210 protein-coding genes, 1 tRNA gene, 6 pseudogenes and 1 riboswitch (1 of these 218 running past the window's edge) are annotated in these 226,056 nt (G+C 62.8%); of the genes and pseudogenes, 114 read left to right on the forward strand and 103 right to left on the reverse strand.

Features of this window, described 5'->3' with window-relative positions; genetic code table 11:
* The first annotated feature begins 144 nt into the window (after positions 1–144).
* Both AC3ANQ_RS03455 and AC3ANQ_RS03460 read left to right on the forward strand, forming a co-directional pair.
* A complete protein-coding gene (locus AC3ANQ_RS03455) occupies positions 145–1,743 on the forward strand; it encodes an amino acid permease (RefSeq protein WP_488303824.1) in 1,599 nt (532 codons plus the stop codon).
* A 14-nt stretch (positions 1,744–1,757) separates the two neighbouring features.
* On the forward strand, positions 1,758–4,535 hold the full coding sequence (locus tag AC3ANQ_RS03460) for an aminotransferase class I/II-fold pyridoxal phosphate-dependent enzyme (protein ID WP_488303825.1): 2,778 nt from the start codon (positions 1,758–1,760) through the stop codon (positions 4,533–4,535).
* Here the strand turns inward: AC3ANQ_RS03460 and AC3ANQ_RS03465 are convergent.
* Positions 4,525–4,662: a hypothetical protein gene (locus tag AC3ANQ_RS03465; protein WP_488303826.1), complete on the reverse strand. Its 138-nt coding sequence runs from the start codon at positions 4,660–4,662 to the stop codon at positions 4,525–4,527. The two genes, AC3ANQ_RS03460 and AC3ANQ_RS03465, sit on opposite strands and share 11 nt — an antisense overlap.
* A gap of 118 nt (positions 4,663–4,780) precedes the next feature.
* Between AC3ANQ_RS03465 and AC3ANQ_RS03470 the strand changes: the two genes are divergently transcribed.
* On the forward strand, positions 4,781–6,271 hold the full coding sequence (locus AC3ANQ_RS03470; RefSeq protein WP_488303827.1) for a cation:dicarboxylate symporter family transporter: 1,491 nt from the start codon (positions 4,781–4,783) through the stop codon (positions 6,269–6,271).
* Between the two features lie 73 nt (positions 6,272–6,344).
* Here AC3ANQ_RS03470 and AC3ANQ_RS03475 read toward each other — a convergent pair whose 3' ends face one another.
* From AC3ANQ_RS03475 to AC3ANQ_RS03500, 6 genes and pseudogenes are all read right to left on the reverse strand, one after another.
* Positions 6,345–6,998, reverse strand: a complete 654-nt coding sequence (locus AC3ANQ_RS03475; protein WP_488303828.1) for a DUF1254 domain-containing protein — start codon at positions 6,996–6,998, stop codon at positions 6,345–6,347.
* Between the two features lies 1 nt (position 6,999).
* Positions 7,000–7,602, reverse strand: coding sequence for a DUF1214 domain-containing protein (locus AC3ANQ_RS03480; RefSeq protein WP_488303829.1), 603 nt, complete (start codon positions 7,600–7,602; stop codon positions 7,000–7,002).
* Between the two features lie 64 nt (positions 7,603–7,666).
* Complete coding sequence (locus AC3ANQ_RS03485) at positions 7,667–8,053, reverse strand: sterol carrier family protein (RefSeq protein WP_488303830.1); 387 nt, start codon at positions 8,051–8,053, stop codon at positions 7,667–7,669.
* Between the two features lie 15 nt (positions 8,054–8,068).
* Positions 8,069–9,085, reverse strand: a complete 1,017-nt coding sequence (locus AC3ANQ_RS03490; protein ID WP_488303831.1) for an asparaginase — start codon at positions 9,083–9,085, stop codon at positions 8,069–8,071.
* A 36-nt stretch (positions 9,086–9,121) separates the two neighbouring features.
* Positions 9,122–9,382, reverse strand: a pseudogene (locus AC3ANQ_RS03495) (molybdopterin-dependent oxidoreductase); the annotation flags it as partial.
* Positions 9,345–9,494 carry a hypothetical protein gene (locus tag AC3ANQ_RS03500; RefSeq protein ID WP_488303832.1) on the reverse strand — a complete coding sequence of 50 codons (150 nt, stop codon included), beginning with the start codon at positions 9,492–9,494 and terminating at the stop codon, positions 9,345–9,347. The gene AC3ANQ_RS03500 and the pseudogene AC3ANQ_RS03495, both read right to left, overlap by 38 nt.
* Positions 9,495–9,830: 336 nt before the next feature.
* Here AC3ANQ_RS03500 and purD point away from each other — a divergent pair, with 336 nt between their 5' ends.
* On the forward strand, positions 9,831–11,141 hold the full coding sequence (purD, locus tag AC3ANQ_RS03505) for a phosphoribosylamine--glycine ligase (protein ID WP_488305250.1): 1,311 nt from the start codon (positions 9,831–9,833) through the stop codon (positions 11,139–11,141).
* Between the two features lie 3 nt (positions 11,142–11,144).
* Positions 11,145–12,080: a phosphoribosylaminoimidazolesuccinocarboxamide synthase gene (locus AC3ANQ_RS03510; RefSeq protein WP_488303833.1), complete on the forward strand. Its 936-nt coding sequence runs from the start codon at positions 11,145–11,147 to the stop codon at positions 12,078–12,080.
* Positions 12,081–12,182: 102 nt separating this feature from the next.
* Here the strand turns inward: AC3ANQ_RS03510 and AC3ANQ_RS03515 are convergent, their stop codons facing one another.
* Complete coding sequence (locus AC3ANQ_RS03515) at positions 12,183–13,469, reverse strand: helix-turn-helix domain-containing protein (protein WP_488303834.1); 1,287 nt, start codon at positions 13,467–13,469, stop codon at positions 12,183–12,185.
* A 138-nt stretch (positions 13,470–13,607) separates the two neighbouring features.
* Between AC3ANQ_RS03515 and AC3ANQ_RS03520 the strand changes: the two genes are divergently transcribed.
* Positions 13,608–13,868, forward strand: coding sequence for a hypothetical protein (locus tag AC3ANQ_RS03520; protein WP_488303835.1), 261 nt, complete (start codon positions 13,608–13,610; stop codon positions 13,866–13,868).
* 292 nt (positions 13,869–14,160) lie between these two features.
* Here the strand turns inward: AC3ANQ_RS03520 and AC3ANQ_RS03525 are convergent.
* From AC3ANQ_RS03525 to AC3ANQ_RS03545, 5 genes are all read right to left on the reverse strand, one after another.
* A tRNA-Pro gene (locus AC3ANQ_RS03525) sits at positions 14,161–14,237 on the reverse strand.
* 73 nt (positions 14,238–14,310) lie between these two features.
* Positions 14,311–16,128, reverse strand: coding sequence for an ABC transporter ATP-binding protein (locus AC3ANQ_RS03530; protein WP_488303836.1), 1,818 nt, complete (start codon positions 16,126–16,128; stop codon positions 14,311–14,313).
* Positions 16,125–17,954 carry an ABC transporter ATP-binding protein gene (locus AC3ANQ_RS03535; RefSeq protein ID WP_488303837.1) on the reverse strand — a complete coding sequence of 610 codons (1,830 nt, stop codon included), beginning with the start codon at positions 17,952–17,954 and terminating at the stop codon, positions 16,125–16,127. The genes AC3ANQ_RS03530 and AC3ANQ_RS03535 overlap by 4 nt, the downstream gene beginning before the upstream one ends.
* 355 nt (positions 17,955–18,309) lie before the next feature.
* Positions 18,310–19,272: a metallophosphoesterase gene (locus AC3ANQ_RS03540; protein ID WP_488303838.1), complete on the reverse strand. Its 963-nt coding sequence runs from the start codon at positions 19,270–19,272 to the stop codon at positions 18,310–18,312.
* On the reverse strand, positions 19,265–21,538 hold the full coding sequence (locus AC3ANQ_RS03545) for a transglycosylase domain-containing protein (RefSeq protein ID WP_488303839.1): 2,274 nt from the start codon (positions 21,536–21,538) through the stop codon (positions 19,265–19,267). Before AC3ANQ_RS03545 ends, AC3ANQ_RS03540 begins: the two co-directional genes overlap by 8 nt.
* Before the next feature lie 37 nt (positions 21,539–21,575).
* Between AC3ANQ_RS03545 and sp36 the strand changes: the two genes are divergently transcribed.
* The 3 genes from sp36 to AC3ANQ_RS03560 are packed head-to-tail and all read left to right on the forward strand — an operon-like array spanning position 21,576 to position 23,199.
* Positions 21,576–21,731 carry a Sp36 family protein gene (gene sp36 / locus AC3ANQ_RS03550; RefSeq protein WP_009359196.1) on the forward strand — a complete coding sequence of 52 codons (156 nt, stop codon included), beginning with the start codon at positions 21,576–21,578 and terminating at the stop codon, positions 21,729–21,731.
* Between the two features lie 2 nt (positions 21,732–21,733).
* The gene (locus AC3ANQ_RS03555) at positions 21,734–22,270 is read left to right on the forward strand and encodes a RidA family protein (protein ID WP_059389482.1); all 537 of its coding nucleotides are present in this window, start codon (positions 21,734–21,736) and stop codon (positions 22,268–22,270) included.
* Positions 22,271–22,287: 17 nt separating this feature from the next.
* Positions 22,288–23,199: an NUDIX hydrolase gene (locus AC3ANQ_RS03560; RefSeq protein WP_488303840.1), complete on the forward strand. Its 912-nt coding sequence runs from the start codon at positions 22,288–22,290 to the stop codon at positions 23,197–23,199.
* A gap of 86 nt (positions 23,200–23,285) precedes the next feature.
* On the opposite strand, the gene AC3ANQ_RS03565 is transcribed toward AC3ANQ_RS03560, so the two are convergent.
* A complete protein-coding gene (locus tag AC3ANQ_RS03565; RefSeq protein ID WP_395249243.1) occupies positions 23,286–23,963 on the reverse strand; it encodes a Crp/Fnr family transcriptional regulator in 678 nt (225 codons plus the stop codon).
* Between the two features lie 247 nt (positions 23,964–24,210).
* Here AC3ANQ_RS03565 and AC3ANQ_RS03570 point away from each other — a divergent pair, with 247 nt between their 5' ends.
* Positions 24,211–25,395 carry a MarP family serine protease gene (locus AC3ANQ_RS03570; protein WP_488303841.1) on the forward strand — a complete coding sequence of 395 codons (1,185 nt, stop codon included), beginning with the start codon at positions 24,211–24,213 and terminating at the stop codon, positions 25,393–25,395.
* 213 nt (positions 25,396–25,608) lie between these two features.
* Here the strand turns inward: AC3ANQ_RS03570 and AC3ANQ_RS03575 are convergent, their stop codons facing one another.
* The 6 genes from AC3ANQ_RS03575 to AC3ANQ_RS03600 all read right to left on the reverse strand — a co-directional run bounded on the left by AC3ANQ_RS03575 (position 25,609) and on the right by AC3ANQ_RS03600 (position 32,827).
* On the reverse strand, positions 25,609–26,679 hold the full coding sequence (locus tag AC3ANQ_RS03575) for a DUF2332 domain-containing protein (protein WP_488303842.1): 1,071 nt from the start codon (positions 26,677–26,679) through the stop codon (positions 25,609–25,611).
* On the reverse strand, positions 26,636–27,100 hold the full coding sequence (gene aroQ / locus AC3ANQ_RS03580; RefSeq protein WP_488303843.1) for a type II 3-dehydroquinate dehydratase: 465 nt from the start codon (positions 27,098–27,100) through the stop codon (positions 26,636–26,638). The genes AC3ANQ_RS03575 and aroQ overlap by 44 nt, the downstream gene beginning before the upstream one ends.
* 92 nt (positions 27,101–27,192) lie before the next feature.
* A complete protein-coding gene (locus AC3ANQ_RS03585; protein WP_488303844.1) occupies positions 27,193–29,382 on the reverse strand; it encodes an alpha-galactosidase in 2,190 nt (729 codons plus the stop codon).
* A gap of 121 nt (positions 29,383–29,503) precedes the next feature.
* Positions 29,504–30,859, reverse strand: coding sequence for an ABC transporter substrate-binding protein (locus AC3ANQ_RS03590; protein ID WP_488303845.1), 1,356 nt, complete (start codon positions 30,857–30,859; stop codon positions 29,504–29,506).
* 54 nt (positions 30,860–30,913) lie between these two features.
* On the reverse strand, positions 30,914–31,873 hold the full coding sequence (locus tag AC3ANQ_RS03595; protein ID WP_488303846.1) for a carbohydrate ABC transporter permease: 960 nt from the start codon (positions 31,871–31,873) through the stop codon (positions 30,914–30,916).
* A gap of 12 nt (positions 31,874–31,885) precedes the next feature.
* The gene (locus tag AC3ANQ_RS03600) at positions 31,886–32,827 is read right to left on the reverse strand and encodes a carbohydrate ABC transporter permease (protein WP_488303847.1); all 942 of its coding nucleotides are present in this window, start codon (positions 32,825–32,827) and stop codon (positions 31,886–31,888) included.
* A 228-nt stretch (positions 32,828–33,055) separates the two neighbouring features.
* Between AC3ANQ_RS03600 and AC3ANQ_RS03605 the strand changes: the two genes are divergently transcribed.
* Both AC3ANQ_RS03605 and AC3ANQ_RS03610 read left to right on the forward strand, forming a co-directional pair.
* A complete protein-coding gene (locus AC3ANQ_RS03605; protein ID WP_488303848.1) occupies positions 33,056–34,258 on the forward strand; it encodes a Gfo/Idh/MocA family protein in 1,203 nt (400 codons plus the stop codon).
* A gap of 14 nt (positions 34,259–34,272) precedes the next feature.
* Positions 34,273–35,292: a LacI family DNA-binding transcriptional regulator gene (locus AC3ANQ_RS03610; protein ID WP_488303849.1), complete on the forward strand. Its 1,020-nt coding sequence runs from the start codon at positions 34,273–34,275 to the stop codon at positions 35,290–35,292.
* Between the two features lie 89 nt (positions 35,293–35,381).
* Here AC3ANQ_RS03610 and AC3ANQ_RS03615 read toward each other — a convergent pair whose 3' ends face one another.
* From AC3ANQ_RS03615 to acs, 6 genes are all read right to left on the reverse strand, one after another.
* On the reverse strand, positions 35,382–36,161 hold the full coding sequence (locus AC3ANQ_RS03615; protein WP_488303850.1) for a DeoR/GlpR family DNA-binding transcription regulator: 780 nt from the start codon (positions 36,159–36,161) through the stop codon (positions 35,382–35,384).
* A gap of 30 nt (positions 36,162–36,191) precedes the next feature.
* Positions 36,192–38,267 (reverse strand): beta-galactosidase, encoded by a 2,076-nt coding sequence (locus tag AC3ANQ_RS03620; RefSeq protein WP_488303851.1) that lies wholly within the window; start codon positions 38,265–38,267, stop codon positions 36,192–36,194.
* Positions 38,268–38,273: 6 nt separating this feature from the next.
* Positions 38,274–39,185 carry a carbohydrate ABC transporter permease gene (locus AC3ANQ_RS03625; RefSeq protein WP_488303852.1) on the reverse strand — a complete coding sequence of 304 codons (912 nt, stop codon included), beginning with the start codon at positions 39,183–39,185 and terminating at the stop codon, positions 38,274–38,276.
* A complete protein-coding gene (locus AC3ANQ_RS03630) occupies positions 39,182–40,186 on the reverse strand; it encodes a carbohydrate ABC transporter permease (RefSeq protein WP_488303853.1) in 1,005 nt (334 codons plus the stop codon). The genes AC3ANQ_RS03625 and AC3ANQ_RS03630 overlap by 4 nt, the downstream gene beginning before the upstream one ends.
* 75 nt (positions 40,187–40,261) lie before the next feature.
* On the reverse strand, positions 40,262–41,578 hold the full coding sequence (locus AC3ANQ_RS03635) for an ABC transporter substrate-binding protein (RefSeq protein WP_488303854.1): 1,317 nt from the start codon (positions 41,576–41,578) through the stop codon (positions 40,262–40,264).
* A 198-nt stretch (positions 41,579–41,776) separates the two neighbouring features.
* Entirely contained in the window at positions 41,777–43,813 is a 2,037-nt protein-coding gene (gene acs / locus AC3ANQ_RS03640; RefSeq protein ID WP_488303855.1) for an acetate--CoA ligase, read from the reverse strand.
* A gap of 423 nt (positions 43,814–44,236) precedes the next feature.
* Here acs and AC3ANQ_RS03645 point away from each other — a divergent pair, with 423 nt between their 5' ends.
* The 3 genes from AC3ANQ_RS03645 to AC3ANQ_RS03655 are packed head-to-tail and all read left to right on the forward strand — an operon-like array spanning position 44,237 to position 46,925.
* Positions 44,237–45,445 (forward strand): hypothetical protein, encoded by a 1,209-nt coding sequence (locus tag AC3ANQ_RS03645; RefSeq protein ID WP_488303856.1) that lies wholly within the window; start codon positions 44,237–44,239, stop codon positions 45,443–45,445.
* A gap of 2 nt (positions 45,446–45,447) precedes the next feature.
* Positions 45,448–46,248, forward strand: coding sequence for an endonuclease III (gene nth / locus AC3ANQ_RS03650; RefSeq protein ID WP_488303857.1), 801 nt, complete (start codon positions 45,448–45,450; stop codon positions 46,246–46,248).
* Positions 46,245–46,925: an NUDIX hydrolase gene (locus AC3ANQ_RS03655; RefSeq protein WP_488303858.1), complete on the forward strand. Its 681-nt coding sequence runs from the start codon at positions 46,245–46,247 to the stop codon at positions 46,923–46,925. Before nth ends, AC3ANQ_RS03655 begins: the two co-directional genes overlap by 4 nt.
* A 58-nt stretch (positions 46,926–46,983) precedes the next feature.
* Here AC3ANQ_RS03655 and AC3ANQ_RS03660 read toward each other — a convergent pair whose 3' ends face one another.
* Together AC3ANQ_RS03660 and AC3ANQ_RS03665 are read right to left on the reverse strand one after the other, a co-directional pair.
* Entirely contained in the window at positions 46,984–47,184 is a 201-nt protein-coding gene (locus AC3ANQ_RS03660) for a YegP family protein (protein ID WP_268020455.1), read from the reverse strand.
* Positions 47,185–47,450: 266 nt separating this feature from the next.
* Positions 47,451–49,145 carry a bifunctional 3'-5' exonuclease/DNA polymerase gene (locus AC3ANQ_RS03665; RefSeq protein ID WP_488303859.1) on the reverse strand — a complete coding sequence of 565 codons (1,695 nt, stop codon included), beginning with the start codon at positions 49,143–49,145 and terminating at the stop codon, positions 47,451–47,453.
* Between the two features lie 229 nt (positions 49,146–49,374).
* On the opposite strand from AC3ANQ_RS03665, the gene ssd reads away from it, so the two are divergent.
* From ssd to AC3ANQ_RS03700, 7 genes are all read left to right on the forward strand, one after another.
* Positions 49,375–50,589, forward strand: a complete 1,215-nt coding sequence (ssd, locus tag AC3ANQ_RS03670; RefSeq protein WP_488303860.1) for a septum site-determining protein Ssd — start codon at positions 49,375–49,377, stop codon at positions 50,587–50,589.
* Positions 50,586–51,887, forward strand: coding sequence for a TadA family conjugal transfer-associated ATPase (locus AC3ANQ_RS03675; protein ID WP_488303861.1), 1,302 nt, complete (start codon positions 50,586–50,588; stop codon positions 51,885–51,887). Before ssd ends, AC3ANQ_RS03675 begins: the two co-directional genes overlap by 4 nt.
* Complete coding sequence (locus AC3ANQ_RS03680; protein WP_488303862.1) at positions 51,884–52,675, forward strand: type II secretion system F family protein; 792 nt, start codon at positions 51,884–51,886, stop codon at positions 52,673–52,675. The genes AC3ANQ_RS03675 and AC3ANQ_RS03680 overlap by 4 nt, the downstream gene beginning before the upstream one ends.
* Before the next feature lie 230 nt (positions 52,676–52,905).
* Positions 52,906–53,322, forward strand: coding sequence for a type II secretion system F family protein (locus tag AC3ANQ_RS03685; RefSeq protein WP_488303863.1), 417 nt, complete (start codon positions 52,906–52,908; stop codon positions 53,320–53,322).
* A gap of 194 nt (positions 53,323–53,516) precedes the next feature.
* Entirely contained in the window at positions 53,517–53,861 is a 345-nt protein-coding gene (locus AC3ANQ_RS03690; RefSeq protein WP_488303864.1) for a DUF4244 domain-containing protein, read from the forward strand.
* A gap of 5 nt (positions 53,862–53,866) precedes the next feature.
* Positions 53,867–54,502 carry a TadE family type IV pilus minor pilin gene (locus AC3ANQ_RS03695; protein ID WP_488305251.1) on the forward strand — a complete coding sequence of 212 codons (636 nt, stop codon included), beginning with the start codon at positions 53,867–53,869 and terminating at the stop codon, positions 54,500–54,502.
* The gene (locus AC3ANQ_RS03700; protein ID WP_488303865.1) at positions 54,499–54,984 is read left to right on the forward strand and encodes an Rv3654c family TadE-like protein; all 486 of its coding nucleotides are present in this window, start codon (positions 54,499–54,501) and stop codon (positions 54,982–54,984) included. The genes AC3ANQ_RS03695 and AC3ANQ_RS03700 overlap by 4 nt, the downstream gene beginning before the upstream one ends.
* A gap of 116 nt (positions 54,985–55,100) precedes the next feature.
* Here the strand turns inward: AC3ANQ_RS03700 and AC3ANQ_RS03705 are convergent, their stop codons facing one another.
* Together AC3ANQ_RS03705 and AC3ANQ_RS03710 are read right to left on the reverse strand one after the other, a co-directional pair.
* Positions 55,101–57,425 carry a DEAD/DEAH box helicase gene (locus AC3ANQ_RS03705; protein WP_488305252.1) on the reverse strand — a complete coding sequence of 775 codons (2,325 nt, stop codon included), beginning with the start codon at positions 57,423–57,425 and terminating at the stop codon, positions 55,101–55,103.
* 95 nt (positions 57,426–57,520) lie between these two features.
* Positions 57,521–58,216 carry a GNAT family N-acetyltransferase gene (locus AC3ANQ_RS03710; RefSeq protein ID WP_488303866.1) on the reverse strand — a complete coding sequence of 232 codons (696 nt, stop codon included), beginning with the start codon at positions 58,214–58,216 and terminating at the stop codon, positions 57,521–57,523.
* A gap of 125 nt (positions 58,217–58,341) precedes the next feature.
* On the opposite strand from AC3ANQ_RS03710, the gene trhO reads away from it, so the two are divergent.
* Complete coding sequence (gene trhO / locus AC3ANQ_RS03715) at positions 58,342–59,235, forward strand: oxygen-dependent tRNA uridine(34) hydroxylase TrhO (RefSeq protein ID WP_488303867.1); 894 nt, start codon at positions 58,342–58,344, stop codon at positions 59,233–59,235.
* Between the two features lie 21 nt (positions 59,236–59,256).
* Here the strand turns inward: trhO and AC3ANQ_RS03720 are convergent, their stop codons facing one another.
* Both AC3ANQ_RS03720 and AC3ANQ_RS03725 read right to left on the reverse strand, forming a co-directional pair.
* Positions 59,257–59,793: a DUF6023 family protein gene (locus AC3ANQ_RS03720; RefSeq protein WP_488303868.1), complete on the reverse strand. Its 537-nt coding sequence runs from the start codon at positions 59,791–59,793 to the stop codon at positions 59,257–59,259.
* A gap of 44 nt (positions 59,794–59,837) precedes the next feature.
* Positions 59,838–60,215, reverse strand: a complete 378-nt coding sequence (locus tag AC3ANQ_RS03725) for a DUF6023 family protein (RefSeq protein WP_488303869.1) — start codon at positions 60,213–60,215, stop codon at positions 59,838–59,840.
* 155 nt (positions 60,216–60,370) lie between these two features.
* On the opposite strand from AC3ANQ_RS03725, the gene AC3ANQ_RS03730 reads away from it, so the two are divergent.
* The 7 genes from AC3ANQ_RS03730 (at position 60,371) to proC (ending at position 69,562) form a co-directional block, all read left to right on the forward strand.
* Positions 60,371–62,068, forward strand: coding sequence for a DUF7059 domain-containing protein (locus tag AC3ANQ_RS03730; protein ID WP_488303870.1), 1,698 nt, complete (start codon positions 60,371–60,373; stop codon positions 62,066–62,068).
* Positions 62,069–62,077: 9 nt separating this feature from the next.
* Complete coding sequence (locus AC3ANQ_RS03735; protein ID WP_488303871.1) at positions 62,078–62,719, forward strand: ArsR/SmtB family transcription factor; 642 nt, start codon at positions 62,078–62,080, stop codon at positions 62,717–62,719.
* A 288-nt stretch (positions 62,720–63,007) separates the two neighbouring features.
* Complete coding sequence (gene topA, locus AC3ANQ_RS03740; protein WP_488303872.1) at positions 63,008–65,731, forward strand: type I DNA topoisomerase; 2,724 nt, start codon at positions 63,008–63,010, stop codon at positions 65,729–65,731.
* Positions 65,732–65,907: 176 nt separating this feature from the next.
* A complete protein-coding gene (locus AC3ANQ_RS03745) occupies positions 65,908–66,405 on the forward strand; it encodes an SseB family protein (RefSeq protein WP_488303873.1) in 498 nt (165 codons plus the stop codon).
* A 71-nt stretch (positions 66,406–66,476) separates the two neighbouring features.
* The gene (locus AC3ANQ_RS03750) at positions 66,477–67,541 is read left to right on the forward strand and encodes a Ppx/GppA phosphatase family protein (RefSeq protein WP_488303874.1); all 1,065 of its coding nucleotides are present in this window, start codon (positions 66,477–66,479) and stop codon (positions 67,539–67,541) included.
* Between the two features lies 1 nt (position 67,542).
* Entirely contained in the window at positions 67,543–68,379 is an 837-nt protein-coding gene (locus AC3ANQ_RS03755; protein ID WP_488303875.1) for a sugar phosphate isomerase/epimerase family protein, read from the forward strand.
* Between the two features lie 352 nt (positions 68,380–68,731).
* Positions 68,732–69,562 carry a pyrroline-5-carboxylate reductase gene (gene proC, locus AC3ANQ_RS03760; protein WP_488303876.1) on the forward strand — a complete coding sequence of 277 codons (831 nt, stop codon included), beginning with the start codon at positions 68,732–68,734 and terminating at the stop codon, positions 69,560–69,562.
* A gap of 44 nt (positions 69,563–69,606) precedes the next feature.
* Here proC and AC3ANQ_RS03765 read toward each other — a convergent pair whose 3' ends face one another.
* The 3 genes from AC3ANQ_RS03765 to AC3ANQ_RS03775 are packed head-to-tail and all read right to left on the reverse strand — an operon-like array spanning position 69,607 to position 72,736.
* A complete protein-coding gene (locus AC3ANQ_RS03765; RefSeq protein WP_488303877.1) occupies positions 69,607–70,578 on the reverse strand; it encodes a magnesium transporter CorA family protein in 972 nt (323 codons plus the stop codon).
* 45 nt (positions 70,579–70,623) lie between these two features.
* Positions 70,624–71,262 (reverse strand): potassium channel family protein, encoded by a 639-nt coding sequence (locus tag AC3ANQ_RS03770; protein WP_488305253.1) that lies wholly within the window; start codon positions 71,260–71,262, stop codon positions 70,624–70,626.
* Between the two features lie 40 nt (positions 71,263–71,302).
* On the reverse strand, positions 71,303–72,736 hold the full coding sequence (locus AC3ANQ_RS03775; protein WP_488303878.1) for a TrkH family potassium uptake protein: 1,434 nt from the start codon (positions 72,734–72,736) through the stop codon (positions 71,303–71,305).
* A 112-nt stretch (positions 72,737–72,848) separates the two neighbouring features.
* Between AC3ANQ_RS03775 and AC3ANQ_RS03780 the strand changes: the two genes are divergently transcribed.
* Entirely contained in the window at positions 72,849–74,060 is a 1,212-nt protein-coding gene (locus AC3ANQ_RS03780) for an acetoin utilization protein AcuC (protein WP_488303879.1), read from the forward strand.
* 95 nt (positions 74,061–74,155) lie between these two features.
* The gene (locus tag AC3ANQ_RS03785; RefSeq protein WP_488303880.1) at positions 74,156–74,710 is read left to right on the forward strand and encodes an ArsR/SmtB family transcription factor; all 555 of its coding nucleotides are present in this window, start codon (positions 74,156–74,158) and stop codon (positions 74,708–74,710) included.
* Between the two features lie 75 nt (positions 74,711–74,785).
* On the opposite strand, the gene AC3ANQ_RS03790 is transcribed toward AC3ANQ_RS03785, so the two are convergent.
* On the reverse strand, positions 74,786–76,090 hold the full coding sequence (locus AC3ANQ_RS03790; protein ID WP_488303881.1) for an alpha-hydroxy acid oxidase: 1,305 nt from the start codon (positions 76,088–76,090) through the stop codon (positions 74,786–74,788).
* Positions 76,091–76,169: 79 nt separating this feature from the next.
* On the opposite strand from AC3ANQ_RS03790, the gene AC3ANQ_RS03795 reads away from it, so the two are divergent.
* A complete protein-coding gene (locus AC3ANQ_RS03795) occupies positions 76,170–76,874 on the forward strand; it encodes a FadR/GntR family transcriptional regulator (RefSeq protein ID WP_488303882.1) in 705 nt (234 codons plus the stop codon).
* Here the strand turns inward: AC3ANQ_RS03795 and AC3ANQ_RS03800 are convergent.
* A complete protein-coding gene (locus AC3ANQ_RS03800) occupies positions 76,864–77,877 on the reverse strand; it encodes a LacI family DNA-binding transcriptional regulator (protein ID WP_488303883.1) in 1,014 nt (337 codons plus the stop codon). The genes AC3ANQ_RS03795 and AC3ANQ_RS03800 overlap by 11 nt on opposite strands.
* 315 nt (positions 77,878–78,192) lie before the next feature.
* On the opposite strand from AC3ANQ_RS03800, the gene AC3ANQ_RS03805 reads away from it, so the two are divergent.
* The 3 genes from AC3ANQ_RS03805 (at position 78,193) to AC3ANQ_RS03815 (ending at position 79,978) form a co-directional block, all read left to right on the forward strand.
* On the forward strand, positions 78,193–79,335 hold the full coding sequence (locus tag AC3ANQ_RS03805; RefSeq protein WP_488303884.1) for a 3-deoxy-7-phosphoheptulonate synthase: 1,143 nt from the start codon (positions 78,193–78,195) through the stop codon (positions 79,333–79,335).
* Between the two features lie 158 nt (positions 79,336–79,493).
* Positions 79,494–79,706, forward strand: coding sequence for a helix-turn-helix domain-containing protein (locus AC3ANQ_RS03810; RefSeq protein ID WP_265977972.1), 213 nt, complete (start codon positions 79,494–79,496; stop codon positions 79,704–79,706).
* Positions 79,707–79,879: 173 nt separating this feature from the next.
* Positions 79,880–79,978 (forward strand): 30S ribosomal protein bS22, encoded by a 99-nt coding sequence (locus AC3ANQ_RS03815; RefSeq protein WP_003792170.1) that lies wholly within the window; start codon positions 79,880–79,882, stop codon positions 79,976–79,978.
* Positions 79,979–80,267: 289 nt separating this feature from the next.
* Here AC3ANQ_RS03815 and AC3ANQ_RS03820 read toward each other — a convergent pair whose 3' ends face one another.
* Positions 80,268–81,086, reverse strand: a complete 819-nt coding sequence (locus AC3ANQ_RS03820) for an HAD family hydrolase (protein ID WP_488303885.1) — start codon at positions 81,084–81,086, stop codon at positions 80,268–80,270.
* Positions 81,087–81,229: 143 nt separating this feature from the next.
* Between AC3ANQ_RS03820 and AC3ANQ_RS03825 the strand changes: the two genes are divergently transcribed.
* Positions 81,230–81,484 carry a glutaredoxin family protein gene (locus AC3ANQ_RS03825; protein WP_488303886.1) on the forward strand — a complete coding sequence of 85 codons (255 nt, stop codon included), beginning with the start codon at positions 81,230–81,232 and terminating at the stop codon, positions 81,482–81,484.
* Positions 81,485–81,535: 51 nt separating this feature from the next.
* A complete protein-coding gene (locus AC3ANQ_RS03830) occupies positions 81,536–82,258 on the forward strand; it encodes a redox-sensing transcriptional repressor Rex (RefSeq protein ID WP_488303887.1) in 723 nt (240 codons plus the stop codon).
* A gap of 61 nt (positions 82,259–82,319) precedes the next feature.
* Here the strand turns inward: AC3ANQ_RS03830 and AC3ANQ_RS03835 are convergent, their stop codons facing one another.
* The 3 genes from AC3ANQ_RS03835 to AC3ANQ_RS03845 all read right to left on the reverse strand — a co-directional run bounded on the left by AC3ANQ_RS03835 (position 82,320) and on the right by AC3ANQ_RS03845 (position 84,829).
* Positions 82,320–83,132, reverse strand: coding sequence for a hypothetical protein (locus AC3ANQ_RS03835; RefSeq protein WP_488303888.1), 813 nt, complete (start codon positions 83,130–83,132; stop codon positions 82,320–82,322).
* A gap of 247 nt (positions 83,133–83,379) precedes the next feature.
* Complete coding sequence (locus AC3ANQ_RS03840) at positions 83,380–84,096, reverse strand: hypothetical protein (protein WP_488303889.1); 717 nt, start codon at positions 84,094–84,096, stop codon at positions 83,380–83,382.
* A gap of 184 nt (positions 84,097–84,280) precedes the next feature.
* Entirely contained in the window at positions 84,281–84,829 is a 549-nt protein-coding gene (locus tag AC3ANQ_RS03845; RefSeq protein WP_488303890.1) for a YceI family protein, read from the reverse strand.
* A 203-nt stretch (positions 84,830–85,032) separates the two neighbouring features.
* Here AC3ANQ_RS03845 and AC3ANQ_RS03850 point away from each other — a divergent pair, with 203 nt between their 5' ends.
* From AC3ANQ_RS03850 to ccsB, 5 genes are read left to right on the forward strand one after another with little or no spacing between them, the layout of a single operon-like run.
* Positions 85,033–85,698: a histidine phosphatase family protein gene (locus AC3ANQ_RS03850; RefSeq protein ID WP_488303891.1), complete on the forward strand. Its 666-nt coding sequence runs from the start codon at positions 85,033–85,035 to the stop codon at positions 85,696–85,698.
* Positions 85,695–86,339, forward strand: a complete 645-nt coding sequence (locus AC3ANQ_RS03855; protein ID WP_488303892.1) for a TlpA family protein disulfide reductase — start codon at positions 85,695–85,697, stop codon at positions 86,337–86,339. Before AC3ANQ_RS03850 ends, AC3ANQ_RS03855 begins: the two co-directional genes overlap by 4 nt.
* 14 nt (positions 86,340–86,353) lie before the next feature.
* Complete coding sequence (locus tag AC3ANQ_RS03860; RefSeq protein ID WP_488303893.1) at positions 86,354–87,109, forward strand: cytochrome c biogenesis CcdA family protein; 756 nt, start codon at positions 86,354–86,356, stop codon at positions 87,107–87,109.
* Positions 87,109–88,821, forward strand: coding sequence for a cytochrome c biogenesis protein ResB (resB, locus tag AC3ANQ_RS03865; RefSeq protein ID WP_488303894.1), 1,713 nt, complete (start codon positions 87,109–87,111; stop codon positions 88,819–88,821). The genes AC3ANQ_RS03860 and resB overlap by 1 nt, the downstream gene beginning before the upstream one ends.
* Positions 88,821–89,885 (forward strand): c-type cytochrome biogenesis protein CcsB, encoded by a 1,065-nt coding sequence (gene ccsB / locus AC3ANQ_RS03870; protein ID WP_265977827.1) that lies wholly within the window; start codon positions 88,821–88,823, stop codon positions 89,883–89,885. Before resB ends, ccsB begins: the two co-directional genes overlap by 1 nt.
* A gap of 124 nt (positions 89,886–90,009) precedes the next feature.
* Here ccsB and AC3ANQ_RS03875 read toward each other — a convergent pair whose 3' ends face one another.
* On the reverse strand, positions 90,010–90,387 hold the full coding sequence (locus AC3ANQ_RS03875; RefSeq protein WP_488303895.1) for a PLD nuclease N-terminal domain-containing protein: 378 nt from the start codon (positions 90,385–90,387) through the stop codon (positions 90,010–90,012).
* Positions 90,388–90,468: 81 nt separating this feature from the next.
* Between AC3ANQ_RS03875 and AC3ANQ_RS03880 the strand changes: the two genes are divergently transcribed.
* Entirely contained in the window at positions 90,469–90,777 is a 309-nt protein-coding gene (locus tag AC3ANQ_RS03880) for a DUF4229 domain-containing protein (RefSeq protein ID WP_488303896.1), read from the forward strand.
* Positions 90,778–90,901: 124 nt separating this feature from the next.
* Here AC3ANQ_RS03880 and AC3ANQ_RS03885 read toward each other — a convergent pair whose 3' ends face one another.
* The 5 genes from AC3ANQ_RS03885 to AC3ANQ_RS03905 all read right to left on the reverse strand — a co-directional run bounded on the left by AC3ANQ_RS03885 (position 90,902) and on the right by AC3ANQ_RS03905 (position 95,264).
* Positions 90,902–91,783: a 1,4-dihydroxy-2-naphthoate polyprenyltransferase gene (locus AC3ANQ_RS03885; protein ID WP_488303897.1), complete on the reverse strand. Its 882-nt coding sequence runs from the start codon at positions 91,781–91,783 to the stop codon at positions 90,902–90,904.
* A 60-nt stretch (positions 91,784–91,843) separates the two neighbouring features.
* Positions 91,844–92,977, reverse strand: coding sequence for an AMP-binding protein (locus AC3ANQ_RS03890; RefSeq protein WP_488303898.1), 1,134 nt, complete (start codon positions 92,975–92,977; stop codon positions 91,844–91,846).
* Between the two features lie 9 nt (positions 92,978–92,986).
* Positions 92,987–93,940: a 1,4-dihydroxy-2-naphthoyl-CoA synthase gene (locus AC3ANQ_RS03895; protein WP_488303899.1), complete on the reverse strand. Its 954-nt coding sequence runs from the start codon at positions 93,938–93,940 to the stop codon at positions 92,987–92,989.
* A 21-nt stretch (positions 93,941–93,961) separates the two neighbouring features.
* Complete coding sequence (locus AC3ANQ_RS03900) at positions 93,962–94,399, reverse strand: VOC family protein (RefSeq protein ID WP_488303900.1); 438 nt, start codon at positions 94,397–94,399, stop codon at positions 93,962–93,964.
* Between the two features lie 136 nt (positions 94,400–94,535).
* Positions 94,536–95,264, reverse strand: coding sequence for a CPBP family intramembrane glutamic endopeptidase (locus tag AC3ANQ_RS03905; protein ID WP_488303901.1), 729 nt, complete (start codon positions 95,262–95,264; stop codon positions 94,536–94,538).
* Between the two features lie 202 nt (positions 95,265–95,466).
* Between AC3ANQ_RS03905 and AC3ANQ_RS03910 the strand changes: the two genes are divergently transcribed.
* Entirely contained in the window at positions 95,467–96,942 is a 1,476-nt protein-coding gene (locus AC3ANQ_RS03910; protein ID WP_488303902.1) for an amino acid permease, read from the forward strand.
* Between the two features lie 150 nt (positions 96,943–97,092).
* Here AC3ANQ_RS03910 and AC3ANQ_RS03915 read toward each other — a convergent pair whose 3' ends face one another.
* Positions 97,093–97,818, reverse strand: a complete 726-nt coding sequence (locus tag AC3ANQ_RS03915) for a dienelactone hydrolase family protein (RefSeq protein ID WP_488303903.1) — start codon at positions 97,816–97,818, stop codon at positions 97,093–97,095.
* A 72-nt stretch (positions 97,819–97,890) separates the two neighbouring features.
* On the opposite strand from AC3ANQ_RS03915, the gene AC3ANQ_RS03920 reads away from it, so the two are divergent.
* The 6 genes from AC3ANQ_RS03920 to AC3ANQ_RS03945 all read left to right on the forward strand — a co-directional run bounded on the left by AC3ANQ_RS03920 (position 97,891) and on the right by AC3ANQ_RS03945 (position 103,170).
* Entirely contained in the window at positions 97,891–98,349 is a 459-nt protein-coding gene (locus AC3ANQ_RS03920) for an SRPBCC family protein (protein ID WP_488303904.1), read from the forward strand.
* Positions 98,349–99,008: a pentapeptide repeat-containing protein gene (locus AC3ANQ_RS03925; RefSeq protein WP_488303905.1), complete on the forward strand. Its 660-nt coding sequence runs from the start codon at positions 98,349–98,351 to the stop codon at positions 99,006–99,008. Before AC3ANQ_RS03920 ends, AC3ANQ_RS03925 begins: the two co-directional genes overlap by 1 nt.
* Positions 99,009–99,159: 151 nt before the next feature.
* A complete protein-coding gene (locus AC3ANQ_RS03930; RefSeq protein WP_488303906.1) occupies positions 99,160–100,383 on the forward strand; it encodes a thiolase family protein in 1,224 nt (407 codons plus the stop codon).
* Positions 100,383–101,177, forward strand: a complete 795-nt coding sequence (locus AC3ANQ_RS03935) for an enoyl-CoA hydratase/isomerase family protein (RefSeq protein WP_488303907.1) — start codon at positions 100,383–100,385, stop codon at positions 101,175–101,177. Before AC3ANQ_RS03930 ends, AC3ANQ_RS03935 begins: the two co-directional genes overlap by 1 nt.
* The gene (locus AC3ANQ_RS03940; protein WP_488303908.1) at positions 101,174–102,037 is read left to right on the forward strand and encodes a 3-hydroxyacyl-CoA dehydrogenase family protein; all 864 of its coding nucleotides are present in this window, start codon (positions 101,174–101,176) and stop codon (positions 102,035–102,037) included. Before AC3ANQ_RS03935 ends, AC3ANQ_RS03940 begins: the two co-directional genes overlap by 4 nt.
* A 539-nt stretch (positions 102,038–102,576) precedes the next feature.
* Positions 102,577–103,170, forward strand: coding sequence for a GNAT family N-acetyltransferase (locus AC3ANQ_RS03945; protein ID WP_488303909.1), 594 nt, complete (start codon positions 102,577–102,579; stop codon positions 103,168–103,170).
* A gap of 52 nt (positions 103,171–103,222) precedes the next feature.
* On the opposite strand, the gene AC3ANQ_RS03950 is transcribed toward AC3ANQ_RS03945, so the two are convergent.
* The 7 genes from AC3ANQ_RS03950 to AC3ANQ_RS03980 form a co-directional block, all read right to left on the reverse strand.
* On the reverse strand, positions 103,223–104,077 hold the full coding sequence (locus tag AC3ANQ_RS03950; protein WP_488303910.1) for an SGNH/GDSL hydrolase family protein: 855 nt from the start codon (positions 104,075–104,077) through the stop codon (positions 103,223–103,225).
* A gap of 105 nt (positions 104,078–104,182) precedes the next feature.
* Complete coding sequence (locus tag AC3ANQ_RS03955) at positions 104,183–105,337, reverse strand: Gfo/Idh/MocA family protein (RefSeq protein WP_488303911.1); 1,155 nt, start codon at positions 105,335–105,337, stop codon at positions 104,183–104,185.
* Entirely contained in the window at positions 105,334–106,101 is a 768-nt protein-coding gene (locus AC3ANQ_RS03960; RefSeq protein WP_488303912.1) for a ThuA domain-containing protein, read from the reverse strand. The genes AC3ANQ_RS03955 and AC3ANQ_RS03960 overlap by 4 nt, the downstream gene beginning before the upstream one ends.
* Before the next feature lie 120 nt (positions 106,102–106,221).
* The gene (locus AC3ANQ_RS03965; RefSeq protein ID WP_488305254.1) at positions 106,222–106,974 is read right to left on the reverse strand and encodes a carbohydrate ABC transporter permease; all 753 of its coding nucleotides are present in this window, start codon (positions 106,972–106,974) and stop codon (positions 106,222–106,224) included.
* Between the two features lie 139 nt (positions 106,975–107,113).
* Positions 107,114–108,124, reverse strand: a complete 1,011-nt coding sequence (locus AC3ANQ_RS03970) for a carbohydrate ABC transporter permease (protein WP_488303913.1) — start codon at positions 108,122–108,124, stop codon at positions 107,114–107,116.
* Between the two features lie 10 nt (positions 108,125–108,134).
* Positions 108,135–109,370 carry a sugar ABC transporter substrate-binding protein gene (locus tag AC3ANQ_RS03975; RefSeq protein WP_488303914.1) on the reverse strand — a complete coding sequence of 412 codons (1,236 nt, stop codon included), beginning with the start codon at positions 109,368–109,370 and terminating at the stop codon, positions 108,135–108,137.
* 160 nt (positions 109,371–109,530) lie between these two features.
* Entirely contained in the window at positions 109,531–110,553 is a 1,023-nt protein-coding gene (locus AC3ANQ_RS03980; protein ID WP_488303915.1) for a LacI family DNA-binding transcriptional regulator, read from the reverse strand.
* Positions 110,554–110,892: 339 nt separating this feature from the next.
* On the opposite strand from AC3ANQ_RS03980, the gene AC3ANQ_RS03985 reads away from it, so the two are divergent.
* The 3 genes from AC3ANQ_RS03985 to AC3ANQ_RS03995 all read left to right on the forward strand — a co-directional run bounded on the left by AC3ANQ_RS03985 (position 110,893) and on the right by AC3ANQ_RS03995 (position 114,551).
* Entirely contained in the window at positions 110,893–111,654 is a 762-nt protein-coding gene (locus tag AC3ANQ_RS03985) for a tyrosine-protein phosphatase (protein WP_488303916.1), read from the forward strand.
* Between the two features lie 206 nt (positions 111,655–111,860).
* Positions 111,861–113,963 carry a phenylacetic acid degradation bifunctional protein PaaZ gene (paaZ, locus tag AC3ANQ_RS03990; RefSeq protein ID WP_488303917.1) on the forward strand — a complete coding sequence of 701 codons (2,103 nt, stop codon included), beginning with the start codon at positions 111,861–111,863 and terminating at the stop codon, positions 113,961–113,963.
* A gap of 180 nt (positions 113,964–114,143) precedes the next feature.
* A complete protein-coding gene (locus tag AC3ANQ_RS03995; protein WP_488303918.1) occupies positions 114,144–114,551 on the forward strand; it encodes a VOC family protein in 408 nt (135 codons plus the stop codon).
* A 198-nt stretch (positions 114,552–114,749) separates the two neighbouring features.
* On the opposite strand, the gene AC3ANQ_RS04000 is transcribed toward AC3ANQ_RS03995, so the two are convergent.
* Genes AC3ANQ_RS04000 through AC3ANQ_RS04010 form a run of 3 tightly spaced genes read right to left on the reverse strand, consistent with a single transcriptional unit; the run spans position 114,750 to position 117,266 of the window.
* Complete coding sequence (locus AC3ANQ_RS04000) at positions 114,750–115,352, reverse strand: TetR/AcrR family transcriptional regulator (RefSeq protein ID WP_488303919.1); 603 nt, start codon at positions 115,350–115,352, stop codon at positions 114,750–114,752.
* Positions 115,353–115,405: 53 nt separating this feature from the next.
* The gene (gene paaK, locus AC3ANQ_RS04005) at positions 115,406–116,746 is read right to left on the reverse strand and encodes a phenylacetate--CoA ligase PaaK (protein WP_488303920.1); all 1,341 of its coding nucleotides are present in this window, start codon (positions 116,744–116,746) and stop codon (positions 115,406–115,408) included.
* Between the two features lie 7 nt (positions 116,747–116,753).
* Positions 116,754–117,266, reverse strand: coding sequence for a hotdog fold thioesterase (locus AC3ANQ_RS04010; protein ID WP_488303921.1), 513 nt, complete (start codon positions 117,264–117,266; stop codon positions 116,754–116,756).
* 175 nt (positions 117,267–117,441) lie between these two features.
* On the opposite strand from AC3ANQ_RS04010, the gene AC3ANQ_RS04015 reads away from it, so the two are divergent.
* The 3 genes from AC3ANQ_RS04015 (at position 117,442) to AC3ANQ_RS04025 (ending at position 119,219) form a co-directional block, all read left to right on the forward strand.
* Entirely contained in the window at positions 117,442–117,996 is a 555-nt protein-coding gene (locus AC3ANQ_RS04015) for a GNAT family N-acetyltransferase (RefSeq protein ID WP_488303922.1), read from the forward strand.
* 66 nt (positions 117,997–118,062) lie between these two features.
* The gene (locus tag AC3ANQ_RS04020; protein ID WP_488303923.1) at positions 118,063–118,959 is read left to right on the forward strand and encodes a response regulator transcription factor; all 897 of its coding nucleotides are present in this window, start codon (positions 118,063–118,065) and stop codon (positions 118,957–118,959) included.
* A gap of 83 nt (positions 118,960–119,042) precedes the next feature.
* Entirely contained in the window at positions 119,043–119,219 is a 177-nt protein-coding gene (locus AC3ANQ_RS04025) for a hypothetical protein (RefSeq protein ID WP_488303924.1), read from the forward strand.
* 69 nt (positions 119,220–119,288) lie between these two features.
* On the opposite strand, the gene AC3ANQ_RS04030 is transcribed toward AC3ANQ_RS04025, so the two are convergent.
* The 6 genes from AC3ANQ_RS04030 to AC3ANQ_RS04055 all read right to left on the reverse strand — a co-directional run bounded on the left by AC3ANQ_RS04030 (position 119,289) and on the right by AC3ANQ_RS04055 (position 126,769).
* Entirely contained in the window at positions 119,289–120,947 is a 1,659-nt protein-coding gene (locus AC3ANQ_RS04030) for an ATP-binding protein (protein ID WP_488303925.1), read from the reverse strand.
* A gap of 58 nt (positions 120,948–121,005) precedes the next feature.
* A complete protein-coding gene (locus AC3ANQ_RS04035) occupies positions 121,006–123,201 on the reverse strand; it encodes a S9 family peptidase (protein ID WP_488303926.1) in 2,196 nt (731 codons plus the stop codon).
* Positions 123,202–123,264: 63 nt separating this feature from the next.
* Positions 123,265–123,402 carry a hypothetical protein gene (locus tag AC3ANQ_RS04040; RefSeq protein ID WP_488303927.1) on the reverse strand — a complete coding sequence of 46 codons (138 nt, stop codon included), beginning with the start codon at positions 123,400–123,402 and terminating at the stop codon, positions 123,265–123,267.
* A gap of 394 nt (positions 123,403–123,796) precedes the next feature.
* Positions 123,797–124,789: a signal peptidase I gene (locus tag AC3ANQ_RS04045; RefSeq protein WP_488303928.1), complete on the reverse strand. Its 993-nt coding sequence runs from the start codon at positions 124,787–124,789 to the stop codon at positions 123,797–123,799.
* 83 nt (positions 124,790–124,872) lie between these two features.
* The gene (locus AC3ANQ_RS04050) at positions 124,873–125,511 is read right to left on the reverse strand and encodes a TasA family protein (protein ID WP_488303929.1); all 639 of its coding nucleotides are present in this window, start codon (positions 125,509–125,511) and stop codon (positions 124,873–124,875) included.
* Positions 125,512–125,713: 202 nt separating this feature from the next.
* Positions 125,714–126,769 (reverse strand): LCP family protein, encoded by a 1,056-nt coding sequence (locus AC3ANQ_RS04055; RefSeq protein WP_488303930.1) that lies wholly within the window; start codon positions 126,767–126,769, stop codon positions 125,714–125,716.
* Between the two features lie 417 nt (positions 126,770–127,186).
* On the opposite strand from AC3ANQ_RS04055, the gene AC3ANQ_RS04060 reads away from it, so the two are divergent.
* From AC3ANQ_RS04060 to AC3ANQ_RS04110, 11 genes are all read left to right on the forward strand, one after another.
* On the forward strand, positions 127,187–128,149 hold the full coding sequence (locus tag AC3ANQ_RS04060) for a plastocyanin/azurin family copper-binding protein (protein ID WP_488303931.1): 963 nt from the start codon (positions 127,187–127,189) through the stop codon (positions 128,147–128,149).
* 506 nt (positions 128,150–128,655) lie between these two features.
* Positions 128,656–128,880, forward strand: coding sequence for a Flp family type IVb pilin (locus AC3ANQ_RS04065; protein ID WP_488303932.1), 225 nt, complete (start codon positions 128,656–128,658; stop codon positions 128,878–128,880).
* 79 nt (positions 128,881–128,959) lie between these two features.
* A complete protein-coding gene (locus tag AC3ANQ_RS04070) occupies positions 128,960–129,184 on the forward strand; it encodes a Flp family type IVb pilin (protein WP_488303933.1) in 225 nt (74 codons plus the stop codon).
* A 126-nt stretch (positions 129,185–129,310) separates the two neighbouring features.
* Positions 129,311–129,685 (forward strand): TadE/TadG family type IV pilus assembly protein, encoded by a 375-nt coding sequence (locus AC3ANQ_RS04075; protein WP_488303934.1) that lies wholly within the window; start codon positions 129,311–129,313, stop codon positions 129,683–129,685.
* On the forward strand, positions 129,673–130,710 hold the full coding sequence (locus tag AC3ANQ_RS04080; RefSeq protein WP_488303935.1) for a Tad domain-containing protein: 1,038 nt from the start codon (positions 129,673–129,675) through the stop codon (positions 130,708–130,710). Before AC3ANQ_RS04075 ends, AC3ANQ_RS04080 begins: the two co-directional genes overlap by 13 nt.
* Before the next feature lie 34 nt (positions 130,711–130,744).
* Positions 130,745–131,515, forward strand: a complete 771-nt coding sequence (gene cpaB, locus AC3ANQ_RS04085; RefSeq protein WP_488303936.1) for a Flp pilus assembly protein CpaB — start codon at positions 130,745–130,747, stop codon at positions 131,513–131,515.
* Positions 131,512–132,705 carry a CpaE/TadZ family protein gene (locus AC3ANQ_RS04090; protein WP_488303937.1) on the forward strand — a complete coding sequence of 398 codons (1,194 nt, stop codon included), beginning with the start codon at positions 131,512–131,514 and terminating at the stop codon, positions 132,703–132,705. Before cpaB ends, AC3ANQ_RS04090 begins: the two co-directional genes overlap by 4 nt.
* Positions 132,706–134,226, forward strand: coding sequence for a TadA family conjugal transfer-associated ATPase (locus tag AC3ANQ_RS04095; protein ID WP_488303938.1), 1,521 nt, complete (start codon positions 132,706–132,708; stop codon positions 134,224–134,226).
* Positions 134,227–134,233: 7 nt separating this feature from the next.
* Entirely contained in the window at positions 134,234–135,166 is a 933-nt protein-coding gene (locus AC3ANQ_RS04100; RefSeq protein ID WP_488303939.1) for a type II secretion system F family protein, read from the forward strand.
* A gap of 8 nt (positions 135,167–135,174) precedes the next feature.
* The gene (locus AC3ANQ_RS04105; RefSeq protein WP_488303940.1) at positions 135,175–136,059 is read left to right on the forward strand and encodes a type II secretion system F family protein; all 885 of its coding nucleotides are present in this window, start codon (positions 135,175–135,177) and stop codon (positions 136,057–136,059) included.
* Positions 136,060–136,184: 125 nt separating this feature from the next.
* Positions 136,185–136,640, forward strand: coding sequence for an Hpt domain-containing protein (locus AC3ANQ_RS04110; protein WP_488303941.1), 456 nt, complete (start codon positions 136,185–136,187; stop codon positions 136,638–136,640).
* Positions 136,641–136,652: 12 nt separating this feature from the next.
* Here AC3ANQ_RS04110 and AC3ANQ_RS04115 read toward each other — a convergent pair whose 3' ends face one another.
* Positions 136,653–137,426, reverse strand: coding sequence for a response regulator transcription factor (locus tag AC3ANQ_RS04115; protein ID WP_488303942.1), 774 nt, complete (start codon positions 137,424–137,426; stop codon positions 136,653–136,655).
* Between the two features lie 409 nt (positions 137,427–137,835).
* Between AC3ANQ_RS04115 and AC3ANQ_RS04120 the strand changes: the two genes are divergently transcribed.
* The 9 genes from AC3ANQ_RS04120 to AC3ANQ_RS04160 all read left to right on the forward strand — a co-directional run bounded on the left by AC3ANQ_RS04120 (position 137,836) and on the right by AC3ANQ_RS04160 (position 145,989).
* The gene (locus tag AC3ANQ_RS04120; protein ID WP_488303943.1) at positions 137,836–139,380 is read left to right on the forward strand and encodes a sensor histidine kinase; all 1,545 of its coding nucleotides are present in this window, start codon (positions 137,836–137,838) and stop codon (positions 139,378–139,380) included.
* 226 nt (positions 139,381–139,606) lie between these two features.
* A complete protein-coding gene (locus AC3ANQ_RS04125; protein WP_488303944.1) occupies positions 139,607–139,993 on the forward strand; it encodes a hypothetical protein in 387 nt (128 codons plus the stop codon).
* A 488-nt stretch (positions 139,994–140,481) separates the two neighbouring features.
* Positions 140,482–141,477: a 1,2-phenylacetyl-CoA epoxidase subunit PaaA gene (gene paaA / locus AC3ANQ_RS04130; protein ID WP_488303945.1), complete on the forward strand. Its 996-nt coding sequence runs from the start codon at positions 140,482–140,484 to the stop codon at positions 141,475–141,477.
* Positions 141,474–141,797, forward strand: a complete 324-nt coding sequence (gene paaB / locus AC3ANQ_RS04135; protein ID WP_268020556.1) for a 1,2-phenylacetyl-CoA epoxidase subunit PaaB — start codon at positions 141,474–141,476, stop codon at positions 141,795–141,797. The genes paaA and paaB overlap by 4 nt, the downstream gene beginning before the upstream one ends.
* Positions 141,794–142,732: a 1,2-phenylacetyl-CoA epoxidase subunit PaaC gene (gene paaC, locus AC3ANQ_RS04140; RefSeq protein ID WP_488303946.1), complete on the forward strand. Its 939-nt coding sequence runs from the start codon at positions 141,794–141,796 to the stop codon at positions 142,730–142,732. Before paaB ends, paaC begins: the two co-directional genes overlap by 4 nt.
* Positions 142,733–142,743: 11 nt before the next feature.
* A complete protein-coding gene (gene paaD, locus AC3ANQ_RS04145) occupies positions 142,744–143,283 on the forward strand; it encodes a 1,2-phenylacetyl-CoA epoxidase subunit PaaD (protein WP_488305255.1) in 540 nt (179 codons plus the stop codon).
* Positions 143,284–143,293: 10 nt separating this feature from the next.
* On the forward strand, positions 143,294–144,529 hold the full coding sequence (gene paaE / locus AC3ANQ_RS04150) for a 1,2-phenylacetyl-CoA epoxidase subunit PaaE (protein ID WP_488303947.1): 1,236 nt from the start codon (positions 143,294–143,296) through the stop codon (positions 144,527–144,529).
* An 11-nt stretch (positions 144,530–144,540) separates the two neighbouring features.
* Positions 144,541–145,320, forward strand: a complete 780-nt coding sequence (locus AC3ANQ_RS04155) for an enoyl-CoA hydratase/isomerase family protein (RefSeq protein ID WP_488303948.1) — start codon at positions 144,541–144,543, stop codon at positions 145,318–145,320.
* Between the two features lie 27 nt (positions 145,321–145,347).
* Positions 145,348–145,989 (forward strand): cation diffusion facilitator family transporter, encoded by a 642-nt coding sequence (locus AC3ANQ_RS04160; RefSeq protein ID WP_488303949.1) that lies wholly within the window; start codon positions 145,348–145,350, stop codon positions 145,987–145,989.
* A gap of 37 nt (positions 145,990–146,026) precedes the next feature.
* Here the strand turns inward: AC3ANQ_RS04160 and AC3ANQ_RS04165 are convergent, their stop codons facing one another.
* The 5 genes from AC3ANQ_RS04165 to AC3ANQ_RS04185 all read right to left on the reverse strand — a co-directional run bounded on the left by AC3ANQ_RS04165 (position 146,027) and on the right by AC3ANQ_RS04185 (position 151,526).
* The gene (locus AC3ANQ_RS04165) at positions 146,027–146,287 is read right to left on the reverse strand and encodes a hypothetical protein (protein WP_488303950.1); all 261 of its coding nucleotides are present in this window, start codon (positions 146,285–146,287) and stop codon (positions 146,027–146,029) included.
* Between the two features lie 27 nt (positions 146,288–146,314).
* Positions 146,315–147,373, reverse strand: coding sequence for an LCP family protein (locus AC3ANQ_RS04170; protein WP_488303951.1), 1,059 nt, complete (start codon positions 147,371–147,373; stop codon positions 146,315–146,317).
* A gap of 92 nt (positions 147,374–147,465) precedes the next feature.
* Complete coding sequence (locus AC3ANQ_RS04175) at positions 147,466–148,767, reverse strand: magnesium transporter MgtE N-terminal domain-containing protein (protein ID WP_488303952.1); 1,302 nt, start codon at positions 148,765–148,767, stop codon at positions 147,466–147,468.
* Positions 148,768–148,831: 64 nt separating this feature from the next.
* The gene (locus AC3ANQ_RS04180; protein WP_488303953.1) at positions 148,832–150,493 is read right to left on the reverse strand and encodes an Nramp family divalent metal transporter; all 1,662 of its coding nucleotides are present in this window, start codon (positions 150,491–150,493) and stop codon (positions 148,832–148,834) included.
* Positions 150,494–150,741: 248 nt separating this feature from the next.
* Positions 150,742–150,912: riboswitch (M-box (ykoK) riboswitch) on the reverse strand.
* A 98-nt stretch (positions 150,913–151,010) separates the two neighbouring features.
* Entirely contained in the window at positions 151,011–151,526 is a 516-nt protein-coding gene (locus tag AC3ANQ_RS04185) for a DUF2127 domain-containing protein (protein ID WP_488303954.1), read from the reverse strand.
* 122 nt (positions 151,527–151,648) lie between these two features.
* On the opposite strand from AC3ANQ_RS04185, the gene AC3ANQ_RS04190 reads away from it, so the two are divergent.
* From AC3ANQ_RS04190 to galU, 5 genes are all read left to right on the forward strand, one after another.
* On the forward strand, positions 151,649–152,578 hold the full coding sequence (locus AC3ANQ_RS04190; RefSeq protein ID WP_488303955.1) for an ABC transporter ATP-binding protein: 930 nt from the start codon (positions 151,649–151,651) through the stop codon (positions 152,576–152,578).
* Entirely contained in the window at positions 152,575–153,384 is an 810-nt protein-coding gene (locus AC3ANQ_RS04195) for an ABC transporter permease (RefSeq protein WP_488303956.1), read from the forward strand. The genes AC3ANQ_RS04190 and AC3ANQ_RS04195 overlap by 4 nt, the downstream gene beginning before the upstream one ends.
* Positions 153,381–154,082 carry a hypothetical protein gene (locus tag AC3ANQ_RS04200; protein WP_488303957.1) on the forward strand — a complete coding sequence of 234 codons (702 nt, stop codon included), beginning with the start codon at positions 153,381–153,383 and terminating at the stop codon, positions 154,080–154,082. Before AC3ANQ_RS04195 ends, AC3ANQ_RS04200 begins: the two co-directional genes overlap by 4 nt.
* A 412-nt stretch (positions 154,083–154,494) precedes the next feature.
* A complete protein-coding gene (locus tag AC3ANQ_RS04205) occupies positions 154,495–154,971 on the forward strand; it encodes a carboxymuconolactone decarboxylase family protein (protein WP_488303958.1) in 477 nt (158 codons plus the stop codon).
* A 75-nt stretch (positions 154,972–155,046) separates the two neighbouring features.
* The gene (gene galU / locus AC3ANQ_RS04210) at positions 155,047–155,937 is read left to right on the forward strand and encodes a UTP--glucose-1-phosphate uridylyltransferase GalU (RefSeq protein WP_488303959.1); all 891 of its coding nucleotides are present in this window, start codon (positions 155,047–155,049) and stop codon (positions 155,935–155,937) included.
* Here the strand turns inward: galU and AC3ANQ_RS04215 are convergent.
* From AC3ANQ_RS04215 to AC3ANQ_RS04270, 12 genes and pseudogenes are all read right to left on the reverse strand, one after another.
* A complete protein-coding gene (locus AC3ANQ_RS04215) occupies positions 155,934–156,536 on the reverse strand; it encodes an arsenate reductase/protein-tyrosine-phosphatase family protein (protein ID WP_488303960.1) in 603 nt (200 codons plus the stop codon). The two genes, galU and AC3ANQ_RS04215, sit on opposite strands and share 4 nt — an antisense overlap.
* A 306-nt stretch (positions 156,537–156,842) precedes the next feature.
* Positions 156,843–157,427 (reverse strand): LPXTG cell wall anchor domain-containing protein, encoded by a 585-nt coding sequence (locus AC3ANQ_RS04220; RefSeq protein ID WP_488303961.1) that lies wholly within the window; start codon positions 157,425–157,427, stop codon positions 156,843–156,845.
* Positions 157,428–157,610: 183 nt separating this feature from the next.
* The gene (locus AC3ANQ_RS04225) at positions 157,611–159,449 is read right to left on the reverse strand and encodes a DUF4012 domain-containing protein (RefSeq protein WP_488303962.1); all 1,839 of its coding nucleotides are present in this window, start codon (positions 159,447–159,449) and stop codon (positions 157,611–157,613) included.
* A 40-nt stretch (positions 159,450–159,489) separates the two neighbouring features.
* Positions 159,490–160,875, reverse strand: coding sequence for a sugar transferase (locus AC3ANQ_RS04230; RefSeq protein ID WP_488303963.1), 1,386 nt, complete (start codon positions 160,873–160,875; stop codon positions 159,490–159,492).
* 367 nt (positions 160,876–161,242) lie between these two features.
* Positions 161,243–161,777: pseudogene (locus tag AC3ANQ_RS04235) on the reverse strand (transposase family protein); the annotation flags it as partial.
* Between the two features lie 194 nt (positions 161,778–161,971).
* Complete coding sequence (locus AC3ANQ_RS04240; protein WP_488303964.1) at positions 161,972–162,100, reverse strand: hypothetical protein; 129 nt, start codon at positions 162,098–162,100, stop codon at positions 161,972–161,974.
* 277 nt (positions 162,101–162,377) lie between these two features.
* Positions 162,378–162,824: a transposase gene (locus AC3ANQ_RS04245; RefSeq protein ID WP_488305256.1), complete on the reverse strand. Its 447-nt coding sequence runs from the start codon at positions 162,822–162,824 to the stop codon at positions 162,378–162,380.
* Positions 162,825–163,019: 195 nt separating this feature from the next.
* Positions 163,020–163,193 (reverse strand): annotated as a pseudogene (locus AC3ANQ_RS04250) (IS110 family transposase); the annotation flags it as partial.
* Between the two features lie 73 nt (positions 163,194–163,266).
* Positions 163,267–163,806 (reverse strand): hypothetical protein, encoded by a 540-nt coding sequence (locus AC3ANQ_RS04255; RefSeq protein ID WP_488303965.1) that lies wholly within the window; start codon positions 163,804–163,806, stop codon positions 163,267–163,269.
* Complete coding sequence (locus tag AC3ANQ_RS04260) at positions 163,719–165,785, reverse strand: hypothetical protein (RefSeq protein ID WP_488303966.1); 2,067 nt, start codon at positions 165,783–165,785, stop codon at positions 163,719–163,721. Before AC3ANQ_RS04260 ends, AC3ANQ_RS04255 begins: the two co-directional genes overlap by 88 nt.
* The gene (locus tag AC3ANQ_RS04265; RefSeq protein WP_488303967.1) at positions 165,782–167,044 is read right to left on the reverse strand and encodes a tyrosine-type recombinase/integrase; all 1,263 of its coding nucleotides are present in this window, start codon (positions 167,042–167,044) and stop codon (positions 165,782–165,784) included. Before AC3ANQ_RS04265 ends, AC3ANQ_RS04260 begins: the two co-directional genes overlap by 4 nt.
* A gap of 42 nt (positions 167,045–167,086) precedes the next feature.
* Complete coding sequence (locus tag AC3ANQ_RS04270; protein WP_488303968.1) at positions 167,087–167,401, reverse strand: hypothetical protein; 315 nt, start codon at positions 167,399–167,401, stop codon at positions 167,087–167,089.
* Between the two features lie 769 nt (positions 167,402–168,170).
* On the opposite strand from AC3ANQ_RS04270, the gene AC3ANQ_RS04275 reads away from it, so the two are divergent.
* Positions 168,171–168,491, forward strand: coding sequence for an IS110 family transposase (locus tag AC3ANQ_RS04275; RefSeq protein WP_488303969.1), 321 nt, complete (start codon positions 168,171–168,173; stop codon positions 168,489–168,491).
* 1,048 nt (positions 168,492–169,539) lie between these two features.
* Here the strand turns inward: AC3ANQ_RS04275 and AC3ANQ_RS04280 are convergent.
* Complete coding sequence (locus AC3ANQ_RS04280; RefSeq protein WP_488303970.1) at positions 169,540–171,024, reverse strand: tyrosine-protein kinase domain-containing protein; 1,485 nt, start codon at positions 171,022–171,024, stop codon at positions 169,540–169,542.
* A gap of 554 nt (positions 171,025–171,578) precedes the next feature.
* Positions 171,579–171,752: a hypothetical protein gene (locus AC3ANQ_RS04285; protein ID WP_488303971.1), complete on the reverse strand. Its 174-nt coding sequence runs from the start codon at positions 171,750–171,752 to the stop codon at positions 171,579–171,581.
* Between the two features lie 274 nt (positions 171,753–172,026).
* On the opposite strand from AC3ANQ_RS04285, the pseudogene AC3ANQ_RS04290 reads away from it, so the two are divergent.
* The 5 genes and pseudogenes from AC3ANQ_RS04290 to AC3ANQ_RS04310 all read left to right on the forward strand — a co-directional run.
* Positions 172,027–172,475, forward strand: a pseudogene (locus tag AC3ANQ_RS04290) (IS1634 family transposase); the annotation flags it as partial.
* 933 nt (positions 172,476–173,408) lie between these two features.
* Positions 173,409–174,395 carry a GDP-mannose 4,6-dehydratase gene (locus AC3ANQ_RS04295; RefSeq protein ID WP_488303972.1) on the forward strand — a complete coding sequence of 329 codons (987 nt, stop codon included), beginning with the start codon at positions 173,409–173,411 and terminating at the stop codon, positions 174,393–174,395.
* A 4-nt stretch (positions 174,396–174,399) separates the two neighbouring features.
* Positions 174,400–175,389 (forward strand): GDP-mannose 4,6-dehydratase, encoded by a 990-nt coding sequence (locus AC3ANQ_RS04300; RefSeq protein WP_488303973.1) that lies wholly within the window; start codon positions 174,400–174,402, stop codon positions 175,387–175,389.
* A 523-nt stretch (positions 175,390–175,912) separates the two neighbouring features.
* Positions 175,913–176,578 carry a glycosyltransferase gene (locus AC3ANQ_RS04305; protein WP_488305257.1) on the forward strand — a complete coding sequence of 222 codons (666 nt, stop codon included), beginning with the start codon at positions 175,913–175,915 and terminating at the stop codon, positions 176,576–176,578.
* 163 nt (positions 176,579–176,741) lie between these two features.
* A complete protein-coding gene (locus AC3ANQ_RS04310; RefSeq protein ID WP_488303974.1) occupies positions 176,742–177,989 on the forward strand; it encodes an oligosaccharide flippase family protein in 1,248 nt (415 codons plus the stop codon).
* A gap of 26 nt (positions 177,990–178,015) precedes the next feature.
* Here AC3ANQ_RS04310 and AC3ANQ_RS04315 read toward each other — a convergent pair whose 3' ends face one another.
* From AC3ANQ_RS04315 to AC3ANQ_RS04330, 4 genes are all read right to left on the reverse strand, one after another.
* Entirely contained in the window at positions 178,016–178,246 is a 231-nt protein-coding gene (locus AC3ANQ_RS04315; protein WP_488303975.1) for a hypothetical protein, read from the reverse strand.
* 37 nt (positions 178,247–178,283) lie between these two features.
* Positions 178,284–179,594: an ISL3 family transposase gene (locus tag AC3ANQ_RS04320; RefSeq protein ID WP_488303976.1), complete on the reverse strand. Its 1,311-nt coding sequence runs from the start codon at positions 179,592–179,594 to the stop codon at positions 178,284–178,286.
* Between the two features lie 129 nt (positions 179,595–179,723).
* Positions 179,724–180,698: a CgeB family protein gene (locus AC3ANQ_RS04325; RefSeq protein WP_488303977.1), complete on the reverse strand. Its 975-nt coding sequence runs from the start codon at positions 180,696–180,698 to the stop codon at positions 179,724–179,726.
* A complete protein-coding gene (locus AC3ANQ_RS04330; protein ID WP_488303978.1) occupies positions 180,695–181,792 on the reverse strand; it encodes a DUF1972 domain-containing protein in 1,098 nt (365 codons plus the stop codon). Before AC3ANQ_RS04330 ends, AC3ANQ_RS04325 begins: the two co-directional genes overlap by 4 nt.
* Positions 181,793–182,472: 680 nt before the next feature.
* Between AC3ANQ_RS04330 and AC3ANQ_RS04335 the strand changes: the two genes are divergently transcribed.
* Together AC3ANQ_RS04335 and AC3ANQ_RS04340 are read left to right on the forward strand one after the other, a co-directional pair.
* Positions 182,473–182,613, forward strand: coding sequence for a hypothetical protein (locus AC3ANQ_RS04335; RefSeq protein ID WP_488303979.1), 141 nt, complete (start codon positions 182,473–182,475; stop codon positions 182,611–182,613).
* A 332-nt stretch (positions 182,614–182,945) separates the two neighbouring features.
* Positions 182,946–184,316 (forward strand): hypothetical protein, encoded by a 1,371-nt coding sequence (locus tag AC3ANQ_RS04340; RefSeq protein ID WP_488303980.1) that lies wholly within the window; start codon positions 182,946–182,948, stop codon positions 184,314–184,316.
* Between the two features lie 487 nt (positions 184,317–184,803).
* Here the strand turns inward: AC3ANQ_RS04340 and AC3ANQ_RS04345 are convergent, their stop codons facing one another.
* Complete coding sequence (locus tag AC3ANQ_RS04345) at positions 184,804–185,268, reverse strand: Lrp/AsnC family transcriptional regulator (RefSeq protein ID WP_234748882.1); 465 nt, start codon at positions 185,266–185,268, stop codon at positions 184,804–184,806.
* 171 nt (positions 185,269–185,439) lie between these two features.
* Between AC3ANQ_RS04345 and AC3ANQ_RS04350 the strand changes: the two genes are divergently transcribed.
* The 3 genes from AC3ANQ_RS04350 to AC3ANQ_RS04360 are packed head-to-tail and all read left to right on the forward strand — an operon-like array spanning position 185,440 to position 189,280.
* Positions 185,440–186,672 carry a thiamine pyrophosphate-dependent enzyme gene (locus tag AC3ANQ_RS04350; protein WP_488303981.1) on the forward strand — a complete coding sequence of 411 codons (1,233 nt, stop codon included), beginning with the start codon at positions 185,440–185,442 and terminating at the stop codon, positions 186,670–186,672.
* Complete coding sequence (locus AC3ANQ_RS04355) at positions 186,669–187,796, forward strand: alpha-ketoacid dehydrogenase subunit beta (protein WP_488303982.1); 1,128 nt, start codon at positions 186,669–186,671, stop codon at positions 187,794–187,796. The genes AC3ANQ_RS04350 and AC3ANQ_RS04355 overlap by 4 nt, the downstream gene beginning before the upstream one ends.
* A 2-nt stretch (positions 187,797–187,798) precedes the next feature.
* The gene (locus tag AC3ANQ_RS04360; RefSeq protein WP_488303983.1) at positions 187,799–189,280 is read left to right on the forward strand and encodes a dihydrolipoamide acetyltransferase family protein; all 1,482 of its coding nucleotides are present in this window, start codon (positions 187,799–187,801) and stop codon (positions 189,278–189,280) included.
* 20 nt (positions 189,281–189,300) lie between these two features.
* Here the strand turns inward: AC3ANQ_RS04360 and AC3ANQ_RS04365 are convergent, their stop codons facing one another.
* Both AC3ANQ_RS04365 and AC3ANQ_RS04370 read right to left on the reverse strand, forming a co-directional pair.
* Entirely contained in the window at positions 189,301–189,906 is a 606-nt protein-coding gene (locus tag AC3ANQ_RS04365; RefSeq protein WP_488303984.1) for a YdcF family protein, read from the reverse strand.
* 418 nt (positions 189,907–190,324) lie between these two features.
* Positions 190,325–191,845, reverse strand: a complete 1,521-nt coding sequence (locus AC3ANQ_RS04370) for an FAD-dependent oxidoreductase (protein WP_488303985.1) — start codon at positions 191,843–191,845, stop codon at positions 190,325–190,327.
* Between the two features lie 213 nt (positions 191,846–192,058).
* Between AC3ANQ_RS04370 and AC3ANQ_RS04375 the strand changes: the two genes are divergently transcribed.
* Complete coding sequence (locus AC3ANQ_RS04375; RefSeq protein WP_488303986.1) at positions 192,059–192,697, forward strand: TetR/AcrR family transcriptional regulator; 639 nt, start codon at positions 192,059–192,061, stop codon at positions 192,695–192,697.
* Positions 192,698–192,726: 29 nt separating this feature from the next.
* On the opposite strand, the gene AC3ANQ_RS04380 is transcribed toward AC3ANQ_RS04375, so the two are convergent.
* Positions 192,727–193,821: an EAL domain-containing protein gene (locus AC3ANQ_RS04380; protein ID WP_488303987.1), complete on the reverse strand. Its 1,095-nt coding sequence runs from the start codon at positions 193,819–193,821 to the stop codon at positions 192,727–192,729.
* A gap of 219 nt (positions 193,822–194,040) precedes the next feature.
* On the opposite strand from AC3ANQ_RS04380, the gene AC3ANQ_RS04385 reads away from it, so the two are divergent.
* Positions 194,041–194,856 carry an MBL fold metallo-hydrolase gene (locus tag AC3ANQ_RS04385; RefSeq protein ID WP_488303988.1) on the forward strand — a complete coding sequence of 272 codons (816 nt, stop codon included), beginning with the start codon at positions 194,041–194,043 and terminating at the stop codon, positions 194,854–194,856.
* On the opposite strand, the gene AC3ANQ_RS04390 is transcribed toward AC3ANQ_RS04385, so the two are convergent.
* The gene (locus tag AC3ANQ_RS04390) at positions 194,853–195,470 is read right to left on the reverse strand and encodes a cation efflux transmembrane domain-containing protein (protein ID WP_488303989.1); all 618 of its coding nucleotides are present in this window, start codon (positions 195,468–195,470) and stop codon (positions 194,853–194,855) included. The genes AC3ANQ_RS04385 and AC3ANQ_RS04390 overlap by 4 nt on opposite strands.
* Positions 195,471–195,497: 27 nt before the next feature.
* Positions 195,498–196,310 (reverse strand): DeoR/GlpR family DNA-binding transcription regulator, encoded by an 813-nt coding sequence (locus AC3ANQ_RS04395; protein ID WP_488303990.1) that lies wholly within the window; start codon positions 196,308–196,310, stop codon positions 195,498–195,500.
* Between the two features lie 141 nt (positions 196,311–196,451).
* On the opposite strand from AC3ANQ_RS04395, the gene AC3ANQ_RS04400 reads away from it, so the two are divergent.
* The 8 genes from AC3ANQ_RS04400 to AC3ANQ_RS04435 all read left to right on the forward strand — a co-directional run bounded on the left by AC3ANQ_RS04400 (position 196,452) and on the right by AC3ANQ_RS04435 (position 201,599).
* Positions 196,452–196,802: an ArsR/SmtB family transcription factor gene (locus tag AC3ANQ_RS04400; protein WP_488305258.1), complete on the forward strand. Its 351-nt coding sequence runs from the start codon at positions 196,452–196,454 to the stop codon at positions 196,800–196,802.
* Positions 196,799–197,509, forward strand: coding sequence for an aquaporin (locus AC3ANQ_RS04405; protein WP_488303991.1), 711 nt, complete (start codon positions 196,799–196,801; stop codon positions 197,507–197,509). Before AC3ANQ_RS04400 ends, AC3ANQ_RS04405 begins: the two co-directional genes overlap by 4 nt.
* Complete coding sequence (locus AC3ANQ_RS04410; RefSeq protein WP_488303992.1) at positions 197,506–197,928, forward strand: arsenate reductase ArsC; 423 nt, start codon at positions 197,506–197,508, stop codon at positions 197,926–197,928. Before AC3ANQ_RS04405 ends, AC3ANQ_RS04410 begins: the two co-directional genes overlap by 4 nt.
* A 71-nt stretch (positions 197,929–197,999) precedes the next feature.
* Complete coding sequence (locus tag AC3ANQ_RS04415) at positions 198,000–198,191, forward strand: hypothetical protein (protein ID WP_488303993.1); 192 nt, start codon at positions 198,000–198,002, stop codon at positions 198,189–198,191.
* Positions 198,192–198,235: 44 nt separating this feature from the next.
* Positions 198,236–198,769, forward strand: a complete 534-nt coding sequence (locus AC3ANQ_RS04420) for a DinB family protein (RefSeq protein WP_488303994.1) — start codon at positions 198,236–198,238, stop codon at positions 198,767–198,769.
* 54 nt (positions 198,770–198,823) lie between these two features.
* The gene (locus tag AC3ANQ_RS04425; protein WP_488303995.1) at positions 198,824–199,471 is read left to right on the forward strand and encodes a bifunctional 4-hydroxy-2-oxoglutarate aldolase/2-dehydro-3-deoxy-phosphogluconate aldolase; all 648 of its coding nucleotides are present in this window, start codon (positions 198,824–198,826) and stop codon (positions 199,469–199,471) included.
* A 128-nt stretch (positions 199,472–199,599) separates the two neighbouring features.
* On the forward strand, positions 199,600–200,895 hold the full coding sequence (locus tag AC3ANQ_RS04430; RefSeq protein WP_488303996.1) for an MFS transporter: 1,296 nt from the start codon (positions 199,600–199,602) through the stop codon (positions 200,893–200,895).
* Between the two features lie 104 nt (positions 200,896–200,999).
* A complete protein-coding gene (locus tag AC3ANQ_RS04435; RefSeq protein ID WP_488303997.1) occupies positions 201,000–201,599 on the forward strand; it encodes a P-loop nucleotide/nucleoside kinase family protein in 600 nt (199 codons plus the stop codon).
* Between the two features lie 142 nt (positions 201,600–201,741).
* Here AC3ANQ_RS04435 and AC3ANQ_RS04440 read toward each other — a convergent pair whose 3' ends face one another.
* From AC3ANQ_RS04440 to AC3ANQ_RS04460, 5 genes are all read right to left on the reverse strand, one after another.
* Positions 201,742–201,930, reverse strand: a complete 189-nt coding sequence (locus tag AC3ANQ_RS04440) for a hypothetical protein (protein ID WP_488303998.1) — start codon at positions 201,928–201,930, stop codon at positions 201,742–201,744.
* On the reverse strand, positions 201,924–202,946 hold the full coding sequence (locus AC3ANQ_RS04445) for a hypothetical protein (RefSeq protein ID WP_488303999.1): 1,023 nt from the start codon (positions 202,944–202,946) through the stop codon (positions 201,924–201,926). The genes AC3ANQ_RS04440 and AC3ANQ_RS04445 overlap by 7 nt, the downstream gene beginning before the upstream one ends.
* Positions 202,947–203,091: 145 nt before the next feature.
* Complete coding sequence (locus AC3ANQ_RS04450) at positions 203,092–204,681, reverse strand: polysaccharide deacetylase family protein (protein ID WP_488304000.1); 1,590 nt, start codon at positions 204,679–204,681, stop codon at positions 203,092–203,094.
* Entirely contained in the window at positions 204,674–205,993 is a 1,320-nt protein-coding gene (locus tag AC3ANQ_RS04455) for a glycosyltransferase family 2 protein (RefSeq protein WP_488304001.1), read from the reverse strand. The genes AC3ANQ_RS04450 and AC3ANQ_RS04455 overlap by 8 nt, the downstream gene beginning before the upstream one ends.
* Entirely contained in the window at positions 205,983–206,132 is a 150-nt protein-coding gene (locus tag AC3ANQ_RS04460) for a hypothetical protein (protein WP_488304002.1), read from the reverse strand. The genes AC3ANQ_RS04455 and AC3ANQ_RS04460 overlap by 11 nt, the downstream gene beginning before the upstream one ends.
* A gap of 829 nt (positions 206,133–206,961) precedes the next feature.
* Between AC3ANQ_RS04460 and AC3ANQ_RS04465 the strand changes: the two genes are divergently transcribed.
* The 7 genes and pseudogenes from AC3ANQ_RS04465 to AC3ANQ_RS04495 all read left to right on the forward strand — a co-directional run bounded on the left by AC3ANQ_RS04465 (position 206,962) and on the right by AC3ANQ_RS04495 (position 216,599).
* On the forward strand, positions 206,962–209,796 hold the full coding sequence (locus AC3ANQ_RS04465) for a fibronectin type III domain-containing protein (protein WP_488304003.1): 2,835 nt from the start codon (positions 206,962–206,964) through the stop codon (positions 209,794–209,796).
* 141 nt (positions 209,797–209,937) lie between these two features.
* Positions 209,938–210,321, forward strand: a pseudogene (locus AC3ANQ_RS04470) (transposase); the annotation flags it as partial.
* A 338-nt stretch (positions 210,322–210,659) separates the two neighbouring features.
* Positions 210,660–211,829, forward strand: a complete 1,170-nt coding sequence (locus AC3ANQ_RS04475; protein ID WP_488304004.1) for a MinD/ParA family ATP-binding protein — start codon at positions 210,660–210,662, stop codon at positions 211,827–211,829.
* Positions 211,830–212,187: 358 nt separating this feature from the next.
* Positions 212,188–213,075, forward strand: coding sequence for a glycoside hydrolase family 25 domain-containing protein (locus AC3ANQ_RS04480; RefSeq protein ID WP_488304005.1), 888 nt, complete (start codon positions 212,188–212,190; stop codon positions 213,073–213,075).
* A gap of 116 nt (positions 213,076–213,191) precedes the next feature.
* Positions 213,192–213,863: a hypothetical protein gene (locus tag AC3ANQ_RS04485; RefSeq protein WP_488304006.1), complete on the forward strand. Its 672-nt coding sequence runs from the start codon at positions 213,192–213,194 to the stop codon at positions 213,861–213,863.
* Between the two features lie 106 nt (positions 213,864–213,969).
* Positions 213,970–215,190: an MFS transporter gene (locus tag AC3ANQ_RS04490; protein WP_488304007.1), complete on the forward strand. Its 1,221-nt coding sequence runs from the start codon at positions 213,970–213,972 to the stop codon at positions 215,188–215,190.
* A 155-nt stretch (positions 215,191–215,345) separates the two neighbouring features.
* A complete protein-coding gene (locus AC3ANQ_RS04495; RefSeq protein ID WP_488304008.1) occupies positions 215,346–216,599 on the forward strand; it encodes an acyltransferase family protein in 1,254 nt (417 codons plus the stop codon).
* A 3-nt stretch (positions 216,600–216,602) separates the two neighbouring features.
* Here the strand turns inward: AC3ANQ_RS04495 and AC3ANQ_RS04500 are convergent, their stop codons facing one another.
* A complete protein-coding gene (locus AC3ANQ_RS04500) occupies positions 216,603–217,397 on the reverse strand; it encodes an alpha/beta fold hydrolase (protein ID WP_488304009.1) in 795 nt (264 codons plus the stop codon).
* Positions 217,398–217,631: 234 nt separating this feature from the next.
* Here AC3ANQ_RS04500 and AC3ANQ_RS04505 point away from each other — a divergent pair, with 234 nt between their 5' ends.
* The 3 genes from AC3ANQ_RS04505 to AC3ANQ_RS04515 are packed head-to-tail and all read left to right on the forward strand — an operon-like array spanning position 217,632 to position 220,672.
* Positions 217,632–218,681, forward strand: a complete 1,050-nt coding sequence (locus tag AC3ANQ_RS04505) for a permease (protein WP_488305259.1) — start codon at positions 217,632–217,634, stop codon at positions 218,679–218,681.
* On the forward strand, positions 218,671–219,426 hold the full coding sequence (locus tag AC3ANQ_RS04510) for a TIGR03943 family putative permease subunit (RefSeq protein WP_488304010.1): 756 nt from the start codon (positions 218,671–218,673) through the stop codon (positions 219,424–219,426). Before AC3ANQ_RS04505 ends, AC3ANQ_RS04510 begins: the two co-directional genes overlap by 11 nt.
* The gene (locus AC3ANQ_RS04515) at positions 219,416–220,672 is read left to right on the forward strand and encodes a hypothetical protein (RefSeq protein ID WP_488304011.1); all 1,257 of its coding nucleotides are present in this window, start codon (positions 219,416–219,418) and stop codon (positions 220,670–220,672) included. The genes AC3ANQ_RS04510 and AC3ANQ_RS04515 overlap by 11 nt, the downstream gene beginning before the upstream one ends.
* A 144-nt stretch (positions 220,673–220,816) precedes the next feature.
* Here the strand turns inward: AC3ANQ_RS04515 and AC3ANQ_RS04520 are convergent, their stop codons facing one another.
* Genes AC3ANQ_RS04520 through AC3ANQ_RS04530 form a run of 3 tightly spaced genes read right to left on the reverse strand, consistent with a single transcriptional unit; the run spans position 220,817 to position 224,964 of the window.
* Complete coding sequence (locus AC3ANQ_RS04520; protein ID WP_488304012.1) at positions 220,817–221,737, reverse strand: phosphatase PAP2 family protein; 921 nt, start codon at positions 221,735–221,737, stop codon at positions 220,817–220,819.
* A 32-nt stretch (positions 221,738–221,769) separates the two neighbouring features.
* Entirely contained in the window at positions 221,770–222,792 is a 1,023-nt protein-coding gene (locus AC3ANQ_RS04525) for a glycosyltransferase (RefSeq protein WP_488304013.1), read from the reverse strand.
* Positions 222,793–224,964: an amylo-alpha-1,6-glucosidase gene (locus tag AC3ANQ_RS04530; protein ID WP_488304014.1), complete on the reverse strand. Its 2,172-nt coding sequence runs from the start codon at positions 224,962–224,964 to the stop codon at positions 222,793–222,795.
* A gap of 512 nt (positions 224,965–225,476) precedes the next feature.
* On the opposite strand from AC3ANQ_RS04530, the pseudogene AC3ANQ_RS04535 reads away from it, so the two are divergent.
* A pseudogene (locus tag AC3ANQ_RS04535) lies at positions 225,477–226,056 on the forward strand (carbohydrate ABC transporter permease); it runs 238 nt beyond the window's last position.

Here is a 226,056-nt window from a genome sequence, read left to right on the forward strand (position 1 = left end):
TCCCTTCCGCCGGAACCTAGAGTTGTTTCCGTCCCCTCCTCTGACGATCCAGCAGTGTAGCTGTGATTCCACGCGTCAGCAGGGGGACAAGTTCTGGAGCATGCAACCGCACCCGCGGAACCGGAGTCAAAGGAGACCCCTGGAATGAAACGCACACTGAACCCGCCTGCGCCGAGCCCGATCGCCGGGGCTCAGATTGCCGGGCTTGATCTCGCTGATTCGCTGGAAAACAACCGGGAGCTTCTTGGCGACCGTTCAACCGCTGCCCAGGATTTTTCAAGCGAGGACGCTGGTTACCACAAGACCCTCAAACCCCGGCAGATCCAAATGATAGCGATCGGGGGCGCGATCGGAACGGGCCTCTTCATGGGGGCGGGTGGCCGATTGAATGGTTCCGGTCCGGCCTTGATCTTCGTCTACGCCCTTTGCGGGTTCTTTGCGTTCCTGATTCTGCGCGCCCTTGGCGAACTGGTTCTCCACAGGCCATCCTCGGGTTCGTTCGTGTCCTACGCCAGGGAGTTCTATGGCGAGAAGCTGGCCTACGCGGCAGGCTGGTTGTACTTTCTGAACTGGGCTATGACCTCGATTGTCGATGTCACGGCCGTGGCGCTTTACGTCAAATTCTGGGGGCAATTCTGGGTGCCGCTGCAAACAATCCCGCAATGGCTGATCGCACTCTGCGCCCTCGTCATTGTCCTGGCCCTCAACCTCGTCTCCGTGAAGATCTTCGGCGAGATGGAATTCTGGTTCGCCATGATCAAGGTGACTGCACTGGTAGCCTTCCTCGTCGTCGGGGTCTGCTTCATCGTCTTTGGCGGGAAGACCGACATCGGCGTTCCCGGGCTGGGCGTGATCCTGGACCACGGCGGAGCCTTCCCGACGGGAGCCGTGGCGCCCCTGCTCGCGATCAGCGGCGTCGTATTCGCGTATGCCGCGATTGAACTTGTTGGTACGGCTGCAGGCGAAACTGCCAACCCGGAAAAGGTGATGCCCAAGGCCGTCAACACGGTGGTCTTCCGGATCGCACTCTTCTATGTCGGTTCCGTGGTGCTCCTCTCGTTGCTCATGCCCTTCACCGCGTACAAATCCGGCGAATCGCCCTTCGTCACCTTCTTTTCCCATCTCGGAGATCCCCATGCCGCGGCTGTTTCGGCATCCGTGATGAACTTCGTTGTCCTGACAGCGGCTTTGTCGAGTCTCAACGCCGGCCTCTATTCCACGGGCCGGATCTTGAGGTCCATGGCGGTCAATGGCTCCGCGCCACAGTTCACCGCCAGGATGAGCAAATCGGGGGTGCCGTATGGCGGCATCCTGCTGACAGCGGTGATCACTCTTCTTGGCGTCGGCCTGAATGCCCTGGTGCCGTCCCAAGTGTTTGAGATCGTTCTCGAGGTGTCTGCGATCGGGATTATCGGCGGCTGGGCAACCATCATCCTGTGCCACATCAAGCTTCAGACCTGGGTCAGGCTCGGCAAGGCCGTTCGTCCGTCATTCCGGCTCTTCGGAGCCCCCTTCACCTCATACCTCACGCTCGCCTTCCTTGCCTTCGTTCTCGTCACGATGGGCTTCTCGGAGACCGGGCGCTGGGTGCTCGCTTCCCTGCTGCTCCTGATACCCCTGCTCATTGCCGGCTGGTTCGCTTGCCGCGAACGGATCCTGGAGGCAGCCGAGGCCCGACGCAGCCACACTGGCGACCTGCCCGTCGTCGTCGGCTCCTTCTCCCAGGGCGGCCAACGCTCCTGATGCACAACGAATTGATGGAAAGCGGAACCACCTTGCCCGGCATCACGCCCCGAAACAACAGCGCCACCCTGACCAAGCGAAGCCAGCGGGACATCGGCACGCCCAGCAGCGCGTGGCGTTCGCGCGCCGACGCGTGGGAGTTTCTCGGGTACGCGTTCAAGCAGCTGGCAAAGGGCGGCACGGGAACGCCGCCGCGCTCCGGACTGCAGGACCAAGCCGTTCAGGCGCTGCGCCTTCTTCAGGCGATGGAACTGTATTGGGCAGCGCCGGGGCTCGCCGCGTTGGCGCCGTTACTCGACTGCGTGGAATCCGGTGATTACGACGCCGGGCTGGAGATGATCCGCGGAATGTCCCACCTGATGCCTACCGTCAGTCCGGGACCAGCCATTCCGGGCCGAATCGGCCCGGAATCAGGGCAGCCCGGGGCCGGGCGCTCCATCCCGGGTGTTCAGGACGAAGGCTCCCGGGAGCAACGGCCGGCGAGCGAGCGGCCCCGGTTCGAGGTCCTGTTTGTCGACGACATCACCGAACAAGAAGCCGAAGCGCTGAGAGCGGAAATGCTGGCCCAGCGGAGGCCGTCCGATGCCTTCACCTATGAACTCATCGTGGTTCCCAGCTACGTGGATGCGCTGGTTGCCTTGATCCTGAACCCTGCCATCCAGGCGTGCATTCTCCGCCCCGGATTCACCATCGGCAGCAGCCAGCCGCTTGGCCGCGACCTGAGGAAATACCTTGCCGGCCTCGTGAGCCCTGAACTTGCCGGGACGCCACCGCTAGGCAGGTTCCTCAGCCTGGCCGAACAGATCTCCGAGTTACGCCCCGAACTGGATGTGTACCTGGTGGCCGGTGTCGCCATGGAGAGCCTCGCGGGTTCACTGACGAAGCGGTTCCGCAGGATTTTCCGCAGGCAAGACAATCTCGACCTGCACCTATCGCTGTTGTCGGGTGTCGCCGAGCGGTACAGGACCCCGTTTTTCACCGCGCTACAGGAATACAGCCGGCGGCCGGCCAGCGTCTTCCACGCCTTGCCGATCTCTCGCGGCGGCTCGGTGGGTAATTCGCCCTGGATCCGCGACATGGCCGATTTCTACGGGATGAACCTTCTCTTGGCCGAGACGTCCGCAACGTCGGGAGGCCTCGATTCGCTGTTGGACCCGCACGGATCGATCAAGGAGGCCCAGGACTTGGCGGCGCGTGCTTTCGGTTCCCAGAAGACCTTCTTCGTCACCAATGGAACGTCCACTGCCAACAAGATCGTCCATCAGTCCATCCTTGCTCCAGGGAATGTGGTCCTCGTCGACCGCAACTGCCACAAATCCCACCACTACGCTTTCGTCCTCGCCGGAGCCCAGGTTTCCTACTTGGACGCCTACCCGCTGGACAAGTTCGCGTTCTACGGTGCCGTACCCTTGGCCACCATCAAGGCCCGATTGCTGGCCTACCGATGTGCCGGGCGCCTGGACGAAGTCAAGATGATCACGCTGACCAACTGCACCTTCGACGGCATCGTCTATGACGTAGAACGTGTCATGGAAGAATGCCTGGCCATCAAGCCGGACCTCGTCTTCCTTTGGGACGAAGCCTGGTTCGCCTTCGCCCGGTCCCACCCCGTCTTCCGGCGCAGGACGGCCATGGCCGCGGCGAGGAAGCTCGAGGCCTCATTCAGTGATCCCGGCTATGTCGCCAGGCACGCCGAACAGGCGGCATCGCTCCACGACGCGGTGACGGGCGCGCCCGCCGATGATGAACTCTGGCTGAAGACCCGGCTGATCCCGGATCCAGCGAAAGCGCGGCTGCGCGTCTACGCCACGCAGTCCACCCACAAGACCCTCACCTCGCTACGTCAGGGATCCATGATCCATGTCTTCGACCAAGACTTCAGTGAGAATAACCAAGAGTCGTTTCGCGAAGCATATATGACCCATACCTCCACATCGCCCAATTACCAGATCCTTGCTTCGCTCGACATCGGCCGCCGCCAGGTGGAGCTTGAGGGTTTCGGACTGGTCCAGAAACAGGCGGATCTGGCAACCATCGTTGCCCAGGCAGTGGCCCGCCACCCCCTGCTGAAGAAATACTTCCGGGTCCTCACGTCGAGGGACCTCATTGCGGCGCCCTATCGGGAAACCGGCAGTGCCATGCCGCTCCGGGATGGGCTGGCAGCACTGGCGGACGCCTGGCTGCACGACGAGTTCGTCGTCGACCCAAGCCGCCTCACGCTGGACATCAGCCGGACAGGGGTCGACGGCGACACTTTCCGGCACCGGTATCTCGCCGACAAGCACGGGATCCAAGTCAACAAGACCTCCCGTAACACCGTGCTCTTCATGACCAACATCGGCACGTCCCGCAGCGCCGTCGCCTACCTGATCGAAGTCCTGGTCAAGCTCGCCGAGTCTTTCGAGGAGGAATGGCCGGCGCCGAAAACGGCAGACGCCGGCCCCGCCGAGGGCCTCACGGGAGCCACTCCGCCGTTGCCCGATTTCAGCAGGTTCGCGAGGCGCTTTCGGCGGGATCCGCTCAGTCCCGATGGGGACATCCGTGCCGCCTATTTCGAGAGCTACAAAGACGGATCAACCACCTACCTGTCGGCCGACGACCTCAAGGCCAGGATCGCGGAAGGCGAGGAAGTTGTTTCGGCCGGATTCGTCACCCCCTACCCTCCGGGCTTCCCCATCCTTGTTCCGGGCCAGGTCATCACCAGCCAGACGCTGGAGTTCATGGCTGCCTTGGACACCCGTGAAATCCATGGCTTCGACTCAGAGCGCGGCTACAGGGTGTTCACTCGGTGACAGTGTCGGCAGCCAGTTCCGCTTGGTGCAGCGCGGACTTCACCCAGTCCAGGAAGTCGTCGCGGTCGGTCATGCCCTCAGTATGCTCTTGGCTCGGGGCTTGCACAGGCACAAAGAATCCATTCATGATGGCATCTTTTCCACAATATGAAAATTAGATTCCCTCTTGTGGAATCGTGTGAGCGGGATTACATTGATTTCATCCCCGAAATCGGGGGCTGTTCCCAAATGATTGGTTCAGATCAATGAAGTTCCCAGACTCTGCGGCGCTGAAGGCGAGTTCGGCCCCGCGGAAGAAGAAGCCACTGTACAAGTCGCTCTTCTTCCAAATTCTGATCGCCGTCGTCGCAGGTGTACTCATCGGCCATTTTTGGCCGAACATCGGGTCCACCCTCCGGCCACTGGGCGATGGTTTCATTCAACTCATCAAGATGATCATCGCTCCGCTGATCTTCCTCGTGATCGTCACGGGAATCTCGGCAGTGGGCGACGTCAAGGCGGTCGGAAGGGTCGGGGTCAAGGCCCTCTTGTACTTCACCGGCGCCACGCTTTTCGCACTGGTCTTCGGCCTGATTGTCGGAAACCTTGTCCAGCCGGGTGCTGGACTGCACATCGATCCCAGCACTCTCTCCCAGGATGCGCTGAACGCAAAGACCGGGACTGCCCCGCCCAAGGACGCGGCTTCCTTCCTCCTGGACATCATTCCCACGTCTGTGATCGGCGCTTTCGCAAGCAACAGCCTGCTGCAGGTCCTCTTCTTCTCGGTCTTCTTTGGCGCGGCAATCGTCGTCATCGGGCGTGAGCGCTGCCTCCCGGTCATCAGCCTCATGGAAACCGTCCTGGAACTGATCTTCAAGATCATGTCCTGGATCATGAAAGTCGCGCCCATTGGTGCCTTTGGTGCCATGGCTTTCATCATCGGCCAGTACGGACTGGACACCCTGGGGACGTATGCGCTCCTGATCGCCTCCTGTTACGGGGCAGCCATCGTCTTCATCGGCCTGCTGTTCCTCGTGGCCTGGAGCTTCGCCCGGGTGCCCCTGTGGCAGTTCCTGAAGTACACCCGTGAGGAATTCCTCCTCGCACTTGGCACGGCATCCACCGAAGCCGTCATGCCGCGCATCATGACCAAGCTGACCAATGCCGGCTGCTCCCGTGCCACCACAGGCCTGGTTGTCCCCACGGGCTACTCATTCAACCTCGACGGCGCCGCGATCTACCTTTCGATCTCGTTGCTGTTCCTGGCCCAGGCCTTCGGTCATCACCTCGACCTCGGGCAACAGTTGGCAGCCCTGGGCGTCCTGCTCCTGACGTCCAAGGGCATGGCCGGCGTACCGGGCTCGTCGTTCCTGGCACTGTCCGCTACGGCGGCCGCGCTCGGCATCTTCCCGGTTGCAGGCGTCGCCCTGCTCCTCGGCGCCGACCGCCTCATGGACTCGATGCGCGTCGTCGTCAACCTTCTAGGCAACTGCGTAGCCACGTTCGTCGTCGCGAAATGGGAGGGCCAGTTCGACCGTTCCGTTATGCTCCGTGCCTTCCGCGGTGAAATCACCAACGAGGATTCCGCGATCATGCTCGGAGCCGAGGACGTCTTTGAGGAACAAGAAATCGAACGCATCAGCGAAGGGCGGGAGCCCTCTCCGAAGTTCCGCGGCGGGCCGAGCGCGGATGAGATCCCACAGTTCGAGATGATCAAGCCGGGCCAACACCGGAGCCCCTCGGTCAGTCCCGACTAGAGGCACCACGCTCCATTCCAGTTGAGCGCCCCACGACACTGTCGTGGGGCGCTCAACTGCGCACAGGGGATTGCTACTGTTTCAGCGGCGCGAGCTGTATTTGCTTCGCAAGCGCGTAAGCGATCGGCAGATCGCTGTCGCTCTCGACGAAGACACGGCCAATGACGAGCGCGGAATCGGTTGGGGAAGAAATCTGCGTCATGCCGTTTGGTACGGTTCCCTTCCAGCCGGGCCTGCTGAGAACATAGTCGCCGGCCTTGGTTCCTGTCGTGCGTTTGCCGACGTAGGCAAAAGTGGTGCTCGTCGACGGGTGGGTGAACTGCACGCTGAAGTAGCGGCCGGCCATGTCCGGAACGTGCAGGACTTGCGGCCCTTTGCTCAAATCGAGCCAGCCGCCAACGTAGAGCAGATCGTCGGCTCCGGTTGCCATAAGGCTCCCGCGGGACGCCGACGGGGAAGAGGTGCCTGGCACGGCATACAGCGTGTTGACGGGGATCGGGCCGTCACCGAACCCATGCTTGACGATCGCCCTCTTGTATCCGTTGACCGTGAGACGCGGCCAGAGGTAGATGAAGGCCGGCGCGCCGATCACCCATACGATGACTGCCGCTATGGCCAGTGGAGTGATCCCGTCCCCGCTGGCGATCCGCCGGTAGATGACCCAAGCGAAGACCGCCAGAATGACGACTGTGAGGGGACGTCCATACTTCAAGATGAGGCGGTTCATATCACTGCGCCTTTACAATGGGCGGCAACTGGTACGTGCCGTCGAGAATTGCCGCACCAGGCAGATACACGCGGAACATCACCTTGAACTTCCCGGGAGGAGTTGGCAGCCAGTTCTGCTGGTGCCTACCCGGAGCCTGATGCTGGAGATAGATATCGACTGAACCGTCGGCGTTCTGCTCGAGCGGTGACCGGTCACCAACGCTATAGCGATTGGTCGGATTGGTCACCATATATCCGACGATATCGGTGGGAGTGAGCGACCAGAAGGCGTCATTCGGCGGGAGTTTCCCTGCAGGAAAATGCAGGACGTATCCGTGCCCGCCGCTCAGCGCTTGCCCTGAGCCATCCACAGTGGTGGTCCAGTACGCGGCCTCTTCAAACACATTGACGACCGGCAGGGCTTTGGCGCAGGCGGCCCGCACTAGGACTCCGTTGCCGGGCTCGCCGCATTTGCGGATGGCACTCCAGCCGTTGACAGTTGTTGTGATCGCCCTCCCCACGGCATTCATCAAGAGGATCGCCGTCAAGAACGCCAGCACGGCACCGAGAATTAGTCCTTGCACCACACCGGACTGTGAGAACCACGCGAGGACACTTACCATAACCGCAAACTACCACTGCGCTAAATAACTTAGTGCTGTTGGCGCGGCCGCGGCGCTGGTCGCCTCAGAACAGCGGCAGTAGCTCCGACAAATCCGCGCGCAGACCCGACGCGGCTACCCGGCCGGCGTCGACGGCGGCGGACCACGCCAAGCGGCCGGTCACCATCGCCAGCCAGGTGGCGGCATCGCACTCGATGACATTCGGGGGAGTGCCGCGGGTGTGCCGAGGACCTTCCACGCACTGGGTGACGCCGAACGGCGGCACCCGGACTTCAACCGAGTTGCCGGGTGCGCGGGCGGTGAGCTCCTCGAGCGAGTAACGCACCGCGGTTGCCAAGACAGTGCGCGACGGCGGTGTCCCCGCCTCTGTTTCTTGCCCGACGGCGGTCAGCCATGCGGCCAGTGCCGTGCGGCCCTGCTCAAGGTCGATCCGGCGTCGTGCAATTGCCATCTTTCGGAGCCCCAATCAGTCCAGCAGCGCCGAAACGGCGTGTCCGAGGCGGATCCTGCCGACGGAGTGGCCACCGCCGAGGACCGGCTCCACGACCTTTTCGAGCACGCTGGAGACGCCGGGAATATCCACAGCGCCAGCAACAGCGAGAAGCGTCAAGCCAACCAGGGTAGCTGCGCGGGGATTCCCATCCAGGATCTTCACTGCAACGGAGGCGCCAGTGGGTGTTGCCAAGACCAGGACACCTTCCGCTCCGCCCTTGGCAAGCACTTCGAGTTCGTCCATGACAATGGTGTTCGCCTCGCCGCGGCCCTGCACTGCCCACGGGTAGTCCAACATTGACGTGGCAATGGTTGCCGCGCGGGCATTGGAGCTCTGGTCCCGCGGGGCCCGCGCCAAGCGCGAGTAGGCCCGCGCCAGCCCGGTCAGGGAAAGCGCGGCCACGGGTGCTCCACAGCCATCAATGCCGAGGTGGGCGATTTTCTCACCGCTGTATTCCTCGATGACGGTCCGCACGCGCTGTTGCAAGGGATGGTTGGGCTCCAGGTAACTGTGCGTGTCCCATCCGTTCTCGGTGCACGCCCAGAGGAACGCCGCGTGCTTCCCTGAACAATTGGAAGCCAACTTGGACTTGCCTTGCTCGGAACGGATCAACCAATTGCGGGCAACTTCGTCCTGTGGCCACACCGAGGGGCACTGCAGCTGTTCTTCCCGGACACCAGCGGCCTTGAGCATTCCTTCCACCACGTCCATGTGATCCAGGGAGCCCACGTGGCTGGCGCAGGCCAAGGCAACTTGGGCGCCCCGCAAGGGCACGCCCGACTGCATCGACGCGAGCGCCTGGAAAGGCTTGAGCGCGGAGCGGGCATAGATGGGGGTGGTGATATCGCCGAGTTGGGTCACCACGGAGCCGTCACCGGAAAGGACGACGGCGGAACCGATGTGGCGCGATTCGATGAACCCGCTGCGCTCAATCACTGCCAGCTCGACGGCGGAATCAACGCTGAAGGTTTCATGCGAACTCATGGGCATGATGCAAGTCTAGGGTGCCGCAACCGTCTTCCCGGGCTACTCCACGGTCACCATAACGGCCTGCCATCCCGAGGCGCCGTCCGGCACAGAACCCGCTCGCTTTTCAGTCTGCAATTCCCCTGTTCCGTCTGTTGCGCGGACCTTGATGTAGTGGGATCCCGGCTTGGCGTCCCAATCGAAGGACCACTGCCGCCACGTGACCACGGACGCTTCCGCGGCAAGGGTGGCTTCGGCCCACGGGCCGTTGTCGATCTGCACCTCAGCCTTCTTGATGCCGCGGGTCTGGGCCCAGCTTGACGCCGTCCCGGGTCACCACGGCGGCAACGATCACCGCACCCATGCCGAGGACGCCCAACACGCCCAGCGCCCAATTGCCGAAGGCCACAATGCCCAGAACGCAGGCCAGCACGAAGATGAGTGGCCCGGGCAGTAAAGAAGGCGCCGATCAGTTCCGCAACGGAAAGTACGACGCCGGCCGCGGCCACCCCGGCCAATGCAGCCAATGCGGTGGGTCCACCGAGCCAGTTCCTGAGCTTCTTCATGCAGGTTGTTCGGAGCGGGAGCACCCCAGGGATGGGTGGGACATGCTTCCTGATGGCGGCGGCCAAGGGGGACATGCCCTGCGTTGGCGCTGGGCAATGGGCATATCAGTGCTATGTCCATTGCTCGTGGCCAACGGGGGGGCATGTCCAGTGGGGGACACAGCTTAGGAGTCCTGCCCCCGCACAAAGTACCCTTGAAGACTGTGAAGGTACTCGTCATTGGCCCCGGCGGCCGCGAACACGCCATTGTCCGTTCATTGCTCAAAGATCCCAACGTTTCCGAGGTCCACGCGGCTCCGGGCAACGCCGGCATCGCCAAGCTGGTTCCCACGTATGCGATCGACGGCAACAACCCCGCCGCTGTCGCAGCGCTTGGGACGAAACTAGCCGTTGACTTGGTAGTCGTCGGACCCGAAGCCCCGCTCGCGGCAGGCGTGTCCGACGCTGTCCGCGAGGCCGGCATTCCGGTCTTTGGCCCCAGCAAGGCCGCTGCCCAGCTCGAAGCTTCCAAAGCGTTCGCCAAGGAGGTCATGGCGGAGGCCGGCGTGCCCACCGCCATGGCCCGCGTGGCAACAAATGCGGCGGAGGCCGCTGACGCCTTGGACACCTTCGGCGCTCCGCACGTTGTCAAGGACGACGGACTGGCAGCCGGTAAGGGCGTGGTGGTCACCAACGATCGCGAGGAAGCCCTCGCCCATGCGCAGACGTGTTTCGACGCCGGTGGAACCGTGGTGATCGAGGAGTTCCTGGACGGACCCGAGGTTTCCCTGTTCGTGCTGTGCGACGGCCGCACCACTGTGCCGCTGTCCCCGGCGCAGGATTTCAAGCGAATTTTCGACAATGATGAAGGCCCCAACACGGGCGGCATGGGCGCTTACACCCCGCTCGACTGGGCACCTGTTGGCCTGGTGCAGGAAGTCATCGACCGCGTGGCCCAGCCCACCGTGGACGAGATGGCCAGCCGCGGCACGCCGTTCGTCGGCGTCCTGTACTGCGGCCTGGCCCTGACGTCCCGCGGCACCCGCGTCATCGAGTTCAACGTCCGCTTCGGCGATCCCGAGACGCAGGCGGTCCTCGCTCGCCTCAAGACCCCGCTCGGCGCCCTCTTGCTGGCAGCTGCCAAGGGCGAACTGGATCAAGCCGAAGAGCTGCGCTGGTCTAAGGAGTCTGCGGTCGCCGTCGTCGTTGCCGCCGAAAACTACCCGGACACGCCCCGTACGGGGGACCGCATCCGTGGCCTGAACAAGGTGGATGCGCTTGAAGGCGTCCATGTCATCCATGCCGGTACCAAACTGGACGACGAAGGCAGGGTAGTTTCGGCCGGGGGCCGGGTGCTGGCCGTCGTGGCGCTGGGGACGGACCTCGTGGAGGCCCGCGAGCGGGCTTACGACGGCGTGGAGCTGGTCCAGCTCGACGGCGCGCAGTTCCGTACCGATATCGCCGGCAAGGCAGCCCGCGGGGAGATCCACGTGGTCTCCCCGGCCACCGGCTCCATCCCTAACGTGAAGGCTTGAGCCATGCCTGAAAACAACTCAAACGGCCTGCAGACCGAAACCCTCGACCTCCCGGGTTGGAAGCACGTCTACTCGGGCAAAGTCCGCGACCTCTACGTTCCGGCAGATGATCTCAGCGGGGGCGAATCCGGCCAGGACCGCGTCCTCGTGGTGGCCAGCGACCGCATCAGCGCTTACGACCACGTCTTGAGCAGCGAGATCCCGGACAAGGGCCGGATCCTGACGCAGCTAAGCCTGTGGTGGTTCGAGCAGCTGGGCGTGGAGCACCACGTCCTCGCGTCGACGGCTGCCGAGGGAGTGCCTGCGGAGGTCGAGGGCCGCGCGATGATCTGCAAGCGGCTGGAGATGTTCCCCGTGGAATGCATCGCTCGCGGGTACCTCACGGGTTCCGGCCTGGCGGAGTACCGGAAATCGGGCACCGTCTGCGACATTCCCTTGCCGGCGGGCCTGGTTGACGGCTCGCGGCTTCAGCACGCCATCTTCACGCCTTCCGCCAAGGCGGAGGTCGGCGAGCACGACGAGAACATCACCTACGACGACGTCGTTGCGATGGTGGGCGACGACATCGCCGCCCGCTTGAGCGAGCTGACGTTGAAGATCTACACCCGCGCTGAAGAGATCGCCCGTGGGCGCGGCATCATCCTGGCCGACACGAAGGTGGAGTTCGGCATCGATACCGCCACCGGTGTCATCACCTTGGGCGATGAAGTCCTGACGCCGGATTCCTCCCGGTTCTGGGACGCTTCCACCTACGAACCGGGGAAGGCCCAGCCTTCGTACGACAAGCAGTTCGTCCGTGACTGGCTGACGTCTGCGGAATCGGGCTGGGACCGCTCGGGTGACACCCCGCCGCCTGCACTGCCGGCCGACGTCGTGGAGAAAACGCGTGCCCGTTACGTTGAAGCCTACGAAAAGCTGACCGGCCGGACTTTCGCCTAGGCTGCAGCGCCTGGCCTGCGGCAACCAGCAAGCAAGCGCCGGGCAAAGCAGGAAGAGCCCCGGACCGCCTGGTCCGGGGCTCTCGCCGTTGTAAGGGGGCTCTTAGCTTGCGCGAGAAGACTTCGCGCTCTCGCCATGGCCTGACGCCGCCCGACGTTCCGCCAACCGGATTTCCAGGACGGAGTCCATGGCCTGCTGGACGCGGTCGGCTGCTCCCGCGGCGGTGAAATCGCGTTGTGCTTCCTCGAGATGAACCAGGGCGTCCGTGTTTTCGCCAGCCGCTTTGAGCGCCTTCCCGAGGAGGAAAGCGACTTCGCCCGCAGTATGGCGCGCCAGGACGTCCCGGTTCGCGTGGATTTCTCGCAGCTTGGTGATGGCGGCCGGGATGTCGCCCGTCAGGTAGAGCCAGCGGGCGCGGATAAAGGCAACCTCCAGCTGGTCCGTCTTGTTTCCGCCCACGATCGACAGGGCGAGTTCAGCCCGTTCGATGGCGGAGAGCGTCTCCGGCTCCACAATTCCGGAGGAGAGCCGGACCGCCGCCGATGCCTTGTTGAAGCGGGCCCAGAGCTCAATGTCATTGGCGGGGGACAACAGCTTGGCGGCACGCTCGTGGTGCTTGATGCCCTCGGCGTAATCGTGCCGCATGAAGGCCACGTTTCCTACCACCCAGGCCACTTCGCCCGCGAGTTGGGACATCGAGTGATCGTCCATCTGGCTGTTCATGGCCTGGCAATACGTCCAGGCTTCGTCCAATCTGCCGCTCTCAGCCAGTGCCCCGATCAGCGCCCGATGCGCCCCGATGATCAGGGTTGAGCCCCTGGGCAACTGCTCGGACAGCCTTACGGCTTCCATCGCGTGTTCGACCGCGGTGGCCAGCTGGCCTTGGCCGTGGCAGACCGCGGCAAGCATCTGCCGGGCACGGACCCCCAGGCCTGCGGATTCCGTGGCCATGGGGTGTTCCAGAAGATGCTGGATGATCTGCTGGCATTCCTTCAGTTGCCCCTGCTTCATGAGGCACTCGGCCTGCATGTACGTCATGTTCCACCACGCGCTGGTGTTCTTTGCTTCCAGCGCGATCTGGGCCGCGGTTGATGCGTGGCTAGCGGCAAGCGGGTAGTCCCTCAGGTCCCAGGCTTGCCTGGCATACAGCCCCGCCAGCACGTATTCGGCGTCACTGACGGATACGGGCTGGCTCCAGGCTTCCAAGGCTTTTGGTGCCAGTTCGAGGCGGCGGGCGAGTTCTTCAATGACCTCGGCTGTGGGTTCCCGGCGGCCGGTTTCAAGAAGTGAAATGTAGCTGGGAGAGTAAAGGTCTCTGCCCAATTCAGCTTGGGTCAGCCCACGTTCGAGCCGTTCGGCACGGAGCTTTTCTCCGAATCCGTTCCCCACAGGTTCCTCCTAGAGGCTTGTCTTTGCGCTGTCCCTACGCGTAAGCCTTGACAGTCGCTGTGGAAAACATTTTACAATGAATGTCAACAGGGACCGCGTAATTTCCGTAACGAATCCGACTCGCATTGAGGAAAAATTATGTTGAAGAAGATTGCTGCAGCAGTCGCCTTGGCTGGCGCTCTTGCATGCTCCGCAGCGGCGCCCGCCGTGGTTTCCGCAGCCCCTGTGGCAGACACCGTCAGCACGGTGCTCAGCATTGGTAACTGGCCTGACCCGATGCGGGTCGCCCAGTCAATCGGTATCTGGCCTGACCCGATGAGGGCCTCGCAGGCTATTGGTAATTGGCCCGATCCCATGGTGGTGAAGCCGATGATCGGTATCTGGCCTGACCCCATGTAGGCGAAACTCAAGGACGGCTTCCGGGAACCGGGCTGCTGTCGGATAATTCAAATGAAATGAAGAATCCCCGGGGTGTAATAAACCGACACGCCGGGGATTTCTTTTGTTCGGGCGACCGCAGGCCGCCATGGCCACTTCCGAGCCATTGTTGCCGGTTGTTAACAATACTTGTCTCTAAACCCCGGGCAGGCCCAGGAAAACCGGTCATCGGAATATTTTGGTGTTTCCCGGCCCGGTCCGAACCTAGTTAAATAAAGATAGAAGGCCTTCCACTGGAAGGCCTTCTATCTTTTGGTCGGGATGACAGGATTTGAACCTGCGACCTCTTCGTCCCGAACGAAGCGCGCTACCAAGCTGCGCTACATCCCGATCCGCTGCGAAAGCAACTGTTCAAGAATAGCCGATGCCACGCCCGGATGCGAAATCGAGCACGGCGCCGGAATCAGACCAGCGAGTCCTTCCAAGCCCCGTGCAAGCGAGCGAAGCGCCCTCCGCCGCGGACGAGCTCGGCCGGTGTGCCGTCTTCCACGATGCGTCCCTCATGCACCACCAGTACCCGGTCTGCGGTCTCCACTGTAGAGAGCCGGTGGGCGATGATGATTGCGGTCCGTTCGGAATCAGATCCCGACAGGAGCCGGGACAAGCCGGCCTGGACCAGGCGTTCGGAAGGAATGTCCAACGAGGACGTCGCCTCGTCCAGGATAAGTACGGCCGGGGCGGCAATGAATGCCCGGGCGAAGCCGATCAGCTGTCTTTGCCCTGCAGACACCCGTCCGCCGCGCTTGTTGACGTCGGTATCGTAGCCGTCGGGCAACGCGGAGATGAAGTCGTGCGCACCAACGGCCTTCGCAGCGGCTTCGATCTCCGCGCGGGAGGCCTCCGGCCGCCCCAGCGCGATGTTGTCCGCCACGGAGCCGCTGAAGAGGAAAGCCTCCTGGGTGACCATCACGACGGCGCGGCGCAGGTCCGCCGTCGAGAGCTCCCGCAGGTCAATGCCGTCCAGGGTCAAGGAACCTTCGGTGACGTCGTAAAAGCGTGCGATCAGCTTGGCCAAGGTGGACTTGCCGGCTCCGGTCTGTCCCACGAGCGCGACGGTCTGCCCTGCGGGGATGTATAGGTCCAACTCGGGGACCACCACACTGCCGTTGCCGTAGCCAAACTCCACGCCGCGGAAGTCGATTTCCCCGCGGGCCCGTGGCAAGGGCACCGGGGTCTTGGGAGGCCGGACGGTGGGGACCTCCTGGAGCAGGCCGGACACCTTCTCCAAGGCGGCCTGCGCGCTCTGGAAGGAGTTATAGAACATGGCCATCTGGTCCACGGGCTGGAAGAAGCGCTTCGTGGAAAGGATCAATGCCAGGAGTACGCCCACCGCCAGCTCGCCGGAGAGCACACGGAAGCCGCCGAACAGCAGGACCACCGCCACGCACACATTGCCGATCAGGACCAGGCCTGGTTGGAAGATGCCGTTGAGGTTGATGGAGCGTACCGTCACCTTGCGGTAGTCCTCGGACAGCTCGGCATAGCGTTCAGCGTTCTCCGGCTCCTTGCGGAATGCCTTGATGGCCCGGATGCCGGTCATGGTCTCCACGAAATGCACGATCAGCCGGGCGGAGACCACCCTGGATTCGCGGAAGGCGATCTGGGAATGCTTCTGGTACCAGCGGGACAGGAAGAACATGGGTACGCCGGTGGCGAGCATGATGAGCCCGCTGCGCCAGTCGAGGGCGAATACTGTGAACGCTGTGAAGAGCATGAACAGCAACCCGGAGGCCAGCGAGCTGACGCCAGAATCAAGCAATTCGCGCAGCGCCTCAAGGTCCGACGTCTGCCGTGCGATAATGCGGCCCGAGGTGTACTTCTCGTGGAACTCCAAGCTGAGCCGTTGCGTGTGCCGGAACACCCGCAGCCGCAGGTCAAGGAGCATGGCCTGGCTCAACTTCGCCGTGGACGTGACGTAGAGGGCCGTCAGCAGGGCTGTTGCGATGGCGGCCGTCAGGTACAGGACTCCGGCCAGGAGCAGTGGCACGTTGCTACCGGCGAGCAGTGCGGGCAGTGCATGGTCGATGCCGAAAGCGATGATCGCCGGCCCCGCCACGCGGGTGGCCTGCGAGAGCACCACCATGCCCAGCGTCAACCAAAACCTCAACCGCACCGGGCGGATGAGCGAGCCCAACAAGGCGACCGACCGCTGTCGTACTGCTTTGCTGTCGCTCCGGCTCAGGTGGGCGTTGTCTTCATTGGCGGTTCCGAAAGTGCTCATCGGCGGCCCTCCCTGGCTTGGTCCATGTGCTGTTCGGAATCGAGTTCGTGTTCCAGCTCGTCCAGTTCGCGGTCGAGGTCCTTCGGACCCGCATCAAGGCTCGCGATCACGTAGCGGTAATGAGCATTGTCGGCCAAGAGCTCCGTATGGGTCCCGACGGCAGTGATGCTCCCGTTTTCGAGCAGCGCCACGCGATCTGCCAAGGCCACAGTCGAGGGCCGGTGGGCGACGATGAGCGTGGTGGTGTCCCGGAGGACTTCGCGCAGCCTGGCCTCGACGAGTTCCTCCGTGTTCACGTCCAGGGCGGACAGTGGATCATCCAACACCAAGACCTTGGGCTTGGCTGCGATGGCCCGGGCAAGGGCAATGCGTTGCCGCTGACCACCGGAAAGGCTCAGTCCTTCTTCTCCGATGAGGGTCTCGACGCCGTCCGGAAGCGAATACGCGAAGTGCGCTTGCGCGACGTCGAGCGCTTCGTCGAGCGCTTCCTCGGAGGCGTCGGGCGCGCCAAGCAGCACGTTGTCCCGGACCGAGCTGGAGAACAGCGTAGTGTCCTCAAAGGCGACCGCCACAACGGTCCGAAGCTGCTCCACGCTGAAGTCACGTACATCCACGCCGTCGATCCTCACGGAACCTTCAGTGACGTCGTAGAGCCGGGGGACCAGCTGAAGCAAAGCACTCTTTCCGCTCCCTGTGATTCCTACGAGTGCCATTGTTTCGCCGGGCTTGATGTCAAGGGTGATGTCATGCAGGAGCCGGGCGCCGTCGTCGAACCCGAAAGCGGCACCGTTGAAGCTCAAGGCCCCACGCAGTTCAGCCGGGGAGGTGGGGTTCGCCGGGTCCGTAATGGTATTGGGCGTGTCCATGACCTCGAAATGCCGGTCCAATGCCGTCTTGGCGGTCAGTGCCATGGCCAGGAGCATCCCCGAGAATTCCACCGGCGACGCCACGACGGCCGCGGTGGCGAAGAACGCAACGAGGGAACCGATGCTGAGTTCGCCCGCGGATACCAACAGAATCCCCGCAACGAGCCCGACTCCGAGTGCCAGTTCCGGCAGCAGCGTGACAACAAGGGTAAAGGTCGCCTGGTGCTTGGCCTTGGTTATCTCGGTCTGCCTCAGCTCCTCGGCCTGCTCATTGAAGTTCTCCAATGCTTCGCGGCTCCGGCCGAACGCCTTGAGCACGCGGATCCCGTGGACGGATTCCTCCACGGTAGTGGCGAGGTCGCCCGCCTGGTCCTGGCTGAGCCGGGTCACCAGGCTGAAGCGGCGGCGGAAGCGGAAGGAAAACACCATGATGGGCACCGCGGCGGCCAGGAAGATCAGAGCGAGCTGCCAGTTCATGGAGAACATCACGACGACGCCGATCACCACGGTCAGGGTGGTCACCACAAGCATGATGGCCCCGAACGCCATCCAACGCCGGAGGAAGTTCAAATCGGTCATGGCACGCGATAGCAGCTGTCCGGAACCCCAGCGGTCGTGGAAGGAAACCGTGAGGTCCTGCAGATGGCCGTAGAGGGACACTCGCATCCTGGTTTCCACCGTGGTTGCCGGATTGATGACGAACTGGCGCCGCAGCGCCACCAGCCCGGCCTCTGCGATGCCGAGGGCAAGAACCACGACGGCGGCAATCCAGACGGCGTCGCCGGAGCCGCCAGGGTGGAGGGAACCGTTGATTAAGACCCTCAGTACCTGTGGGATGGCAAGCGCCACAATGCTGGCCATCAACGCGCTGAGCAGCCCCATGAAAAGCCGAGGGAGGATCGGTTTCACGTGCGGATAGAGACGTCTGACGGAGGTGAAGAATGAAGTCTGTTTGGCCATGCCCGCTTCTCAACAGCTTTGTCCCGGTGTTCTGCACCAACCCGGCGCGACACTCGGATGTAGTTTCCTGTAGCAACTACCCTATGCCATCGCATGAAGGGATTCCCAGCAGCATTGCGGTGTGTGATAGGAGCTATTAGGGGCGTGGTTCGTAGGCCCGCACCGAGGGACATGCTCAACCTGGGCAGCCAAGGATGGACATAGTGGTGATATGCGCATTCTTGGCCTGGCCCGGTGGGCATGCTCTATGGCCAAAGGCGGACATGTCCAACCTTGGTGTGGTTTGAGGGACATGCTCAGGGGTGGAGGGGCCAACCGCGTGCCGAGTTGGTACTGGCGGGCTCGGCTCCGGTGGCTACTGGCGGGCCGTCAGCGTCAGCAGGACTGCCTCGGGCTTGCACGCGATCCGCACGGGCGCGAACCGTGAGGTGCCGATACCGCCCGAGACGTTGACCGGCGTCGTACGTCCGTTGGTTTCCCAGTCATGCAATCCCTTGGCGCGCCAGGTGGGGAGGTCGCAATTGGACACGAGGGCGCCGTAGCCAGGGATGCAGATCTGGCCGCCGTGGGTGTGTCCGGCGAGGATGAGGTCTGCGGAGTCGTCCGTGAAATGGTCCAGGACGCGCTGGTAAGGGGCGTGGATGACCGCGACCCGCAGGTGCGGGCGGGAGTCTTGTCCCGCAGTGCCGCGGGGCCAGCCAGCGTAGCGCTCGCGATTCAGGTGGGGATCATCGACGCCGGAGAAATCGAAGCGGATCCCGTTGATGGGCAGCGACTGGTGCCTGTTGGTGAGATCGATCCAGCCGGACATTCCGAAACCCGAACGCAGCCGCGGCCAATCAAGCTCAACGGGATTGTTCATAAGCCGCGAAGGGCCAAGGAGATATGTGGCCGGATTCTTGAACCGAGGCGCGAAGTAGTCGTTTGAGCCGGGGACAAAGACACCCGGGAACTTCAACAGCGGCTGCAGGGCATCCAACAACGGAATGACCGCGTGGGGGTGGCTGAGGTTGTCGCCGGTGTTAACCACGAGGTCTGGTTGGAGCGTTGCGAGCGAACGCAGCCACGCGGCCTTCTTTCGCTGGCTAGGAACGAAATGGATGTCGCTCAGATGCAGGACCCGGAGGGGAGCTGATCCTTCGGGGAGGATGGGAAGTGTCTCTTCGCGGAGCACAAACTGGTTCTTTTCCCAGAGGCCATAAGCGAGGCCCGCAACGCCAGCGGTTGCGCCTGCACCTGCAGCGACGGCAAAGCCGCGTCCGATGCTTCGGACGCGGCTTGCCAGCGATTCAATGGCGCGCTTGGAGCTGCTAGCCATTCTTTTTTCCATTGTCATTGCTGGTGGGTTGGGTGCTCGGCTGGGTGCTCGGTGAAGTGTTGCTCGGAGTCGGGGCACGGAACGAGGGTGCGTCCAAAAGGTTGGACGGCGGAGCCGGGAACGGGTTCGTTCCATAAGCAGGGGCAACCTGGGACATGTAGTTCGAGAACTGAGGGCCGGCGATCATGTAACCGTCAACGTTGGGATAGAACTTGCCGTTGATGGTGATGTTGCGGCCGAAGCGGTTTTGGCCGCCCAGGGGATCGCCGAACCAGCTGGCCGTTGCGAGGCCCGAGGTGTAGCCAACAACCCAGGTGGAGCCGTTGTTGTCATTGGTTCCGGTCTTGGCCGCGATGGGGAAACTCGTCTTGGTGGAAATCCTCGGCTGGATCAGCGAACCAGAACCCTGGTTAAGAACCTCTTGCATGGCGTAGGCAACACCGTGAGCAACCGCCGGGGTGACTGCGTCGCGACAGTTCGGAGATTGGGCAGGAAGCTTTGCACCCGTCTGGTCCGTCACGGACGTAATGGCGATTGGCTCGCAGTACTTGCCGTTGTTGGAGAACGTTGCCATTGCGCTCGCCATGGTGAGCGGTGCAGTTTGGGTGGAACCGATCAGGTTGGCCAGCGTAGTCATGGGGACTTTGGGATTGGGATCCGTGATCTGGCCGCTGCCGTCACGAGCGGGGTTTCCACCATGGATGCCCACTGCGTCTACGATCTTTTGGATTCCACAAAGATTCACCTTGGATGCCGAGGCGAAGGTAGCTGTGTTGATGGAGTTCATCAAGCCGTACAGGACAGTCATGGGCCGGTAGTAGCCGGCGTCCGAGTTCTGGAGGTCAAAGCTACCGGTGACATTGCTGTCATACCAGCCCACGGTGGGAGCCGGGCAGGTGTTCTTCCAAGGGAAGTTCTGCGGGTATTTTCGAACCGAGGCGTCGATGGTGGTGTTCATCGACTTGCCCTCATCGAGCCATTCAGCGAACGTGAAGGGCTTCATGGTGGAGCCGGGCTGGAAGCCGCCCAAACCGTTGAGGTCGTTGCCCTTGGCGTCAACCACGTCCACGTTGAAGTTCTGTGTCTGATCGAACTTCCCGGCAGCAGGCAGCCACACGGTGTTCTGGGCCATGGAGACGATCTTGCCGCTGCCCGGCTGGACCGAGACGATGGTGGCGCCCCACTTGTCCGGGTTGGCGCCGGTGGTGGCATCAACCTGGGCTTGGGCGACGTTCTGGGCCTTGGGATCGAGAGTGGTCTGGATGGTCAGGCCACCGCGTGAGACGCGATTGTTGCGTTCTTCCGGCGTGGCGCCGTAGGCCGGGTTGTTGAGGAGCAAGTGAAGCACATAGTCGCAGAAGTACGGGGCCGTAGCGGCGTAGGCACAACCTTGGCGAGGCTGCGTGACCTTGGTGGTTACCGGCGTCGCGATGGCGGCGTCGTAGTCCGCTTTTTTGATCTTTCCCTGGTCCAACATGAGTCCGAGCACCAGGTCGCGACGCTGCTTCGCGTGGTCCGGGTTCGTGATCGGGTCATAGTAGGACGGGCTGTTGACAACACCCGCGAGCAACGCGGCCTGCGGCAAGGTGAGGTCCTTGGCGCTGGTGCTGAAGAAGAGCCTCGAAGCAGCTTCGATGCCGTAGGCATCCTTGTTGAAGAAGACGATGTTGAGGTAACCCTCAAGGATCTGCTGCTTGGAGAACTTCTTCTCCAGCGCGATGGCCAGCTTCATTTCACGGAGTTTGTCGCCCACGCCCTTGTTGACGCCATTGAGCTTGACGTCGGCCCCTTTGTCCTGGGACACGAGGGACTCGTTGATGACGTTGTTCACGTACTGCTGGGTGATGGTGGATGCACCCTGCTTCTGGCCGCGCGCCGTGCTGACGATGGCGCGCATGATGCCTGTGGCGTCGATGCCGCCGTGCTCGTAGAAGCGGCTGTCCTCGACCGCAATGATCGCGTCCTTGATGTTCTGACTCATCTGGTCAAGGGGGACGCGCGTGCGGTTCTCCGTGTAGATGGAGGCGATCTGACTGCCATCGGCAGCCAGGATGGTGGTCGCCTGGCTGGGCGGGTTCACCTGGAGCTCCGCCGGCAGCGTGTCAAAGAACTGAATGGACCCACTGGCCGCACTGCCTGAAACGGCGGCGGCCGGGACGAGCAAGCCCGCCACCAGGACACCACAAATAGCGCTCACACCAAGGAATCCGAGGATCTTTCCAAGAGTGGTGGCAGTGTCGAATAGAGGGTTCCTACGAGTCACCATGTTCTTCACTTTACCGGCAAGGGCTAGTCTTTCTTTCATGACCAAATGGGAGTACGCGACGATTCCGCTCATCATTCACGCCACAAAGCAGATTCTGGACCAGTGGGGAGAGGACGGCTGGGAGCTTGTCCAGGTTGTTCCCGGGCCCGATGGAAACGGACTTGTTGCATACTTGAAGAGGGAGAAGCAGTAACAATGACAACCCCCGCAGAAGCCACCGTTGGCGCGGATTCCACAGCTCCGGCATCCGCCGTCGAGCAGCGCCTTGCCGAGCTCGGCTTGACCCTGCCGGCAGTTGCCGCTCCGGTCGCGGCCTACGTGCCGGCCATCGTCTCCGGCAACCACGTGTACACCTCCGGGCAGCTGCCTTTTATTAACGGCAAACTTGAAGCTACGGGCAAAGTCTCCAGCGGTGAAGAGGGCCTTTCGGACGAGCCGACAGTGTCTCCGGAAGACGCTCAAAGGTACGCAGCCGTCTGCGCAGTCAATGCCTTGGCTGCCGTCAAGAGTGTCATCGGAGACCTCGACCGCATTACGCGCATCGTGAAGGTAGTCGGCTTCGTGGCCTCCGATACTTCCTTCACCGGCCAGCCCGGTGTAATTAATGGTGCCTCCGAACTCCTCGGGCGTGTCTTCGGCGATAAAGGGCAGCACGCGCGTTCCGCCGTCGGTGTTGCAGTCCTTCCGCTCGACTCTCCCGTAGAGGTCGAGTTGATCGCTGAATTCAGCTAAGGAACCGGTTCATTCAATTGCCTCAACTAGCCCGACGCCTGTTTGCGTTGCCCCCCGAACTCGAAGGGGCGGCACGGAACTGGCTTCAACTCGGCGAACGGACCCCCCGCGCCGCGCGTTACGCATCATCTGTTGTTCTGCTCCGCGATTCGCCCACGGGCCTGGAGACGTGGATGGGTTACCGTCCCGGCTCCTCGCCATTGGGTGTGGTCGCGTTTCCCGGCGGTTCGTTGGAACCCACCGACGACGACGCCCTCGGCTGGCTCGGCCCCTCGCCTCAGCATTGGGCTGACGCGCTCGGGACCACCGACGTCGGACTCGCCCGCCGCCATGTTGTAGGCGCCATCCGCGAACTGTTCGAAGAGACCGGTGTTTTGCTGGCCGGCCCGGACCTGTCCTCCACTGTGGAGGCAACGTCCACGTCCGAGTGGATGAAGGCCCGCGAAGCGGTAGCTGCCCAGGACAAGTCGTTCACGGATGTACTGGCCAAGCGTGGCTTGTTGCTCCGGACGGACCTGCTCAAGCCACTGGTCAACTGGCTCAGCCCGGACTTTACGCACAGGCGCTTCAACACCCGCTACTTCGCGGCCACGCTGCCCGTGAACCAGCAGCCTTCGCTGCTGGCGAGCAAAGGAGTCTGGGGCCGTTGGGTGTGCGTTTCAAAACTCATCGACGAGCGCCAGACCACCGCTCTTGGCGACGAAATCGGCCAGGAAAACACGGCTGGCCTGACCCTGGGCCAATTGCTGGTGCCGGGTTCGGAGATCATCCTCGAAAAGATGGCTGCCGCTCAAGGCTGCATCGCGTATCTCAGCTACAAACGCAAGCCGCACATGTACCAGCCGCGGCTTGTTGAAGAGGATGGCGCACTCATGCTCGAAGTCGAAGCCGCGAGGACGGTTTCAGGGGAGCCGCAGCGGGAGCGCTGACGACGCGCAAATCCCATGGGGACACAGAAAATGCCTGGCGCTACCGGAATTCCGGTATCGCCAGGCATTTTCTGTGTCGCGGGAAACTAGCGGGAGCGCTGGCGGAGGCGCTGCATGTCCAGGATGACTACTGCCCGGGCTTCCAGGCGGAGCCAACCGCGCTGGACGAACTCGGCCAGGGCCTTGTTGACCGTCTCACGGGAAGCGCCGACCAGCTGGGCCAGTTCTTCCTGCGTGAGTTCGTGGGCAACCAGGACGCCGTCGGTGGCAGGCCGGCCGAAGCGGTCGGCAAGGTCCAGCAGGGCCTTGGCGACGCGGCCTGGAACGTCCGAGAACACGAGGTCGGACAGGGAGTCGTTGGTGCGACGCAGGCGGCGGGCAAGTGCCTGCAGCAGCTGGGCAGATACCTCGGGACGCGTCCGGAGCAGGGCGTTGAGGCTATCGTTCTTCAGGCCTGCCAGGCGCGTCTCCGAAACGGCCGTGGCCGTCGCGGTCCGCGGGCTGGGGTCGAACAAAGCCATTTCGCCAAAGAGCTCGCCCGGACCAAGGATGGCCAACAGGGATTCTCGGCCATCCGGGGATGTGCGGCCGAGCTTCACCTTGCCGGACACGATGAAGTAGAGCTGGTCACCCTGATCGCCCTCGCGGAAAACGGACGCTCCACGTGAAAGGTCCACCTCGGTGAGCTCGTCCGTCAGCAGACGGAAAGCGTCGTCGTCAAGGGTCGCGAAGAGGGGTGCGCGGCGCAATACCTCGATGTCCATGAAATCTCCTGAGTAAAAGTTCGGCTGGGGCGCTTCAGCCATTGTTTCAGAATTTTGTCGCGTCTGTGACGTACTTGGCAGCCGAAACGCCCTAAATCACGCGGAAGAGCCGCAAAGTCGCATCCCAACCGGCCGGGAATGCTCCGCTGAGAGGCGGCTTCGCGATGTGGTTGGCAGCGTGCTTGTGAGGGAAAGCTGTCAGGCTATGCATCTACAATTGGGGCTTACTCGGCTGTGAGGAGCTTTGGTGTTCGGCTTGACCATATTGGACCTGGCGTTGATTCTGACGCTTCTTTCCTACCTGATCTACGGACTGCGCAACGGCTTCTTCGTAACCCTCGGTGGAATCGCCGGCTTCGCGGCAGGAGCCGTGGCAGCCTTCATCGCGGTTCCGCTTGTTGGCGATTGGGTGAAGGACAGCGGCTGGAGGCTGCCGGCCATCATCGGCTCGGCTGTTGTGCTCATCGTCTTGGGGCACGGGCTGGGCACTTGGATCGGCCAAAAGGTCCGCGGGGCCGTGCGGATTCAGCCATTGAACGCCTTGGACCGCCTGCTGGGTGGGTTCGTTAGCCTGGTGGTCGCGGCATTGGTGATGTCCATGTTGGCGTTCAGCATCGGCTCCTTGGGCGTGCCACTCGTCTCGCAGCAACTCGCCGATTCCAAGGTGATCCGCTTCATCGACACCATGACGCCCACAAACGTCAAAGCCGGCGTCGCGCAGCTGCGTTCCACCGTCATGGGCAACGGCATTCCCCACATCATCGAAGGCATCGGTCCTGTTACCCCGTTGCCCGTCCCGAACACCAGCACAGACACCCCCGCACTCAACAATGCGGCCCATTCCGTTCTGAAGATTGCCGGCACGGCCTATCAGTGTGGCCAGAACCAGACCGGCTCCGGCTTCGTCGTCTCTCCGGGCCGCGTAGTGACCAACGCGCACGTCGTGGCCGGCGTGTCCCAGCCTGTGGTGGAAATCCCCGACGGCGGCGCGTTGCAGGGCCGTGTGGTCTACTTCGACAGCCAACGCGACCTCGCGGTACTCGCCGTCGACGGTCTTCCGACGGCGCCGCTGCAGTTGAGTGCTGATCTTCCGGCCGGCTCGCCCGCAGCCTTCGCCGGCTATCCTCACGGCGGTCCCTTCCAGTCCAAACCTGCCGCGGTGGAGGGCATCTCGACCCTCCTGGTCCCGGACATTTACGGCAACAACCCTTCACCGGAGCAGGTCTACAAACTTGCCGGTGACGTGCAGCCAGGCAACTCGGGCGGTCCCCTCCTGACGACGGAGGGCCAGGTTGCTGGCGTGGTATTCGCCAAGACCACTTCGGACGTGGCCGTTGGCTACGCCCTCACCATGGACGAGCTCTCGCCGGTGGCCCAGCAGGCACCATCTCTGAGCTCGGCCGTGTCGCCGGGCCAATGCACCAAGAAATAGCCCTCCCACCACGGGACATGCCCAGCGCTTGATGTGAGCTGCGGACATAATGCGTTTATGTCCAACGCTGGCTACGAAGAATGAGCATGTCCCCAAGGGAAGGGTGCACATGTCCAACGCTGGCTACGAAGAATGAGCATGTCCCCAAGGGAAGGGTGCACATGTCCAACGCTGGCTACGAAGAATGAGCATGTCCCCAAGGGAAGGGTGAGCCTAGAGCCACTCCAGGCTCTGGCCATGCGGGCCGGTGATGGCTGTCGGTACGCCGTTGTGCGTGAGCAGGAATCGGCCCAGCAGCCGCTCTTCGGGCATCTCGGGAACCACGCTTGAGCCGTCCTGTTGGTCGATGACCATGTGGCCTTCGTTGGAGAGCCAGTGGCAGCCTCGGGTCGCCGCAAGCTCGGACATGGTGGCCCGGAATCGCGCCCGTTCCCGGGCATCGAGATACCCGAGCACCGCGCTGTGGAAGACCACCAGGGCGGAGTCCGCGGGTGCTTGGCTCGCCACTTCCAGCAACTTGTCATTGAGGTCCCCCGCCACCAGCATTGGCGGATCCTGACGGGCGATCGCTATCGCCTGGTGGAGCCGTTCCCGGCGGAAGTCCTGCTCGGGCCAGATCAGGGCATCGAGCCACGCGACGTCGTTGGGATTCGTCACGTCCAACGGGTTCAGGTCGATGCCTGCCCGCCAGTTGACTCGCGGCAACCGTTCGGGGATGGGGACCGGCCCCGAATCGGCACAGCGGAGTACCGGAGCATCAGCGTCGGCGCGGCCGATGCGCTTTTGCCGGGTGCCGTCGTCGTACTCGTAGCGGTATTTGTCCGGGTACAGCGTGAGCCCGGCAGAGGCCCCGACTTCCAGGAGCGCGAGCGGTTTCTTTTCCGCCGCAGCGATCAACGCCAGCGAGGGCAGGAGCGTGGCACAGCGGCCTGCTTCGTTGGTCTGGGTGGCGCGCGAAAGCACGGTCCGGGAAACATCAGCCCAGCGGGCATCCAGGAAGCCCCGGAACTCCGGATAGGGGCTGACGCGGGCGCCAAGATAGCGGGCGGCGGCGAAGAGCAAAATGGGTTGCCGCTTGCTGTGCGGCCATTGGTCGATCCGGGCGATAAGCTCCGGATCGTCGGCCACGGCAAGGGCCCATCGGGCGTAGCAGTCCGACGATCCGGGCGCGTCGAACGTGCCGAAGTGCCGATACCAATCAGCCGTGCCGCCCAAGGGAACCCCGCTCAGATCGACGATTCTAGACCGCGGAGGCGAGGTAGTCGATGGCCAGCTTGTAGCCATGGACTCCTGCGCCGACGATCACCGCGGAGCAGACGGGGGAGAGGTAGGAGTGGTGCCGGAACTCCTCGCGCTGGTGCACATTGGTGATGTGGACCTCGACCGCGGGAAGCTGCACCGCTGCGAGGGCGTCACGCAGTGCCACGGAAGTGTGCGTGTACGCGCCAGCGTTGATGACGATCCCGACGGCGGTTCCGCGCGCGCCGTGGATGGCGTCAATGAGGTCGCCCTCGTGGTTGGACTGGACGCAGTCCACGGTGAAGCCGTTGGCGCCGGCGGCTGCCATGGCGAGCTGTTCGACGTCGGCCAAAGTGGATGTGCCGTACTTTTCCGGCTCGCGCGTTCCCAGGAGGTTTAGGTTGGGGCCGTTGAGGACGAGGATGGTGCCGCGGCCGGCTTCGGTGGCGGTGGGAGCTTCAGTCATGACTCCCAATCTATAGGGGTGCGGAGCCCGCCCGGCGTTTCTTACGCTGCTTTGGGCAGCGCGCAGTCGCCGGGCGGACGCCAAACGGTTGCCTACGCCGCAGTGATCCGGAGCAAGAGAGCATGCTCCGGGTTCAGGACCGGCATGGGAAGGCCTACCTCCGCCAGGAAGCGGCCGCTCGCCTTAGCGCCCGAGGGAAGCCAAGCCGGCGGCTGCACCTGAGTGAACGCGCGGGCATAGTCGGCGTCGCCGGGGGCCGGGAAAATGGCCTGGACCATGTAGGAACGCTCGGGGTCGAGGCCCGGAATGGCCACGCGGCCGGGTTGTTCGGCGAACGACGTCCGGGTGCTGACGACGGCGAAAAAGCCAGCGTCGCCGTCGTCGGACACCACACCGTGCAGCATCAGGGAGTCGTCGGGGACGTCCGCACGGACCATGCGCCCGCTGTGGATGAGCCCGCGGTGGTCCTTGTACAGGGCGATGAAGCGCTTGAGTTCCTCGCGTTCGGCGCCATGTACCTGACGGACATCCCATTCCATGCCGAAATGCCCAAACAGTGCGGTAATGGCTCGGAAAGAGAGATCATGCGTCCGGGTAGTGGTGTGCGACGTGGTGGGGCCGATGTGCCCGCCCACGAGTTCCGGGGGAACCACAACGCCGGTCCAGCGTTGGATGGTCTGCCTCTCAAGGGCGTCGTTGCAGTCCGATCCCCAAATCCGGTCGGTTCGCTCAAGGATGCCGAGGTCCACCCGTGCACCGCCGGAGGAACAGCTTTCGATCTCGACGCCGGGGTGCGCCTTGCGGAGCTCGTCGAAGAGCCGGTAGGCGGCCAGGGTCTGCTCGTGGACGGACGCGCGGCCCGCATGGCCGTGCTCCAGCAAGTCTCGATTTTGGTCCCACTTGAGGTAGCTGATCTTGTTTTCCCGCAGCAGGGAATCGATCCGGTCGAAGACATACTGCCAGGCACCGGGATTGACGAGGTCGATGATGTGCTGGTGGCGCCATTCCAAGGGCAGGCGGCCGCCGTCCTTGTGGGACAGCGCGGCAGGACCCACGATCCAGTCAGGATGCGCACGGGCAACATCGGAGTCCAGGTTGATCATTTCCGGCTCCACCCAGAGCCCGAATTCCATGCCGTGGGAGTTGACGGCTTCGATGAGTGGCGTCAGGCCATCCGGCCAAAGGGTTTCGTCCACGTACCAATCGCCCAAGCCGGCGTGGTCGTCGCGGCGTCTGCGGAACCACCCGTCGTCGAGCACGAATCGCTCAACCCCCAGTTCGGCGGCGGATTCCGCGAGCTCGATCAGGGTGTCCAGCTTGTGGTCGAAGTACACCGCTTCCCAGGTGTTCAGGACCACGGGGCGGGGCTTGCCTGCAGGGAGTCCCGTGGAAGCCGCGGGGAGGACGTGATGAGGACGGGACCGGAACCAGCTATAGAAGGCTTCGCTGATGCCGTCCAGGCCACGATCTGAGTAGGCGGCAAACAGGGCGGGCGTGGTGTAGCTTTCGCCCGGCTGGAGGACAACTTCGGCCGGGCCCAGGAGCTCCGAGCCGCCGATCATGGTGCGGCCATCGGCCACGGTGTCGGCGAACTGTTCGTGGTTGCCGCTCCAAGCCAAGTGGGTGGCCCAGACCTTTCCGTGGCGATTGCCGAATCCGGCTGTGCCAGCGGCGAAAAGCAGTGAGGAATCGTGCCCCGTGCGGCCGTGGCGTCCCGTGCGTACCCACGTGCCTTGTTGGACGGGCCGGCGCTGTGGGTGCCGCTCGCGGCACCAGCGTCCGGTGAGGTCAAGGAGCTCGACGGCGTCCGGCCCCACCGGGAGGACGGTGGCCAGTTCGTCGAGCTGGAAGGGGGACGTGCCGTCGTTGACAGCCGTGTGGCGAAGCTCAAGGAGCCCGCCGGGGTGGAGTGTCAGGGCGGACGTCACTGTGATTCCGGCGTCGGGATCTTTTTGGACAATCACTGCAGAGGCGACGGCGGAGCTGCCGTCAGCGTGGACGTCCACCACGCGAAGCCGGACCGAAAAGTCCAGGCCGGGAACGCCGTCGGCGATTCTGTGGCCGCGCAGGCCCGGACGGCCCTGCCAGGCAGAGGAACCTTGCGGGAGCAGCGCCGTCGGGACCGTGCCGTCGACGGCAGAGTGGGGGATGGGTTCGCCCAGGATGGCGAGGTCCGGGAGGGCGCTGCCGAGATCGGCGCCCCAATGGATGACCGCGGCCTCTCCGTTGTCGAAGCTGAGCACGAGGCTTGTGCCGGCGGAACGGAGGTGGAGCGGTTGCATGTGCGGTTCACTTTCAAGGGGTTGTCGTGTTGCTGCGTCGTTGCGTTGTCGGGAGGGGGAGTCCGGGCGCCGCCGTCAAAGGAGTGAAGCGGCGGCGCCCGGACTGGTTCTCGGGGGGGTGTTACTTGAAGAGGTTGTTGACCTGGTTGTTGGCGTCGGACAGCGAGCTGGCGGGCTTCTTGCCGCTGAGCACTGCGTCCATTGCGGGCTTCATGATGCCGTCAACTTTGGCAGCCTTGTCCGCGATGGGGAAGAGGAACGTGGTGCCGTCCTTGACCTGGGTGGTGAAGGCGGAGACGTCCACACCCTTGGCCGCGAAGGCCTTGGCGGCCAGATCCGAGGAGGTGGAGATAGCGGGGAAGACCACTGCCTTGTTGGCAACGACGTCCTGGCAGGCGGAGGAACCGAGGTATTCAACCCACTTGGTGGCGGCTGCGGGGTTCTTGGTGCCGGCCCAGATGGAGTCGGCCAGGCCGTTGAACATGGACGCGCGCTTGCCACTGGGGCCCACCGGGGTGGGGGCGATGGCGGTCTGGATGCCCTTGTAGCTGGTGTACTGGCCGATCATCCATGAGCCGCTGGTGTTGATCGCAGCCTTGCCGGCTCCGAAGTTGTCCGACACGCTGGCGCCTACGGTCGTTTCAAGTTTGGGCATGTAGCCCTTGTCCGCGAGTCCGGCCCACCAGCTGATGGTTTCCTGGAACTTGGGGTCGTCGTAGTTGAACTTGCTTGCCCACGGGTTCTTGTCGGTTGCGGTCCAGCCGGTGGTGGCCGTTAGGAAGCTCCACTGGGTCTGGCCCTGGCCGGAACCGGAGGATTCCAGGCCCAGGCCGTAGACGGCCACGTTGTTCTTGTCGAAGCCGGCTTCGTCTCCACGCTTGCCGTTTTTGTCCACGGTCAGGTGGGCGATGGTCTTTTCGTAGCTACCGCCGTCCTTGGGGTTCCAATCCAGCTTGGCCATCTGCTCGGCCGTGATGCCGGCGGAATCAGTCATGGCCTTGTTGTAGAAGAGGCTGATGGTGTCCCAGTCCTTGGGAAGGCCATAGCGCTTGCCGTCCTGGCCCACCCAGAGATCGGCCAGGCCCTTGTTGTAGCTGTCCAGCTTGACGCCGTCCTTGGCCACGGCGTCGTCGAGGGCCAGCAGCTGCTTCTTGGAGGCGAACTCCGGGTACTTGGCCAGGTGGTCGGTGAAGACGTCCGGAGCCGTGCCGGACACGAAGCCGTTGGTCAGGGTGGTCCAGTAGTCGTCCCAGCCGCGCTGCGTGATTTTGACCGTGATGTTCGGGTTGGCCTTGGTGAAGTCACTCGCGCACTGCTGGTAGGCGGGCAGCTGGTTTGCATCCCACAGCCAGTAGTTGATCTCACCCTTGGCCTCGCTGGAGGCGGGGGCGGAGCCGCCGCCACAAGCGGAGAGTGATAGCGCGGCTGCGGCAGCGACGGCGACGGCAGCTGCGACGGTGCCAGTGGATTTCTTCATGGTGGACCTTTCAGGGGGTTGCGATAGAGCTGGGTGTTGGTTGGGGAGGAAGAACTACTTGATGCCGGAGAAGCCGATGGAGTTCACTACCTTCTTGCCGAAGGCGATGAAGAGCAGGAGAACCGGGAGGGCTGCCACGAGGGTTGCGGCCATGAGCCCGCTCCAGTCCGGTGCCCCTTGCGGGGACTGGGACTTGAAGACACCCAGGCCAACGGTGAGGACGCGGACGTTCTCGTCCTGGCCCACCAGGAGCGGCCAGAAGTACTCGTTCCACTGACCGATGAAGGTCAGCAGCGCCAGGGTGGCCAGGGGTGCGGCTGCGTTGGGGATCACAATCTGGAAGAAGATCCTGAGGTGCTTGGCGCCGTCGAGCATGGCTGCCTCTTCCACTTCGCGGGACATGCTCAGGAAGAACTGGCGCAGGAAGAAGATTGCGAAGGGCGTCATGAACATGTAGGGCAGTGCCAGGCCGGCGAAGCTGTTGAGCAGGCCCAGGTTCTTGATCATCAGGAAGTTGGGCAGGGCCGTGAAGATCGGCGGGACCATCATGGTGGCCAGGAAGATCGCGAAGACCTTGTTCCGGCCGGGCCAGCGCAGTCGGGAAAAAGCGTAGGCGGCCATCGCGCTGAAGAACACCTGGCCTGCAGTGGTCATGGTGGCAAAAACAATTGAGTTTCGCAGGTACAGCCAGAAGTTAATGGCGGCGCCGGAACCGCCCTCGGCAATTGCTTGCTCGGGGCTTTGGAGCCCCAGGACGCGCTGGAACGCGCCCCAGCTGAAATCGGCGGGAAGGAGATTGCCGGCATTGGAGGCCAGCGAATGATTGCTGGACAGTGCAGTCCGGAGCATCCACAGGAACGGAGCGATCGTGACCACGACTGCGATCACCACAAGGACCCAAGCGCCGGTGCGGCGCCAGTTGAAGGGTTTCGTGTGGGGACGGCGCGACTTCAGGGGGCCGACGACGGCGGCAGCGGACTCGCGCGTGCGGCGGGAATTGGTGGAGGTACTCATGGCGGGGTTTCCTTAGTCCAGGTCCGTCTCGTTGCCCTTGAGGAACTTCATCTGGATGAAGGCCACCAGGGCGAGAATGATGAAGAGAATCACGGACAGCGCCGAGGCGTAGCCGAAGTCGGACTCGCCGAAGGCCTTCTGGTAGATGTACATCTGGATGACGCGGGAGGCGTTGACGGGTCCACCGCCAGTGGTTACGGCGACCGTGTCGAAGACTTGGAACGAACCGATGACGGTGACTACCAGGACAAGGACCAGCACGGGGCGAAGGAGCGGCATGGTGATGCTCCAGAACGTCCGGGTGGGGGAGGCTCCGTCAAGGTTGGCCACCTCGTAGACGTGGTTGGGGATGGACTGCAGGCCGGCGAAGATCAGCAGGGCGGTGTAGCCCATGTGCCGCCAGACGTTGACGAAGGCGATGGTGGGAATGGCCCACTGTTCGCTCCCGAAGAATGCGATGCGGGGCAGGCCCAACCAGCTGATGACTTCGTTGACGATGCCCAGTTGGTAGTCGAGCATCCAGAACCAGAGCAGCGCGACGATCACGTTGGCCACCAGGAACGGGAGCAGGAGCGCGCCGCGGATAAACGTCGATTTGGCCACGCGGTGCATGAGCAGCGCGAGTCCGATGGCGATGACGGTCTGGAATCCGATGTTCAGCGCGACGTACTGGACCGTGACGGCCATGGCGTTCCAGAACAGATCGTCGCTGAATATTGCCGTGTAGTTCTTGATGCCGATCCACGTGGGGTCACCGAGGATGCTGTACTCGGTGAAGCTGAGGTAGATGCCCCGGATGGTGGGGACAAGGAAGAAAACTACAAAGCCGATCAACGCCGGGAAGATGAACAGAAGTGCGATCTTCAAGTCCCCGATCCGGCGAATGCTGAACCTGGACGGTTTGCCCGATTGGGGAGGTGCGGCGGGCTCCGCTTGTTTGGCAAGGGTGGTCATCTTCGACCCTTTCCTGACTGTGATGTGGGTTACAACTGATGGAAATCTACACGAGTAGATACGGAGGGGTCAAGTAGGTTTGTGAGGTTTTGTTCGATTATTTTGGATTTATTGCGTTTTGTTGACTCGAGTAGATCGTAGTGATTCACTGGCCTGAGCCACCCTTCGGACCATTTCCCGTCCGGAGACGGCACTCCGCGAGCAACCACAATCAACGAAGGGCTAACAATGACGTTTTCAATGGGAGTAGTAGGACTTGGCCAGTTTGGCGGCCAATTTGCCCACCTCTTCAAGCTCCACCCCGGGGTTTCCGCGGTCTACGCGGTGGATGAGCTACCTGAGCGGGCAGCCAAGGCTGTTGAACAGCTGGGCCTGGACGGAACAATGGACAGCTTCGATGAGTTGCTGGCCTCCGACGTCGACGCCGTCGCCATCTTCACGCAGCGCTGGACACACGGTCCGTTGGTGATCAAGGCGCTGCGCGCCGGAAAGCATGTCTACTCAGCCGTTCCCATGGCGATCTCCGAGGAGCAGATCGCCGGGATCATCGACGCTGTGCGTGAGACCAAGCTTGTCTATGCCATGGGCGAGACCAGCTACTACAACCCCGCCACGGTCTACGCCCGCAAGCAGCACGCCGCTGGCAAGTTCGGACGCATCTTCTACACGGAGGGTGACTACGTCCACGACATGGACCTGGGCTTCTACGAGGCCTACCAGTACAGTGGCGGCGAAAACTGGAAGGCAACCGCCAGCTACCCGCCCATGCTGTACCCCACCCACGCCATCGGCGGCGTGCTGGGTGCCGTGCCTGGCCATGCGGTGAGCGTCAGCTGTATCGGCGTCAAGGATGATCGTGGCGACGGCGTCTTCGACAAGGAAGTCAGCATGTTCGACAACGACTTCTCCAACGCCACGGCGCTCTTCGAAATGAACGACGGCGGCGCGATGCGGACCAACGAGATGCGCCGCGTGGGCTATCCCTCCCACATCCGCGAGTCCCGGTTCCGTTTCTTCGGCACGGAGGCAAGCTTTGAACAGTTGGCCACCACCACACTGTGGCAGGATAAGGAAGGCGTGCTGGACGTCTCCGAGCAAGTGGAGACCAAGCCGAGCATGTCGGCCGACGACCCGTCGCTGGCGGACGTCGCCCCAGAGCTTCGCGGTGCCTTCATCTCCGGCCTTGCTCCTGTGCACGACGCCGGCCGACTGCCTGCTGAATTCGATGGCGCCCCGACCGGGCACGAAGGCAGCCACCAGTTCCTGGTGGACGACTTCGTCACCGCCGTGAACCAGGGGAGTCTTCCTCCGGTCAATGCCTGGGTGGCGGCTCGCTTCACGCTTCCGGGCGTGGTGGCACACGAGTCTGCCCTCCGTGGCGGTGAGCGCCTCCCCATCCGGGACTTCGGAGATGCACCCGAAGCTTTGTAGCTACCATGATCACCATGACAACTTCGGCAGTGCACACCCCGCGCGGTCCAGTGACGCGCAAAGACGTGGCCCGGTACGCCGGGGTGAGCACCGCCGTCGTGAGCTATGTGGTGAACGGCGGTCCCAAGAAGGTGGCGCCGGCCACGGAAGCCAAGGTCCAGGACGCCATCCGGATCTTGGGGTACCGCCCGAACGCCACCGCGCGTGCGCTCAAAATGGGTTCCAATCAAACGCTCGGCCTGGTGATTCCGGACTCCAGCAACCCGTTCTGGGCGCTGCTGGGACATGCAGTGGAAGTGGCTGCCGCCGAGCGCGGATATGCCCTGTTGCTGACGAACTCCGACAACAAGCTGGACTCCGAACGCCGCCACATTCGCAACCTCGCCGCCCGGCAGGTCGATGGTGTGGTCCTGGCCAGCGTCATGTTTGAACCCGATTTGGTGGAGCTCGTGGCGGCCGAAATCCCTTCGGTCCTGCTGAACCATGCCTCGGTCGCCCCCGGATTCAACAGCGTGGGCGTGGACCTCGAGGCCGGTGCCCGGCTGGCCGTGGAACACTTGATCGGCCATGGTCACAAGAGCATCGGCGTTGCCATGGGAATCACGGCGGACAACGTGACGGACGGACGGGAAGAGGGGTGGCTGCGGGCTCTGCAAGCCGCGGGACTGCCTCCTGGACCCGTTGCCCGCGGCGGTTTCGACCGCCCTGGCGGCTACGCAGCCGGTCAGCGCCTTCTTGCCTCTCCCAAGCGTCCGACGGCGATCTTCGCCAGCTCCGATATGCAGGCAATCGGGGTTCTGCGGGCAATCCGCGAGGCTGGTCTGTCGGTTCCGGAAGATATTGCCGTGGCGTCCTTTGACGGCTCGGTTGAGGCCGAGTACAGCTGGCCGGCGCTGACCACCGTGGAGCAGCCGGTGTGGGAGATGGCAGAGGCCGCAGTGTCCGCCCTGGTGGGTGAGGGCCGCAACGAACCCCCGCAGCACAGGGTCTTCCCGACCCAACTCCGCATCCGGCAATCGTGCGGGTGCCCTTAGCGCCCTCCCAGCCCAACTGACTCGCAGTTGTTGTCGTTTTGAGGTCGTTTTCAGGGCCCATAACGACAACTACTGTGAGTTAGTTGGGTTCAGGGCGTCGCGATCCTGAGTTTCCCGACGCCTTCGGCGAGGATTCGCCGGGCATCCTCGCCGAGGTGAGAGTCCGTCACGAGCACGTCGGCCTCTTCCAGCTGGGCAATCGAGGCGATGCCCACCGTTCCCCATTTGCTGTGGTCCGCCAAGACCACCACGTTGCGGGCCGCACTGATGAAGGCTCGGTTGGTTTCGGCTTCCTGCAGGTTCGGAGTGGTGAACCCGGCGTCTGCGTCCATGCCGTGGACGCCCAGGAACAGCGTGTCGAGGTGGAGCTGTTTCAGGGCGGCGGTGGCAATGGGGCCCACCAAGGCGTCCGACGGCGTGCGCTCGCCGCCCGTGACGATGACCGGGAAACTTTCGCGCGAACCTGAAGCGTTGTAAAAGAGATCCGCGATCCTGATGGAGTTCGTCACCACAGTGATCCGCGGGCCGTCGAGGAGTTCCTTGGCGAGCTCGTAGGTGGTAGTTCCCGCGCTCAAGCCCACGGCCATGCCTTCGTGGACGAGGGTGGCGGCCTCGACGGCGATCGCATGCTTTTCCTCGATCAGCTGCGTGGACTTCAGCTCGAAGCCTGGCTCGTGGGTCCGCGCATCGCCGGGTATCTTGGCCCCGCCATGGATACGCTCGACGAGGCCTGATTCCTCAAGCGACTCGATGTCGCGCCGAACGGTCATGGCGGAGACGCCCAGCTGTTGCGCGAGATCCGAGACACGGACAACCCGTTCGCGCTGGACGGCATCGACGATGGCGGTGTGGCGCGCTGCCTGAAGCATCGGAGCCTTTCTGGAGGAGTTGGCAGTGGGCTAGCGGGAAGACTCGACGACGGCGACGCCTCCGGCAGTAAGGATTAGCGTACCTCCGGTGGCGGTTCCGCTCAGGAGCTCGACGCCGTCGAGCGGCACATTCACGTCCTGGGCGCTGTGGTTGATGACGAACGTCCAGTCCTTGGTGCCGTTGCTCCGGCGGACGATTTCCACGTCTTCCGGAGGCCGAACGCCCAAGACAGGCTCCACCCCGGCGTCCGAGCAGAGGAGCTGGACCAGTTCGGCCAGGCCGGTGCGGCCCAGACTGGTGGCGACGTAGTACGCGGCACCGCGTCCGCTCGCTCCCGCTCGGCGGGTGACCGCCGGGGAGCCTCCGACGCCGGACCGGCCCGTGCCGCGGTCCTCACCACCCAGCCCCGCACCGCCGTCGAACGTGGCGAGAACCTTAGCGTCGGTCACCTTCCCCAACTCGCTCCACAGAGTCCCGGAGCCGAACTGGCTCAAGCCCACGGTGTCTCCTGAACGCAAGGGGAAGAATTCCTCCATGCTCACGCCGAGCAATTCGGAGAATGCCCCCGGGTAGCCGCCGCCATTGACCGGGTCCATGCGGATGTGGTCGTTCTCGTCAACGATTCCGGAGAAATACGTGATCACCAGGGTTCCGCCGGCTTCGACGTACTCGTGGAGCCTTGCGGCGCCTTCATCCGTGACCAAATAGAGCATGGGCGCGATCACCAGCTTGTAGCCGGAGAGGTCGTCGGTGCTTTGCCGAATGTCCGTGGTGATGCCGGCCCGGTAGAGGGCATCGTGCCAACGCCGCGTTTCGGGGACGTTCCGGGCGTCCTCGCTGGGGTGCGAGTCCAGTTCGGTGCCCCAACGGGCATCGGTGTCGTGGATGATGCAGGTCTCGGCCTGGACCGTAGAGCCGGCCACCTCCGAAATGCTCTCGATCGCACGGCCCAGCTCCACTACTTCGCGCCACACTTTGCTGTCGCGGCCGGCGTGGGGGACCAGCCCGGAATGGTACTTTTCTGCCCCGGCTCGGGAGGCCCGCCACTGGAAGAACAACACGCCATCGGTTCCGCGGGCCACGTGTTGCAGTGAGTTGCGGAGCATTTCGCCCGGGGCCTTGGCCACGTTGCGGGGTTGCCAGTTGACTGCCGAGGTGGAGTGTTCCATCAGGAGCCACGGTTTGCCCTGCGCCCAGCCGCGGGTGAGGTCCGCCGTCATGGCCAGGTCCTGGAAGTTCCGCTCGTCGGCGGCAATCAGATAGTGGTCATTGGAAACGACGTCCATGTGTCCGGACCAGCGCCAATAGTCAACAGGGGCGTTCAAACCCATGTTGAAGCCCATGAAATTCGTGGTCACGGGATGCTTTGAATGTGCCCGGATGATGTCCGCCTCGGCGTTGAAGCACTCGAGGAGCGCATCGGAGGAGAACCGCGCGAAATCCAGCTGTTGGGTGGGGTTCACCCAGGTTCCGGAGCGGCGCGGCGGGAGGATCTCGGCCCAGTCGTAATAGTGCTGCGACCAGAACGCCGTGCCCCACGCCTCATTGAGCGCGTCAAGGCTGCCGTACCTGTCCTGGAGCCACTCCTGGAAGCCACGCTCCGCATGCGGACCGAAGTCCGGTTGGTTGTGGCAGCCGTACTCGTTGTGGACATGCCACATCACGACGGCGGGGTGCTCGGCGTAGCGCTGCACGATCGCCGTCGTCAGGGCTGCTGCCGCCCGGCGATAGTCCGGGGAGCACGCTGCGAAAGCCTGCCGCGAACCGTAACTTTGCCGAACGCCGTCGGCATCGACCGGAAGCGAATCAGGGTACTTGCGGCTGAACCAGGGCGGGGGAGAGGCGCTCGCATTGGCGAGGTCCACGCTAATGCCACTGGCGTGGAGAAGCTCAAGGACCCTGTCCAGCCAACCGAACTCGTAACGGCCTTCCTCCGGCTCCAGGAGTGCCCAGCTGAAGATCCCGACACTCACCAGGTTCACCCCGGCTTCCTTCATGAGCGCGACGTCGTGTTTCCAGACCTCCTCGGGCCATTGCTCGGGGTTGTAGTCCCCACCAAAGGCGATTCGGCCGCCCAGCTTGTCGACGATGTAATCCATGGCCATGCGTTTTTATCCTTTGCTGGAACCGAGCGTGAGGCCGGCCACGAACTGGCGCTGCAGCGCGAGGTAGATAATCAGGGTGGGTATCAGGGTGATCATGGCGCCCGCGGCAATCAGGTTGTAGTTGCTGAGGAACTGGCCCTGTAGGTTGTTGATGGCGGTGGTGATGGGCAAGCGGTCGCCACTTTGGATGAAGAGCAACGGCCAGAAGAAATCGTTGTAGATGAAGATGACTTCCAGCGTGCCGAGCGCTGCGAGGGCGGGTCGGCAGAGCGGCAGGATGATGTTCCAGTACTGCCGCCAGATTCCGGCCCCGTCCACCAATGCGGCCTCTGTGAGGTCGGACGAGAGGGCCTTCATGTAGTTGGAAAGCACGAAGGTGCAGAAACCGATCTGGAAGGCCGTGTCCACGGCGATCACGGAAATGTAGGTGTTGAGCAGGTTGCCGGAATCGCTGAAGGAGTACGGCAGCGAGAGATGCTTGAACATTTCGAACAACGGGGCCGCGAGGACTTGCGGTGGCAGGAGGTTGCCCGCCGTGAACATGATCAGAAGCGTGATGTTGAATTTCCAGTTCACCCTGGAGACGGCGAACGCCATCATTGAGGCAAAGAACAGGGTCAATAGCACCGCGGGGGCCGTGATGATCAGAGAGTTCAAGAGATACTTCGAAAACCCGCCCTGGGTCCAAGCTTGGATGAAGTTGTCGAAGCTGAAGCTGCCGCCAAAACTGAAGTAGCCGTACTTGTCCGTGTCGGCTTTGGGGCGCAAGGCCGTGTACAGGGACCAGCCCAGCGGAATCAACCACATCACTGCCATGACGGTCAGGAAGATATGGGTCCCGTAGTGGCGCTTGCCGGAGTTCCGGGACACGGCCGCGGCTCCTGCTGTGCTTGGGATGGGGTTGGCGAGGGTGCTCATGCCTTGCTCTCCTTGCCGAAGGTGCGGATGAGGTAGAAGACGATGGGGATCAGCGAAATAACCAGGAGGATGACCGCGAGGGCCGAGCCGACGCCGATCACCTGGCCTTCACCGACGAGGTTCTGGATCACCAGGGCGCTGATCAATTCAAGGCCGTTGGTTCCGCGGTTGATGATGTACACAATGTCGAAGGCACGCAGCGACTCGATGATGGTGATTACCACGATCACGATGTTCACAGGCCGCATGGCCGGGAAGACGACGCGGAAGAACGTCTGTGCGGCGTTGGCGCCGTCAATCGACGCCGCCTCCCGCAGGGTCGGGTCCACACCCTTGAGTCCGGCCAAGTACAGGAGCATGACGTACCCGGAATGACGCCACGTCGCTGCAACCATTGCTGCCCAGATATTGACGTTGGAATCTCCGAACCAGTCCACGGCCCGGGGTGTGCCGGCCGTGCCGAGCAGGAAATTAAGCAAGCCGCTGTCGCGGTTATAGAACAGTTGCCAGATCACGCCGATGAGGGCCAGGGACAGCATGACGGGCGTGAAAAAGATGCTCTGGTAGATCTTGCTGCCGCGGATTTTCTGGTCCAAAAGCACGGCCAGGAGCAGGCCGAGGGGTGTTGCGATGAGGGCCAGGAAGACGAGCCACAGGATGTTGTGCTGCATGGCGGGCCAAAACGGGGGATAGTCCTGGACCACAAAGCGGTAGTTATCCGTTCCGGCTGCCTTGATGTCCTTGAGGTCCAGGCCGTTCCAGCGGGTGAAGCTCAGCCCGATGGAGAAGAGCGTCGGCAGCCAGACCAGCAGCAGTTGGATCAGGGTGGGCAAACCCACCATGATCGCGAGGACCAATTTGTCACGCCGGGTGAGGCGACGGACTTTGCCTGCTTTGCCGGGCCGCCTGCCGGCGCCGGGGCGAACCTTGCCGGCCGCGGCTCGCCCGGCAGCGCCGGGCTCGCTGTCCGGTGCGGCCGGTTTTTCGGCGGTAGTACTCATGGGGATTCCTTCAGTTTGCAAAAGGTGGCCCGACGACGGCGGGCGGAACCGCCGTCGTCGTTCCTGTCACGGCGACTACTGGGCGGCGTATAGGGTCTTGGCCTGAGCTTCAAGGTTCTTGACGTCCACGGTGCCGTCTTTGATGAAGGACTGCAGCGCGGGGATCATCACGTTGTTGGCCATGGCAGGGAGGGCGTCGCGGTCCAGGAACTGGCTGATGTACTTGGCGTTGGCGATGGTGTCCGCGCACTTCTTGTTCAACGGGGTGAACTTTGACGTGTCGGCGCCCTTGACGGTGGCGATGTTGGAGGTGTCCACGGCTGCGTAGGCGTTCTGGCCCTCGGCGGATCCCATGAAAGCAAGGAAATCGTGGGCGGCCTGGTTGTCGCCGCCCTTCTTGGACAGGAGCAGGCCGTCGATGGGGGCCTCGACGGCGTCGGTGCCTTCCACGGCAATTTCCGGGAACGGGAAGAAATCGATGTCCGCCAGCACCGCGGGATCCGTGAACTGCTGGGTCACGAAGGAGCCCAGCAGGTACATGCCGGTCTTCTTGGCTTCGAGGGCCTTGGCAGCATCCTGCCAGGTCTGGCCGAGCGCGGCGGGGTCCTGGAACGGCAGCAGGGCCTTCCAGGTGTCGAAGACGTCGCTGACCTTCTTCTGGTCCCAGCTTTCCTTGTGGGCGGTCAGGTCCACATGGAATTGGTATCCGTTCAGGCGCATGTTGATGTAGTCGAAGGTTCCCATCGCCGGCCAGCCATCCTTGTCCGCGAAGCCGATGGGGATGATGCCGTCACCCTTCATCTTGGCGGCTAGGGTCTTCAGCTCATCAAACGTCTTCGGGACTGCGTAGCCCTTTTCGGCCCAGAAGCTCTTCCGGTAGAAGAAGCCCCAGGGGTAGTTGTAGTTAGGGACCAAGTACATCTTGCCGTCCGGGCCTGTGGAGGCTTTCTTCATGGCATCGGAGAAGTTGCTGCCGATCTTTGCCCAGACGTCGTCCACAGGAGCCAGCAGGCCCTTGCTCGCGTAGTACTGCATGCGGTAGCCCGCGAACCACGTGAACGCGTCGTCCGGGCTGCCCTGGAGGTAGGAATTGATCTTGTTCTGGAAGTCGTTGTGCGGAACAACGTTGGTAGCCACCGTGATTCCGGATTTCTTGGTGAACGCATCGGTGACTGCTTTGTAGGCGTTCTTGGGCACATCGTCCGAGGAACCTGAGCCGAAAGTCAGGCTCTTCGAAGAGGCTCCCGGCGCCGGGCCGGAACCTCCGGTGCAGGCCGCCAGCAGCGGAATGCCGGCCAGCCCGGCAGCACCTATGCCGAGCGTTTTCAGGATGGTGCGGCGTCCAGGCCCAGCAATGCGGGACGACTGGAACGGGTCAAGTTGCGCTGCCATTTTTTCTCCCTTGAAAGCGTGGTGCTTGTGAGTTATCTCACGTAGAACTCGACTATAACCGCTCAAAAGAGAACATGAAAGAACTAAATATAACATTCTTGCGACGGTGGGTTTTAAGACAGAGGCGGCGGTCCCCGTGGGAGGGGACCGCCGCCTTTGCGGGGTTGGTGTGGCGCCTTGTGTGGGCCGGTGAAATGCTTACTTCTTCAGGGATTCGGCGATCTGGGCCATGATGGTGGGGTCCGAGAGGGTGGTGGCGTCGCCGGGTTCGCGGCCTTCGGCGACGTCCTTGAGGAGGCGGCGCATGATCTTGCCCGAGCGGGTCTTGGGCAGTTCGGGGACCACGAGGATGTGCCTGGGTTTGGCGATGGGGCCGATTTCCTTGCCCACGTGGTTGCGCAGTTCGGCGACGGTGGCGTCGCCGTCGTTGACGGCGTCCCCGCGCAGGATGACGAACGCGACCACGGACTGGCCGGTGGTTTCGTCGGAGGCTCCGACGACGGCGGCCTCCGCCACCCAGGGGTGGGAGACGAGGGCGGATTCGATCTCGGTGGTGGAGAGCCGGTGTCCGGAGACGTTCATGACGTCATCGACCCGGCCCAGGAGCCAGATGTCCCCGTCTTCGTCCTTCTTGGCGCCGTCGCCGGCGAAGTACATGCCCTCGAAGCGGGACCAGTAGGTCTCCTTGAACCGTTCCGGGTCCCCCCAGATGCCGCGGAGCATCGCGGGCCAGGGTTCGCGGACCACGAGGTAGCCGCCGTGCCCGTCCGGGACGGACTGCCCGGCCTCGTCCACGACGTCGATCGCGATGCCGGGCAGCGGGACCTGCGCGGAGCCGGGCTTGGTCGCGGTGACCCCGGGCAGGGGCGCGATCATCTGGGCGCCGGTCTCGGTCTGCCACCAGGTGTCCACGATGGGGGCCGGGTGTTCCTTCTTTTGCCCGTTCCTGCCGGCGTTGGAGCCGATGACGTCCCGGTACCACATCCAGGCCTCGGGGTTGATGGGTTCGCCCACGGAGCCCAGGACCCGGATCGAGGACAGGTCGTACCGGCCCGGGATGTCCTTGCCCCACTTCATGAAGGTCCGGATGGCCGTGGGGGCGGTGTAGAGGATGGATACCTTGTACTTTTCCACGATTTCCCACCAGCGGCCCTGGTGCGGGGAGTCCGGGGTGCCTTCGTACATGACCTGGGTGGCGCCGTTGACCAGGGGTGCGTAGGCGACGTAGGAGTGGCCGGTGACCCAGCCGACGTCGGCGGTGCACCAGAACACGTCCGTCGCCGGGTGCAGGTCGAAGACCGCCTTGTGCGTGTAGGCGGTCTGGGTGAGGTACCCGCCGGTGGTGTGCAGGATGCCCTTGGGCTTGCCCGTGGTCCCGGAGGTGTAGAGGATGAAGAGCGGGTGTTCGGAGTCATGCCCGGCCGCGGTGTGCTCGCCGGACGCGGCGCCGACGGTGTCCTCCCACCACCGGTCCCGGCCCTCGTGCCAGTCCACCGGTTCCCCGTTGCGCTTGACGACCACGACGTGCTCGACCGCGTGGCCTGGCTTGGTCAGGGCCTGGTCCACGGCGGCCTTGAGCGGGCTGGGCTTGCCGCGCCGGTACGTGCCGTCCGCGGTGACCACGAGCCTGGCCTGGGCGTCATCGATCCTGGAGCGCAGGGCGTCGGCGGAGAAGCCGCCGAACACCACCGAGTGCACGGCCCCGATCCGGGCACAGGCCAGCATCGTGATGACGGCTTCCGGGATCATGGGCAGGTACACGGCCACCCGGTCGCCCTTGGCCACGCCCAGGGACTCGAACGCGTTCGCGCACCTTTTGACCTCCTCGGTCAGCTGCGCGTACGTGTAGGAGCGCGTGTCGCCGGGTTCGCCCTCGAAGTAGATCGCCACCCGGTCCCCGAGCCCGTTCTCCACATGCCGGTCCAGGGCGTTGTACGCGGCGTTGACCTTGCCGCCGACGAACCACTTCGCGAACGGCGGCTCGGACCAGTCCAGGGCCTGGCCGAAGTCCGTGTCCCAGTCCAGCAGCTCCCGGGCCTGCCTCGCCCAGAAAGCAGGCCGGTCCGCGGCCGCCTCGGCATACTCCCCGGCGCCCACGACGGCGTTCGCGGCGAATTCCGCGGTGGGCGCGAACTTCCGGTTCTCATGGAGAAGGTTTTCGAGGGCATCGCCGTTGCCTGCCCCGTCAGATCCGGGTGCAGCGGTGGTGGTCGATCCATTGGCGTCCTGGGACATGTGAACCTCATCATTCATCGATCTCTGCCGCGCGGTCCTGTGGCAGGCTGCCCCGCCCAGACGCGCGTAGCATGCACGGCGTTGGGCTGCGGCGCCTCACGGGATTCCGCAAAGAGCTTTTCCGGAACCCACATTAGCGTTTTGAGCTGACAACAAGTGTCTGCGGTCACAATCTGGACCGTGAGCGGCGCCTGATTCGCGCCGAACGGCTCCTACGGCTCTCAGGGTAGCTCCAAAAGCGGAGATCACAGGGCCCGCCTCGCAGTCTCCGCGCACGTGCCAGCTAGTGGACTGTCAGAAGGGTGGCATAGGCTGAAGAGGTCCCGAGACGCGGAGACTTGGCGCCCCTGCCTGGCCCGAAAACACTGGGCGCAGCCTTGGGCGGAAGCGTATCGGGCACCGCCGTACAAAGGAGATTTGCACATGAACCAGACGAGCCAAGGCCCGAAATACGGTGCGCTCGCGCCCGAATCGGGCCCCGAAGCAGCAGCTGGAGCCGGGGCGCCAGAGCCAGGTAGCAAGACCTCCCCGAAGTACCAAGCGGTACTGGGACCTTTCACCGCCCGGGACGTGACTGTTTTCGGCTCCACTTTGCTGATGTTTGTAGGCTCCCTCCTGCCGATGTTTGGTGGGCGCTACAACCTGTGGAACCTGGACAACCTCTTTTTCCTCGCCCTGGGCATCATCCTTCCCTTGGTGGCGACGGCGTTGTTTGTTGCGCGGCGCCTGCAACCGGGGAACGTTGTGAGAATCGGTTCGCTCTCGATTGACCAGTTCGCTTCCGTTGTGGCGTCCTTCGCCGTGACCATGTTCTTCCTCGCCACGGCAGGCGCGTTTACTGTTTACGCGCTGGTGGGCTTGATCGGCTCGGTGGGCCTTCTCGCCGCGACGGTCCTGGCTCCGCACTTGCCGGTGCTCCGCGAGGACTTCAAGGACCGGGCCGAACAGCCCGCGCACGTTGTGGCCCGGGAAGCGGCCATCCTAACCCGCAAGCCCGTCGCGCCGAAGCCGGTGGTGCCCAAGCCCGAAGCCTCGCCTGAAGCTTCTGCCCCCGCGACTCCGGAGCCTGTCACGCCGGCAGCCGTCACCTCGGTGCCCGAAACGCCGGCTCCCGAAGCTTCAGCGCCGTGGGCTCCGGCAGCTGCCGCTCCGACGTCGTTCGGCCCAGCTGACGCAGTACCGTCCAGTCCTGCAGCAACAGAGTCCGCTGACGCCCCACCCGCCGCTGCCCCCGCCGCCGGGGACGCCGCCGTCGTACCCGCCGAGCCCGCCAGGCCCACCGGAACCGCCACCCAGCACATCGGGACAGTCAACACGGCAGGCGTGGGGAACCAGCCCAACTCAGAGCAGCCCGATCTCGAGCAGACCAGGGCGCATCAGATCATTGGAGCCACCGTTGATCCGGCGACGCGAAGGGACGAAGAAGAACACGGCTCCGGGTACGAGGCCTTCTGGTTCGCCGTGGCCCATCCCCGCACCGTCGTCGACGAGCACACAGGAATCCCCGTCTTCACTATCGAACCGGGCACGTGGGTCCTGGCCCTCGAAGACCGAGGCCAGGAATTCCTAGTGCAGGACACCGATGGCAAAGTAGGCATCCTGCGCGATCTCAGCCACATCGAACGCGGCTAGCCATGCCCGCCGTGGACGCCGCCGTCGAAACCCCGCTGGCATTGAAGCGGCGTGCGCGCAAAATCAATAAGGCTCTCGCCGAGCTTTATCCCTACGCCCACGCGGAGCTTGATTTCCGGAACCCGTTCGAACTGGTTGTGGCCACGGTTCTGTCCGCCCAGACCACCGACGTGCTGGTCAACCAGGTCACCAAGATCCTGTTTTCACGCTACCCGGATGCCAGGAGCATGGCCGAGGCCGAGCCGGCCGAGCTGGAGGCGATCCTGCAACCGACCGGTTTCTTCCGCGCCAAAGCGCGGAACGTCCTGGCCCTCAGCACGCGCTTGGTGGACGAGTTCGACGGCGAGGTTCCCGGCAAGCTGGAAGATTTGGTGACGCTCCCCGGCGTCGGGCGCAAAACGGCGAACGTCGTGCTCGGCAACGCTTTCGGCGTTCCCGGAATCACGGTGGACACGCATTTTGGGAGGCTGGCGCGCAGGTTTGGGTGGACGACATCCGAGGACCCGGTGAAGATCGAATTCGACGTCGCCGAACTGTTCGAGCCCAAGGACTGGACCATGCTGTCCCACCGGGTGGTTTTCCACGGACGCAGGGTCTGCCATGCGCGCCGGCCGGCGTGCGGAGCGTGCCCGGTGGCCAATTGGTGTCCCAGCTACGGTGAAGGCGAAACCGATCCGGTCAAAGCCGCCAAGTTGCTCAAATACGAACTGGCGCCCGGCAACGAAGCACTCTTGGCAAAGCTGCTCGCCGAGACCCACCGTGCTGCGGAGATTCGGATGGAATCGCAAAGGAGCCCACGATGACCGCGCTGGAAGACTTGGTCAGCCTCATCACCAAGATTGATTCCGGCCTTCACCCAGGCCCTGATCCGCGGATTGCCGCCGCAACGGTGGATCCAGGCAAGGCACGAAAAGCCGCTATTCTCATGCTGTTCGGCGTCTTGGACGATGTCCTCGCTGAATCCGGGAAACCTGTGGCCCCCGCCGACTTGGATGTGTTGCTTCTGGAACGAGCGCACACCCTGGACGATCATCCGGGACAGGTGGCGTTCCCCGGCGGCAGCATCGATCCCGGGGATGAGTCAGCCGTAGCGGCAGCCCTCAGGGAAGCGGTGGAGGAGACCGGCCTGGACGGCGGAGGCGTGCAGGTGCTGGGCGTCATGCCGGAACTCGGGCTGATCCGCAGCAATTTTGTCGTCACTCCGGTGCTGGCGTGGTGGGCGTCGCCCTCGCCCGTTCGCGTCGTGGACTACGCCGAATCGGCGCAAGTGTTTCGAGTTCCCGTGCGGGACCTCCTGGATCCCGACAACCGCTACACCGGGACGCTCACCCGATTCGGCCGGACCTTCTCGAGTCCCGTCTTCAAAGTCAACGGACTAGTGGTCTGGGGTTTCACCGGGATGGTGCTCAGCGGCCTTTTCGACGCCTTGGGGTGGACGGTTCCGTGGGACGCGGAACGGGTTCTCGATATCGAGATCTAGCCCGGCGGGCGTGCCGCCGACAGGCCGGGTGCCCGCCGGCGCCGTGGGTCCCGCTACGCTACGCTGCGCGTCGGGCTGTTTTTGAGTGATCCTCGACGATGCCCGTGGCGGCATTTTCCCGTACGGCTGTGATGCCGGCGATCACCGCTTTCAGGTGTTTGAACTGCGGAGACTCCGCAACCAACGTTCCGTCGGCTGCCATCAGCCGGAAACGGTAGCCATCTTCGCCGTCTTTGAGAATCTCGAATCGTCCAGCCATCGTTGCTGTTCCCCCTTGTATGCTGCCTCGCACAGTTAGTGCGTCCTTGCTTTGTGGTGTTCCTCACCCGGAACGCCATGAATGAGCCTATCCAGACGGATGGGGAGTGCTGAAGTTACTTTGGGGTACATGACTTGCCCGGGTCATGCCAAGTTCGTTTGCGCCATTCGACTCGCTTTCCGCCCTGCCGGACGCTATGGTTCGGGACTTCCTACGACGCGGTCCTCAATCGTCCTCCGTTGTTGAGCCGGGGGCAATAGGGGTGCCTACTTCGCTTTGTCATACGAATCGACGACGGCGATACTCACCGGAAATTCCACCGGAACCCGCCCGAACAGCAGCTCCTTCGCAGCTGCCGCGGCCTCCTCGATGGCGCTGATACAGGCATCCACCGACTCGATAGGTGCGTGAACCATGACTTCGTCGTGTAGGAAGAACACGAGTTCCCCGGCAGGCAGGCCATTGGCCCGTACGGTGCGCAGCCGCCGTCGAAGTTCAGCCAGCCAGCACGACGCCCAGTCCGCGGCGGAACCTTGCACCACAAAGTTCCGCGTGAAACGTCCCCGTGACCGGGCGATGCTGTCCGCCCGCCGCTGTTCTTCCGCCGTCGTGGATTGCTGGCTGCGGATCCAGCGGTCCGACGGCGGCGGGCTGCTGCGGCCCAACCTGGAGGTCACGGTCCGGCCGGCTTCGCCGTCGCGCGCTGCCTGCTCGACGTAGCCGACTGCTCGCGGATAAGTGCGGGTCAGCTGGGGCATGAGCCGCCCTGATTCGCCCGTGGTGGCGCCGTAAATTGCACCCAGCAACGCGATTTTGGCCTTCGCCCGGTCGCCACCGAAGCCCTGAGCGGCGATGCCGGCGTATAGATCCTTGTCCCGCGCAGCCTCAGCCATCTTCGAATCCTGAGCCAGGGCCACCAAAACCCGCGGCTCAAGCTGGGAGGCGTCGGCGACGACTAACTTGTAGCCCGGGTCGGCATGCACCGCGCCCCGGATCTGGCGGGGGATCTGCAAAGCCCCGCCTCCCCTGGAAGCCCAGCGACCGGAAACCACGCCACCCACCACGTACTCGGGACGGAACCGGCCTTCGCTCACCCACGCGTCCAGCCAGGACCAGCCATTGGCCGTGAACAAGCGGGAGAGCTTTTTGTATTCCAGAAGGGGCTCGATGGCCGGGTGTTTTGATTCCTTGAGTTCCCATTGGCGGGTTGTCTTCACCTCGATGCCGTTCCGGTGGAGGGCACGCATGAGGTCCTGAGGTGAGTCCGGGTTCAGCCTGGGAGCATTGAGGATCCCGCGGAGCTCGTTGCAGAGCGCTTCGAGCCGGGCTGGCCGGTGGCCGACCAGAGGGCGGGGACCCAGGTGGCCTTCAAGGATTTCTTCGTGCAGTGTCTCCTGCCAGGGCACCCCGGTGAACTGCATTTCCGCGGCGATCATGGCGCCGGCGGATTCCGCGGCCAGCAGGAGTTTCAGGCGGTGCTGGCGGCCTTCTTCCGTGGAAGCCTGGCCAAGCGCGTCCTGCTGGGCCGCGAACTCGGTCCGGATGTCGTCGAGGCCGGGCTGCGTGTTGCGCGGGACAAGATCGTCAAAAAGCGCGTCTTGTTCGACCGGGGCCGGGGGAGGCTGCAGGACGCGCGGAGGAACAGGCATTTCATCGTCCTGCGTGAGCTTCTCCGCACTGCGGGCGTAGTCGGTGTGTGCCGTGAATTCCGAGTGGACCAGGATGGCGTGGCAGAGCGTCAGGTCTTGGCACCGTTCCAGCTCCACTCCGGCCTGAAGCATCGCCGGGTACCAATCCTGAGTCCGGCTCCAGATCCAGCGCGGCCTCCGCTTTTCCAGCCCGAGTACGACGCCGGGAAGATCGGCTTTTCTTACGACGCGCGGCTCTGCCAGGGCTGCTCCAGCCGCATTGCATTCCTGGATAGCTGCGCCGTCTGGATGGGCGGCGAGCAGCAGGTACATGGTCTCAATTCTGCCCTGCGGTTCGGTGGATCCCTGCACGTTGCGGACAACTGCCGTCCGCAATCCTTCTGAGCGCGATGCTTCAGTGGGCCGCGCTTCGGTGCGCAGTGCTTTCGAGCAGGCTTTCGTTCGGGGCGGACTCGTCCTCCACAGGGTCTTTTGTGGTTGTTTGTCCACATACGCCAATACGGTTCTTCAATGCTCCCGGGTAACCGGGGACAGTGGCTTCATGAGCGGGCAACATCTCCAACAGAGTGACGGCAGTGGTGGCAGAGCCGGTGGCAAGGGCGGCGGTGTGCGTCGCGCGGAGATGCTTCAACGTCACGGCCACCGGTCAAGGACGTCCGGTACGGGGCCCGGGCCTGATCCTGGCCCGGTGCCGGGGGAGCCATGGCTTCCCGTCGATTCCGCCGAAGTCCTGTTGGTGACGGGCAATACCCGGCTTCAGGCTGAGATGGAGAGGATCGCAGCGGCCGTAGGTGCCAGCCTTCGGACCGCGGTCAATTCGTCCGAGGCCTTGTCGGTGTGGGACTCCGCGCGGATGGTGCTTCTGGGCAGCGACATCCGCGAACTTCCGCCCCGCCGTCGTGCACCTTCTGTCTTGCTGGGACTCAACGGCGAGGGGGACTCTTTGTGGCAGTTGGGAGCGGCCTTAGGGGCCGAACGGGTCGCAGTGTTGCCGGAAGCTGCGGCATGGCTGGCGGAGCACCTCAGCCGCTCCCACGCTCCTGACCCTGGAGGCCTGGTGCTCGGAGTGACAGGAGGATGCGGCGGTGCAGGTGCCTCCACGGCCGCAGTCTGGCTGGCCCAGGAAGCGGCCATCCATGGGGTGCGGACATTATTGGTTGATGGTGATCCTCGGGGAGGCGGTCTTGAGCTTTGCCTTGCTGCGGAAGACGCGCCGGGACTGCGCTGGCCCGATCTTGCCGGCGCCAGTGGCAGCATCGACCCCCGGCAGCTGAGCGACTCACTGCCGGTAGCAGGCGGATTCTCTTTCCTGTCCTGGCCAGGCAGCCGCGACCGTGCCCCGGACGTCGGGTCAGGTGCAGTCGCAGCTGTTCTGGATGCGGGCAGACGGGGTTTTGAACTGGTCATTGTCGATATTGGCCGCGGAACGGAATCGCTTGGCAGCTTCGCCTGGTACTGCGACAGGATCCTCCTGGTAGCCCCGGCACAGCTCCGGGCAGCCGTCGCCGGTGCCCGGCTACTCCAGGAGCTGCCGCCAGTGGAGACGGCGCTCGTGATCCGCGGGAACACCGGTTCTGCCGTGGATGGACCCCTCATTGCCGAATCGCTTGGCCTTCCCCTCCACGGCGTCCTGCCCGAGCTTCGGGGAACCACCGGGGCCGCGGAGCATGGACGCCTCTTGGAGTTCGGTAAGCGCAAGGCCGTGCGTCGCTTTGCTGGATCCGTCCTTCAACTGCTCGACGACGGAGCAGCATGAGTGTGCCTGGATTCTCAACCGGCGGGCGCCGGCGTCTTTCGCAGCGTTTGGACGCCGCGCTCCTTGAAACCGTTCGGGAAACGGTTATGTCCGACGCCGGACCTGTCACGCCATCGCGGGTGGCCGCCGCCGTCCATGCCACGGGCCGTCTACTCGGAACCGCTGGTGCGCTCGCCGCCGTCGAATCGATCAGCGCTGAACTGAGTGGGCTGGGGCCTCTCCAACAACTTGCACGGGATGCCTCCGTGACGGACATCTTCGTGAATGGCCCGGACTCCGTCTGGTTCGACCGAGGCAAAGGGCTCGAAAGAGCCCAGCTGCACTTTGACGGCGAACCTCAAATCCGTGCCCTTGCCGCCCGGCTAGTGGCAGCCGGCGGACGCCGCTTGGACGACGGGTCACCCTGCGTCGATGTCCGGCTCGACGGCGGCTACCGGGTGCACGCGGTGCTTCCGCCGATTTCGACGGCCGGAACCTTGTTGTCCGTGCGGATCCGGCGCGAGGAAGTGTTCTCCATGGATGAGCTTTGCGAGGGCGGGATGTTCGGGTTGCCCGTACAGCGGGTGCTGCAAGCCATGATTGACCGCAGGTTGAGTTTCTTGATCAGCGGAGCCACCGGGTCCGGAAAGACTACTCTGCTGTCCACGATGCTCGGGCTGAGTAGTCCCGATGAGCGCCTTGTACTGATTGAAGACGCCTCAGAACTGAACCCGGTGCACCCGCACGTCGTGTCTCTTGAGTCCAGGCACGGAAATCTTGAAGGTGGTGGCGTCCTGGACCTCGGCGAGCTCGTCCGGCAGGCGTTGCGGATGCGGCCGGACCGGCTCATCGTGGGCGAATGCCGGGGAGCCGAAGTCCGCGAACTGCTGACGGCACTCAATACCGGCCATACGGGTGGCGGTGGCACGATCCACGCAAACACAGCCGCCGCCGTTCCCGCCAGGCTCGTTGCCTTGGGCGCCCTCGCAGGCCTGAGCAAGGAAGCCGTCAGCCTGCAACTTTCAACAGCATTGGATGCAGTGGTCCACGTCGAGCGGACCCCTGCCGGAAGGATGGTTTCGTGCATCGGGCTATTGGCGGACGGTGGGACGAGCCAATCCGTGGTGCCTGCCGTGGAGCTGCGCGAAGGCGCCGCTGTTGCCGGTCCCGCCTGGACGGAGCTTGCAGCCCGCCTTGAGCTGGCCCCAGGGCTCCTGCCTGCTTCGCCTGAGTTGCCGGGGCAGCAGTCTTCGTCCGAATTGCTCGGGCCCGATCGGCGGATTGCCCGTTCGGATCATCGTCTTGGAGCTGTCACGTGACCGGGATCCTCATGTTCGTCCTTGCAGCCGCTGTGTGGGTCACGTTCCAACCGTCCCGGCGACGTGGCAAACGGGTAGTGCGCGCTTTGGCACCTGCTCCCTCGGCGCCAGCTGGAGCGCGCAGGCCGTGGAGACGCACCCGTGTGGACGCGTTGCCGCTCACGGTGCTCGTGCAGCAGTTGGCTGCGCTCCTCCGAGGCGGCCGGTCGCCGTCAAGGCTTTGGGAGGAACTGTGGACGGTGCATGGCTGCAGGGACCAGGGCGATAGTTCGGTCGACGCCGGGGCACCAAAGGCACGCGGGAAGGCTTCGGGATTACCCGGGCTGTCGTCCGGATCCCTTCGCGTTCTGGCGGCCGCGCGGTCGGCCTCCATGATCGGGGCGTCCGTTGCCGAAGCCATCAGAACGTCGGCGGCGAAGGATCTGACGGCCGGGCTTCCCGTAGAACGGCGAATCTGGGGAGAGCTTGCCGCCTGCTTGGACGTTGCCGAGGCAAGTGGTTGTCCGTTGGCGGACGTGTTGACGCGGTTTGCCTCCCAGCTTGAAGCGGAAGACGACGCCGGTGATGCTCGGCAGACTGCACTGGCAGGTCCGAAGGCCACCGTCCGTCTCCTGACATGGTTGCCCGTGTTCGGGCTTGGACTGGGCATGGTGCTGGGGGTGGATCCCTTGGGGATCCTGATGGCCAATGGCATCGGATTGGCGGCGTTCGCGGCGGGCATCGTCTTAACGATAGTGGGCAGGATCTGGTCCTCGCGATTGGTGCTTGCGGCGGCGGGCATCGACTGATGGATTCGACTTTCCCTGCCATCGCGGTGTCAGTGGTCTTGATTTCCGCAGTAGTCCTCGGGCTGGCGAATCCGGGAAGATCCCGGCAGCATACAGCCCTGCGGATGCTTCGCGGATCGGCTGGGGGCATTGAGCCGCCGAAGCACCTTCATGGGGGCCAGTCCTCCGGCATGGCCCGGAATTTCCAGAGGCGGCGATCAGATGGGCACGAAGGACTGCACAATGTGCCAATGATTCTTGAGTTGGTGGCAGCCATGCTCGATTCAGGGGCGGGACTTGGACGGTCCCTCGAATTGATCGCTGGATGTGCGAGCCCGCAGCTCGGCCGTTCCCTGGGATCCGTGGTTGCCGCCCTGGACATCGGAACGGACTGGGAGACCGCGTGGCGGAGTTCGGGCCCGCAGTGCGCTGAAGCATGCAAGCTCAAGGGCGCCCTCGCCTTCGCCGCGCTGACAGGCGCGCCGTCCTCGGCCATTCTTTATGCCCAGGCAGCCCGCCTCAGGCGTGAACAGTTCAGGGCTGCGGAAAAGCGCGCAGCGGCCCTCGGGGTGAAACTCGTCATCCCGCTGGGCTTGTGTTCTTTGCCCGCCTTTATTTGTCTCGGAGTCGTCCCGGTTCTGTTGGCCATGCTTCCGTCAGCGGGATAGTCGGGCGCGCGTCCTGAGCGGCGGTGGCGCTTGAGCCTGGTGCGGCGCGTGACGCGACCGCTCGGGTTTTCCTCCACATGAGGTGCCAGAAGCGAGTTTTCCACATAGAAAAATTGGGTTCTTTTGAAGACCGGGTCCCAACGGGAGAGTCGAAGTATGGCCGGAGCAAGCCGGTCCCAGCGAAAGGAAATGAAATGAATGCAACTGCGGATACTTTGATCCAAGCGGCCCCTTCCCAGCCGGAAGCCGAGGTTCTGGGGCTGTTCCCGGGCTCACAGCGAAGCCAGCCTGTCCGGCCGCCCGTCCACCCACGCTTCTCGGGCGAAACAAGCCCCACGCGGTCTGACGCGGAGCTTCCTGCAATCAGACGGTCCAAGAGGCGGCTTATGGGGTCCGAGCTTGGGATGGCCACAGCGGAGTACGCCATCGCAACGCTTGCCGCGGTGGGATTCGCCGGACTCTTGGTGGTCATCCTTCGCAGCGAGGAAGTGCGCGGCTTCCTCCTCAACCTCATTCGCAGCGCACTCGCCCTGCCATGACGAAGATGCAGGGATCCAAGCGTAGTGCTGAGAATTCGGTACGCCGGTGGGCACGGGCTGCCAGGCGCTCGAGGCACCGCATCATCGCGTGGCGGCGTTGTTCTGGCAGGCGGTCTTCTTCGGAGGAGAAACTTCATGGCCCGGAGAAGGGCCATCGGAGCCTCGCTCTCCCCGAGGGAGATCGAGGTGCCGTCACTGCTGAGTTCGCGGTGGCACTGCCAGCTGTCTTGCTTCTTTTGGCGCTACTTCTCGCCGGATCCGCGGCCGGAATTACTCAGCTGCGTTTGGAAGAAGCAGCGAGGGCCTGTGCCCGCGCTCTTGCCCGCGGTGATGGAAATTCGGCCGTGAACGGGATCGTCCAGAGATTGGCAGGGGACGCCGCTGTGGCCGTTGTTTCGGAAGACGGCGAATGGATCAAGGTCACGGTCTCCGCCCCGGTGGCTGGCCCGCTCGGATCCCTCATCCCATGGACGCTTTCAGCCGCGGCTTCCGCCAGGGGAGAGACGCCTCGGACGCCAGCGGCCACTTCGCCCTTCCCCGATGTCGGGGACAGGGTTGTTGATTTCAAGGGTGCCGCGCCAGTCGCGGAGCCGGTGGCCAGGGTGGGACTCCAACATCTTGTGGAAGGGGTAGCGGCGTGAGGGCAGATACCGCCCGCGCCAATCGCAGCCGCGGGTCAGAGGGAGTGCGGCGTGAGTGCTGGGATTGCCTGGCCAATGTGGGCCCTAGCAATGCGGAACTTGGCGTGAGGGCAGACATCGCCCGCGCCAATGCGATCCGCGGCAACGGGGAACGCGGCTCCGGCACCGTCCTGGCTCTTGCCTTGGGTCTTGTCGTCATGATCTGCATGGCCGGAGCACTTATGTTGGCCCAGACCGCGGCGATGGCGGAACGTGCCGCCACCGCGGCCGACCTTGCCGCACTCGCGGGAGCGGACGCTGCCCGTGGACTGACATCAGGAGATCCTTGCGTCGTCGCCAGCGAAGCCGCTGCGAGGCACGGAGCGTCGTTGTCGGCCTGCACTCTCAGGGACGGTGAGATCGTGGACGTCCGCACGGAGTTGGTTCGTGGTGCAGTTTTCGGGACGGCCACCGGCCGTTCAAGGGCTGGTCCGCCGCCCTAGGCGGCGGCTGGCTGGCCACCCGCCCCTGGACAGCGTCCCGCAGGAGCGCGGCAATCAGCCTGGCGGCTGCCCTGGACAGCATCCCGAGGAGCGCGGCAATCAGCCTGGCGGCTGCCCTAGACAGCGTCCCGCAGGAGCACGTCGATCAGGGTGACCGCGGCATCCTTGTCCAGGGGGTTGTTCTTGTTGCCACATTTGGGCGACTGAACACAGGAAGGGCAGCCGTTCTCGCACTCACATGCCTTGATGGCGTCCCTTGTTGCGGTCAACCACACTTTGGCTTTCTCGAAGCCACGCTCGGCAAATCCGGCACCGCCTGGATGGCCGTCGTAGACAAAGATCGTGGGAACCCCTGTATCGGCGTGAAGCGCTGTTGAGACACCGCCGATGTCCCAGCGGTCGCTTGAAGCCACCAAAGGGAGAAGCCCGATTGCGGCATGCTCGGCAGCGTGGAGCGCACCCGGGAACTGTGCCTCGATAAGGCCCGCACCTCTCAGTGAGCGGTTGTGGACCACAAACCAAACTGCCTTGGTGAAGAGATCCCTGGCCCCTAGTTCCAGCGGCTCTTCCCCTAAGACTTCATTGGAAATCAATGCCTTACGTTGGAAGGAAACTACCTGTGTTGTCACTTTCACTTCCCCGAAGTGAACTGCGACGTCACCCCATTCCATGGTCCGGAGAGTCTGCAGGACTTCGATCTGCGTCACGTCCCGGGCTGTCGTGTAGTAGTCCGGGTTGGCTCGCCGAACCATCACGCAATGGTCTTCTTCGTTCAATTCCTCAACCAGGTAACTGTCACCCTGATGCACATAGATGGCACCGGTGTGGGCCTGGTAGTGCGTCTGCGGCGAATCCATTGTGCCCAACAGAGAGCCAGTCTCGGAATCCACGATGCTCACGGGGCCGCCGCCGTCTGCGCGCAGGTTCACCATGGCCGCGGCGCTCTCCGGGTGGGTCCAGAACCAGCCGGCGGGCCGTTTCCTCAGGTACCCCTGCTCCACCAGCTGATTCAGCAGGGGCTCGGACGTTGGTCCAAACAGGCCAAGCTCAGCCATCCCGATTGGGAGCTCGGCGGCTGCCGCGCACAAGTGGGGGCCGAGTACGTAGGGGTTCCCGGGGTCGAAGACGGTGGCTTCGACCGACACATCAAAGATTGCCTCCGGATGGTTGACGAGGTAGGTGTCCAGCGGATCGTCGCTGGCCACGAATGCAGCGATGGCGTCTTGGCCCGCGCGGCCTGCTCGTCCGATTTGTTGGAACAGGGAGGCCCTTGTCCCGGGCCAACCGGCTACCAGTACCGCGTCCAGTCCGGAAATGTCGATTCCTAACTCCAACGCCGACGTGCTGGAGACTCCTAGCAACTCGCCCGAGCGCAGGGCCTTCTCCAAGGCGCGTCTCTCCTCGGGGAGATAGCCAGAGCGGTACGCAGCAACCCGCTGGGGCAAGCTGGGGTCTACCTCGTCGAGGAGACGCTTGGCAATGGATGAAATTGTCTCCGCCCCACGCCTGGATTTGATGAAGGCGATAGTCCGGACGCGGGAGGACACCAGGTTGGCCAGCAGGTCCGCGGTCTCGGCCACGGCAGTCCTGCGGGCCTTTGCTCCGTTTTCGCCCTTCAGCTCGGTCAGGGCAGGTTCCCAAAAAGCCACTGTGGTGGAGCCGTGTGGCGAACAGTCCTCGGAAACTTCGCGCACGGGAGTCCCGATGAGCCGGGCAAAGGAAGTCCCGGGGTCCGAGGCCGTCGCGGACGCGGCAATGAACACAGGCTCAGGAAAGGAGTTGCCGGCACCGTAGTACGCGCAGATCCGCCGGAGCCTTCGCATGAGGTTGGCGACGTGTGACCCGAACACTCCGCGGTAGCTGTGGGCCTCATCCACGATGACGTACCGCAGCCGGCGGAAGAAGCGGGCCCACCAGGTGTGGTTGGGCAGGATCCCAAAGTGCAACATGTCGGGGTTGGCGAGGATGAAGTTGGCGTGGTCGCGGATCCAGCGGCGCTGTGACTGGTCGGTGTCACCGTCGTACGTTTCGGCCCGGACCGTGGGGAGCTTGAGGGAGCGGATCGCTGCCAGTTGGTCGGCGGCGAGGGCTTTGGTGGGGGAAAGGTAAAGGGTGACTGCACCGTCGTCGTGGATCTTGCCCGGTTCGGATAGCACCCGTAACTCGGAACGGTGGATCGCGTCGAGGGCAGGTAACTGATAGGCAAGGGACTTCCCGGACGCGGTGCCCGTGGCAATTACTACGTGTTGGCCCGAGTGGGCGAGTTCGGCCGCCTCGATTTGGTGCCGGTAAGGTTCGTGGATGCCCAAGGTTCCGTAGGCGGCAACGATATCGGGATGGGCCCAGCCCGGCCATGCCTCATGGACTGCTTGGCGTGCAGGAATGGTTCGGACATGTCGCAACTGCTCCGGGTCCGGGCTCCTGCCCAGCAGGGAGATCATAGATTCAGTTGCGTTCACTTAGACATTCTGTCATCGCGCCGGAAACCGACCCTTGTTGACGCCGCTGCGGACCCGCTCCGGCCGCCGAAGGGACGCTACGCCACAGACAGATCAGTCTCGTCGACCCGCTTGGTAGACATCATGAGTACTTGGCTCACGTTCTTCCAACCCAGGTGCGAATAGAGGTGCTGTCCGTCCAGGGAAGCCAGAAGGAGTCCGCTTTCGACGTCGTGCTCAAATGCCTGTGCGGCGAGGGCTTTCATGATGAAGCTGCCCAGTCCTCGGCGTTGGTAGTTGGGTTCGGTGACGATCTTGTCAAACACGGCCGTCTGCTTGACCACGAATACCTGGCCGCTGGCTGCCACCTCCTCGCCGGCGTGGACAACGGCGTAGTGCACGCCCTTGCTTTCGGAGGTCGCGAGTTTGAGATTGTCATCGGAGAGCCATGGGTCTTCGGCATCCTGCGTTTCCATGTCCACGATCATCATGGTCTGGGAATCGGAAGTGATGTTCAGCCCGTGCTTCCGCGCCAGCTGGTCATAGCGGGCGACGTCGTTCGTAAGGATTGTCAGGATGCGGGTGTCCGCTTGGGCGGTCTTGGCAGCCAATTCGGCAAACTCGGCATCCGAGGGGTCGTGCGCAAAGTACTCCCAGTCGCCGGTCTTGTCCGCACGCAGTGCCGCCGGGAACCGGCCTTCCTTCCGCGTCTCGTAACCCCGGGAACCTGACCAGCCAGCAACCCAGACTTCCAGCAGATCAGCGATGTCTCCAACCAAGGCGTCGTGACTCATGTAGAGAGACTATGCCAGCAGTCTGGGAATCAACAGGGGCGGCCAGTAACAGCTCAGTTAACACTTTGGGAAGGCGGACAGCTGCTCGACACAGGAGTTTGGGGCCACCAAGTACCCTTAAATACGTGGCTTTAAACAGAATCGTGCTCTTCTATGGCTTTACCCCGATTGCAGACCCGGACGCGGTGCGGCTGTGGCAGCGTGCCCTGTGCGAGAAGCTGGGCCTCACCGGCCGCATCCTTATTTCCCGGGACGGCATCAACGCCACAGTCGGCGGGGAGCTGAACAACGTCAAGCAGTACGTGAAGACCACCAAGGAGTACAGGGGCTTCCACGGTATCGACTTCAAATGGTCCGAAGGCGGCGCTGCGGACTTTCCCCGGCTCAGCGTCAAGGTACGCGATGAGATCGTGTCCTTCGGTGCCCCCGGAGAACTGAAAGTGGACGAGAACGGCGTCGTTGGCGGCGGCACTCACCTCCAGCCGGAAGAGCTCCACGCCTTGCTGGAGCAAAAGAAAGCTGCCGGGCAGGAAGTGAAGTTCTTCGATGGACGCAACGCCTTCGAAGCCCAGATCGGCAAGTTTAAGGACGCAATCGTTCCCGATGTCGCTACCACCCACGACTTCATCAAGGAACTCGACTCCGGGAAGTATGACGAGCTCAAGGACCAACCCGTGGTCACTTACTGCACCGGCGGGATCCGCTGCGAAGTCCTTTCCAGCCTCATGGTGAACCGCGGGTTCAAAGAGGTCTACCAACTCGACGGCGGCATAGTGCGCTACGGCGAAACCTACAAGGACCAAGGCCTGTGGGAAGGCTCCCTTTACGTTTTCGACAAGCGCATGCACGTGGAATTCAGCGAGGATGCCAAGACCATCGGCCAGTGCGTCCGCTGCCAAGCGCCCACCAACAAGTTTGAGAATTGCTCGAACCTGAGCTGCCGCAACCTCACACTGTATTGCGCCGAATGTGCCTCAAGCCCGGAAACGTTGCGCTGCCCGGAAGGCTGCGCGGCCTAGCTCCGGGTCGCCTGGGGTCGCTTAGATGCGGCTCACCCGGTATGCGAAGTTCGCCGGGGCATTGGCTGTCACCGTAATTCCCAGGACGGCATCTTTCTCCAGTTGCAGGACGTTGACCCGCGTGGTGCCGCACTGCAGCATCAGCTCGATGAGGACGTCGCTCCCGTTTCGCACAGTGAATTCGGTGCTGCGGGCGCCGCGGCACGCGAGTGTCACGGCATAGGAACCGCCGGGAAGTTGCGTTGTTTCTTCGGCGCGGGATTCTCCACGCGACAACAGCCCATAGCTGCTATAGAAGGACTGCCCGTTCACGTCCGGGAGGACGTCCCCCGCCCAGGCCTTCAGTGCATCGCCCGTGACGGTCTGGCTCAATGCCGGATCGCGGGGCAGCACCGGATCCGTGAAGACTGCCGACGGCGGACTGCTCACCGGCGCACGACCGTCGTCGTAGGTGTATTCACACGAGGCCAGAGGGCCGCACGCGAGCACACCACAAAGCACGACGGCGGGAATCGCCACCCGTGTCTCCGGTACCTTCAGGGCGTGCACCCACCCCATAGTCCGACTCTACGCCGGGCCGCCGCGGTTGGAACAAGGTGGCGTCAGGAACCCGGAACCAGTTGGTACGCGTAAATCAAGGGCGCATCGACGCTGCTTGTGCTGATGCTCAATGGACCGGACGAGGAAACCTTGATGCGGGATGTTTCGCGGCTGCCATTGCACGCCGCTCCTGCCTCAGTGAGCTGCTTGCCGGACGCGGAAACGGCGAAGAATGCCTTGCCACCGCCGTCGCAGGCCACCGTCAAGGTGTACGTGCCTGAAGCCAGGTTGGCCACGCTCTTGACCAGGGGGTCGCGGTTCAGTATTTTTCCTGAGTCCTCCAGGACGATTCCGGCCGCGGAAGGAATGGTCGTTGCCTTCCACGAAGGGATGTTGGCGTCGGTGACGGACCCTGCGGGGACGCACGCCGTGGTTGCCAAGATGCCAGCGCCCGATAGCAAGGAGTGCTGCGCGTCGGCGGATGGAGGGGTGAAATGCCATGATTCAACGCTACCCGCTCGGGCGCCAACGCCGGGACGCGAACGCCCGCCCGTAAACGGCCGTGCCCACACCCCAGCCCCAATAGACTTGCACGGTGACTGATCCCGCAACGCCCACCATCTTCGGGACCGCCCCGAACACCCCCGACGCTCCCCGCAGCGACCTCCCGGAACTGCTCGCAGCGCTCGCCGGCGACCTGCGAAGCGTGGGTTACACAGTAGACGGAGTGGCAGAACTCCTCGGGGCGTCTGCCCACGCAGCGCTCGCCCGGGACCAGCTCATCCCTGCCCTGATCGTCACCGAACCGACAGCCCGCACCGGAGACCCGGTGACGGGCGTAACAAAAGCCGCGCTCGCCGTCGTCGTCCGCTTGTGGCTCCTCGCCGTCCCCCAAACGGAAGACGACATCGACGCCGCGTTGCCGCGCGTCCGCACCTCGGGCCTCCTGGAGCTTGGCTTGGCAGTGAAGAACGACGCCGGCGCTGTCGCCGCCAAAGTGGACTTGCGGCCGTACGGTTGGGATTCCAATGAAGACGGCAGCGGTGGTCCCGAACTGTGGGTTGCCAGCGATCTCGCGGCCCATCAACAACCCGGCGTCCTCCGGCATGACCACGTGCTGGGCATCGGGCAGGCCTCCACCACGCTCGTGCAGACCACCATCCGACGGCACTCGAAGCGCGCCCTGGACCTTGGCACGGGCTGCGGAATCCAGACCTTCCACCTCCTGCACCACAGCGAACACGTCACGGCCACGGACATCTCCGAGCGGGCCCTCGCCTTCACGCGTTTCAACCTGGTGCTGAACGCCGAGGCCTTGCACGTTGATCCGGCTGATCTCGAGCGGCGCGTGAGCTTGCGGCTGGGGTCCCTTTTGGAACCCGTGGCGGGAGATACGTTCGACCTCGTCGTGTCCAACCCGCCCTTCGTCATTACGCCACGCAGTGCCGGCGAGCACGCTTCAGATCAGTTCACGTACCGCGACGGCGGGCTGCCCGGCGACGACATCGTCGCCAACCTCGTCCGCACGTTGCCGGACGTCCTCGCACCCGGTGGCACGGCGCAGATGCTTGGCAACTGGGAGATCCCCGCTGGCACTGGATGGAGCGATCGGCCTGCCTCGTGGCTGGCCGGTTCCGGCACGGAAGCGTGGTTCATCCAGCGGGAACAGGTGAGCCCGGAGCTCTACGCGGAGACTTGGCTGCGGGACGCTTCCGAGGGCCGTGACCGTGAGCTCTACCGCGATGCCTACGCCGCCTACCTCGATGATTTCGCCTCCCGGAATGTGGAGGCCATCGGTTTCGGGATGATCTGGCTGCGGCGGCCGGTGCGGGCGGGCACCGCGGATCCCGGAGCGGTGTCCGCCCGTTTCGAGGAAATCACGTATCCCATCGAGCAGCCGATTGGTCCGCATCTTGCCGCCGCGATCGAACGCGCCGACTGGTTGGATGCCCACGAGCTCGCCGACGTCCACCTTGTGGTGGCTGACGACGTGACCGAGGAACGCCACCAGCGGCCCGGCGCGGAACATCCCGGAGTCATCTTGTTGCGCCAGGGCGCGGGGCTGCGCCGGACGAACCTGCTGAGCACCGAGCTGGCCGGCTTCGTCTCTGCGTGCGACGGCGAACTGTCCGTCCGCCAGCTGATTGGCGCCTTGTCGGCGCTGCTTGGGGGAGGGGACGACTTCGACGACGATGCTTTCCGCGCCGGATTGCTCTCAGACGTCGCAAACCTGGTCCGCGACGGTTTTTTGTTGCCCGTGGCTTCGGACAATCAGGGCGACGCTGCCGGATAAACTGTTCCGGTGAATGAAGACAACGGGGTATCCAACGGGCTGGCATCCCCGAAACGCCGGAAGCGGCCCGGGAAGACGGTGGAGATCACCGATCCCAAAGCCATCCGGGCGCTCGCCCATGCCGCCCGGCTTGAGGTCATCTCGGAGCTCTATTCAACCCAGCTGAGCCGCACGGCAACGGAACTCGCCGCACTGACAGGGCTCACGCCCAGCGCCATGAGCTACCACCTGCGGGCCCTCCAAAAATGGGGCATCGTGACTCCTGCGGGCAACGAAGGCGATGCACGCGAACGCCGGTGGAAGGCCGCCGGTTCGGACTTCACCATCAAATCGGGCGGCAACGCTCCGAGCCCGGAGATCGCCGTCGTCGAACTCGAACTGGACGCGTTCCGGCGTCGGGCCACCGCCTTCACCCGGGCCCGCGGTGAGCGGCGCAAGCGCGGCGAGTCCGCGAACGAGGCTGCGGCTATGGTCTTGTCCAGCGATCTGCTGTACTTGACTTCGGAGCAGCGGACGGATCTCAAGGCCAAATTCCAAGACCTCATCAGGTCATATGAGCTCGAAGATCCCACGCAGATTCCCGAAGGCGCGGTGCGAATCGCTACGATGTGGTCAATGATTCCGGACGACCGGACCCCGCCCGCAAGCTAGTCCCCACCGCCACCCTAGCCTCGCAAGCTCGGCCAGGGAACCCTGGCGGTGTGGGCCCACCCACCGCCACCCTAGCCTCGCAAGCTCGGCCAGGGAACCCTGGCGGTGTGGGCCCACCCACCGCCACCCTAGCCTCGCAAGTCCCCACCGGCTCCCTCGCCGGCGTGGGCCCAACGCACTGTTCCTCCACAGCGGTTATCCACGTGGAAACGCACGATTCTGCAAAATATGGTGAACTAGGCCAATATGGGCAGGAGCCCAAGCAATTCATTTTTCTGTAGGAGAACCGTGCCCAGCAAGGCAAAAACCGGCAAGAAACTCGTGATCGTGGAGTCTCCGGCCAAGAGCAAGACCATCGCCAAGTACCTGGGCGAAGGCTTCATTGTCGAGGCCTCGATCGGCCACATCCGTGACCTCCCGCAGCCGTCGGACCTCCCTGCAGAACTGAAGAAGACCTCAGTGGGCAAGTTCGCCGTCGACATCGAAAACGACTTCAAGCCGTATTACGTGGTGTCGCCGGATAAGAAGAAAAAAGTCGCCGAACTCAAGGCCCAGCTGAAAGACGCTGACGCGCTCTACCTCGCAACCGATGGGGACCGCGAGGGCGAGGCCATCGCGTGGCACCTCTTGGAGGTCCTGAAACCCAAGGTTCCCGTCTACCGCATGACCTTCGGTGAAATCACCAAGGAAGCCATCCACCGCGCCATGGACAACCTGCGCGACGTCGACAGCGCTTTGGTGGACGCCCAGGAAACGCGCCGCATCCTGGACCGCTTGTACGGCTACGAAATCTCCCCCGTGCTCTGGCGAAAGGTGGCCCGGGGCTTGTCGGCCGGCCGGGTGCAGTCGGTCGTGACCCGCATGGTGGTTGACCGCGAACGCGAACGCATGGCCTTCAAATCCTCGTCCTACTGGGACCTGACCGGCCAGTTCGGGACCGGTTCCGCGTCCTTCAAGGCGAAGCTTGCTGCCGTGGACGGCGCGAAGGTGGCCAGCGGCCGCGACTTCAACGACGACGGCGTCCTCACCTCTGTGAACGCCGTGCACCTCAACGAGGAACTCGCGACGTCGTTGGCGGCCGGACTGGAGACCGCGGACTTCCGCGTCCGCTCGGTGGACACCAAGCCGTACACGCGCCGTCCCGCCGCACCGTTCACGACGTCGACGCTTCAGCAGGAAGCCGGCCGTAAGCTGCGCTTCACCTCCAAGAGCACCATGCAGATCGCCCAGCGCCTGTATGAAAACGGCTACATCACTTATATGCGTACCGACTCCTCCGCATTGAGCGACGAAGCGCTCACGGCTGCCCGCCGCCAGGCCGCTGAACTGTACGGTCCCGAGTATGTGCCGCAGTCTCCCCGCGTCTACGCCAACAAGGCCGCCAACGCGCAGGAAGCCCACGAAGCCATCCGCCCCGCGGGTGACTCCTTCCGCACCCCGGCGCAGGTGGCAAGCCATTTGACCGGCGACGCCTTCCGCCTCTACGAACTCATCTGGAAGCGCACCATCGCCTCCCAGATGGGCGACGCCAAGGGCTCCACGGCCACCATCCGCCTCGGCGCGGTGGCTGCCGATGGGCGCGACGCCGAATTCTCGGCCTCCGGTACGGTCATCACCTTCCCGGGCTTCCTCGCAGCATACGAAGAAGGCAGGGACGAGAGCCGCGGCGACGACGACTCCGATGAAGCCCGCCGCCTGCCCAACGTTGCCAAGGACGATTCCCTCACGGCTTCAGACATCGTAGCCGTGGGCCACGAGACCTCCCCGCCGCCGCGGTATACGGAAGCGTCGCTGACGGCAGAGCTGGAAAAGCGTGGCATCGGCCGTCCGTCCACCTACGCGTCCACCATCTCCACCATCCAGGACCGCGGCTACGTCCGGAAACAGGGCTCCGCGCTGGTTCCCAGCTGGATCGCCTTCTCCGTAATCCGTTTGTTGGAGCAGCATTTCACCGACTACGTGGACTACGAATTCACGGCGGACATGGAAGGCGACCTGGACAAGATCGCCAACGGCCAGGCCGTTGGTGCCGCTTGGCTCAAGCACTTCTACTACGGTGAAGACGCCGATCCCGGACTGCTGAGCATCGTCAACAACCTCGGCGAAATCGATGCCCGCGAGATCAACTCCGTGCCGATTGCCGAAGGCATCACCCTGCGCGTCGGCAAGTTCGGCCCGTACCTGGAAAGCTCGATCCCCACTATCGACCCCAAGACCGGTGAGGTCGTGGAGTCGGCGCGTGCCAACGTCCCTGAGGACCTCGCACCGGACGAGCTCACTGCGGCCAAGGCAGTGGAGCTCATGGAAACGGCTGCCCCCGAGGAACGTGTCCTGGGCGCGGACCCGCACACCGGGCACACCGTGGTTGCCAAGAACGGCCGCTACGGCGCCTACGTCACCGAGATCATCCCGGAAATGACGGAAGAGCAGCTGGCAAACCAGCCGGTCGAATACTACAAGAACGGCAAACCCAAGCCGCCGAAGAAGCCCGTCAAGGCCAAGCCGCGCACGGGTTCGCTGTTCAAGTCCATGTCCGTTGACTCGATCACGCTCGACGAAGCAATGCAGCTCATGAGCCTGCCCCGAGTCCTCGGCGCGGATGCCGAAGGCAACCCCATCACGGTGCAGAACGGCCGCTTTGGGCCGTATTTGAAGAAGGGCACGGACTCGCGGTCCATCGGCTCCGAGGAAGAGATCTTCACCATCACCCTGGAACAGGCACTGGAGATCTACTCCCAGCCGAAACAGCGTGGTGCACGCGCAGCCGTGCCACCGCTGGCTGAGTTCGGTCCGGACCCGGTCTCGGAGAAGAACATCGTGGTGAAGGAAGGACGTTTCGGCCCGTACATCACCGACGGCGTCACCAACATCACAGTTCCCCGCGCCACGTCCTTGGAAGAGCTGACCCGGGAGCAGGCCATCGAGCTGCTCGCCGAGAAGCGCGCCAAGGGCCCGGTCAAGCGGACCACCACGGCCCGCAAAGCGCCAGCGAAGAAGGCTGCGGCGAAGTAAACGCGTTAGCGATGCGCATATTCCCTGGCGATACCAGAATTCGGTTGTCGTCAGGGAATATGCGTGTCCCGGGGAATTATCCGTGTCCTCACCCGGCATGCACCCACGATCTCGGCGGGCGGCGGTTGACGGGCCGGGAATTGCGTCTTGCACGTCAACCGTGATCGAGTGGAACCATGACAGATCAGCCAGCTGCCCCGGAATCCCTGCCTTTGAACGATCTCGAGTCCAAGCTCGCGAAGGCCGGACAAGCCGACGCGAGTCCCGTGGATGTGATCCTGTCCTTCTTGAACAACGAGGTCTACATCCTCAGCGCAGACTCCCTGGATAGGCCCGATGCCGCGGTGGAACCGCTCGTGCTCTCGAACGCCGAGGGCCAGCCCGTCCTTGCTGTCTTCAGCCACCCCAGCCGGGTGGAGGCGCAGTTCCTGGAGGCTGCGCCCAACGTCCTTGGTACCCATGGCGCTGCGATTCTGGACAGCATCGGTGACGAGCTTGGCCTCGTGATCAACCCCGGCAGCGAGCACGGCTTCGAGATGGGCCCGGAGGGCATCGCCAACGTCCGCCGGGACTTCACCCGCGCCGACGAAGGTGCCGACGCGGCTACACACGCAGCTGGACATTCAGCCACTAATCCTGCCGACGGCACCACAAACGCCGGGCCCCAGGGCTAATTGACTAGCCGCCCGCACGAATCGGCAGTCGCACTTGCTTCACTCGCTTCGAATCGGGGAATAATGGCAGAATGCGTCTTGGCGTCCTAGACATCGGTTCCAACACTGTCCATTTGCTTTTGGTGGACGCGCACCCGGGCGCACGCCCGGTCGCGTTTGCTTCCCATAAGCGACCCCTTTCGCTGGTCCAGTTCCTGGACGCCGAAGGTAACATCAACGACGCCGGGCAACACGAGCTGATCGAGTTCGTCCTTGAAGCGTGGGAGTTCGCAGCCCGCCACAAAGCCGAGGATCTACTGGCCTTTTGTACGTCGGCGATCCGGGAAGCCACCAACGGTCCCGAAGTCCTGGCCAGGGTGAAGCACGAGACTACCGTTACGCTGCAGGAACTGACCGGTAGCGAAGAAGCCTCTATGACCTTTTTCGCGGTTCGACGCTGGTATGGCTGGGGCGCCGGTCCCATCCTGGACCTGGACATCGGTGGCGGCTCTTTCGAAATGGCATTCGGCCAGGACGAGCTGCCCGAGCTCGCGGTGTCCGTCCCCCTGGGTGCCAGCCGCTTGACCCGGGACTGGCTCCACAATGACCCGCCGTCGGCCAAGAGCGTCAAGGAGCTGCGCAAGTACATCCGCCAAACACTCAAACCCGTGGTGCGTGAGTTCAAGCAACTCGGCCGGGCCAACCTGGTGGCGGGAACCTCCAAGACCTTCCGTTCGCTTGCACGCATCGCGGGTGCGGCCCCCAGCGGTGCCGGTCCGTACGTCAAACGCGAACTCCATGCCACGGACTTGGGACTCTGGGCGCAGCGCATCTCGGCCATGACCGTCGAGGACCGGCTCTATCTCCCGGGGGTCTCGGATGCGCGGGCCGGGCAGATCCTTGCCGGAGCCCTCGTGGCCGAGGCGGCCTTGGAAATGTTCGAGTTTCCAAGCATGGAGATCTGCCCGTGGGCATTGCGCGAAGGCTTGATCTTGCGCCGACTCGACCAGCTGATCTTTGACGGCCCGCTGGCGCCGGCCCCGCACGTCGGGCTCGGCGGTGCGGTACCGGTGCCCCGCGTGGGAGCCAACACCCGAACGGCCGCGCCCGCGGCAGCGTCCTTTCCCATCCCAACCGCTGGCAGGCAGGCCATCTGACATGAGCACCGACGTCGAGCACTCCGAAGAAGACACGCCGAGGATCCCGGTGGCGCTTTCCAGCGCTTCCGTCTATCCACTCAGCGTCCATGACGCGTTTGCGGTGGCCCAGGACCTGGGGTACGACGGCGTGGAGGTGATGGTGACCAACAACGCCACCAGCCAGAACCCGGATGCCTTGATCCAGCTCAGCCATCGTTACGACCAGCAGATCGTCTCCATCCACGCGCCCACCTTGCTGCTGACCCAACAGGTCTGGGGTCCGGCGTGGAACAAGATCGAGATGTCCTGCCAAATGGCGCGGGAGGTCGGCTGCAACACGGTGGTGGTCCACCCGCCGTTCCGCTGGCAGTCGAACTATGCCGAGAACTTTGCCGCCGGTGTGCGCGAGATTGCGGCGATGTACCAAGTGCACATCGCGGTGGAGAACATGTACCCGTGGCGTGTGCGCGGCCGGGAAGCACTTGCTTACCTTCCGCACTGGGACCCGATGGGCCAAGATTACGACGACGTCACGTGGGACTTCTCGCACGCCGCCACTGCTGGGGCCAACAGTCTTGAGGCCGTGCGGGCGCTCGGGAGCAAGTTGCGCCACGTCCACCTCACCGACGGTTCCGGTTCGGGCAAGGACGAACACCTGATCCCCGGGTACGGGACCCAACAGTGCGCCGAGGTGCTGCAGCATCTGGCATCCAGCGGATTCGAGGGCACCGTGGTTGCCGAGATCTCCACGCGCAAGGCAAAAGCGGCCGGGGAGCGCGAGGAGTGGCTCGCTGAAACCCTGCGCTTCGCGCGCCAGCATTTGGGAGCGCCACTCGTGGGAGCCTTCGAGATCTAAGGGCTGTTGAGATGGCCGCACGACGGCGCCGGGCGGCTGGGTCGCGCTCGCCCGGGGTCGCTCTGCCCCGCCGTCACGCTAGGTGCGTGACCCGATCACGCGGCTTAAAAGAGAAAGCGCCGGCGGTCGACACGGGAAAATGGGGGGAAACCCGTTCGACCACCGGCGCTTGTGGCGGACATCCCCATGCCCGCTTCATCACTCGCACCCTCAATGAGGTAACTACTAAGTTACGGAGCGATATTGGGTGCAGCCTGCAATAAGCTTGGGAACTAGCTGGGAATCCTGGGCGCCTCTCGACGGCCCTGCAATTGGATCTGCAGCGGCGCAGCTGAACTGGCATCATGGAGCCATGAGCAACCGAATCGCATTCCTTGGCTGTGGGTCCATGAACGAGGCCATTCTGGGTGGCTTGCTGGCCGCCGGAACGGATCCGTCGGACGTCGTCGCCACCGTGCGCCGCGCAGAACGCGCCGCCGAACTGGCCGAGCGCCACCATGTCATGACCATCGCCGGAGCGGAGGAACCAGACAACAACAAGTTGGCCACCAAAGGCGCGTCGGTTGTCATCCTGGGTGTCAAGCCCGTGGGCATTGCTGATCTTGCCCGCGAGATCTCGCCCGCGCTGGCCAAGAACACCATTGTGATCAGTGTTGCCGCTGCCGTGTCCATCGCCCAGCTGGAAGCAGCGTTGCCGGTGGGCCAGCCGGTCGTCCGTACAATGCCCAACACTCCCGCCAAGCTCGGCCGCGGGGTGGTCTCCGTTTCTCCCGGAACCAACTGCACTCCCGAACAGCTCCAGCAGGCCAAGGACATCCTCGGCGCCGCAGGAACCGTGGTGGAAATCCCCGAGGAACAGGTGGATGCCCTGTCTGCCATCAGCGGCTCCGGCCCCGCGTACGCGTTCTACCTTGCCGAGGCCATGGCCGCCGCCGGGGTCGAACTTGGCTTGGATCCCGAGCTTTCCCTCATGATTTCCCGGGAGACCGTGGCAGGTGCCGGCTTCATGCTTGCCGAGCCGGGCGCGGATCCGACCGCACTGCGCATCGCCGTGACCAGCCCGAACGGCACCACGGAGCGCGCAATCGCGGCCTTCAACGAAGGCGGCATCCCCGCGATCATCGCCGCCGGAGCCCGTGCAGCGGCTGCCCGCGCCGCAGAAATCACGCAGCAACTCGCCTAGCCTTCTCCCTCGAAGAAGCCCGCTGCCTGGGCAGCGGGAGTCGGCTAAATCCAGTCCCGCTTCTTGAACGCCAGGTACAAGAATAGTGATCCACCGGCCATGAGTGCGCTGGAGAGCCAGAGACCGTAATCGTTCTGGAAGCCGAAGAAGGGCACGTTCTGCCCGAAGAAGCCGGTGACGGCGGTGGGGACGGCGATGATAGCTGCCCAGCTGGTGACTTTTTTCATGACCAGGTTCATCTGGTTCCCCTGGATGCTGATATGCGTTTCCAGGATGGTGGTGACGAGGTCACGGAGCGATTCTGTCCATTCAGTGGCGCGCAGAACATGGTCGTAGACGTCCTGCAGGAAGGGCTGCATCGCGGGGCTGCAACCGACGAGGTCATCGCGGCGCAGGAGGGTGTTGAGGACTTCGCGCATGGGCAGGATCACGCGGCGGAGCCGGACCAGGTTCTTGCGTAGCTCGAAGGTCTTCCGCTGCAGGTCGTGGTCGGGGGAGTGATCGTCGAAAAGTGATTCTTCGAGGGTGTCGATGTAGCCGTCGAGTTCCTGGACGGCGTCGAAGTGCCCGTCGACGATCAAGTCCAGCAGGCCCCAGAAGAGGAAGGGCACCCCATGGGCGGTCAGGTCAGTTTCCGCATCCCAGTGCGCCATCAACTTGTCGGTGTCGAAATCAGGGCCGTGCACAGTCACGAGGGCGTTCCGGGTCACGAATGCCGAAATCTCGGCGATGCCGAGTTCGCCGGTGCCGGACTCCAGCCTCGCCTGATAGGCCGACAGGAACAAATGGTTCGGGTACCGGTCCAGCTTGGGCCGCTGGAAGTCATGGACGGCGTCCTCAACGGCCAGACGGTGAAGCCCATACACCGTCTCGACGCCCAGGAGGTCATCCGCTGTCGGATTGGTGAAGTCGATCCACAGCACCACGTCATCCTGGTTGGCCAGGGCCTCGATCTCGTGGGCGCCGACGTCGTCGCGTTCGAGTTTTCCTTCGCGGTACAGCCGTATGAATACCATCCGCCCCATGCTACGGCAGCCGGCTCCAAGCAAACTCGAGAGAAGTTACGGCCGGGCCGCGAAGCGCTCCAGCAGGTCCACGTGCCCGGACACAATCAGCATGTCCCGGACGGAAACCTTCGTGTCCGGCCGGGCATAGGTGAAGTCTTCGCCCGGGGATTTCACGCCGACAATCGTCACGCCGTACTTGGATCGGACCTTGGACTCATCCAGCGTGAAGCCCACGGTTTCCTTCGGCGGGTACATTTTCACGATCGCGAAGTCGTCGTCGAACTCGATGAAGTCCAGCATGCGCCCCGAGACGAGGTGGGCCGCACGGACACCTGCGTCGGCCTCGGGATAGATGACGTGGTTGGCGCCGATTCGCGTGAGGATCTTGCCGTGTGAGGCAGTGATCGCTTTCACCCAGAGGTGTTCGATGCCCAGATCCACGAGGTTCACCGTGATGAGCACCGAGGACTCGATCGATGTACCCACGCCCACCACTGCGGAGCTGAATTCCTGCGCGCCGAGCTGGCGGAGGGCGTCGATGTTCGTGGCGTCGGCCTCCACCACATGGGTCAGGACGGACGCCCAGTTCTGGACGAGCGTGCGGTCCCGCTCGATGGCCAGGACTTCGCGTCCTTGCTTGACGAGCTGCTCGGCAGTGGCTGCACCGAAGCGGCCCAGGCCGATCACCAGCACGGGGGCGTTGTGCGCCGGCCGGTTGGGGGCGCCTGTTGAATTAGCCAATGATTGGCCTCTCTTCCGGGTAATGGAATAGCTGCCTGCGCTGGCGGAGGGCCAGGGCGGAGGCAAGGGTGATGGTGCCGATGCGGCCGGCGAACATGAGGGCGGCGAGAATGTAGACTCCCGACGGCGGCAGCTCGGCACTGAGGTTCGTGCTGAGGCCTACAGTTGCGAAGGCTGAAATGGTTTCGAAGAGTACCCGGTCCAGGCTGGCCCCGCTGATGGCCAGCAACAAGAAGGCGGCTGCGCAAACCAAGGTGGCACCCGCTACGATCACGGAGATGGCCACCCGCATGGTGCCCTCGGGGATCGTGCGGCCGTAGGCCTTGACGTCGTCGTCGCCACGCGCCTCAGCGACGATGGCAAGGAACATGACCGCGATGGTGGTCACCTTGATGCCGCCCGCCGTCGACGCCGAACCGCCGCCGGCGAACATGAGCGCGTCCGACAGCAGCCTGGTGGTGGAATCCATTTGGCTCTGGTCAACCAAGTTGAAGCCTCCGGAGCGCGTCATGACCGAGGCGAAAATGGAATGCGTGATCTTGTCCCCAAAGCTCATGTTGGCGATGGTGTTGGTGTTGTCCCACTCCATCAGGGCCCAGAGAACTGCGCCGGCAACGAGGAGAATCAGGGACACCTGGATGGTCAGCTTGGTGTGGAGGGTCCACTTCTTCCAACGGAGGCCGTGCCGCCGGAGCACCAGCATCACCGGAAAACCGAGGCTGCCGAGGAACACGCCAAGCATAAGCGGCACCAGAATCCACAGGTCCGCCTTGTACGGCACGATTCCGTCGGAATGGGGTGTGAAACCGGCATTGTTGAAGGAAGAAATCGAATAGAAGACCCCGTGCCAGACGGCCTGCCAGAAGTCCTCTCCGAGTGTCAGGAACCGGGGAATCATCGCGATCGCCAGTACGGCCTCGATGGTCACGGACGTCGAGATGACGATCCGCAACAATGTACCCACCTCGCCCAAACGTCCGGCGTTGTTCATGGCCTCCTGGGCAATGAGCTTGCCCCTCACGCCCAGCCGTTTGCTGACCATGAGTGCCAGGAGGGAGGCGAGTGTCAGGGTTCCCAACCCACCCACGAAGATGCCCACGAGAATCACGAGCTGGCCGAAGAAGGTCCAGTGCGTCGCCGTCGACACAACGGTCAAACCGGTCACGCAGACGCTGGAGACAGCCGTGAACAAGGCCTGGTGCATGGGAGTGACCGCGCCGTCAGCCGATGCCGCCGGCAGGGAAAGCAGACCGGTGAACAAGAGAATCGCGAAGACGTACGCCGTGAGCGCCAATCGGGCCGGTGAGGTGTTGGCGATGTTGTCGATGAAGTCGCGGATACCCGTGAAAATCCACAGGCCTCCCCGCTCCGGCTGGACGGTTTGCCAGCTGGCCGGGTCTCGGGACCTCGACTGGCTCTGAGTCATGGCAGTGCTGTTCGCTTCTGGTCGATTGATTCTGCTTTCTTGAGTAGTAAACCACTAATCGCCTGCTGTAACGGGGCAGGTCAGCTTGCGCCGCTCGGGTAGCCTGTCATTGATGACTTCCTGGGCAGGCCTCCGTCCGTCCGCGCTGCCAACGACGGTGGCGTGGGATCCCGCCATGACCGCATACAATTTCGGTCCCTCGCATCCGATGGCCCCCGCGCGGCTGGAACTGACCGCCAGGCTCGCCACGGCGCTCGGACTCTTCGACCTGGAGCATGTGTCCGTCCAAGCGCCCAAGGTCGCGTCCGACGTCGAACTCCTCGCCGTTCACAGCGCCGAATACGTCGCCGCCGTGCGGCGCGCCAGTGAGGACCCGACGACGCCGGACCCGGAACGCGGGCTCGGCACCGAAGATGATCCCGCGTTTGCTGGCATGCACGAAGCAAGCGCCCGGCTTGCTGGCGGATCGTTGCTCGCGGCCGAGGCCATTCTGTCCGGGACCGCGGTCCGGGCCGTCAACTTCGGCGGCGGCATGCATCATGCTTCCCGTGAGCGGGCCAGTGGGTTTTGTATCTACAACGACGCCGCCCTCGCCGTGCAGAGGCTGCTCGACGGCGGAGTCCGGAGGGTTGCGTACATCGACATCGATGCCCACCACGGTGATGGCACCCAGAGCATCTTCTGGAACGATCCCAGGGTCCTGACGATCTCCCTGCACGAGAGCGGCCTTTCGCTATTCCCAGGAACGGGATTCGCCAAAGAGATCGGGGGCCCGGATGCGCTCGGCGCAGCCGTCAACGTGGCGTTGCCTGCGTGGACGGGCGACGCCGGGTGGCTGCGCGCGTTCCATGCAGTGGTGCCGCAACTCGTGCAGGCCTTTGATCCGGAAGTCATTGTGAGCCAGCATGGCTGCGACTCCCACAAACTCGATCCCCTCACGCACCTCAACCTCAGCGTGGACGGACAACGCGAGGCGGCCACCGCCGTCGCGGGCCTCTCCGCCAGGTTCTGCGAGAACCGCTGGATTGCCACCGGGGGAGGGGGCTACGACATCACGGGGGTGGTACCGCGGACCTGGAGCCACTTGATAGGAATCGTGGCCCAGCATCCCGTGCAGTTGACGGCTCCGGTCCCGGAGATCTTCCGGAGCTATGTCAAGGAGAAATACGGGGAGTCGGTTCCGGAACTCATGGGCGACGGCGTCGACACCTGGTGGCGTTCGTGGGAGGTGGGGTACGACCCTGCCGACGCCGTGGACCGCACCATCATTGCCACCCGCAAGGAGATCTTCCCCCTCTACGGGTTGGATCCCTGGTTCGACTGATGGTTGTTCGGCCAGCTGGCGCAAAGCTGAGCCAACGGCGCGAACAAGCGAAATAGTTGATGCCTTTTGGCGTATATGTCGCTAGGGTGGGAGGCATGGTGACTGACGACGTATTTGCCGTCATTGCTGAGGCAACCCGGCGTGACATTCTGGTTTCCCTCCGCTCTGGGGATAAGGCTGTGGGGGAACTGGTGGAGGAGCTCGCAGCGAGCCAGCCCACCATTTCAAAGCATTTGAAGGTACTCCGCGAGGCGGATCTCGTCAGCATGCGCGCACAGGGGCAGAAACGCTACTACGCGTTGAACCCCAAGCCGCTCGCTGGTGTTGCCACCTGGCTGGAGACGTTCGACGTCGGACCCGCCCGGCCTGCCGCCGAGGCAGCCGCCGCGGCTGGTAGCCCGCGTGCCGCGAGGAAGCCGTTCCCGCAGCCCGACGAGGAACCCCCTGGCACGTCGTCGGCGAGCACCGACGTCGCCCGCTCGCCTGAGCCCACGCCGGATTCGGGCGCCGCTGCCGCCGCGGCGGGAATGGACGACACCATGCCGCAGCAGATCGGCCGCACGGTTGGCCGTGCCGCCACGAAGGCAGCGGATCTATTGGCGAACCTGCCGAACCTACCCAATCTGCCGAAGTTCGGCCGGAAGAAGTAGCGGCCCCAACTTCGGCGCAGTAGGTGTCGTTTTGAGGGCCCAGAACGACAACAACTGCGAGCTAGTTGGGTGGGGCTACTTACCCAAGAGACGCACGTGGTCCGGGGTCAGTTCCGAGACCTTCGTTACTCCAAGCAGGGCCATGGTGCGCGCCATGTCCTGCTCCAGGATCTGGATGGTGCGGTCCACGCCGGCGCGGCCACCGGCCATGAGCCCGTAGAGGTAGGCCCGGCCGATCAGCGTGAAATCGGCGCCCAGGGCAAGGGCCGCCACGATGTCCGCGCCGCTCATGATGCCCGTGTCCAGAATGATGGCCGCGTCGTTGCCGTCCGCTTTCAGGGCGGCGGCGACCTCCGGCACGAGGTGCAGCGGAATCGGCGCTCGGTCCAGTTGGCGTCCGCCGTGGTTTGAAATCACGATGCCGTCCGCGCCGTGGTCCACCACCTTGCGGGCATCGTCCACTGTCTGAATGCCCTTGACTACCAGCTTTCCCTTCCACGTTTCGCGCAGCCAGTCGAGGTCGTCAAAGGTCAGGGTCGGATCGAACATGGAATTGATGAGATCGGCCACTGTGCCCGTGTAGCGCGAGAGTGAAGCGAAGGTCAGGGGCTCGTGGGTGAGGAAGTTGAACCACCAGGCGGGCCGATAGGAAGCATCCAGCACGGTCTTCACGGTGAGCGCGGGCGGAATGGTCATGCCGTTGCGGACATCGCGCAACCGGGCGCCCGCGACGGCGGTGTCCACCGTGACCATGAGGGTGTCGTTTCCGGCCTTGGCAGCGCGCTCGATCAGTTCGAGTGACCTGTCCCGATCCGTCCAGAGGTACAGCTGGAACCAGTTGCGGCCGTTCGGTGCGGCCGCGGCAACGTCCTCAATGGACGCAGTGCCCATCGTGGAGAGAGTGTACGGAATACCAGCCGCTTCGGCCGCCTGCGAGCCCGCGTACTCACCCTCCGACTGCATCATGCGCGTGAATCCCGTGGGCGCTATGCCGAACGGAAGCCGGGATATTTTGCCCAGGATCTCGGTGCTGAGGTCGATGCTGGAGACGTCGCGCAGGATTCCCGGCCGGAACTCGATGTCCTGGAACGCCTGACGGGCCCGGCGCAGGGTGATCTCCGCCTCGGCTGCGCCGTCCGTGTAGTCGAAGGGTGCTTGGGGAGTTCGCCGTTTGGCCATGTCCCGCAGTTCCCAGATGGTGGATGCGCGGCGCAGCTTCGAGGCGTTGCTGAACTCGGGCTTCTTGAATTTCATCAGGGGCGCAAGGTCGGAGTACTTGGGAACCCGGCGCTTCAGTGCCGCGGGGCGCTCGACGGCGGTGGGGACGTTTGCGGGCACCTCGAGGGAAGGGGCGCCGCTCGGCTGGACTGTCTGCGTCATGATGCTGTCTCCAGGGTGTTTGTGTGGTTGGACCACACTCTATGCCATGTGGTCCAACCACATCAACTAGTATTTATCCATGCGAACGCACGAACTCGTCCTCAGCTGGATCGAAAAGCAACTGTCGGACGGACATTTGGTGCTGGGCGGGCGGCTCCCCGCCGAACGGGCGCTCGCCGAGCAACTGGAAGTCTCAAGGACATCGGTCCGTGAAGCCATCCGGATCCTGGAAGCCATGGGTGTGGTCCGGGCCGGCGTGGGGTCCGGCAAGGACGCCGGGACAGTGGTCATTGCGGAACCGGCTACCGCCCTCGGCTCCGCGCTCCGCCTCCATGTGGCCACGCAACATTTGCCCGTCGCGGACATCGTGCAAACCCGGGTCCTGCTCGAGTCGTGGGCGGTGTCCCGTGCCAAGGCCGACGCCCCCGAACTTGTGGAAGCAGCGAGGCTGCTGGACGAAATGGACGCAAGCTCCGCCGTCGACGGCTTCCTCGCGCTGGACGTTGCCTTCCACCTGGCGCTGGCGGAAGCCGCCGGAAATGCCGTGGTGAGCACCATCATGGGCTCGCTGCGCGAAGCGATCGAAGGCTACGCCGCGGCCCTGACTGCGAACCTGCCGGATTGGGATAGCACCGCGAACCGCTTGCGGTGCGAGCACCGTGCCATCTTGGAGGCGCTGAACAACGGCGACGGCGGCCGGGCAGCGACGCTGGTGACCGCGCATATCGAGGGGTTCTACCGGGAGGCCGGACTGGGCCGGCCTCCCGCGGAAACTAGGCCTTGACGGGCCCGGTGCTGCCCCTGAGCTCAATCTGCGGGGGAAAGTAATTCGTGGGGGACGCGGCGTCGTTGGCCTGGATTTGCTCACGCATGCGGCGCCACGCAAGATCGCCGAGGTCGGTGATCGGCACGGCCGCAGTGGTCAGAGGAGGCATGGTGTACCGGGCGAAGGGCATGTCATCGAAGCCCGTGAGCGACAAGTCTTCCGGCACCCGGATCCCTCGCTGGCTCAGCCCGCTCAACAAGCCCATCGCGGCGACGTCGTTGAAGACGAGGATGCCGGTGGCGCCGCATGAGGCGACGGCATCGCTCGACTCAAACCCGGCGTCGAACGTGTTGCCTCCCGGAATGAACTGCAATTCGACGTCCGGGTACTCGGCCGTGAACTTCTCGAGCCCGCGGAGCCGCTGCACGTTGGACGCGCTCCGGTCCGGACCCGTCAGGTAGGCCAATTTTCGATGGCCCAGCTCAACGAGATGGGCGGCAAGTTCCTGGATACCTTGGCCGTAGTCAACTACGAGGCTGGGCGTCGGTACCGACTCGGTGGTCCGGTTGATAAGCACGAGCGGATAGAGCGTGGGGGCGAGTTCTTCGAGTTCGGCGTCGCTCATGCGCGGGGCGCAGAGAACGACGCCGTCGCAACGCCGCCGGGCTTCCCCGGCGAGGATTGCTTCTTCACTGGAGACCTCGGATGAGTCCGCGATCAATACGCGGTAGCCGTCGCGAGCGGCGGCAATGCTGAGCCCGCGAAGAATGGCCTGGAACGTGGGGTTGGACAGGTCCGGAACCACGATTCCGATGGTGTCCGTTTTTCCCAGGGCCAGGCTCCGGCCTACCGGGTTCGGCTTGTATTTCAGCTCTGAGGCGGCTGCGCGAACGCGCGCGGCAATCTCCGCGTCCACGGTGGTATTACCGTTCATGACACGGGAAACGGTGGCATGCGAAACGCCGGCCATGGATGCCACATCTGCGATGCCCACCCGCCGGGTATTTCTTCTGCCTGGCATGGGTTCCTTCCTGGAGTGCTGCCGCCTCGGGCGCGGCGATTTTGTTCTGAGGTGAAGTTTATCTTGCGTGGGGAAGCGGTTTCCCTTGATGTCGTTGCATTTCGATTTGCGGGCAGCTGGAAATCGACGCTATGGTTTGGCTATGACTAACCGTTGGTATGCGTATTTTTCGTTGGCTCTGGAGGGGCCCGCGTCTAACTGACACGCATCCAACTTTCCTTCAGAGCCAACAGGGCAGAGATCATTCTCTGCCCTTCGCCATTTCCCGGCGGGCTCTGAGTAGGGTCCGCTCCTCTCCGGAACAGGACCCCTTTCATGACCAGCATCGCCGCAGAGCCCACCACACACAGCGTCGACCTCGAGAATGCCGCCGCGCAGTCGACGTCGAACTTACGCGTCAGCCGTTTCGAGCCGCTCCCCACGCCGCAGGAAATCAGCGCGGAACTGCCGCTGGACGCCAGGGCCTCCGCCGTCGTCGAGCGCGGACGCGACGGAGTCCGCGCAATCATGGATGGCGTTGACGACCGCCTGCTCGTGATCGTTGGCCCGTGCTCCATCCACGACCCGAAGGCCGGCTTGGAATACGCCCGCCGCCTCGTCAGCCAGGCCGAGAAGCACAAGGAAGACCTGCTGATCGTCATGCGGGCCTACTTCGAGAAGCCGCGCACCACGGTCGGCTGGAAGGGCCTCATCAACGATCCCCACCTGGACGGCAGCCACGACATCGCGGCCGGGCTCCGTGCGGCGCGTGGATTCCTGCAGCAAGTCACGGCCCTCGGCCTGCCGACGGCCACAGAGTTCCTGGAACCCATCAGCCCGCAATACATGGCCGACCTCGTGGCGTGGGGTGCCATTGGAGCCCGTACCACCGAGAGTCAGATCCACCGCCAACTCGCCTCCGGACTCTCCATGCCGATCGGCTTCAAGAACGGGACCGACGGCGACCTCCAGGTAGCGATCGACGCTTGCGGTGCGTCTGCCGCACCGCAGGCATTCTTGGGGATCGACGGCGATGGCCGCGCCGCCCTCGTGGCGACCTCGGGCAACCCGGACACCCATGTGATCCTGCGCGGTGGCCGCAAGGGCCCGAACTACTCCGCCGCCGACGTCGCCGATGCCTCGGGGAAGCTCTCGGCCAAGGGACTGAATCCCCGGCTGATCGTTGACGCGAGCCACGCCAACAGCGGCAAGAACCACCACCGGCAGGCCGAGGTTGCACTGGAGATCGGCGGCCAGCTGGAGGACAACGCGGCTTCGCCGATCGCCGGGGTGATGCTGGAAAGCTTCCTCGTAGGTGGGGCGCAGAACCTGGATGTGGAGCGGCAGCTGGCTGGGGAACAGGACTTGGTGTACGGCCAGAGCGTTACCGACGCCTGCATGGAATGGGACGTCACAGTGTCCGTCCTGGACCAGTTGGCGGCCTCGGCACGCAAGCGTCGTGTGGCAGCCGCAGACTAGCGAAAACCATGCCCACAGTTAGCCGAAACACTTTCACTTTGGTACCAGCAGCCTCTAGAGTATCTAGCACATGGTTGTTTGATGGCTCAGCATCGGCACACCAGGTAATGAATGCTGGGGTTCGCCGCTAACCGCTGAGAGCAAAGGAATATGGGGAAATGTCCGCAGAGACTAACTTCTCGAACGCGCGTTTCATGACAGTGGCCGAAGTTGCCGAAGTCCTCCGAGTTTCCAAAATGACCGTGTACCGCCTGGTCCATTCGGGAGAAATGCCAGCCGTCCGTTTTGGGCGTTCATTCCGTGTCCCCGAAGAAGCAGTGAACCAGTACCTCAAAGGTGCGGTCGTCGACGGACGCTCGGAGACCGCTTGAGACTGGCTTGGTTCCCTTAGGGCCAGCGGTCATTGGGTGCCCCCGATAGGCGGTACCCTGTTAAGGAACGTTTTACGTCATTGTAAGAATCTGTCAGTTGTAAAAGTCTGTTGCTCAGTTCAAGGACCTCACCCAGCAGACAGAATCTCAATCTAGTTTGGTAAGGAACTTACGTGGGTTCAGTTATTAAGAAGCGCCGCAAGCGTATGGCCAAGAAGAAGCACCGCAAGCTGCTTCGCAAGACCCGCCACCAGCGCCGCAACAAGAAGTAGAGACACTTCCTACAGCGTGAATGCCCGTTGCCTTTCGAGGTTGCGGGCATTTTTGCGTTGATCCCCCCGATGACGCTCGCTCACGTTTGTAGCTTGTTTCGATGACGCTCGCTCACTTATGGGGCCGAATAGTGGAACCCTCCTTCACATCGAGTCGCCCGGTTCATATCGAGTGCAGGAGGGTTCACCATTTCGCCGAAAGATCTGCAGGAGGATCGGCCAAAACCGGCACAGAAGTGAGCGAGGATGACCGGCTAGGTGGTCGGAAGTGAGCGAGCGTCGTCGTGCTCTAGGCCCTGGGGCTGCGGAACTTGGAGAAGCCCCGCCAGAGGCCGTACACGGCCCCTCCGACGGTCGCAGCTTTGAGGCCGAGCGTGGCTGCCCGGCGGCCGGAACGGAAGTCATAGACGGGCCAATTGTTCTCCCGGGCATGGCGCCGCAGCCTGGCGTCGGGATTGATGCACACGGGGTGGCCCACCAAAGTGAGCAGCGGGATGTCGTTATGTGAATCGCTGTACGCCCAGCATCGGTTCAAATCCAGGCCTTCTTCGTCAGCAACGCGCTGCACGGCCACGGCCTTGGCCGGTCCATGGAGGATTTCGCCCACCAGGCGCCCGGTGTAGGCGCCATCCTCAACCTCGCCCACGGTGCCCAAGGCGCCTGTCAGCCCCAGCCGGGTGGAAATGACGGTGGCGACTTCGATGGGGGTGGCGGTCACTAGCCAGACCTTCCGGCCAACGCGCAGATGCTGTTCCGCCAAGGCCTTGGTACCGGGCCAGATCCGGGACTCGATCATCTCGTCGTAGACTTCTTCGCCCAGCTCCCGGATATCGGAAACCGTGATGCCTGCCGCGAGGATCAGTGCGGAATCCCGGACTGAATGGACGTCCTCCATGTTTTCGCCCCGCAGGACAAACTTGAACTGCTTCCAGGCGAATCCCGCGGCTTGGGAGAGGGTGAACGCCTTACGTTCGTACATCTTCCGCGCGACGTGGAAGAGGCTGGCGCCCTTCATAAGGGTGTTGTCGACGTCGAAGAATGCAGCTTCGCCGTGTTGGTGCGTTGCGGCCGGCGCGATGGCCACAACAGCGTTCTTCTCGACGGGCATGCCATGAGTCTAGTCAATCGCCCGGCTCCGTGCCGTTCGGTAGGGTGCCCTGCGGTTCCGCGTCGAGCGTTCTTTGGGCTGCGTGACGTTGGGTTGAGGGCTGTTTTCAGGCTGTGTCCACGCCAACGCGATACCGTTGAACCATGCCGAATCCCGACGTCGTACTCCTCACCAAAGCTGACTGCCACCTGTGCGCCGCGGCGCGTGACGCCGTCGAACGCGTGACCTCAAGCCTGGGGCTTGCATGGACTGAGCAGTCGATCGATACAGACCCGACACTCCGCGAACGCTATGCCGAGGAGATCCCAGTGGTATTCGTGGACGGAATACAGCGGGATTTCTGGAAAATCGATGAGGCGAGGTTGGTGCGGGTCCTGAAGAAGGCCTTGGCTGCCTGAACATGCGTCCAATGCTTTGTTGGCAATAGAGTGGGAAAACAAAGCGACGCAATGGAGAAGAACGTGACTGCGCTGGAACCGTCCGCCGAAGCTCTACCCGGGGACGCTGTGCCTGGGGACAAGGACTCTGCCGCGAAGCAGATACCACCTGCGGCCGTGGCCCGGATGACGCTTTACCTCCGCGCACTGAACTCCCTGCTGGGCGAAGGCGTGGAACGGGTTTCTTCCGAGGCGCTGGCCGAGGCGTCGGGAGTCAGTTCTTCCACCCTGCGCAAGGACCTCTCCTACGTTGGCTCCTACGGAACGCGTGGCGTGGGATACGAGGTGCAGTATCTGAGCCGCCACATTGCTGCGGCATTGGGCCTGACCCACGATTGGAAAGTGGCGATTGTGGGTGCCGGCAACCTTGGCAAGGCCTTGGCACGGTACGGCGGATTCGAGTCGCGCGGTTTCGACGTGGTGGCGATCCTCGACGCCGATCCCATGGTCATCGGGAACGAAGTCGGCTGGCTGCGGGTCAGCGATGCCGCGAATCTTGAAACGGTCCTTAAGAGGACCGGCACCAACATGGTTGTCCTGGCACTCCCGGCCGCGGTGGCACAGGACGTCTGCGACCGCGTGATCAGCGCGGGGATCCGCAGCATCCTCAGCTTTGCTCCTGTGCTGCTGCAGGTTCCGCCGTACGTGAATCTACGCAAGGTGGACATGGCCACCGAGTTGCAGATTCTCGCGTATCACGCACAACGGGCACAGACCCCAGGCCAGGCCCTTTAGGCCAAGGCCGGGTCTGCGCCCGTTAGTGTTCGTCGCGGCGTGCCCCTAGGGGCCGAATGGCCTAGCGGCCGTACGGCGCCTGGTTGTAGGGGTTCGCGAAAGGCTGTGCTTTCCGGAAATATGGTGCCGAGCCCGGCAAATACAACAGCACCATCGCGGCGATGCCCAAGAGGATCGTGATGCTCTGGATCAATCCGTAAAGCAGGCCGAACGTGAATGACCCACCAAGAAGGCTAAAGAGCGAAATCGCCGCGAAGACGGTTCCCAAGATCCGGGCCCAGTTCTTACCCTTACGGACCGGGAATGCGACAAGCGCGTAAAGACCCAGCGATATCAGGCCACCGATGATGGCTCCAACGATGATGGCGCCGTGCATGCTTTGCAGAGCGCCGGCGGGAAGCCGCTGGCCCTGCTGGGCAGCGGACTGCTGCATCATGGCCGTAAAGGTGTCTCCGCCGGTGAATGCGAGAACCAGTGCGCTGACGAAAGAGAGGACGCCAGCGGAGACGATCATCAAGAACGCAGTGTTCACCAGTTGCGGGACACCGGACGTCCCAGCGGGTTGCTGGCTGGGCCACGTGACGGGTCCGCTCTGCCCGTATTGCGGGACGGAGGACTGGCCGTACTGGGGCTGCTGCCCCGGCTGCGGAGTTTGCTGACCGTACTGCGGGACGGGGGACTGCCCGTACTGGGGCTGCTGCCCGGGCTGCGGAGCTTGCTGGCCGTACTGGGGAGCCTGCTGGCCGTACTGGGGTGCGGAGGGCTGGCCGTACTGCGGCTGCTGGCCCGGTTGGGGAGCTTGCTGGCCGTACTGCGGCTGCTCAGGTGTGGGGTTTTCGCCCGGAGTGGATGGCGGATACGGAGGGGTGCTCATGGCATTCCTTTGCGTGTCGACTGCAGATACGGCTGCCGGGTGCAACGTGCCCCTGCCCCCAGCTTGGCTTAATTCCACCGTACCCCGGCAGAACAGTGCTCGGGATGATTCACCGCAAGAATTCTGCCCGGACTAGGTTCCGCGGATCTCCCGCGTGTGAATGGTGCCGGGCAAAGGGAAGGCCGCGGGGTCCCCCGGGAACCTGCCGCGGCCTTCGGCTCGAAAAACCGGCTTTAGAGGCGTGTGGCTAAACGGTGCTCTTCACTGACTTGAACCATGCCTGCGAATTGGGCAGCCACATCAGGATGGTTGCCACAAGGCTGATGACGAAGCTGAACCAGTTGTTGCTCTGTCCATTGGCCATGGCTCCTCCCACGATCGAGAGAATCAGGGAGATACCCGCGATGACGGTCAGCGCGAGGCGGGCCCACTCCTTGCCTTCCTTCATCTTCATCGCGAAGACGATCTGGGCGGCCGCGACAACCAGCGCGACCAGTACCAAAAGGAGGACGACGACGGCGAGTCCCGGCGCCAGCGCGAAAAGCACCACGGAGCCAAAGAGGCCGAGCAGGCCACCCAGGAGGCCCAGGAGCCCGCCAATAAGCCAGATCCAGTACGAGACCTTCAGCTCGATGGGCATTCCAGTGACATTGAACATGCCGGAAAAACCGCCCTTGGGCAGGATATCGTTGAAGTTCTTTGGACCGTCAGTGGGCATCTCGAAGTGGAAACCTTCGCTGTGCCCGGGTTGGCCCGTCGGAGGGGTGCCGGGGGCTGGCTGCTCGTAACCGGGGGCTGGTTGCTGGTAGGACGGGGGCGCTTGGTAGGAAGGGGGTGCTGGGTATCCCTGCGGAGGCTGGTAACCCGCAGGAGGGACGGTGCCGGGCTGCTGAGGCTGAGCTCCGGGCTGCGATGGCTGGGCACCGGGCTGCTGAGGCTGAGGAGCTTCGTTTGGGTTACTCATGGCATCACTTTAGACCTGGGGTTTAAGGATTCATAGGAAATTCTTAGCCAATTCGCCGCTAAGTATCGGGTTTTTCCCGAACAATAGGCGGGTGACACCGCGAGTAACGAAATGGCGCCTCCGGGGCTGCACGATGGATCGCGTGCAGCTCCGAAGGCGCCATTCAGGCCAGGAGCCGGGTGGATTAGGCGGCAGGTGCGATGAAAGCCAGTTCGAGGTTGATGACAACCTTGTCGCTGACCAGCACGCCGCCGGCCTCGAGCACGGCGTTCCAGGTCAGGCCGAAGTCTTTGCGGCTGATGGTGGTCTCACCGGAAACGCCTGCGCGGGTGTTGCCGAAGGGGTCAACGGCCACGCCGTTGAACTCGGTCTCGATGGTCACCTCTTTGGTGACACCCCTGATGCTCAGGTCGCCCACGAGGTCGAAGCTGTCGCCATTGGCCTTGACGTGGCGGGAGACAAAAGTGATTTCCGGGAACTTCTCCACGTCGAAGAAGTCCTCGCCCTTGACGTGGCCGTCGCGGTTGGCGTCGCCGGAGTCGAAGCTGGCGGTCTGGATGGTGGCGTTGACCTTGGAGTCAGCCAGGCCGCCGCCGAGTTCCAGGGTGGCCTCGGCCTCGGTGAACTGGCCGCGGACCTTGCTGATGCCTGCGTGCCGGACGGTGAAGCCGATCTCGCTGTGGGAGTTGTCGAGGGTCCAGATGCCGGTGGTGACGTTGGCGGGAAGTGTCATGGTGTTCTCCTTGGGAAGGTGTGGTCGTAGCTTCATCGGACGTTCGATCGCACTTAGTTGAAGTGTCAACCGAACCTTGTGTCAAGTATAAACATGCAAATGCATCTTTTATTCCACCTTCAGGGAACATTCTGGAGAAACTTTCAGTTCTACGAAACGTAGAAGATTTCAGATCGCCCGCCTTCTTTGAGAAACTGGTAAACATGCCCCAAGCAACTGTCCATCTGCTCCGCCATGGCGAGGTCTACAATCCCGACCGTATTCTGTACGGCAGGTTGCCCGAATTCCACCTCTCCGAACGCGGCCGCGAGATGGCCCAGATGCTCGCGGACCACTTTGCTGCCCGTGCTGCGCAGGGGGCGAACATCGTCCACCTTGTTGCCTCGCCGTTGACCCGCGCACAGGAAACTGCCCTTCCCACTTCACGAGCGTTGAACCTTGAGATCCACACGGAACCGCGGATCATCGAGGCCGGGAACCACTTCGAAGGGCTCAAGGCCAGCGTCTCCGAGTTCATCAAGCCCAAGCACTGGTTCGAGTATCGCAATCCGCTGCGTCCGTCCTGGGGCGAGGCCTACAAGGACCAGGTGACCCGCATGCATGCCGCCGTCGAGGACGCCCGCCTGAAGGCGATTGAGCTCGGCGGCGACGGCGCGGAGGCCATCCTGGTCAGCCACCAGCTTCCCATCTACGCCACGCGCCTCAGCGCGGAGGGCCGGCGGTTGTGGCACGATCCGCGCAAACGCGAGTGCACGCTGACGTCGCTGACGTCCTTGGTGTTCGACGACGACGGCAAGGTTGCGCGGGTGGAGTACAGCGAACCCGCCGCCGTGCTGCTGCCCGGTGCCGCGAGCACTCCCGGAGCATGACAATGAACCGCAACACCCCCAGCATCAAGACCACCAGCGCAGCCCTGACCTCCCGCCGCAGCATCCTCGCCGCCGGGGGACTGGCGCTCACCGCGCTGACCATGGGCCTGTCCGCCTGTGCGCAAGAAGACGCCCTCGCCAAGCAGGCGAAGGCCGGCGACAACAAGAACTACGTCGCCGGAGACGGCTCCGTGACGGAATTCGTCAAAGCGGACCGAAAGGCCGCCGTCGGGATCAAGGGCACTTTGTTTGACGGTACTGCCGTGACTCCGCAGGACCTGATCGGCAAGGTGACCGTCCTCAACTTCTGGTTCGCCGCGTGCGCGCCGTGCCGAGTCGAGGCGCCGATCCTCGAAGAGCTGCACCAGGAGTTCAAGAGCAAGGGCGTCCAGTTCTACGGCGTGAACCTTCGGGACGAGAAGGCCACGGCCGATGCGTTCGACAAGACCTTCAACCTCACGTACCCCAGCTTCAATGACAAAGACGGCGCCGTGCTCCTGTCTGTCTCCGGCATCGTGCCTCCCGGCGCCGTACCCACCACCTTGGTCCTGGACAAGGAAGGCAAGATCGCCTCCCGAGTCCTGGGTGAGATCGAGAAGAGCACCCTCAAGGCACTCATTACGTCCGCGGTTGCCGAGTAGGTGGCCGGGACAGCGTGAACAGCCCCTTCGCCGAGACCATCCTGAGCGGTTCCTTGCTGCTGGCCATCCCCGTGGCTTTGCTGGCCGGACTCGTGTCCTTCCTGTCGCCATGCGTCCTGCCCCTGGTTCCTGGCTACCTCGGCTACGTGACCGGGCTGACCGGCGTCGACCTCCAAAAGCAGAAACGCGGGCGCATGCTCGCGGGAATCGGTCTGTTCGTCCTCGGCTTCTCCCTGATTTTTGTCCTGCTTGGTGGTGCCTTCGGCCAGTTGGGGACCCTCATTACCGGCCCGCAGAACGCCTGGATCACCCAATTGCTGGGCGTGCTTGTGATCATCATGGGCGTCGTCTTCCTGGGTGGTTTCGGCTGGTTGCAGCGCGACGCCAAAATCCATGCCAAGCCTCCTGCCGGTCTGTGGGGTGCGCCGTTGCTGGGCATCACCTTCGGTCTGGGCTGGGCGCCGTGCATCGGCCCCACCTATTCCGCGGTCCAGCTGCTGAGTCTCTCCGGGGGATCGTCCGCAGCGAAGGGAGCACTCCTGGCGTTTGTCTATAGTCTTGGCTTGGGCATCCCCTTCCTGCTGATCGCCCTCGCAGTCCGCCGGGGAATCGGTGTGATGTCCTTCTTCCGCAAGCACCGCCTGGCCATCCAGCGGATTGGCGGGGGCATTCTGATCCTCCTCGGAATCCTGATGGCCACGGGAGTGTGGGGCGCCTGGGTTACCGGGCTGCAGTACTGGTTCCAAACCGATGTGAAGTTGCCGATCTGATGAGCGAGCCCGTGCAAGGTAAAAAGAAGTCCAACAAGTCCGCGAGCAAGCCTGCGGCTGACAAGGCAGCTGACAAGGCGATTGACAAGGCCAAGGCCGAGGCAGCACTGCCGGTGCTAGGGATCGTGGGCATGCTGCGCTGGGCCTGGACCCAGCTGACCAGTATGCGCACCGCGCTGTTCCTGCTTCTGTTGCTGGCGGTCGCAGCGGTCCCGGGTTCGCTGTTCCCGCAGCGCCCGGCGAACCCTTCGATCGTGACGCAGTACATCAAGGACCACCCGGACTACGGCAAAATCCTTGACTCCGTGCAGCTTTACGACGTGTACTCCTCGGCCTGGTTCTCGGCCATCTACATTCTGCTGTTCATCTCGCTCATCGGCTGCGTCACGCCGCGGGCCATCGCCCACTACAAGGCGATGCGCTCCCAGCCGCCGCGGACGCCCAAGCGTCTCTCCCGCCTTCCGGAGTACGGCACACTCGTGCTGCCCGCCGACGCCGGGATCCCGGCGTCGAAGGCTGTTTCGGATGCCGCTGAGGTGCTGAAGAAGCGCGGCTACCGCGTGGAGGTACGCGACGTCGACGGCGCCATGCCCTCCTTGGGTGCCGAGCGCGGATTCCTCAAGGAAATGGGCAACCTGGTGTTCCACGCCTCGCTGATCGGGGTGCTGGTTTCAGTTGCCGTCGGCGGGCTGTTTGGCTACAGCGGCCAGCGCATCCTGGTGGAAGGCGACACCTTCGTGAACACCTTGGTGGGCTATGACCAATTCAGCCCCGGCACCAACTTCCAGAGCAGTTGGCTGCAGCCGTACTCCATCCAGCTGGACAAGTTCGACGTCAAGTTCGATCGTGAATCGCCTGCGCACTTCGGCCAGCCCATCGACTTCACGGCGGCTGTCACCACCAAAGACACACCAGACTCCCCAGCTAAGAAACAGACCCTCAAGGTCAACGATCCCGTGATGCTCGGCGACACCAGCATCTACCTCACGGGTAACGGCTACGCCCCGGTGGTCACTGTGCGGGACGGTGCCGGCAACGTTGCACTGCAGGGTCCCGTGGTGGCAAAGCTGCAAGGGGACAACTACTACTCTTCCGTGGTCATCAAGGTCCCCGATGCCAAACCGGACCAGCTTGGCTTCGCGGGCTTCTTCCTGCCCACGTCGATGCCGACGGAGAATGGTGCCTCCTACAGCGGCGATCCGGAGCTCTTCAACCCGGAGTTGAGCCTCAACTCCTACTACGGCGACCTCGGCCTCAACAAGGGCACTCCGCAAAACGTTTTCGAGCTCGACGTCGCCAAGCTAAAGGAGCTCAACGGCCGGGACCTTCCCACGAAGGCCATCAAGCTCGCGCCTGGCGGCACTTACACGCTTCCGGATGGCAAGGGCAGTATCACGTTCGACGGCGTCAAGAAGTACGTTGGCGTGGACATCCACCACAACCCGGGCCAAGCCACCGCGTTGATATTCGCGCTCCTCGCCGTCGCCGGGCTGATCCTCTCCCTCTACCTGAACCGCCGCCGCGTCTGGGTCCGGACGGGAACCCACGACGACGGGCGCACAATGGTGGAGTATGGTCTGCTTGCCCGCGGCGAGGACCACAGGCTGGCCGGCGAAGCCGCCGCGATCCGTGAACTGCTGCAACGAGAATGGCTGCCCTCCGCGGAGCAACCCACCGACACCGTTTCTTCCTCAACCTCGAAGGACCAGTAATGTTCCCCATCAACGAAACCATGGGCCAATACAGCGAGCTTTTCATGCTGCTCGCGGCCGGCACTTACACGGTGGCGTTTATCGCTTTCGCGTGGGACCTCGCCAAGAGCAGCAAGACGCTGCGGGCGGTGGACCTGAAGGCAGCCTCTGCGGAGGCCGTCGAGGTCAAAGTTCCGGTGGCTGCCGGACGTGCCGGTGGGAACGACGTCGGAGGACCTGCCGGCCGCATTGAGCGCCCGACGTCGGCGGTCACCTCAGTCAGCCAGACCGCCGGCGGCGACATGAAGTATGCCGCCGAGCGCCGCATTCCCGCTCGCGTTGCCGTGGCGGTCGCCATTATCGGCGTGGCTATCCACGGCGCCGGTGTTATCACCCGTGCGATCGGCGCAGGGCGCGTGCCGTGGGGCAACATGTACGAGTTCCTGACCACTGGCGCGTTCCTCGTTGTTGCTGTCTTCCTGTTGTCGCTGATCCGCCGAGACTTGCGCTTCCTGGGCACGTTCGTCCTGGGCCTGGCAGTTATCATGCTGGTGGCGGCGTCCGTGGCCTACTGGACTCCCGTAGGGCATTTGGTTCCGGCGCTGCAGAGCTACTGGTTGGTCATCCACGTCTCCATCGCAGTGATGTCCGCGTCCCTCTTTACGTTGACCTTCGCCATGTCCGCCCTGCAGTTGGTGCAATCGCACCGGCAGAAGACCCTCGCGTCCGGCGGAGCAGACAAATTGGGCTTCATGCGCCTGGTTCCCAACGCCTTGAGCCTGGAAAACTTGTCCTACCGCATCAACACGGTCGCATTCGTCGGCTGGACCTTCACCCTCATGTTCGGCGCCATCTGGGCCGAGAAGGCGTGGGGCCGTTTCTGGGGCTGGGACACCAAGGAAGTCTGGACGTTCGTCATCTGGGTGGTGTACGCCGGCTACCTGCACGCCCGCGCCACCCGCGGCTGGACCGGGACCCGCGCAGCGTGGCTGTCGATCGTGGGCTACCTATGCGTGATCTTCAACTTCACCATCGTGAACCAGTTCTTCAACGGGCTGCACTCTTACTCGGGGCTCGCGCAGTAGGGCCTAGGCCCGCGTCCTTCCTGACCCTCATTGAATTAACGACGACGGCGACACTCCGCACTAGCGGGCGTGTCGCCGTCGTTCGCGTTTCAAAAGAGGTCAGGAAGGGCGGTACGTCGAGTCCTTAGGTGTTGACGTCGCCGCTGTCTTCCGCGTTGGATCCGCCCTTGAGTTTGCGTTCCTTGGCTTCGAGCTCGGCCTTGAGCTTCTTGAGGCGTTCGGCCTCGGCCTGGTTGCGACGGCGGATCTCGAGGTTCCGCAGGAAGTCGGGGTCGTCGTCGGGCGCGGTGGGGTGGCTCGCGGGCAGCGGGGTGGGGCGGCTGTTGTAGGGGCGGCCCAAAATGAACCAGAGAGCGGCTCCGAGGATCGGCAGCAGTATCACGACAATGATCCAGGCGGGTTTAGAAATTCCCCGGGTGGCGCGGCGGTCCGTGCGGATGACGTCCACCAGCCCATAGACGTACACGAGCAAGACGGCCACAACTGCAACAACGCGGAGCATACCGTCAAGTCTAGTCGCCGTCGGGTCCGGTGATAGCTGCACGATCAGGGTGCAATCAGGCTGTGCGGCTAAACTTGATTCGTGGCTTTCCTCAAATACTCCTTGATCCGCATGGCGCTCTTCGTTCCGCTGTTCGCCCTGTTCGTCTTCCTGCAGACGGGTTGGTTGCTGGCGGTGATCTTCGCGGGCCTGATAGCTTTCGCCATCAGCTACCTGTTCTTCCAGAAGCAGCGCGACGCCGCCACGGCCGCCATGCACGAACGTTTCAGTGGCCGCGCCAAGCCCATCCGCTCCGCACTTGAGATCGAAGATGCAGAGGTCGAGGACCGGCTGGTGGATGAAAACCCCGCGGTGACGGTCAAGAACGACCGACGCCCCAAGGAAGCCTAAAAACTCAAAGCTGCGCGAGCGTCGTGGGAAACCCAGCTATATCTGCGCGAGCGTCGGGGGGCGGACGCTCGCTCACGTTTGGGGGGTTTCCTGCGGACGCTCGCGCAGATGATGTGCGCGAGGGTTAGAAACCGTGGCTCAGCACTAGGCCCAGCGAGAACAGCACGCTGTAGCCGAGGTTGATCAATCCAGTCTGCTTCAGCACCGGGATCAGGCTCTTGCGCTTCCTGCCGTTGACCATGAGCCATGCCGGCATGAGGCAGGCAGGGATCAGCAGCAGCACGATCAGCATCCACGGCTTAGTGGGCGCCAGCACGATCACCAACAGGATGGCGACGGCCAACATCAGGACGTAGCTCTCGCGGGCGTGACGGTCGCCAAGCCGCACCGCCAGTGTGCGCTTGCCCGCGGCCATGTCCGTGGGGATGTCGCGGACGTTGTTGGCCATCAGCAGGGCGCAGGCGATCAATCCCGTGCCAATCGCTCCGATAACGGCCGGCATGCTCACTTGACCAGCCTGGGTATACGTGGTGCCCAGCGTTGCCACCAACCCGAAGAAAACAAACACGAAGAGGTCGCCCAAGCCCATGTAGCCGTACGGGTTCTTGCCGCCGGTGTAGCCCCAGGCAGCAAGAACGCAGCCGAGGCCCACCAAGATCAGCCACCAGCTCTGAGTGATGATCACCAGGACCAAGCCGAACACCATCGACAGGCCGAAGGCTCCGAAGGCAGCCCACTTGACGTGGTCCGGGCGTGCCACGCCGGAACCTACCAGCCGGAGCGGGCCTACGCGGTCCTCATCGGTGCCGCGGATGCCGTCCGAATAGTCGTTGGCATAGTTGACCCCGATCTGCAGCAGCAGCGCCACCAGGGCGGCGAGGATGGCGTTCAAGACCCGGAATGACTGAAGTTCGTAGGCGGCCGCGGTACCGATCAGCACCGGCGCGATCGCGGCCGGCAGGGTGCGCAGGCGGGCGCCTTGAATCCATTGTGCAGCAGTTGCCACGTTCAGTACCTCGTGTTGTTTCGCATTGGGGAAGGCAGATGACGGTCGGGGAGAACTTGTCTATTCTCCCTGATGCACCTCGGTGAGCAGCTCGATCATCGCCAGCCGGTCCGGTTTTCCGTTGGGGAGCATGATGAGCCCATCCGTCGTGAGCACCGTTTTCGGAGCGAGGGACCCCAGCTTTTCGTGGCAGAGCGCCTTGTAGTGCTCAACGCCTTCCGGGGAGCTGTCCTCGACCGCCACATAGGCCGCCACTGCCTGGCCCCACTCACGGGAAGGTACGCCGGCCACGAAAGCCGCGGTCACGCCGTCGAACTTTTCAAGCTCCGCCTGGATGAACGCGGCGGAGGCTTTGACGCCGCCGGTGATGATGACGTCGTCGTCGCGTCCCAGCACGGTGAGCGTGCCGTCCGCCGCGAGCTCGCCGAGATCGTTGGTGCGGTACCAGCGGGTGCCGTCCTCCTCGAAGAACGCCTCGGCACTCGCCTCGGGCGCGTTCAGGTAACCGGCGGCCACGGTGTCACCGCCGAGGAGGACCCGGCCGCCGTCGTCGAGCATGACCCTGACGCCCTCCAGCGGGCTTCCGTCGTACACGCAACCACCGCACGTCTCAGCCGAGCCATAGGTGGTCACAACCTTCAGCCCGGCCTCCCTGGCAGCGTCCAGCAGCGCGGCGGAGGCAGGTGCCCCGCCCAGGAGGATGGCGTTGAAGCGGCGAAGGACCGCAAGTGTTTGCGGCGAGGGCGAGTCCAAGAGCCGTTGCAGCTGGGTGGGCACCAAGGAAGTGAAGCGGATTTTGTCCGTGAGTTCTTCGGCGGCCGCGGTGAAGGCCTCGGGGGTGAAGCCGTTGGAAAGGTCCATGGCCCACGGACGCGTGCCCGCGAAAAGCGAGCGGACCAGCACCTGGACCCCGGCGACGTACTGCAGCGGCAGGGCCAGGAGCCACTGTCCCTCGCCCCGGAGTGCGATTGCTGTGGCCATGGAAGAAGCTGCAAGCTCGTCGACCGTGAGCACCGTGGCCTTGGGCGTGCCGGTGGAACCGGACGTGCGGACCACCACTGCCGCATCCTCGAAACCGGGTGTTTCAATCGGGGAGGCGTGCGGGGCGCCGTCCTCCGATGCGGTGATTTCGACGGCGGGGCCCTCGTCGTGGAGGGCGGCGGCCAGGGCCTTGAGAACGGGATCGATGTTCACGGGCGAGTCCTAGAAGTAGTAAGGGAAGTTGGACCAGTCCGGATCGCGCTTCTCGAGGAAGGCTTCCTTGCCCTCCACGGCTTCGTCCGTCATGTAGGCCAGGCGCGTTGCCTCGCCTGCGAAGACCTGCTGACCGGCAAGGCCGTCGTCGGCCAGGTTGAAGGCGAACTTGAGCATGCGAATGGCCTGCGGAGACTGGCGCGCGATGTCCGCGGCGTACTCCAGAGCGACCTCCTCAAGGCGCCCATGGTCAACGGCTTCGTTGACAGCGCCCATCCGCACCATGTCCTCCGCGGAATACTCACGGGCCAGGAAGAAGATTTCGCGGGCGGCTTTCTGGCCGATCTGGCGGGCGAGCAGCGCCGAGCCGTAACCGGCGTCGAAACTTCCCACGGTGGCATCGGTCTGCTTGAACTTGCCGTGCTCGCGGGAGGCGATAGTAAGGTCAGCGACAACGTGCAGCGAGTGCCCGCCACCCGCGGCCCAGCCGTTGACGACGGCGATGACCACCTTGGGCATGGTCCGCATGAGCCGCTGGACCTCCAGGATGTGCAGGCGGCCCGCCCGGGCGGGATCGATGCTCTCCTGCGTCTCGCCGTCGGCATAGCGGTAGCCGTCGCGGCCGCGGATCCGCTGGTCCCCGCCGGAACAGAAGGAGTGGCCGCCGTCCTTGGGGGAGGGGCCATTGCCGGTGAGGAGCACCGTGGCGACATCCGGGGTCATTCGGGCGTGGTCCATGGCGCGGTAGAGCTCGTCGACGGTACCGGGACGGAAGGCGTTGCGGGCCTCCGGCCGGTTGAAGGCGATCCGGACCGTGGGAAGGTCTTTTGTCACGGAGCCGGCTGCGTCCCGCTCGACCTGCCGGTGGTACGTCATGTCCTGGAAATCGTCGAAACCAGACACGGTGCGCCAGCGCGTCGGGTCAAAGACGTCGGATACCTTGGCGGGGAAGTCGTTGCTCACCCTCCGAGTCTAGTAATCCACTCAGCTGATGCAGAACTCGTTGCCTTCGGGGTCGGCCATGGTGTGCCATTCGTGCGGACCTTGCTTGGCCGTCCACAGGTATTTCGCGCCCCGGGCTTCCAGGGCGGCGCGGACCTCATCCTTGTCCTGTCCGTCGAGGCGAACGTCCCAATGGACGCGGTTCTTGACGGTTTTGTCCTCCGGGACGGTCTGGAAGAGGAAACGCCTGCGGGTGTCCTTGTCCCGGTCTTCTGCCGGGCCAATGGCCGCACCGTCTTTCCACACGAGCTTGCCGTTGTGCGTGGTGGTCTCAGACCCGGTGGCGAATCCCTGATCCACCATGGACCGGATGAACGCCTCGTCCTGGGGCTCCACAATCCAGTCGAGCGTTTCGGCCCACCAGTCGGCCAGGACGTGCGGATTCTTACAGTCGACAACTACCTGAAAGTTCAGTGCCATGGACTGAACCTACGACGACGGCGCGTGGCCGCGGAAGTGCCTAGCGGACAGTTTCGGTCCGGGTTGCCCAACTGACTCGCATTAAGTGTCGTTTTGAGCCCGCAAAACGACAACAACTGCGAGTCAGTTGGGTTGGTTACCCGCCCAGAAGCTGCGGCGGGATCGCGTAGATGAGCAGGAGTGCCAACAGGTTCTTGGAGGCGTGGACGAAGTAGGAGAACATCACATTCTTGCCCGTCCAGACATACACGGCTACCAGGACGGCCCCCATTCCGAGGTAGGGCGCCAGGGCGGGAAGTACCAACCCTTCACGCCCCACGACATGGATGGCTGCGAAGCAGAGCCCTGACAAGACACAACAGACCCAGATGTTCAGGTGGCGGGACAGCTTGCCGATCAATAAATGCCGGAATAGGTATTCCTCCACGAAGGGACCCAGCACCACCAGCAAAGGCACTACGAACCAAGCCGGCAGTTGCTGTACCAGGGACTGGAGGCCCAGCTGGTTCTGCGATTCCTTGGCGGATCCGGTAGCCGCCACCAGAACGACAGTGAGCACCAACATTGCCACGATGGATAGGGGAATCATGGCCAGCGTGAACCACGGGCGCGTCGCCAGAATCAGGAGGTCGCGGGCCATGACGCGCCACGCGGACGCAACCGCGAACAGGCCGACAGCCGCGTAGAAAGCAAGGTTGATCGCATAGACGGCGGTAGCCGGGTCCGGGAGTAGCTGCTGCACGAAGGCCGTCACCGGGGCTGCGGCGAGGCTCAGGACAGCCGCCAATGATGCATAGAGTCCTGCGGCCGCAGCATCCAGGCCGGTGAAACGGTATAGCCTCCCGGCCGGCGGAATGGTGCCCATGTGTCCAGCGTAGCGCCCCTCTTTGTTGCCCGCGTCACGCTCCGCCGGAATCACCGGGTAGGATGGTCTTGCCGGATTTACCTTCGACGCTTCCGTGTTTGCGCTACTGATTCGACTCGCCAACAGGCCAAAAGATCGAATCTCGTGCGCCGATACGCGTGAAGCCAGGGCCGGCATTTTCCCCAACCCACAAGGAACAGCTGTGCCTCAAAACACCACAACCGACCTTCAGCGCGAGCCGGAAATCCTGGCAGCGCCCAGTACTTCTACAACGTCAGAAAACCTCAGTGCCGAGGGCTACAAGAAGACCCTGAGCGGCCGCCACGTCACCATGATCTCCATGGGCGGGGCCATCGGCGTCGGACTCTTCATGGGTGCCGGCGGACGGCTGGCCTCCACCGGACCGGCCTTGATTTTCTCCTACGCCATCGCCGGCGTCATCGCCTACCTGCTCATGCGCGCCCTCGGCGAGCTCATCATGTACCGCCAGACGTCTGGCTCCTTCGTCAGCTACGCCGGCGAAATGTTCGGCAAGAAGGGCGCCTTCCTGTCCGGCTGGATGTATTTCATCAACTGGGGCATGACCGGGATCGCGGAGCTGATCGCGATCGGCCTGTACTTTCAGTTCTTCTTCCCCAATGTGCCAGTCGAGGCGTCTGCCATCGCGGCGCTGTTGTTGCTCGTGGCCGTGAACCTGCTCAGCGTCAAAGCGTTCGGTGAATTCGAATTCTGGGCCTCGGTCCTGAAGGTCGGTGCCATCGTGATCTTCCTGGCCGTGGGCACCTTCATGGTGGTCACCAACGCCAAGGTGGGCAACGGCCACGCGTCCGCGGCCAACCTCTTCGACGGCGACGGGGGAATGTTCCCCAAGGGCGCCCTCGTCATGGTCCTCGTCCTGAACGCCGTGATCTTCGCTTACAACGGCATCGAACTCGTCGGCATCACAGCTGGTGAGATGCAGGATCCCAAGCGTGAAGTGCCCAAGGCGATCCGCGCCGTCGTGCTCCGGATCGTGGTCTTCTACGTCGGCTCCGTCCTTCTCCTGGCCATGCTGCTGCCGTCCGACCAGTACAAAGCCGGCGTTTCGCCGTTCGTCACCGTATTCGGCCAGATGGGCCTTGGCTGGGTGGGCGACGTGATGAACATGATCGTCATCACAGCTGCGCTGTCCTCCTGCAACTCCGGCCTGTACTCGATCGGCCGGGTGTTCCGCACCATGGCCAACAATGGACATGCTCCGCAGTGGCTCACCAAGATGTCCTCGCGCCACGTCCCGTACGCCGCGATCCTTGCCATCGCGGCGTTCTACCTCGTGGGCATCCTGATGAACATCTGGCTGGGCGGCTCGCATGCCTTTGACCTCGCGCTAAATACCGCGTCCATTGGTGTCATCTTCACCTGGGGCGCCATCTTCGCCAGCCAGATCGCACTACGCCAACAGAAGGGCAAAGTCTCCACCCTTCCGATGCCCGGATCGCCGTGGACCAGCTGGGTGGGCCTCGTTGCCCTCTTGGCCATTACCGTGCTGATTGGCTTCGACACCATGACCAGCAAGACCGGCGAAGTGTTCCTCCTGGGTCTCTGGACCCTGGCCACCATCCCGTTCTTCGCCGTCGTGCTGTGGCTCGGCTGGCAGAAGGTCAAAAACAACGAGCCGAAGAGCGAGCTGTTCAGCTAATCCCCACCGCATCCGTTGCTCCGTAACTGCCGTTTTGAGCGCTCAGAACGGCAGTTACGTGGGCCCACGCCGGCGAGGGCCCCGGCCTGAGCTTGCGAAGGCTGGGAGCCTGTGGGGAGCAATCGATCGATTCAAATCGATCTAATCTGTTCAGCCCTTCAGGTACTTCGCGAAATGGTCCTCGATGCGTTGCCAGGCTTCCGGGGCGGCAGCGGGATCGGGTTTGATGCCCATCACCCGCATCAACGGCCTCAGTGCCCGGGGCCCAACCGGAACGTCGTTCAAAAAGGCGTGGCCCGCCGTCGGGAACTCCTTGACATCATGCTCGATCCCGAGGTTCGTGAGCGCGGCTTCCAACTTGGCGGACGCTCCCCGCAAAGTCCGGTCCTGGCCTCCATAGTTGGCCACCACCGGGCACGCGCCTTCCAACGCCTGCTCCAGATCCCGCGGCAATTGGCCATAGTTGACCGAGGCGGCGTCGAAGTCGTCATGGGCTGCGAGCAGGGCGAAGGCACCTCCCATGCAGAACCCGATGACCCCCACCTTTCCCGTGCACCTAGCATCGCCGCGGAGCCAAGACCGGGCGGTGGACACGTCCGTGAACGCTCGGCCCGTGCCGGACATCAGGGAGCGCATGGTCGCCACGAGGCAGCGCCCCGCGCCGCCGTCGCTATAGAGGTCGACGGCGAGCGTCAGGTAGCCTGCCGCCGCGAGCCGATCCGCGTGGCGGCGCATCATGTCATCGAGCCCAAAGGCTTCATGGATGAGTACGACGCCGGGGAACGGCCCCTCGCCGTCGGGCTCGGCCAGGTACCCCTGCAGCGAGCGGGAGCCTCCGGCCGCCGCGCTCTCCGTGCTCAAATCGATGTGCACCATGGTGCAATCCTGCCAGACCGTGCAAGCGTCTTGTCGGCTGTTTTTGTCTGCGGTCGCAGTTAGGCTCGATGCATGGACCACAGCACCACTCTCAGCCAGCACGTCAACGCCTCCCGCGAGAAAGTCTGGGCCGTCATCTCTGACATTCCGGGCTCGGCCAGGACCCTCTCGGGCGTGAAAGCGATCCAGATGCTCGGCGAGGGACCCTATGGCGAGGGCACGCGCTGGAAGGAAACACGCGTCATGATGGGCCGGGAGGAAACCGTGGAAATGCAGGTTTCCCAGAGTGATCCGCCGGGCAGCACCACCGTCACGGCGCGGCAGGGCGGCGCGGACTACACTACCCGCTTCACCCTGGAAGAGCGCGACGGCGGGACGGAACTGACGTTGTTCTTCGGTGCCGAGGTCCTCAAGCCGACTTTCCTCAGCAAAGTCATGATGGCCGCGTTCGGGAAGCTCGGGATGAGTGTCACGCGGAAGGCGCTCGCGAAGGATCTCGCCGAGATCGCGGCGAAAGCGGAGTCGCTCTAGTGGCGGCGGTCGGCAAGGTGACGGCACCCCGGATTTCACCGATCAGGCTTGACGAGCTCCGCGACGATCCCGCCCCGGACTTCCAGCGGGGCGAACGGTACGACGGTGTCCGCCTCACCCGCGCCGTGGCTGACGGAGCGGAGTTGAGCGGGGCGGACTTCATCGAGTGCGAATTCAATGGAGTCTCATTCAACGACGCTCAGCTACGCGGCGCGACCTTCCGGGACTGCATCCTGAACGAGCCCTACGCGCCGGTATTCACCGCTGCACGGACCTCGTGGCGTGAAGTCGAGATCAGCAACCCGCGCTGGGGCTCAGCGGAGATGTACGAGGGTGCCTGGCATTCGGTGAAGATCGACGGCGGCAAACTGGACTTCCTGAATCTTCGCGGATCCAAACTCACGGATGTGGTGATCACGGGCTGCATCATCAACGAACTCGACCTCGGGGCCTGTACCGCGACGCGCATGGTGCTCAAGGACTGCACCATCGGGACGCTGGATGTCACGGGGGCCAAGCTCAAGGACGTGGACCTGCGTGGCTCGGATTTCCGCACGATCAATGGACTTGGCGGACTGTCCGGCGTGGTCATTGACGACTATCAGCTCAGCCTCATGGCTCCGCTTTTGGCAGGGCATCTGGGGATCCGGGTGATCTGAGTGAAACAACGGCGCCGCCAGGTAGCGGCGGTTGAGCACGCGGCGTTGACCACGTGTGCAGTTGACCACATGGCAGCGCCGTGTAATCTTTATAGAACGAACGGTCGGTAAATTATTCACCGGCCCCGCTCCCTTCGCGAAGGATGTTCTCATGGTCGAGGCTTTTCTTGTTGGCGGTGCCCGCACCCCTGTAGGCCGGTATGGCGGAGCGCTTTCCGTAGTCCGTCCTGATGACCTGGCAGCCCTCGTGATCCGCGAAGCCGTGGCCCGGGCCGGCGTAGACCCCGATGCCATTGACGAAGTCATCCTGGGCAACGCCAACGGCGCCGGCGAAGAAAACCGCAACGTTGCCCGCATGGCCACCCTCTTGGCGGGACTTCCCCTCCACATCCCGGGCATCACGGTCAACCGTCTCTGTGCCTCCGGCATGAGCGCCATCATCATGGCCAGCCATATGATCAAGGCCGGCGCAGCGGACATCGTGGTGGCGGGCGGCGTCGAGTCCATGAGCCGGGCCCCTTGGGTGCAGGAGAAGCCCTCAACGGCCTTCGCCAAGCCGGGCCAAATCTTCGACACTTCCATCGGTTGGCGCTTCGCCAACCCGCTTTTCACCAAGGGCGAGCTCTCCCGAGGCGGCAAAATGACCTACTCCATGCCGGAAACGGCTGAGGAAGTTGCCCGGGTGGACGGCATCTCCCGTGAGGACGCCGACGCTTTCGCCGTCCGCTCGCACGAACGGGCGCTTGCAGCCATTGCCGGCGGCCGCTTCAAGGACGAGATCGTGCCGGTCACCGTGAAGACCCGCAAGGCAGAAACCGTGGTTGACACCGACGAGGGGCCTCGCGAAGGAACCACCATGGAGGTTCTCGCCGGTCTCCGTCCCGTGGTTGCCGGTGGCTCCGTTGTTACTGCCGGCAACTCCTCCACGCTCAACGACGGCGCATCCGCCATCATCGTCGCTTCGGAGGCTGCCATCGAAAAGTTCGGCCTCACGCCACGTGCCCGCATCATCGACGGCGGTTCGGCCGGCTGCGAACCGGAAATCATGGGAATCGGCCCGGTCCCCGCTACCCAGAAGATCCTGGGCCGTTCCGGACTCACCGTCGGCGACCTTGGCGCCGTTGAACTCAATGAAGCCTTTGCGACGCAATCGCTCGCGAGCATGCGGCGTTTGGGCCTGGATCCGGACATCGTGAACAACGACGGCGGCGCGATCTCCCTGGGGCACCCGCTGGGTTCCAGCGGCTCGCGTATCGCCATCACCCTGCTGGGCCGCATGGAGCGGGAGCTCGCAGGAGCCCACCGTAAGATCGGCCTCGCGACGATGTGCATCGGCGTCGGGCAGGGCGCCGCCATCCTCCTGGAAGGCATGTAATGGCTTTGAACGCCGGAGAATTCGGAACCCTGCTCATCGAGGAACGCGAGGACCGTGTCACTGTCCTCCTGAACCGGCCCGAGGTCCGCAACGCGATCGACCAGCAGATGGTGGACGAACTCCACAAAGTCTGCGAATACCTTGAACGCGAGCCGAAAATCCTGATCATTGCCGGCGTAGAAGGCGTCTTTGCGTCCGGTGCGGACATCGGCCAGTTGAGGGAACGCCGCCGTGACGACGCCCTGCGCGGCATCAACTCCACCATCTTTGTCCGGATCGCCAAGCTGCCCATGCCCGTCATCGCGGCCTTGGACGGCTACTGCCTGGGCGGCGGGGCCGAGCTCGCTTACGCCGCAGACTTCCGCATCGGTACGCCCAGCTTGCGGATCGGCAACCCGGAAACCGGGCTGGGTATCATGGCCGCGGCCGGGGCCACCTGGCGCCTCAAGGAACTCGTGGGGGAGCCGATCGCCAAGGAAATCCTTCTGGCCGGTGCTGTCCTGCGTGCCGAGGAAGCCCTGCGGATCAACCTCATCACCCAGATCCATGAAGCCCCCGTGCTCATGGAAGCTGCCCACAACCTTGCTGACAGGATCGGCCGGCAAGACCCCCTGGCCGTGCGGATCACCAAGTCGGTCTTCCACGCTCCGGCCGAGGCGCACCCCGTGATCGACACCCTGGCCCAGGGCATGCTCTTTGAATCCCAAGCCAAGTTCGACCGCATGCAGGCGTTCCTCGACAAGAAGAACAGCGACAAGCAGTCCAGCGACAACCCAGACAGGACCCGAAAATGACAGCAACACCCGCTATTCCGCATGTTGTCGGTGTCCTCGGCGGTGGCCGCATGGGCGCCGGCATCGCCCATGCCTTCTTGATCAAGGGCGCCACAGTGATCGTCGTAGAGTGCGATCACGAAGCCGCGGCCGGGGCGCAGGGTCGCGTCGCTGAGGCTGTGGCCAAGTCCGCTGCCCGCGGCACCCTGACCGAAACCGCGGACGAAGTATTGTCCCGGTTCAGCACCTCCACCGACTACGACTCCTTTATTCACTGCGGGCTCGTTGTGGAGGCCGTACCCGAGGATTACGAGCTCAAGGTCGCAGCCCTCAAGGCAGTGGAGGAGCACATCTCCGCGGACGCCTTCCTCGCCTCCAACACCTCGTCCCTCTCCGTCACCGGCCTTGCTTCGCAGCTCCGTAGGCCGGCTAATTTCGTAGGCTTGCACTTCTTCAATCCCGTCCCGGCGTCCACGCTCATCGAAGTTGTCCTGGCGAAGGAAACCTCCCCCGAGCTCGCCGCCACGGCAAAAAGCTGGACCGAGGCACTCGGCAAGACCGCCGTCGTCGTCAATGATGCGCCCGGCTTTGCGTCTTCGCGGCTCGGCGTCGCGATCGCCTTGGAAGCGATGCGCATGGTGGAAGAAGGCGTGGCTTCAGCGGAGGACATCGACGCCGCCATGGTGCTCGGCTACAAGCACCCCACGGGACCGCTCAAGACCACGGACATCGTGGGTTTGGACGTGCGCCTGGGCATCGCCGAATACCTCCATTCGACGCTGGGGGAGCGCTTCGCGCCACCGCAGATCCTGCGCGACAAGGTTGCCCGCGGCGAGCTGGGACGGAAGACAGGCAAGGGATTCTTCGACTGGACTGACTAGTGCCTCGGGCCTCCCAACTGACTCGCATTTGTTGTCGTTTTGAGGCCTCATAACGACCACTACTGCGTGGGCCCACGCCGCCAGGGTTCCCTGGCCGAGCTTGCGAGGCGAGGGTGGCGGTGGGGATTACTTGGGATCCAACCCCGGTCCAAAAGGGCGGCGCAGACTTTTGCGACGGCGGACCGTGCGTCATTCTCCATGTGCCGTTTCGAGATCCTGACCACATGCCAGCCCGCACGGGAGAAGTCCTCTTCGCGGGCAATGTCACGCCTGGCTTGGCGAGGGCAGCGATCGGTGCCTCAACCGCCGTCGGCTCACACCGGCGTCGGCCGCTTCCTGAAAGGTAAATGGGGCACTCGCCGGCGGCGCCGGCAAAGGTTGCGGTGTCCTCATCGCCCCATCGTTGCAAATCCCGGAACGTCATTTTGAGTTATCCACAGGCGCACGCCCGGGAACCCCAACTGACTCGCAGTAAGTGTCGTTTTCAGGCCCCAAAACGACAACGAATGCGAGCTACTTGGGTCGGTTAGGCTAGCCGGGTGACTCTCATTGCACCTGTGACCCTGGATGGCCGCTTCGTAACCTTGGAACCGCTGAGCCTCGAGCACCACGATGGCTTGGTGGACGCCGCCAAGGACGGCGAGTTGTGGAAGCTTTGGTACACCTCCGTGCCGTCGCCTGAAGGCATGGCTGCGGAGATCGACCGCCGGCTCGCGCTGCAGGAGCAGGGATCCATGCTGCCATTCGCCACCCGGTTGAAGGCGAGCGGCAAGCTGATCGGCATGACCACCTACATGAACATCGACGCCGCCACACCGCGCGTCGAGATCGGCTCCACGTGGAACGCCGCCTCTGCACACGGCAGCGGCAGCAACCCCGATTCCAAGCTGTTGCTCCTCCGCCACGCCTTCGAAACCCTCGGCTGCCCCGCCGTCGAATTCCGCACCCACTGGCTCAACCACCAATCGCGTGAGGCCATCGCCCGGCTGGGCGCCAAGCAGGACGGCGTGCTCCGGAACCACTCGCGCACGCTGGACGGAGTACTACGCGACACCGTCGTGTTCTCCATTCTCGAACACGAATGGCCTGCCGTGCGTACCGGCCTGGAGTTCAGGCTCGCGAAGCGGTCCTGAACTCGAAGCCCCGGGCGCGGCACCCCGGCGAGGGGCCAGAGCGCGGCGCCAACTACTTCTTGAGGGCGCTGTTGACCGCCGTCCGGTATCCCTGGGAGTAACCGGCGTCGTTCGGATGGAAGTTCTCCAAAGCGAGCGCCGGCGGATCCAGGGGCGATGGCTGGGTGTAGTGGATCCACGGATTATTGGAACCGATTCCGTGCCCAGTGAATCGCTCCGTCACGCTGACGTAGCCCACACCTGCGGCGGAGGCGGCGCCGGCAATGGTCGCATTCAGCTGGTCAGCCATTCCGTTCAACGTGGTGGCCAGCTGTTTCTGCTCCGCAGGCATCTTGGTGCCGACGGTGAAGAGTCGAGGGTAGCCCGTCAGCACAATGTCGGCGTTTGGTGCCTTTTGCCGGATGGACTGCACCAAGGCGACGATGTTGCCGGGCAGCGCGGGCAGGGCGTTCGCCACACTTTGCACGGCCGAAGCACACGCCAGGGGATCGCCGCTGGTGCAGGCCACCGCCACGGCTCCCGTGCCGACGTCGTTGCCGCCCACAGTGACCGAGACCTCGGTGGCGGATCCCAACGCGATCGCTGCAGGGTCGGTGGGGGAGAGATTGTCCAGGCCTGCCTTGACACTCAGCGTCGTAGCGCCGAAGCAACCCAGATTCAGGCCGCCCAAAAGGGCGGCATAACTGTCCAGGCTCTGGTGGCAGGCAGGCAACGAGGCCGGAGCCGGACTGCTGCCGCCCGTGCCTGCGGCATAGGAATCGCCGAGAGCTACATAGACATCGGCCGGTTTCGCCGAGACGGGGTTCGCTTGGGCCGGTCCAGTCCCGAGGCCGGCCACGAGCGCGACGGCGGCGAAGGCCCCGCCCAGTAGGCGGCCATAGCGGCGCCGCGGATTTGCTGAATGCATGACTTTTATCCCCCTCTTGTCGGTCTGCAGTGCCGCCTTGGCGGCGCGGGCCATCCCTGCCCCAGCAGTCTTGCGGCCCAGACTACGCGAGCCGGGCGCCCACGACTACGAAAAGCGGCCTTGTTCTTCCATTCGGTTTACAGCAGGAGCCAAGGCGCTGCGGACCGAGGTCCACGACTTGAGGACCTCCAGCACGCCCGGATCGCGTTCTGTCAAAACGGCCTGTTCGTAGGATTCCTCAAGAAGCGCGTCCACGGAGATCCGGGTGCCGGTCGAGGCGCTGAGCATAGCTGCCTCCACCATGGCCAGGCTCATGATGTTCTGGTGAACCTGCCCCATGGGGGTGATTCCGGTGCGCAGGGCAGCCACGAAGTCACGCAGTGAACCGGCGATTTCCTGCCCCGGCTCATCGCTGTCTGCCCCGAGTGGAACCTCGATGGAATCCACGAGCGGTTCATTGTCGCCGTCCCACAGGACCGTTCCGTGTTCGCCGCTGATCCGCCACGACGCGTTCCATGAGGTCTCCCGGCCCGGGCTGCACCAGCTACCTGTGAACACGAAGCGCTCCCCGCCAGTCATCTCGAAGATGGCTGTGGCCCCGGCATCTCCCCGGTACCAACTCCAGGACGGGTTGTATTCCTCACAGAACACGGAGACGGGATCCGCGTCGAGCAGGAAACGGGCCATGTCGAATTGATGGATGGCCATGTCCAGAAGCAACGGGTGGTCCATCGTGTCGCGGAAGCCGCCGAAGTGCGGGGCCTTGAAGAACTCCGCCGACACGATACCCACCGTACCGAGCGCCGAAGCGAGCCGTTTGGCCTCGAACAATTGGCGGTTGTACCGGCGGGACTGGCTGACCATGAACAGTTGGCCGGTGAGTTCCGACGCCGCGGCCAGCGACAGCCCCTGGGCGACGGTTGAGGCTACGGGCTTTTCGCCTAGTACCGGCAGTCCGGCAGCCAGCGCCTCGGTGGTGACCGGGTGGTGGGCCACCGGAACGGTGACGTTGATGACCGCGTGGGCTCCGACGTCGGACGCCAACGCAGCGGTACCGGCACCTACCGGCAGGTCCGGGCGCCCGATAGCCGCCGCGCCGGCGCGGGCGGCATCCAGATCCAGGTCAACGATCCCCGCGAGCTCCACAAGCGGCGACTCCTGCACCGTCCGAAGCCACGCGCGGCCCATGCCACCGGCGCCGACGACGACGACGCGAAGGGGAGTGCCGACGTCGGGAATGGTGGCGAAAGGGGTACTCATGCGTTGGCTCCCTGGTAGCTCTTGCCGTTGAAGAAATCGTTGGTCTCATAGCGAAGCAGTTCCGGGTAGACGCGCTCCGGCCGATCGGTGACGGCCCATTCGACAGCGTTGGAGATCACCCGGCGGACATCCTTATGGTGGTAGACCGGGTAGTCCTGGTCGCCGGGGCTGAAGAAGAAAATCTTTCCATGGCCGCGGCGGAACGTGCAGCCGGAGCGGAATACTTCGCCGCCGCTGAAGGAACTGATAAACACGAGTTCCTCGGGAGTGGGGATATCGAAGAATTCGCCGTACATTTCCTGCTGCTCGATCACGATGGGGTGCGGCACGCCCTTCGCGATGGGGTGGGTGGGGTCCACAGTCCAGACCAGTTCGCGGTCCTGCTCGCTCCGCCAGCGCAGCGTGCATGAGGTACCCATGAGCTTGGTGAAGATCTTCGACCAGTGCCCGGAGTGCAGCACGATCAGGCCCATGCCGGACAGGACGTGGCGGTGCACGCGCTCCACGATCTCGTCGTCGACGTCGCCGTGGGACATGTGCCCCCACCAAGTGAGGACGTCCGTGTTGGCGAGGACTTCTTCGGTGAGGCCGTGCTCGGGCTCGTCGAGGGTGGCGGTGCGGACACTCGCCTTGGCGCCGAGGTTTTCCTCGATGCCGGCCTTCACGGCCCCGTGCATGCCTTCGGGGTACAGGCGGGCCACCAGCTCGTCGCGCTTTTCGTGCCGGTTTTCGCTCCAAACGGTCACGCGGATTGGTTCAGACATGGTTTCTCCTAGAAGTTTTGTTTGTACGGCTTTGGGTGCCCGACGGCGGTGCGGCACCGCGGGCGGCGCGCTGCGCGCCGGCGGCGGGTCCCGCCGTCGTGAACTGGCTACTTGAGTGCACTACTTGACCGCGCCGCCGGTTGTGCCCGCCGCGATGTACTTCTGCGCGGCGACCAGCAGGATGATGGCCGGAATGGAGGCTAGGACGGCCGTGGCCATGACGGAGCTCCAGTCGTTCACGTAGGCGCCGATGTATTGGAAGATTCCCAGGGTGACGGGCCGCACCGCCTCGGTGGTGGTCAGCGTCAGAGCGAACAGGAAATCGCTCCACGTGAACAGGAAGGTGAAGAGTCCCGCGGTGATGAGCGAGTTCCTGCTCAGTGGCACCACGATGGACCAAAAGGCCCTCAGGTGCCCGGCGCCATCCACGCGCGCTGCCTCGATCACGGACGCTGGCATGCCGTTCATGAAGGCCCTGATGATGAGGATCGCGAACGGGATGCCGTGGGCGGAATCTGCGAGGATCAGGCCCGGGATGGAATTGAGCAGGCCAAGATCGTTGTAGGCCGTGTACAGCGCGTTGGCCACCACGATTCCGGGGATCATTTGGCTGATCAGGATCGCGAACAGGACCACGCCGGCGCCTTTGACCTTGAAATAGGCCAAGGCGTATGCCGCCGGTGCCGCGATAGCCAAGCTGAGGACCACGCTGCCCAGCGAGATCACCAGGCTGGTGGCCAGGTTCCCGCCCTGTTCGCTGATCGCCGTGGCGTAGCCCGTGAAGTCCGGTTTCAGCGGCAGCCACGAGGTTTCCAATGTGGTGCCGTTGGGCTGCAGCGAGGCGTTGATCATCCAATACACGGGGAACAGCATGATGGCCAGGAAGAAGATCGCCAGAACCGTGTAGCCCCACTTCTTGCGCTGGGGTCCGGGGTCTTTGGGCGCCGGTCCTGTTCCGTTGAGGCCAGGCGCCGAACGGCGGCTGGTGATTTTCGTCGTCGTCATGGTTTCCTCACTCATCGACGGACCGCCGGCTGGCACGCAGATACAGGACCGCGAAGACCAGGGAAATGACCACCAGGACGTTGCCCAGCGCGGCGCCCTCGCCGAATTTGAACTCGTGGAAGGACAGATCGTAGGACTGGGTGGCGATGGTCTGGGTCGAGTTGGCGGGGCCGCCATTGGTCAGGCCCAGGATGATGTCCAGCACCTTCAGGGTGTAGACGACGCCGAGCACCAGGACCACGCTCACCACGGGCCTCAGCATCGGCCAAGTGATATGCCGGAACGCTTTCCAACCAGTGGCACCGTCCAGGGAACCGGCCTCGTAGAGCTCGTCGGGGATTTCCTGGAGGCCGCCGTAGAGGATCGTCAGATTGAACGGGATGCCGATCCAGATGTTCACTCCAACCACCGCGATCAGGGCCAGCGAAGTGCTGGTGAGCCAAGGAACGCCGGTATCCACGATGTGCAACTGGCCCAGGAACCGGTTCAAGGCTCCGCTGTCCTTGTCCAAGATCCACCGCCACACGGCGCTGGAAACGATGAGCGGCAGCAGCCAGGGGAGCAGGAGCAGCGAACGGAGGATCCCATTGAGCGGGAACCTGCGCTGGAAGAAGACCGCCAGCGCCAGCCCGATCACGAACTGGCCAGCTATCGAGCCGAGGGTGAACAGCACGGTGTTCACCAGCGACGTTGAAAACAACGACGACGACAGCACCTTTGCGTAGTTCGCCAACCCCACCCAGGGGGCCTCGCCCGTGAAGAACGTGGCCGTGGTGTAGTCCTGGAAGCTCATCACGACGTTCTTGACTACGGGGTAGCCGAAGAACAAGGCCATGTAGATGACGGCAGGAACCAGGAACAGCCATTGGTAGATGCGCTCGCGGTGTTTGCGGCTGCGCCTGCGTGGCTTTAGTCCCGTCTCCCCTGGCGGGGTGGTGTGAGTCCCGGATTTTGCCCGCGAGTTGGCACGTATGTTGGCGCGCGACTTGGCCTGCGACAAGTCAGTTGTGAGGGACATGTCCAACTGCTTACTGGCCTTGGGCTTGCTTCAGGGCGTCGGCCGGGGAGGCCTTGCCCGTCAAAGCTGTCTGGATGGCGGTGTAGATCTTGGTCGCCTGTGCCGGCCAAGCCTCACCGAGCTGGCCGGTGCGGGCGCGCGCGGTCTTGATGAGATCAGTGAAGGTGGCGAGCTTGGGGTTCTCGCCGGCGAACTTCGCAGCTAGCGTGGTCTTGGATGGGATGGTGTTGCGGACCTTGGCCATGCCGAGCTGGTTCTCGTCGCTGTTCATGCAGGCCACCACTTCTGCAGCCTTGGCCTGGCGGGCTTTGCTCCCGGTCTGCGGGACGGTCCACACCTCGCCGCCAAGCGGGGCTACGGCCGTCTGGCTGGCGTCGCGGACCGGAATCTTCACGACCCCATACTGCAGCGTGGTCTTCTTGTCGAGGGCCGGAATCTGCCAAGGGCCGTTGACCATCATGGCTGCCTTGCCGGCCATGAACTGGTCCTTGACGTCCGCCTGCGTCCAGTTCAGGGCTGAGGAAGACACTGATCCGTCTTTGACCAGGTCGGTCCAGAGCTGGAGGGCCTGTGCGGTCTCAGGTGTGTCGATGTTCTTCTCGTTGCCGCCGTTGGACCACATGACCGGAAGGAACTGCCATGTTCCTTCATAAGTCGGGTTGGCGTTGAACGCCAGGCCATACTGCTCACCCGAGGTGAGCTTGGTGGCCGCAGTCTTCAGCTCATCCCAGGTGGTGGGCGGCGTGACGCCGGCCTTGGCTAGGATGTCCTTGTTGTAGAAGAGGGCAATCGTGTTCACGGTGGGGGCGAGCCCGTACACCTTGTCCTTGTAAGTGCCGGCGCTCAGCACACCGGGCGCGAAGTCGGCGGTGCTGATGTTGAAATCGGTCAATGGTGCCAGGGCTCCCGTGGCGGCGATCTGCTGCAGGTCCGGATTGTCGAGCATGAGCACGTCCGGCAGCGTCTTGGAAGAGGACTGCTGGAGCACCTTGGAGATCAACGACTTGCCCGGCACGGTTTCGCGCTTGATGGTGACGCCGGCTTTGGTCCCACACGCCGTCAGCGCGTCGCCGATGAACGACTTGTCCGGCTCGTTGTTGTAATAGTCCATCACAGAGATTTCCTTCACGGCTTCCGTGGAGGAGGCGGAGGTGGTGGTGCCGCAGCCGGAGATGGCGAACGGCAGGCCGACCAGTGCTGCGACGGCCAGGGCGAGCGGGCGGCGTGTCCTGATAGCTGACTTCATTGTCTGTTCCTTTGTTCGCGGAGAGGGGAGTTGATGGATCTGCAAGTGGCGAATCGATTCGTCGATGCGTATCGACGATGCTGAAACGAAAGCGGCTGAAACGAAAGGTGAGGTAAGGGCAGGCGTTCGGGTGAGGGGTCGGTGGTGAGATGGGGTTTGTTCAGGCGCCGCGGGGTGGGCGGAGCGTGCTGGAACGGTGCGTGATGACCGTTGGCACCAACTCCAGGGATTCGTGTGGTCCCTGGGAGTCGGCTTCGAGGAGCTGGCACATGATTTTCACTGCGCGGCGGGAAACTTCTCCCGGGCGCAGATCGATGGTGGAAAGCGGAATGGGCTGGAGTTCGGCAAGGGTGGGGGACGCGCTGCCGATCACGGAGACGTCCACGCCGGGGGTCAGGCCGCGGCTATTCAAGATGCGGCGCAGAATGTCCTGGATTGTCCGATCGGGGGCGATGAATGCTGGCTTGCCTGTGGTGCTGGCGAGGGCTTTGTCGACCGATTCGGAGATGGTGGCGTGGTCGATCCCGCCGGGAAGATGGAGCACGGTCACGCCAAGGGCCTCGGCCGCAACATCCGTGCCGTGCAAGAACCGGTCAACGTAGTTCACATGCCGGTCCATCACTGCGGGCTGCCAATCAAGGACGGAAATCACCGAGTGGCCAGTGGCCGCAAGATCCCGGACACAGTGCTCCCCGGCCATTTCGAAGTCGGCGTCGATGCAGACCAGTCCGGACGGATCGCGGGGTATGCCGATCAGCACCACCGGGACGTTCAGGCTGCGGGCCACGGGGAGGCGCTCGTCCTCGTCCTCAACCTGCATGAGGATCAGGCCGTCGCAGATCTGCTGCCCGACGACGCGGCGCAGTCCGGCGGCGCCTTCATCGTCGGTGACCAAGAGAATGTCGTGGTCGTATTGCCGGGCCGAGTTGGCAATAACTGAGACGAATTCCATAATCGATCCCATTTCCAGCTCTGGGATGAACGGAATGACCAGGCCGATGACTCTGGTTTTGCGGCTTGCCAAGGCTCTGGCACCTGCATTGGGCTGGTACGTCAGTTGGTCAATGGCGGCCTCGACCTTTTTCCGGGTCTTCTCGGAAATGGGCCGCTTACCGCTGAGCACATAAGAAACCGTGCTTTGGGCTACGCCGGCCGCCTGGGCGACATCCTTGCTGGTGGGCACTTCCAGGCCTCCTTGCCGGGTGCGGTGTTTGGTCCGATGCCTGATCTGCATCGTCGATACGCATCGTCGATGCGTATCGAGGAAAAGTATGACATAAGTCACGTAAAGCGCACAAGACCCGATCCCCGCTCACATATGCCGGCCTTCTGCGCGACCCTCGCTCACATCATCTGCAGGAGCGTCGGCCGGGGGGTTGATATCTGCAGGAGGGTCGGCCGGGAGGGGTTGATATCTGCAGGAGCGTCGGCCGGGAGGTACACGTTCCAAACCCTCGCTCACATATGGGGGCATTCTTCGCCACCCTCGCTCACATCCGGGTCGTGTGGTTAGCTGTCCGGTATGGATGGGATCTCAACCGCCGCCAAGCAACGAGGCGTCCATTGGGACGGTGCCGTGAACGCCTGGCGTATCGCCGGAAGCGTGTACCGGATGGGCAGGCGGGAATGGCTCACCGAAGCTGGTTGGCAGCAAATGTACGACGCCGGCATCCGCACTGTGATCGACTTGCGGACCGCTCGTGAGCAGCAGCCCAGGGAAGTCGATCCCGTGGTATCCGAGGAGGCAACGGCGCGCTTCGACATTGTCCATTGCCCCACCGAGGACCCGGCAAACGAAGATTTCACCGCCCTCTTTGGCCCCTACCTGAAAGACCCTGCCCACTACGCCGACTACCTGCGGCTCTTCTCGGACAACATCGCCGCGGTCTTCAAGGCCATCGCCGCGGCGCCGGGCGGGGTAGTGGTGCACTGCGCGGCTGGGCGGGACCGCAGCGGAGTCATCGCCGTGATGCTGCAGAACCTGGCAGGGGCAAGCGACGAGGAAATCGTTCGTGGTTACCAGCAGGGGATGCGCGGTATCAACGAGCGCCACCGGCACCATCGCGCCCCGCACGCCCATGATGCCTTTCTCAAGGAAGATGCACTTGAAGCCATGCTGGCATCACGCAGTGTGAGCCTTTTGGAATTCGCGCACTCGCTGGATGCCGCCGCTTTCCTCGCGGCGAACGGCGTCTCGAAAGCCGAAATCGTGGCCATTCGTACCAAGCTCGGGAGCCGGACGGACCAGCGGGAGGTGGCCACGCGCCGTCGTGACCTTCTTTGATGTCGGAAAGCGCTTACGACATGGCGAGTCCCGTCATTCCGACGCAAAATCAGGGCAAACAAGGGCAGGAAGGGCGCAGTCCGGGCAAGCATCTAGTGTGCAGATCGGGGCTCTCATGTATTCTGGGGATATTACCGAACGGCCGGTCAGTAATTTGCGGCCGTTCAGTCCATTTCGTGCCCGTGCCTTGGAAGGACCCGTCGACGATGACCAGTACTGCAGTCGCTCCGGAAGCCACAGTTGTTGAAACCGTGCCCAGTTTCGTCCGGGGCGAGTGGTGGACCCCCAGTGCAGACGCCTCCGCCGGCGTACCAGTGCGCGACGCCAGCACCGGCGAGGTCCTAGCAACGGTCAACACCGACGGTCTGGACCTTGCCGGCGTCGTGAACTATGGCCGCACGGTGGGCCAGCGCGAGCTCGGCAAGCTCACCTTCCACCAACGCGCCCTCAAGCTCAAAGAGCTGGCCCAGTACCTCAACGGCCGCCGCGAGGAGTTCTACACGTCCTCTTTCAAGACCGGCGCCACCAAGATCGACTCGATGGTGGACATCGACGGCGGCATCGGCGTTCTCTTCACCTTTGGCTCCAAGGGCCGCCGTGAACTGCCGAACTCGCAGGTTGTGGTGGACGGTCCCATGGAAGTCCTGTCCAAGGACGGTTCATTCGCCGGCGAGCACATCTACACCCGCATCCCGGGCGTCGCGGCGCAGATCAACGCCTTCAACTTCCCGGTCTGGGGCATGCTCGAGAAGTTCGCGCCCGCATTCATTGCCGGCGTCCCCACCATCGTCAAGCCTGCCACGCCCACCGGTTACGTGGCCGCCGTTGTGGTCAAGGCAATCGTGGAGTCCGGGATACTGCCGGAAGGCTCGCTGCAGCTCATCTCGGGATCCGCCCGGAACTTGCTTGACCACCTCGATTACCGCGACATTCTTGCCTTCACGGGTTCGGCATCCACCGCCAACTCGCTGAAGTCCCACGTCAACGTGGTGCAGGGTGGCGTCCGCTTCACCTCGGAAACTGACTCGCTCAACGCAGCCATCCTCGGACCCGACGCAGTGCCCGGCACCCCTGAGTTCGACGCTTTCATCAAGTCGGTCGTCACCGAAATGACGGTCAAGGCTGGCCAGAAGTGCACCTCGATCCGCCGCACCATCGTGCCCCAGGCCTTGGTGTCCGACGTCGTCTCCGCCATCGGCGCGCGGGTGGATGAGCGCGTCGTGGTCGGTGACCCCCGCGCGGAGGGCGTCACGATGGGCGCCCTCGCGTCCCTCGAGCAGCTAGCCGACGTTCGCGCCGCGGTGCAGTCAATGCTCGACGCCGGTGGCGAGCTTGCGTACGGGACGCTCGATTCGCCGTCGGTCACCTCGCTCGACGGCACCGTGGGCGTCGTCGAGGGCGGAGCGTTCATGTCGCCGGTCGTCCTGAGCTGGGCTGATGTGGACTCGGAAGCTGTCCACTCACTGGAGGCCTTCGGTCCGGTTTCGTCCGTGATCGGATACGCTGACCTCGACGACGCCGTCCGCCTCGCCGCCCGCGGTGGCGGCTCCCTGGTGGCCTCCGTTTGCACTAACGATCCTGGTATTGCCCGCGAATTGGTGACCGGAATCGCGGCCCACCACGGCCGTGTCCTGATGCTCAACCGCGAGGACGCCCGGTCGTCAACCGGGCATGGTTCGCCCGTGCCGCACCTGGTCCACGGCGGGCCGGGCCGCGCCGGTGGTGGCGAAGAGCTCGGTGGCATCCGCTCCGTCATGCACCACATGCAGCGGACCGCCATTCAAGGCTCGCCGAACATGCTCACTGCCGTGACCGGCGTCTGGCACGCGGGCGCGGACCGCAACTTCACGGTGGAGACGGAAGGAACGCACCCGTTCCGGAAGTCGCTTGCGACTTTGCGGATCGGCGACGCCGTGCGGTCCGGACTGAGGCAGGTCACCCTCGAAGACATCACCGCCTTCGCAAACTCCACGGGCGACACTTTCTACGCCCACACCAACCAGGAAGCTGCCGAGGCCAACCCGTTCTTCCCGGGAATCGTGGCGCACGGATACCTGCTGCTGAGCTGGGCCGCCGGCCTGTTCGTGGAGCCCGCTCCGGGTCCGGTCCTGGCCAACTACGGCCTTGAGAACCTGCGCTTCATCACTCCCGTGGCCGCCGGGGATTCGATCCGCGTCACCCTGACGGCTAAGAAGATCACCCCGCGCGAAACCGACGAATACGGCGAAGTAGCCTGGGACGCCGTCCTGACCAACCAGAACGACGAAATCGTCGCCACATACGACGTCCTGACCCTCGTGGAGAAGTAATCCTCTCTTTCCCCTCCGGACGCTCGCTCACGTTTGTGGGTGTGTGAGCGGACGCTCGCTCACTTATGTCGGGTTTCCTGCGAACGCTCGCTCACGTTTGTGGGTGTTTAGGCGAACGCTCGCTCACAAGTTCTTTCCGACCTCGTCCGGCGTAAGATTTTCAGCGTAGGAGGTGGCGAAATGAACCTAGCACTCAGAACAGCCACAACCGTCTTGCCCGTCGACGACGTAGCCCGAGCCCACAGCTTTTATGCAGAGAAGCTCGGCCTCCCTCACCGCGGCATGACGTGGGATGGAAATGATTTGTTTGGCATCGACGGCGGCCCCATGCTGCAGTTGATGCCCATCAAGGACGGCATGCACTCATCGCACACTGCCCTTTCCTTTGAAGTCAGTGACATCGAGCGGACAGTCGAGGAAATGGAGGCAAGCGGCGTCGAATTCCGGGACTACGACCTTCCGGACCTCAAGACCGAACACCACATTTGTACGACCGACGCCGATCGGTGCGCATGGTTCATGGACACGGAAAACAACGTCCTCTGCGTCCATGAAAGCTTGGGCATCCAGGCCGAATACCAACTCTGATCGGCTGAGGCATCCGCCGGGACCAGGTAGAACTCTCCTTCACTTTTTTGTGAAGGAGGGTTCTAGCATTTGGCCACAGATGTGAGCGAGCGTGGGGGGGAAAGCGCCACAGATGTGAGCGAGCGTCGGGGGAGGAGGGCGGCGGGAGGAGGGCGGCGGGAGGCGCGAGGCGGGAGGCGGGAAGGGCAGGAACGAGTCCTACGCCGAGGCGTGCAGGCCGTCGAAGGCCATGGTGATGACGTCGTCGGCGAGCCGTTGCGGGGAGAGTGATCCGCCCGGTTTGTACCACTCCACGATCGAGTTGATGGTGCCGAACAGCAGCCGGGTCACGGTGCGGGGATCGATGTCCTGGCGCAGCGAGCCTTCTTCGCGGGCGGCCGAGATCAGCGCGGCCACCTTGTGGTCGAACGCACGACGCCGTTCCAGGGCATCGCGCTCGATCTCCGTGTTGCCGCGGAGCCGCAGAAGCAGCGTGACGAACGGCAGCCGCTCCACCAAAACGGCGATGGTCTGCCGCAGGACAAACTCAAGCCGGGAATCAGCAGGACCGGACAACGCCTCGGGCTGTTCCAGGATCGCCTCGAGCCCACCCAGCGCGTGCTCAAGGGCGAGCTTCAGGAGGTCGCCCTTGGACGGCACGTGGTGGTAAATGGCCGACTTTGAGATCCCGAGGTTTTCGGCCAGAATGCCCATGGACGTGGCGTCGTAACCGTGGCGGTTGAAGACGTCGACGGCGATGAGCAGCACTGATTGCTGGTCGTATCCGGGGCGTCCCCGCTTGGTTACTGTTTCACTAGGCATGCTGGCCATTTTCTCATGAACGGTCGGTTGATTCGTGCACCCGCCCGGCCAGGTTACCTCTTGGGTCGCATGTCGTAGACGCGGCGCAGTTTGCCGTTGGAACGCTCGAGCGAACCCGGTTCCACCACATCAACCACGCACGAAGAACCCACGTGGATCTTGATCTGCTCGCGCAAGGCGTGTGCCGCCGTCGTACCCGCCTCGACGGAAACGTTCTCGCGGCGCTCAATCTTGACCGTCAGCGAATCCATGCGCTTGCCCTCGGGGCGGGTGAGTTCGAGCTGGAAGTGCGGGCTGAGCTCGGGGATGCGCAGGGCGATTTCCTCGATCTGGGAGGGGAAGAGGTTCACGCCGCGCAGGATGATCATGTCGTCGCTGCGGCCGGTGATGCGGCCCATGCGGCGGTGCGCGGGGCGGGCGGTGCCGGGCAGCAGGCGCGTGAGGTCCTTGGTGCGGTACCGGATGATCGGCAGCGCTTCCTTGGTGAGCGAGGTGAAGACGAGTTCGCCCGGTTCGCCGTCGGCCAGCACGGCGCTTTCCCCACGGGAGGGGTCGAACGGATCGATGATCTCGGGGCGGAAGTGGTCCTCCCATATGTGGCAGCCGTCCTGGGTCTCTACGGCTTCCCCGGCGACGCCCGGGCCCATGACCTCGGACAGGCCGTAGATGTCGCAGGCCTTGATGTTCATGGTGGTTTCGAGCTCGTGGCGCATTTCCTCGGTCCACGGTTCGGCGCCGAGCACCGCGTACTTGAGCGAGGTCGACGCCGGATCCACGCCCATGTGCGCCATGGCGTCGGCGATGGTCAGCAAGTAAGTGGGGGTCGCCAGGATGGCGTCAGGCTTGAAGTCCTGGATCAGCTGGATTTGGCGTTCGGTCTGGCCGCCGGACATCGGGATGACGGTGCAGCCGAGCGCTTCGGCCCCGGCATGGGCACCCAGACCGCCGGTGAACAGGCCGTAGCCGTAAGCGTTGTGGACCTTCATGCCTGGACGGACTCCGGACGCCCGGAGTGAGCGGGCTACCAAAGTGGCCCAGTTGGCGAGGTCGTTTTTGGTGTAGCCGACGACGGTCGGCCGGCCTGTAGTGCCCGAGCTCGCGTGGACCCGGGCTACTTCGTTCTGCGGCACGGCGAACATGCCGAAGGGGTATTCCTGGCGGAGGTCTTCCTTGGTGGTGTACGGGAACTTGCCGAGATCGGACAGCTCGCGGAGGTCGGTGGGGTGGACGCCGGCGTCGTCGAACTTGCGCTTGTATAGCGGGACGCGATCGTAGGCGTACGCCACAGTGTGCTGGAGGCGGCTGAGCTGCAGGGCCTCGAGTTCGTCGCGGGAGATGGTTTCTTCGCGGTCCAGCACGGGTGCGTCGGGAGCGGCGACGGTGTTCTGTGTCATGGTGTTCCTACTTCTTGGAAATGGTGCGGCTGCGGCCACGGAACTCGGCGATGAGCTCGCCGTAGCTGCCCGGATCGTTGGGCGACCCGTCGTCGGGCGAACCGTCGTTGGGCGACCCGACGGCGGCCGGTTCGCTCGCGTCGGCGGCGAAGATCTGGATGTCGTACAGGCCGCTGCGGCCGTTGTTGGCACGGCGGTTCGCGACGGCGGTGATCACCTGGCCTTGATAGGCCGGCTTGAGGAAGTTGATGTCGACGCCGGCGGCGACAGTTATGGTGTCAGCCTCCGACGGCGAGGGGTTGGCCGGGTTGCACGCGAGGGCGAACGCTGAATCCGCGAAGGCGAAGATCATTCCGCCGTGGGCCATTCCGAAGCCGTTGAGCATTTCCTGCCGGAGCTTCATGCGGACGGTGGCGTGGCCGTCGTCGACCTTGAGCACTTCCAAGCCCATCCACTCGGAGGCGTAGTCGTTCTTGAGGATCTGGTGCTGCGCTGCGCCAGAAAGGGTGGTCTCAACCATGCGTCATTGCCTCCAGCTTTATTTACCGAATGTTCATTAGGTAATCCCAGTTTGCTTGAACTGTCAAGAGGTGACCGTTCAGCGGGCCGGATCCGAGACGGCCCGGCGGGCCGGATCCGCGGCGTCTGGCGGGACTCCCCGGAACCCATCCGGCCTGACGTAGTAGCCTCGAGGCATGCCGCGCATCGAACTTCCCATTCGGACGCCGAGGCTCGTGCTTCGCCGCTTCGAGGCCACCGATCTGGAGCGATTCCACGCCTACCAATCCTTGCCGGAGACCGCGCGTTTCCTCCTCCGGCAGGAATTGACCCTGACGCAGTCCATGGAGGCGCTGGGCCGCTACGCCAACTTCACCTTCGAACAAGAGGGCGATTGGGCGTGCCTCGCGATAGAGCGCTCGGACTCGCCGGGCCTGCTCGGCGAAGTGGTGCTCAAATGGTTGCCGGGCACGGGGCAGGCTGAAATCGGCTGGATCCTGGCTCCGGAAAGCCGAGGCCAAGGCTACGCGGCGGAGGCAGCCGAGGCCGTGCTCCGCCTGGGCTTCGAGACCCTCATGTTCCACAGGATCGAGGCCAAGCTCGACGCCCTCAACACCTCCTCGTCAGGCTTGTGCGAGCGGCTCGGCATGCGTCGCGAGGCAGCCCTCGTGGACAACTGGCACTACAAAGGCCAATGGTCCACCGAAGTCATCTACGCCATCCTCGATTCCGAATGGCGCGCACGGAAGTAGCATGGGTGGGGATACCAGACTTTGCTGATGTTACGGTGGGCTGGGCAGTGGAGATCGGGGCGTGAAGTGAGCACAGCTGGCGTAGCTGTAGTAATCGAGGATGACGACGATATCCGGGAAGTGGTCCACGCCGTCCTCGAAGCTTCAGGGCTGGAGGTGTACGCGGCCGGGAACGGTATTGATGGCGTGGCTGCGGTCCGCCGTCACAACCCGGACGTCATTACCCTGGACCTTGGCCTGCCCGATATCGATGGCATAGAGGTCACCCGTCGCGTACGGGAGTTCAGCGATGCTTACATCGTCATGCTTACGGCCCGTGCGCGCGAGGTGGACACGCTACAAGGACTGGCCGTCGGCGCGGACGATTTCGTCACCAAACCCTTCCGCCCCCGCGAGCTCCTGGCCCGTGTTGAGACGCTCCTCCGCAGGCCCCGGGGCAGCAAGCTATCGGGCGGCACTTCCGCAGGGATCACGACGGCGGAGCTGACGCCAGCAGAGGGGGCGCCGGCTGCGGCGCCGAACCCGCCGGCTGCCGCGCCGAACTCGCCGGCTTCGGCGCCGAACCCGTCGGCGACGGCGGTGCACGGAGGATCGCACGAAACAACCAACCCACCAGAATCAGACCGTACCAGGCTGGAACACAACGGCCTCTACTTGGACGTGGCCACGCGCACAACACGGGTCGATGCCGAAGAAGTGCAATTGACCCGTACTGAGTTCGACCTGCTCCAGGCGCTTATGGAAGCCGGACGCGTGGTCCGAAGTACGTCGGGGCTGGCCCGCTGGCTACATGCCAGGGAGTACGAAACCGGAACCTACGTCAGCGAGTCCGAAGAGCGCGCCATCCAGGTTCACATCGCCAATTTGCGGCGGAAGCTGGGTGATTCGGCACAGTCGCCGCGTTGGGTGGAGACCGTGCGTGGCATTGGATACCGGCTGGCCGCAAAGACTACGGAAAACTAAACCGATCTTAAGGAAACGTTTAACGAGGCTCCTTACGCTGGGAAGGTCACCTTCGGATTCCTAACGGCTCAAAGGAGCAGTGCATGAAAAAATTCGCCGCAACACTTCTCATGACGGGCATGCTGGTTATTGGCGGATTTGTTGCTCCTGCCAATGCCGCGCCGAAGACCACGCAGGTCTCCACAAGCACCACGGTCACCACCGTCCCTGTCGTCTCTGACCCGGTGAACTATGCGCAGGTCGGTTGGTGGCCCAACTAGGCCTGATCGGCGGACGTCAAGTCTGTTCGAACACCGCCTCGGGGCCACCGCCCGAGGGAGGTGTTCTTTTTAGCTCCCGGTATCCAGAGGAAGCCGGACCGAGACCGTGGTTCCCACACCGAGGCCGGACTCGATATCGAGCTTGCCGGAATGGCGCTCCACAACGTCGTGGGCTATCGCCAGGCCGAGCCCGCTGCCTGGGATGGCCGCAGTGGAGGCATTGGAGGCTCGGAAGAATCGCGTAAACACTTGGTCGATTTCCGTTTCCGGGATCCCGACGCCGGTGTCTTCCACACGCACCACCACGCTGGGAACCGTCCCTGGACCGGAAGCGATCCGGCTGCTGACGGCGACGTGGCCGCCGTGGGGGGTGAACTTGATCGCGTTGCTGATGATGTTCGCGAAAACCTGCTCCAGTTTGGCTTCGTCGGCCTGGACGGTCACGGTCCCTGGGGCATGCTCCACGGTGAGGGACAGCGAACGGGAGTCCGCGAGGGGCTGCAACGTCGAGACGACGAGCCTGAGCAGAGTGCCCACGTTGACGCGGCTCAATTGGAGATCGCCTGAAGTGTTCTGGTGCGAGACGGTGAGCATGTCCTCGATCAGGCGGCGGAGGCGTTCGGCATTTCGTGAAATGACGTCGATCATCCGCGTTACGCCCGCAGGAATCGGTCCGCCGGCGCCGCTGCGGATCATGTCCAGATAGGCTGTGATGGACGTCAGCGGGGTTCTAAGTTCGTGGTTCACCGTGGTGAGGAAGTCGGTCTTGGCTTGGTCGAGTTCCTGGAGTTTGTACATGACCTGCTGCTGTGCGCCAATCAAGTGGCTCTGCATCAGTCCATACGCCAAGTTCCCCGAAACGTGCTGGATCAGGCCGATTTCAGCTCGGGTCCATTCATGCGCGGTGTCCGGTCGCGCGATCCAGATGACCCCCAGGACAAGATCACCTTCGCCCACAGGAACCACAACAGAGGCCGACGGCGAACCGGCGCCACTGTGCCGACCTGCGCCACCGGGGCGCCCCGGGAGAGCGCGGCCCGCCGGAGTTCCTTTCGGCAGCGGTTGCACGTCCGCTTCGGCCCATAAGCGCTCCGCCAGTTCGAACAAGACGATTTCGCCGGCAAGTTCGGGAGGCAGGACTCCTGGCGCCCGTCCCGGGGCGTTCCATTCTGCGCTGACCTGCGGCACGCGTACATCCGGGAATGTGGTGAACCAGACGTGTTCCGCACCGAGGGCCTCGCCGATACCATCCACCAGGTGCCGTGCAATGCGCCCGGGATCAATGGTTGACCGGATGGCCGAGGATACCTTCCGCAGGCTCTCCCTCAGTGATTCGGCTTCGGATCGGCGACGCATCCGTTCGGCGGACCGGGCGATGAGGACCAAGGCCCTGGATGCCCGAAAGTCCGGGGCTTGGCCCTTATAGACAAAATCCGCGATTCTCCAGGCCTCCAGGGCTGCGACATCCAGCGTTTCCTCGGAATCCAGCATGAGTAGAACGGGGGCGCCGTTCCCGGGAAGGAACTCGCGGAACTCGTTGTCCAAGACCACCACGTCGCTCGGCCCGCTTTCCAACGCGGCCGCAAGCGAGGCGGCGTCGGACGCTGTTCGGACCAAGAAGCCCGCAGAGGTGAGCGCCGCAACCGTCTCTTCGAGACGCACGGGGTCAGGGTCGGCCACCAAGGCTCGGTTTGGCGCCGATGCATCGTTCGTTACGGGACCCTCCACTGCACTCCTACTGTACGATTCGGCCCCCACCGCGAATATCAGCTCACTAGGGAGAACCTTACTTGAGCCCCGCCCCGGGCAGCAGGTCCACTGCCCCCAGCGAATCCGCCACAAAGGCATAGTCCCAAGCGCGCTCACGCCATTGCACGTACCGTCCCGAGGCCCCGCCGTGTCCACCTTCCATCTCGATCTTCATCACGATCGGGGCCGTTCCGGTGGTCTCGGAACGCAGGACCTGGACCCACTTGGCAGGCTCCACGTAGAACACGCGGGTGTCGTTGAAGGAGGTTACCGCGGCAATTTTCGGATAGGAGACGGCACGGATGTTCTCGTACGGAGTGTAGGACTTCATGTACTGGTAGACCTCGGGATCGGTGATGGGGTTGCCCCATTCCTCCCACTCGAGCGCGGAGAGCGGCAGTTCCGGATCCAGGATGGTGTTCAGCGCATCGACGAACGGCACGGCGGCAACCATCGCGGCGTACTTCTCCGGCGCAAGGTTGGCCACGGCGCCCATCAGCAGGCCGCCTGCGGAGCCACCCATGGCCGCGATCCGGTTCGGAGCCACCCAGCCGGAGGATGCCAGCCAGTCAGTTGCTGCGATGAAGTCCGTGAAGGTGTTCTTCTTGTTGAGCTTCTTGCCGTCGTCGTACCAGTGCCGGCCGAGCTCGCCACCGCCGCGGATGTGGGCGATCACCATGACGATTCCGCGGTCCAGGAGGGACAAACGCGCCACCCCGAAGCCCGGATCCATGCTGACCTCGTAGGAACCATAGCCGTAGACCAGGCCCGCGCCGGTTGAATCCTGCGACACGGAGGCGTGCCGGAGAACGGAAAGCGGCACGCGCGTGCCGTCTGCCGCCGTCGCCCATTCCCGCGTGGCCACGTAGTCTGACGCGTCGTACCCGCCCAGCACCGGGCTTTCCTTCCGCAGCAGCAGCTCGCCCTGCGGGAGTGCGGCTGTGGGCAGCACGAAGTCGTACACCCTGGACGGCGTGAAGAAGGAGGTGTAGCCGACGCGGATCACCGGGGCGTCGTAGTCCGAACCCGCCACCCCTGCCGTGTACAGATCCTCGTCGAAGGCAGGTTCCACGGCAGCGCCCTGCGCCGCCGTTCCCAGTCCAGCGAGGGGCAGCACCTGCACGCGTTCGATCGTGTCCTGCCGCACCGCCACCACCAGATGCGTCGACGTGACGCCGGCACCGTTGACGCGAACGGAGTCGGAATGCTCGACGACCGTGCGCCAGTGCTGCTGGGCCAGCGGCTTGGCAAACTCGGCCAGGTCCGCGATGGAAACCATCGAGTTGATGGCGTCTTTGTTGTGCGTGAGGAGGATGGTTTCAGCGCCATCCAACAGGAACGGCTCGGCCTCGTAGAGGATGTGTTCGTCGCGGGAGATCACGGTGGACAGGCCGGCGTCGTAGTCGTCAAAGCGCAGCAGGCGCGTTTCGCTGAATTCCGAGCAGCCGATGCTCAGCACGAGGTACCGCCGGTCGGAGGAGATCTCGAATCCGAGCCACATGGCGACGTCGTCCTCTTGGTAGATGACCACGTCCTCGCTGACACGCGTCCCCAGGACGTGCGACTTCACCTGGTAAGGGCGCCAGGCGTCGTCCACCACGGTGTAGAAGATCCGTGTGCCGTCGGGGGAGAAGGCCACGCCGTAGAAAATGTTCTCGATGACATCGGGCAGCAGTTCGCCAGTCCGCAGGTCCTTGATGCGAAGGGCGAATCTTTCCTCGCCGGAGTTGTCCACGGCGTAGGCATAGAGGTTGCCGTCCACCGTCACGGCACTGCCGCCAATGGAGAAGAACGGCTTGCCTTCGGCTTCGACGTTGCCATCCAGCAGGACTTCTTCGCCTTGGAGTTCGACGCCGGGTTCCACCGCCGGCGGTGTCCAATCGGCCACCGGATCGCCGGAGTGTGCTGCGCGGAAACGGCAATGGATGCCGTACTCCTTGCCCTCAATGGAGCGGGTGTAGTACCACCAGTTGTCCTTGCGGCTGGGGACCGAGAGATCCGTCTCCTGGGTGCGGCCCTTGATTTCCTGGAAGATGGCCTCGCGCAGCGGTTCCTGGTGCGCGGTGACCGCCTCCTGGTAGGCGTTTTCAGCCTTCAAATGCTCGACGACTTCGGCTGATTCCTTGTCCCGCAGCCATTCGTAGTTGTCCACGAAAACATCGCCGTGGTGCTCGCGCGTGTGCGGCACCTTTTTAGCGACGGGGGGGATTGGAGGCGTGGCAGGCTGGCTCATGGGGCAACTCTATAGAGGGCCACCGACACGAGACCACCGATTTCGCTCAGAGCGGCCGCTCCGTCAGCACACAACTGTTCCTTGGAAGGGTTGACCCGTCCATACATTGCCGGGAGATGCCTGGTATAGCCCGTGGATCTGGTAGGTCCAGGTGCCCTGTGTTGCATTGGCTTTGGTGTACGTTCCATTGGTGGTTTTCATGTTGCCACCTCCGGGGTTCATCACCGTGAAATCGTAGGATGTGGCGCGTGGGACTGTTCCGTAGCTCAACACAACCATGCTGAGGCTGCGTGCTATGCAAGTGGCCGCAACACTTGCGCCGGTCGGAGCAGGGAGCGACATAGTCCCTATGCTGGTTGAACCCGAGACCGTTCCAATGAATGCGGCTTGCGCGATGCTGGGAGCGAAGACCAATACCGCAGCCGCAGCCAGGACCGCGGCGACGCGCCCGAACGCAGGCGTCTGCGCGACGTCGGCGGTGCTTCGGCTTCTACGCAAGGTCAGCGGCTTTCTGTGAGGCCCTGTGGTCCGATCCCGTTCTTACCGCATTTCGCGGTAAGAGCAGTGGACCCGGTTCAGTTCTTTGAGGACATTCTCATGCAGCGTACCGGGCAGTTTGACTGCCCAGTGCTTTTTCCAACTGTGGCTGGTGCTGCCGTACTTTTTCGCCGGCTTCAACCGCAGCGGTGTGATCGGTCATCGCCAGGGCGTGTTCCAGGCGGACGCAGTGTTGTTCCATCCGGAGGGCCCCGACCATCGATGAGCTGGTTTTCAGGCTGAGGACAGCGTCCATGGCCAAGTCGCTGTTCCCGGCGCTCAGCGCGTGGCTGATCCGGTCTACGCGCTGGGGCAGCAGCCTGGTGTAAGCGGCCGCGAACTTCTTGGCGGCTTCCTTGCTTTTCATCTCCCTTGCGAGGCGCCTGAGGGGGCGACGGTCCAAAGCCGGCAAGGCGCGTTCTGCCTCGCTGGCGTCAGCGGCGTCGTCGCCTTGCTGCTTCTTCCGCCAAATGGAGACGAGGAGCATTACCACCAGGGCAGCCGGAGCGCCGTACATCAAGACTTTCAAGACCAGGGGATCCCGAAAGGCGCGGACGGCGTTACCGAGGTAAGGAACGGTGAATATCTGACGGTCTACGTGGCCTGCTGCCAAGGCTGCGGTCCAGGGGTCGGCGCCGTTGTTGGCGTCGCCTTTGGTGCGAACGGTCGCGGTGCCCTGGCTGTTGACGGCGAGGTCAATGATCCGGTGTGTCTCGACCCGCTGGTCGTCTACCGGAATGTGGTACGTAATGACGTCCCCGACCTTCAGGTCTTGGACCTGGACGGGAACGGTAACCACGACATCTCCGGGGTTGATCAGCGGGGACATGGAGCCGGTCAGCATCGTGCTGGTCTGGTAGCCAAGAACGCGGGGCCCGACGGCGAGGAACAGGAATGCTGCGACGGACGCAACCATCACCGTGGTGGCGATCAGCTGCACGAAGCCCTGGACTACCTTCGAACCCATGCCGCGCGACTTCCCCGCGCCCGGCGTCGCCGTCGTGGCTGTTCCGGAGACCCGCCGCGCGTGGCGGAACAGGGATGCGGTCATGGCTGGGTCTCCGTTCCTGTGGGAGGCCCTCCGCCGTCGTTTTTCAGGGGGGCTCGACGGCGGAGGGCTGGCTAGGGTGCGCGCTACTTGTTGGTCGCGGTGCGCTGGGTGCCCGTGAAGTTGAACGCGATGGTGCTGCTCTGACCCTGTAGGGTGTTGTCGGCCGTTGCCGGCAGGGACAGCGTGACCCGCAGGTTATCGGTCTGGCCTGCGGCAACCGAGGTGAGGTTGCTCAGGGAGAGGTTTGATTCGATGACGGGGTGCGTAGCGAGCACCGAAGTGGTGGTGCCGGAGCAGGTGTAGGTGTAAGCCGGGGAGGTGCCGGCCTCGGTCCAAGGGACGGAGCAGTTGTCGACCACCAGCTGAAGGCCCATGCTTGTGTCGGTGTCCAGCTTGGAGGAGTTCGGGGCGGTCGCTGAGGTGGTCAGGGTGATCGCTGAGAGTGCCTGGTTTCCGGCGGCGTTGCTCAGGGTGACCGCGCGCTGCACGGTGTCGCCCGGGACCAGTCCGGAAGCGGCGACGCTGAGTCGGTTCGCGGTGCCGGATGCGCCCAGGGCGATGTTCACGGTGCCGGAGGCAACGGCGGCGCTGGCGGAGGTGCTGGAAGTGAAGGCGCCGTAGGTTCCCAGTCCTGCCACGCCGGCAGCAGTACCGACCAAAGCCAGGGAAGCAACGATTTTACCTGTTGTGGTTTTCAGGTTGAGACCCATGATGATTTCCATTTCCTTGAAGCCCGTCGGACCGGGGTTTCACGGACTTTTCTGCCCGATGACCCCTACTTTCCGGCAGGACTTTTAGGACGCTGCAAGGTTTCCTCAAGCTTTTGTTCAAGATTGGTTAAATATTCGATCAAGTAGTCTTCGAGTGGTTGGACGCAAGTGCTTGTACTCTTCCGAGTAGCGGAAGCGAGTAGCCCGCACCGGCTCAGTAACCATGCGCGACGGCGTACTCCGGCAGGGTGCCGTCCCGCAGGGCGGCGGCCACTTCTCCGATTCCGGCGTAATCGGGCAGCACGATCGATTGCCCATCCGGGGAAGTGCCGGTCCCTGCCGTGGGCAGCGTGAAGAAGACGGAGGCGCCGGGATCCACAGTTCGGAGTCCGTAGGCCAGGATGGCGACGGAAGCCGGGTCGAATCCCTGGTCCACCGTGAGGTAGTTGGCTGCGAAGTTGACCAGACCGAGGACTCCCGCGGGAGTTTGGATTCCGCCCCTGAGCTTTGCCAGTAGGGCCTGGAGAAACGTGTGCTGGTTGCGCACCCGCTGGTAGTCTCCATCCACGAATGAGTAGCGTTCGCGGACGAACTCCAGGGCTGCTTGTCCGTCCAAATGGTTAATTCCGGCGGGGAATACGTGGTGGGTCTCAAAGCTGGCGGTGAAGGGCAACGTGACATTGACGTCGATCCCGCCGAGGCCATCCGTGAGGGTCTTGAAGCCGTTGAAGTCCAGCATGACGGTGTGGTCTATGTGCGTGCCCAACAGTTGTTCGACGGTCCGGACCACCAAGGGGGTGCCTCCTACCTCAAGGCTGGCATTGATTTTGGAGGCACCATAGCCCGGGATGTCCACCCAGTTATCGCGCATGATCGAAATTCCGTAGACATTGTGCCGGTCCGCCGGTACGTGGATCAGCATCAGGCAATCCGAGCGTTGGTCCGATGACTTGCCTGTTGTGATGGTCTGATCGTTCTGTTCCCTGGCATTTTCGCGGCTGTCGCTGCCAATCACCAGGATGTTCATCGGTGTTGCGGGAAGCTCAGGGATGGTCGGTGGTGCGGGTACCGCGGCCGGTGGCGCGGGTGTTTGAGTCGCGGATGGCGTGCTGGTTGGCGTTCCGCCCGTGGCGGGGCTCGAGGGGGCGCTTGATGGTGACGGTCCGGACGAAGTCCTGCTGGACCCTGCGACGATCGCGGCCAGGACAACGATGAGCGCCAGTAGAGCTGCCAGTCCTGCCGCAAGCCACAGTCTCCGTCGTCTGTCCATGACCGGAACGTACCACCCAAGTGAGTCAAAACCGCGCACAAGAAAGCCTCAATTTGGCCACAATGGGTTCCCACGCACAGTTCTGGTATCTCGACAAAATAACGTTCTGGGAGCACGATGGGACTTAATTGCTGCGCCTTCACATGGGCCGGCTTTGCCGTGTCCTCTCCGTTCCGCAATGGGCATTTTTACCCCCGGAACTGGACGTTATCCCTCCGAGCAAAGGAGGATCCCGTTTGGCCCCATCGTCGCGGCGCCGCACCGTATGTGGGGGACGGGCAGTAGTTGCGAGCTGAAGTTCATAGGGAAGTTCAAGGAAACCGAGTCACCGTCAAACGACGCCATGGTCTCCGGCGCCTCAAAATTTCCAGGCTGGAAACAGCCGGTCAGCACAGATTTTCCTAAGGAATGAGTCTTATGACTGCTCATCCAAAACCCCTCCTTTTGCCGCGCCTGAGGGCGCTCTTGGTGTTACTCCTTACCTTGGCGTTGCCGGTGGCACTCAGTGGCACGGCAGCCGCGGATGGCGGCAAATCTGCACGGACGTGGACGGTCCAAGTCGGCTCCGAATCGTCGGACCAGGCCATTCAGGGTATGTCCTTCCTGCCGAAGAACATTTACATCGATGCCGGGGACAAGGTCACATGGGAGGCCAACGCCGCCGAAATCCACACGGTCACGTTCCTGGCCGCGGGACAAACGATTGAGTCCACGCAACCCTTTGATCCGTCCAACCCTCTGTACTTGTTGGCCCAAGGCGGCAAGTCTTATGACGGGCACTCATACTACAACTCCGGCGTGATGTCGAACGTGTCGGACAGTGGGTTCCCGGCAGTTGATTCGTACACCTTAAAGTTCCCGGATACAGGCGACTTCACGTACTACTGCCTGGTGCACGGAACTGTCATGAAGGGCACAATCCACGTGCGGGACAAAGGCACGGACTACCCGTTCACCCAGGAGCAGTACAACAACCGGGCTGACCGAACGGCGCGGGCCATCCTCCGCGACGGCTATGAGCAGTGGAGCGAAGCCCGTGACCAGGCCGACGACCACACGGTCTTTACTGGGACCGACAACGGCGTGGCCATGGTCATGCGGTTCATCGAGCAAAAGGTTGTTATCCATGTCGGCGAGAGCGTGAGCTTCGTGAACAACGGCATGGGCGCTCCGCACACGGTGACCTTCGGCGTCGAGCCGGCCAATGTCTTCCCTCCGGTCGGTGATCCAACGAACTTCACAGGCGGGCAGCTCCATTCCGGCTTTATGACGCCGGGCACCACGTTCACCGTGACCTTCAACAAAGCAGGGGTCTATGACTACATCTGCGCTCTGCACGACTTCATGGGAATGAAGGGCAAGGTGGTTGTGGAGGACTGATCCTTGATTTGTGCGCGAGGGTGGGGGTCGTCTGGCCCCCCCTTTGCATGAGTGCCCGACGGCGGTTCTCGCCTTCTGCGGGCCCCAAGACGCTCGCTCACCTTTGACCGCCTTTTGGCGAACGCTCCTGCAGATAGAGCGCCCCCTGGCCGAAAGCTCCTGCACAAACATGTGCTTGAGCGTTCGTCATTTTGGCTTTAAAGTTGAGCGAGCATCCATCGGAAACCCGACAAAAGTGAGCGAGCGCTCCTTTCGATATGCCGCGGCAAGTCGGTTAGGGCCCGACGGCGGCAATCCGGGGGCGCCGTCTTTTCACCTTGGATTTCGCTCGCCAGGGCTGCCCATGACCGGAGGTTTCCCTAGTTTTAACACAAGAAATGCGCAGGATCGCGAGTCTTGCCACAGGATATCCCAAGGACTGTTCCAGGAGGAGTTGGGCGTTGCTAGGTTGCTAGTGGGTTGGTGCTGGACCAGCCCATATCCCCCAACTCGCTCAGGAGTTTCACATGTTTTCTCTGGTCTCAAACACCGCGTCTCGCATCCGCCGCGATGAAACCGGCGCTACCGCCGTCGAATACGGCATCATGGTTTCCCTCATCGCTGTTGTCATCATTGTGGCCGTCACCCTGCTCGGTGGGACGCTCAAGAACACGTTCTCCCAGGTCCAGTGTTCCGTGAGCGGCAAAACCTGGACGGCTGGCGTCAACGGCGCCGCTGGCACCTGCGCCTAGGAAGTTCTTTCGGTGGACTAGATCCGACGCAGCCCGCCTCCCGTCAGATCGTTAGCACTTTCCTCAGCCAGGAGCCTTTATGCCTTCCAATTTCCTAAAATCCGCATCTGATGCGCAGAGTGACGAAACCGGCGCCACCGCCGTCGAGTACGGCATTATGGTTTCCCTCATTGCTGTCGTCATTATCGTCGCCGTCGCGCTGCTGGGTGGGACGCTCAAGGAGACGTTCTCCCAGGTCCAGTGTTCCGTGAGCGGCAAAACCTGGACGGCTGGTGCCAACGGTGCCGCCGGCACCTGCGCCTAGGAGCCGCACAGCACAGTGCCCGGGAAGCAATTCGGGACACTCAAAGCAATTCCCGAGTGGCGGCGGCATTCAGGCGGCCGCCACTCTGCTTGATTCGAAGTATCCGTTCCCTGGAAGGTCAACAGTATGCCGAGGGCATCAGAGCGTGGTGCCGTGGCGGTTGAATTCGCGTTGCTGGCACCTGTCTTGATCATGCTGCTGCTGGGCATCATGGAATTCGGCAGGGCTTACAACGTGCAGGTGTCGCTCTCGAACGCAGCCCGCGAAGGTGTCCGCGTCATGGCGATTTCGAATGATCAGACAGCCGCCAAGACGGCGGCGAAGAACGCAGCTGTGTCGTTGAATCCACAGCTGGCAGATACCAACTTCACCTTCAGTCCGGCCAACTGCACCTCCGGAGCCCAGATGTCCGTGACCATCAAATACACCCTCAGCACCCTCACGGGAATTGCAGGGCCATTCCCGATGCAAGGAGTAGGAGTCATGGTATGCGGCGGCTGATGTTCCGTGACTACGACGACGGCGAGCGCGGTGCGGTCGCGGTTCTCATCGCTCTCGTGCTGGTGGTGTTGCTCGGGTTTGCCGCCCTCGCCGTGGATGCGGGAATGCTGTACTCGAAAAGGGCGCAAGTACAGAACGGGTCCGACGCCGCGGCCCTCGCCGTAGCCCAAAAATGCGCTGCGAATACGAATGATCTGAATTGCTCCATCATGTCCCCGGTAGCTATTGACTTGGCAAACAAGAACGCAGTGGGCGGTTTGAGCAACATCAAGTCGGTCAGCCTGGACCTTCTCAATCGGAAAGTAACGGTGACTGCCGGAGCCCAGCAGGCGGGCGGCGCGCCGAACGCGGTCTCGCTCTTCTTCGCCCGTGTCCTGGGCGTCAACACCACCGACGTTGTGACCACTTCCAGTGTTCAATGGGGAAGTGCCGTCGCAGGCAGAACCCCGTTTCCCCTCACGTATTCCATCTGCCAGGTGCAGGGGTACATCGGCGGAGCACTCCAGCTTCTTCAGGACCACGGCTCGGGTGCCAACCCCAGTTGCAATTACGGCCCCGCGGGCGCCACCGTGGCTGGAGGGTTCGGCTGGATCACGCAAGATCCCGGTGCGTGCGGCGGCACGATCAACCTCGCGGTCAGTGAAGGCGGCAGCGCCCCGGGGAACAGTGCGCCGGGTAACTGTTCAACCACCCTTCAAAAGTGGGGCGATACCCTGACCGCCGGCCGGGACGTTATCGTCCTGCTTCCGATCTTCGACGCCGTAATAGGTACGGGAGCCGGGGCTATCTACCATCTCGTGTCCTTCGCGGCATTCAAAGTAACGGGGTGGAAGTTCAGCGGCGGCAACAACACGCTTCCGGACAGTTTCCATAACACCAGTCCCGATGTCCCCTCAGCGGTTTCCTGCACCGGAAACTGCCGCGGAATCATCGGGAGTTTCGTCAAGTACGTCTCGCTCGCAGATGGCTACTCGCTGGGGCCGGTAGACGCCTACGGGGCCACCATCGTGCGCCTCACTAACTAGTTTTCATCCCATTCTTTGAGCACAGGAGCAGTAAGTGAAGTCACGCTTGTTGGCCGGATCGGCAGCAGCCCTGCTGGCCGTCGTCGGGGTGATTCTCGTATTCTCCTACGCGCAAGGAGCGGATCAACGGGCAGTCCAGAACTTGGCCCCCGTTGACGTGTTGGTGGTCAAGGCGGCCATCCCCGCCGGTACCTCTGTGGATGCCATGAAGGATTCCCTAGTTACCCAGCAACTGCCGGAATCGGCGGTCCCAAAATCAGCGCTACACACCCTGGGGGACTCAGCGGGCAAGGTCGCTGCCGTTGACCTCGTCCCCGGGGAGACGTTGGTGGCCGAACGCTTGGTGGCGCCGGACGCACTCAAGACCCCTGGGAACGTGAAGGTGCCGGCAGGGCTCCAAGAAGTCTCCTTTCAACTGGAACCCCAGCGGGTAGTCGGGGGACTGCTGGTTCCTGGTGACCACGTCGGAATATTCATTTCCATGTCCAACGGCGGAATTGAGGCGAAGCCAGACAAGGAAAGCACTGACCTGGCCATTCACAAGGTTCTTGTGACCATGGTCCAGCGCGCCCCCCAAGCAGCCGCGAGTGCACAGCCGACGCCGAATCCCAGTTCAGGTGCGGCCGCCTCCAAGGACAGCACCCTTCCCACCGGTTCCCTCTTGCTGACCGTCGCCGTGAGCGATGTGGACGCGTCCAAGATTGTTTTCGCGTCGGAGTACGCCAAGATCTGGCTGAGCAAAGAGCCGCTCGACGCCAAGGACAACGGACCCAGGATTATCCAGAGGAGCGAGGTGTACAAGTGAGCCGCTTCGTCCTGATAACTCCAAATACTGACTTTGACCAACGTTTGCGCCAAGCTGTTGCGGGTGGCCTGCTCGGAAGCGTGCAGACCTTTTTCACCAGTGTTTTGCCGGCTGATCCGGCCGAATTGTTCGGCGCCATCAACCAGGAACAACTCGAAGTGCTGATTCTGGGACCCGACGTGCCCGTGGAGGACGCCCTTCGCCTGGCCACGGTTCTCGATGTGCAGTTGCCCGAGCTGAGTGTGATTCTTGTCAGTGAACTGGATCCCGGGTTCGTCCTCCAAGCCATGCGGTCCGGCATTCGCGATATCATGAGCCCAGCCGCGGATCTGGCCCAGATACGGGTGATGCTTGAGCGCGCGTGTCAGTCTTTCGCGAGCCGTCAGCGCACCATGGAACCCAAGCAATCGGGCTCCCCGAAGGGCTTGGTGATCGGCGTTTTTTCCCCCAAAGGTGGTGTGGGCAAAACGACAATCGCCACGAACATCGCCGTGGGGCTGGGCAAGATAGCGCCGATGAGCGTAGTGATCGTGGATCTGGACCTGCAATTCGGTGACGTCGCGTCCGGACTCTACCTCAATCCGGAACACACTGTTACTGATGCCGTCACTCCGTCGGCCAGCCAGGATTCCCTGGTGCTCAAGGCCTTTCTCACCGTCCACCCGGCAAGCATCTATGCCTTGTGCGCGCCGAAGGACCCTGTTGAAGCAGACGGGATCTCGCCGGAACAGGTTGGCCGCCTGCTCGAACAGCTGGCCCAAGAGTTCCAGTATGTGGTTGTGGACACTGCACCCGGACTACCCGAAATCGGGCTCGCTGCCCTCGAGCAATGCTCGGACGCTGTGTGGGTGACTGGCATGGACGTTCCGAGCGTCCGGGGCCTTCGCTCCGGCCTGGATATTCTCCGCAGGTTGAACCTGCTACCGGAAACCCGGCACGTGGTGCTCAACATGGCTGATTCCAAGTCCGGCTTGTCGGTCCAGGACGTCGAATCTACTGTCGGTGCGCCGGTTGATGTCAGCATCCCTCGGTCGAAGGCCGTAGCGTTCTCCACCAACCGCGGCATTCCCGTGCTCCAGGAAATGGTGAAGGATCCTGCCGTCAAAGGACTCAAGCAACTTGTGGAGCGCTTCAATCCCACCTGGCGTGCCACAGCACAGCGCAAATTGCATAGAAGGGTTGTGGTCTAGATGAAGCTGTCTGAACGCATGCATGCGGCCGAGGGCAAGGTCGAAGCGTCCCTCGGTGCAGGGGAAGAACTTGGGCCGAGCACGCTCTCTGCGCCTAAACCAACATTCGCTGAGGCCACTCAGCAAATCAGGCCAAATCCCGCCGGGAAGCCTATCGGTGTTGCAAAACCCCACACTTCAGTCAAGCTGGCCGATCTCCCGGACTCGCCAAAGCCCAGGGCCCAGCAACCGGTTGACGCCTTCGCTGCCCTCAAGCGGCGCGCCGCCGCGGCATTGTTCGAGCGACTCGGGGCGAGGTTCAACGACTCGAGCGTGAGCGAACATGAGTTGCGGACCACTGCCAGGGAAGAGCTCACCCGGATCATCGACGCCGAGCAGGTCCCACTGTCTGCGGACGAGCGCAGCCGGCTCGTGGCGGACGTAGCGGACGACGTCCTTGGCTACGGGCCGCTCCAACGCTTGCTGGACGATCCGGAAGTCACGGAAATCATGGTCAACAGGATGGACCAGATCTACGTCGAACGAAAAGGCAAGCTGACCCTCACGGATTCCGGGTTCAGTTCGGAGGACCATCTCAGGAGGGTCATTGAACGCATCGTTTCGAAAGTAGGTCGACGGATCGATGAGTCATCCCCGCTGGTCGACGCGCGACTTGAAGACGGTTCGCGAGTCAATGCCGTGATCCCTCCGCTAGCGGTTGGCGGCTCGTCGCTGACGATCCGAAAATTCAGCAAAATACCGTTGACCATCAGGAACCTGATCGATTTCGGCACGCTGACACCGGAGATGGCCGAGCTCCTGAATGCTTGCGTCAAGGCGAAACTGAACATCATAGTTTCCGGAGGTACTGGAACCGGCAAGACCACGTTGTTGAATGTCCTGTCATCTTTCATCCCGGGGGACGACCGCATCGTTACCATTGAGGACGCCGTGGAACTGCAGATCCAGCAGCAACATGTGGTGAGGCTTGAGAGCAGGCCACCGAACACCGAGGGTAAGGGTGAAGTGACCATCAGGGAGCTACTCCGGAACTCGCTTCGTATGCGCCCGGACAGGATCGTCGTCGGCGAGGTCCGCGGCGGGGAGTCCCTCGACATGCTTCAGGCCATGAACACCGGTCACGACGGTTCCCTCTCAACGGTGCACTCAAATTCCCCTCGTGACGCCGTGGCGCGCCTCGAAACCCTGGTGCTCATGGCAGGCATGGACCTGCCGCTGCGAGCAATCCGCGAGCAAATAGCGTCTGCTGTGAATCTCATCATCCAAATCTCCCGTTTGCGGGACGGAACGCGCCGCATCACGCACGTGACCGAGGTGCAAGGCATGGAAGGGGACATTGTCACCCTCCAGGACGCCTTTATTTTCGACTACTCGGCGGGGGTCGACGCCCACGGGATGTTTCTTGGAAGGCCCGTGCCAACGGGCATCCGTCCGCGGTTCATTGACCGCTTCGATGACCTGGGTATTCGCGTTTCTCCTGGAGTGTTCGCCGCTCCCTTGGTTACTGGAGCAAGGACGTGAGCCAGCCATGATGCTCTTGACCGGAATGGCCTTGATGCTTGTAGCCATCCTGCTTTTCGGGGTGGCTGTGATCTTGCCAAAAGCCCCCGAGGTTCCGTTTGATCGGAGGCGGCCCTACCAAGCAGGCTCGGGCTCCCAGCTGACGCGCCTTGCAGGTTCTGCCGCCGAAGTACTTCATGGATTCCTGACTAGGCGCAACATCCGGCTCTTCAACCGTGAAGAACTGGAGAATGCCGGGTTGAGAATGAGCCAAGCGGACTTCTTCATCCTCGTGATTTCCGGAGCTTTGGTCGGTGCCTTGATGGGGCTCGTCATCGGCGGCCCATTGGTGGCTTTTTTGTTCTTTATCCCGGCGCCTCTTGTGGCACGACTGGTCCTCAGCTCCCTGGCCGGCAAAAGGCGGGCGAAATTCGACGCTCAGCTCGGCGACACCCTCCAACTACTGTCTGGTGGCTTGCGGGCCGGGCACAGCATACTTCGTGCGATCGATGCCGCGGCCACTGAATCGGCCAGCCCGACGGCCGAGGAAATGCGCCGGATCATCACGGAGACAAGTCTTGGCCGCGATCTCCAAGCCTCGCTTAACGATGCAGCGGAGCGGATGCGGTGTGAGGACTTTGTGTGGATAGCGCAAGCCATCCAAATCAACCGCGAGGTGGGCGGTAACCTTGCTGAGGTCCTGGACCAGGTCAATGAGACAATACGCGAACGCAGCGAGATCAAGGGACACATCAAATCCTTGGCGGCGGAAGGGAAGTTTTCGGGATACATCCTGATGGCCCTTCCCTTCGGCATCGTGACCATGCTCATGGTTGCTAACCCCGGCTACATGGACGTGATGATCACCCATCCGCTCGGTTGGGGAATGATAGCGGGGTCAGTCATCCTGATGACCATTGGCGGTCTCTGGATGCGCAAGATCATCGACTTGAAGTTTTGAGGTGACGCGTGAATCCCTCCCTGCTTCTGTCCTTGCTGCTGGTTCCCCTGCCTATTGCCTACCTCGCTTGGTCATTCCTGTCGGTTGACCGAAAGGCCCAACGCGCCGTCCGGGTGCTATTGACGAGGGGCGACAAAATTGCCGAGGTCGGTCCGCAGAGTCGCGGCGGTGCACTCGAGCTCATTGGTTACCGCCTGACCCCTGGAAGCTACGTCCAGAAGCTGGATAGGCTGCTTTCGTTGGCCGGCCGTCCGCCGTCGCTCCCTTTGGGACGCGTCCTCGCAGCTAAGCCCCTACTCGGATTGTGCGGAGCACTTCTTGGCTTGTTCATCAGTGCCAACAGTTCGAGCGGCATCATCAAGCTCGTGGGGATATTTGTTGTGTTGCTTGGTTACTTTATTCCGGATCTGATGCTGTACAGCAAAGGACAAGAGCGTCAAAAAGCCATGCAATTGGAACTCGCAAATACCATGGACCAAATGCTGATATCCGTCGAAGCTGGCCTCGGTTTTGAAGGAGCAATGGCCCGCGCCGGAGAAAATGGGAAGGGACCTTTGGCGGAGGAGTTGGTGCGGACGCTGCAGGACATGCAGGTTGGACGGAGCCGCCGCGAGTCCTATCTGGCACTGGCTGAGCGTACTAACGTTCCTGAACTCCGGAGCTTCGTGCAGGCCGTGATCCAGGCCGACACATACGGCATTGCCATCAGCCGGGTCCTGAGGGTCCAAGCGAAGGTTATGCGTGTGAAGCGTCGCCAACGCGCGGAGGAGAAGGCGATGAAGCTTCCGGTGATGATTCTCTTCCCTCTTCTGTTCTTCATCTTCCCGGTGCTGTTCATCGCCATCCTGGGTCCGGCAGTCATCAACACGATAGCCACCTTCAGTGGCGGCTGAGCGCAATAACGCATTAGCTGAATTAGTGCACTCGATGAAAAAGAGGTAATCAGGAAAGGCCTAAGATTTCCTTAAGATAAGCATAAGTTCGGTTTTTCCCCGAATTCAGAAAGTAGCATTGGGCTATGTTCAGTTCAGGTTCCAGCGAGGTCAACGAGGATTCAGATCCGAGCCATGCGTGCTCGGCTGGCGACTCCAACGGGCTGCCCGCGGTCCCGCCTGTCGAACATCCCATACTGGATCTGGCAGAATTCCAACTCCTGGAAGATCAAGTGGACAATCCGCTGATCGCCCGCACGTTTGCCGGCGACTTCGCAAAACTCTGGGGAAAGCGATACGAAATCCTCGCAACCGCCGTCGAGCACGGTGACGTGGCGGCGGCACTGAACGCGGTCCTAAGCCTCAGGACCTCTTCCGTCATGGTTGGCGGCGTTCGACTCGCTGTACTTGCGGCGCAACTGGAGGAACGCATTCGAAAAAGTGAATTGCGTGAGGCCCGGCCTCTCCTCAAGGAAGTTGCAGAATGCGGGCACCAAACGGTCCTGGAGCTAAAGGGCAGCTACGTACTCCGGAACGACTGACGTCCGAGCCGCTTAGTCCGGTCTTTTCGGCGTGAGCCGATACCCGACTCCTCGGACGGTCTGAAAAAAGCGCGGCGATTGTGGATCTTCGCGAAGCTTTCGGCGGAGGTTCCCGATGTGGGTCTCAACAGCCCGTTCGTCGGATTCGCTGATATACGCATCGTCGTCATAGTAATCACCGCGCGCTGCCTTGACGAGGTCAGCGCGCGTCCGCACCTCCCCTTTGGCCCGGAGCAAGTCGAGGAGCAGATCGAATTCGCTTCTCGTCAACGTCAGGGCTGAACCTTGAACGGTAACCGTGCGTGATTTGTAGTTCAGGGCCAAGCCATTGTGCTTTATCACCGCTTGGTCGGCCCCGTCCGAACCGGCGTAATATCCGCCGCGATCTTCCAACGGCAAGGCAAGCCCGCCGTCCGCGCGTGGCCTGCGCATCATGGCGGTGACCCGGGCCCTCAATTCACGCGGCAAGAACGGCTTCTTGACGTAGTCGTCCGCGCCGGTCAGGAAAGCCGTCAACGCGTCCGGCTCGTCGCGCCTGGCCGTCAGCATCACCACATATGCGTCGCTGAATTGCCGAATTCGCCGCAGGACCTCGTGGCCATCCATATCCGGAAGTCCGACGTCGAGCGTTACCACGGAGGCATGGTGATCCCGGACCACTTCCACGCCTTCGCGTCCGGTGGCGGCAGAGTGCACCACAAATCCAGCTTCTTTGAGGATGGCGTCAACCAAATTTCGTACATCTTCGTCATCCTCAATGACTACGGCTACCCCAGGCTCGCTCATTGGACATCCTCGCGGGTGCGCATCGCCGCAAAGCCCAGCGCAACGCGGTAAATGTCACCCAAATACTCACGATACAAGCATTGCGGGCATCTGGCATCTAATATGTGGATTAAGTGCTGATCAGAACCTTCCACGTGGATCGTTCGGGGCCGTCGTATTGTTGTTCCTTGGGGGAATAGATGACTCCGGGCGCTCCTTCGGGAATCGCTCGATGCAGTAATTGGTTCGCGAATCTCCAACGAAGGGTCTTGACTTGAGTGAGCAGCCATTTTTCCGCACGGCCGTCCGTTTCTTCAGAAAACTCACACCTCGCGCCCGGTTGGCTGTCTGTGAATTACCACTGACGCTCATCATCGCGGGTCTGGCGATCGCGGCCCCTACTCTTTGGCCAGGCTTAGTCCAAAACTGGGTGTTCGTCACTGGAGTCCTCCTCCACGGCATCCTGTTCCTGAGTTGCCTGCTGGTCCCTTGGGAGCGCTTGGCGCCGAGCGCAGGCCTGGCAATCCCTATTTTGGATTTTGTTGCCCTCTGGTTCACGCGAAACGGCGCCTTCAATGCGATACCAGGCCTCATCACATTAGCTATCTTTCCCGTCATCTGGCTGTCTGCCTCAGGCATGCTTTCCAAGACAAGCCTGATCCTCAGCTTTGTGGGTCCTTTCTTCATTGCGCTTCCGCCAGTCGTTTCGCACTTGCCCCGTCCCACCTCATCAGATATTTCTTCGGTGCTGCTTTTGCCCCTCATGATGTTCGCTATGGCAGTCTCCATTCGATTGGCTGGTTCAAATGCCCGTCTCCAGCAGCGGCGGGTAAAACAGCGGGATCAGGTTCTGCGCCAATTGTTGGCTGCTAGCCGGGAGCGGGAGACGCTGCTCAAGACAATCTTGGACACGATCGACGTCGGAATTGTCGCCGTCGATTCGAAGGGCGAGACTCTCCTGATCAACAACCAACAAAAAGCATTCCTACGGATGGGATTGCCGGCGGAAGGCTCACCAGGGCCCGCGGAACAAGACTGGCCGGTTTTCGGCCAGGACCGGCGGACTCCGCTTCCACTTGAAAAGGGCCCCATTCGGAGGGCGGTTCAAGGGGAAACATTTTCCGACTATCTCCTTTGGTTCGGAGCCGGTACCGAACAGCGGGCCATCTCTACCGCCGCGCGGGGTATGAAAAACGACTTCGACGATGGGTTTGGCGGTGCCGTCATCGTTTTCAGGGACGTCACGGATGTTGTCGATGCCCTTGCAGCCAAGGACGAGTTGGTTGCCAACGTTTCGCACGAATTCGGTTCCCCACTGACATCGATCTTGGGCAACATCGATCTTGTGCTCCGCGGCGCCCAAGAACTCCAACCAGCAACCAGGAGCGGGCTGGAAGTGGCGGAGCGCAATGCCGAGCGGCTCCGTGCCCTGGTGGAAGACCTCCTTTTGTCAGCCGCCGCCGTGGAGAGCGTGAATCCTCGGCGCACTGATTTGGCTGGCCTGGTGGAAAACAGCTTGGTTTCTGCGCAGGCGCAGGCCGACGCTGCCCATGTGGACCTTGTTGCCAACGTACAGGCGCCCCTGTGGGCGAATGCCGACCCCTTGAGGCTGGGGCAGGCCTTGGACAATTTGGTTTCCAACGCCATCAAGTATTCGCCTGGCGGCGGATTAGTGACGGTAAAGGCGGAGCGGAACGACGGCTGGGTCCAGCTTGAGGTGCAGGACACGGGAATGGGCATGACCATGGACGAGTCGACCAGGATTTTCACTCGGTTCTTCCGGACAAATGCTGCCCGTCAGGCCGCGATTCCAGGCGTTGGCCTCGGCCTGTCCATTACCAAGTCCATCGTGGAACGCCATGGAGGCAGCATCACCTGCAGCAGCAAGCCCGGCAGTGGAAGCACGTTTACCGTGGCGATCCCCGCAGGGACGCCTTCGGAGCCTTTACAGACAGACGCGCCGGCACTGTATTAGGCCACATCCCGGACCGGGTAACTGCTCCCTCGTGCAAGTAGCCAGCCGAGTAAATTAGAGTACCCATTACTCGTGACCGGCCCTAGAGGCAACGGATTGAATGGAACCCAGTTGGTCTCAAGCGCAGTTCCTGGTCTCTGGGGGTTATCCGTATGTGTGTTTCCTACAATCCTGTTGTGATTCTTCCGCGTCCCGCAGCGACGGAGGCAGTCCGTTGAGCGCGGGAATGGAATCCGCTGCCAACTTCGCGGGATCGTTGCCCGGGCTGATCCTGATGGACTTGGGCCAGGCAATGGTGGTCGTATGCCTGTGCTTCGACATGGTTCGTGCCCTGTCCGTGCCCCGATCGCATCGTCGCTACGTGGCCAGCACCATTTTCAGGACCCTGGCAGTGCCGTCGATTCTCGTCATGGGCGTCAGCGTGTTGGCCAAGGCTGTCCTCTGGTCTTGGATGGACGTGGCGATGGGCGTCCTCGTGATCGTGATGATTATCTTCCGCTGGCACCACGACAAGGATGAGGACAATTGGTGGAAAGGCAAAGGCAAGAAGCTGGCCCGCTGGGCGCGGAAGCAACTGGCGCCGCGACCTGCTTTGGCCCCGGTGATGGGCTGACCCCCTCAGACGCTCGCTCACCTTTGGGGTGTTTCCTGCGGACGCTCGCTCACCTGAGGTGAGCGAGCGTTCCCGATTTTGCCCCTACATGTGAGCGAGCGTCCCTTCTATTTGCCCGGGGCCGGTCTGTTGGGCTATTTGCCTGCGCCCGGTCCACTGGGGCCCGACGGCGGCAATCCCGTTGCGCTGCCTTCCCTCCTTTGAAGGGTTCCCCCAGACGCTCGCTCACCTTTGGGGTATTTCCTGCAGACGCTCGATCACTTGAGGTGAGCGAGCGTCCCGGTATTTGCCCGTATATGTGAGCGAGCGTCCCGGTATTTGCCCGTATATGTGAGCGGGCGTCCCGTCGATTTGCCGACGCCGCCCCACCCCGCGCTCGACGGCGGGGCACACCCCGCGCCGCGGGCCCCGCCGGGCCCATACGCTTGACGCATCTCGCGCCTTCCGCATATTCTGAACGAACGGTCGGTAAATATTTAGGAGCAACCATGGCATCGCAGAATCTGCAGTCTGTGCCCGCTGAGCTGTCCCCGGAAGAGCAAGAGCGGGAGGCGGCCGGTCAGGCGTACTTTGACCGCATCATCTCCGAGGACTCGCGCATCGAACCCCGCGACTGGATGCCGGAGGCCTACCGCAAGACCCTGCTCCGCCAGATCTCGCAGCACGCGCACTCGGAGATCATCGGCATGCAGCCGGAAGCCAACTGGATCACCAGGGCTCCGAGCCTCAAGCGCAAGGCCATCCTGATGGCGAAGGTGCAGGACGAGGCAGGCCATGGCTTGTACCTCTACTCGGCCGCGGAAACCCTCGGCCAAAGCAGGGACAAGATGACCAGCGACTTGATCGCCGGCAAGGCCCGGTATTCGTCCATCTTCAACTACCCCGCGATTTCCTGGGCAGACATGGGTGCGATCGGCTGGCTGGTTGACGGTGCCGCCATCTGCAACCAGGTGCCTCTGTGCCGTGCTTCTTATGGCCCCTACGGACGCGCGATGGTGCGCATCTGCAAGGAAGAGTCGTTCCACCAACGGCAGGGTTTCGAGATCCTCCTTGAACTGTCCAACGGCACCCCTGCCCAGAAGGAGATGGCCCAGGACGCCGTCAACCGCTGGTATGCGCCCGCGCTGATGATGTTCGGTCCGCCGGACGACGATTCGCCCAACTCCAAGCAGTCCATGGCGTGGAACATCAAGCGGTTCAGCAACGATGAGCTCCGCAGCCGCTTCGTCGGCATGATGGTTGAGCAGGTCAAGGTCCTGGGCCTCACGCTCCCTGACAAGGACATCCGTTTCAACGAGGAAACCAAGAAGTGGGAGCACGGACCGCTGGACTGGAACGAGTTCAAAGACGTTCTCGCCGGCAAGGGTCCCTGCAACGCGCAGCGGCTTGAGCGCCGCCGTGAAGCGCACGACGACGGCGCTTGGGTCCGCGAAGCCGCCGCCGAATACGCGCGCAAGCAAGCAGAAAAGGAACACGCAGCATGACCACCCCCGCCAACGCAACCCCGGCCAGCCAGCCCCACGAAACCCCCTGGGCCCTCTGGGAAGTTTTCGTCCGCTCCAGCCGCGGCCTGTCCCACGTCCACGCCGGATCCTTGCACGCTCCTGACGCGGCGATGGCGCTGCGCAACGCCCGTGACCTGTACACGCGTCGCAACGAAGGCGTGTCCATCTGGGTGGTTCCTGCCGAAGCCATTTCCTCGAGCGACCCGGACTCCAAGGGTTCCTTCTTCGAATCTCCCCAGGGCAAGGACTACCGCCACGCGACGTACTACACCAAGAGCGAAGGCGTGAAGCACCTGTGAGCACGCCGGAACAGATCAACACAGACTTCGCGATCGAAGGCCACGGCGACATCTCCGTCGGCGTCAGGGGAGCGGGTGCCTCCGGAGACGGTTCCGCCAGCGCCACGCGCATCACCCCCGGAAACGCCCTTCGCCCCGAGGACATCGCGCTCGAAATCCGCCGCGGCACCACCAAACCCACAAAAGACGTCGCGGAATACGCTTTGCGCATTGGCGACGATGGTTTGATCCTGGCCCAGCGTCTGGGCCACTGGATCTCCCGTGCGCCCGAGCTCGAGGAAGACGTCGCCCTGGGCAACATTGCACTCGACCAGCTGGGCCACGCCCGTTCCTTCCTGACCTACGCGGGTGCGGCGTGGGACAAGTCCGAGGACGATCTGGCGTACTTCCGCCGGGAGCACGAGTTCCGTTCCGCTCACTTGTTCGAGCAGCCGAACGGGGACTTCGCCGTCACCATCGCCCGGCAGTTCATTGTGAGCTACTACCAGTTCGAGCTTTACAAGCGGCTCACCGGCTCCACGGATTCCACCATCGCGGCCATCGCGGCGAAGGCCCTCAAAGAGGTGGACTACCACCGTGACCACAGCGCACAGTGGGTGCTGCGGCTCGCGGGCGGAACGGAAGAGTCCCGCGGTCGTATTGTCCAGGCCTTCAAACTCGTCTGGCCGTACGTCGATGAACTCTTCGAAGACGACGAGCTCACGGCCCGCGTCGCGGCAACCAAAGCAGGCGTTCAGCCGTCCAGCCTCCGGGCAGACTTCGACCAGCTCACGGGCGAAATTTTGACCGAAGCTGGCTTGGACGAGGACCTCAAGCTCGGAGCCATCCCGCAGGCCCTGGGTGGCGGCCGCCAAGGCAAGCATTCCGAGCACATGGGCTACCTGCTTGCCGAGATGCAGGTCCTTGCCCGCGAACATCCCGGTGCAAGCTGGTGACCGTGATGGACATGTTCGTTCAGGACACAAGCGTCAAGGCCAAACAAACCGCCGAGCAGAAGGCCTGGGGCATCGCAGCCACGGTCTGCGACCCGGAGATTCCCGTCCTCACCATTGAGGACCTGGGGATCCTCCGTAACGTCCAATTGTTCGACGACGGCGGGCTGGTCCCCGCCGTCCAGGTCACCATCACGCCGACCTACTCGGGCTGCCCCGCGATGGACGCCATCCGCGACGACCTCAAGACCGCCTTCCACAAAGAGGGCTACCCCAGCGTCTACGTCGAGCTGGTCCTTGCCCCGGCCTGGACCACGGACTGGATGACAGAGCACGGCAAGGCCAAGCTGCAGGAGTACGGCATCGCACCTCCAAGCGGCAAAGCAGCCGCCGGCGGCCACGCCGGCAAAGTCCGCCTCAACCTCGCCGTCAAATGCCCCCAGTGCTCTTCGCTCAATACCAAGGAACTCACCCGCTTTGGTTCCACATCCTGCAAGGCGCTTTTCGTCTGCCAGGACTGCAAGGAACCGTTCGACTACTTCAAAGTCCTGTAAGGAATCTGACATGCCCGTTGTCCGCCAGACCGCAGCCGAACAGGCGCAGGCCACCGGCCGCCGTCGTGCGTCTTTTCATTCCCTCAGCGTTTCGGAAGTCCGCCGCCTGACTGAAGACGCCATTGAGGTCACGTTCGGTGTTCCGGCCGAGCTCGCTGGCCAGTATGATTACCTTCCCGGCCAGTATGTGGCGCTTCGCACCACGCTTCCGGATGAGAGTGGGGAGCCGCACGAGGTCCGCCGCAGCTATTCCATCTGCGCCGAGCCGCGCAGCTTCGCGGACGGCAGCAGCGAGATCCGCGTGGCCATCAAGAAGGACCTGGGCGGCATCTTCTCCACGTGGGCGAATGCCGAACTCAAAGCCGGCGACACGCTGGACGTCATGAGCCCCATGGGCGCGTTCATTTCCAAGCACGGCAAGGACGGCAAGACCGTCCAGCAGAACGTCATGAACTCCATGAACAATCCGCAGGAGATGGCCGGCGAGCTCCCGAACGCGGGTTCCTTCGTGGCCATTGCCGCCGGTTCGGGTATCACCCCGGTGATCGCGATCGCCCGCACCCTGCTGGCCGCGAACCCGGACACACGCTTCGACTTGATCTACGCCAACAAGGCCGCCATGGACGTCATGTTCCTCGAGGAATTGGCGGACTTGAAGGACAAGTACCCGTCGCGCTTGGCGCTGCACCATGTGTTGTCGCGCGAGCAGCGCATTGCGCCGCTCATGACGGGACGTATCGACGCCGAGAAGCTGCAGCAATTGCTGGGCACTGCCATCCATGCGGAGGATGTGGACGAATGGTTCCTGTGCGGGCCGTTCGAGCTGGTCCAGCTGTGCCGCGATACCCTCGCTGCCCGTGGCGTTGAGCCCGAGCACGTGCGCTTTGAGCTCTTCACCACTGGCCGCCCGGACCGCCCCGAAGGCAACGCCGGCCGGCCCGTTGTGGAGGACGAGTCGAAGGACACGTTCAAGATCACCTTCAAGCTGGACGGTTTGACCGGCGATGTCGCCAGCCCCACCCACGCCCGGGAATCCATCCTTAACGCGGCTTTGCGCGTCCGCCCGGACGTTCCGTTCGCGTGCGCCGGTGGCGTGTGCGGCACGTGCCGCGCCAAACTGGTCACTGGGACGGTCAGCATGGACGAGAACTACGCCTTGGAGCAGGATGAGTTGGACAAGGGCTACGTGCTGACGTGCCAGTCCCACCCCACAAGTGAATCCGTCACGGTCGATTTCGACGTCTAAGGAATAAGCGAATGATCGAGCTCTCCATCTCCAACGGCATCGCCGAAATTGTCCTCAATGCTCCGGAAAAGTTGAATTCTCTTGACGAGGCAGCGCTTGCGGAACTGGATAGAGCGTACGACGACGCCGCTGCCGCCGCCTCGCGCGGCATGGTGCGGGCGCTGCTCCTCCGCGGAGAGGGCCGCGCGTTTTGTGCCGGACGCGACATCGCGGGCGTGACCCCGGAGAGCGACGACGCCAAGTCGTACCTCAGTGGGCTTGTGGAGCCGTTGTTGAAGAAGATGGCAGCATTCCCTGCCCCGACCTTCGCGGCCGCGCATGGAGCGTGCCTGGGGGTCGGCCTTGGCTTGTTGCTGGCCACGGATGTGGTCTATGTGGCGGAGCATGCCAAGTTCGGTTCGCCGTTCGCCAAGTTGGGCGCCACGTTGGACTCGGGCGGGCACTGGTACTTCACGGAACGCCTGGGCATGCACCGGACCTTGGACCTCATTTACACCGCGGATCTGATCAGTGGCGCCGAGGCCGTGGCGCAGGGCATGTTCAGCAGGGTCATGCCTGATGACACCTTGCTGGAGGCCACCCGGATCATCGTGGAGCGGGTGGCAGCGGGTGCCACCGGTGCGTTCACGGCCAGCAAGGAGCTGGTGGCTCACATCCGCGATCAGCGCCTTGGGCTGTGGGCTGCCATGTCCGAAGAGAACGACGAGCAAGCACGCCTGTGCAAGACCGAGGACTACGCCGAGGGTTTCCGGGCGTTCCAGGAGAAGCGGGCGCCGGTCTTCAAGGGGTAGTGCGTCCGGGCTGGTTACCCTGAAGGGGTGACTCGTGTTCGTCGGCTGAGCGTCGTCCTATTTTTGAACCTGGTGCTGGTGGCTGGGTTGGTTGTTGTCGGAATTTCGGCGAACTCGTTGGGCGTGCTCGCTGAGGGCGCGGACTACCTGGCCGATGCTGCCGCCATTGGGGTGTCCTTGTTGGCCGTGCGGGTATCCAAGCTGCCGCCGACCCCTAAGCGTCCGCAGGGATATCCGATGGCCACCACCTGGGCGGCGGGGGTAAACGCCAGTTGGTTGCTCGTCCTGAGCGTCGCAATTCTGGTGAGCGCAGCCGGACGCCTCCTCACCGGTACCAGTGAGGTCCACGGCCTGCCCGTGCTCATTGTCAGCGGGATCGCCGCCGTCGTGATGTTCGCGGGTGCCCTCATCCTCGGCGGTGACGGCGACAACAAGGCCAGCGGCGACCTGAACATGCGCGCGGTCCTTCTTGATACCGCCGGCGATGCGGCGGCAGCGGCCGGGGTTGCCGTGGCTGGTGCCGTCATCTACGTGACGAACGGCCTCTACTGGCTTGATCCTGTTGTCGCGGCGATCATTGCCGTGGTGGTGGGATATCACGCGGTCCGGTTGCTGCTCGAAATCTTCCAGGCTCTGCGCGCGCATAGGCGCAGCGCCTCGCGGCCGTGAGCGCAGTGCCCGTGAGCGTGGTGCCCCAGGATTGCCATCATTTGACGCAGGGGATAGTACCGCCCTGAAGGGCTCCCGTGGAGTCGGCGTACGTGCTCGTCGTCGCGGCCGGTGCCGGATTGGCCGGTGCCGGATTGGCTGGTGCCGGGTTGGCGGGCGCTGGGGTTTCGGGTGCGGCATTCGCCGGAGCGGGTGCCGGTTCCGGGGCGGTGGTGCTTGTACCCGGGGCCGGCTGTGTTGCCGGCGGGGCCGGAGTGAGGAGTTCCTTCACGGTGGCTTGCACTTCGTTGATGTCCACGGTGTTGATGGAGGCGCCGTCCGGGGATCAGCCGAAACCGGTGATCGGCAGGGTGGTGAAGGCTATGTTGCCTCCGGTCAGGGAGGTTGCCTGCTGGGCCAGCTGGATCAGGTTCAGCTCGGAATCGACCACGATGTTCTTGCTCACGGCGTTCAGCACGCCCTGCATTTTGCCGATGTCGGTGAAGGTTCCGGCCTGCTTGAGCTGGCGGGACACCGAGGTGATGAAGGCCTGCTGGCGGCGTTCGCGGTCCAGGTCCGAGAACTGGTAGGTCGGGTCAGTGGTGTCCCGTCGCTGCCGGACGAAGGCCATGGCCTGTTTGGCGTCGATCTGCTGCATGCCGGCTTTGAAGTCGGCCCCGGAGAAGGTGTCCTGGGTGGCCCGGTTGACGCACACGGTGATGGGGGCGATGGCCTGGGCCGTCTGGTAGAACGCGGCCATGGTGACCTCGATGAAATGGTCCACGTGCACTCCGCCCAGGAACTGGGTGACGGTCGCGATCTCGGCCTTGCGTCCGGCGTCGCGCGCTGCCTGGTAGGTGGCGTCGTCATCGGCTTTACCGGCGTTGATCAGCGAGCTTTTTGCGGCGTCGAATCCGTAGCCGTAGGCTTCCTTGATCTTGGCGTTGAAGGGACCGTTTCCGGGGATGCCACTGACCTGGACGTAGTCGTCGCGGGGAATCGAGATTCCCGTGGCTTTAGATCCGTCCGCTGGGATGTGGATGAGCATCAGGACGTTGGAGTTGTAGCCGCCGATGCTCTGGTCCCCGGCATGGAGTGCGTCGTACATTTCCGGCGGAAGAGGCTGCCCCTTCTCGTCAACCCGGGTATCCAATCCCATGACCAGGATGTTCGTGTCCTTGCTCAACTTCGGGACATCCTGGCCGTTCAGGGCGTCGGAACGGTGGAGGTTTGCGTTGAACCCGAGCACGGTCCCGCCCACATAGACGATGACGCCCACCACCAGTGCGGCAGCGGTCAGCGCGGCGACGAAGACAATCCTGCGACGGCGGAACTTGCGGTCCCGGTCACGTTTCAGGAGTTGCTCATACAGCGACAGCCGTTGCGCGTTGTTGGGTTGAATCATCGGGTCTTTCACTTTCTGGAGGGCCGGGCCAACGGACAGCACCCGTAGGTGCCCGGCAGAAAGCCGGGCACCTACGTGGGGGAGGGCTTGTCTTAGTGGCTGGTGCGCGTCTCGGTCTGGGCGTGGTTGCTGCCGGGAGCCGCGCGGTTGTGTTCGCGGCGGGCCCAGTCGTCCGGGATCGCCGCTTCCAGGGCGTCATCAACCGTGATGACGCCGAGAATCCGGCGTTCGGCGTCCAGCACAGGGAGGGTGAGGAGGTTGAAGTCAGCCATGGTTGTTGTTACTTCGATGATGTCATCGCCGGGCTGTGCGCTGACGGGCTCGGGGTCGGCGACGTCGCCGAGGGTTTTGCTTGGGTCCGATTGCAGGGCCTGGACCAGGCCTATGACGCCTTCAAGGGTTCCGTCCGGGTGGAGGGAATAGATGGTGGTCAGGGCTTCCGGCTGTTGGGCGGTGGCGGTCCGGACGCTGTCGATGGCCTCTGCCACGGTGGTGGTTGAGGGAAGGGCCGTGAAGTCGGTTCCCATTAGCCCGCCGGCCGTCGCGTCGTGGTAGCCAAGGAGCGCCATGACTTTGGCGTTCTGGGTTGCGGGCAAGAGGGCCAGGATCACTTTGCGGCGTTCCTGGGGCAGGTCCATGACGGCATCGGCGGCATCGTCGGCGCGCATGTGGGCCAGGACGTCCGCGACGTCCCGGTCACTGCGGTCCTTCAGGATGCGGGACTGGCGGTCGTCGTCGAGCTCTTCAAAGACGTCCGCTTCAAGCTCGGGGTCGTTGTGGACCTGCGCGAGGAGTTCGTGCTGTTCCTTGTCGGAGGAGTCCTCGATGAGGTCGGCGATCTGGGCCGGCTTCATCTTGCGGAAGCGTGCCGGATCCGAGCGCACCTTGCTGGAGTCCTCGTGCCCTATGAGGGGCATGAACTGGTTCCAGTCGCGGGTCGCGTGGGGTTTGTGGCTGCGCTCGGTGCGGAACCAGCGTGGCTTGTGGACGTCCAGTCCGGTGGCCTCCCAGGAGTCTCCGGTCTTGCGGAGTTCGATGTCGTAGGCCTTGACCATGATGGTGCGTTCGGTGTCGATGAGTCGGTGTCCCAGGACGTCTTCCTTGAGCAGGACTTCGCCTTCGCGCCGGCTGAAGGGGCGCAGGTCCAGCTTGGTGGTGCGCAGCCGGACACGGTGGGCCTCGATGCCGGCAAGGTCTTCGACGCTGGTGAAGATCTGGGTGTTGCCCACATCGATGACCAGGCCGCTGAGCGTGGGGTAGGAGCCGTCGCGGAGCCGGACGATGACGTCAGCCAGGGCGCCGATCTGGTTGCCCTTGGGGTCGAGGACGGGCTGGCGCACGAGTGTTGAAAGCAGGAAGTGTGGTGCGCCGGTGATGTCTTGGGTGTTGCTCATCGCTTGGAGCCTTTCGCGTGAAGGGGGCTTGATGGGCCTGTTGTGGAATCTACGCCACTGGGGTTCAGCCGCCAATAGCGAGCTGGACCACGCGTACGATGACCAGGATCATCGCGATCAGGAGGTAGACGCGCAGGACGGTGAGCCCTGCCCTGCGCGCGGTGGAGAGTCTCGGTGCTTCCAGGAGCGTCAACGGAGGCATTCTCCATTCGCGGCGCTCGGCGTGGCTGACGGCTTCCCGGGCGGGGCCGGGCCGGAAGGCGCGGTAGCCCACATAGGCGATGCAACCGAGCAGGCAGGCGCCGGCGCCGATGAAGATGATCGCGACGATGGTGTCCCCGGTCATGTCCGGGAACAGGACGCTTGAGGTAAGGACCAGGGACAGGATCACGAGGATGCCGATGATGAACGCGGTGAAGATGTTCAGGAACTTGCCGTTGACCCAAGGTCCGAGCACTTGCTTGTCGTTGCACAGAAGCAGCAGGAACACCGTAGCGGAGGGCAGCAGGACGCCCGCAAGGACCTGCACCCCGACAGTCAGCAGGCCCAGGGGCGCACCGGGGATCAGAACGACGATGGCCGAGATCAGCAGGATGCCGGCAAAGACGGCGTAGAAGCCCTTGGCGTCGGTGACCCTGCGGTGCAGGGAGTGCTTCAGGCCAAGAACGTCACCGAGTGCGTAGGAGGTGGACAGGCCCACTGCTGCGGCACCGATGATCGAGGCGTCAATCAGGGCAACGGCAAACAGCACGCCTGCGGTCTTTCCGACGTACTTCCCCAGGCCGTCGGCCACGCCTCCGGCGTCGGTGAAGTTTCCGAATTCGGGCTGGCCGCCGAACGTCGCGGCCGTGAATCCCATGATCGCCCCTGCGCCCACAATGACGATGGCGATGCCGATCCAGAGGTCGGCCTTTTCGTAGTTGATGAAGCGCGGGGTGATGCGCTTGTCGATCAGGTAGGACTGCTGGAAGAACAGCTGCCAGGGCGCAATAGTGGTGCCGACGATTCCGATGATGAGCAGTGTCACTGTTGACAGATCCGAACCAGCAGGAACACTGGGGACCACGAAGTCGTGGGCCATCTGGCCCAGGTCCGGGTGCACCATTACGATGATCGGAACCAGCAACAGGGATCCTGCCACGAGGGTCATGCAGACACGTTCGAAACGCTTGAGGGATCCCGTGGAAGCCGCCCCGATGATGATGGCGGCCGCAACAAGGACTCCGATGACCTTCGGGATGCCCAGGTAGTCGAGGCCAAGGCTGATGCCGATGAACTCGGTCACGATCGTGAGGGCGTTCAGGATGAACAGGTCGATCACGCTGAACGCGCCCCAGAACTTGCCGAACCGCTCCAGGATGAGCCTTGCGTGGCCCACACCGGTGACGACGCCGAGCCTTAGCACCATTTCCTGGTTGACGTAGAGCACGGGAACCAGGAGCAGGAGGGTCCAGAGCAGCGACGTGCCGTAGTTCTGGCCGGCCTGCGTGTAGGTGCCGAACGCTCCGGCGTCGTTGTCTCCGACCATCACGATCAGGCCGGGCCCGACGACGGCCAGGAGAGTCTTCAGCTTGGCCTTCCAGCCGCTGCTGGGAGCCTCCTGATCCATCTTGATGGTGCCGAAGGCACCCTTGATGTCGCCGACGTGCGCGCTGTCGAGTGATGCAGTTGTTTCGTGTGCCGCAGGGATTGTGGGCTGCGGATCCGTGGGGATGTTCGTGGGCATGGGGTGTCCTTCCCGGGACATGAAGACATCCACCCGTGACATGCCGAAGGCGCCGCCGTCATGGCAGCCGGGTGGAGTCGCGGGCGACTAGTTGGGGGAACAGGCGCAGGTTAACCTGCGTGAGAAGCTGGATTCAGCGCCGCGTCGGGGCGGCACCACTGGATCGACTATGATCACCACTCATTTGGTGACCACCTCCAATCGGCGCTCTGCACAGCCAGGGAGGAGGCCGGGCATCCCACCCGGCGGTTGCCCCTCCTCGTAAGACCTTTGGCACTTCACGGCGTGAACCCGGCGTTCCGGGAGCCAATCGGGGCAACCCCTTAATCCGGGGGAGCCTGTCCTGACCCGGGGCGTCTCTCGACGTTGGGGGTCGCTGGCATGTATCCGCGAAGGAGCCTCAGCTAACGAATGGCACCTTACGTTCCGATGATAGGGCACGGACTTACACGTGCCAAACCGGCTTTTCGAAATTGTTCCGCGCGGCAGAAGCACGTCCGATCACCACGCGCGTGCCTCAGTGGGCTGACCGGGATGTGGGGGAGGACTGTTGGTTTCGCGCCCGGTGGAGGCGGTACTCCCGAGCGGTGATCCATACGATGAAGATGTCGAAGGCCGTCAGGAGGACAAGGCCCCAGGAGAAGGCCACCACAATCCGATAGCCCTGGTAGACGATGAAGACCAGCAGGAATGCGATCATCCACGGGTAGGCCCAGAGCTTGTCCTTCAGGACGGCCCAGACCAGGACGATTTTGACCACGCCGTGGAGCAAGAGGTAGATCGCGCCGAACAGCGACGCCGATACCGAGAGGTTGGAGCTGAAATGGACCAGGCTATTCGCCACGAAGTCGTGCGGGTCCTGGGCTAGTTCGTGCTGGGTGAGGAACCGGACTAGATCTCCGATCTGCTCGGGTGTAATCACCAGGAGGAGTACGCCGCCCACCAGCTCAAGAACACCGTCCAGGCCCTTCAAGATGAGGCTGACGCGAAATGTCCTGTCGAGCAGTGTTGTTCCGGGTTTATTCGTTCTCATGACACTTCCCTTCGGTACGTCAAGATACATTCTTTCTTATGTGGACACTGCGGGACCTCACTGCGAGGGAACGTCCATTCCCCCGAAAGGAACTATTTCCATGAACCGCACGGATGTAGACCATGCCCCTCTCTTCTGAGCCCGCAGGAGTTTTCGCGATTGAAACACATGGCCTGAGCAAGCACTTTGGCAGGCATACCGCCGTCGATGACCTGACCATGCGCGTGCCTGCGGGAGCCATCGCAGGTTTTATCGGGCCCAATGGGGCAGGCAAGACGACCACCATTCGCCTGCTCCTGGGGCTGGTCCAACCGGATGCGGGCAGCGCCACGGTTCTGGGCCACTCTCTCACTGAATTCGAGCGCTACCTGCCGCGCGTCGGGGCACTGGTCGAAGCGCCGGCGTTCTATCCGGGACTCTCCGGGCGGACCAATCTGGAAGTGCTCGCCCGACTTGGAGGCCATCCCGCTGCCCGCGTGAGCGAACTGCTGGACGTGGTGGGACTCTCCGATCGGGCGCGTGATCGGGTCGGAACGTATTCGCTGGGCATGAAGCAGCGCCTTGGGGTGGCGATGGCCCTGCTGCCCGATCCGGAGCTGCTCATTCTCGACGAGCCAGCCAATGGCCTTGATCCCCTCGGCATCATTGAGATACGCGAGATGCTGCGCCGTTTGGCCGGCCAGGGGAAGACCATCCTGCTCAGCAGTCACTTGCTCGGCGAGTTGGAACAGCTCACCGACTGGCTGATCATCCTCAATCAGGGGAAGGCCCTGTTCTGCGGACCGGCCAGGGAACTGTTGGCCCAACGCGTCGAGATAGTGGTCGAAGCCCAGGACGCGGTCCAGTTGGATCTGGTGGCCCGGATGGCGGGCGAGGCCGGCTACGCGGTCACGAGGGAGGATCAGGTCTTGCGCGTCACCTGTTCTGCCGGTTTTGCCGAGACCTTGAACCGGCAGGTCAAGGAAGCCGGTGCGCCGGACCTGACCATCCGAGTAAGGGAAGCCAGCCTCGAGCAGCTGTTCCTGGCTTTGGTGAAAGGAGACCGCTCATGATTTCCCTGATCCGTGCGTTTCGCAGCGAAGTGCTCAAGTTCCGCCGCTGGAGTGTTTTGGCGGTTGCGGGGGTGATGCTGGTGGTGAGCACCTCTATCGCATATCTGACGTTCCATCAGATCGCATCTGGAGCCACCGGCAGTGAGATGACCGGCCTGATTGCGGCGTTCCACACACCTCAGGGATTGGTCTCGATCATTGGCCAGGCCCGCTCCCTGATCATTGCCATCGCGCTGGTGATGGTGACAGCCAATCTCGCTGCAGAATGGTCCCAAGGGACGCTGCGCAACCTGTTGGTCTTTGAGCCTCGCCGCCTGCGGTGGTTGGCAGGCAAAATGCTGGCGCTGGTCCTTTTTGTTCTGCTCTCGATGCTGTTCACCCTGCTCATCAGCGGCACATTCATCCTTGTTGTTGCTCAAGGCCAGGGGATTCAGACGGCTGCCTGGACCTCTCCGGAGGGGATGCGCGTCTTCCTGGCGTTCTTGGGCAATGAACTGCTGTGCCTCATCGGGGTGAGCGCGCTGGGCATGGTCATCGCCGTGCTCACTCGTTCGGTCGCAGCCGGTGTCGGGATCGCCCTGGCGTACATCCTGGTGGTCGAAGGCATCATCGCGGTGGTTTTGCCGCAGGTCGCCCAGTGGTTCCCAGGCCGGGTGTTCAACACCATTGTGGGGACCACCGTGCCCTTGGTTGGCCCGACCCCTCTCCAAGGCTATCCGGCGGCCTTGGGAGCAGCACTCCTGTGGATTGTCGGCTTCGTTGTGGTGAGCGCCATCTTGTTCCCCCGCCAGGACGTCAAGGCTTGAAGGAAAGAGCAAGCAGTGTCCCCTCCGGCGTCGTCGGCAACGAGCGCCTGACCGCACTGATCGGGGCTGTGGTGCTGGTGCTGTCGGTGGCCGAGATCGCTACCGTTCCGACCCTGGGCAGCCTGATCGTGGCGCACTTCTTCGTTGGCGTGCTCCTGGCGGGCCCGGTTGTGGCCAAAACGGCCAGCACCGGCTGGCGATTCATTCGCTACTACACGCGGGATCCCGCCTACCGCCGCAAGGGTCCGCCTCGGACGCTTCTGCGCGTGATAGCTCCGGTGCTCGTCGTCTCGACACTCGTGCTGATCGGCAGCGGCATTGCCTTGGCCATCACCGGGCCTGCCCCCGAGATCCTGATCCGGGTGCATGTCGTCAGCTTCTTGGTCTGGCTAGCAACCCTCGCAATGCACGTCTTCGCGTACGTGAGGCGGGTGCCCCGGCTCATAGCCGAGGACTGGCGCCGCAGCCCCGTCGTGCGGACGCGAGGGAACCCGAACGCGCCGGAGCCTTCGGGACGCTGGACGCGGCTGGCGGTGAACATTGCGGTGCTCGCGTTGGCCGCGATCGCTGCGGTGCTGCTTGTGCCGACCGCCGCACCATGGGATGGGTGGCGTGGTCAGGCTGTGACCGGACCTGGGGTCCTCGCCGTCGCGGTGAGCATCGGTACCGCGGTCGCGGTGATGCTCAAGCGCCGCTAGAGGGAGAAGCAAGGCCGCAGCCGCATGTGTTTCAAAGATCCAGCGGATGCGCTGGCGGGATGAACTCGGTGAAGCGTCCGACGAATTCAGATATCGCTGAGCCCGACGCCTGAGTCATCGAGGCACGGCGAACGTTTTCCGGCCGGGGCGCCGACGGATCTGCGGCAGACGCAGGGGTGTCCCGGGACCGCCGGGATCGACAACCAGACGAACCTTTCCATTTTGTTGTAGTTGCCGAAGTGCAGCACGGCCCCGTCCAGCTTCGGTGCGAGGTCACGGCTGACACTGAGGGCTATTTCCTGTGTGTCGTTCCGGCCGGTGGTGGATTCCTGGCCGGGCAGCTCGGTGACAAGGCACTTGAGGCACTTTTTGGGCTCCGTCCGGGAAAAGTAAAGTCCGATAGGCTCGGCGGATGAGTGAAAATACCCCGCGGCTTGCGGGCTATCTGGACAAGACGCTGCCCGGACTTTATCAAGCACTGTCCGGCTACGCGGAGCAGGTCACTTCGGAAGCTGACCGGACCGGGATCCCGCGCCGCACTCTGGAGTTGGTGAACTACCGGGCCTCGCAGATCAACGGCTGCGCCTTCTGCCTGGACCTGCACCACCGCCGCGCTATTGGCTATGGAGAGACCGAGCAGCGGCTCGCCCTGCTGTCCGTCTATGGCGAAGTGAACCTTTTCAGCGAGGCCGAAAAGGTAGCGCTTGAACTGGCCGAACAGATCACGCGCATGAGCAGCGCCCGCCCCACGGCTGAGCTGTTCTCCCGTGCACGTCGGGTCTACTCGGAGGAGCAGATCAGCGTGTTGTGCATGGCGTGCATCGGCATCAACGCCTTCAATCGCCTATCCATCCTGAGCGAGCACCCGGTGCGGAAGGCGCGGAGCTAGGACTTCTTGACCGGATGGGTAGAAATCTTGCATCCGGGACTCGCCCTTTAGAAAATCAATTCGTAGGATTTGCCTATGTCTACGGGGAGATCAGTTCGTAAAGCAGTAATTCCGGCCGCCGGATTGGGCACGCGCTTCTTGCCCGCCACCAAGGCGATGCCGAAGGAAATGTTGCCGGTAGTGGATCAACCGGCCATCCAGTACGTGGTTGAGGAAGCCGTAGAGGCGGGCCTCAGCGACTTGCTCATGATCACAGGCCGCAACAAGCGTGCTCTCGAAGACCATTTCGACCGTGCACCTGATCTCGAGCGCACTTTGGAACTCAAGGGAGACCACGCCCGTCTGGATACTGTCAAACATGCCTCCGGACTTGGGCCCATCCACTACGTGCGGCAGGGCGAACCGAAGGGCTTGGGCCACGCCGTGTTGTGCGCCAGGCAGCACGTGGGTGACGAACCCTTTGCCGTGCTTTTGGGGGACGACCTGATTGACGAGCGCGATCAGCTCCTGTCCACCATGATCGACGTCCAATCGAAGACCGGCGGCTCGGTCATTGCTCTCATCGAAGTGGAACCGTCGCAGATCAGCGCGTATGGCTGTGCCGACATTACCCCCATCGCAGGGGAGGAGTACGTTCGGGTCAACAGCCTTGTGGAGAAGCCTTCGGTCGAAGAAGCACCGTCAAACTTGGCTGTCATTGGACGCTATGTTCTTCACCCTGCCGTCTTCGATGTCCTCGAGGAAACCGGGCCCGGGCGCGGCGGCGAGATCCAGTTGACTGACGCCCTCCGGACCCTCGCCAAAGGAGAAGGTGAGGGCGCTGGTGTTTACGGGGTGGTCTTCCGCGGACGTCGCTACGATACCGGGGACAAGCTCAGCTACTTGAAGGCCGTCATCACGTTGGCGTCCGAGCGGGCCGAGTTCGGTGAAGACCTGAAATCCTGGATGAAGGAATTCCTCGTCTAGGAGGGCTGCATGCTTAGGCGGGCGTAGCGGAGAATCCTCAGGATGGCAGGAGCTAGCTCGTTTTCCATCCGCAGGTACGCGTCGGCGCCTTGTTTATAAGGGTCGGCGACGTCGTTGTCTGAGGCTTCTGCCGCCAAAATGAGGTGGCGGACGGACGATGCCCGTGCCGGCAGTTCTCGCCACTGTTGGGTGTAATTGGAGCCCGACGGCGATGCGTCGCCGCGTTCCTCGAGGGCCGTCACCATCCGCGCGAATTCCCGGATGGTGAACGTGCGTTTGAGTAGGGAGGCATCCAGCTGCAGAACTTCCCCGCGGTGGTGTGAAGCCATGGTGAGCACAAGGTCGGCTTCCCGGAGGATTTTCGAGGTGAGCTGGCGGGCGGCAAAGTCATCGGGACTGCCACCGAAGGTGCGGATGATGTCTGCCGACAGCGGTTGGATGGGGCTGCCCACCATGGCCCTAGTGCCGGCGCTACGGACCTCGAAGCCCCCGGGCAGAACCTGATCCAGGCCCGCTTGAAGCAACCGTTCGGCTACGGGGGAGCGGCAAATGTTCCCAGTGCAAACGGTCAGTATCCGAACGGGGTGGGGCGATTCCAAAGATAGAGCTCTTTCGCTAGCTGGCGGAACTTAGCTTGCACGCGGGCGGGACGCCTGTGATCTACAAGTCTCTCAGCATGGCAAAAGCGGCCACGCTGAAGGAAACCACAGCCAAGAGGAATAGTAATATTATCGGCCAAGCTGGCCCTGAAATGGTCGGAATTCGTGGGATAGCCGGCAAATCGATTCGGAAACTCAGTCTCCCGCGCCTCCGCCAATGTCTCCCCATGGTCATAAGTTACCGTACGCGCAAACAAGGAGGGGTTGTTTCCGAATTACCGGAAACAACCCCTCCTCGTTTTGCGTTTAGGCTGCGGCTACTGCTTCACCCTTTGCGCGACGGCGAACCACAACTACGGAGGCCGTGCCGGCTACAAGTGCACCAGCGCCAACCAAGCCCCACAGAATGAGGCTAGAGTCCACACCGGTGTTGGCAAGTGCTTTCCCGCCGGTGTTTGCCAGACCCGCGCTGCTTGCGGCTGCAGCAACTACGGTCGCAGTAACAGTGTGGCCGGACGTTGCGCCAACGGCGGTCAGCACGTAGGTGCCAGCCGAGTTCAACTGGACGGTGACGGAAAACGCGCCGGCGCTGTCGGCAACGGCGGTCAAGGTAAGCGGTGCCATGGGAATTGCCCCGGCAACTCCCATGACCACTGAACCGCCGGGAGCTGCTGCGCCCTGCGCCGTGGTGGTTTGGCTGACTGTGATATTGACGGTTTCGCCGGCGGCGTAGCCATTACCCGAGAAAGTGGTGGTTCCGCCGACCCCAACAGTTGCGTTGGAAACAGTGCCCTGCTGGGCCGGAGCCGGGTAATCGACGGCCATTGCTGGAGCCGAAGCGGCAAGAGCGATTGTGCCCGCAAGCGCGAGCACTGCAAGTGATTTCTTCAATTTGTCCCCCTGAGACGTTCGTGCGTATTTGAGACCTGATGCCTAACTCATTGTGATGACGTAATTTCATCCACCACGAACACGTGAACTGAAATCCGAGACCCACCCAAAAGAGAAGCTACCATCCTAAGGGTGCTTACTGCAAAGTAAATCCAAAGTCGTTACAAAGCGTTAACCTGACGGCTATCCGGCCGCTACACAGCTTTCGGACTCGGTGGGGAGTATCACCTTGTCAACGGATTGGATTGATGGCGTCGCCACTACTTCAGGCTGGCTGTGCTGGACGATCTTACTGAAAGTGAATTCCACAGTGCTGCTTTCCCCTGGCGCTAGCCGCACGGAGAGGGTGCCCACTGGCCGGTCGCCGTGGCGCTGCGCACCGAAGGGGACGTTCTTACCATCCTGTATGGCAGTTTCAATATGCGCCTGGGCCGGTCCGTAAGCGACTACGTTACTTTGTGCGATCCCGGGTGGCACCCCATAGGCGCCGCCTCCGGTCACATACGCCGGCAGTGATGAGGCTGCATCGGCGGGGGCAGTATTCGTGCTCGTTACCCGTACCTTGACCGTCCCATATCCGTCCTTAGGGCACTGCGTAATCAACTTAACGGTGCGTTTCACGTAATAGTCCATTTTCGCGCCGGTGCCGTCATTGAAGTAGACGCCGAATTGGGCAGCCGGAACACTGGGGCCGGATATGGAACCACCGAGCGGGTATTTGTTGAGTACAGATTGTTCGCTTGAGTCGGCGGACCAGAGGAGGATCCTATGTTCTTCTACGCCCTTCCCAACGCCGGTGAGGAGACCTTTAGCATCGCCCTTGCCTGAGGAGAGGGCGCCAAAGACTTCCTTGGCCACTCCCGCGAAATAGACGTCCTGCAGTCGAGCATTGTTGAACTGGGCGTAGACGTCAGAAAGCAGGGTCTTAACTATGTTCTGTCCGGAGAGCTGCGTGGGTAGCTTCCCGCCGGATAGCGCCAGCAGCTGCGGATCCTGAAGACTGACCGGTCCCGTGACGTCCAGGATGTAGCTGAGTGCCACTGGATCGATGGAGATGGCGCCGTCAAGCCGCTCACCCTTCCTTTGTTCCCACATAGCGAGCGCTGTGGTTGCAGCCGTAGGGAAGTCAGGGGTGAAATTGACATCCTGCATGAACGTCCCCATGCGGCTGCTGTAGATACGCTGCTGCTCGGCGTCAACCGACACGGGCGGAATGAATTCGCCAAGATCGTGGGCGCTGCTCTGGGAGGACAGGGTTATCTTTCCCTTGTCCGCCGTGAGCACTGCCAGGGCGCCTGGAATGCCGCCGGACGCTCGCGCCTCGGAATTATTCTGGACAAGGAGCAGATAGTGGCGCGGTTTCTCGGATCCCAGCATTTCGGGGGCCAGCCCAGCGGCGCTGGAAGCGATATCCAGGGTCCCGATCGTGGAACTTAGCTGTTCCCTGGCCTGCGCGAGAGGTTCCGCAATCTGAGGGAGGAGGCTGCCGGCGTCGATCCCGTTCAGCCGTTCCGCTGAGGCGCGCACTGCGTTTGTGGCGGATGCCACTGCGGGGGCGGCTTTCCGGATTGGTTCGAGGTCCGTGCCACGGCTGCTAGGTATGAGTTTATTCCAGTCCAGTGAGTCGTATACCTGTACCAGTGGTGCTATGCCGAGGGTTGCCACATCATCCGCCGAACGGGCAATTTCAGCGGTTGCCGAGAAATTCGCACCCAGCCATGGAATTGCACTGGCCAGGGACCAAAGCGGATCGGCCACGGCATCGCGAGCGGCTGCCGTGTGGCGTCGTAACTCGTCGGACGCGGAGGACGCGTCTGCTTGACGATTTTGCAGAATGCTTTCTTTGAGCTTGGGCATTAACTGCGTGGACGCCTCAAGCTCTGTCTTGATGGTGGAGGCCTTCGCGCCAAGCCACGCTGCTGCGACACCCGCTAGCACCAGAGCGGCGGCAATGCAAATGCCGGCTGTGAACAACCTACGGCGACGCTTCGCCTTCGTAGCGATCTGTCTAGTAGCTGTCATGCGTCAGTAGTCCCATGGGGAGTCATTGAATCAATATCCATCAGTAGGCGCCATTGCCGCCAAAGACGGCCCTAGCTGTGCGAAGTAGTATGACCAGGTCACCGGTCAGTGACCAGTTTTCCACGTAGTAAAGATCCAGCCGGACGGAATCCTGCCACGAGAGATTGGACCGCCCGCTGACCTGCCAGAGTCCGGTCAATCCGGGCTTCACCAAGAGGCGTCGGCGCACATCCTGTTCGTAGGCTTCCACTTCATTGGCCATGGGTGGGCGCGGACCAACCAGACTCATGGAACCAGCAATAACGTTGAAGAGTTGGGGGAGTTCGTCAAGACTGGATCTCCGAAGGACGCCGCCAAAGCGCGTAATGCGGGGGTCATTTCTGATTTTGAAGAGGACGCCGTTTCCCTCGTTCCTGTCCGCCAAGGCCGCCAATTGTGTCTCAGCATCGACTACCATTGAGCGGAACTTGAGCATCTTGAACGGCTTGCCCGCGAGTCCTACGCGTTCCTGCCGGAACAGGACCGGGCCCGGGCTGTCCAACTTGACCAGAAGGGCCGCTGCTGCCAGCAGCGGCGAAGCCAGCACAACAAGGGTCGCCGAAACCCCGACGTCAAAGAGGCGCTTGGCAACGCGCTGGCCGGCTTCAAGGGTGGGTGTTGTGACGTGGATGAGAGGCAACCCGGCCACCTGCTGGGTATGTATGCGTGGGCCTGCGATGTCTGTGAGGGCGGGAGCCATAATTAGGCCGACATTGCGGTTGGCCAATTCCCAACCCAGATGCCGTAGGGTCTGCGGGTGTAGCTGCACACCGGCCGAGACCGCGACGGCGTCGGCATCACATCGGTCAATGGCTTCAAGAATCGCATTTGTTCGGGGCTCAAAGCCGAGGACGGGCAAACCGATGCTTGCCAGTTCGTCGGAAGTTGAATTGTGGCCTGGAGTATATGCGGCGATGGGCATGTAGCCAGCATGCTTTTCACGCACCAAGGTAGCCCTCAGATGTATAACAGCACTGGGTCCGCCAAGCAGCAAGAGCCTGGACATTCGCTGTCCCTTCTGCCTGTGGACGCTTAAGTGTTGTCGAAGCAGCCACCGCGCAAATAACAGCCCCCCAAGGCCGACGGGGAGTGCAATGCCGACATACCCTCTGGCCGTGTCGATGCGGAATACGTAGGAGAATATTGCGATAAGTCCGAAGAGCCACAGGGAAGCGGCTGCAACACGCTTGTATTCTTCCGGCCCCGAGCCAAGAATTCGGCTCTGGCGGCTGTTCCAGGCACCGAGTATGAACCACCAGGCACCCATGAGTCCGATAGAGAAGAGTCCGTAAGCAGCTTCGCTGTCCAAGGCAGTGAAGTCGCGATCAAGCCCGAACCGAAGGACATAGGCTCCAACTACCGCCCAGATGACCACAAAAGCGTCCACGGTTCGCAATAAGCGGGAAGTCCGGACACGCCAATCCTCATTCGCCCCCAACGTATTTGCCCCTTTCCAGGCTCCGGAGAAACACCTTTAACAGCGCACCCTGGATGATCTTAGCGGATTGATATGGTTTGGATTTGATTTGAGTCCTCGCGCATGGCTCTTCTTCGAGTTCTAGTTGGCCCACCCCACTAATTCGAGTCTCAGTGGTCAGCGGTGAATGGGTTATCTGTCTTGAAAGCCAACGGTCCCGGAGCCAGCTGCGATCGAGGGTCTGCCTATTCACGGAAGGCTGATCGGGGTCGCTGCCGCGCCTTGGGACGATGCCACGGCCATATTCAATCCCCTAGATGATTAATCCCTATTGGATTCAGTGGTCGTAGGCAATCAGGGAGTGCTTGCGGGGCGCGTTGATCCTCCAGTTATGCCAGATTCCGGCAGCGAGGGCCGCGAGTCGGGCGGCGAGGCGGGCGTTGATGCCTTCGAGGGTTCGCCCGCCGCGGTCTTGGAGGGTGAGCTAGCCTTTGGGGGTATCGAAGACTGACTCGATCCATTGTCGAATGCCGACGAGTTTGCCGAAGCCTGGTTTCTCGTCCTTGCGGGAGCTGATGATGTGGGCGCGCAGGTCTTCGATGATGAACCGTTCGATGTATTTGCCGGCGAAGCCTTTGTCGCCGAGGATGACCTGGCCCGCGCGGACGACATTGTGGTCCTTTTCTAGCAGGGCCTCGGTGATTTCGCGTTCCCCGATTTTCGGTTCGCTAGGCCCCAGATGACCGGCATTCCTTCAGGGGTGCGGATCAGGTACCGGCGGAAGCCCGAGAAGCAGCGGGAATGGGAAGCGCAGTAGCCGTAGCCGGCATGCCGGCGAGATCGCTGCGGTTGACAGTTTCCGGTGACATCCCTCAGGGCAGCAGCTCCGCATCCGGCATGCCGGGCTTGCGCCGGGTCCGCCGGTCCGTGACAGGCCAAGATCAGGCAGGACACAATCGGTGAGAAGGACATAGAGTGTTTAGTTCGGGATTCACATACCGGGTTTAGCACTTTCCGCCTGCATTTAAAGGCCTCCCCACCATCCCAAGTAATAGGAATTGCTCATCTAGCCAATATGTCCCTTGCGGGACGCCCTTACCGGGCCGAAAATGGTCCCGTAATCGCCTGCCGACGCCGTCACTCTATGGCTCCTGAAGCCGTCCTCTGATACGTAGGTCTGGTTGTCAATAGCCATAGGTGAGCGGCTCCTGGGTTGTGGTTCCGGGGCCGCTCATCTTGTGCCGATCAGGGTGGGTAGCTTGGTGCTTGGGCGGGTCGGTTTCGACTGGCAGTGTCAGGCTGACATCCGCGGGTTGGTTACCGCATGACGATGTGTTCGGCTGGAGCGTATCGGTGTCTAACATCGAGCGTCCGACGGCGGGTCATCCGTGTGCTCATAGAGGTGGCCCCGGGTTAGCTCCGTGTGCTGCCCATCGCACCTGCTCCACGTCCCGGAGGGGCACGTTCATGGGTTAGGCCGCGTTCATGCGTTCTCCTTGCTGGAGCGGGGCGGCCAGTGACCAGCACCAGCCCGCGAGCTCGCGGGCGATCGCGGTGTTGGCCTTGGCGGGCATCTTGTGTCGGTCATCGAAATGTTCCCATTTCTGGTGGAGCCGGTGGTTTCCTTCCAGGGCACGGATGCGGGTTGCCGGGGCGACGAGATCGAGCTGGCGCAGCAGGCGTTGCCCGGGCCGGGCGTAGGGGCGCCGGTGCTGCCAGGCAGATTCGATGAGGAGTTTGCGGGCGTAGGTGTTTCCGGCCTTGGTGATCGGGCCCTGGTGCCGGGACTGGCCGGAGGAGTTCTCGCTGGGTACCAGCCCGAGATAGGAACCGATGGTGGAGCCGGTGAAGCGGGTCCAGTCCCCGATCTCCACGGCCAGCCCGAACGCGGTCGTCATCTGGATGCCCCGCAGGCACATCAACGCCCCGATCACCGGGGAATAGCGGCACGCCGCGGCCGTGGCCGCGACCTGCTTGTCGATGCGCGCCAGATGCGCGGCGAGCAGCTCGGCCTGCTCGAGATCGGCCTGGTAGGTGAACTGCAGCGCCGGTTCGCCAAGGTTTTGGCGGTGCAGCCACTGGATGTGTTCCTTTGTCCACCGGGTGTCCTTGGGCTAGCGGATGCCGTGGCGCAGCAGGATGGCGTTCACGTGCTGGCGGCCATGCGCGAGGTCGCTGGCAGTGCCTGCGCGGAGCCGGGACAGGTCCCGCAGCGCTTCTTCTTCGAGATCCGGGATCCGCACCTCGGTCACCGAGCCCACGGCGAGCATCTCGGCCAGCACCCGGGCGTCCCGCCTGTCTTCTCCGAACTAAAAATGGTCTTGAATTCCAACGCGTGGGCCGCTCTGCGCCGGGCTGGGGTCAGCCGGGCGGGTTGTTGGGCCGTCCCGTGCTGGCGCGTCCGGCGGTATCGGTGAAGGTGGGAATGCCGAGCTGGACGGATTGTTTGCGGCGGGCGCTGATCTGGTCCATGTGTGCGAGTTTGGCGCGGGCGCCGGCGAGGCTGACTTTCAGTCCTTCGGCTTCGCCGAGCCAGCGGTTGGCCTCGGCTTCGGCGATGCGGGCGATGAGGTTGTCGCGGATCTGCGCGAGGCGTTGGCGGGCGTCCGGGTCGGGCCGTAGCAGCGGGCAGCGTAGGCAGCTGTGCTCGTGGATGCAAGGGGTGTCGTAGGAGCGGCCGCAGTCGCCGAGGGCGACTTTTCGGTGTTCGAAGTGGCCGATGAACTGGTCCCATTCCTCATCGGTCGGGGTGCGGTATTCCTCGTTGGGGCGTATCGCGCGGCGGCGGGCGAGGAAGGCGCGGTGGGTGTTGATCACTTCCTCCGGGTAGACCGCCTTGTAGCCCATGGTGGTGTTGATGTCGCGGTGACCGGCGACGAGTTGGGCGATGTGCGGGGGCATTCCGTGCATGATGGCGTCGGTGATGAACAAATGCGGAAGTCGTGGAAGGTGTAGCGCATGGGGTGGCCGGAGGCGTCTTTGACGCCGAGCGCGCTCAGCGCGTGGTCGAGGTAGCTGCGCAGCGCCCTTTCGGACACTGTCCGGTTCTCCAGACGGCGCCGCCATTGGAACAGCAGCGGCATGGGCGGGTTGTAGACGCGTTCGTTCTTGTCGTAGGAGACCACGAGCGGTACTTGCTGCTGGCCGGTGCGGATGCGGGTCACGATGGCAGAGAGCGCGTCGGCGAGTTCGGGCGAGATGACCAGGAGCCGTTCGGCGTCGGTCTTGGATGGGGCGATTTGCAGCAGCGGGATCAGCTCGCCGGTTCCGGGGAGCCGGTATTGGATCAGGCTGTGGTGCGAGAGCTCGGTCAGTTCCTCGATCCGGAGCCCGGTGTGGCGCAGCACCTCGACCATCGCCCAGGTCCAGAATCCGCGGTGCTCCTCGAACGTCACGTCGAGGCGTTGCCCCGTGTCGGGGTGTTCTGCCCAGACGCGCCCGGTGCTCTCGGTGCGCATTGCCGCGCGCCGCAGGGTTTGTCCGGTGCTGGTGGTGAACAGCTCTCCGGGCGCGGCGGCCTGCGTGGCGGCGAGCAGTTCGGTCGTGCGGGCGCGTTCGGCTTCGACCCAGGAGACCAGTGCAGGCAGCACCGGCATCCGTTCGCGGGTGCGCTGGTCCATGCGGGACTTGCGCCGGGAGCGGTCCTTCTTGTGGGAGACGTCGCTGGCGGCGACCGGGCAGCGCACTGCCCACGGTCCCCAGCGGGCCGGGTCCTCGTCGGCCCACTCGGCGATGTCGAGGTAGAAGGCCCGCACGGCGGAGAGCACGCTGCGTCCGTCCAGTCTGGGCGTTGTGAGCGTGATCTGCTCACCGCCGGGACCGGCGGTGGTTCGGGTCCGGGTCATCACCCGTTGCTTCCAGGCGGCTGCGGTGTCGCGGGGCAGCTTCAGGGAATCGATGCCGGGATGGTGTGCTTCGAGGTCGGCCCAGAACAGTTTCCCGACAAGGTAGGCGAGGCGTTGCAGCGAGGAGAAGTCAACCGCGGGCTGGCGTTCGCGCAGGTAGTCGACCAATACGTCGCGCACCGGGCGGCAGGCGATCCGGTAGCGGTCGATGAGCTGCTCGCAGCTGGGCTGGCCACGGCCGGAGAATACCTCGATCGCGGCCGGAGCATCCTCGCCGAGCACGCCGTGGGCGTGAAGCAGCTGGTAGAACAGCGGACTGGTGGCGTGGGCTTCCAAGCCGGAGGATGCGCGCAGCCCGGCCGCGGCTTCCAGCATCTGGACACAATCACCGACCCTAACCTCGCTGACCGGTCCACCCTTGGCGGCCATGATCATGGCGATGTGGGTCAGGGCCTGCTGCCCGCTCTGCAGCCCGACCTGGGCGCGCGTGCAAGACTCTGCCAGCTCCGCGAAGGCAGAGCTGTCACGGGTGCGGGCCATCTCGGTAGCCAGATTGCGGCGTGCGGGGGCGAACCGCAGCAGCCAACCGAGGCCCGGTCGGATCACATCGGCGCAGATCAGCACCAGCAGTCCCGGACTCAGATGCGGCAACTGCCTCCCGGATGCTGCTTGCGCGCGTGAGCGGCCTGCGGCCGTGACCGTGGCCATGTCGCGCCAGTCCGGGTGGGTCTCCGCGCCGCTGGCCTGCCAGCGTTGCTGCCAGCTCTCGCCGGGGTGGGCCTGCAGCCAGCTCAACACGGCCAACACCCCTGTCCGGCGCGTCTGCTGGCTGAGCCGGTTATCCAGGGTGAAGGGCGCCGCCAAGACCCGGGCGAGCACCTCAGCGCGACTGGCCTCGGTGGCCGGCCAGGATGCGGCTGGCGGGCGGGGCGGGAACCCGGCCAGCAGCTGCGCCCCGGTCGGCTTCGCTGTAGCTTTCGCCGCCGCTGCCGCGGTCTCTCCAGGGATGATCGTCTGGTTCGTGCTGCCGGTCATGATCCGGCCTCGCCGAAAAGGATCCGCAGGCTCTCGGGCCGGTATCCCGCCGCTGGCGGAGCCTCGGGGCCGCGTTCGCGCTGCCTGGCGTGAAAGGCCAGCACGCCGGCGATCACGTCCTCGGTCACCGGGTTCAGGTAGCGCTGCGTGGTCGACAGGTGCGCATGGCCCAGCACCCACTGAACATCCGTCAACGGCATCTGCGGGTCCCGCGCCATCCGATACGCGGCGGTATGGCGAAGATCGTGCAGTGACCAGTTCGCCCCCAGCGCAGCGTTCGCACGGGTGAACATGGCCCGTGCCGCGTCGTATCCCAACGCCCGGAACGGACGGCGCAGCGTCCACCACAGCGGCTCGTCCCGGCCAGCCGGCGCCAGGTCCTCCAGCTGCGCTTGGTAGAGCCGCAGCCAGACGAACGCATCCGGTGCGGCCGGCAGCGGTTGCATCACCCGGGTTCCCTTGCGCATCACCGTGATCAGCTGCTGGCCCGGATCGACATCACCGGCCGTGGCGCCCAGCAGTTCACTGGCCCGCGCGCCGGTCGAGACCCAGAACGCCACGAGTGCCCGGTCGCGATGCGAGCCCAACTGCGCGAACAGCTCATCGAACCGCTCGTCCGGGATGCTGCGCGGCGCGCGCGTCACGAGCTTCGGCCGATACCGACCACGAGGTTCGCGGCTGAACGGCTCCATCGGACTGCGGTGCGCTCCCGCACGGCCGGCACGGGCGTGCCGTGCCAGCGGGAACGGGTTGAGCATCGGCCCGGTCCCGGCTTCCAGATGGAAATCGTAGAAGCCGCGCAGCACGCTCTCGCAATGCGCCACCGTCGCAGGCTCGTACCGATCGCCACCAGACGGCTTGCCGGTCACCGCGTTCACCCTGGCCACCGCCGGGTCTCCGCCCGATCCCGGGGAACCACCAGTCGGATAACGCCAATGCGCCCGCGTGGGCTTGGCGGCGACCTGCAGCCACCGGATAAAATCGCGTGCCTCAACCCGTGTCGCCTGATTCCAACCCACCCCGAGCGCCCACAAGAAGCGGAACCAACGCAACAGATCCATCCCATACGACCGCTGCGTCGTCGCCGGACGCCCGGAGGCCATCAACTCGGCGAAGAACGCCGCGGCCGGCGCGACCGTCGAGCCCCGGCCATCCACCAGCCGATACGGCACGAACAGATCCTCCGTCGCCTCGAGAGACCCGACCAACGGCACCACCAGGCAGGACAGGTCCCGCGGCACATCCTCGTTGTTAATCACGACGCGAGCCTAGCCACAGGCCAAGGACGCTTCGCGCATTCCTTACAAAACCCCTGCCGCTAGTTCGGTCAACAGGTCGGTTTTAATGCGGTCTCCGGGAGCGCGGAGCAGTTTCGAGGACGCCGCGACCACACAGTTGATGCCCGCGGCCCGCAGGTAACGGGCCAGGACGAACCCGGTAGGGCCGGACTCGTAGACGACTTTGACGGGTGGATCGAACCGCCGGATCCACTCCAGCACGATGGCCGGGCCGGCGGCCATCGTGTGCTGCGTGATTTCGCCGGTGGCCGGGTTCAGCGCATGTCCCACCACGTTGACCGCGTGAACATCCAGGCCAATGAAAGTAAGCTCAAACATAGCCGGGACCTCCCAAACCTCACATGTGGCACTACCATTGCACTCCCGGGGAGCCGTCAGGCCACAGGAGCCGTCAATGGCAACCCACGGCCCTGTGAAACAGAAGGCCCCGGCCCCCACCAGCTCTCGGCCGTTCCCTGGCCGTCCGGGATAAAGGACATCACCGCCGGGTTCCAGGCCCCGCCGCGCCGCCCTTCATCGGGAGGCAAGCGGAGAACGCTCAAGCCGGCGCTGCGGGGACCGCCCGGCGATAATGGCCGGCCCGGACGGGCAGGATCTGCCTTCACTTCATATCTCTAACCGGACGTTGGGAGTCCTCCTGTGGGCTCTTCACTGTTGCGGCCATTGTCGCCGAGCACGCGGATTAGTTTTGCGTTTCACTCGAGACTCTCACCGACGGTCACACTGATCGGCAACCGTCCGGATGGGTGAGGAGATGAACGGGCAGTGTCGGCCCAATCCGAAGATGAGGACAGCTCGTTGCCAGAGTCGCTGCGATCGACATCGGCCGAGCTGGTGTGTTGTGTCCGGATTCCCGACCCGGGCAATACCCGCAGGGGTTTTCAGGAGGTCTCCACACATTCGACTATGAGCCGTTCGCCGGTGGAGCTGGCCGACCATCTGGTTGATCTACGCATCGAGCGGGTGATGGAGGCAACCCAGCGAATATTGGAAGCCAGTTTTCAACCTCCTGGAAGCGCACAGGCTCTAGCCGTGGCTGGTCAACGCCCGGGACGTCAAACACCTGCCTGGTCGGCCCAAGACCGACGTGTTTGATGCTGTCTGGCTCCGCGAGGGCGCCGAACGGCAGATGCTGCGCCCCAGCTTCGTGCCCCCGCCCCTGATCCGCCAGCTGCGGGACCTGACCCGCTACAGGGTCGATTTGGTCGGGGAACGGACGGCCGAGAAGAACTGTGTTGAGAAGCTTCTCGAGGATGTATGCATCAAACTCTCCTCCGTGGCCGCGGACATTTTCGGGGCGTCCGGCCGGGAAATGATGGCGGTGCTCATCGCCGGTGAAAGGAGCCGAAAGTGCTGGCGCAGATGGCGCATACACGGAACTGGGGGAAGCGTTCACCGGGCAATTTGATGACCACCACCGGTTCCTGCTGGAACGGATGCTCCGGCGCATCGATGGGATCGAAGCCGATATCGCCGAACTGGACGCCGGATCGAGGCGCAGTTGGCCTCTTTCGCAATGGCGGCGGCACGGCTGGATGAAATCCCCGGCGCTGGTCCCGTCGCTGCCGCAGTCATCTTGGCCGAAGTCGGTTGGACATGATGTGCTTCCCGACCGCCGGGCACCTTTGCTCCTAGGCGAAGTTCTCACCCGGCATCAACTCCTCCGCCGGACGGAACACGGGCAACGGCTCAACCGGGCACGGCAACCGCAACCCCGAAACCGGCTTCCGGGATCTTGGGGCCGATTACTTCAGCCGCCGGATCAACCCGGACGCGAATAAAACGCAGCCACATCCGCAAGGTCGAAGCCCTCGGCTAGACTTCTCACCCTGACCCCGGCAGCCTGACTTCCATTTTCATGACCCACCGGTCGCCCACTCGGCCTCTGGAGACCCAGACGCACGGCGCCACAGCGGCAGTTCATCTCATTTTCCGATTAGCGTGGGAGGCACGGAGATCTTTTGCGGGCGGGCAGCGGCGGATCCATTTTTGAACCCACCGTGAAGGCGGTTCGTCTTTCGTCTGGTGGGTGCTTGCCCCCGCCAGAACTGCGGCGTCAACTAAAGGCAGCGGTCTATTCACCATGAGCCGAACCGATCGGAAGTTACGTTGTCCTTCGCCAGACTAACTATCAGGGCCTCCGCCGGACATTCAAACAATGGAAGACCGCGATCCTGGCCTGCTCCGACACCAACGTCGTGTCCAGCTGGCCCACCAAAGCCGTCATCGAAACCACCCGCAGAATCGCCAGCGGCTTCCGCAACTTCACCAACAACCGACACAGATGCCTACTCACAGCAAGCGGTCACAGCCCCTACCGGATCAAACAAAAACCAACGATGCCTATTCACGAAGGGCGCAATAATGTACGAGCGTCCACTCCGATCGACGCACGGTGCATCCTCTGTCCACAAGCGGCTCGCTTGGATCGGAGCATTGACGTGCGTGCAGGTCGATCAACCCTGAATTTGGCCACCCCGCACGCCTAAACGTTCGGAGAACACCACCGATTCAAAATCTTCTCCTGAAGGCGAAGCGGGAGCATCCGCTTGTGCTAGCCTTCCGGAATTGCTTTTTCCCTTGTCAGGAATCGTGTCGTAACGGTGGTAGGAGTATGCGTACGCGTCAGGTCCCTTGGCAGGCAGTAAGTTCAGGACGACTCCAAGTACGTCTGCGTCGATCATCTCCAAGGCAGCGATTGACTTTTGGAGATGTTGCGAATTCACCTTCGATGAACCAATAACCAGCACGACTCCGCCAACCTGCTGGGCTAGAACCGCGGCATCAGTGACTGGAAGCAATGGAGGTGCATCGATAATCACGGCATCGAACGTTTGCTCAAGACGGGTTATTAGAGACTGCATCGCGGCTGATCCAAGAAGCTCGCTGGGATTAGGAGGAATCTGGCCCGAAGTAAGCACATACAGTTCCTGCTCGCCCCAAGGCTGCAGCAAGTCGTTGACGTCTGCGTGGCCAATCAAGGCCGTGGTTAGGCCAGCGTTTCTTTCTAAGCCCAAATACTCGTTAACCCTTGGCCTGCGCAAATCCGCATCGACAAGAACAACGGTCTGTCCTGCCTCGGCCATCGAAATCGCAAGATTAGTCGCGGTTGTGGACTTTCCCTCGCCAGGGAGCGACGATGTGACCAAGATGGCCCTGTTAGCGTGGCTTACGTGGGCAAACTGCAGGTTAGTTCGAATTTGTCGGAACGATTCAGCCCGGGGACTTTGCGCAGGGGATTGAGTAAGGAGAGGTTTCTTCGTCGCATCGACATCGAAGGATATTCCTCCAAGGATAGGTGCATCCGTCACTCGGCGCAGGTCATCCTCGCCGCGAATTTTTGTGTCGAGAGTCGTGCGTAGGACCGCTAATCCCACACCAAGTATCAGTCCACCGAACACTCCGAAAGCGAGATTCATCGGAGTATTAGGTGCTGTAGGTGCTGTAGGTGCAGTAGCAGGTGTGATCACGGAGAGCTTCACCGGGGAAGCGCTGCTCTTCGCCGGACTCTCAAGGGTTTCGATGGTCTTGATGAGGCTATCCCCCACGGCTTGCGCTATTGCAGATGCCTGGGCTGGTGAGCCGTCTGTCGCGGTAATTGAAATGATTACCGTATTGAAATCGGCGGTAGCCTTGATCTTTTGCCCCAGCTCAGCCGCCGATGTTTGAAGTCCAAGGCTGTCGATTACGGGCTGAAGTACGACTGGAGTTGCCGCCGTCTCTACATACGACTGCACGCGTGCTTGGCTGAAAGTATTTCCTTGTTGGAGCTCTGTCACTGACCCTGAGCTTTGGATTGCTACGAAGAGCTGAGTTCGTGCGGTGTATGTAGGTTTCAGTGCCAGCGAGACAGAGCCGGCAACTATCACGCCGATGAAGGCGCTTGCTACAATCGTAATCCAGTGACGGCGCAATACGCGCAAGTAATCGCTAAGCTCCAAAATTGAAACCTTCCTAATGTCTTGTTTCCGTGCCCCCAGGGAAGGCCTGCCTCCCGATTGTATCCCGATTTCCGGCGCCTCTGGCTGCAGGGAGGAGATGCTGTCGTCGGAACGCACTGGTCCGGACTTAGGCTCGCAATAGCCCGTTCTCATGCTGGGCGCGGAGGCCCGCACAATCGAAGCCGTGCCTTTGGCCATTGTTCGCATTTCAGTGTCTTCGGCCCATTTGCCGCGAGGCAGACAGAGCCGTAACCCGGACACGGAGTTCGCAGGCGACCACGACATCGAATGATCGGCCGATTCGGCTGTATCCAGTCCCGGGTGTCACCTATCCCGTCTGCGTTGAGTGGTGGCAAAAATGGCGGCGATCACTCATGGCCGAAGGCCCTCGTTCAGGGCAGCCCGGTCAGACCCCAGCCAAGCCATGGAGTTGAAGCTTGGTTGGGGTTACATCACTGACCGAGACTGAGGTGTTCCTCCTCGGCATTTCATGGGGTGCCGCTGGCGAGACGTGCTTAGTCGACGAAAAGTGCTCAGGGGGCGAGTTCAAGCGGTCATTGCAATACCCCGAAAATCTGGAGTTGCAACCCAATATGTTCACGATCAATAAATAGCTCCTCATAGAAGAAATCGCGTTCGAAGAAGACACGGTTTCGAAGGACGAAGCGCCATCCGCGTCCGGTATCGGCGTCGAAGGTCATGATCTCCGCCAACTCCACCTGCGGCACATGCACATTCCTTCGTGGTCCACCGCCCGGTCCCGGAGCCGACTAGACCATAGAGTGCCCATCCAGCGCAGTTGACGCAGCCCGGCCCGGAATCCCGAAGAGAGCATGGAACCGCCCTGCACAAGCGACGGGATTGAACGCGACGGGGTCCGGGCGTTCGACCTGACTTGGCTCACGCGTCGTTAGTTCGTGGCAGGCCAGGGTTTTGACCTGCGGTGATGCAATCTGACCGGCGGCTTTTCACGGACTAACGGTGTGGCCTAATGTCGCCGATGTGGTGTTTATCGGGAGGGTGCGGACGGCCTCCCGCGCGACTGCGGTGCGGATCGCGGAGTATGTGCGCGGAGGTCAGCGCATTGTGGAGCATGTCGGCTCGGCGCATACGGAGGCCTCGCACGGCGTGCTGCTGGAACGCGCCCGAGAACTGCTTGAAGATCCTGCACAAGGTGTCCTTGACCTCGGCATCGAGCCGACACCGCGCAGGTGAAGGGCTTGGTTGAGCCTGCCCGCGGGCCGGGTCTGTTCGATGCGGCCTAGCCGGCCGTGCCAGCCGGTCGTGACGGTTCAGGACGCGTGGTGGGAACGGACTCTCGGGTCCTGTTCACTGCGTTGGCCGGCGTGTTCACGTCGCTGGGGTTCGATGGCCTCGGTGACGAGGTGTTCCGCGACTTGGTGATCGCCCGGCTTGTCGAACCGACCTCGCTGCTGGATACCGGCAGGGTCCCGGCCATCCACGCTCCGAAACTCACGCACCAAGCAAATGAGCCAAGTCAGGAGCATGGAACCGCCCTGCACAAGTGACGGGATTGAACGCGACGGGGTCCGGGCGTTCGAGATCACGGACATACTGGATCTTTCGTCGTGGCCGGCAGCGACGAGGGTCGTTACGCGAAATGAAGAACCTCTCCTCGGTGCGCGCAGCTGCCCGCCGCATCGACGTGATGCGCTCCACCGCCCCCCGTGACGAACCAGAACCGCAGTCAGTTGGCCGATCTATAGTCCGTCACCGGGTGAGAGCCCACGGTTAGAACCGGATCCGGAACGCCAAAGACACCGAACATGCGAACAGGCCCCCCGCTCTTTCGTAGCCAAAATCCTCTCGGGCCAATTGGTCAGCTCACCGCGAACTCATAGGACCCATATGGTCGCACTCACCGGCACCGCGGCTCTCCAGTGGGAGCCGCGGACAAGCCGGACCAGGATCCTTGAAAATAGCCGGGAAAGTCAGCTCTCACGCCCGCCGCTTCACCCGCCCCGCATCCAAGGCACGCGAAACCAGGCTCCTGCCCAGACTCATGAAGGATTGAGACCAGGCCACAGATGCTCCTTGGTGATCCGGATCTGACCCATGAAGCACCTGCAACCGATTGGTTCCGCAGCCGCAAGCAATAGATCTTCCCGGCCAAAGAACGAGCTTTCTTATCACGAGATTGACCGGACAAAGGTGCGAATCTGCTAAAGTCTCGACCAGCGCGACATACGCAAGTAGGCCGCGAAGGGGGACGAGAGCACGGTCGGGTGTCAGAGCACCAGCTCACTGGCGCAGTAATCCTCGCATTGAATGAGAAAATCTTCGAACTGAGTGAGAACTCAACGAGTCTGATGGATAGCAATGTTTATTGCTATCAGTTTTCCATACCGATCTAGGAGGATAGTTTGCCTCGCGCGCTTATCACAGGTATCACCGGTCAAGACGGGCTTTATCTTGCCGAACTGCTGTTGTCAAAAGGTTACGAGGTGTTTGGGCTTATTCGTGGTCAGAATAATCCGAAAATGGATCTCGTTAGAAGCGTCGTTCCCGGCGTGGAATTAATCAGTGGGGATTTGACTGATTTTTCCAGCCTATTGCGCGCATTGGAACGCTCGCGCCCAGACGAAGTATATAACCTGGGAGCTATTTCATTCGTCGCCTACTCTTGGGAGAATGCTGACGCAACCACCGAGGTTACGGGTAAAGGCGTCCTGAATATGCTTGAAGCCGTTCGCTTGTTCGACGACAGAAATGCTGGTGGAATTAAATTCTATCAAGCGTCAAGTTCTGAAATGTTTGGGAAAGTACAGGAAGTTCCCCAGCGTGAGTCCACTCTGCTCTGGCCCCGTTCGCCATACGGAGTCGCTAAAGTTTTTGGCCATCACATGACAATAAACTATCGCGAGTCATATGGAATGCACGCTTCCTCCGGAATTCTGTTTAATCACGAGTCCCCTCGGCGCGGTCCAGAATTCGTGACTCGAAAGGTGTCTCAGGCAGTTGCCAGAATTTCCCTGGGCTTGCAGGATAAACTGGTAATGGGCAACATCGACGCTCGCCGAGACTGGGGCTATGCTGGCGATTACGTCGAAGCAATGTGGCTTATGCTTCAGCAGGAGCACGCAGATGACTATGTGGTAGCAACAGGTGAAACACGCTCGATCAGAGATCTTCTTGACGTCGCATTCGCACGCGTGGGAATAGAAAACTGGACTTCATACGTTTCCCAGGATTCCGAGTTTATGAGGCCTGCGGAAGTAGACCTTCTTGTTGGAGATCCGTCGAAGGCTCGCGAGACTTTGGGCTGGGAACCCAATGTTAAGTTCAAAGATTTGATTGAGATGATGGTGGACGCGGACCTGGCTGTCCTGACGACCAAAGCGACGGTCTAAAACTGTGGCAATCGTTCTGATAACTGGAATTACTGGGCAGGATGGAAGCTATTTGACAGAACGGCTTCTGGGGATTGGCGCTGAAGTCCACGGAGTCGTTCGCCACGAAAGAGATGTGAAGCTCCTCTCGGAGCGCTATCCAACTGTGGTGGCCCATGTCAGGGACATGGCTGAATCAGCTCAGATCTCTGACCTCATCGACAAGATCGAACCCGACGAAATCTACAACTTGGCTGGCATAAGCTCGGTGGCATTATCTTGGGAGCGCCCCGTGCATGTAGCACTGGTAAATGGAGTGGCGGTGGGCGCCATTCTGGAGGGGGCTCTGAAACTGCAGGAACGCACTGGCAAAGTAGTGAAGGTTCTCCAGGCTTCAAGTGGAGAGATATTCGGCTCGACAGACATCTTGCCGCAAACGGAAACGACACCGCTTGCCCCGAGTTCCCCTTACGGCGCTGCAAAAGCCTTCGCTCAGCACCTTGTCGGAATTTACAGGAAGCAAGGGCTCCACGCTGTTAGCTGCATCCTTTACAACCATGAGTCCCCGCGTCGAGGTGAATCTTTCGTTACACGAAAGATCACAACGGCTGTAGCCAATATTGCAGTGCAAGGAAGCGGATCGATCCAACTAGGTAATTTGACAGCGCGTCGCGATTGGGGCTGGGCGCCTGATTATGTCGAGGCGATGATTCTCGCACTCAACCACGAGACACCCGATGATTACATCATCGCTACCGGGGTGAGTTCATCCGTCCAGGATTTTGTACGTCTGGCATTGCAACATATTGGAGTGAATAACTGGCGTGATTACGTCGTGTCAGATTCGTCTCTGATTCGTCCCGCGGACCCCGTGGAGTTGCGAGGTGAAGCCAGCAAGGCCCGCACAGTTCTCGGCTGGCAACCAAAGCACGATCTAACGGCCATAGTTCATGAGATGGTTGACGCGGACATCCGGAGAAAGCGATCTCTATTGGACTGGAAAGATCAGGCTTAACGACATATGGCGAAGCTGCATGCTGAGTTCTGGCACTTTAAGGTAGTCTAGCTTACTTATAGGCATGCAATTTATTTGTATTGAATTGAGGCATCATGTTGGTCAGGAAAAACTAGCTAACTTCCCTCGCTTCAGCAAAAGCGTAATCACTTTATTCTTGGAAGGATCTGACAATATGAGTCGTGTGAGTTGGGTCGCGACTGGTTTGTCGTCTGAACTAACTGGCATCGAACGTTTTGCTGTGTCTCTTGCACGTGAATTGGTGCAGCAGCGTGTCCTCACGGGTGACCAACTTACGGTTTACGTTGACCCAACTGCGAAATGGCCAGATGAACTCGCTGATATTGGGGCAAGGATTCATGCTGTTTCGGGCACCAGATGGAGTAGGCCTCCGAAGTCGGACGAGGACACGAGGCTCATACATAACCTCGGAGGCGGTCTCTTCCCGGCGGTTGACGTACGGGGCTCGACACCAGAAAGGCTCTACAGTGTTTATGATTGGGGACCCTTCAACGATAAAAGCATGAAGGCGAAGGCTCGACTGGCCTGGTGCGGGTCGATAATTCGCGGCGTGCGGGAGGCCGATGTAGTGCACTTTCTTAATCCCGAGCTTGCAACTAATCGGCCGTGGCCCGTAGGTTTGCCGGCGAGATCAATAGTCGCATATTCGAGTTCGTCAGTGGCGTCACTACCTTCTGAGTGGGAAACGGTGCCGGCCACCTCGCCCGCGTATGCATTGTTCATCGGCAGTGCCGTCCCTCGAAAGCGTGTCGACAAAATTGTTCGGATGGCGGGTGTCTCCGGAACCCAGGTCGTCTTGGTCGGACAGGGAACGGATGCATACCGAGGGCAACCATCGGTGACGGCTTCTGGCAGGTTGCCGGACCGTACGCTGGTTGAACTCCTCGATCGATGTTCGGCTCTGATCTTGGTCAGCAGCTACGAAGGCTTCGGTATTCCGGTTCTAGAGGCCGCTGTCAGAGGCATTAGATCTGTGATATCCAGCGAAGTGCTGTCCACACTGCCCTCCATTCTGGAGCCTTACGTCGTGGTCGCAGACCCTGACGACCCCAGTGATTTTGCTCGAGCTATAGCCGAGGCGGCTGGGCTGCGGGCGGAGACCCGGTTCGAGGCCAATAGCCTCTTGGAACCATTGGTTGAGCACTACTCCAGAGTCTTGGAGGGTTGATGATTAACTCAGCGTACAGTCAGCCAGCCCGAAAGAAGTTTGTACTACAAGGGTGGGATACGTTGTCTGCGGTGAAAACAGCATTGACCCCCGGGTTAAATGGCACCGTCGAAATATGAACCCCGCAAGGGGAGACGGAAGGACTAATGTCCATGGTGGGCCAGTGACACGGACCATAGTAGGGCGTCTGCGCAACAGGAAGGCGTCAGGTTGGCGAAGCGAATTAGCGGCCCTTGGCTGGCTCTTTGGTGCGGAAACCATGGCCAGGGTGGTCGCGCAAGTTTCTTTAATAATTACCGCTCGGATATTGGGCCCGAGTGAATACGGCACGTTGTCTATAGTTATGGCAGTCTTTTCTATTGCCTTAATTTTCGCGGATCTGGGTGTTGGAGATTCAGCTATTCAAAGGCTAACGCGCCGTAAAAGGGGAGCCTCGATTTACTGGCGGGAGGTTAGCGTTGTCAGGCTTCTTTCGGCGCTGCCTATGGTGTTCATTGGCCTGATGATCTTTTTTGTTGCCGATGACATGGCCGTAAGACTATCAGGATTGCTGGTATCAGCAATGCCGCTTGCGTCGCTACTAACCAACAGGGTTCTTGGTGCTCGCATTTCTGAACATTTTCCCGCTGCTGCCGGCTGGTCATCGATCTTAATGATTTGTCAGTGGGTTGGTGCTTTGATCGGGGCCGTCCTCGTACCAACAGCTACCGCCTCCGTTATTGGAATATTGGGACTGCTTCTGCTGGGTGCCTTATTTGCTGCTAGGGCCGACTCCTTCAGGCTCACGTCGAAAAGGGGAGCTGCAAGCTGGATCGTTCGGGGCTTCCCGTTTATCTTGACCTCAGGTTCGATTGTCCTTTATACACGAGGGGACAGGGTCGTTGTCGGTCTAATCGCTGGTTCCGTAGCAGCTGGAACGTATACAGCCGCCTACAGCATGATAATGGTGGTCCTCATTGCAGGCGCAGCTTTGCAAAGTGCGATGTTACCAAGGTTGTTGGGTGAGGCGCAACAGTCGACTAGGCAATGGCGATTTCGTGCCTTAGTGATTTCAGTATCCGCCCTGCCAGTGGCAGTTGTTTTGTGGTTCCTAGCCCCGTGGTTAATGGTTACTCTGTATGGTGAATCCTATGGACAGGCAGGGGATATTCTCCGGATATTAAGCCCGCTTGTTGTCTTCTACCTCTTGAATCCCTTTCTTACATCTTGCCTTATTGCACGACAAAGACAGACAGCGGTAGCAAAAGTTGCTCTGGTCAACTTAGGTATTTCAATCATCGCATACACGCTATTGACAAATCTGTTAGGTGTGTACGGTGCAGCAGCGGCTAGCGTGAGTATCGAGGTAATCGGTACAGCACTAACCGCATGGTGTCTGCGGGAGAGCTCAAGGCGTATTTATTCTGATTAAATTTGCCTATTGATTGAATTTGTGGATCATCGCGATTTGCGCCGATTTCCACCGTGCGGCGCCGGCTGCCCGGCACTCTCGACCAGAACGCGCATGCGGTCCTTTTCGGCGGCCGCATCTGCCAGCGATCCGGTGGCGAGCAGGGCCCGGAGCTGTTCCTTGACCTGCCAGGCGGCTTGAAGCCTGCCGATCGGATCGTCGATTGCGAAGACGGTGCCGAGCCTGGCTCGTCCCCGGTCCGAAAGGGTATCGGCCATGGGTCAGCTGCGTCAATCGTTGGCGGACTTTGGTGGCTTATCGCATTTGAGGGTGTAGCCGGGGTCTGAATCCGCCGGTCTCGAGGAGTGATCGGGCGATGTAGTTGGCAAGGTTTCGGAAGCCGAGGGCGGAGCCGCGGAGGTGTTCGAGCCTGCCATTGAGTGCTTCCGTGGGGCCGTTGCTGGTGCCGGGCCGGTCGAAGTACGCGAGCACGTCCCCGGCGCGTCGTTTCAGCGTCCGGCCCAGCGTAATGACCTCGGTCAGCGCAGCGGGAACGCCGGCGCTGATCGCGCCGATCAGTGCTTGCATGAGCTCTTTGCCTCGGGTGCCGTCAGGGTCGCGGTACGCGGCGATGACGCGCTGGTAGATGCCCCAGGTCGCTTCGACTTCGGCGTGGTTGTCCGCAACGAACAGCGCCTCCAACCTGTCCTTCTGCTTCTCGGTGAGCAGATCGTGCCCGGTGTGCAGGGTCCGGCGGGCTGCGTAGCGCGGATCCCCGGACCGTCCGCGGTGACCAATGGTCTGCTGCTGGACACGCTGGCGGCACCTGTCCAGGGCATCGCCGGCAAGCCGGACGACGTGGAACGGGTCCATGACCTCGACCGCGTCCGGGAGCTCCTCGGCGGCTGCGGTCTTGAACCCGGTGAACCCGTCCATCGCAACGACCTCGATCCCGTCCCGCCAGACCTTGGGCCGCTCGGCGAGCCAGGCCTTGAAGACCTGTTTCGAGCGGCCCTCGATCATGTCCAGCAACCGTGCCGGGCCGGTCCTGTCGCGGACCGGGGTGAGGTCGATGATCACGGGGACGTATTTGTCCCCGCGCCGGGTGTGCCGCCAGACATGCTCATCGACGCCGATCACGGCCGCCCCGTTGAACCGGGCAGGGTCCTCGATCAACACCCGCTTGCCCTCGGCAAGGATCGCGCTGTTCGCGGTATGCCAGGACACGCCCAGGCCTTCGGCGACGCGGGCGACGGTGAGGTGCTGGCACACGATGGCCTCCAGCGCCCAGCGCAGCCCGCGGCGGGAGATCTTCGCCCGGGGCTGCGCGGTTTTGGAGATGTCCTGCCGCCACACCCGACCGCACCCGGTGCACTTGTAGCGGCGGACCCGTACCAGCAGCGTCGTCGGCCGCCAGCCCAATGGTTCGTGCGCGAGCGGCCGTGTGACCGTGCCGCGGGCGATGCCCTGGCCACCGCACGAACGGCACCAGTCGTCCGGATCAACGGCACGGCATTCCAACACCGCCCGGCCAGGGGCGAGACGCTGCCCGGCAGCTTCGAGCCCAAGCTCATCGAGCCGGCAGAACGTAGTCAGGTCAAGAGGCAGGAAGGTAGCGTGGGACACGTCGAGGTCTTCCGGATGGGCAGTGTAGGAACTTCCATCATCGGAAGACCTCGACCTCTACCCGGCGACCGACGCGCCCACCCCTACTACACCCTCAAATGCGATGAGCCGGATTTCGGGCGCCGCGCCCTAGGATTTGACCGACAAGGCGTCCACAAAATCCCGCCAGCTATTGTCCACCCGCTTCTGATACTTATGCAGAATACTGGGCAGTTCCTCATGCATATTTGCGGCGAGCATAAGGCTAGTCATAACGGTTTTCGTACAGGAAGCGTTTCCTATATCAAGTCTGGGATCATTGTCGAAGAGATCACGGCTGAATGAGCTTGCCTTCAGTATGCTCGGTGTGCCAAGTTCTAGTGCTCGAACAGCCACATTGCTCTGGAAATAAGTCCTATAGGGGACCAACACAACGGCGGATCGCGCAAGCACGATGTCCAACTCGTCTTCCGGGATGAAGCGATTGGTCACCGTCCAGCCAGGGATGTTTTCAGGCCAGCCACGTCCATATATTCGAGGTTCCATACCAGCTGCCTTCAATTCTGGTCCGAGTGCTGCCAAAAGGTCTAGGTCTCTTTCTGGTTTGTACTGTCCAGCCACAACGACTTCGTTTGTTTTTGTAGGCGAAATTTTTCTCGGCCCGAGAGTCGGGTGAAGAACCTTTCGAATTTTGTATCTCGGTAGAAGCTTTTGGGCAACTGCCAGGGCCTCATCGGAATGAACAACAACGAGCGGCGAGAACTTGCTTCCTGTTTTCCGTGCCAAGAACTTACTTATGGTATCAAATCCAAACTGCCTCCGGATGGGTGTCGGATCATGAAATACAATGGAGGCAGTGCTTTTCGTAGGACGCCGCCATAGTCCGAACTCGAGTAATCCAAGACTCGGCCAAATCTGAAGACTATGGGCGGTATGACGCTTTCTGGTACTGGCATTTAGGATCGCGTTGGACAACATCCGTCCCTTTCCGAGCGGTCCGGTCAGCCCTTCCGTGCTGAAAGCTCCGGCGGCCTTCCAATCGATATCGCAGCGCCCTAACGTAGCTTCGAGCTCTCGTTGATAATGCTCTAATACTTGGGGTAGAGGGTTGACGATCTCGATCATCGGATTGCCTCCATCAGGCACTCTGCATATTTGTGGCACACGTCGTCCCAAGAATAACGCTCAGAGGCTCTGGTCATGTTTTCGGCCGCTGCGACTTCCATCCAGTTCAGATCGTCCATTCTTTCCAAGATAGTGTTTGCGATTTCATCCGGATCTGCACTGACAAACGGCGAAGTGGACGGGAGAACTTCCATGTTGTAAGCCGTGCGTCGGGCAAGAGTCGGCGCTCCGACAGCCATCGCTTGAACTAGCGCCGGGTTTGTTCCACCAACGCTGTGCCCATGAAAATACACGCCCGCGTGCTGCCACAGCGCCGCTAGCCGTGCGTCATCCCTTATGTGGCGGAGCCAGTGGACCGTGGGAAAGCTCGCATCCAGATCTGCTGCGATTTCGTCCAGTTCATCGTCATGTCCAGAAGAACCTACTATGATCACTGTATGCTGCGCAGCGATCTTTGGGACGGCCTGGAAAAACTCGGGAATTGAATTTTCAGGAACAAAGCGCGCTACGACGAGTACATACTTCCGCCTATTCATCCCTTGCTCGACTTTCAGCCGAGGGTGAGGGTCGCCGCCGTATGGTATAAAGACGCTATCTCGGCAAAATTCAACTTTCCATCGACGCTGAATTTCGACCGAGTCGGCCACTAAAGTGTCACCGAATCGGGCGGTAAACTTGGCCCCGATTTTGAATGCAAGCCGACCAATTTTACCCCATTTAGCTCGTTCCCATTCGATTCCGTCGACGTTGACCACGGTGGGTATTCCGCGCAGTTTCAGTAGGGGCAACCAGAATCCGTTGGCTACGTTCATGACTAATGCCACGTCGGGTTTGTGGACGAGCGCATGCAGCACGGCTGTGAGACCGTATGACAGAGTGCTCAGTGATTTACCGTCGATGCCCGGGGTGAGCGATGTCTCTACCCGGGGGTCACTACTGCCATCGTTGGCTTCGATAGCCTGACGTCGCCCGTAGACCCTGACACTAAAACCAGCATCCGCTAAGTATGGAGCCAATTTCCTGACGGCCGTTTCAAAGCCGCCGTAGTAACTCGGGTAGCCTCGCGTTCCTATGATAGCTATTTTTTTTACCATTGCCTGTCTCTTTTCGGTTCTGGATTTCAACTTAATTGCCCTGTGTCCAATCGAGTAAGGGCTTCCGGTCTAGAGTAATTGGTTGCCCGAAATCGAAGCCGTCGCATTGTTGCAAATCGGCGGCCGCCCGCAGCCGCCGCGAGCCAGGCGGTCCGTTGTGTCCAATGGCAACGAGCTAAGCCTTGAATTGAGAGCGGTGCAAGATTGTAGTTTCTGGTTGGGGCGCCTGTGAGTCTATGTCTGGTAAAGATCTCGAGTCCTTTTGGAGGCGAGGATAATCAAGCGAGCCTTAAGTAAAAGGGGCATCTCTGTTTGATTGTCTGAGCATGGCACGAAGAAGGCTGCGGATTAATTTCACGTTCACGCCGACCCTCGCGATAGAAGGAGGAGATCATTGGCGAGAGTGGCCCCAAAATTGTTGTAGGTGAGGATGCGATCCCCGAATCAGCGTGGCACTTCCTGGTTGGTGTTGTCAGTAGAGTGATGATCTGAGTTGGCCCACCCTGTCCACACAAGTCACCTCCAACCAATCGGGCCCCATTTCGGAGCGGTTCGCTGTCGCTAGCTCGCTTTTCTGGGTCCACTCCAACCGAGATTTGTTCTCTTTCACTTGTGTGGGTTCCGTTCGGCTGGTCATGATTCTAGATAGCTTTCCTTTCCACGGCCAAATAGAGGCATCAATGGTGGCAGCCACCGGCGCTATGGCGGCAGCGAACTTCTACAATTGCCGCGGCATTCCTACAGCAGCACGGGCAGCCCCCGGCGCATCAATCCGTGGCGCCGACCGGACCACTGGGGTGGATTTCGGCCTGGCCAGCTAACGAGGAGACGCAGCGGAACGCAGTCGCACTCTCCGCCGAGCCAGATCGCGGCGTCAAATTGGCCCGAGAATGGTACGGTCATTCGGGTGGGGGTGCATAACTCACCGCACCTGGCCCAACTTGGAAAAACTGGGACCCGACCCGTTGGAAACGGATGCTGGACGACAACGGAGAGTTCCGGTGCGCCGGGACTACCGAACTGACTTGCGTTCGAAGTAGACCTCAAGTGGGCGAATCGGCCGGAAACAATACCGATCTTGGAACGCCTGAATAGTTGAGGCCACGGCGCCGTAACGTAGTCTTAGGTGGTCTGTGGCCGTACGAATCGTTTGATGGGGGAGTGGAGCGCGGTGCTCCTGATTTTCGTAGTCTTAGCAGCAACGCTGCTGAGCTTGACGCTGCTTATCTCGCGGTCTTATCACCTCTTGATTTGGGTGGTTATCGCGGCGGGATGGGCGCAGAATCCCCTGATCAGCTTGACCCAGTCGGGGGCGTTTCAGTACCTCGGCCATATCCCGGCTGCTCTCCTTGTGGTTGCTGCTGCCGGAAAATCCGTCACAAGTCTCGATAGGCGCGCGCGCAAGGCTCTTTTGCTGCTGGTGACGTTGGCCGCATTGGTTGCTATCGGCGTGATGCGTTCGCCGAACACCGGCGTGGGCATTGCGCAAGCGCGGCAGGTAATCATGCCCCTGGGCCTCGTGTTCGCGGGGTTTGTTTTCCGCGACGAGATCAGGTGGCCGAAGATACATGGCTATGTTTTGTTTTTTGCCGTACTGACGGCGATATGGGCCATCATCGAAGGATTCATGCAAGCCCCGCTCATGGATCCAACTTTCTATTATATTGACGTGATTGGTGGCCCGCCTGCCGGACTTCGGAACGGGCTGCCGCCCTCATACTTCGCGGACGGAATTGGCGGAGGGATTCCTACCTTTCGACCTGGCGGCCCTTTCATGAATCCTCCTGTTATGGGCTTCCTGCTGGGTTTGGGATCCTTCGCGGCAATGGCCAAATTGCGGGGAATTTTACGCGTACTTGTGCTCGCCGTGTTGGCGGCTGCCATCCTGTTTGCCTACGCCCGCGCTGGAATCCTGATCTTCACAGTGGTGACGGTGATCTATCTGGTTTGGTTAAAGATTGGGAAGTACGCCGGCATCCTTGTTGGGGCGGGACTTGGGGTCTACTTGGTATTGACGTTCATCGAGCAAGGGAACACCTCAAGCCATTCAGACGGTCTCTTGTCCGGTTTCCTGCTTGGAATCCGGTCGCCCATCGGTCAGGGTTTCGGCACAAGTGGTTATCAAGCGGCACTAGATGGAAACACAACTGGGGCCGGCAACGAGAGTCTGCTTGGGCTCTACTTCACCTGGATTGGCATTCCCATGATAATTGCCGCGACGATGTGCATCCGGCACCTTTGGAATCTGCTTAGGCGGAAATCTAGGACTGAAACACTTTCCATATGGCTGACGATCGCGTTCATTCTCGCTGCCGCTTCATCCGAGTCTGCCTCGGCGATGGCCTCGACGCCTGTCTTCTGGCTCATCGGTGGCTCCGTCTTGGCGATGAGCGCGCCACCCAAATTAGTTGATGACGGACCCTTCCGTAGCATGAGAAGGCCCGTCCGGATCAGCCATGCTTACGCCCTGGATCGTAGGCCCCTACCTGCAATCCAGGGAACGAGGGACACTGGCCCTTCTTAGGGCCCGCAACCCAGGGGCGTGCGGGTCTGCTTGCGCGGAAACCCCTCGATTGCTTACAAAAATGGTCCGGCCCTGATGAAGTGAACCGTCGGTGCTAGTGGGGCGTGCGCACTCGGGTCCGCATTCGCCGACTTGAGACGGAAACCGACGTAGCCTCTCACGAAGTGCGCCGGGACTCCAGCCGCACTTTTGAGCGAGTCTTATCCAAAGAACTTGTTGTTATCTTCATGATTTTATGTCCCGATACTTAGGCTTGAACGCCGAAGACAGGACTGTCTCTAGTTCGGAGGCAGGGGTCCTCGGTGCTCCTGCAACCCTGTCATCCGCAGAAATTTTCAACTCGTTGCGGATGGGCCTCCTGTTAAGGGGCGTAGCTACAGCAGGCTCGGATTTCTGCGTCACCGCGGTTTCTTCCACCTGCAGCACACTTAGAAGACGACAACTATCGGCAGAAGTACCTAGCCAGTCTGCTGGCTAAGGTACCCACTTACCGCGTATCCAAATCCTCGAACACCAGGAACGTCTGCGTATCCTGCACGCCTGGCATTGATTGCAGTTGGTCGAAGATGACCCGGCGCAGATGAATATTGTCGGTGGCACGGACCAGCAGGATGACGTCGAAATCTCCGCCCACCAAGGCAATGTGCTGCACTTCGGGAATGAGCCGAAGCTCTTCCCGAAGCTCGCGCCAAGAGTGCTGCTGCACCTTGAGCGTGACGTAGGCCGATGACTTCAATCCGGCCTTGATGGGGTCCACCAGCGCAGTGAACTTGGTAAGCACTCCCTCGCCCGTCAGCCGGGAGATTCTTGAGTAAGCGTGTGCCCGGCTGATGTGGACGTTCTCTGCCACCTGGGTGACAGACATCCTTCCGTCGCGCGTCAGCTCGGCAATGATGTCCCTGTCCACTTGGTCCAGAGGGACTTCCGCCTGATCCGCTTCGACCTCGGCCATCGCATCTCCAATTCGTCCACGGTGTGGGCCCGTTACCCAGCTCACATTTGCAATTTGTCTTCCAGACTAGACGTTTCCAGCAAGCTTTTCCATGATTCTGGCTAGAGCTGGATACGAAACTTGTCTAGGGAACATACTGGTGACAAATAGTGGATACAGAAGGACGGACCAATGACGATCTCCGCGGACCATGAGGCCCAGGGTCTGGCTGACGCTCGGCCGGACGACTCCGAAGTAAACGACCAAGCTTCCGAAGTGCGGCGGAAGTTCGGAATCAGCGTGGAAGACTACATGCTGCCTGCCCGCCATCAGATCCAAATGGTGGATCCGTCGGGCACGCTCAAGCCCGAAGCTGAGCAAGGCACCGAGCCCGGCCACGAATATCCCATCCCCGGCGATGCCGAACTCATGGCAGCGTACGAACAGCTCGTCGTCGGACGCCGAGTCAACGACCAGAACTCCGCCCTGGTCCGGCAGGGCCGCATGGCCGTGTATCCGTCCAGCCACGGCCAGGAAGCATGCCAGGTGGCTGCTGCCCTCTGCCTGCGCGAAGACGACTGGCTGTTCCCCACCTACCGTGACGCCGTCGCCGTCATGTCCCGGGGAGTAGACCCTGTCGAGACCATGACCATCTTCCGCGGTGACTGGCACAGCGGCTATGACCCCACGAAACACAAAGTGGGCATCCAATGCACGCCGCTGACCACCCAGCTGCTGCACGCCGTCGGGGTTGCCCATGCCGCCAAACTGCGTGGCGAGGACACCGTGGTTTTGGCCATGTGCGGCGATGGGGCCACAAGCGAAGGGGACTTCCACGAGGCACTCAACTTCGCAGCTGTCTTCCACCTCCCCGTGATCTTCTTCGTGCAGAACAACAAGTACGCCATCTCGGTGCCCTTGAGCCACCAGTCTGTGGCGCCCTCGCTGGCGCACAAGGCCGTCGGATATGGCATGGCCGGTGAGCGCGTTGACGGCAACGACCTCGTCGCGCTGCTCGCCGTCCTGGACCGCGCAGTGAAGCTTGCCCGCGAAGGTTCCGGCCCGCTCCTGATCGAGGCCCACACGTACCGCATGCAGGCCCACACGAACGCCGACGACGCCACCCGGTACCGGGAGGACAGCGAAGTGGCCGAATGGATGGCCAAGGATCCCATCAGCCGCATGACGTCGTACCTCACCGGCCGTGGACTGCTCGACGACGACGGTTCCACCCGGATAGCCGCAAAGGCCGAGGCGGTTGCCGCGCAGCTTCGCGAAGGCCTGGGAGAGGACGTCCCGGTAGATCCGCAGAACCTCTTCCGCTACGTCTTCTCTACCCCCACTCCGCAGTTGAAGGAGCAGTCCGCCCTGCTCGCCGATGAACTCGCCCGTGAGGCATCCAGCCAGAAGGAGGCAGGCAAATGAGCCCCGCCGTCACCACATCCTCTGAAGCCACCGAGCACGCAGCTACAGGCGACGTCAGCTCCGCCACGGCCAGCGCGGCAGCCAGCGCAGCGGCTGTTGCCGAAGCGTCCGGTCCCCAGACCATCACCATGGCCAAGGCGCTCAACACCGCGATGGCGGACGCCATGGAGGCCGACTCTTCCGTTCTGGTGTTCGGCGAAGACGTTGGCCGCTTGGGCGGCGTCTTCCGCATCACCGATGGCCTCATGGCCACCTTCGGAGAACAGCGGTGCTTCGACACTCCGCTTGCGGAGTCCGGCATCGTCGGCATGGCCGTGGGTATGGCCATGAATGGAATGCGTCCCGTGATCGAGATGCAGTTCGACGCCTTCGCCTACCCGGCCTTCGAGCAGATCGTCAGCCACGTGGCCAAGATGCACAACCGCACTAAAGGCGCCGTCAAGCTGCCCATGGTCATCCGCGTCCCTTATGCCGGCGGGATCGGCGGCGTGGAGCACCACTGCGATTCTTCTGAGTCCTACTACGCACACACTGCCGGCCTGAAGGTTTACACCCCGGCAACCGTGGCTGACGGCTACCGCATGCTCCGGGAGGCCATCGATTCCGACGATCCCGTTATGTTCATGGAGCCCAAAAAGCTCTACTGGTCCAAAGACCAAGTGGATCTGGGAGCACTGCGCGCCGAACACGCCGCGAACATTTCGGCGGGATCCAGCAGCGAGGGTCGAGCCGCCGTCGCGCGCCCCGGCACTGATGCGACGCTTATCGCCTACGGACCTTCTGTCCCGACTGCTCTCGCCGCCGCGGCTGCGGCCGCTGAAGAGGGCCGTTCGCTTGAAGTGATCGATGTCCGCTCGATCGTGCCTTTCGACGACGAGACCGTGTGCGCTTCTGTGCGGAAGACCGGCCGCGCCGTTGTGATCGCTGAAGCACACGGATTCGCCTCGGTGTCCTCCGAAATTGTGGCCCGCGTGCAGGAACGCTGCTTCCATTACCTGGCCGCGCCCATCCGCCGGGTGACCGGCTTCGACGTCCCGTACCCGGCTCCGAAGCTGGAGCACTACTACTTGCCGAGCGTCGACCGCATCCTCGACGCCGTTGACGACCTTCAATGGGAGAACTGACCATGAGCGCAGATATGCAGGTATTCCTGCTTCCGGACCTGGGGGAGGGCCTTACCGAGGCCGAACTCGTCAACTGGCTTGTGGCCGTTGGCGATGAGATCTGTGTGGACCAGCCGATCGCCGAAGTGGAGACGGCCAAGTCCATGGTGGAGGTGCCCTCGCCCTACGCGGGCATCGTTGCCGTGCTGCACGGCGAAGCTGGCCAGACGCTCGACGTCGGGAAGCCGCTGATCTCGGTGGCTCCTGTTGGTGCCGTGGTCGAGTCCGGCCTCGCGGAAGAGGCCGTGGAAGAGGCCGGTCCCGCGGAAGTGGCCGCTCCCGCGGAGGTTGTTTCCGAGGCACCCGCTGCCTCCGCAGCTGCCGAGGCGTACCGGACCGAGGAGAAGGCAGGTTCTGGGAACGTCCTTATTGGTTACGGCACGTCCGGGGGTGGCGAGGCTCGGCGCACCCGGCCGCGGAAGGCTCCCTCTTCTGCTGTAGCCGCTACGTCGGCCCCTGACTTTGCCGAACTCTCGCTGTCCCGTACGCGGATTCCAGGGAAGCTTTCTGCCGTGATTTCACCGTTGGTGCGGAAGATGGCGAGGGACCACGGGGTCTCCTTGGACGCCGTGCCTGGCTCGGGGGAGAGCGGGATCATCCTGCGTCGGGATGTTGAGGCGCTCATCGGTTCGGTCCCGCGTGAGACCGCGCCTGTGGAGGTACCGGCTGTGAAGGGTCCGGCCGTGGTGGAGTCTGCCGGTGGGGTCCAGGACGCCCGTACCGGGCTGTCCATTGCATCGCGCACTCCGGTCCGCGGGGTGCGGAAGGCTGTTGCCGCGAACTTGACTCGCAGCCGGTCCGAGATTCCTGAGGCGACTGTCTGGGTAGACGTTGACGCCACTGCGCTGCTGGAGATGCGTGCTGAGCTGAAGAATCGCGATCCGCACGGCGCTCCTGGGTTGCTTGCGTTCATCGCCCGTTTTGTCACAGCTGGGCTAAAAAAATTCCCGGAGCTGAACACCCGGATCGTCACCGCTGAAGACGCGGCGGGCGGCGAGATGCAGGAGATCATCGCTTTCGACGGCATCAACCTTGGCTTCGCTGCGCAGACAGACCGCGGACTGGTGGTTCCCTCGGTCCGCAACGCCCACCTGTTGAGCGCCCGCGAACTGGATGCAGAGGTTCGCCGACTCACCGCCGTGGCGCGCGACGGAAAGGCAACTCCGACCGAGTTGGCCAGCGGCACCTTCACCCTGAACAACTACGGTGTGTTCGGCGTGGACGGCTCTGCGGCGATCATCAACTACCCCGAAGTTGCGATGCTTGGCGTGGGCCGCATCATCGATAAGCCTTGGGTGGTGGATGGCCAGCTGGCTGTTCGGAAAGTCACCGAGCTTACGCTTGCATTCGATCACCGGGTTTGTGATGGGGAAACGGCTGCGGGTTTCCTTAGGTACGTTGCGGATGCGATCGAGAGCCCTGGGATGGCGCTGGCGGACTTGTAGGGGCGAGCTTAGCCGGCCTTTCAGCAGTCCGGGTGGATAGCGACCTTGACGAAGGCGGCGGTTTGGTAGAGGTACTGGTACGCCCAGGAAGAGGTGGGTCTGGTCAAGGAGACCAGCGGCAACCTCACTTGCTGGGCGACCATGTGCAAGTCTCCCTCGTAGCAGCGGGTGATGATCACCCGGGCGCGAGTCACATGGAACTGGGCCGTGAGGACGTTTGCGCTTTTCCAGCCGTATTGGCTTGAGAGATCCCGGAGTGCCCGTGCTTCGCCTTGCGTCGTGAACGGATCAGGGTTGAAGCAGATAATCCGGTACGGGCGGTGAGCACCACATATTGCGGCCTCATATTTGCCGTCTTTTCCTATTGGACTTGAGACCGCAAGCGCGGGTGCATACCCCTGCCGCATCAGCTGTTCCGCGTAGCTGATGCGTTGGTCGGGGGGCCCGAGGACGAACACCACATCGGCGTGTTTGGGTTCGTCGGCCGGCGGTGAAACATACAGAAAGATGCCGGCAATGGCCCAGACAATCGCCAGGGCGCCGATTGCAGCAAATGACTTAATGAGCAACCGTCTCTTTCGCCTGGGCGACGCGGTTTCTGTTTCGGGATTGCAGATGAGGGTCATACCGTCCTTTAGCCAAATGCGGATGTAGGCGGCGGCGCTGCACTGTCTCCAAGACTACTATCTGCTGCCGAAGGGACCGATTGGTGCGTCGTAGGCTGGCACCTGCGACGCTGCCCTGAGCCTTTTAGAAGTCGTTCAGTTCTTCCGCGGTCATCTGGTGACTTACTATTGGTGAATCATTGACTGCTTATTGGGGGGAGCAATGGATATCCGACCGTCCGCGTTTAAATGCCCGAAGTGTCGCACTCGGCTAGTTGAGACTTGGCACGTCGAGACACATGGTGATGTAACGCTGGAACTTCGGCGAATTGGCCGACCGTATTGTCCTGAGGGTCACACCATCACCTACTGGAACTTGGCTGGACAACCAATCCGCGCGGTCTAGGATGGGGTCCTGAACGACCGGGATTGGCGTCCCCTACTGCAGTTTCATCAAATTGTGCGTAGCCGGCCCTTCCAGCAGCTTCCCCGCGGCCGAATACCGCGAACCATGCAGCGGGCAGTCCCAGGACTTCTCGGCGTCGTTCCAGTGCAGGATGCCGCCCAGGTGCGCGCATTCCGCGGACACCCGGCACACCACACCATCCACGGTGCAGATCGCCGCCGGTTTCCCGTGGAAAAGTCCCGTGACGCCCGTGCCCTCGGCGGGGTGGGTTTCCTCCGTGATTGCCGGCTTCTTCTTCAGGGCTGCCTTGTCCCGGAAATTCTGCTGCTGTGTCTCTACGTTGAACGAAATCGTGGACGCGGCGCCGCGCGGACCTGTGACCCGGTGGTGGATTGCCCGTGCCCAGGGGAGCTGACCGCTGCCGGTGATGTCAGAAACGACATCCAGCGCCGCCGCAACACCATTGGTCATGCCCCACTTGTTGTAGCCGGTGCCGAACAGGATCTTGCCGTGGCCCCGAGGGAACCTGCCAAAGAACGGCATGAGGTTGGTGGCCTGGTAGTCCTGGGCCGACCACGTGTGCGTCACCTCGGCGTCCGGATAGTACCGTTGGGCCCAGCCGAGCAGCTCGTCCACGTGAACCTGAGTCGACGGCGCCCGGCCACCCGCGTGCCCGAACCCGCCTACCAAAAGCAACCTCCCGCCGTCGGGCACTGGATAGTCCCGCAGAGACCGCGTGGGCGGTTCGGCTGAAAGGTACATCCCCGGCGGCGGGCTCACACCGTCCGGCAACCGCAGCGCGGCGGCATAGGAGCGATTCGGCCGCAGCTTGGCGAAGTAGAGCCCGCGGTTCAGCATGGGTGTCGCTGTGGCCAGCACCACGTGGCGGGCGGTGACCTCGCCCTTCCTGGTGACCACCGCCAGGGGATCGCCGTTCCGGACGTTCATGACACGCACGCCCTCCACGATGCTTCCACCAGCCGCGCGGACATCCGCGGCCAGCGCGTCCAAGACGTCCATCGGGTTGAACTGTGCCTGTTTCGCTAACCGCAAGGCGTCCTCGACGTCGAACGGCAGCCCTGTCTCCCGAGTGGACTTGACGTTGAGTCCGGCGGCACGGGCCACGAAGGCTTCCGCGCGGAGCCGATCCGCGCCGGCCGGGGTGGTGGCGAAGGTGTAGGCATCCCGATACTGGAAAGGCACACCCCGCCCCTCGAGGTAGTCGAGCAACCACTTCTGGCCCGCCCTGTTCGCGTCAACGTAGGCACGGACCACGTCCACGGGATACTGGTTACGCAGCGCAGACAGGGTGGTGCCTTGCAACAGGCTCAGCTTGGCGGTGGTGTTTCCGGTGTTGACTGCGCCGACATGTCTGGCCTCGAGGACCAGCACGTTGCTTCCCGCCCGCGCCAGCATGAGGGCGGTGGCCAGGCCCGTGATACCGGCGCCGACCACCACGGCGTCGTAACTGTTCCCAGGCGTGAATTCATCGGGGCTTGTTGCACCGGGGGAGTCCTTGTCCGGCCCGCGCGCGTCTAGCCACAGAGAAGTCATGACGGTCCCACTTCCCTTCAACCGGGGCACGGTCCACACCGGAGTTAGCGCGGCGGCGGCCCGGTAGTGCCAGAGAAGCAGAACGCCACGAGAGAAGCAAGAGGTGAGCGCCGACGTCGTGTGTTGCTTGGTTCAAATCGACGCGATGGGCCGCCAAAAAGGGCCTGACAGACAGGTCTGTCTTGTTGGGGTGCGAGTAGAATTGCTCTCGCCATGACCTCGCCAGATGCCTCGGATGCCACCAGTCCGGCCTCGTCGCCAGCCGGACAAACGACCACCCGTGATGACGCGGTGGATCGGATCTTGGACGCCGCCTACGAACTGTTTTCCCGGCGCGGGATCCGCGCTGTTGGGGTCGATCAGCTCATCGAGCGTTCAGGAGTAGCGAAGGCCACCTTCTACCGGCACTTTCCGTCCAAGGACGATCTGGTTCTTGCTTTCCTGGCGCTTCGCGACCAGATCTGGACCGTGGACTTGATCATCTCCGAAGCCAAGAGCAAGGGAGAAACCGCCGAGGAGCAGTTGCTCGCCATCTTCGACGTGTTCGGCGACTGGTTCAAACGGGACGATTTTGAGGCGTGCTCATTCATCAACGTCCTGCTTGAAATGGGCCGTGAACATCCGCTGGGGAAAGCCAGCATCGGCTACCTCGCCAGAATCAGGGGACACATCCAGGCGTTGGCAGAGGAAGCCGGGCTGGAGCGCACCGAGGAGTTCGCACGTTCCTGGCACATCCTGATGAAAGGCTCCATCATCGCGGCCACAGAAGGAGACGTCTTGGCGTCCAAGCGCGCCCAGCAGATGGCCGCTTGGCTGATAGAACATCATCGAGGCCCAGGGCGCCCTTCCTGAAGTGCCCGTCTTCTTGAAGCGCCTGGCTATCAGGTCCGCATGGCCCTGCCGGTACCACTTGGGAAGATCTGACGCCCGGCGCGCCCGCCCCACGTGGCCCATTCGCTGGGCTGGACCGAGGGCCGCCCAAGGTGATAGCCCTGTCCGACTGTTATTCCCAACCCGGCAAGAGTGGCGAGTTCGGCGCTGGTCTCGATGTGTTGAGCGGTCAGGACCGCCCCGATCTCCCGCGAGAACCCGACCTCCGCCTCGACGATTTCCTGCCGGAGGGGATCCTGGCTGAGACCCGCAGTCAGCCTCGGATCCAGCTTGATCATCTCCGGCCTAAGCCGACGAATATGGCGGACCGCAGCGAAGTAGGAACCCGTATTTTCGATGGACAGGCGAACGCCGGCGCTGCGTAACGGCCCCACCGCCGCGTCGAGCGAAGCGGCCTGGTCCGGGGGGAATTGCCCGGAGATTTCCAGGATCACACGGTCCGGCGCCACAGGAGTTTGATCGAAAAGTGCAGTAAGGCGCGGATCCAGGCAGACCGCATCTGAAAGCTTCAACGCCACGAAAAGCTGGGGTGGCAGATCCAGCGCCGCCGTAAGCGCCGACTCCAACGCCGCGAATTCAAGATCCGTGCGGAGCCCGGTGTCCTCGGCTTCTGCGAACCAGTAGTCGGCAGGGTCTCCACCGTCGCTGACGAAGCGCGTCAAAGCCTCGGCGCCCACCACGGTAGCCGTGGTGAGGTCGAAAACGGGCTGGAAGGCGGTCATCAGCATGTGGTCCCTGAGTACCGCCTCGAGCCGCGTTGTGGCATGCTGCGACGATTCCTCGTCCACCTGTGAGGCCGAGGCAGCCGCGTCAGGAACACCGGAGCCGGGCTGTTGCGTGCGGAGCGAAGTCAGGTGTTCCAGCAGTGCCTCTTCCGGATGCCCCGGATGGGCGGCAATATGCCGGCGAAGTTCTTCACGCACCGCATCCGTTGCCTGAGAAGAGTCGGACAAGACTTCGTCGATGATTTCCAGGACCTGGCTGCGTAGCCCACCCAGCTGGTCGCAGGGTGGCTCCACGAACTCCGGACTGGCGCGCATCCCGGCGTTGGTCAAAGCAAGAAAAGACGGCTTCCGAATCAACATGAAATTTTCCTTTGCCTATAGCTCCGGCTGAGCCCGGGACGTGCAAACTAAGGGAATAGTACAGCCGGACAAACCTGCCAGCCTGCATTGGGATGAAATAGGCACGCCGTTGCTTGGTTCCCCGCTGTGGACGCGCGGCGATTTCACGTTTCTCGCGGCTCTCCGTGGGTAGAATCGAGGCCTGAACACTGCCGGAACGCATCTGAAGACGGAGAAACAATGTCAGCATGGCTCGAAGTCGGCCCGGACAACTACGTGCTGGAGACCGAGGGTTGCCTGCTCAACACGGGCCTCGTGGTAGGCGCGGAACGAGCCATGGTGATCGACACCGGCTGCGGCCCCCGTCAAGGCCGGCAGATCCTCGCCGCTGTTCGCGAAAAGACCCAGCTGCCGCTGGTGGTCGTAAACACCCACGCCCACTACGACCACTACTTCGGTAACGCCATTTTTGCCGACGACGGCGTCACAGAGTTCTGGGGGCACGTCAACTGTGCAGCCACAATCGACGACGACGGCGACCACCAGCGCCGCTTCGTCGCCGCTACGGAACCGGAGATGGCCGCGGGCAAGGGCGAAGCCGTCGAAATCGTCATACCCAACGCCATCGTCAAGGATCAGCCCGTCCTGGTTGACCTGGGCGGCCTGACTGCCACCCTGTTCTACCTGGGCCGCGGCCACACCGACGGCGACCTTCTAGTAGGTACGCCCAGCACCCTCTTCGCAGGTGACCTCGTGGAACAAGGCGCGCATCCCTCCTTCGAGGACTCCTACCCGGAAGATTGGGCAGACGTCCTGCGGCACATCTCGGCCCTGCGCCACCGCTACGAATTCCTGATCCCCGGCCACGGAAAGCCGTGCAGCGACCAGTTCGTGAAGACCATGGCCGACACCATGTCCACAGCGGTACGGCAAGCAAGGCAGTCCATCCGGGACACGCCGTCGGACGCTACCAAAGCGATCCCCGTGCTTCCCTACGGACCGGAACAATCACGCTGGTTCATCAAGCGGCTCCAGGAAACGCAGGCGCACCACTAAGGGGTGGTGTGTTTGAACGCGTGGCGGGCCTCGATGAGAGCGTAGTAAATGATCACGACCCCCGCCAGGGGATCGGCCCACCACCAGCCGAACAAGGCGTTAAGGGCGAGCCCGGCCAGGACCGCGCCGGCCAAGTAGGCATCCACCAGGGTCACTTTCCCTTCCGCGCGGAGCACCGGATTGTTCAGGCTGCGCCCGGTGCGGATCTTGCCCCACGCAAGGCCGAGCATGACCACGAAGGTCAGGGCCGTCCAGGCGATGCCCGGAGCTGAGGTGCCAGGGCGGACGCCTGTGGCAAACACAATGGCCAACTGGATGAGCAGGTAGGCGCCCAGAACGGCGAAAGCCGTCCCTATCAGTCTCATGGCGGGAGCTTCGCGCTCCTTGTGGGCGCCCTTGAGCTGCCACACCACTACGACCGAAGCGAAGATCTCGATCAGGGAATCCAAGCCGAAACCGGCCAGCGCAGGGGAACCGGCCTGAATGGCGGCGGCGGCCAGCACGCCGAGACCGATCACGTTCCAGGCCAGGGTTGCGTATTCCAGGCAAAGGCCGCGGCGCAACAATATCCCGGAGCCTGCGGTTGGGGTTGTGTTGACGTCAGGACTGGCCATGGGGTGCCTCTTTCTTCCTCGGGAGCGCTAGCGTCCGGAGGGGTTCGCTGCCGCGACGTGAACTGTGACGCCCAATTCCTGGATGTTCTCTTGGGTGTCCTGCGCCAGTTCATCGTCGGTGACAACGGCATCTAGTTGCTCGATCGGCGCCACCCGGAACTTCGCAAAGGTTCCGAACTTGGTGCTGTCAGCCAGCAGGAAGCAGCGCGACGCTGACTCGAGCGCGGCCAGTTTCATTTCCACCTTGTCCATGGACGGCGTGGTGACGCCGCGGGACAGGCTCCATGCGCCCGTACTCATGAAGAACAGATCGATGTTGATGTGCTTGATGGCGTCGGCTGCCATGCGGCCTGAGCTTGAGGCGCTGGAAGCATCCACCACGCCGCCGGTGTGGATGGTCTCAACGTTCGGGTACGCGAACAAAGACGTGACCACGTAAAAATCGTTGGTAACCACCGTGATGTTCTTCCGTGCGCCGAGATAGGGAACCACGGACTGGCAAGTGGTACCGGCGTCGAGGAACAGAACCATGTCATCCTCGACGAACTGGGACGCAAGCTCGGCGATTGCTTTTTTCCGCGGCAGCTCCAGCTGCGCCCTCGATTCCCTCTCCCGGGGAGGCTCCTGGCTGGTCCCCTCCGCCAAACGCACGCCTCCTTGGACCGACAACACATGCCCGGCGTCTTCGAGGGCTGTGATGTCGCGCCGGATGGTCATGTGGGAGACGTTCATGGATTCCGTGAGGCTGCGGATGCTCAGCACCCCCTCGCGGCGAAGCAAGCGAAGGATCTCCTGATGGCGCTGCTCCGGGATCAGGGGAGGTGATGTTGACGAACTCAAAGTTGCTCCTTCGCGGTGGACAACTCCAGCTTAACAAGTTTTCACACACTGTTCCGATTTGTGCTTGCCGGAGCCGGAAGGCTTCTTGATCGTCGCGGCCTTGCCTTAAACATCGACAGATGTAAATATTTACGAGTGTCTATGTCTTTGGAGTTAACGCCCGTCCAGGCGGTGGCGTGTTGTTCGCCCCTATCCAGGGAACCGCTCTCGGAATCGGAAGCTGAGGGAATTGTGCCGCTGCTGAAGGCGCTGGGCGATCCGGTGCGGCTGCGGCTGATGTCCCTGGTGGCGTCCCACGAGGGCGGCGAGGCCTGCGTGTGCGATCTGAACGACGCCTTCGAGCTGTCCCAGCCGACCATCAGCCACCACCTCAAGGTCCTGCACGACGCGGGGCTGTTGGAGCGCGAAAAGCGCGGTGTCTGGGTCTACTACCGCGCTCGCACCGACGCCCTGGAAAACCTCGCCGCACTCATCGGGGGAAAGAGCCGGTGAGCGTGTTGAGACGGCGCGCCGTCGCGGAGTTCGCCGGCACAGCCTTCCTGGTCATGGCCGTAGTCGGGTCCGGCGTCATGGCCACGCGCCTGTCCCCGAACGACGTCGGACTGCAGCTCCTGCAGAACAGCATCGCCACAGGCGCGGCGCTGGTGGCACTGATCCTGGCCCTGCAGCCGGTCTCGGCATCTTTCAACCCCGTGGTCACGCTGGTGGAACGGGCGCTCGGGATGCTGGACACGCCCACCGCGCTGGCACTGATCGCCGCCCAGTTCGCCGGAGGCCTGGCCGGGACCGTGATCGCCAACCTGATGTTCGGTCTCGACGCAGTGACGTTGTCCGCGCACGAACGTGCGGGGACAGGGCTGTGGCTCGGCGAGATCATCGCCACCATCGGGCTGCTCCTGGTCATTTTCGGCACCATCCGCTCCGGCCGCGTCGAAAGGGTGGCGTTCGCCGTCGGCGGCTACATCGCCGCCGCCTACTGGTTCACCAGCTCCACCAGTTTCGCCAACCCGGCCGTGACCGTTGCCCGGACCATCACCGACACCTTCGCCGGGATCGCCCCGGCCTCCGCACCGGCGTTCATCCTCGCCCAGCTGCTGGGCGGCGCCGCCGGGTTCTTCCTGATCCGCGCCCTTTACCCATCTGTTCCCGCCTTGGCCGCGCCTGCCTTGGCCGCGCCCGATCGAAAGGTCCTCTCGTGAGTACTGAAACCGTCAAGAAGCCCTCCGTTCTCTTCGTCTGCGTCCACAACGCTGGCCGTTCCCAGATGGCCGCGGCGTTCCTCACCACGCTGGCCGAGGGCCGGATCGAGGTCCGCTCCGCCGGATCCCAGCCCGCGGACAAGGTGAACCCGGCCGCCGTCGAGGCCATGGCCGAGCTGGGCATCGACATGTCCGCCGAAATCCCCAAAATCCTCACCACCGAGGCCGTGAAGGAATCCGACGTCGTCATCACCATGGGTTGCGGCGACGAATGCCCCTACTTCCCGGGCAAGCGCTACGAGGACTGGGTCCTGGAAGACCCGGCCGGCCAGGGCGTGGACGCCGTCCGCCCTATCCGGGACGAGATCAAATCCCGCATCGAGGGCCTGATCGAGTCCCTCGCCCCCGCCGCGAAATAACGTCCCGGGTCAGGGAACCCACACGCACCTGAGCCGAAAGACGGAGAGGGGGTGAACTGGATGGATACCGGATGCTGCACCGACACGGGTTGCTGCGACGACGATCTGGACTGCTGCTAAAGCAGGAACCGCCCCGCTTCAAGAACTGGGAACCCGAGGAACCCTCCACCTGCGGCATTGAAGGAATGGAACGCATGCGCCTGGTCCGGGACGACATCAAGTCCCGGGTCCACAAGCTGTACGCCGAACTCGTGGAAAACTAAGCCGCCGGCGTTTCTTCCGCGGTCGATTGCGGGACACTGGAGCCATGGATCCGGGCCGGGAAGCAACCGTGGCCGGATACAGGCGTGCCTGCCGGGAGCTGGCCAGTTGGCTGGAGACCGCGACGGCAGCCGATCTGCAACGCAAGAGTAACGGAACCCGCTGGACCAACGAGGAACTGCTCTTCCACATGGTCTTCGGATACATGATTGTCCGGGCGCTTCTGCCATTGGTCCGGTTCATCAGCCGTTTGCCCCGCTCCTGGAGCAGGGGCTTCGCTGCCGCTTTGAACGCCGTCACAGGTCCGTTCGACGTCGTGAACTATTGGGGATCCGTTGCAGCCGCCACGGTCTATAACCGGCACCGGATGGGCCGGAAACTCGAAAAGACGATCACCGCGCTGGCCCGCCGACTCGAACGCGAAACCCCGGAATCCCTGGCCCGGTCCGCGCCCTTCCCCACCCGGTGGGATCCCTACTTCACAGCTGACATGACGCTGGCGGACACCTACGCCTATGCCACACAGCATTTCGACTTCCACGCCAAGCAGCTGAGCCTCGGGTCGCCGCACCCCTCTTAACAAGTTTTCACAGACTGTTCCGATTTGTGAATATTTGGGGTAATCTCTTAATCAATGTTAACCAAATTCGAAGTACTAGAGACCATCGTCCGCACCGGCGCCTTGCTGATTGCCCGCCTGGACAGTGCCGACGAGGCCTACCGCGTATCTGAAGCTGCCATCGAGGGCGGCATCCGTGCAGTGGAGGTCCCGTTGACTGTTCCCGGCGCACTGGGAGTCATCGAGCGGCTTGCCGACAAGTACGGGGACCAAGGCATCGTGATCGGTGCCGGGACCGTGCTCGACGCAGAGGCCGCCTTCGCAGCCATCTCGGCGGGTGCACGGTTGCTGGTCAGCCCGCAGCTCAACCCGAAGATGATCGCTGCAGGAAACCGCTACCAAGCCGTCACTGCCAGCGGAGCCTTCACCCCCACGGAGGTCGTCAACACCCTGGAAGCCGGGGCGGACATCATCAAGCTGTTCCCCGCTGAACTGGGCGGGCCTTCATACGTCAAGACCATCCTGGCGCCACTTCCGCAGGCACCCATCATGCCTTCCGGCGGAGTAACCCCTGCGAATGTCGGCGCCTGGTTCGACGCCGGTGTGACCGCCGTCGGCGTGGGAAGTTTTGTGACAAAGGCGGCCCAGAACGACGGCGACTACGGACTGGTTGCCCGCGCTGCACAGACCTTCCTCGCAGCGATCGACGAAGCCCGGCGCTAGCCGAAACCCGCGATCCACAACCCGGCGCAGCCGGAGTCCGGCACCGGCCGGCAAACAAGACCCGGCAGGAGCCGGCGAAAGCACAACCCGACAAAGACTGTCGGTCAGAACACAAAGGAGTGAGCTGCATGAGCCAAGCATCAGCAGATATAGACGCCACGGACACCAAGCCCCTGAGGCGCGTGAGAATCAGGTGGTACCTGGTAGCTCTGCTGGTCATCGGCGGGATCGTGAATTACCTGGACCGAAACAACCTCAGCATCGCGAACACCACGATTGCCAAGGAATTCGGCCTCAATGCGCTCCAGATGGGGCTGTTGCTCTCGGCATTCTCGTGGCCGTACGCCATCGCCAACCTGCCGGCCGGCTACCTCGTGGACAAATACGGTCCCAAGCGCATGTTCGCCTGGGCGGCCGGACTCTGGTCCATCATCTCGATGCTCTCCGCCCTCGCCAACTCCTTCGGCTTCCTGTATGCCGCCCGCGTGGCGCTGGGTATCTCCGAATCCCCGTTCTTCACCTCCGGGCTGAAGGTCGCCGACCGCTGGTTCAACAAGACAGAGCGCGCCCTGCCCGTCTCGATCGTCAACACCGGCTCGCAGATTGCCAACGCGATTGCGCCGCCGCTGCTGACCTTCCTCTTGCTGACCATGACCTGGCGTGGCATGTTCATCGTCATCGGCGCCCTCGGCGTGATCGTCGCCCTCGTGTGGCTCCGCGTCTACCGTGACCCCACGCTCAAGGAACAGTTCCTCATCAAGGGTGCCGAGTTCGAAGAGCAGTCCAAGCCCAAGGAAAAGCAAGCCGGCTGGGGTGAACTGCTCAAGCAGAAGAACACCTGGTTCATGGTTCTGGGCGCGTTCGGCATCTTCTACACGGTGTGGGTCTACCTCACCTGGCTCCCGAGCTACCTGCAGACCGCGCGTGGCTTCAGCCTCAGCCAGAGTGGATGGCTCGCAGCCCTTCCGTTCCTCTGCGGCATCATCGGTGTGCTGACCGGCGGCGTGATCTCCAGCAGGGCCATCCGCCGCGGCATTCCTACCGTCACCGCCCGCAAGCTCCCGATCGTCGGAGGCGCACTCCTCGCAGCCGCAGCCGTCCTGCCCGTTGCCTACGTTGACAACTCCGCACTGGCCATCGTCCTGCTCTCTGTCGGTTACTTCGCCGCCCAGGTGCCGATCGGTGTCCTCTGGACGCTGGCCGCGGACATCGCAGAACCCACGCAGGTAGCATCCTTGGGCGCCATCCAGAACTTCGGCGGCTTTCTCGGTGCGGCACTCGCCCCGATCGTCACGGGCTTCATCCTCACCGAGACCGGTGGCAACTACACCTTCGTCTTCTTGATCGGCGGAGTCCTGTTGGTTGTGGGTGCACTCTCCTACGGCTTCTTCGTCAAGGACCGTCGGGCCTCAGTCACGGCCTAGCCTCAGAGCTGTGGCGGGGACGGCAACAACGCCCACCCGCCACAGCCCTTTGTTGAAAGATTTTGATCCAGGGTTCAATGCTGAACAGATAGTTGAAGACAACCATGCCGCAGGTATTTTTCGTGATCGGGCCGGCGGGCTCCGGCAAGTCGAGCGTCAGCAAGCTCCTCGCCGAACACTACGGTGCCGCTTACATCGACAAGGACACCGCCACCAAGCGATTCACAGAGCTTTTGCTGACGCTCAACGGCTCCGATCCGAACGAGCGGGACAACAACGAGTTCTACCAGCAGGCCATCCTGCCGCTGGAGTACGCGTCCATTTTGGACCTCACCCGGGACAACCTGAGCATCGGCCGCTCCGTGGTCCTGGACGCTCCCTTTGGCAAGTTCTTCACTGATCCGGACTACCTCATCAACGCCCGGCGGGAGCACCATTGGCCTGAGGCCGAGCTGATCGTGGTGCATGTTCGAACCGATGGCGAGGCCGTCAGGGAGCGCCTTGTAGCCCGGGGATATGAGCGCGACGAGTGGAAACTCAACAACTGGGAGCAATTCTGGACGGCATCCCAGGCCAACGCCTGCGCGTGGAAAGGTGCCCGCCACGTCGACCTCGACAACAGCGGCGACGCGATCGACGTCGAACTCCTCGACCGTGCTGTCGCTGTCGGCGCTGTTCCGCCCGCCGACCCGCCGGCTGAATAAATGCACCGGCAACGAAGCCGAAGACGAGACCGGTCAGGAGCCCCGGCACTGGGGCGACTCCGGCATTGACCATGAGATTGGCTGAGAAGACACCGACAAAGCTCGCGAGTGACGGACGGATCGATCCCTCCGGTGACGAAGGTCAGCCCGTGCCGATGGCGGCGTTGACAAAGGCCGATACTTCGACGTCTCCGAGGTTGTTGAGTGTGAGGAAGGTCGGGTTGAGGATGCCGAAACCGATGAAGATCACCATTGCCGCGGCGACAATGCCGAGTGCGGCCAGTTTCACTTCCACCTTGTCCATTGACGGCGTCGTGATGCCGACTACCATCCGGCGTTCTTGCAAACGCCGACGGACTCGAGTACGCCCTGACGGATTGATTGGGTATTCTCGGGGCTTTGAATGTTACTCAGTCCTGATACCGTCCACGCATACCAGGCGATCCCTTGGGCTCCGGCTGCGCAGTATGCTTTCGCTTGGATCACTATTTCGGCGGCTCCCGGCGGGTAAGTGACGGCGCCGCTATTCGTTTTTTGTCCGCCCCAAGCTTGCCCTATGCCGAGCAATGGCTGGCTGGCGGGGTTCCAGCCGTACTGGGTCAGGCTTGCCTTCATTTTTGGCAGAAGATGCTGCATTGACCAATCGATGCCGGATGGGGCTGTGTCATTAGGGTTGCGTGAATCCGCGTAGATGTACGGCGCCACCATGTTGCACCCCTCCGGTGAGAAGTTTGCTGCGAACCCGGGTTGCCAGAGGTCGTCACCATGTGGTTCGAGACTAGCGCTGAAGCCACAGATCGCCGGGCTCTCGGGTGGGATGATGGCGCGGATTGCGGACAGCACTTCACGCAGGCTGCCAAAATCCCAGTCGGGAGTATCGTCAAGGACCCAGAAGCCAGCGACGAGGGGATTGTTCCGGTCCCGTTGGACTAGAGCCCGGACATCGGAAAGTAAATGCGGAAGCGTATAGTGGGGGTCCGAGCCGCAATAGTCGTCCCGCGGCTCCCCTGGAGGCTTGGGTGCCACGGTATGGGTTCGGGTGCACTCATATGCGGAAACGAGGTCCGAAATCTCGGCGCTGACGACGCGCATTTGATTGCGGATGAGGGCTGTTCCCAGTGAGCTGGCCGGCTGGGGTGGGGCCCCATAGAGGAAGGCGACAGTAACGCCGGCTGATGCTGCCGATTCGACACGTTCCGGGGTATCGAGATTCCATCCCCCGCGCACGTTTTTGCCCAATGGGAACGTCGGAGTTAACGCGTTGGGAGTGGTGCCCGTTGAACCTGAGAGGAGGAACGCTCCCCCAACGAGGGTCAGTATCGTGATCAGGATCGAGAGGGTGTTCACGGTGTTTCCGCGCCCAATTCGGGGGATGATGCGCGGTAGGCGGCAACCAGGCCTTCGGGCACGGCCCGAGGGGGCGAACCTGCTCATGCGCTTTCTCCGGTGTATGGTGATCCGGCTTTGTGACAAAGCCGGTCACAACGGGCCGTCAGGGCACCAACGCGGTGAGGGAGCGAGTCCGCCTCTGCCTTATCCAACGCCAACCCAGGAAACCTACCGTGGGGAAGCCGACAAAGGCAAGGAGTGCCCCTCCGGTCAGGAGACCGAATACCCCGTCGGATGGCAGTATCATACTACTTTCGGCGCCCGCAGGTGTCCCGCTGCCGGCATCGGAGGCTGTCAAGGCGTAGTCGTCGGTGGTCAGCGTTCCGGCGGCTGCAAGCTGTAATCCGAAGCTAAGTCGCGTGGCTTCCGCAGGCAGGGGCGGTGTCTGCCAATTTGCCTGCCGCCACGTCGTAGAGGGGGGAGCCTGAGGTGATTCGACCCAGTACTTCCAGGCGCCCGTCTTTGTCCGATAAAAGACCAAAATTCGGGTCGGCGCTGAAGAAGTGTACCAAGCACTCAGTGTATACGCCTGGCCGGGAGTGACCGCGGGTGCACATGACCCGCTGTCTTCCCGGATAATCAGTTTTTGATCGCCTGAGGTGTACTTCTGTATCGTCACCTGCTCTGCCCACGCACCGGAGTGGGCCTCAGGTACCCGGGCCCAGGACGCAGTGTTGTCCCCGTACCCGGTACTTGTCCAGCACTGGCTGGCGACGGCAGGCGTGGAACCTGTACCGGCCTCGGCCGGAGTCTCGAGTGAGGCGTTGACTAGTTGGCCGAGAGGACGGGTATCCACTGGCCCTGCCACCGCTGGCAGTACGTTTCCTCCGACCACTTGTGCAACGGTTTGGACTACCGTTCCAACGGCTGCTCTTGACTGAAGCCAGTTGAGAAGGGTTTCAAGATTAGCCGGGGAGATGGCCATATCGGAGCATTGGTCGCAGACGTCGTGAAACACGAGCGGAACCCATCCACCCCCGTGTGCCTCAGCGTCGGTGATCTGCTGCTCGATGGCTGGAAGCCCGGTGGTTGTAACGACGGGGGATGCGGTGCGGACCTTGTATGGGTCGTCCGCTGGAGTGGACTCGGCGTACGGACACACGGATTGGCAGCTACCTGCGAAGCCGCCCTCGGACCGGGCACTGTTGTATCCACAGTTCTTTACGATCGTTTCAGTCTCTGCTTTAAATCCATCGTAAGGATATGCAAAGGAAGTCACGTTAATTCCATGGGCGGCGAGGGCGACGCGGTCGTCGCAGATCTGGCGTGCCTGCTCGGGCTGGTCAAGCTTATCGAGGTGGAAATGGTTGACGGTGTGGCCTCCGATTTCGTTTCCTTCAGCCTGGAGCTCCTCGATCTGTGCCCAGGTAAGCCTGCCTGGCAGATCCACTAGCCCGCTCGGGATGTAGAAAGTGCCGTGCATATTGTGTCGAGCTAAGCTAGGTCGTGCGGCCTCGACAGAGGCGAAGGCGTCGTCAAACGTGAGCGATACCACAGTTCGGACCGGCGGTATTTTCTCCGCGGCAGTTGCCGTCTGAGGCGCGGCCATTGCGTTGAACGGGGACATCACCGCCACGAGGGCGGCGCATAGATACCTCGTGGCCAGGGCCAGGGGGTGCCGTTTCGAACGCCCTATGGCCGGTGCCGTGGTCAAGGCGAAGGAAGAGCTTGGACTCCATTGCTGCTCACGCATAGGTCTTCCCCCGTTCGTCTTGTGGGATCGTCGTTCTAGGTACGCTGCGGGCGAGCCCGGCCGTGTCGAGTTCGCGTGTCTGCCAGCGGTTATCCATGAGTTTTCCCAGCGCGATGTAGCGGATCGGGGTCAGAAGAAATATGTTGAGGATAATTGCTCCAGGTGTCCCAACTAGCCAGCACAGCAGCTTCTCCCGCTTCGATAAGTTCGGGCGCCCGATGAGGTACAGGGCAGACCCGGCGTAGCGCACGATCGCATACGCGCCAATGTATATGGCCAGAACCTGGCCGTGCCCGGCATAGCGGCCGCCAACAGAGAGCACGGTTTCAGCCAAAATGTACATGACAATGGCAGGGGCGATGAGAAGCTGCATGAGCCCGTACAGCGGACTCACAAGTTTCTTAAGCGTCATGTGCCGAAATACGTAAGGCAGCATCCACCACCAGGACCGTGCCCAGCGCAGTCTCTGCCTGTATGTGCCATTGAGTGTGGTCGGCATGTCTGTTTCCACCCCGGCTTCGGCGACGGCGACGACCTCGCCGCGGCGCAGCGCCCGCAGCGCGAGCCAGCGGTCATCTCCGGTGCCGCATTCCACCTCATATGCATCCAGGTGGTCATAGAGCAGGTCGCTGCGATAGAGGGCCAGGGCGCCGGACGTCGTTTCGAGCGCGCCAAGCATGGATCGGGAGGCCCGCATCATGACGCATGAGGTGCCTATGTCAATGTCTGCCGCGAGTGTCACCCAGCCGGCGCCGTGGTTGCGAACATAAATCATGCCAGTTGCTGCTTGGATGCGGGGGTTAGACATGGCCCGGAGCAAGTGCTCGCAAGCGTCCGGATAGGGTGCGGAGTCGGAATCCACCGTCATGATGAATTGATACTCGGCTCGATCGAAGCGCCGCAGCACCTTCACCTGGGCGCCGCGTTTGCCTTTGTTTTCCTGCCGCAACCAAGTAACACGGGGATGATTCACAGAGGGAACCACAGGCATCTGGGACCCGTCATCAATGACGATGATGTCCACGGGGACGGTCTGCGCGAGGATGGCCATAACTGTGTCATGTAGGGCCTGCGGATCCTCATTGTATGAGGGGACGATGCAAAGAACCCGACCGGGCGCGACCGGGTTATTTGTATACCGGCGCCCGATGACAAACGCAATGAGGCATGCCGCAATGACGGAGGCGCCCAGGTACCAATAAGCGAGCAGAATTAAGTCATGAGTCTGGTGATGGACCACCAAGGTAACAACGCCCAGCGTAGCCAGGACAAGCGCCGAGACTGCGGATCTGCGGAACTGGTTACTCATCATCGGTCCACCAGCCGTTCCATGTGGCCAGCAGGCGGTAAACCGCTGCGCCACCTACGGAGAGAGAGAACCCTGCCAGAATAATCCAGTCGAGCAGGCCAACATCGTCTGATTGCGTGTTTGCGATGTAATCGGTGAGCAAGGGCCTCGTTCCTCCTTGAGTCGAGCACACGGCCTTCCGGGATTTAGTGAGCACGAGCAGTAAGTGGCGCCGCCCACAGGCCTGGATCCCTTGTATGCACTAGCGGGTTAGCAGGGAATTAGTTGAGGAAAGTGGTGAGACTACTTGGTTTCCACGAATGGGATCTAAGGAATCCGGACGTGGCGATAGCTGCGCACATGTCTACCCCTTTTGAGTGCTCGATTCCCTATCCGCTATGCCAAGCGTGGCTGAGGTGTGGTGCCCGTATCCCCCGGAGGCGGAGCCTGACAACCAGAGCCAGCCTATGAAGGGGACCTGTGTGGAACGCGAGTGTCGGCTACCCGTCTTTTCGCGGTGGCAGTACGCCAGAGTGCCGAAGGACTACTTGAGTTCTTGAAACGGGATTTGAGGAAGATAAGCACTGCCCCCTTGACCACCACCAAGACCACCGCCAGAAGCGCCGTTGCCCTCATTTCGGCCCTGTTGATCCTCCTCCGCTGCTGAGCCCGGTGACAGAACACACATCCGGCCGCCGCTGATTCGAGCGCTGTGATTCGTTAACGAACTCTAGAGTGCTCGCTGGCTAAGGGCGGCGCCCTATCGGGTGAGGCACACTCGCGACGTGGCTGGATGTGGGGCCGTAAGGTCAGCGCAGGTCTTGTGGGGGACCACCCCATGCTTGGCGGGTCCCTCCGCGTTCGATTGGACTGTGAGTGAAATGTTCTCGACCCGGCGATGCCCTCGAACCCCGACAAAGTTGAAAATGCAGAGGAAGGCGGCCACCAGGCATGCTGGCGCCCGTTGGATGGCGGCTGGAGCTTGTGTCGCGATGGTCTCAGCACTACTCAGCGGTTTTGCTTTGCCGGCCCATGCTGCCGCAAGCACCGTCATCACGCTGACCTTCGATGACGGCAACACCGACCAATTGACTGCCGCAGCCACGATGAAGAGCCTCGGGCTTCACGGCACCTACTTCTTGACCTCCGGGCGGATCGATCAACCCGGCTATTTGACCTCGGCGAACTTGCAGCAACTCTATGCGGACGGCAACGAGATTGCCGGGCACACCGTCACCCACCCCGATTTGGTCACCTTGACCTCGGATGAAGTGACGCGCCAGGTGTGCAACGGCAGGGTCGCCCTGGCCAACATGGGCTTCAAGGTCACCAGCTTTGCCTACCCTTTCGCTTCCCTGGATCCTGCGGTGCAGACCATCGTGAAGAATTGCGGGTTCAACAGCGCACGTGGCCTCGGGGACCTCTACAGCAAGGACGCCACTGGGCTCCCGGCGGCGGAAACCATCCCGCCCGCCAATCCCTATGACACGCGAGCACCGGAGGAAGTGAACGGCACGTGGACGCTGGCCAACCTTGAGAACTCCGTGACCAAGGCCCAGGCCGCTGGCGGTGGCTGGGTTCAGTTGACCTTCCACCACATCGCGGTGGGGACCGATCCGACGCTCACCATCAGCCCCGATCTGTTCAGCCAATTCACGACCTGGCTGGCGCAGCAACAGACGGCAGGCGGCGTTGCTGTGAAGACTGTTGACCAGGTAATCGGTGGCGCCGTCCAGCCGCTCGTCTCCGGTCCTGCCGTGCCCCCGCCCCCTCCCCCGGGGACCAACATGATCCAGAACCCGAGCTTGGAGACGCTTACCAGCGGGATTCCGCTGTGCTGGGCTGCGGGTGGGTTCGGCACCAACACGCCCAGCTTTTCGGTGGTCTCGCCTGGCCACACGGGCAACAACGCAGAGCTTCTGAGACTGAGCGGCTACGTCAGCGGTGACGCGAAGCTCCTGCCGGCCCTGGACCTTGGCGGCTGCTCGCCTACGGGCACTCCAGGCCATGTCTATCAGCTCAGTGCCTGGTACAAGTCCAACGTCATCACCCAGTTCGAGGTCTACTACCGGACAGGAACTGGATACTGGACCTACTGGACGGCGAGCCCGTTGTTCAACGCCAGCGGCAACTGGACCCAGACAACCTGGACCACACCGGCTCTTCCGGCAGGCGCCTCGGGTATCAGCTACGGACTGAACATCCAATCCAGCGGATCGATCACCACGGACGACTACTCCATGATCGACGTCACCCCCGGGGCGACGGCGCCTGCTGCGCCAACAGGGGTCACCGCGACGGCGGGGGATGCCTCGGCAACGGTGTCGTGGACTGCGCCGGCCGACGGCGGCTCTCCGATCACCTCGTATGCCGTCACCCCGCATGCGGGCACCACCTCCCTGGCACCGGTCACCGTGACCGGAAACCCGCCCGCGACCAGCGCCACCGTGACCGGGCTGAGCAACGGCACCGCCTACACCTTCACGGTGACCGCCACCAACGCAATCGGCACGTCCCCGGCGTCGGCGGCGTCGGCACCGGTCACTCCCACGGGAACGACATCCTCGGCCATCACCAACGGCGGGTTCGAATCCGGGCTCACTTCCTGGACCACCGGCGGCGTCAGGGCACCCGTGGCCTCCGCTGTCGCCCACAGCGGGACAGGTTCCGCGTTGCTGGGCCTGGCATCCGGGGCGGAGCCCCTGGGCGACAGCAGCCTGTCCCAGACCATCACGGTGCCGGCTACCGGGACGTCCACGCTGTCCTTCTGGTACCAGCCCCACACCGATGACGGCGACTGCGGCGGCACCGTCACGTGCCAGTGGGACTGGATGGAAGCACAGGTCCGCAGCACGGGCGGCACCACCCTGGCGAGCCTCTTTAAGCTCTGCAACAACGGCGCCTGGACCCAAGTCAGCGCGGACCTCTCCGCGTACAAGGGCCAGACCATCACGCTCTGGTTCAACGTCCACCTCGACGGCACCAGCCCGGCGGATGACACCTGGATGTACCTCGACGACGTCACCCTCACCAACAACCAAACGACGCCGACGGCACCCGCGGCCCCCGCCGGGGTCACCGCGACGGCGGGGAACGCCTCGGCCACGGTGTCCTGGACTGCGCCGGCCGACGGCGGCTCTCCGATCACCTCCTACGCGGTCACCCCGCACGCCGGCACCACCTCCCTGGCACCGGTCACCGTGACCGGAAACCCGCCCGCGACGACCGCCACCGTGACCGGCCTGACGAACGGCACCGCGTACACGTTCACGGTCACGGCCACGAACGCTGTCGGCACGTCCCCGGCGTCGGCGGCGTCGGCGCCGGTCACTCCCACGGGAACGACATCCTCGGCCATCACCAACGGCGGGTTCGAATCCGGGCTCACTTCCTGGACCACCGGCGGCGTCAGGGCACCCGTGGCCTCCGCTGTCGCCCACAGCGGGACAGGTTCCGCGTTGCTGGGCCTGGCATCCGGGGCGGAGCCCCTGGGCGACAGCAGCCTGTCCCAGACCATCACGGTGCCGGCTACCGGGACGTCCACGCTGTCCTTCTGGTACCAGCCCCACACCGATGACGGCGACTGCGGCGGCACCGTCACGTGCCAGTGGGACTGGATGGAAGCACAGGTCCGCAGCACGGGCGGCACCACCCTGGCGAGCCTCTTTAAGCTCTGCAACAACGGCGCCTGGACCCAAGTCAGCGCGGACCTCTCCGCGTACAAGGGCCAGACCATCACGCTCTGGTTCAACGTCCACCTCGACGGCACCAGCCCGGCGGATGACACCTGGATGTACCTCGACGACGTCACCCTCACCAACAGCTAAACAACGGGGTCCCTTTAGTCCCCGGTGCAGTTGCAGTTCGGTGACCGTGGGGACTGTAAATAGCGGTGTCAGCGGGTTGATCTGCCGGGCGGTGAGCCTGGCTGGAGGAGCCGCTTGCCGATCTAGGCGCGCACGGGTGCCAGAACGAGCCCGGCCGTATTGGCCGAGCTGGCCCACGGACGGACGCATGCGAAGATCCCCGGCTCACCGATGGGCTCACCGGCCGGTTCAGTGATCATCACCGCTACATGGCGGCCTTGTATCTGCACCACATCGACCCGCAACAGCTGGCATCGTGGGTCGGCGCGTCCCCGGGAGGGCCAACGAAGCCGCCGGAAGGGTCAAATCAGCCAAGACCCGGCCGGGTAACCGCTACCTCAACGGAGCCCTGGGCATCGCGGCCCTTTCAGCGGACCGGTCAAGGCCCTCGTCGCGGTCGAATATGCCATGCACGCCGCGGCCTGGCACATGCTCATCACCGGCGAACTCTACCGCGATCCCGGAGCTGACTACTTCACCCGACAAAACCAAAGCCCACGCTATCGGACAACTCGGGGTCCCGGGCTGCAAAGTCACAATCGAAGAACTGCACAGGCCGGATAACGACCCGCAGCGCGCCGTCCTGCCACATCATGTAGACACAGGCGAAGTCGTCGCCGAAATTTTCATGCCAGAATTGCTGGTTGAAGCAATCCAAACGAGAGCCGCGGCGCGCAACGCCGCGAGTCCTAGGGGACAAGACCATGCCGGATTCTGTGGATAACGAAGCGAGCGCCGCTGCATCAAGCGAAAGGCAGCCGGAACTTCGGCGACGCCGCGATCGCCGCCGAGCAGAGGGTGACAACGACGCCTGGACAGGAACTATGCCGATCATTACGCCGAACGATTCCGACGCACCCGCAGCATCCGCAGCCCCTCTTCAAAGCAAATCCTGGGCTGAAGCGGCAGCCGCCGCCGATGCGTTCATCGAAGCGGAACCGGTCCGTGAAGACTCCAGCCGTGGAGAACCCGGCCTTGAGCGCCCGACGGCGGCAGCACCGGCGTCGGGCGCTCCGGCTCCAACCGCAGCACGGGCCGGACGCACCGCGGCTGCGAATGCTCCTATTTCCGACTTCATCTCGTCGCCCGGTTCCTTCGTGAGGGAACAGAAGCCACGTCCCATCGGTGGCTTCCGCGGCATGCTCTACAAGCTCACCGGTGGCGCCTGGAACCTCGGCCCGAGTGCCAAGCAGCGTGAGGAAGACGAGCTGGCGCGGCGCATTTCCCGGCAGCTCCAAGGCAGCTACAACACCGCGGTCCTGAGCCTCAAGGGCGGAATCGGCAAGACCTCCACCACGGTAGGCGTGGGCCTCACCCTGGCGGAATTCCGCGGCGACCCCCCCTGCGCCATCGACGCCAACCCCGATTCCGGCGACCTCGTGGAGCGCGCCCTGGGTGAAGGCATTTACCAGAAGGCCACTCCGCGCACCATCACGGACTTGCTCCAGAACGTCGAAAACGTCGATTCGCTCACGGCACTCGCCCGGTACATGCACCACGCGGGCCGATTGCACCTGATCGCCGGCGAACAGGACCCGGAAGTCTCGGATTCACTCACAGCCGAGGAGTACCTGCGCATCCGACAGCTGATCTCGGGCTACTACTCCATTGCCCTGACAGACTGCGGCACCGGCGTCACGCACAACGCGATGAGCGGCATCCTGCAATCGGCCGACAACCTGATCATCGCCGCCGGCTATGCCGTGAGCGGTGCCAAGCGTGCCCGCAGCACCCTCCAGTGGCTTGCGAGCCACGGCTACGAGGAACTGGCCCGCAACGCGATCGTGGTCATCACGGACAAAGACGAAGTCTCGTCCCGCGTGGACAAGGACGCCATCGAGGAACACCTTTCCGGGATCTGCCGCCAGCTGATTGCCGTCCCGCACGACAGGGGAGTGGCCGACGGCGACCTGGTCACCCTCGATGTGCTGCGCCCCGATACCCGCCGCGCCTACAAAGAGATCGCGGCCGCGATCGTGGACGGGTACGTGTAAGTTCTTTCTTTCCCAACTAGCTCGCAGCAGTTGTCGTTTAGAGGGGGCAAAACGACGTTAACTGCGAGTCAGTTGGGTGGGACTACTTAGCAATTCGTCTTTTTGCGCTCACGACACTCTATTAACTACCTGGATTGCTCCCGGCCTGCTCGGTTTCATACTCGACTGCTACCTGGATTACAAATTGTCGCTTCTCCCTAGACTTTCCTAAAGTTGATGGCGGACGTCTTCCGTATTGCGGGGCGTCCTCGCCATGACCGGGAACTGGGCCCGGGCATGGTGCACCCCCATCTTTCACTTTTGTGACAATTCGCTGCGCCCGTTTCTGAACCCGAGGCCAGCACCCAGGAGCCTCATTTTGATTCCAAAAAACCTTGCTTTCACGTTCGCTGCATTGCTCCTCGTCGGACTGACCAGTGCCTCGGCCACGGGCTCCGCACCCAGCGCCGGCCCTTCCACCAACCCAGCGCCCGACGCCGGCCCCGCACCCATTGCGAACGCCGCGCCCGCCGCCCAGGTCGTCCCTGTCGCCACTCCGGCTGCGGCTGCGGCCGCTCCCGCTCCGGCAGCGGCTCCAGCACCTCCCGCCGTTCCGCAGCCTGCTGCCGCAGCGGCGCCCGCCGTCGTCGTGCCCCAAGCTGCCCCGAACGGCTCCGTGAAGGCGCTCGACACCACCGCGGCCATCACCGACCCCGCCTGGTTCCGTCAGTCCTACGCAGAGGGCTTCCGTCTCTACGTGATGCACTCAACCGTTTGGGGCACGTGCACCCCGTGGCAACAGACCCAGGCCCAGCTGAAGATGGCGCTCGACGCCGGCCTCAAGATCGCGGTCTACACGCGTGACGCATCGTGCTGGGAAGGCGGCATCAAAGCCGCAGGCCCGTACATGTCCCAGCTGCAGTTCTTCGCCCTGGACGTCGAGCCCGGGAGTTCGCCCGTGACGCGTGCCATGGTGGATGGCGTGCGCAGCCTGGGCGTTCGCCCCGTGATCTACAGCGGAAGCGGCATGTGGCCCGGGTTGATGAACAACAGCACCGCGTTCTCGGACGTACCCCTGTGGGACACCAACGCGAGCAACATCAACTACGCCAGCTGGACCGCGAATTACCTGGCTCCAGCCCCGGTGCAGTACGGCGGCTGGAACACGGCCGGCACCATGCGTGTGGGGATCCAGCAGAAGTTCGAGCACACCCTGAACGGCATCAACGTGGACCTGAACTCCTTCAGCGCCAGCTTCCTCAAGTAGGCGCGGCGCTTCTAGCCCTGCGCGGCGCTTCTGGCCTGGCGCGGCGCTTCGCCAGGCACTCGGCAGCGTCGGTCTGGGGGATCCCCACCATAGGCGTGCATCATCCGGTGCAGGCTGTGACCTTGAAGAACGACGGCGGCCGCTCGCGTGCCGGGATATCCCGCCACTACGCGGACCCCACCAGCCTTAGGGTGCATCGGCGCGAGGGACTATTGGTGACGGACAGGGTGCGCACGGTGCTGGATCTGGCCGCCTTTACGCCGTTCGTCGAATCAATAGCTCCCTTGGACCACGTGCTCAAAGACGACCGGAAACGGGGACTGCCCGCCATCACGAAAGAGACGCTGCTGGCTGGAGTGGATGGAATCTACACGGCAGCAGCCATCCGGAGGATCCAAGCGGCTGTCGATTTCGCGAATCCCTTGTCCGGATCTGCGGGGGAATCCTACAGCCGCGCTTTGATGCACGCTGCCGGATTCGAGGCTCCCGTCCTTCAACGTGAATTCCGCGACGAAGCAAGCCTCGTGGGCTATTCGGACTTCTACTGGAAGGGTGTACGGGTGGCAGGGGAGTTCGACGGCATCGACAAGTACCTGAAGCCGGAATTCCTGAAGGGACGGACTGCCGCCCAAGCCGTCGTCGAAGAGAAGGTGCGTGAGGATCGGATCCGTGCCACGGGGTGCGGCGTGATCCGTTGGGTGTGGGCAGAACTCATGGCTCCCGGCGTGTTCGAACGGAAGCTGGCAACGGCAGGGGTGCCCCGGCGTCGTGCGCGAGGAGCCATATGACGCGCAAAGTGTCTCGCGCTGCGCAGAATCCCTGACGCTGCCGGAATTCCGGGTGCGATAGGTATTTTGCGCAGCGGAAAGGAAGGGGCGTCCTAGGATAATAGGGATGATCACCACCAGCACCATCCAACCCTTCAATCTCCGCAGCATTGCCTTGCCCGCTTTCGGGCCCGCGCTGCTGTTCTGCATAGGCGAGGGCGCGGTGATTCCGGTAGTGGCATTGTCCGCCCGCGATCTTGGCGCTTCCGTGGCCGTTTCCGCCCTGGTGGTCACGTTGATCGGGCTGGGCTCCTGGCTCTTCAACCTGCCGGCGTCGCTCATCACCATCAAGTTCGGTGAGCGGTGGGCCATCGTAGGCGCGGGTACCGCCGGAGCCTTGGCCTTGCTGGCCGCCGGATTCGCGCCCCTCCTTGCCCACAACGGCATCTGGCTGCTTGCCGCGGCGATGACCGTGGTCGGGATGTCCACCAGCGTCTTCAACCTGGCCCGCCAAAAGTACCTCACCGAGGCCGTCCCGGTCATTTTCCGGGCCCGTGCCCTGTCTACGCTGGGCGGCGTCACCCGGATCGGAGTGTTCATCGGCCCGTTCGTCGGAGCGGCGGTGATGCAGTTCGCAGGCATCAGCGGTGCGTATTGGGTCGGCGTTGTGGGCATGGCGGCTGCAGCGGTGCTGTCCCTCACCATCCCCGACCTCGTGGTGCCGGACGACCCCGACGGCGGCCCCAAGGGTCCCGAGCCCACCCTCCGGGGAGTGGCGGTTTCCCACGCGGGCGTGTTCCTGACGATCGGCACAGGGATCCTCCTGCTCAGCGCGCTCCGGGCTTCCCGCCAAGTGGTCATCCCTCTATGGGCGGACCACCTGGGACTGGACGCAACACACGCCTCACTCATCTACGGCCTGTCCGGAGCGATCGACATGCTCGTGTTCTATCCCGCCGGCAAACTCATGGACCGCAAGGGGCGGATGTGGGTTGCCGTTCCGTCCACGCTCATCATGGGCGCGGCGTTGTTCCTGATGCCCCTATCGGCCGAGTTTGCGGGATTGCTCCTGGCCTCGCTCCTGATCGGCTTCGGCAACGGCATCAGCTCGGGACTCATCATGACGCTCGGCGCCGACTTTTCCCCGGAGAAGGGCCGCGGCCAATTCCTTGGCCTGTGGCGGTTCATCTCCGACGCCGGTTCCACCGGTGGACCCGTCCTGCTCTCGGCCCTCACGGCCACGGTATCCCTTGCAACGGGCGTCTGGGCCACAGGCGTTCTGGGCGTGGCCGCTGCGGCCGTGTTCGCCGTCGGGCTCCCCAAGCTCAAGCACCGCCGCAACTACTGAGGCGCCCGACGACGGCGGGACGCGCCGCCGTCGGACGCTGGCTGATGGTGGGCGGCGGAGCCAGCCGGTAGCGGCTATGTGGGGCGGATCCGGTGCCCGGCCGCCTGCCGCCGACTCCCAGACTCCGGTCAGGAGCCTCCGGTATGGTGAATTGGATGGTTTCAGTCATCACGCCTCCGCGTCCCGCCACTACCCGGAAACCCACCGGGAATCCGGCCCCCGCGAAAGCCAGGCCAGGAGGCGCAGGAGCTCCCCGGGCGAAGAGCGATTCGCAGGGGTCCAGGCCTGATCTCGGGACACTGACCGCGCTGCGTTTCGTTGCGGCGCTGTGGGTGGTGCTCTTCCATCTTCAGGCCATGCGGCAGACTTTCCTGGCCCCCGTCTACGAGCTGCTCGGCCCGGTCATTGCCAATGGCGACCTGGGCGTGGACGTGTTTTTTGTGCTCAGCGGCTTCATTATCAGCTACACCTACCTGGACCGGCTGGGCCCGCGGTTCCGCTGGCGTGCGGCCGCGGACTTTGTGTGGGCCCGGTTCGCCCGGATGTGGCCGGCGTTCGCCCTGGTGGTGGGCGTCCTGGGCCTCTGGTTCGCGTACGGAACCGGGGAGCAATCCGTGGGGACCTGGTCGCTGCAAACCCAGGCCCCGGATATGTCGCCGTGGGGGCTGGCCAAGCAACTGCTGATGGTCCATCTCTGGTTCCAGACGGGTACCGACGGCGCCAGTTGGTTCGGCCCGGGCTGGACGGTCAGCGCCGAATGGCTGGCTTATCTGGCGTTCCCGCTGCTGGCGCTGGTCCTTTTCCGGCTCCGCCGGCTGCATCCGCTGGCAGCGCTTGCCGCTTCAGTGATGGTCCTGCTGCCGACAGCCATTTGGGGCCAGAACCTGCCAATCGACACCGTCGAGCACCAGCCGTATGAGTGGCTGCTCCGGATCGCCTGCTGCTTCCTCTCCGGCGCTTTCGCCTGTATCGCCGCCCGGAATGCGGACCGAATGAACTTCAACCGCGCGCTCGCCGGGCCCGGCGCAGTACTCGCCGGAACCGCCGTCGTTATCTTCCTGGCAGCGGCCGGAAAACCGGGCCCGGGACGGTTGGCCGTGCTGGCCTTCCCGCTGCTGATCGCGCTCCTGAGCCTGACCCAGGGCTGGCTCCGCTCGGCGCTGTCCGCACGCTGGCTGCAGAATGGCGGACGCAGCTCCTACAGCCTGTACCTGGTCCACATGTTCTTTATCTATCTCTACTACTGGGTGAACAGGGACTGGCCGAATGGTGCGGGTCCGGTGGCCACGAACGTGCTCGCGGCGGGCTGCCTGGCCGGAATTGCCCTCGCCACCCATCTGCTGTTCAAGTATGTCGAGGAACCGGCCCGGCTCCGGCTGCGCGCGCTGGTACCGCCGCCGGCACGCTGAGCCTCAGCCGATGGAACCAAGGAACGCTGTCGCGTCCTCCGCCACCCGGTCCGGACACTCCCACAAGACCAGGTGCCCCACACCTGGATAGACCTTCAATACGGCGTCCGGTATTCGGGCCGCCAAGGCTTCCTGATGCCTCCGAGGCAGCACGGAGTCGTGTGCGCCCCACAGGATCAGGGTGGGCGCAAGAATTGTTCCGGCCTCGGTTGGGGGCGTGGCCGTGCACAAACCATCGAGGATGCGCTTCCACGCGTGCGCCGGCATCCTGATCCCGTCGTGTACCCGGTCCTCGATGAACCACGTGGGAACAGCATGCAGCAATGGAAACCAGGACAGGGAAGTCCGTACCCAGTGCTCGTCGATGGGGTCCTCAAGGCGGTCGATGTCCTTGGCGAAAGAAGGCCTGGCCCGAAGGCTCAACGGGGAACCCACCAGCACGAGCGCGGCGACCCGATCCGGGTACTGGATGGCCAACTGCTGGGCCACGTAGCCGCCACTGGAGGAGCCAAGGACGAATGCCCTGGCCACATCGAGGGCACCCAGGATGGCCGCGGCGTCCTCGGCCTGTTCCAGCAGCGAATAGCCATCCGGCGGTTTGTCCGCATCGCCCTGCCCGCGGAGGTCGGGAGCGTAAACCCTGAAGTCGGTCAGCCGGGGTACAAGACGGTCAAAGCTTCGACGGGATTCACCCCATGCGTGCAATAGGACCAGCGGCCTTGCACCGACGTCGCCCTGGACGAGACACGGCACGGTGATTCCCGTGCTGAGCCTGAGATTCAGGACTTCGGAGCCCATAGCCTCAGGGTACGCCTCGGCTCGCGCCCGAAGGCACTGTGGCGACGGCCGCCGTCGGGCACTGTGGCTCGAGCCCGGGTACCTGCGAGGCTACGGCGAGAGACGAGTGGTCATTACTCGTTCCTTCCCGCGCTCGGTTGGGTAGAACTTCTGATGTAAGTAGTTACAGTCGTTCCCAGCTCCTTCCGGTCAGGCGCTCCCGGCCGGGGCAGGGAGGAAGGAGTGCCCGTGACACTGCCCGCAGTCGACAAAAGCGAACAGTCGGCACACGAGCACAGAAGCCCGGCCCGCCCTTTCGCATCGAAATCCGCCGCCGGGCTCGCCGTCGGCCTCGCCCTCGTTGCGTTTTTCGCCGTTGTGCGGGTGCTAGCCCCGCAGTCGTCAGCGTCCTTTGGGCTTCCCGACGCCGCCCGCGACTTTGCCACGCTGTCGATCAGCGTCGTCGTCGAGTCCCTGCCCTTCGTATTCCTCGGGATTGTCCTTTCGATCGCCGTCCAGGTCTGGCTGCCGGACGGCATGCTGCTCCGTCGCCTGCCACGGAGCCCGCTATTGAGACGCTTGGTCCTCTCACTCCTGGGAATGCTGCTGCCGGTCTGCGAGTGCGGGAATGTTCCGCTGGCCCGGGGATTGGTGGTCAAGGGCCTCACGGTTGCGGAGTCCATGACCTTCCTGTTCGCTGCCCCCATCCTGAACCCCGTCACCATCGTCACCACTGCGCAGGCATTTGGCTGGGACAACGGCATCCTGGTCTCCCGCGTTCTTGGCGGTTTCCTCATCGCAAACCTTGTCGGTTGGATTTACAGCCGGCATCCGCGCCCCCAGGACCTGCTGACCACCCGTTTCCAGGAGACATGTACCCTGGCAGACCACGGCGGCTCTGCCGGAAGGATCAGGCGCAGCGTACAGATGTTCTCGCAGGAGACACGCGCCATGATGCCGGCCTTGTTTGTCGGCGCAGGCATGGCGGGGCTGATTCAAGTTGCTGTTTCCCGTGAAGTGTTGGTCACTCTGGGCGGCAACCCGGTTTGGTCTGTCCTGGCGTTGATGCTGCTGGCCTTCGTGGTCGCGATCTGCTCAAACGTGGATGCTTTCTTTATCCTCTCGTTCGGCGCAACCTTCATGCCGGGAGGAATTGTCGCTTTCCTCGTTTTCGGGCCGATGATCGACGTGAAAATGCTTGCCCTGATGCGCACCACGTTCACGGCGAAGACCCTTCTACAGCTCAGCCTGCTGGTAGCGCTTTGCGCGGCCGTACTCGGATTGGCGGTCAACTATGGTCTTTAGGCGGCTGGTGGGCCGCTGGCAGGGTGTGGTTCTCAGCCTGATCGGCCTCATCGCCACGATCTGGCTGGGGCTGACCGGCCAGCTCGCCTTGTACATCCATCCGCGCTACATCGTGTTCACGATCATCATGGCCGTGATCGCCGCCGTATTTGCCCTGGCGGCATTCGCCCTGGCTCCAGTCGCCCAGGACGAGCACGAGCACGCCGACGACGGCCGCTCCCGATGGGGCTGGCTGTGGCCGATCGGAAGCATCCTGGCCATCGTCGCCGCCGTCGTCGGCCTGCTGGTCCTGCCACCAGCGACTCTCACCTCGGCAACGGTCGCCCAACGGGACCTCAACGGCTCAGCGTCTACCCTCACCCTGAAAGCACCCGCCCTGCCCAGCAAGGGCGACTACTCTGCCTTCACCGTCCGGGACTGGGCATCCCTCCTTCGCTCAGGCGCAGGGCAGGACTTCTTTGCCGACAAGACTGCCACGGTGACCGGGTTCATCACCCCGGACAAGACTGATCCCAATGTTTTCTTCGTGGCCCGCTTTGTAGTCACCTGTTGTGCCGTCGATGCCCAGCCGATTGGCATTCCGGTCTATCATCCCGGTTGGCAGAAAGAGTACAAGACCGACAGTTGGGTCACGATCTCCAGCGGTTTTCGAGCCAACCCCAACCCGGCCAGTCGCGAGGCAATCGTGCTGATACCGGATTCCATCACCCCCACCACCCAGCCGGCGCAACCCTATGTCTACTAAGCGCAGCCCTGCGTCTGCCAAGCGGCCAGCAGCCGCTGCTGCCGCAGCTGCGCTCATGGCCGGACGCCGTTTTGCCCTGCTGCTCTATGGCACCATCACGGTCCTCACCCTTCTTGCCGGCGGGCTGACGGCGGCGAATCTGGCGAAGCTGCCGCATCCCAACCCGAGGCCGGCGCTGGAACGCTCCTCCGCTCCTGCAGAATTAACCGTGTACACCCTGCAACGGGACACCGGCAGGGACAACGCCGGGGTGAAGAAGCCGGACACCATCCGCGGCACAAATCTCACCGGCAATGATGAGGGCATTGCCATTGTCAGTGCTCCCCGCATTCAGGAGTATGCCGCTCTTCCCTCCGCCCTCGCCGTCGTCACGCTCAATGATGACAACACCAGCTCACTGGAGATCGCCTCCCTCGCCGGCGGCCCGTCAACGCTGGTTCCGTTGCCAAGCCTGGGGACGGTGGGGAACCTTCGTGCGGCGGGATCCAATCACCTCATAGGATTCACGTTCACCAGTTCGTCCGCCACCGGTCAGTACTGGAAGACACTCTTCGTGTACGACATCAATGATCCATCCACGGGCCCGCGGGCCGTCCAAGGGATCCACGGCTCGGTCTCGGCCACGGACTGGCGTTTTGTCCCGGGCACGGCCACCTTGGTGGCGCAGACCGACGATCGCTCCATGTTCCTCATCGACGCGCTGAGCACAGGCAAGGTGTCGCCCCTGGGAACGCATGCCGGGATCCTCGGTTTCGTGCCCGTCACGAACGAGCTCGCTGTAGCCGACCCAGGGCTCACGGCGGGCATAGACCCGCCACGGTATTCGACCATCAACCTCTCCACCGGGACACTCGCACCGCTGACCCTGTCGGGCGGCATTCCGCCCGAAACCGTTCAGAGCGGCACTACCGCTTTGGGCCAGCCCGTGCTCCTTGCCGGTTCTGGCCAATACGCACAAGTGGTGAGTAACTACGACACCGGAAAGGAATCTTCTGTCGTCACCCTCACCGACAAGAACAGCTCGCGTCAGCTCTACCAGCCTGCCGCGGCATGGTCACGCATCCTGGACGTCTGCGTCTCTCCGGCCCGCGACTACCTCGCCATCGAAACGGCACCCCCGCAATACGCGGGAGACCAATACCCCGTTCTCCCAGCACCTTCCCCCATGCGGACAGACCTCGTGGATCTGAAGACCGGCAGCGTCCTGAAAAGCGTTCCCGGATTCCTCCCCAGCTGGTGCGGTTGAACAGGCCGCGAACGCGCCCTCTAGATCCGACGACCTTTGGCTGGCGGTCGCCTTGAATTCCGCGAAAATACGGGGATCCAGGACAACGACACCGGCCAAAAGTGGTCAACTGTTGGGCCCAAGGCGACGGCCGCCGTCGGGCGCTTAAGGTGCCAGCCGCCGTCGGGCGCTCCGTCCGAAGAGCCACGTGGCAGCGACCGTTGCCAGATAACCGGTGATGACGATCAGTGCGGCCCCGGCCCAGAAGTAGTTGGTGGTGCTGCTTTCCTGGCCGAAACCAGGGGCGATCTTGATCAGCGAGTACACGGCAACAGCCGCCGCCGCGACGCCCGCCAGCGCCGACAACAACAGCCACAAACGCGAGGAGGCCCAATGGTCGCCGCGATCGTCCTGGACGTTCCAGCGGTTTCCGGTGCGCAGAATGAGCCAGCCAGCCGGGAGCATGACCGCTCCCACCAGAAGGAACGCCGCTACGACGTCGGCGGGCCGGTGCCACTGGTTGATCAGCGTGGACACCCCGGCCGCCACGGCAAAAGTGCCGCCCAGGAACCCGGCCACGGGCCGCCAACGCGGCGACACCACCAGGAACACCGCGGCTGCCGCGGAGGCCGCCAGGGTCGTGTGGCCGGACGGCAGCGAATTCAGCTCGATGGTCTCGACACCTCGGAACGGCCTGTCCGGGAACCAATCCTTCAGGATCTGCGTGGCCAGGTTCGCCGCCACACAAGCGGCCAGGGCAATGCCCGCAGCCTTCCAGCGCCGGCGCGCTATGGTGACGAAAAGGACGACGACGGCGGCGATCGCCACCGAAATGACCGGCAACCAATCGAGGAACTTGGTGGTTGCCCGCTCGGCCGGGCCGTTGAGGGTCACGGCTTCCACCAGGGCGGATTCGTCGATGTACTGGCCCGTTGTGGTGCGCACGAAGAAATAGTAGGTGGCCACGAAGCCGGCCATGCATGCCAAGGTTGCCAGCACAAAAAGGAAGCCCGTTCCGGCGCCCGCCCAGCGCTTGTTCGCGGACCTCTGTGTGGCCGTCAACCGGCCTGTGCTAGGAAAACTCATCCCCTTCAGGGTGCCATATCTAGCTGGGAGGATCACGTCTGCTCGGCGAGAAGCTCCTCATAGAGCTCCAGGTGTTCGGCAACCATCCTTTCGGCGCCGAAATAGGTTTCCGCGGCCCGGCGGCATTCGCCGCGGTCCAGCGCGGCGGCGGCAACGAGGGCGGACGCGAGCTCCGGGGGACCGGAACCCAGGTAGCCCGTGACGCCTTCACAAACGATCTCCGGCGCGGATCCTCGGAATGTTGCCACTACTGGCGTGCCGGTAGCGAGGGCCTCGATCATGGCCATCCCGAACGGTTCATCCCACTGAATCGGATTCAGCAAAGCCACGGAGCCGCCCAGGAGGACGAACTTGTCAGCGGCGTTCAGCTCGCCGAGGTATTCGACGTCGGGCCCCAGCAATGGTGCAATCACCGCGGAGTAGTACTCATTCTCCTCCGCGCTGTACATTTTGGCCGCAATTCGGAGCGGAATCTGGGCCAGCTTGGCGGCCTCTATTGCTTCCGGCAAGCCCTTGCCGGGATGCATCCGGCCAAGGAAGCTGGCGTAGCCACCGTCGCCGGTTCCGAGCGGTACGGATTGCGTGTCGATGCCGTGGTGAATGACCCTCCGTATCTTGATTCCGGGGGCAGTATCTGCCTGATGATGCGAGATCGCAATGATCGCGGTGTCGGTTGCCATTGCTTGGTAGATGTCATGGTTTTCGGCTGAAAAGGGCAGATGGGCCGTTGCGACGAAGGGAATTCCGCCTGGCCGATGCCTATAGAGCGGCCCGGCCAGCGTGTTGTCGTGGATGATGTCCACATCCTCCATGGCCGCGAAGGCATACACGCTGTGGCGAAGTTCGTCGGTGCCGTTCCCTATCCGGGATCCGTCCGCGAGCGGAGGACCGGGGACCTTGGCCACTGGACATGTGCTTCCGGACGCCGCGGCCAGGAGCACATCATGGCCGGCTGCGGACAGGCCACGCGCCAGGATATCGATGATCGACTCGGTGCCGCCGTAGGCGGGTGGTGGAACGGGGATCCAGGGCGGGGCAACCAACCCGATGCGCATCTACTTCCCCCGCCGCGGTCCAGCGGTGGCATGGTGGACATCCAACAGGTCGGAAAGCGGTTTGCGGGCCTCGAGGTGCAGCGCGATATTCTCAGGCAGGTCCATGACCCGTGTTTTTCCGTTGACCACCTCCACGGAAATCCGGGATCCGGCCAGCGGAATGTTCCGCATCTTGATGTCCCCGAAGCCTTCGGGGAGCACAGGCGCCAGCCAGAGGCCTCCGTGTGTGAGGCAAGGATCGAAGCGGAGCAGCACGCGGAGCAGGTGAACCGGCGTGGCGGCCGCCCAAGCCTGCGGTGAACATGACGAAGGATACGGAACGGGCATCCCGTAGGTTTTCCTGTCCAAGCCGCAGAACAATTCCGGCAGCCGCCCGCCAAAGGCCTCCGCCGCATCCAAGAGGCCCGTGATGATCCGCTGGGACTCCTCCACAAAGCCATACCGCATCAGGCCGCCGGCAATGAGGGCATTGTCGTGCGGCCACACCGAGCCGTTGTGGTAGCTCGCAGGATTGTATGCTGCCATGTCTGAGGCGAGCGTCCGGACACCCCACCCGGTGAACATGGTGTCCGACATCAGCCGTTCCGCGACCAAGGGAGCCTTGTCGTCGTCGACGATTCCGCTCCAGAGGCAGTGGCCCATATTTGACGCGCACGCATCTACTGGCTGCTTGTCGCGGTCCAGGGCGATCGCAAAATAGCCGCGTTCAGGGAGCCAGAACTGCTCATTGAACTTGCGCTTGAGCTCGGCCGCCCGCGCACCCCACACCGCCGCAAGCTTTGTATCGCCGTCCGCTTGGGCCATGAGTGCCCTGCTGAGATAGGCCGTGTACACATAGCCCTGGACTTCGCATAGCGCGGTTGGAGGCATGGCCAAAGTGCCGTCGGCGAAGTTGATACCGTCCCCGGAATCCTTCCAGCCTTGGTTGAAGAGGCCTTGGTCCGTGGCCCGCGAGTACTCCACGAAGCCATCCCCGTCGGCGTCTCCGTAGTCGCGGATCCAATCCAAGGCCCTGTCCACCGCGGGCAGGAGGGATTCCGTGACCTCGGAGCGGAATCCCCAGCGGGTGAGCTCCCCGGCTAGTGTGACGAACAACGGAGTGGCATCCACCGACCCGTAGTAGGCGCTCCCGCCTCCGAGGGCCAGGCCCGTGCTGGCGCCCAGGCGGACCTCATGCAGGATCCGGCCGGGTTCCTCTTCGCTGAGCGGGTTGACGGTGCGGCCCTGGTGGTCGGCGAGCGTTTGGAGGGTTGCCAGGGCCAGCGAGGGGTCGAGGGGAAGGGTCATGAAAGAAGTCAGGAGCGAATCCCGGCCGAAGAGGGCCATGAACCAAGGCGATCCTGCCGCCACCACCGTGCGTCCAGGATGGTCTGGGTCGAAGATCCGCAACGAGCCGAGGTCTGCCCTGCTTTGATCCAACGCTTTTTCGAAGACGTGATTGGCTACTTCCGTTTGAGGAACCTTGCCGTGCCACTCCTGCAATCTCTCTTCCGGCACATCGTATGGACGCTGGCTGCCCCAAACAGAGGCGTCGGCATCCGGTCCTACCGCGTCAATGCTTGGCGTGGCAGTCACACTGGTGGACCAATGGCCTTGGGGTCCGATGGCCACGTCATAGCTGAGGACATCGCCGTCAACCAGGGCATTCGGGGCGTCGACAGTGACCAGCACATGCCGACCCTGACGCTGGGACTCAAGGACCAACGCCCCATTGCCGCCCTGCGCCAAATGCACACTCTCGTGCCGTGCCCGCCCTTCTTTGACTTCGAAGATGTCGGCAAAATCAGCATTCACCGTCAGCGAAACAGTGCATCGAGTGGCTTTGTTGGAAAAGTTCCTGACCGTGATTTCCTCGCGCACTCCGCCGAACAGGCTCCGTCGGCGTTCGATCAGCAGGTGGCTGTCTGCCAGGCCGTCGGTGCGCGCCGCCCGGCCGATGAAATCAGCACGATACGGCTCCGGGACCGGGGAGCCCAGGGCCTCGATGGCGTGACCGTTCACCGCCAGCACCCAGTTGGAAACAAACCGCGTGTCCCGGAAAAACATTCCGTGGGGGCGTAGTTGGTCCATATCGCCGTTGGCTGCGGACACACAAAAGGATGTTCCCGCCAACAGCGTCACGGCGCCGGCGCCCGCCGAACCTGCAAGGTTTTCGGCATTCCAACCTGTCATCGATGAGCTCCAAGGTAGGGAAGAGAAGGGAAGGAAGAGGAGGTGTGGTGATGGGGGTGGGGACCGAGATGGGGCCAGTGAAGCGAAGGGGACTGGTTCTGGGATCGGAAACAGGAGATGGGGATCGGGAAACTGGGCAGCTTGCATCAGCGTATTCTGCGCGTCTCCGGAAGTGAACCCTCCTGCACGTCTGGCGGCCTTTTGGTGGACCCTCCTGCAGGTATGGCGGGTTTTCCACCGATCCTCCTGCACGTTTGGCGGGTTTTCCACTGACGCTCCTTCAGGTCTAACCCCTTGTTGCCGCGGATTGGCCGCGATATGTGCAGGAGGGTTGGGGTTTGGGGCGCGATATGTGCAGGAGGGTTGGGGTTTGGGGCGCGATATGTGCAGGAGGGTTTGTCGGGCGGCGGGTGATTTCTGCAGGAGGGTTTGGGGGTGGGGCTCAATATCTGCAGGAGCGTTGGGGAACCGTGAGGCGTAACACGGATGTGACCCTTGACACGTGTTAGGTGATGGATTTACGCTACCTAACACGTGTTAGGAGGGAGAGTGACATGGCCGGAAGCAATGGGAAGCTGCGTGTGATCTTACGCAGGACAGCCCTTGGTGCCTTGGGTGCGGGAACTGTTGGAGCAACCGTTGCGTCGTGGCCACGGTTGACCGGCATGGACCTCCCGGGCCGCGGGGACAACTGCCTCAGCGTCGCCATCATCGGAACTGCTGCGGACACAGCCGCCTGTCAGCGGGTCATCGATGCGTTCGCGAGGGTGCATCTGGCCGGATATGCGTTCCGAACCTCAAGTTCCGCGGCCGCGGGGCACTTTCCTCGATCGTGTTGGCCACCATGATGGTGCCCGCGCAGGTGACGATAGTTCCGGTCTTCATGCTGATCCGCGGCATCGGTTTGTCCGACACGCTCCTCGCGCTGATCCTTCCGGCGATCCCGACGGCGTTCGGCACCTTCCTGATGCGCCAGTACTTCCTGGGGCTCCCGGGCGATTTGGGCGAAGCCGCCTCGATCGACGGCGCCTCACCGTGGCGCACGTTCCGCTCGGTGTACGCGCCGCTGGCGATGCCCCGCGTGGCAATCGT

Source organism: Arthrobacter sp. DMZ02-1R, from assembly GCF_057747935.1.

Bases quoted from the DNA above. Each gene is read 5' to 3' on its own strand.
- AC3ANQ_RS03600 (WP_488303847.1), bottom strand. From the start codon at position 32,827: ATGACCACCCTTGCCAAACAAGCGGAGCCCGCCGCACCTCCCCAATCG.
- AC3ANQ_RS04420 (WP_488303994.1), top strand. From the start codon at position 198,236: ATGGATCCGGGCCGGGAAGCAACCGTGGCCGGATACAGGCGTGCCTGC.
- AC3ANQ_RS03555 (WP_059389482.1), top strand. From the start codon at position 21,734: ATGACAACCCCCGCAGAAGCCACCGTTGGCGCGGATTCCACAGCTCCG.
- AC3ANQ_RS03795 (WP_488303882.1), top strand. From the start codon at position 76,170: ATGCGAACGCACGAACTCGTCCTCAGCTGGATCGAAAAGCAACTGTCG.
- AC3ANQ_RS03645 (WP_488303856.1), top strand. From the start codon at position 44,237: ATGAACCAGACGAGCCAAGGCCCGAAATACGGTGCGCTCGCGCCCGAA.
- AC3ANQ_RS03975 (WP_488303914.1), bottom strand. From the start codon at position 109,370: ATGAAGTCAGCTATCAGGACACGCCGCCCGCTCGCCCTGGCCGTCGCA.
- AC3ANQ_RS03855 (WP_488303892.1), top strand. From the start codon at position 85,695: ATGACAATGAACCGCAACACCCCCAGCATCAAGACCACCAGCGCAGCC.
- AC3ANQ_RS04435 (WP_488303997.1), top strand. From the start codon at position 201,000: ATGCCGCAGGTATTTTTCGTGATCGGGCCGGCGGGCTCCGGCAAGTCG.
- AC3ANQ_RS03705 (WP_488305252.1), bottom strand. From the start codon at position 57,425: ATGATCTCCCTGCTGGGCAGGAGCCCGGACCCGGAGCAGTTGCGACAT.
- AC3ANQ_RS03965 (WP_488305254.1), bottom strand. From the start codon at position 106,974: ATGCTGTTCCCCGTGTATTGGATGATCAACGCCTCGCTGCAGCCCAAC.
- AC3ANQ_RS04180 (WP_488303953.1), bottom strand. From the start codon at position 150,493: ATGCCCACGAACATCCCCACGGATCCGCAGCCCACAATCCCTGCGGCA.
- AC3ANQ_RS04065 (WP_488303932.1), top strand. From the start codon at position 128,656: ATGTTTTCTCTGGTCTCAAACACCGCGTCTCGCATCCGCCGCGATGAA.
- AC3ANQ_RS03665 (WP_488303859.1), bottom strand. From the start codon at position 49,145: ATGTACCTGCTGCTCGCCGCCCATCCAGACGGCGCAGCTATCCAGGAA.
- AC3ANQ_RS04465 (WP_488304003.1), top strand. From the start codon at position 206,962: ATGGTCTCAGCACTACTCAGCGGTTTTGCTTTGCCGGCCCATGCTGCC.
- paaK (WP_488303920.1), bottom strand. From the start codon at position 116,746: ATGACACAGAACACCGTCGCCGCTCCCGACGCACCCGTGCTGGACCGC.
- paaZ (WP_488303917.1), top strand. From the start codon at position 111,861: ATGACCAGTACTGCAGTCGCTCCGGAAGCCACAGTTGTTGAAACCGTG.
- AC3ANQ_RS03755 (WP_488303875.1), top strand. From the start codon at position 67,543: ATGAGCACCGACGTCGAGCACTCCGAAGAAGACACGCCGAGGATCCCG.
- AC3ANQ_RS03955 (WP_488303911.1), bottom strand. From the start codon at position 105,337: ATGAGTACCCCTTTCGCCACCATTCCCGACGTCGGCACTCCCCTTCGC.
- AC3ANQ_RS04440 (WP_488303998.1), bottom strand. From the start codon at position 201,930: ATGGTAGTCGGCATCACGACGCCGTCAATGGACAAGGTGGAAGTGAAA.
- AC3ANQ_RS03575 (WP_488303842.1), bottom strand. From the start codon at position 26,679: ATGGCTACAAGCTGGCCATCGACTACCTCGCCTCCGCGGTCTAGAATC.
- AC3ANQ_RS04000 (WP_488303919.1), bottom strand. From the start codon at position 115,352: ATGCCTAGTGAAACAGTAACCAAGCGGGGACGCCCCGGATACGACCAG.
- AC3ANQ_RS03675 (WP_488303861.1), top strand. From the start codon at position 50,586: ATGAGTGTGCCTGGATTCTCAACCGGCGGGCGCCGGCGTCTTTCGCAG.
- AC3ANQ_RS04095 (WP_488303938.1), top strand. From the start codon at position 132,706: ATGAAGCTGTCTGAACGCATGCATGCGGCCGAGGGCAAGGTCGAAGCG.
- AC3ANQ_RS03970 (WP_488303913.1), bottom strand. From the start codon at position 108,124: ATGTCCCTCACAACTGACTTGTCGCAGGCCAAGTCGCGCGCCAACATA.
- AC3ANQ_RS03785 (WP_488303880.1), top strand. From the start codon at position 74,156: ATGGTGACTGACGACGTATTTGCCGTCATTGCTGAGGCAACCCGGCGT.
- AC3ANQ_RS03810 (WP_265977972.1), top strand. From the start codon at position 79,494: ATGTCCGCAGAGACTAACTTCTCGAACGCGCGTTTCATGACAGTGGCC.
- AC3ANQ_RS04175 (WP_488303952.1), bottom strand. From the start codon at position 148,767: ATGAGCAACACCCAAGACATCACCGGCGCACCACACTTCCTGCTTTCA.
- AC3ANQ_RS04335 (WP_488303979.1), top strand. From the start codon at position 182,473: ATGGTGGCAGCCACCGGCGCTATGGCGGCAGCGAACTTCTACAATTGC.
- AC3ANQ_RS04430 (WP_488303996.1), top strand. From the start codon at position 199,600: ATGAGCCAAGCATCAGCAGATATAGACGCCACGGACACCAAGCCCCTG.
- proC (WP_488303876.1), top strand. From the start codon at position 68,732: ATGAGCAACCGAATCGCATTCCTTGGCTGTGGGTCCATGAACGAGGCC.
- AC3ANQ_RS03940 (WP_488303908.1), top strand. From the start codon at position 101,174: ATGACAGCAACACCCGCTATTCCGCATGTTGTCGGTGTCCTCGGCGGT.
- AC3ANQ_RS03775 (WP_488303878.1), bottom strand. From the start codon at position 72,736: ATGACTCAGAGCCAGTCGAGGTCCCGAGACCCGGCCAGCTGGCAAACC.
- AC3ANQ_RS03825 (WP_488303886.1), top strand. From the start codon at position 81,230: ATGCCGAATCCCGACGTCGTACTCCTCACCAAAGCTGACTGCCACCTG.
- AC3ANQ_RS04490 (WP_488304007.1), top strand. From the start codon at position 213,970: ATGATCACCACCAGCACCATCCAACCCTTCAATCTCCGCAGCATTGCC.
- AC3ANQ_RS04125 (WP_488303944.1), top strand. From the start codon at position 139,607: ATGGAATCCGCTGCCAACTTCGCGGGATCGTTGCCCGGGCTGATCCTG.
- AC3ANQ_RS03465 (WP_488303826.1), bottom strand. From the start codon at position 4,662: ATGAATGGATTCTTTGTGCCTGTGCAAGCCCCGAGCCAAGAGCATACT.
- AC3ANQ_RS04225 (WP_488303962.1), bottom strand. From the start codon at position 159,449: ATGACAGCTACTAGACAGATCGCTACGAAGGCGAAGCGTCGCCGTAGG.
- sp36 (WP_009359196.1), top strand. From the start codon at position 21,576: ATGACCAAATGGGAGTACGCGACGATTCCGCTCATCATTCACGCCACA.
- AC3ANQ_RS04520 (WP_488304012.1), bottom strand. From the start codon at position 221,737: ATGAGTTTTCCTAGCACAGGCCGGTTGACGGCCACACAGAGGTCCGCG.
- AC3ANQ_RS04100 (WP_488303939.1), top strand. From the start codon at position 134,234: ATGATGCTCTTGACCGGAATGGCCTTGATGCTTGTAGCCATCCTGCTT.
- AC3ANQ_RS03630 (WP_488303853.1), bottom strand. From the start codon at position 40,186: ATGAGTACTACCGCCGAAAAACCGGCCGCACCGGACAGCGAGCCCGGC.
- AC3ANQ_RS03480 (WP_488303829.1), bottom strand. From the start codon at position 7,602: ATGGTAAGTGTCCTCGCGTGGTTCTCACAGTCCGGTGTGGTGCAAGGA.
- AC3ANQ_RS04425 (WP_488303995.1), top strand. From the start codon at position 198,824: ATGTTAACCAAATTCGAAGTACTAGAGACCATCGTCCGCACCGGCGCC.
- AC3ANQ_RS04205 (WP_488303958.1), top strand. From the start codon at position 154,495: ATGAGTGAAAATACCCCGCGGCTTGCGGGCTATCTGGACAAGACGCTG.
- AC3ANQ_RS04270 (WP_488303968.1), bottom strand. From the start codon at position 167,401: ATGTTTGAGCTTACTTTCATTGGCCTGGATGTTCACGCGGTCAACGTG.
- AC3ANQ_RS03800 (WP_488303883.1), bottom strand. From the start codon at position 77,877: ATGCCAGGCAGAAGAAATACCCGGCGGGTGGGCATCGCAGATGTGGCA.
- AC3ANQ_RS03915 (WP_488303903.1), bottom strand. From the start codon at position 97,818: ATGGTGCACATCGATTTGAGCACGGAGAGCGCGGCGGCCGGAGGCTCC.
- AC3ANQ_RS04380 (WP_488303987.1), bottom strand. From the start codon at position 193,821: ATGTTGATTCGGAAGCCGTCTTTTCTTGCTTTGACCAACGCCGGGATG.
- AC3ANQ_RS04415 (WP_488303993.1), top strand. From the start codon at position 198,000: ATGCTGCACCGACACGGGTTGCTGCGACGACGATCTGGACTGCTGCTA.
- paaB (WP_268020556.1), top strand. From the start codon at position 141,474: ATGACCACCCCCGCCAACGCAACCCCGGCCAGCCAGCCCCACGAAACC.
- AC3ANQ_RS03745 (WP_488303873.1), top strand. From the start codon at position 65,908: ATGACAGATCAGCCAGCTGCCCCGGAATCCCTGCCTTTGAACGATCTC.
- AC3ANQ_RS04075 (WP_488303934.1), top strand. From the start codon at position 129,311: ATGCCGAGGGCATCAGAGCGTGGTGCCGTGGCGGTTGAATTCGCGTTG.
- AC3ANQ_RS03920 (WP_488303904.1), top strand. From the start codon at position 97,891: ATGGACCACAGCACCACTCTCAGCCAGCACGTCAACGCCTCCCGCGAG.
- AC3ANQ_RS04190 (WP_488303955.1), top strand. From the start codon at position 151,649: ATGCCCCTCTCTTCTGAGCCCGCAGGAGTTTTCGCGATTGAAACACAT.
- AC3ANQ_RS04330 (WP_488303978.1), bottom strand. From the start codon at position 181,792: ATGGTAAAAAAAATAGCTATCATAGGAACGCGAGGCTACCCGAGTTAC.
- AC3ANQ_RS03690 (WP_488303864.1), top strand. From the start codon at position 53,517: ATGAATGCAACTGCGGATACTTTGATCCAAGCGGCCCCTTCCCAGCCG.
- paaE (WP_488303947.1), top strand. From the start codon at position 143,294: ATGCCCGTTGTCCGCCAGACCGCAGCCGAACAGGCGCAGGCCACCGGC.
- galU (WP_488303959.1), top strand. From the start codon at position 155,047: ATGTCTACGGGGAGATCAGTTCGTAAAGCAGTAATTCCGGCCGCCGGA.
- AC3ANQ_RS04365 (WP_488303984.1), bottom strand. From the start codon at position 189,906: ATGACCCTCATCTGCAATCCCGAAACAGAAACCGCGTCGCCCAGGCGA.
- AC3ANQ_RS03485 (WP_488303830.1), bottom strand. From the start codon at position 8,053: ATGGCAATTGCACGACGCCGGATCGACCTTGAGCAGGGCCGCACGGCA.
- AC3ANQ_RS04400 (WP_488305258.1), top strand. From the start codon at position 196,452: ATGTCTTTGGAGTTAACGCCCGTCCAGGCGGTGGCGTGTTGTTCGCCC.
- AC3ANQ_RS03635 (WP_488303854.1), bottom strand. From the start codon at position 41,578: ATGGCAGCGCAACTTGACCCGTTCCAGTCGTCCCGCATTGCTGGGCCT.
- AC3ANQ_RS04015 (WP_488303922.1), top strand. From the start codon at position 117,442: ATGCCGCGCATCGAACTTCCCATTCGGACGCCGAGGCTCGTGCTTCGC.
- AC3ANQ_RS03455 (WP_488303824.1), top strand. From the start codon at position 145: ATGAAACGCACACTGAACCCGCCTGCGCCGAGCCCGATCGCCGGGGCT.
- AC3ANQ_RS03710 (WP_488303866.1), bottom strand. From the start codon at position 58,216: ATGAGTCACGACGCCTTGGTTGGAGACATCGCTGATCTGCTGGAAGTC.
- AC3ANQ_RS03720 (WP_488303868.1), bottom strand. From the start codon at position 59,793: ATGGGGTGGGTGCACGCCCTGAAGGTACCGGAGACACGGGTGGCGATT.
- AC3ANQ_RS04325 (WP_488303977.1), bottom strand. From the start codon at position 180,698: ATGATCGAGATCGTCAACCCTCTACCCCAAGTATTAGAGCATTATCAA.
- AC3ANQ_RS04110 (WP_488303941.1), top strand. From the start codon at position 136,185: ATGTTCAGTTCAGGTTCCAGCGAGGTCAACGAGGATTCAGATCCGAGC.
- AC3ANQ_RS04170 (WP_488303951.1), bottom strand. From the start codon at position 147,373: ATGATTCAACCCAACAACGCGCAACGGCTGTCGCTGTATGAGCAACTC.
- AC3ANQ_RS03530 (WP_488303836.1), bottom strand. From the start codon at position 16,128: ATGAGCACTTTCGGAACCGCCAATGAAGACAACGCCCACCTGAGCCGG.
- AC3ANQ_RS03540 (WP_488303838.1), bottom strand. From the start codon at position 19,272: ATGGCTAGCAGCTCCAAGCGCGCCATTGAATCGCTGGCAAGCCGCGTC.
- AC3ANQ_RS04060 (WP_488303931.1), top strand. From the start codon at position 127,187: ATGACTGCTCATCCAAAACCCCTCCTTTTGCCGCGCCTGAGGGCGCTC.
- AC3ANQ_RS03765 (WP_488303877.1), bottom strand. From the start codon at position 70,578: ATGGTATTCATACGGCTGTACCGCGAAGGAAAACTCGAACGCGACGAC.
- AC3ANQ_RS03780 (WP_488303879.1), top strand. From the start codon at position 72,849: ATGACTTCCTGGGCAGGCCTCCGTCCGTCCGCGCTGCCAACGACGGTG.
- AC3ANQ_RS04115 (WP_488303942.1), bottom strand. From the start codon at position 137,426: ATGAGCGAGCCTGGGGTAGCCGTAGTCATTGAGGATGACGAAGATGTA.
- aroQ (WP_488303843.1), bottom strand. From the start codon at position 27,100: ATGACTGAAGCTCCCACCGCCACCGAAGCCGGCCGCGGCACCATCCTC.
- AC3ANQ_RS03475 (WP_488303828.1), bottom strand. From the start codon at position 6,998: ATGAACCGCCTCATCTTGAAGTATGGACGTCCCCTCACAGTCGTCATT.
- AC3ANQ_RS03985 (WP_488303916.1), top strand. From the start codon at position 110,893: ATGGATGGGATCTCAACCGCCGCCAAGCAACGAGGCGTCCATTGGGAC.
- AC3ANQ_RS04450 (WP_488304000.1), bottom strand. From the start codon at position 204,681: ATGCGTGAGCAGCAATGGAGTCCAAGCTCTTCCTTCGCCTTGACCACG.
- AC3ANQ_RS04305 (WP_488305257.1), top strand. From the start codon at position 175,913: ATGAAGGCGAAGGCTCGACTGGCCTGGTGCGGGTCGATAATTCGCGGC.
- AC3ANQ_RS03605 (WP_488303848.1), top strand. From the start codon at position 33,056: ATGACGTTTTCAATGGGAGTAGTAGGACTTGGCCAGTTTGGCGGCCAA.
- AC3ANQ_RS04045 (WP_488303928.1), bottom strand. From the start codon at position 124,789: ATGACCGCATCCCTGTTCCGCCACGCGCGGCGGGTCTCCGGAACAGCC.
- AC3ANQ_RS04080 (WP_488303935.1), top strand. From the start codon at position 129,673: ATGCGGCGGCTGATGTTCCGTGACTACGACGACGGCGAGCGCGGTGCG.
- AC3ANQ_RS03845 (WP_488303890.1), bottom strand. From the start codon at position 84,829: ATGACACTTCCCGCCAACGTCACCACCGGCATCTGGACCCTCGACAAC.
- AC3ANQ_RS04315 (WP_488303975.1), bottom strand. From the start codon at position 178,246: ATGGCCGATACCCTTTCGGACCGGGGACGAGCCAGGCTCGGCACCGTC.
- AC3ANQ_RS03960 (WP_488303912.1), bottom strand. From the start codon at position 106,101: ATGTCTGAACCAATCCGCGTGACCGTTTGGAGCGAAAACCGGCACGAA.
- paaD (WP_488305255.1), top strand. From the start codon at position 142,744: ATGTTCGTTCAGGACACAAGCGTCAAGGCCAAACAAACCGCCGAGCAG.
- AC3ANQ_RS03520 (WP_488303835.1), top strand. From the start codon at position 13,608: ATGTTGAAGAAGATTGCTGCAGCAGTCGCCTTGGCTGGCGCTCTTGCA.
- AC3ANQ_RS03660 (WP_268020455.1), bottom strand. From the start codon at position 47,184: ATGGCTGGACGATTCGAGATTCTCAAAGACGGCGAAGATGGCTACCGT.
- nth (WP_488303857.1), top strand. From the start codon at position 45,448: ATGCCCGCCGTGGACGCCGCCGTCGAAACCCCGCTGGCATTGAAGCGG.
- AC3ANQ_RS03655 (WP_488303858.1), top strand. From the start codon at position 46,245: ATGACCGCGCTGGAAGACTTGGTCAGCCTCATCACCAAGATTGATTCC.
- AC3ANQ_RS03615 (WP_488303850.1), bottom strand. From the start codon at position 36,161: ATGCTTCAGGCAGCGCGCCACACCGCCATCGTCGATGCCGTCCAGCGC.
- AC3ANQ_RS04070 (WP_488303933.1), top strand. From the start codon at position 128,960: ATGCCTTCCAATTTCCTAAAATCCGCATCTGATGCGCAGAGTGACGAA.
- AC3ANQ_RS04495 (WP_488304008.1), top strand. From the start codon at position 215,346: ATGGTTTCAGTCATCACGCCTCCGCGTCCCGCCACTACCCGGAAACCC.
- AC3ANQ_RS03685 (WP_488303863.1), top strand. From the start codon at position 52,906: ATGATTCTTGAGTTGGTGGCAGCCATGCTCGATTCAGGGGCGGGACTT.
- AC3ANQ_RS03790 (WP_488303881.1), bottom strand. From the start codon at position 76,090: ATGACGCAGACAGTCCAGCCGAGCGGCGCCCCTTCCCTCGAGGTGCCC.
- AC3ANQ_RS04500 (WP_488304009.1), bottom strand. From the start codon at position 217,397: ATGGGCTCCGAAGTCCTGAATCTCAGGCTCAGCACGGGAATCACCGTG.
- AC3ANQ_RS04260 (WP_488303966.1), bottom strand. From the start codon at position 165,785: ATGACCGGCAGCACGAACCAGACGATCATCCCTGGAGAGACCGCGGCA.
- AC3ANQ_RS04025 (WP_488303924.1), top strand. From the start codon at position 119,043: ATGAAAAAATTCGCCGCAACACTTCTCATGACGGGCATGCTGGTTATT.
- AC3ANQ_RS03595 (WP_488303846.1), bottom strand. From the start codon at position 31,873: ATGAGTACCTCCACCAATTCCCGCCGCACGCGCGAGTCCGCTGCCGCC.
- ccsB (WP_265977827.1), top strand. From the start codon at position 88,821: ATGTTCCCCATCAACGAAACCATGGGCCAATACAGCGAGCTTTTCATG.
- AC3ANQ_RS04035 (WP_488303926.1), bottom strand. From the start codon at position 123,201: ATGAGCCAGCCTGCCACGCCTCCAATCCCCCCCGTCGCTAAAAAGGTG.
- AC3ANQ_RS04185 (WP_488303954.1), bottom strand. From the start codon at position 151,526: ATGAGAACGAATAAACCCGGAACAACACTGCTCGACAGGACATTTCGC.
- AC3ANQ_RS04360 (WP_488303983.1), top strand. From the start codon at position 187,799: ATGAGCGCAGATATGCAGGTATTCCTGCTTCCGGACCTGGGGGAGGGC.
- AC3ANQ_RS04340 (WP_488303980.1), top strand. From the start codon at position 182,946: ATGGGGGAGTGGAGCGCGGTGCTCCTGATTTTCGTAGTCTTAGCAGCA.
- AC3ANQ_RS03590 (WP_488303845.1), bottom strand. From the start codon at position 30,859: ATGAAGAAATCCACTGGCACCGTCGCAGCTGCCGTCGCCGTCGCTGCC.
- AC3ANQ_RS04155 (WP_488303948.1), top strand. From the start codon at position 144,541: ATGATCGAGCTCTCCATCTCCAACGGCATCGCCGAAATTGTCCTCAAT.
- AC3ANQ_RS03565 (WP_395249243.1), bottom strand. From the start codon at position 23,963: ATGGACATCGAGGTATTGCGCCGCGCACCCCTCTTCGCGACCCTTGAC.
- AC3ANQ_RS03830 (WP_488303887.1), top strand. From the start codon at position 81,536: ATGGAGAAGAACGTGACTGCGCTGGAACCGTCCGCCGAAGCTCTACCC.
- AC3ANQ_RS03900 (WP_488303900.1), bottom strand. From the start codon at position 94,399: ATGGCACTGAACTTTCAGGTAGTTGTCGACTGTAAGAATCCGCACGTC.
- AC3ANQ_RS04010 (WP_488303921.1), bottom strand. From the start codon at position 117,266: ATGGTTGAGACCACCCTTTCTGGCGCAGCGCAGCACCAGATCCTCAAG.
- AC3ANQ_RS04050 (WP_488303929.1), bottom strand. From the start codon at position 125,511: ATGGAAATCATCATGGGTCTCAACCTGAAAACCACAACAGGTAAAATC.
- AC3ANQ_RS03460 (WP_488303825.1), top strand. From the start codon at position 1,758: ATGGAAAGCGGAACCACCTTGCCCGGCATCACGCCCCGAAACAACAGC.
- AC3ANQ_RS03535 (WP_488303837.1), bottom strand. From the start codon at position 17,954: ATGGCCAAACAGACTTCATTCTTCACCTCCGTCAGACGTCTCTATCCG.
- AC3ANQ_RS04475 (WP_488304004.1), top strand. From the start codon at position 210,660: ATGCCGATCATTACGCCGAACGATTCCGACGCACCCGCAGCATCCGCA.
- AC3ANQ_RS03905 (WP_488303901.1), bottom strand. From the start codon at position 95,264: ATGGGCACCATTCCGCCGGCCGGGAGGCTATACCGTTTCACCGGCCTG.
- AC3ANQ_RS04525 (WP_488304013.1), bottom strand. From the start codon at position 222,792: ATGCGCATCGGGTTGGTTGCCCCGCCCTGGATCCCCGTTCCACCACCC.
- AC3ANQ_RS03510 (WP_488303833.1), top strand. From the start codon at position 11,145: ATGCCTGAAAACAACTCAAACGGCCTGCAGACCGAAACCCTCGACCTC.
- AC3ANQ_RS04375 (WP_488303986.1), top strand. From the start codon at position 192,059: ATGACCTCGCCAGATGCCTCGGATGCCACCAGTCCGGCCTCGTCGCCA.
- AC3ANQ_RS04040 (WP_488303927.1), bottom strand. From the start codon at position 123,402: ATGAAAACCACCAATGGAACGTACACCAAAGCCAATGCAACACAGGGC.
- AC3ANQ_RS03850 (WP_488303891.1), top strand. From the start codon at position 85,033: ATGCCCCAAGCAACTGTCCATCTGCTCCGCCATGGCGAGGTCTACAAT.
- AC3ANQ_RS04345 (WP_234748882.1), bottom strand. From the start codon at position 185,268: ATGGCCGAGGTCGAAGCGGATCAGGCGGAAGTCCCTCTGGACCAAGTG.
- AC3ANQ_RS04355 (WP_488303982.1), top strand. From the start codon at position 186,669: ATGAGCCCCGCCGTCACCACATCCTCTGAAGCCACCGAGCACGCAGCT.
- AC3ANQ_RS03490 (WP_488303831.1), bottom strand. From the start codon at position 9,085: ATGCCCATGAGTTCGCATGAAACCTTCAGCGTTGATTCCGCCGTCGAG.
- AC3ANQ_RS04510 (WP_488304010.1), top strand. From the start codon at position 218,671: ATGGTCTTTAGGCGGCTGGTGGGCCGCTGGCAGGGTGTGGTTCTCAGC.
- AC3ANQ_RS03840 (WP_488303889.1), bottom strand. From the start codon at position 84,096: ATGAGTAACCCAAACGAAGCTCCTCAGCCTCAGCAGCCCGGTGCCCAG.
- AC3ANQ_RS03470 (WP_488303827.1), top strand. From the start codon at position 4,781: ATGAAGTTCCCAGACTCTGCGGCGCTGAAGGCGAGTTCGGCCCCGCGG.
- AC3ANQ_RS03610 (WP_488303849.1), top strand. From the start codon at position 34,273: ATGACAACTTCGGCAGTGCACACCCCGCGCGGTCCAGTGACGCGCAAA.
- AC3ANQ_RS03625 (WP_488303852.1), bottom strand. From the start codon at position 39,185: ATGAGCACCCTCGCCAACCCCATCCCAAGCACAGCAGGAGCCGCGGCC.
- AC3ANQ_RS04455 (WP_488304001.1), bottom strand. From the start codon at position 205,993: ATGATGAGTAACCAGTTCCGCAGATCCGCAGTCTCGGCGCTTGTCCTG.
- AC3ANQ_RS03995 (WP_488303918.1), top strand. From the start codon at position 114,144: ATGAACCTAGCACTCAGAACAGCCACAACCGTCTTGCCCGTCGACGAC.
- AC3ANQ_RS04255 (WP_488303965.1), bottom strand. From the start codon at position 163,806: ATGCCCCCGCACATCGCCCAACTCGTCGCCGGTCACCGCGACATCAAC.
- paaA (WP_488303945.1), top strand. From the start codon at position 140,482: ATGGCATCGCAGAATCTGCAGTCTGTGCCCGCTGAGCTGTCCCCGGAA.
- AC3ANQ_RS04245 (WP_488305256.1), bottom strand. From the start codon at position 162,824: ATGTGCCTGCGGGGCATCCAGATGACGACCGCGTTCGGGCTGGCCGTG.
- AC3ANQ_RS03820 (WP_488303885.1), bottom strand. From the start codon at position 81,086: ATGCCCGTCGAGAAGAACGCTGTTGTGGCCATCGCGCCGGCCGCAACG.
- AC3ANQ_RS03585 (WP_488303844.1), bottom strand. From the start codon at position 29,382: ATGCAACCGCTCCACCTCCGTTCCGCCGGCACAAGCCTCGTGCTCAGC.
- AC3ANQ_RS04515 (WP_488304011.1), top strand. From the start codon at position 219,416: ATGTCTACTAAGCGCAGCCCTGCGTCTGCCAAGCGGCCAGCAGCCGCT.
- AC3ANQ_RS04195 (WP_488303956.1), top strand. From the start codon at position 152,575: ATGATTTCCCTGATCCGTGCGTTTCGCAGCGAAGTGCTCAAGTTCCGC.
- AC3ANQ_RS04530 (WP_488304014.1), bottom strand. From the start codon at position 224,964: ATGACAGGTTGGAATGCCGAAAACCTTGCAGGTTCGGCGGGCGCCGGC.
- AC3ANQ_RS03930 (WP_488303906.1), top strand. From the start codon at position 99,160: ATGGTCGAGGCTTTTCTTGTTGGCGGTGCCCGCACCCCTGTAGGCCGG.
- AC3ANQ_RS04370 (WP_488303985.1), bottom strand. From the start codon at position 191,845: ATGACTTCTCTGTGGCTAGACGCGCGCGGGCCGGACAAGGACTCCCCC.
- AC3ANQ_RS03875 (WP_488303895.1), bottom strand. From the start codon at position 90,387: ATGCTCCGCGTTGTTGCAGTTGTGGCCGTCTTGCTCGTGTACGTCTAT.
- ssd (WP_488303860.1), top strand. From the start codon at position 49,375: ATGAGCGGGCAACATCTCCAACAGAGTGACGGCAGTGGTGGCAGAGCC.
- AC3ANQ_RS04055 (WP_488303930.1), bottom strand. From the start codon at position 126,769: ATGGACAGACGACGGAGACTGTGGCTTGCGGCAGGACTGGCAGCTCTA.
- AC3ANQ_RS04350 (WP_488303981.1), top strand. From the start codon at position 185,440: ATGACGATCTCCGCGGACCATGAGGCCCAGGGTCTGGCTGACGCTCGG.
- acs (WP_488303855.1), bottom strand. From the start codon at position 43,813: ATGTCCCAGGACGCCAATGGATCGACCACCACCGCTGCACCCGGATCT.
- AC3ANQ_RS04240 (WP_488303964.1), bottom strand. From the start codon at position 162,100: ATGGCTATTGACAACCAGACCTACGTATCAGAGGACGGCTTCAGGAGC.
- AC3ANQ_RS04385 (WP_488303988.1), top strand. From the start codon at position 194,041: ATGTCAGCATGGCTCGAAGTCGGCCCGGACAACTACGTGCTGGAGACC.
- AC3ANQ_RS03935 (WP_488303907.1), top strand. From the start codon at position 100,383: ATGGCTTTGAACGCCGGAGAATTCGGAACCCTGCTCATCGAGGAACGC.
- AC3ANQ_RS03750 (WP_488303874.1), top strand. From the start codon at position 66,477: ATGCGTCTTGGCGTCCTAGACATCGGTTCCAACACTGTCCATTTGCTT.
- AC3ANQ_RS03545 (WP_488303839.1), bottom strand. From the start codon at position 21,538: ATGGTGACTCGTAGGAACCCTCTATTCGACACTGCCACCACTCTTGGA.
- AC3ANQ_RS04390 (WP_488303989.1), bottom strand. From the start codon at position 195,470: ATGGCCAGTCCTGACGTCAACACAACCCCAACCGCAGGCTCCGGGATA.
- resB (WP_488303894.1), top strand. From the start codon at position 87,109: ATGAGCGAGCCCGTGCAAGGTAAAAAGAAGTCCAACAAGTCCGCGAGC.
- AC3ANQ_RS03835 (WP_488303888.1), bottom strand. From the start codon at position 83,132: ATGAGCACCCCTCCGTATCCGCCATCCACTCCGGGCGAAAACCCCACA.
- AC3ANQ_RS03695 (WP_488305251.1), top strand. From the start codon at position 53,867: ATGCAGGGATCCAAGCGTAGTGCTGAGAATTCGGTACGCCGGTGGGCA.
- AC3ANQ_RS03805 (WP_488303884.1), top strand. From the start codon at position 78,193: ATGACCAGCATCGCCGCAGAGCCCACCACACACAGCGTCGACCTCGAG.
- AC3ANQ_RS03620 (WP_488303851.1), bottom strand. From the start codon at position 38,267: ATGGCCATGGATTACATCGTCGACAAGCTGGGCGGCCGAATCGCCTTT.
- AC3ANQ_RS03950 (WP_488303910.1), bottom strand. From the start codon at position 104,077: ATGCATTCAGCAAATCCGCGGCGCCGCTATGGCCGCCTACTGGGCGGG.